At 57.6% G+C, this 226,475-nt stretch carries 226 protein-coding genes, 3 tRNA genes and 22 pseudogenes (1 of these 251 running past the window's edge); 133 read left to right on the top strand and 118 right to left on the bottom strand.

Features of this window, described 5'->3' with window-relative positions:
* The 8 genes and pseudogenes from RBB80_RS29195 to RBB80_RS29160 form a co-directional block, all read left to right on the top strand.
* Positions 1–376: pseudogene (locus tag RBB80_RS29195) on the top strand (dipeptidase) (it extends 1,025 nt beyond the left edge of the window).
* A pseudogene (mobA, locus tag RBB80_RS29190) lies at positions 376–1,106 on the top strand (molybdenum cofactor guanylyltransferase). The pseudogenes RBB80_RS29195 and mobA overlap by 1 nt, the downstream one beginning before the upstream one ends.
* A gap of 56 nt (positions 1,107–1,162) precedes the next feature.
* Positions 1,163–2,083: an ABC transporter ATP-binding protein gene (locus RBB80_RS29185; RefSeq protein ID WP_433965670.1), complete on the top strand. Its 921-nt coding sequence runs from the start codon at positions 1,163–1,165 to the stop codon at positions 2,081–2,083.
* 255 nt (positions 2,084–2,338) lie between these two features.
* Positions 2,339–2,698, top strand: coding sequence for a hypothetical protein (locus tag RBB80_RS29180; RefSeq protein WP_433965669.1), 360 nt, complete (start codon positions 2,339–2,341; stop codon positions 2,696–2,698).
* Positions 2,695–3,147 (top strand): nucleoside-diphosphate sugar epimerase/dehydratase, encoded by a 453-nt coding sequence (locus RBB80_RS29175; RefSeq protein WP_433965668.1) that lies wholly within the window; start codon positions 2,695–2,697, stop codon positions 3,145–3,147. Before RBB80_RS29180 ends, RBB80_RS29175 begins: the two co-directional genes overlap by 4 nt.
* A complete protein-coding gene (locus RBB80_RS29170; RefSeq protein ID WP_433965667.1) occupies positions 3,104–3,850 on the top strand; it encodes a sugar transferase in 747 nt (248 codons plus the stop codon). Before RBB80_RS29175 ends, RBB80_RS29170 begins: the two co-directional genes overlap by 44 nt.
* Positions 3,851–3,866: 16 nt before the next feature.
* Positions 3,867–5,546, top strand: a complete 1,680-nt coding sequence (locus RBB80_RS29165; RefSeq protein ID WP_433965666.1) for an NAD+ synthase — start codon at positions 3,867–3,869, stop codon at positions 5,544–5,546.
* 34 nt (positions 5,547–5,580) lie between these two features.
* Entirely contained in the window at positions 5,581–6,654 is a 1,074-nt protein-coding gene (locus RBB80_RS29160) for a DsbA family protein (protein ID WP_433965665.1), read from the top strand.
* 92 nt (positions 6,655–6,746) lie between these two features.
* Here RBB80_RS29160 and RBB80_RS29155 read toward each other — a convergent pair whose 3' ends face one another.
* The 4 genes and pseudogenes from RBB80_RS29155 to RBB80_RS29140 all read right to left on the bottom strand — a co-directional run bounded on the left by RBB80_RS29155 (position 6,747) and on the right by RBB80_RS29140 (position 10,356).
* The gene (locus RBB80_RS29155) at positions 6,747–6,974 is read right to left on the bottom strand and encodes a hypothetical protein (RefSeq protein ID WP_433965664.1); all 228 of its coding nucleotides are present in this window, start codon (positions 6,972–6,974) and stop codon (positions 6,747–6,749) included.
* Positions 6,975–7,011: 37 nt separating this feature from the next.
* Positions 7,012–7,575 carry a DUF420 domain-containing protein gene (locus RBB80_RS29150; RefSeq protein ID WP_433965663.1) on the bottom strand — a complete coding sequence of 188 codons (564 nt, stop codon included), beginning with the start codon at positions 7,573–7,575 and terminating at the stop codon, positions 7,012–7,014.
* A 4-nt stretch (positions 7,576–7,579) separates the two neighbouring features.
* Positions 7,580–8,536 (bottom strand): heme o synthase, encoded by a 957-nt coding sequence (gene cyoE, locus RBB80_RS29145; RefSeq protein WP_433965662.1) that lies wholly within the window; start codon positions 8,534–8,536, stop codon positions 7,580–7,582.
* A 57-nt stretch (positions 8,537–8,593) separates the two neighbouring features.
* Positions 8,594–10,356: pseudogene (locus tag RBB80_RS29140) on the bottom strand (lysine--tRNA ligase).
* A gap of 112 nt (positions 10,357–10,468) precedes the next feature.
* On the opposite strand from RBB80_RS29140, the gene RBB80_RS29135 reads away from it, so the two are divergent.
* The 4 genes from RBB80_RS29135 (at position 10,469) to RBB80_RS29120 (ending at position 12,406) form a co-directional block, all read left to right on the top strand.
* The gene (locus tag RBB80_RS29135; protein ID WP_433965661.1) at positions 10,469–10,732 is read left to right on the top strand and encodes an AtpZ/AtpI family protein; all 264 of its coding nucleotides are present in this window, start codon (positions 10,469–10,471) and stop codon (positions 10,730–10,732) included.
* A 22-nt stretch (positions 10,733–10,754) separates the two neighbouring features.
* On the top strand, positions 10,755–11,165 hold the full coding sequence (locus RBB80_RS29130) for an ATP synthase subunit I (RefSeq protein ID WP_433965660.1): 411 nt from the start codon (positions 10,755–10,757) through the stop codon (positions 11,163–11,165).
* Between the two features lie 42 nt (positions 11,166–11,207).
* A complete protein-coding gene (gene atpB / locus RBB80_RS29125) occupies positions 11,208–11,939 on the top strand; it encodes a F0F1 ATP synthase subunit A (protein WP_433965659.1) in 732 nt (243 codons plus the stop codon).
* Positions 11,940–12,097: 158 nt separating this feature from the next.
* On the top strand, positions 12,098–12,406 hold the full coding sequence (locus RBB80_RS29120) for an ATP synthase F0 subunit C (RefSeq protein ID WP_179637647.1): 309 nt from the start codon (positions 12,098–12,100) through the stop codon (positions 12,404–12,406).
* Positions 12,407–12,694: 288 nt separating this feature from the next.
* Here the strand turns inward: RBB80_RS29120 and RBB80_RS29115 are convergent, their stop codons facing one another.
* From RBB80_RS29115 to RBB80_RS29020, 20 genes and pseudogenes are all read right to left on the bottom strand, one after another.
* Entirely contained in the window at positions 12,695–14,215 is a 1,521-nt protein-coding gene (locus RBB80_RS29115) for an NADH-quinone oxidoreductase subunit N (RefSeq protein WP_433965658.1), read from the bottom strand.
* Positions 14,216–15,607 (bottom strand): complex I subunit 4 family protein, encoded by a 1,392-nt coding sequence (locus tag RBB80_RS29110; protein ID WP_433965657.1) that lies wholly within the window; start codon positions 15,605–15,607, stop codon positions 14,216–14,218.
* Positions 15,490–15,870, bottom strand: a complete 381-nt coding sequence (locus tag RBB80_RS29105; RefSeq protein ID WP_433965656.1) for a hypothetical protein — start codon at positions 15,868–15,870, stop codon at positions 15,490–15,492. The genes RBB80_RS29110 and RBB80_RS29105 overlap by 118 nt, the downstream gene beginning before the upstream one ends.
* A 49-nt stretch (positions 15,871–15,919) precedes the next feature.
* A pseudogene (nuoL, locus tag RBB80_RS29100) lies at positions 15,920–17,942 on the bottom strand (NADH-quinone oxidoreductase subunit L).
* Positions 17,943–17,962: 20 nt separating this feature from the next.
* Positions 17,963–18,274 carry an NADH-quinone oxidoreductase subunit NuoK gene (nuoK, locus tag RBB80_RS29095; protein WP_433965655.1) on the bottom strand — a complete coding sequence of 104 codons (312 nt, stop codon included), beginning with the start codon at positions 18,272–18,274 and terminating at the stop codon, positions 17,963–17,965.
* A 2-nt stretch (positions 18,275–18,276) separates the two neighbouring features.
* Positions 18,277–18,782, bottom strand: a pseudogene (locus tag RBB80_RS29090) (NADH-quinone oxidoreductase subunit J family protein).
* A 117-nt stretch (positions 18,783–18,899) separates the two neighbouring features.
* Positions 18,900–19,961 carry an NADH-quinone oxidoreductase subunit NuoH gene (nuoH, locus tag RBB80_RS29085; protein ID WP_433965654.1) on the bottom strand — a complete coding sequence of 354 codons (1,062 nt, stop codon included), beginning with the start codon at positions 19,959–19,961 and terminating at the stop codon, positions 18,900–18,902.
* A 49-nt stretch (positions 19,962–20,010) separates the two neighbouring features.
* Positions 20,011–22,416, bottom strand: coding sequence for a molybdopterin-dependent oxidoreductase (locus RBB80_RS29080; protein ID WP_433965653.1), 2,406 nt, complete (start codon positions 22,414–22,416; stop codon positions 20,011–20,013).
* Between the two features lie 3 nt (positions 22,417–22,419).
* Positions 22,420–23,736, bottom strand: coding sequence for an NADH-quinone oxidoreductase subunit NuoF (gene nuoF, locus RBB80_RS29075; protein WP_433965652.1), 1,317 nt, complete (start codon positions 23,734–23,736; stop codon positions 22,420–22,422).
* Positions 23,737–24,246 (bottom strand): NADH-quinone oxidoreductase subunit NuoE, encoded by a 510-nt coding sequence (gene nuoE / locus RBB80_RS29070; protein ID WP_433965651.1) that lies wholly within the window; start codon positions 24,244–24,246, stop codon positions 23,737–23,739.
* Positions 24,239–24,538, bottom strand: coding sequence for a transcriptional regulator (locus tag RBB80_RS29065; RefSeq protein ID WP_433965650.1), 300 nt, complete (start codon positions 24,536–24,538; stop codon positions 24,239–24,241). Before RBB80_RS29065 ends, nuoE begins: the two co-directional genes overlap by 8 nt.
* Entirely contained in the window at positions 24,538–24,942 is a 405-nt protein-coding gene (locus tag RBB80_RS29060; RefSeq protein WP_433965649.1) for a hypothetical protein, read from the bottom strand. Before RBB80_RS29060 ends, RBB80_RS29065 begins: the two co-directional genes overlap by 1 nt.
* Positions 24,942–26,095: pseudogene (gene nuoD / locus RBB80_RS29055) on the bottom strand (NADH dehydrogenase (quinone) subunit D). The gene RBB80_RS29060 and the pseudogene nuoD overlap by 1 nt, the downstream one beginning before the upstream one ends.
* Positions 26,096–26,207: 112 nt before the next feature.
* The gene (locus RBB80_RS29050) at positions 26,208–26,699 is read right to left on the bottom strand and encodes an NADH-quinone oxidoreductase subunit C (RefSeq protein WP_433965648.1); all 492 of its coding nucleotides are present in this window, start codon (positions 26,697–26,699) and stop codon (positions 26,208–26,210) included.
* A complete protein-coding gene (locus tag RBB80_RS29045) occupies positions 26,699–27,106 on the bottom strand; it encodes an NADH-quinone oxidoreductase subunit A (protein WP_433969943.1) in 408 nt (135 codons plus the stop codon). The genes RBB80_RS29050 and RBB80_RS29045 overlap by 1 nt, the downstream gene beginning before the upstream one ends.
* A gap of 63 nt (positions 27,107–27,169) precedes the next feature.
* Positions 27,170–27,430: a prepilin peptidase gene (locus tag RBB80_RS29040; protein ID WP_433969941.1), complete on the bottom strand. Its 261-nt coding sequence runs from the start codon at positions 27,428–27,430 to the stop codon at positions 27,170–27,172.
* A 71-nt stretch (positions 27,431–27,501) separates the two neighbouring features.
* Positions 27,502–27,840: a hypothetical protein gene (locus tag RBB80_RS29035; protein WP_433970108.1), complete on the bottom strand. Its 339-nt coding sequence runs from the start codon at positions 27,838–27,840 to the stop codon at positions 27,502–27,504.
* Between the two features lie 42 nt (positions 27,841–27,882).
* Positions 27,883–28,110 (bottom strand): annotated as a pseudogene (locus RBB80_RS29030) (prepilin peptidase); the annotation flags it as partial.
* Between the two features lie 117 nt (positions 28,111–28,227).
* Entirely contained in the window at positions 28,228–29,247 is a 1,020-nt protein-coding gene (locus RBB80_RS29025) for a carbohydrate porin (protein ID WP_433965647.1), read from the bottom strand.
* Between the two features lie 569 nt (positions 29,248–29,816).
* Positions 29,817–30,038 (bottom strand): DUF3185 domain-containing protein, encoded by a 222-nt coding sequence (locus RBB80_RS29020; protein ID WP_433965646.1) that lies wholly within the window; start codon positions 30,036–30,038, stop codon positions 29,817–29,819.
* Between the two features lie 387 nt (positions 30,039–30,425).
* Here RBB80_RS29020 and RBB80_RS29015 point away from each other — a divergent pair.
* The 3 genes and pseudogenes from RBB80_RS29015 to RBB80_RS29005 all read left to right on the top strand — a co-directional run bounded on the left by RBB80_RS29015 (position 30,426) and on the right by RBB80_RS29005 (position 32,490).
* Positions 30,426–31,195, top strand: a pseudogene (locus tag RBB80_RS29015) (thiazole synthase).
* A gap of 72 nt (positions 31,196–31,267) precedes the next feature.
* Positions 31,268–31,777, top strand: coding sequence for a crossover junction endodeoxyribonuclease RuvC (gene ruvC, locus RBB80_RS29010; RefSeq protein ID WP_433965645.1), 510 nt, complete (start codon positions 31,268–31,270; stop codon positions 31,775–31,777).
* Positions 31,774–32,490, top strand: coding sequence for a hypothetical protein (locus RBB80_RS29005; RefSeq protein ID WP_433965644.1), 717 nt, complete (start codon positions 31,774–31,776; stop codon positions 32,488–32,490). The genes ruvC and RBB80_RS29005 overlap by 4 nt, the downstream gene beginning before the upstream one ends.
* Before the next feature lie 39 nt (positions 32,491–32,529).
* Here RBB80_RS29005 and rsmA read toward each other — a convergent pair whose 3' ends face one another.
* The gene (gene rsmA / locus RBB80_RS29000) at positions 32,530–33,345 is read right to left on the bottom strand and encodes a 16S rRNA (adenine(1518)-N(6)/adenine(1519)-N(6))-dimethyltransferase RsmA (protein ID WP_433965643.1); all 816 of its coding nucleotides are present in this window, start codon (positions 33,343–33,345) and stop codon (positions 32,530–32,532) included.
* Positions 33,346–33,417: 72 nt separating this feature from the next.
* On the opposite strand from rsmA, the gene glgA reads away from it, so the two are divergent.
* A complete protein-coding gene (gene glgA, locus RBB80_RS28995) occupies positions 33,418–34,866 on the top strand; it encodes a glycogen synthase GlgA (protein ID WP_433965642.1) in 1,449 nt (482 codons plus the stop codon).
* Here the strand turns inward: glgA and RBB80_RS28990 are convergent.
* Positions 34,863–36,218 carry an APC family permease gene (locus RBB80_RS28990; protein WP_433965641.1) on the bottom strand — a complete coding sequence of 452 codons (1,356 nt, stop codon included), beginning with the start codon at positions 36,216–36,218 and terminating at the stop codon, positions 34,863–34,865. The two genes, glgA and RBB80_RS28990, sit on opposite strands and share 4 nt — an antisense overlap.
* A 182-nt stretch (positions 36,219–36,400) precedes the next feature.
* Between RBB80_RS28990 and ypfJ the strand changes: the two genes are divergently transcribed.
* Positions 36,401–37,318 carry a KPN_02809 family neutral zinc metallopeptidase gene (gene ypfJ, locus RBB80_RS28985; RefSeq protein WP_433965640.1) on the top strand — a complete coding sequence of 306 codons (918 nt, stop codon included), beginning with the start codon at positions 36,401–36,403 and terminating at the stop codon, positions 37,316–37,318.
* A 2-nt stretch (positions 37,319–37,320) separates the two neighbouring features.
* On the opposite strand, the gene uvrC is transcribed toward ypfJ, so the two are convergent.
* On the bottom strand, positions 37,321–39,315 hold the full coding sequence (gene uvrC / locus RBB80_RS28980; RefSeq protein ID WP_433965639.1) for an excinuclease ABC subunit UvrC: 1,995 nt from the start codon (positions 39,313–39,315) through the stop codon (positions 37,321–37,323).
* A gap of 263 nt (positions 39,316–39,578) precedes the next feature.
* On the opposite strand from uvrC, the gene RBB80_RS28975 reads away from it, so the two are divergent.
* Positions 39,579–40,340 carry an OmpA family protein gene (locus RBB80_RS28975; protein WP_433965638.1) on the top strand — a complete coding sequence of 254 codons (762 nt, stop codon included), beginning with the start codon at positions 39,579–39,581 and terminating at the stop codon, positions 40,338–40,340.
* Positions 40,341–40,450: 110 nt separating this feature from the next.
* Here the strand turns inward: RBB80_RS28975 and RBB80_RS28970 are convergent, their stop codons facing one another.
* The gene (locus RBB80_RS28970) at positions 40,451–40,669 is read right to left on the bottom strand and encodes a DUF3311 domain-containing protein (protein WP_179583564.1); all 219 of its coding nucleotides are present in this window, start codon (positions 40,667–40,669) and stop codon (positions 40,451–40,453) included.
* A 40-nt stretch (positions 40,670–40,709) separates the two neighbouring features.
* On the opposite strand from RBB80_RS28970, the gene mazG reads away from it, so the two are divergent.
* Together mazG and RBB80_RS28960 are read left to right on the top strand one after the other, a co-directional pair.
* Entirely contained in the window at positions 40,710–41,684 is a 975-nt protein-coding gene (gene mazG, locus RBB80_RS28965) for a nucleoside triphosphate pyrophosphohydrolase (protein WP_433965637.1), read from the top strand.
* A 99-nt stretch (positions 41,685–41,783) separates the two neighbouring features.
* Positions 41,784–42,389, top strand: a complete 606-nt coding sequence (locus RBB80_RS28960; RefSeq protein ID WP_433965636.1) for a GNAT family N-acetyltransferase — start codon at positions 41,784–41,786, stop codon at positions 42,387–42,389.
* A 135-nt stretch (positions 42,390–42,524) separates the two neighbouring features.
* Here the strand turns inward: RBB80_RS28960 and RBB80_RS28955 are convergent, their stop codons facing one another.
* Positions 42,525–42,677: a hypothetical protein gene (locus RBB80_RS28955; RefSeq protein WP_433965635.1), complete on the bottom strand. Its 153-nt coding sequence runs from the start codon at positions 42,675–42,677 to the stop codon at positions 42,525–42,527.
* On the opposite strand from RBB80_RS28955, the gene menC reads away from it, so the two are divergent.
* Positions 42,658–43,608, top strand: a complete 951-nt coding sequence (menC, locus tag RBB80_RS28950) for an o-succinylbenzoate synthase (protein WP_433969939.1) — start codon at positions 42,658–42,660, stop codon at positions 43,606–43,608. The genes RBB80_RS28955 and menC overlap by 20 nt on opposite strands.
* Before the next feature lie 4 nt (positions 43,609–43,612).
* Here the strand turns inward: menC and RBB80_RS28945 are convergent, their stop codons facing one another.
* Positions 43,613–44,236: a hypothetical protein gene (locus tag RBB80_RS28945; protein ID WP_433965634.1), complete on the bottom strand. Its 624-nt coding sequence runs from the start codon at positions 44,234–44,236 to the stop codon at positions 43,613–43,615.
* Positions 44,237–44,734: 498 nt separating this feature from the next.
* On the opposite strand from RBB80_RS28945, the gene RBB80_RS28940 reads away from it, so the two are divergent.
* Together RBB80_RS28940 and RBB80_RS28935 are read left to right on the top strand one after the other, a co-directional pair.
* A complete protein-coding gene (locus RBB80_RS28940) occupies positions 44,735–45,157 on the top strand; it encodes a bactofilin family protein (protein WP_433965633.1) in 423 nt (140 codons plus the stop codon).
* 119 nt (positions 45,158–45,276) lie between these two features.
* Complete coding sequence (locus tag RBB80_RS28935; protein ID WP_433965632.1) at positions 45,277–45,819, top strand: SAM-dependent methyltransferase; 543 nt, start codon at positions 45,277–45,279, stop codon at positions 45,817–45,819.
* Between the two features lie 104 nt (positions 45,820–45,923).
* Here RBB80_RS28935 and RBB80_RS28930 read toward each other — a convergent pair whose 3' ends face one another.
* The 4 genes from RBB80_RS28930 to RBB80_RS28915 form a co-directional block, all read right to left on the bottom strand.
* Positions 45,924–46,181 (bottom strand): hypothetical protein, encoded by a 258-nt coding sequence (locus tag RBB80_RS28930; RefSeq protein ID WP_433965631.1) that lies wholly within the window; start codon positions 46,179–46,181, stop codon positions 45,924–45,926.
* Between the two features lie 94 nt (positions 46,182–46,275).
* Positions 46,276–47,148, bottom strand: a complete 873-nt coding sequence (locus RBB80_RS28925) for a hypothetical protein (protein WP_433965630.1) — start codon at positions 47,146–47,148, stop codon at positions 46,276–46,278.
* Positions 47,149–47,159: 11 nt separating this feature from the next.
* Positions 47,160–48,707, bottom strand: coding sequence for an APC family permease (locus RBB80_RS28920; RefSeq protein ID WP_433965629.1), 1,548 nt, complete (start codon positions 48,705–48,707; stop codon positions 47,160–47,162).
* A gap of 143 nt (positions 48,708–48,850) precedes the next feature.
* Positions 48,851–48,982: a hypothetical protein gene (locus RBB80_RS28915; RefSeq protein WP_433965628.1), complete on the bottom strand. Its 132-nt coding sequence runs from the start codon at positions 48,980–48,982 to the stop codon at positions 48,851–48,853.
* A gap of 74 nt (positions 48,983–49,056) precedes the next feature.
* Here RBB80_RS28915 and lnt point away from each other — a divergent pair, with 74 nt between their 5' ends.
* From lnt to RBB80_RS28875, 8 genes and pseudogenes are all read left to right on the top strand, one after another.
* Complete coding sequence (gene lnt, locus RBB80_RS28910) at positions 49,057–50,718, top strand: apolipoprotein N-acyltransferase (protein WP_433965627.1); 1,662 nt, start codon at positions 49,057–49,059, stop codon at positions 50,716–50,718.
* Between the two features lie 353 nt (positions 50,719–51,071).
* Positions 51,072–52,205, top strand: a pseudogene (gene prfB / locus RBB80_RS28905) (peptide chain release factor 2).
* 525 nt (positions 52,206–52,730) lie between these two features.
* Positions 52,731–53,006 carry a hypothetical protein gene (locus tag RBB80_RS28900; protein ID WP_433965626.1) on the top strand — a complete coding sequence of 92 codons (276 nt, stop codon included), beginning with the start codon at positions 52,731–52,733 and terminating at the stop codon, positions 53,004–53,006.
* A gap of 288 nt (positions 53,007–53,294) precedes the next feature.
* Positions 53,295–53,717 (top strand): CoA-binding protein, encoded by a 423-nt coding sequence (locus RBB80_RS28895; protein ID WP_433965625.1) that lies wholly within the window; start codon positions 53,295–53,297, stop codon positions 53,715–53,717.
* 37 nt (positions 53,718–53,754) lie between these two features.
* Positions 53,755–55,269, top strand: coding sequence for a protein-disulfide reductase DsbD family protein (locus tag RBB80_RS28890; RefSeq protein WP_433965624.1), 1,515 nt, complete (start codon positions 53,755–53,757; stop codon positions 55,267–55,269).
* Positions 55,270–55,414: 145 nt separating this feature from the next.
* Positions 55,415–55,858 (top strand): thioredoxin family protein, encoded by a 444-nt coding sequence (locus RBB80_RS28885; protein WP_433965623.1) that lies wholly within the window; start codon positions 55,415–55,417, stop codon positions 55,856–55,858.
* Complete coding sequence (locus tag RBB80_RS28880; RefSeq protein ID WP_433965622.1) at positions 55,855–56,256, top strand: YybH family protein; 402 nt, start codon at positions 55,855–55,857, stop codon at positions 56,254–56,256. Before RBB80_RS28885 ends, RBB80_RS28880 begins: the two co-directional genes overlap by 4 nt.
* Before the next feature lie 78 nt (positions 56,257–56,334).
* Entirely contained in the window at positions 56,335–56,949 is a 615-nt protein-coding gene (locus RBB80_RS28875; protein ID WP_433965621.1) for a redoxin domain-containing protein, read from the top strand.
* On the opposite strand, the gene RBB80_RS28870 is transcribed toward RBB80_RS28875, so the two are convergent.
* From RBB80_RS28870 to RBB80_RS28860, 3 genes and pseudogenes are all read right to left on the bottom strand, one after another.
* Positions 56,946–57,440 carry a VOC family protein gene (locus tag RBB80_RS28870; protein WP_433965620.1) on the bottom strand — a complete coding sequence of 165 codons (495 nt, stop codon included), beginning with the start codon at positions 57,438–57,440 and terminating at the stop codon, positions 56,946–56,948. The two genes, RBB80_RS28875 and RBB80_RS28870, sit on opposite strands and share 4 nt — an antisense overlap.
* Positions 57,441–57,507: 67 nt before the next feature.
* Positions 57,508–58,871, bottom strand: a pseudogene (locus tag RBB80_RS28865) (replication-associated recombination protein A).
* 195 nt (positions 58,872–59,066) lie between these two features.
* A complete protein-coding gene (locus tag RBB80_RS28860; protein ID WP_433965619.1) occupies positions 59,067–59,861 on the bottom strand; it encodes a TrmH family RNA methyltransferase in 795 nt (264 codons plus the stop codon).
* Between the two features lie 140 nt (positions 59,862–60,001).
* Here RBB80_RS28860 and RBB80_RS28855 point away from each other — a divergent pair, with 140 nt between their 5' ends.
* Together RBB80_RS28855 and RBB80_RS28850 are read left to right on the top strand one after the other, a co-directional pair.
* Complete coding sequence (locus tag RBB80_RS28855) at positions 60,002–60,646, top strand: L-threonylcarbamoyladenylate synthase (protein ID WP_433965618.1); 645 nt, start codon at positions 60,002–60,004, stop codon at positions 60,644–60,646.
* 227 nt (positions 60,647–60,873) lie between these two features.
* Positions 60,874–61,449 carry a YdcF family protein gene (locus RBB80_RS28850; protein ID WP_433969938.1) on the top strand — a complete coding sequence of 192 codons (576 nt, stop codon included), beginning with the start codon at positions 60,874–60,876 and terminating at the stop codon, positions 61,447–61,449.
* On the opposite strand, the pseudogene RBB80_RS28845 reads toward RBB80_RS28850, so the two are convergent.
* Both RBB80_RS28845 and RBB80_RS28840 read right to left on the bottom strand, forming a co-directional pair.
* Positions 61,446–61,988: pseudogene (locus RBB80_RS28845) on the bottom strand (DUF92 domain-containing protein); the annotation flags it as partial. The gene RBB80_RS28850 and the pseudogene RBB80_RS28845 sit on opposite strands and share 4 nt — an antisense overlap.
* A 123-nt stretch (positions 61,989–62,111) precedes the next feature.
* Entirely contained in the window at positions 62,112–62,321 is a 210-nt protein-coding gene (locus tag RBB80_RS28840; protein ID WP_433965617.1) for a hypothetical protein, read from the bottom strand.
* 147 nt (positions 62,322–62,468) lie between these two features.
* On the opposite strand from RBB80_RS28840, the gene RBB80_RS28835 reads away from it, so the two are divergent.
* Entirely contained in the window at positions 62,469–63,131 is a 663-nt protein-coding gene (locus tag RBB80_RS28835) for a hypothetical protein (protein ID WP_433965616.1), read from the top strand.
* 83 nt (positions 63,132–63,214) lie between these two features.
* Positions 63,215–64,015 carry a hypothetical protein gene (locus RBB80_RS28830; RefSeq protein WP_433965615.1) on the top strand — a complete coding sequence of 267 codons (801 nt, stop codon included), beginning with the start codon at positions 63,215–63,217 and terminating at the stop codon, positions 64,013–64,015.
* A 320-nt stretch (positions 64,016–64,335) separates the two neighbouring features.
* Here the strand turns inward: RBB80_RS28830 and RBB80_RS28825 are convergent, their stop codons facing one another.
* Both RBB80_RS28825 and RBB80_RS28820 read right to left on the bottom strand, forming a co-directional pair.
* The gene (locus tag RBB80_RS28825; RefSeq protein ID WP_433965614.1) at positions 64,336–65,235 is read right to left on the bottom strand and encodes an anti-sigma factor domain-containing protein; all 900 of its coding nucleotides are present in this window, start codon (positions 65,233–65,235) and stop codon (positions 64,336–64,338) included.
* On the bottom strand, positions 65,232–65,702 hold the full coding sequence (locus RBB80_RS28820) for an RNA polymerase sigma factor (protein WP_433965613.1): 471 nt from the start codon (positions 65,700–65,702) through the stop codon (positions 65,232–65,234). Before RBB80_RS28820 ends, RBB80_RS28825 begins: the two co-directional genes overlap by 4 nt.
* Before the next feature lie 327 nt (positions 65,703–66,029).
* On the opposite strand from RBB80_RS28820, the gene RBB80_RS28815 reads away from it, so the two are divergent.
* A complete protein-coding gene (locus tag RBB80_RS28815) occupies positions 66,030–66,824 on the top strand; it encodes a TlyA family RNA methyltransferase (RefSeq protein WP_433965612.1) in 795 nt (264 codons plus the stop codon).
* Between the two features lie 206 nt (positions 66,825–67,030).
* Here RBB80_RS28815 and RBB80_RS28810 read toward each other — a convergent pair whose 3' ends face one another.
* Both RBB80_RS28810 and RBB80_RS28805 read right to left on the bottom strand, forming a co-directional pair.
* Positions 67,031–69,268 carry an AsmA family protein gene (locus tag RBB80_RS28810; RefSeq protein ID WP_433965611.1) on the bottom strand — a complete coding sequence of 746 codons (2,238 nt, stop codon included), beginning with the start codon at positions 69,266–69,268 and terminating at the stop codon, positions 67,031–67,033.
* A gap of 408 nt (positions 69,269–69,676) precedes the next feature.
* Complete coding sequence (locus RBB80_RS28805) at positions 69,677–69,850, bottom strand: hypothetical protein (RefSeq protein ID WP_433965610.1); 174 nt, start codon at positions 69,848–69,850, stop codon at positions 69,677–69,679.
* Here RBB80_RS28805 and RBB80_RS28800 point away from each other — a divergent pair.
* A pseudogene (locus tag RBB80_RS28800) lies at positions 69,845–69,949 on the top strand (NAD(+)/NADH kinase); the annotation flags it as partial. The gene RBB80_RS28805 and the pseudogene RBB80_RS28800 overlap by 6 nt on opposite strands.
* Positions 69,950–70,137: 188 nt before the next feature.
* On the top strand, positions 70,138–70,536 hold the full coding sequence (locus RBB80_RS28795) for an NAD(+)/NADH kinase (protein ID WP_433965609.1): 399 nt from the start codon (positions 70,138–70,140) through the stop codon (positions 70,534–70,536).
* Positions 70,537–70,878: 342 nt separating this feature from the next.
* Here RBB80_RS28795 and RBB80_RS28790 read toward each other — a convergent pair whose 3' ends face one another.
* The 4 genes from RBB80_RS28790 to RBB80_RS28775 are packed head-to-tail and all read right to left on the bottom strand — an operon-like array spanning position 70,879 to position 75,439.
* Positions 70,879–71,658, bottom strand: a complete 780-nt coding sequence (locus RBB80_RS28790; RefSeq protein ID WP_433965608.1) for an ABC transporter ATP-binding protein — start codon at positions 71,656–71,658, stop codon at positions 70,879–70,881.
* 6 nt (positions 71,659–71,664) lie between these two features.
* Positions 71,665–72,768 carry an ABC transporter permease gene (locus tag RBB80_RS28785; RefSeq protein WP_433965607.1) on the bottom strand — a complete coding sequence of 368 codons (1,104 nt, stop codon included), beginning with the start codon at positions 72,766–72,768 and terminating at the stop codon, positions 71,665–71,667.
* Entirely contained in the window at positions 72,768–74,165 is a 1,398-nt protein-coding gene (locus RBB80_RS28780) for an ABC transporter permease (RefSeq protein WP_433965606.1), read from the bottom strand. The genes RBB80_RS28785 and RBB80_RS28780 overlap by 1 nt, the downstream gene beginning before the upstream one ends.
* The gene (locus RBB80_RS28775; protein ID WP_433965605.1) at positions 74,165–75,439 is read right to left on the bottom strand and encodes a Fe-S-containing protein; all 1,275 of its coding nucleotides are present in this window, start codon (positions 75,437–75,439) and stop codon (positions 74,165–74,167) included. Before RBB80_RS28775 ends, RBB80_RS28780 begins: the two co-directional genes overlap by 1 nt.
* Before the next feature lie 209 nt (positions 75,440–75,648).
* Here RBB80_RS28775 and RBB80_RS28770 point away from each other — a divergent pair, with 209 nt between their 5' ends.
* Both RBB80_RS28770 and RBB80_RS28765 read left to right on the top strand, forming a co-directional pair.
* Positions 75,649–76,341 carry a GNAT family N-acetyltransferase gene (locus tag RBB80_RS28770; protein WP_433965604.1) on the top strand — a complete coding sequence of 231 codons (693 nt, stop codon included), beginning with the start codon at positions 75,649–75,651 and terminating at the stop codon, positions 76,339–76,341.
* 189 nt (positions 76,342–76,530) lie between these two features.
* Positions 76,531–76,911 carry a hypothetical protein gene (locus RBB80_RS28765; RefSeq protein ID WP_433965603.1) on the top strand — a complete coding sequence of 127 codons (381 nt, stop codon included), beginning with the start codon at positions 76,531–76,533 and terminating at the stop codon, positions 76,909–76,911.
* Positions 76,912–76,968: 57 nt separating this feature from the next.
* Here RBB80_RS28765 and RBB80_RS28760 read toward each other — a convergent pair.
* Positions 76,969–77,045 (bottom strand) — tRNA-Arg (locus RBB80_RS28760).
* Between the two features lie 323 nt (positions 77,046–77,368).
* Between RBB80_RS28760 and RBB80_RS28755 the strand changes: the two genes are divergently transcribed.
* The 4 genes from RBB80_RS28755 to RBB80_RS28740 are packed head-to-tail and all read left to right on the top strand — an operon-like array spanning position 77,369 to position 81,305.
* Positions 77,369–77,731: a twin-arginine translocation signal domain-containing protein gene (locus RBB80_RS28755; RefSeq protein WP_433965602.1), complete on the top strand. Its 363-nt coding sequence runs from the start codon at positions 77,369–77,371 to the stop codon at positions 77,729–77,731.
* Complete coding sequence (locus tag RBB80_RS28750) at positions 77,728–78,021, top strand: (2Fe-2S)-binding protein (protein ID WP_433965601.1); 294 nt, start codon at positions 77,728–77,730, stop codon at positions 78,019–78,021. Before RBB80_RS28755 ends, RBB80_RS28750 begins: the two co-directional genes overlap by 4 nt.
* 13 nt (positions 78,022–78,034) lie before the next feature.
* Positions 78,035–79,042 carry an FAD binding domain-containing protein gene (locus RBB80_RS28745; RefSeq protein ID WP_433965600.1) on the top strand — a complete coding sequence of 336 codons (1,008 nt, stop codon included), beginning with the start codon at positions 78,035–78,037 and terminating at the stop codon, positions 79,040–79,042.
* Between the two features lie 10 nt (positions 79,043–79,052).
* Complete coding sequence (locus tag RBB80_RS28740) at positions 79,053–81,305, top strand: xanthine dehydrogenase family protein molybdopterin-binding subunit (RefSeq protein WP_433965599.1); 2,253 nt, start codon at positions 79,053–79,055, stop codon at positions 81,303–81,305.
* Between the two features lie 56 nt (positions 81,306–81,361).
* Here RBB80_RS28740 and RBB80_RS28735 read toward each other — a convergent pair whose 3' ends face one another.
* The 5 genes from RBB80_RS28735 to RBB80_RS28715 all read right to left on the bottom strand — a co-directional run bounded on the left by RBB80_RS28735 (position 81,362) and on the right by RBB80_RS28715 (position 83,867).
* Positions 81,362–82,228 (bottom strand): glycoside hydrolase family 99-like domain-containing protein, encoded by an 867-nt coding sequence (locus RBB80_RS28735; RefSeq protein WP_433965598.1) that lies wholly within the window; start codon positions 82,226–82,228, stop codon positions 81,362–81,364.
* Positions 82,117–82,566 carry a glycoside hydrolase family 99-like domain-containing protein gene (locus RBB80_RS28730; protein WP_433965597.1) on the bottom strand — a complete coding sequence of 150 codons (450 nt, stop codon included), beginning with the start codon at positions 82,564–82,566 and terminating at the stop codon, positions 82,117–82,119. Before RBB80_RS28730 ends, RBB80_RS28735 begins: the two co-directional genes overlap by 112 nt.
* 266 nt (positions 82,567–82,832) lie before the next feature.
* Positions 82,833–82,909 (bottom strand) — tRNA-Arg (locus RBB80_RS28725).
* 64 nt (positions 82,910–82,973) lie between these two features.
* Positions 82,974–83,258 carry a hypothetical protein gene (locus tag RBB80_RS28720; protein ID WP_433965596.1) on the bottom strand — a complete coding sequence of 95 codons (285 nt, stop codon included), beginning with the start codon at positions 83,256–83,258 and terminating at the stop codon, positions 82,974–82,976.
* Positions 83,259–83,384: 126 nt separating this feature from the next.
* A complete protein-coding gene (locus tag RBB80_RS28715) occupies positions 83,385–83,867 on the bottom strand; it encodes a TlpA family protein disulfide reductase (RefSeq protein WP_433965595.1) in 483 nt (160 codons plus the stop codon).
* A 30-nt stretch (positions 83,868–83,897) separates the two neighbouring features.
* Here RBB80_RS28715 and RBB80_RS28710 point away from each other — a divergent pair, with 30 nt between their 5' ends.
* Genes RBB80_RS28710 through truB form a run of 6 tightly spaced genes read left to right on the top strand, consistent with a single transcriptional unit; the run spans position 83,898 to position 87,394 of the window.
* Positions 83,898–84,389 carry a glycosyltransferase family 2 protein gene (locus RBB80_RS28710; RefSeq protein WP_433965594.1) on the top strand — a complete coding sequence of 164 codons (492 nt, stop codon included), beginning with the start codon at positions 83,898–83,900 and terminating at the stop codon, positions 84,387–84,389.
* Positions 84,380–84,988: a hypothetical protein gene (locus tag RBB80_RS28705; RefSeq protein ID WP_433965593.1), complete on the top strand. Its 609-nt coding sequence runs from the start codon at positions 84,380–84,382 to the stop codon at positions 84,986–84,988. The genes RBB80_RS28710 and RBB80_RS28705 overlap by 10 nt, the downstream gene beginning before the upstream one ends.
* Positions 84,989–85,043: 55 nt before the next feature.
* A complete protein-coding gene (locus tag RBB80_RS28700; RefSeq protein WP_433965592.1) occupies positions 85,044–85,454 on the top strand; it encodes a 6-pyruvoyl trahydropterin synthase family protein in 411 nt (136 codons plus the stop codon).
* Positions 85,451–85,879, top strand: coding sequence for a 6-carboxytetrahydropterin synthase (locus RBB80_RS28695; protein ID WP_433965591.1), 429 nt, complete (start codon positions 85,451–85,453; stop codon positions 85,877–85,879). Before RBB80_RS28700 ends, RBB80_RS28695 begins: the two co-directional genes overlap by 4 nt.
* A 14-nt stretch (positions 85,880–85,893) precedes the next feature.
* Positions 85,894–86,502, top strand: coding sequence for a GTP cyclohydrolase I FolE (gene folE / locus RBB80_RS28690; protein ID WP_433965590.1), 609 nt, complete (start codon positions 85,894–85,896; stop codon positions 86,500–86,502).
* A 19-nt stretch (positions 86,503–86,521) separates the two neighbouring features.
* The gene (truB, locus tag RBB80_RS28685; protein ID WP_433965589.1) at positions 86,522–87,394 is read left to right on the top strand and encodes a tRNA pseudouridine(55) synthase TruB; all 873 of its coding nucleotides are present in this window, start codon (positions 86,522–86,524) and stop codon (positions 87,392–87,394) included.
* Here truB and RBB80_RS28680 read toward each other — a convergent pair.
* Positions 87,315–88,121 carry an arylesterase gene (locus RBB80_RS28680; protein WP_433965588.1) on the bottom strand — a complete coding sequence of 269 codons (807 nt, stop codon included), beginning with the start codon at positions 88,119–88,121 and terminating at the stop codon, positions 87,315–87,317. The two genes, truB and RBB80_RS28680, sit on opposite strands and share 80 nt — an antisense overlap.
* 76 nt (positions 88,122–88,197) lie before the next feature.
* Between RBB80_RS28680 and RBB80_RS28675 the strand changes: the two genes are divergently transcribed.
* The 5 genes and pseudogenes from RBB80_RS28675 (at position 88,198) to RBB80_RS28655 (ending at position 93,809) form a co-directional block, all read left to right on the top strand.
* Positions 88,198–88,920, top strand: a complete 723-nt coding sequence (locus RBB80_RS28675) for an ABC transporter ATP-binding protein (RefSeq protein ID WP_433969936.1) — start codon at positions 88,198–88,200, stop codon at positions 88,918–88,920.
* Positions 88,920–91,502, top strand: coding sequence for an ABC transporter permease (locus RBB80_RS28670; protein WP_433965587.1), 2,583 nt, complete (start codon positions 88,920–88,922; stop codon positions 91,500–91,502). Before RBB80_RS28675 ends, RBB80_RS28670 begins: the two co-directional genes overlap by 1 nt.
* Before the next feature lie 72 nt (positions 91,503–91,574).
* A complete protein-coding gene (locus RBB80_RS28665; RefSeq protein WP_433965586.1) occupies positions 91,575–92,114 on the top strand; it encodes a galactokinase family protein in 540 nt (179 codons plus the stop codon).
* On the top strand, positions 92,084–92,749 hold the full coding sequence (locus RBB80_RS28660; protein ID WP_433965585.1) for a galactokinase: 666 nt from the start codon (positions 92,084–92,086) through the stop codon (positions 92,747–92,749). Before RBB80_RS28665 ends, RBB80_RS28660 begins: the two co-directional genes overlap by 31 nt.
* A pseudogene (locus tag RBB80_RS28655) lies at positions 92,686–93,809 on the top strand (UDP-glucose--hexose-1-phosphate uridylyltransferase). Before RBB80_RS28660 ends, RBB80_RS28655 begins: the two are co-directional and overlap by 64 nt.
* Here the strand turns inward: RBB80_RS28655 and RBB80_RS28650 are convergent.
* The 6 genes from RBB80_RS28650 to RBB80_RS28625 form a co-directional block, all read right to left on the bottom strand.
* Positions 93,787–94,167: a hypothetical protein gene (locus RBB80_RS28650; protein WP_433965584.1), complete on the bottom strand. Its 381-nt coding sequence runs from the start codon at positions 94,165–94,167 to the stop codon at positions 93,787–93,789. The pseudogene RBB80_RS28655 and the gene RBB80_RS28650 overlap by 23 nt on opposite strands.
* A 230-nt stretch (positions 94,168–94,397) precedes the next feature.
* Positions 94,398–94,655, bottom strand: a complete 258-nt coding sequence (locus tag RBB80_RS28645; protein ID WP_433970106.1) for a hypothetical protein — start codon at positions 94,653–94,655, stop codon at positions 94,398–94,400.
* Positions 94,550–94,996, bottom strand: coding sequence for a lectin-like domain-containing protein (locus RBB80_RS28640; RefSeq protein ID WP_433965583.1), 447 nt, complete (start codon positions 94,994–94,996; stop codon positions 94,550–94,552). The genes RBB80_RS28645 and RBB80_RS28640 overlap by 106 nt, the downstream gene beginning before the upstream one ends.
* Positions 94,997–95,028: 32 nt before the next feature.
* Positions 95,029–97,632, bottom strand: coding sequence for an immunoglobulin domain-containing protein (locus RBB80_RS28635; protein ID WP_433965582.1), 2,604 nt, complete (start codon positions 97,630–97,632; stop codon positions 95,029–95,031).
* Between the two features lie 338 nt (positions 97,633–97,970).
* Positions 97,971–98,843, bottom strand: a complete 873-nt coding sequence (locus RBB80_RS28630) for a hypothetical protein (protein WP_433965581.1) — start codon at positions 98,841–98,843, stop codon at positions 97,971–97,973.
* Positions 98,783–100,735 carry a bifunctional YncE family protein/alkaline phosphatase family protein gene (locus tag RBB80_RS28625; protein WP_433965580.1) on the bottom strand — a complete coding sequence of 651 codons (1,953 nt, stop codon included), beginning with the start codon at positions 100,733–100,735 and terminating at the stop codon, positions 98,783–98,785. Before RBB80_RS28625 ends, RBB80_RS28630 begins: the two co-directional genes overlap by 61 nt.
* A gap of 911 nt (positions 100,736–101,646) precedes the next feature.
* On the opposite strand from RBB80_RS28625, the gene RBB80_RS28620 reads away from it, so the two are divergent.
* Positions 101,647–102,525 (top strand): ferritin-like domain-containing protein, encoded by an 879-nt coding sequence (locus tag RBB80_RS28620; protein WP_433965579.1) that lies wholly within the window; start codon positions 101,647–101,649, stop codon positions 102,523–102,525.
* A gap of 51 nt (positions 102,526–102,576) precedes the next feature.
* Here RBB80_RS28620 and RBB80_RS28615 read toward each other — a convergent pair whose 3' ends face one another.
* Both RBB80_RS28615 and RBB80_RS28610 read right to left on the bottom strand, forming a co-directional pair.
* Positions 102,577–102,963 carry a hypothetical protein gene (locus RBB80_RS28615; RefSeq protein WP_433965578.1) on the bottom strand — a complete coding sequence of 129 codons (387 nt, stop codon included), beginning with the start codon at positions 102,961–102,963 and terminating at the stop codon, positions 102,577–102,579.
* 246 nt (positions 102,964–103,209) lie between these two features.
* Entirely contained in the window at positions 103,210–103,482 is a 273-nt protein-coding gene (locus tag RBB80_RS28610) for a hypothetical protein (protein ID WP_433965577.1), read from the bottom strand.
* A gap of 280 nt (positions 103,483–103,762) precedes the next feature.
* Here RBB80_RS28610 and RBB80_RS28605 point away from each other — a divergent pair, with 280 nt between their 5' ends.
* On the top strand, positions 103,763–104,257 hold the full coding sequence (locus tag RBB80_RS28605) for a hypothetical protein (RefSeq protein WP_433965576.1): 495 nt from the start codon (positions 103,763–103,765) through the stop codon (positions 104,255–104,257).
* 82 nt (positions 104,258–104,339) lie between these two features.
* Here the strand turns inward: RBB80_RS28605 and RBB80_RS28600 are convergent, their stop codons facing one another.
* The 4 genes from RBB80_RS28600 to RBB80_RS28585 form a co-directional block, all read right to left on the bottom strand.
* Positions 104,340–105,107, bottom strand: coding sequence for a 2-keto-4-pentenoate hydratase (locus RBB80_RS28600; RefSeq protein WP_433965575.1), 768 nt, complete (start codon positions 105,105–105,107; stop codon positions 104,340–104,342).
* A 252-nt stretch (positions 105,108–105,359) separates the two neighbouring features.
* Positions 105,360–107,114, bottom strand: a complete 1,755-nt coding sequence (locus RBB80_RS28595; RefSeq protein WP_433965574.1) for an NEW3 domain-containing protein — start codon at positions 107,112–107,114, stop codon at positions 105,360–105,362.
* Complete coding sequence (locus tag RBB80_RS28590; protein ID WP_433965573.1) at positions 107,095–107,478, bottom strand: hypothetical protein; 384 nt, start codon at positions 107,476–107,478, stop codon at positions 107,095–107,097. The genes RBB80_RS28595 and RBB80_RS28590 overlap by 20 nt, the downstream gene beginning before the upstream one ends.
* Positions 107,475–108,128, bottom strand: a complete 654-nt coding sequence (locus RBB80_RS28585) for a PIG-L family deacetylase (protein ID WP_433965572.1) — start codon at positions 108,126–108,128, stop codon at positions 107,475–107,477. Before RBB80_RS28585 ends, RBB80_RS28590 begins: the two co-directional genes overlap by 4 nt.
* Before the next feature lie 353 nt (positions 108,129–108,481).
* Here RBB80_RS28585 and msrP point away from each other — a divergent pair, with 353 nt between their 5' ends.
* Together msrP and RBB80_RS28575 are read left to right on the top strand one after the other, a co-directional pair.
* Entirely contained in the window at positions 108,482–109,471 is a 990-nt protein-coding gene (msrP, locus tag RBB80_RS28580) for a protein-methionine-sulfoxide reductase catalytic subunit MsrP (RefSeq protein ID WP_433965571.1), read from the top strand.
* A 383-nt stretch (positions 109,472–109,854) separates the two neighbouring features.
* The gene (locus tag RBB80_RS28575; RefSeq protein WP_433965570.1) at positions 109,855–110,565 is read left to right on the top strand and encodes a sulfite oxidase heme-binding subunit YedZ; all 711 of its coding nucleotides are present in this window, start codon (positions 109,855–109,857) and stop codon (positions 110,563–110,565) included.
* Positions 110,566–111,123: 558 nt separating this feature from the next.
* Here RBB80_RS28575 and RBB80_RS28570 read toward each other — a convergent pair.
* Entirely contained in the window at positions 111,124–111,642 is a 519-nt protein-coding gene (locus tag RBB80_RS28570; RefSeq protein WP_433965569.1) for an N-acetyltransferase family protein, read from the bottom strand.
* Positions 111,643–112,218: 576 nt separating this feature from the next.
* Here RBB80_RS28570 and RBB80_RS28565 point away from each other — a divergent pair.
* A complete protein-coding gene (locus tag RBB80_RS28565; RefSeq protein WP_433965568.1) occupies positions 112,219–112,668 on the top strand; it encodes a DUF1800 family protein in 450 nt (149 codons plus the stop codon).
* Here RBB80_RS28565 and RBB80_RS28560 read toward each other — a convergent pair.
* A complete protein-coding gene (locus RBB80_RS28560) occupies positions 112,614–112,889 on the bottom strand; it encodes a hypothetical protein (protein ID WP_433970105.1) in 276 nt (91 codons plus the stop codon). The two genes, RBB80_RS28565 and RBB80_RS28560, sit on opposite strands and share 55 nt — an antisense overlap.
* Before the next feature lie 11 nt (positions 112,890–112,900).
* Here RBB80_RS28560 and RBB80_RS28555 point away from each other — a divergent pair, with 11 nt between their 5' ends.
* On the top strand, positions 112,901–114,328 hold the full coding sequence (locus tag RBB80_RS28555; RefSeq protein WP_433969935.1) for a DUF1800 domain-containing protein: 1,428 nt from the start codon (positions 112,901–112,903) through the stop codon (positions 114,326–114,328).
* A 22-nt stretch (positions 114,329–114,350) separates the two neighbouring features.
* Positions 114,351–114,941, top strand: a complete 591-nt coding sequence (locus RBB80_RS28550) for a cupin (RefSeq protein WP_433965567.1) — start codon at positions 114,351–114,353, stop codon at positions 114,939–114,941.
* A 15-nt stretch (positions 114,942–114,956) separates the two neighbouring features.
* Here the strand turns inward: RBB80_RS28550 and pdxH are convergent, their stop codons facing one another.
* A complete protein-coding gene (gene pdxH, locus RBB80_RS28545) occupies positions 114,957–115,553 on the bottom strand; it encodes a pyridoxamine 5'-phosphate oxidase (protein ID WP_433965566.1) in 597 nt (198 codons plus the stop codon).
* Between the two features lie 183 nt (positions 115,554–115,736).
* Here pdxH and RBB80_RS28540 point away from each other — a divergent pair, with 183 nt between their 5' ends.
* Positions 115,737–116,909, top strand: coding sequence for a DUF2235 domain-containing protein (locus tag RBB80_RS28540; protein WP_433965565.1), 1,173 nt, complete (start codon positions 115,737–115,739; stop codon positions 116,907–116,909).
* On the opposite strand, the gene RBB80_RS28535 is transcribed toward RBB80_RS28540, so the two are convergent.
* The 4 genes from RBB80_RS28535 to trmD all read right to left on the bottom strand — a co-directional run bounded on the left by RBB80_RS28535 (position 116,906) and on the right by trmD (position 119,861).
* The gene (locus RBB80_RS28535) at positions 116,906–117,634 is read right to left on the bottom strand and encodes a PIG-L deacetylase family protein (protein ID WP_433965564.1); all 729 of its coding nucleotides are present in this window, start codon (positions 117,632–117,634) and stop codon (positions 116,906–116,908) included. The genes RBB80_RS28540 and RBB80_RS28535 overlap by 4 nt on opposite strands.
* 72 nt (positions 117,635–117,706) lie before the next feature.
* Positions 117,707–118,336 (bottom strand): ribonuclease HII, encoded by a 630-nt coding sequence (locus RBB80_RS28530; RefSeq protein WP_433965563.1) that lies wholly within the window; start codon positions 118,334–118,336, stop codon positions 117,707–117,709.
* Positions 118,337–118,496: 160 nt separating this feature from the next.
* Positions 118,497–118,856: a 50S ribosomal protein L19 gene (rplS, locus tag RBB80_RS28525; RefSeq protein WP_218884516.1), complete on the bottom strand. Its 360-nt coding sequence runs from the start codon at positions 118,854–118,856 to the stop codon at positions 118,497–118,499.
* A 180-nt stretch (positions 118,857–119,036) separates the two neighbouring features.
* Complete coding sequence (gene trmD / locus RBB80_RS28520; RefSeq protein WP_433965562.1) at positions 119,037–119,861, bottom strand: tRNA (guanosine(37)-N1)-methyltransferase TrmD; 825 nt, start codon at positions 119,859–119,861, stop codon at positions 119,037–119,039.
* A gap of 178 nt (positions 119,862–120,039) precedes the next feature.
* Between trmD and RBB80_RS28515 the strand changes: the two genes are divergently transcribed.
* Complete coding sequence (locus RBB80_RS28515) at positions 120,040–120,930, top strand: hypothetical protein (protein ID WP_433965561.1); 891 nt, start codon at positions 120,040–120,042, stop codon at positions 120,928–120,930.
* Between the two features lie 35 nt (positions 120,931–120,965).
* On the opposite strand, the gene rimM is transcribed toward RBB80_RS28515, so the two are convergent.
* From rimM to RBB80_RS28495, 4 genes are all read right to left on the bottom strand, one after another.
* Positions 120,966–121,571: a ribosome maturation factor RimM gene (gene rimM, locus RBB80_RS28510; RefSeq protein WP_433965560.1), complete on the bottom strand. Its 606-nt coding sequence runs from the start codon at positions 121,569–121,571 to the stop codon at positions 120,966–120,968.
* A 54-nt stretch (positions 121,572–121,625) separates the two neighbouring features.
* The gene (locus RBB80_RS28505; RefSeq protein WP_433965559.1) at positions 121,626–121,925 is read right to left on the bottom strand and encodes a KH domain-containing protein; all 300 of its coding nucleotides are present in this window, start codon (positions 121,923–121,925) and stop codon (positions 121,626–121,628) included.
* A gap of 290 nt (positions 121,926–122,215) precedes the next feature.
* Positions 122,216–122,464, bottom strand: coding sequence for a 30S ribosomal protein S16 (gene rpsP / locus RBB80_RS28500; RefSeq protein ID WP_179582336.1), 249 nt, complete (start codon positions 122,462–122,464; stop codon positions 122,216–122,218).
* 145 nt (positions 122,465–122,609) lie between these two features.
* Complete coding sequence (locus tag RBB80_RS28495; protein ID WP_433965558.1) at positions 122,610–123,407, bottom strand: alpha/beta hydrolase; 798 nt, start codon at positions 123,405–123,407, stop codon at positions 122,610–122,612.
* Positions 123,408–123,551: 144 nt separating this feature from the next.
* On the opposite strand from RBB80_RS28495, the gene RBB80_RS28490 reads away from it, so the two are divergent.
* Together RBB80_RS28490 and RBB80_RS28485 are read left to right on the top strand one after the other, a co-directional pair.
* On the top strand, positions 123,552–124,262 hold the full coding sequence (locus RBB80_RS28490; protein ID WP_433965557.1) for an esterase family protein: 711 nt from the start codon (positions 123,552–123,554) through the stop codon (positions 124,260–124,262).
* Positions 124,263–124,308: 46 nt separating this feature from the next.
* Positions 124,309–124,992 carry an ATP-grasp domain-containing protein gene (locus RBB80_RS28485; protein WP_433965556.1) on the top strand — a complete coding sequence of 228 codons (684 nt, stop codon included), beginning with the start codon at positions 124,309–124,311 and terminating at the stop codon, positions 124,990–124,992.
* Here the strand turns inward: RBB80_RS28485 and RBB80_RS28480 are convergent.
* Positions 124,944–125,117, bottom strand: a complete 174-nt coding sequence (locus RBB80_RS28480) for a hypothetical protein (protein WP_433965555.1) — start codon at positions 125,115–125,117, stop codon at positions 124,944–124,946. The genes RBB80_RS28485 and RBB80_RS28480 overlap by 49 nt on opposite strands.
* Before the next feature lie 365 nt (positions 125,118–125,482).
* On the opposite strand from RBB80_RS28480, the gene RBB80_RS28475 reads away from it, so the two are divergent.
* The 3 genes from RBB80_RS28475 (at position 125,483) to RBB80_RS28465 (ending at position 128,167) form a co-directional block, all read left to right on the top strand.
* The gene (locus RBB80_RS28475; protein ID WP_433965554.1) at positions 125,483–126,583 is read left to right on the top strand and encodes a carboxylate-amine ligase; all 1,101 of its coding nucleotides are present in this window, start codon (positions 125,483–125,485) and stop codon (positions 126,581–126,583) included.
* A gap of 613 nt (positions 126,584–127,196) precedes the next feature.
* Complete coding sequence (locus RBB80_RS28470) at positions 127,197–127,538, top strand: hypothetical protein (RefSeq protein ID WP_433965553.1); 342 nt, start codon at positions 127,197–127,199, stop codon at positions 127,536–127,538.
* Complete coding sequence (locus RBB80_RS28465) at positions 127,529–128,167, top strand: hypothetical protein (RefSeq protein ID WP_433965552.1); 639 nt, start codon at positions 127,529–127,531, stop codon at positions 128,165–128,167. Before RBB80_RS28470 ends, RBB80_RS28465 begins: the two co-directional genes overlap by 10 nt.
* 136 nt (positions 128,168–128,303) lie before the next feature.
* Here RBB80_RS28465 and RBB80_RS28460 read toward each other — a convergent pair whose 3' ends face one another.
* The 3 genes from RBB80_RS28460 to serS all read right to left on the bottom strand — a co-directional run bounded on the left by RBB80_RS28460 (position 128,304) and on the right by serS (position 130,766).
* Positions 128,304–129,008 (bottom strand): LolA family protein, encoded by a 705-nt coding sequence (locus RBB80_RS28460; RefSeq protein ID WP_433965551.1) that lies wholly within the window; start codon positions 129,006–129,008, stop codon positions 128,304–128,306.
* A gap of 44 nt (positions 129,009–129,052) precedes the next feature.
* Positions 129,053–129,367, bottom strand: coding sequence for a hypothetical protein (locus RBB80_RS28455; protein ID WP_433965550.1), 315 nt, complete (start codon positions 129,365–129,367; stop codon positions 129,053–129,055).
* A gap of 70 nt (positions 129,368–129,437) precedes the next feature.
* Complete coding sequence (gene serS / locus RBB80_RS28450) at positions 129,438–130,766, bottom strand: serine--tRNA ligase (RefSeq protein ID WP_433965549.1); 1,329 nt, start codon at positions 130,764–130,766, stop codon at positions 129,438–129,440.
* A gap of 487 nt (positions 130,767–131,253) precedes the next feature.
* On the opposite strand from serS, the gene RBB80_RS28445 reads away from it, so the two are divergent.
* From RBB80_RS28445 to RBB80_RS28395, 11 genes and pseudogenes are all read left to right on the top strand, one after another.
* Positions 131,254–133,209 (top strand): 3-hydroxyacyl-CoA dehydrogenase NAD-binding domain-containing protein, encoded by a 1,956-nt coding sequence (locus RBB80_RS28445; protein ID WP_433965548.1) that lies wholly within the window; start codon positions 131,254–131,256, stop codon positions 133,207–133,209.
* Entirely contained in the window at positions 133,179–133,772 is a 594-nt protein-coding gene (locus RBB80_RS28440; RefSeq protein ID WP_433965547.1) for a hypothetical protein, read from the top strand. Before RBB80_RS28445 ends, RBB80_RS28440 begins: the two co-directional genes overlap by 31 nt.
* A 96-nt stretch (positions 133,773–133,868) precedes the next feature.
* Positions 133,869–135,041, top strand: coding sequence for a thiolase family protein (locus tag RBB80_RS28435; RefSeq protein ID WP_433965546.1), 1,173 nt, complete (start codon positions 133,869–133,871; stop codon positions 135,039–135,041).
* 8 nt (positions 135,042–135,049) lie between these two features.
* Complete coding sequence (locus RBB80_RS28430; RefSeq protein WP_433965545.1) at positions 135,050–135,346, top strand: hypothetical protein; 297 nt, start codon at positions 135,050–135,052, stop codon at positions 135,344–135,346.
* Between the two features lie 185 nt (positions 135,347–135,531).
* On the top strand, positions 135,532–137,352 hold the full coding sequence (locus tag RBB80_RS28425) for an acyl-CoA dehydrogenase family protein (RefSeq protein WP_433965544.1): 1,821 nt from the start codon (positions 135,532–135,534) through the stop codon (positions 137,350–137,352).
* 327 nt (positions 137,353–137,679) lie between these two features.
* Positions 137,680–139,188 carry a S53 family peptidase gene (locus RBB80_RS28420; RefSeq protein WP_433965543.1) on the top strand — a complete coding sequence of 503 codons (1,509 nt, stop codon included), beginning with the start codon at positions 137,680–137,682 and terminating at the stop codon, positions 139,186–139,188.
* A 114-nt stretch (positions 139,189–139,302) separates the two neighbouring features.
* On the top strand, positions 139,303–140,019 hold the full coding sequence (locus RBB80_RS28415; RefSeq protein WP_433965542.1) for a hypothetical protein: 717 nt from the start codon (positions 139,303–139,305) through the stop codon (positions 140,017–140,019).
* 46 nt (positions 140,020–140,065) lie between these two features.
* Entirely contained in the window at positions 140,066–140,602 is a 537-nt protein-coding gene (locus tag RBB80_RS28410; RefSeq protein ID WP_433965541.1) for a hypothetical protein, read from the top strand.
* A gap of 201 nt (positions 140,603–140,803) precedes the next feature.
* A complete protein-coding gene (locus tag RBB80_RS28405; protein WP_433965540.1) occupies positions 140,804–141,139 on the top strand; it encodes a hypothetical protein in 336 nt (111 codons plus the stop codon).
* Positions 141,140–141,157: 18 nt separating this feature from the next.
* A pseudogene (locus RBB80_RS28400) lies at positions 141,158–141,859 on the top strand (protease pro-enzyme activation domain-containing protein); the annotation flags it as partial.
* Positions 141,860–141,930: 71 nt separating this feature from the next.
* A complete protein-coding gene (locus RBB80_RS28395) occupies positions 141,931–142,785 on the top strand; it encodes an Ig-like domain-containing protein (RefSeq protein ID WP_433969934.1) in 855 nt (284 codons plus the stop codon).
* Positions 142,786–142,789: 4 nt separating this feature from the next.
* On the opposite strand, the pseudogene ppk1 reads toward RBB80_RS28395, so the two are convergent.
* Positions 142,790–144,883 (bottom strand): annotated as a pseudogene (ppk1, locus tag RBB80_RS28390) (polyphosphate kinase 1); the annotation flags it as partial.
* Between the two features lie 237 nt (positions 144,884–145,120).
* Here ppk1 and RBB80_RS28385 point away from each other — a divergent pair.
* The 5 genes and pseudogenes from RBB80_RS28385 to RBB80_RS28365 all read left to right on the top strand — a co-directional run.
* A pseudogene (locus RBB80_RS28385) lies at positions 145,121–145,330 on the top strand (RNA polymerase sigma factor); the annotation flags it as partial.
* 167 nt (positions 145,331–145,497) lie between these two features.
* Positions 145,498–145,695 (top strand): RNA polymerase sigma factor, encoded by a 198-nt coding sequence (locus RBB80_RS28380; RefSeq protein ID WP_433965539.1) that lies wholly within the window; start codon positions 145,498–145,500, stop codon positions 145,693–145,695.
* 10 nt (positions 145,696–145,705) lie between these two features.
* Complete coding sequence (locus RBB80_RS28375) at positions 145,706–146,044, top strand: hypothetical protein (RefSeq protein WP_433965538.1); 339 nt, start codon at positions 145,706–145,708, stop codon at positions 146,042–146,044.
* The gene (locus RBB80_RS28370; protein ID WP_433965537.1) at positions 146,041–146,247 is read left to right on the top strand and encodes a hypothetical protein; all 207 of its coding nucleotides are present in this window, start codon (positions 146,041–146,043) and stop codon (positions 146,245–146,247) included. Before RBB80_RS28375 ends, RBB80_RS28370 begins: the two co-directional genes overlap by 4 nt.
* A 664-nt stretch (positions 146,248–146,911) precedes the next feature.
* Complete coding sequence (locus tag RBB80_RS28365; protein ID WP_433965536.1) at positions 146,912–147,277, top strand: hypothetical protein; 366 nt, start codon at positions 146,912–146,914, stop codon at positions 147,275–147,277.
* A gap of 78 nt (positions 147,278–147,355) precedes the next feature.
* Here the strand turns inward: RBB80_RS28365 and RBB80_RS28360 are convergent, their stop codons facing one another.
* From RBB80_RS28360 to RBB80_RS28340, 5 genes are all read right to left on the bottom strand, one after another.
* Complete coding sequence (locus RBB80_RS28360) at positions 147,356–148,327, bottom strand: COX15/CtaA family protein (protein ID WP_433965535.1); 972 nt, start codon at positions 148,325–148,327, stop codon at positions 147,356–147,358.
* 76 nt (positions 148,328–148,403) lie between these two features.
* Entirely contained in the window at positions 148,404–149,255 is an 852-nt protein-coding gene (gene proC / locus RBB80_RS28355; protein ID WP_433965534.1) for a pyrroline-5-carboxylate reductase, read from the bottom strand.
* Positions 149,256–149,292: 37 nt separating this feature from the next.
* The gene (locus tag RBB80_RS28350) at positions 149,293–151,098 is read right to left on the bottom strand and encodes a DUF885 domain-containing protein (RefSeq protein WP_433965533.1); all 1,806 of its coding nucleotides are present in this window, start codon (positions 151,096–151,098) and stop codon (positions 149,293–149,295) included.
* A 106-nt stretch (positions 151,099–151,204) separates the two neighbouring features.
* Positions 151,205–152,230: a sigma 54-interacting transcriptional regulator gene (locus RBB80_RS28345; RefSeq protein WP_433965532.1), complete on the bottom strand. Its 1,026-nt coding sequence runs from the start codon at positions 152,228–152,230 to the stop codon at positions 151,205–151,207.
* Positions 152,231–152,345: 115 nt separating this feature from the next.
* Entirely contained in the window at positions 152,346–152,771 is a 426-nt protein-coding gene (locus RBB80_RS28340; RefSeq protein WP_433965531.1) for a BrxA/BrxB family bacilliredoxin, read from the bottom strand.
* A 125-nt stretch (positions 152,772–152,896) separates the two neighbouring features.
* Here RBB80_RS28340 and RBB80_RS28335 point away from each other — a divergent pair, with 125 nt between their 5' ends.
* Both RBB80_RS28335 and RBB80_RS28330 read left to right on the top strand, forming a co-directional pair.
* Positions 152,897–153,295: an FAD-binding protein gene (locus RBB80_RS28335; protein ID WP_433965530.1), complete on the top strand. Its 399-nt coding sequence runs from the start codon at positions 152,897–152,899 to the stop codon at positions 153,293–153,295.
* Positions 153,223–153,960 (top strand): annotated as a pseudogene (locus RBB80_RS28330) (UDP-N-acetylmuramate dehydrogenase); the annotation flags it as partial. The gene RBB80_RS28335 and the pseudogene RBB80_RS28330, both read left to right, overlap by 73 nt.
* Here RBB80_RS28330 and RBB80_RS28325 read toward each other — a convergent pair.
* Positions 153,880–154,068 carry a hypothetical protein gene (locus RBB80_RS28325; RefSeq protein WP_433965529.1) on the bottom strand — a complete coding sequence of 63 codons (189 nt, stop codon included), beginning with the start codon at positions 154,066–154,068 and terminating at the stop codon, positions 153,880–153,882. The pseudogene RBB80_RS28330 and the gene RBB80_RS28325 overlap by 81 nt on opposite strands.
* A 262-nt stretch (positions 154,069–154,330) precedes the next feature.
* Complete coding sequence (modA, locus tag RBB80_RS28320; protein WP_433965528.1) at positions 154,331–155,083, bottom strand: molybdate ABC transporter substrate-binding protein; 753 nt, start codon at positions 155,081–155,083, stop codon at positions 154,331–154,333.
* Between the two features lie 47 nt (positions 155,084–155,130).
* Here modA and thrC point away from each other — a divergent pair, with 47 nt between their 5' ends.
* The 10 genes and pseudogenes from thrC to RBB80_RS28270 all read left to right on the top strand — a co-directional run bounded on the left by thrC (position 155,131) and on the right by RBB80_RS28270 (position 161,285).
* Positions 155,131–156,243: a threonine synthase gene (gene thrC, locus RBB80_RS28315; protein WP_433965527.1), complete on the top strand. Its 1,113-nt coding sequence runs from the start codon at positions 155,131–155,133 to the stop codon at positions 156,241–156,243.
* The gene (locus RBB80_RS28310) at positions 156,135–156,518 is read left to right on the top strand and encodes a pyridoxal-phosphate dependent enzyme (RefSeq protein WP_433969933.1); all 384 of its coding nucleotides are present in this window, start codon (positions 156,135–156,137) and stop codon (positions 156,516–156,518) included. Before thrC ends, RBB80_RS28310 begins: the two co-directional genes overlap by 109 nt.
* Positions 156,515–157,432 (top strand): homoserine kinase, encoded by a 918-nt coding sequence (thrB, locus tag RBB80_RS28305; protein ID WP_433965526.1) that lies wholly within the window; start codon positions 156,515–156,517, stop codon positions 157,430–157,432. The genes RBB80_RS28310 and thrB overlap by 4 nt, the downstream gene beginning before the upstream one ends.
* A gap of 294 nt (positions 157,433–157,726) precedes the next feature.
* Positions 157,727–158,059 (top strand): thioredoxin, encoded by a 333-nt coding sequence (gene trxA / locus RBB80_RS28300; protein WP_433965525.1) that lies wholly within the window; start codon positions 157,727–157,729, stop codon positions 158,057–158,059.
* Between the two features lie 119 nt (positions 158,060–158,178).
* Positions 158,179–158,730 (top strand): annotated as a pseudogene (locus RBB80_RS28295) (CNNM domain-containing protein); the annotation flags it as partial.
* Positions 158,731–158,893: 163 nt separating this feature from the next.
* Positions 158,894–158,962: pseudogene (locus tag RBB80_RS28290) on the top strand (hypothetical protein); the annotation flags it as partial.
* A gap of 57 nt (positions 158,963–159,019) precedes the next feature.
* Positions 159,020–159,379 (top strand): CBS domain-containing protein, encoded by a 360-nt coding sequence (locus tag RBB80_RS28285; protein ID WP_433965524.1) that lies wholly within the window; start codon positions 159,020–159,022, stop codon positions 159,377–159,379.
* Entirely contained in the window at positions 159,351–159,572 is a 222-nt protein-coding gene (locus RBB80_RS28280) for a transporter associated domain-containing protein (protein WP_433969931.1), read from the top strand. The genes RBB80_RS28285 and RBB80_RS28280 overlap by 29 nt, the downstream gene beginning before the upstream one ends.
* Positions 159,569–160,525 (top strand): ABC transporter permease, encoded by a 957-nt coding sequence (locus RBB80_RS28275; RefSeq protein ID WP_433965523.1) that lies wholly within the window; start codon positions 159,569–159,571, stop codon positions 160,523–160,525. The genes RBB80_RS28280 and RBB80_RS28275 overlap by 4 nt, the downstream gene beginning before the upstream one ends.
* Positions 160,526–160,655: 130 nt before the next feature.
* Positions 160,656–161,285, top strand: coding sequence for a hypothetical protein (locus tag RBB80_RS28270; protein ID WP_433965522.1), 630 nt, complete (start codon positions 160,656–160,658; stop codon positions 161,283–161,285).
* Here the strand turns inward: RBB80_RS28270 and RBB80_RS28265 are convergent.
* Complete coding sequence (locus RBB80_RS28265; protein ID WP_433965521.1) at positions 161,243–162,436, bottom strand: amidohydrolase family protein; 1,194 nt, start codon at positions 162,434–162,436, stop codon at positions 161,243–161,245. The two genes, RBB80_RS28270 and RBB80_RS28265, sit on opposite strands and share 43 nt — an antisense overlap.
* A 129-nt stretch (positions 162,437–162,565) precedes the next feature.
* Between RBB80_RS28265 and RBB80_RS28260 the strand changes: the two genes are divergently transcribed.
* Together RBB80_RS28260 and RBB80_RS28255 are read left to right on the top strand one after the other, a co-directional pair.
* Positions 162,566–163,333: an aldo/keto reductase gene (locus RBB80_RS28260; protein ID WP_433965520.1), complete on the top strand. Its 768-nt coding sequence runs from the start codon at positions 162,566–162,568 to the stop codon at positions 163,331–163,333.
* Complete coding sequence (locus RBB80_RS28255) at positions 163,315–163,653, top strand: hypothetical protein (RefSeq protein ID WP_433965519.1); 339 nt, start codon at positions 163,315–163,317, stop codon at positions 163,651–163,653. The genes RBB80_RS28260 and RBB80_RS28255 overlap by 19 nt, the downstream gene beginning before the upstream one ends.
* Before the next feature lie 92 nt (positions 163,654–163,745).
* Here RBB80_RS28255 and RBB80_RS28250 read toward each other — a convergent pair whose 3' ends face one another.
* From RBB80_RS28250 to RBB80_RS28230, 5 genes are all read right to left on the bottom strand, one after another.
* Positions 163,746–165,098: a choice-of-anchor tandem repeat GloVer-containing protein gene (locus RBB80_RS28250; RefSeq protein ID WP_433965518.1), complete on the bottom strand. Its 1,353-nt coding sequence runs from the start codon at positions 165,096–165,098 to the stop codon at positions 163,746–163,748.
* A 111-nt stretch (positions 165,099–165,209) separates the two neighbouring features.
* Positions 165,210–165,698 (bottom strand): metallophosphoesterase family protein, encoded by a 489-nt coding sequence (locus tag RBB80_RS28245; RefSeq protein WP_433965517.1) that lies wholly within the window; start codon positions 165,696–165,698, stop codon positions 165,210–165,212.
* Between the two features lie 58 nt (positions 165,699–165,756).
* Positions 165,757–166,236, bottom strand: coding sequence for a hypothetical protein (locus RBB80_RS28240; protein WP_433965516.1), 480 nt, complete (start codon positions 166,234–166,236; stop codon positions 165,757–165,759).
* 53 nt (positions 166,237–166,289) lie between these two features.
* Complete coding sequence (locus tag RBB80_RS28235) at positions 166,290–167,123, bottom strand: ABC transporter permease (protein ID WP_433969930.1); 834 nt, start codon at positions 167,121–167,123, stop codon at positions 166,290–166,292.
* Positions 167,124–167,349: 226 nt separating this feature from the next.
* Positions 167,350–167,574, bottom strand: coding sequence for an STAS domain-containing protein (locus tag RBB80_RS28230; protein WP_433965515.1), 225 nt, complete (start codon positions 167,572–167,574; stop codon positions 167,350–167,352).
* A 236-nt stretch (positions 167,575–167,810) separates the two neighbouring features.
* Here RBB80_RS28230 and RBB80_RS28225 point away from each other — a divergent pair, with 236 nt between their 5' ends.
* The 10 genes from RBB80_RS28225 to RBB80_RS28180 all read left to right on the top strand — a co-directional run bounded on the left by RBB80_RS28225 (position 167,811) and on the right by RBB80_RS28180 (position 177,036).
* Positions 167,811–168,116, top strand: a complete 306-nt coding sequence (locus RBB80_RS28225) for a hypothetical protein (protein ID WP_433965514.1) — start codon at positions 167,811–167,813, stop codon at positions 168,114–168,116.
* Entirely contained in the window at positions 168,044–169,735 is a 1,692-nt protein-coding gene (locus RBB80_RS28220; protein ID WP_433965513.1) for a mechanosensitive ion channel domain-containing protein, read from the top strand. Before RBB80_RS28225 ends, RBB80_RS28220 begins: the two co-directional genes overlap by 73 nt.
* A 198-nt stretch (positions 169,736–169,933) precedes the next feature.
* Complete coding sequence (locus RBB80_RS28215; RefSeq protein ID WP_433965512.1) at positions 169,934–170,938, top strand: NAD-dependent epimerase/dehydratase family protein; 1,005 nt, start codon at positions 169,934–169,936, stop codon at positions 170,936–170,938.
* Between the two features lie 250 nt (positions 170,939–171,188).
* Positions 171,189–172,634, top strand: coding sequence for an amidase (locus RBB80_RS28210; RefSeq protein ID WP_433965511.1), 1,446 nt, complete (start codon positions 171,189–171,191; stop codon positions 172,632–172,634).
* Positions 172,635–172,764: 130 nt separating this feature from the next.
* Positions 172,765–173,004, top strand: a complete 240-nt coding sequence (locus RBB80_RS28205) for a TetR/AcrR family transcriptional regulator (RefSeq protein WP_433965510.1) — start codon at positions 172,765–172,767, stop codon at positions 173,002–173,004.
* Between the two features lie 29 nt (positions 173,005–173,033).
* Complete coding sequence (locus RBB80_RS28200; protein ID WP_433965509.1) at positions 173,034–173,399, top strand: TetR family transcriptional regulator C-terminal domain-containing protein; 366 nt, start codon at positions 173,034–173,036, stop codon at positions 173,397–173,399.
* 273 nt (positions 173,400–173,672) lie between these two features.
* Positions 173,673–174,239: a DinB family protein gene (locus RBB80_RS28195; RefSeq protein WP_433965508.1), complete on the top strand. Its 567-nt coding sequence runs from the start codon at positions 173,673–173,675 to the stop codon at positions 174,237–174,239.
* 342 nt (positions 174,240–174,581) lie between these two features.
* Positions 174,582–175,340: a WecB/TagA/CpsF family glycosyltransferase gene (locus RBB80_RS28190; protein WP_433965507.1), complete on the top strand. Its 759-nt coding sequence runs from the start codon at positions 174,582–174,584 to the stop codon at positions 175,338–175,340.
* Positions 175,341–175,718: 378 nt separating this feature from the next.
* On the top strand, positions 175,719–176,540 hold the full coding sequence (locus RBB80_RS28185) for a CAP domain-containing protein (protein WP_433965506.1): 822 nt from the start codon (positions 175,719–175,721) through the stop codon (positions 176,538–176,540).
* 421 nt (positions 176,541–176,961) lie between these two features.
* Positions 176,962–177,036: transfer RNA gene (locus RBB80_RS28180), tRNA-Asn, on the top strand.
* Positions 177,037–177,819: 783 nt separating this feature from the next.
* Here RBB80_RS28180 and RBB80_RS28175 read toward each other — a convergent pair.
* Together RBB80_RS28175 and RBB80_RS28170 are read right to left on the bottom strand one after the other, a co-directional pair.
* Positions 177,820–178,446, bottom strand: a complete 627-nt coding sequence (locus tag RBB80_RS28175) for a hypothetical protein (protein ID WP_433965505.1) — start codon at positions 178,444–178,446, stop codon at positions 177,820–177,822.
* Positions 178,447–178,645: 199 nt separating this feature from the next.
* Complete coding sequence (locus RBB80_RS28170) at positions 178,646–178,840, bottom strand: tyrosine-type recombinase/integrase (protein ID WP_433969929.1); 195 nt, start codon at positions 178,838–178,840, stop codon at positions 178,646–178,648.
* On the opposite strand from RBB80_RS28170, the gene RBB80_RS28165 reads away from it, so the two are divergent.
* Complete coding sequence (locus tag RBB80_RS28165; protein ID WP_433965504.1) at positions 178,751–179,089, top strand: hypothetical protein; 339 nt, start codon at positions 178,751–178,753, stop codon at positions 179,087–179,089. The two genes, RBB80_RS28170 and RBB80_RS28165, sit on opposite strands and share 90 nt — an antisense overlap.
* Positions 179,090–179,489: 400 nt before the next feature.
* Here RBB80_RS28165 and RBB80_RS28160 read toward each other — a convergent pair whose 3' ends face one another.
* Together RBB80_RS28160 and RBB80_RS28155 are read right to left on the bottom strand one after the other, a co-directional pair.
* Complete coding sequence (locus RBB80_RS28160; RefSeq protein ID WP_433965503.1) at positions 179,490–180,206, bottom strand: IS6 family transposase; 717 nt, start codon at positions 180,204–180,206, stop codon at positions 179,490–179,492.
* Positions 180,207–180,213: 7 nt separating this feature from the next.
* The gene (locus RBB80_RS28155) at positions 180,214–181,014 is read right to left on the bottom strand and encodes a SagB/ThcOx family dehydrogenase (protein ID WP_433965502.1); all 801 of its coding nucleotides are present in this window, start codon (positions 181,012–181,014) and stop codon (positions 180,214–180,216) included.
* A gap of 687 nt (positions 181,015–181,701) precedes the next feature.
* On the opposite strand from RBB80_RS28155, the gene RBB80_RS28150 reads away from it, so the two are divergent.
* The 8 genes and pseudogenes from RBB80_RS28150 to RBB80_RS28115 all read left to right on the top strand — a co-directional run bounded on the left by RBB80_RS28150 (position 181,702) and on the right by RBB80_RS28115 (position 194,331).
* Positions 181,702–181,884: a hypothetical protein gene (locus RBB80_RS28150; RefSeq protein WP_433965501.1), complete on the top strand. Its 183-nt coding sequence runs from the start codon at positions 181,702–181,704 to the stop codon at positions 181,882–181,884.
* 687 nt (positions 181,885–182,571) lie between these two features.
* Positions 182,572–182,810 (top strand): annotated as a pseudogene (locus tag RBB80_RS28145) (sugar phosphate nucleotidyltransferase).
* Positions 182,797–183,804, top strand: a complete 1,008-nt coding sequence (locus RBB80_RS28140) for a sugar phosphate nucleotidyltransferase (protein WP_433965500.1) — start codon at positions 182,797–182,799, stop codon at positions 183,802–183,804. Before RBB80_RS28145 ends, RBB80_RS28140 begins: the two are co-directional and overlap by 14 nt.
* Before the next feature lie 236 nt (positions 183,805–184,040).
* Positions 184,041–184,372 (top strand): annotated as a pseudogene (locus RBB80_RS28135) (transposase); the annotation flags it as partial.
* A 563-nt stretch (positions 184,373–184,935) separates the two neighbouring features.
* Entirely contained in the window at positions 184,936–185,895 is a 960-nt protein-coding gene (locus tag RBB80_RS28130; RefSeq protein ID WP_433964127.1) for an IS5 family transposase, read from the top strand.
* Between the two features lie 1,205 nt (positions 185,896–187,100).
* The gene (locus RBB80_RS28125; protein ID WP_433965499.1) at positions 187,101–193,466 is read left to right on the top strand and encodes a PAS domain-containing protein; all 6,366 of its coding nucleotides are present in this window, start codon (positions 187,101–187,103) and stop codon (positions 193,464–193,466) included.
* Entirely contained in the window at positions 193,366–193,839 is a 474-nt protein-coding gene (locus RBB80_RS28120; protein ID WP_433965498.1) for a sensor histidine kinase, read from the top strand. The genes RBB80_RS28125 and RBB80_RS28120 overlap by 101 nt, the downstream gene beginning before the upstream one ends.
* Positions 193,840–194,064: 225 nt before the next feature.
* Positions 194,065–194,331 (top strand): hypothetical protein, encoded by a 267-nt coding sequence (locus RBB80_RS28115; RefSeq protein WP_433965497.1) that lies wholly within the window; start codon positions 194,065–194,067, stop codon positions 194,329–194,331.
* A 20-nt stretch (positions 194,332–194,351) separates the two neighbouring features.
* On the opposite strand, the gene RBB80_RS28110 is transcribed toward RBB80_RS28115, so the two are convergent.
* From RBB80_RS28110 to RBB80_RS28090, 5 genes are all read right to left on the bottom strand, one after another.
* Positions 194,352–196,445, bottom strand: a complete 2,094-nt coding sequence (locus RBB80_RS28110) for an FUSC family protein (protein WP_433965496.1) — start codon at positions 196,443–196,445, stop codon at positions 194,352–194,354.
* A gap of 116 nt (positions 196,446–196,561) precedes the next feature.
* Entirely contained in the window at positions 196,562–197,779 is a 1,218-nt protein-coding gene (locus tag RBB80_RS28105) for an efflux RND transporter periplasmic adaptor subunit (RefSeq protein WP_433965495.1), read from the bottom strand.
* Positions 197,780–197,793: 14 nt separating this feature from the next.
* Positions 197,794–198,051 carry a YtcA family lipoprotein gene (locus RBB80_RS28100; protein WP_433965494.1) on the bottom strand — a complete coding sequence of 86 codons (258 nt, stop codon included), beginning with the start codon at positions 198,049–198,051 and terminating at the stop codon, positions 197,794–197,796.
* Positions 198,048–199,409, bottom strand: a complete 1,362-nt coding sequence (locus RBB80_RS28095) for a TolC family protein (protein ID WP_433965493.1) — start codon at positions 199,407–199,409, stop codon at positions 198,048–198,050. Before RBB80_RS28095 ends, RBB80_RS28100 begins: the two co-directional genes overlap by 4 nt.
* 281 nt (positions 199,410–199,690) lie before the next feature.
* Entirely contained in the window at positions 199,691–200,092 is a 402-nt protein-coding gene (locus RBB80_RS28090; RefSeq protein WP_433969928.1) for a MaoC family dehydratase, read from the bottom strand.
* On the opposite strand from RBB80_RS28090, the gene RBB80_RS28085 reads away from it, so the two are divergent.
* Positions 200,054–200,446, top strand: a complete 393-nt coding sequence (locus tag RBB80_RS28085; RefSeq protein ID WP_433965492.1) for a hypothetical protein — start codon at positions 200,054–200,056, stop codon at positions 200,444–200,446. The genes RBB80_RS28090 and RBB80_RS28085 overlap by 39 nt on opposite strands.
* 120 nt (positions 200,447–200,566) lie before the next feature.
* Here RBB80_RS28085 and RBB80_RS28080 read toward each other — a convergent pair whose 3' ends face one another.
* From RBB80_RS28080 to RBB80_RS28060, 5 genes are all read right to left on the bottom strand, one after another.
* The gene (locus RBB80_RS28080; protein WP_433965491.1) at positions 200,567–200,938 is read right to left on the bottom strand and encodes an alpha/beta fold hydrolase; all 372 of its coding nucleotides are present in this window, start codon (positions 200,936–200,938) and stop codon (positions 200,567–200,569) included.
* Entirely contained in the window at positions 200,899–201,426 is a 528-nt protein-coding gene (locus tag RBB80_RS28075) for an alpha/beta fold hydrolase (RefSeq protein WP_433965490.1), read from the bottom strand. Before RBB80_RS28075 ends, RBB80_RS28080 begins: the two co-directional genes overlap by 40 nt.
* Positions 201,423–201,968 carry a hypothetical protein gene (locus RBB80_RS28070; RefSeq protein ID WP_130424219.1) on the bottom strand — a complete coding sequence of 182 codons (546 nt, stop codon included), beginning with the start codon at positions 201,966–201,968 and terminating at the stop codon, positions 201,423–201,425. Before RBB80_RS28070 ends, RBB80_RS28075 begins: the two co-directional genes overlap by 4 nt.
* Positions 201,969–202,019: 51 nt before the next feature.
* A complete protein-coding gene (locus RBB80_RS28065) occupies positions 202,020–203,006 on the bottom strand; it encodes an NAD(P)H-quinone oxidoreductase (RefSeq protein WP_433965489.1) in 987 nt (328 codons plus the stop codon).
* A 380-nt stretch (positions 203,007–203,386) separates the two neighbouring features.
* Complete coding sequence (locus tag RBB80_RS28060; RefSeq protein ID WP_433965488.1) at positions 203,387–204,028, bottom strand: TetR/AcrR family transcriptional regulator; 642 nt, start codon at positions 204,026–204,028, stop codon at positions 203,387–203,389.
* 339 nt (positions 204,029–204,367) lie between these two features.
* On the opposite strand from RBB80_RS28060, the gene RBB80_RS28055 reads away from it, so the two are divergent.
* On the top strand, positions 204,368–206,866 hold the full coding sequence (locus tag RBB80_RS28055; RefSeq protein ID WP_433965487.1) for a PAS domain-containing protein: 2,499 nt from the start codon (positions 204,368–204,370) through the stop codon (positions 206,864–206,866).
* Positions 206,867–207,215: 349 nt separating this feature from the next.
* Here RBB80_RS28055 and RBB80_RS28050 read toward each other — a convergent pair whose 3' ends face one another.
* The 3 genes and pseudogenes from RBB80_RS28050 to RBB80_RS28040 form a co-directional block, all read right to left on the bottom strand.
* Positions 207,216–208,487, bottom strand: coding sequence for an NAD(P)/FAD-dependent oxidoreductase (locus RBB80_RS28050; protein WP_433965486.1), 1,272 nt, complete (start codon positions 208,485–208,487; stop codon positions 207,216–207,218).
* Between the two features lie 163 nt (positions 208,488–208,650).
* The gene (locus RBB80_RS28045) at positions 208,651–208,875 is read right to left on the bottom strand and encodes a hypothetical protein (protein WP_433965485.1); all 225 of its coding nucleotides are present in this window, start codon (positions 208,873–208,875) and stop codon (positions 208,651–208,653) included.
* A gap of 164 nt (positions 208,876–209,039) precedes the next feature.
* Positions 209,040–209,680: pseudogene (locus RBB80_RS28040) on the bottom strand (ArdC family protein); the annotation flags it as partial.
* A gap of 549 nt (positions 209,681–210,229) precedes the next feature.
* Here RBB80_RS28040 and RBB80_RS28035 point away from each other — a divergent pair.
* The 3 genes from RBB80_RS28035 (at position 210,230) to RBB80_RS28025 (ending at position 213,168) form a co-directional block, all read left to right on the top strand.
* Positions 210,230–211,015, top strand: a complete 786-nt coding sequence (locus tag RBB80_RS28035; RefSeq protein WP_433965484.1) for an RES family NAD+ phosphorylase — start codon at positions 210,230–210,232, stop codon at positions 211,013–211,015.
* A 149-nt stretch (positions 211,016–211,164) separates the two neighbouring features.
* Positions 211,165–212,385 (top strand): RES family NAD+ phosphorylase, encoded by a 1,221-nt coding sequence (locus RBB80_RS28030; RefSeq protein WP_433965483.1) that lies wholly within the window; start codon positions 211,165–211,167, stop codon positions 212,383–212,385.
* A 15-nt stretch (positions 212,386–212,400) separates the two neighbouring features.
* The gene (locus RBB80_RS28025) at positions 212,401–213,168 is read left to right on the top strand and encodes a PHP domain-containing protein (protein ID WP_433965482.1); all 768 of its coding nucleotides are present in this window, start codon (positions 212,401–212,403) and stop codon (positions 213,166–213,168) included.
* On the opposite strand, the gene RBB80_RS28020 is transcribed toward RBB80_RS28025, so the two are convergent.
* The gene (locus RBB80_RS28020; RefSeq protein WP_433969927.1) at positions 213,101–213,268 is read right to left on the bottom strand and encodes a winged helix-turn-helix transcriptional regulator; all 168 of its coding nucleotides are present in this window, start codon (positions 213,266–213,268) and stop codon (positions 213,101–213,103) included. The two genes, RBB80_RS28025 and RBB80_RS28020, sit on opposite strands and share 68 nt — an antisense overlap.
* A 1,118-nt stretch (positions 213,269–214,386) precedes the next feature.
* Between RBB80_RS28020 and RBB80_RS28015 the strand changes: the two genes are divergently transcribed.
* From RBB80_RS28015 to RBB80_RS28000, 4 genes are all read left to right on the top strand, one after another.
* Positions 214,387–215,115 (top strand): hypothetical protein, encoded by a 729-nt coding sequence (locus RBB80_RS28015; RefSeq protein WP_433965481.1) that lies wholly within the window; start codon positions 214,387–214,389, stop codon positions 215,113–215,115.
* A 376-nt stretch (positions 215,116–215,491) separates the two neighbouring features.
* Positions 215,492–216,082, top strand: coding sequence for a recombinase family protein (locus RBB80_RS28010; protein WP_433965480.1), 591 nt, complete (start codon positions 215,492–215,494; stop codon positions 216,080–216,082).
* Positions 216,083–216,808: 726 nt separating this feature from the next.
* The gene (locus tag RBB80_RS28005; protein WP_433965479.1) at positions 216,809–217,621 is read left to right on the top strand and encodes a bifunctional DNA primase/polymerase; all 813 of its coding nucleotides are present in this window, start codon (positions 216,809–216,811) and stop codon (positions 217,619–217,621) included.
* Between the two features lie 209 nt (positions 217,622–217,830).
* Complete coding sequence (locus RBB80_RS28000; protein ID WP_433965478.1) at positions 217,831–218,055, top strand: hypothetical protein; 225 nt, start codon at positions 217,831–217,833, stop codon at positions 218,053–218,055.
* Between the two features lie 244 nt (positions 218,056–218,299).
* Here RBB80_RS28000 and RBB80_RS27995 read toward each other — a convergent pair whose 3' ends face one another.
* Both RBB80_RS27995 and RBB80_RS27990 read right to left on the bottom strand, forming a co-directional pair.
* On the bottom strand, positions 218,300–218,578 hold the full coding sequence (locus tag RBB80_RS27995; RefSeq protein WP_433965477.1) for a hypothetical protein: 279 nt from the start codon (positions 218,576–218,578) through the stop codon (positions 218,300–218,302).
* 5 nt (positions 218,579–218,583) lie between these two features.
* Positions 218,584–218,928: a hypothetical protein gene (locus RBB80_RS27990; protein ID WP_433965476.1), complete on the bottom strand. Its 345-nt coding sequence runs from the start codon at positions 218,926–218,928 to the stop codon at positions 218,584–218,586.
* 356 nt (positions 218,929–219,284) lie between these two features.
* Between RBB80_RS27990 and RBB80_RS27985 the strand changes: the two genes are divergently transcribed.
* The 3 genes from RBB80_RS27985 to RBB80_RS27975 all read left to right on the top strand — a co-directional run bounded on the left by RBB80_RS27985 (position 219,285) and on the right by RBB80_RS27975 (position 221,082).
* The gene (locus tag RBB80_RS27985; protein WP_433965475.1) at positions 219,285–219,899 is read left to right on the top strand and encodes a hypothetical protein; all 615 of its coding nucleotides are present in this window, start codon (positions 219,285–219,287) and stop codon (positions 219,897–219,899) included.
* Between the two features lie 91 nt (positions 219,900–219,990).
* Positions 219,991–220,278: a GYD domain-containing protein gene (locus RBB80_RS27980; protein WP_433965474.1), complete on the top strand. Its 288-nt coding sequence runs from the start codon at positions 219,991–219,993 to the stop codon at positions 220,276–220,278.
* Between the two features lie 135 nt (positions 220,279–220,413).
* Complete coding sequence (locus RBB80_RS27975; protein WP_433965473.1) at positions 220,414–221,082, top strand: YwaF family protein; 669 nt, start codon at positions 220,414–220,416, stop codon at positions 221,080–221,082.
* Positions 221,083–221,238: 156 nt separating this feature from the next.
* Here the strand turns inward: RBB80_RS27975 and RBB80_RS27970 are convergent, their stop codons facing one another.
* From RBB80_RS27970 to RBB80_RS27960, 3 genes are all read right to left on the bottom strand, one after another.
* The gene (locus tag RBB80_RS27970) at positions 221,239–221,499 is read right to left on the bottom strand and encodes a hypothetical protein (RefSeq protein WP_433965472.1); all 261 of its coding nucleotides are present in this window, start codon (positions 221,497–221,499) and stop codon (positions 221,239–221,241) included.
* Entirely contained in the window at positions 221,466–221,876 is a 411-nt protein-coding gene (gene nuoB, locus RBB80_RS27965) for an NADH-quinone oxidoreductase subunit NuoB (protein ID WP_433965471.1), read from the bottom strand. Before nuoB ends, RBB80_RS27970 begins: the two co-directional genes overlap by 34 nt.
* A gap of 187 nt (positions 221,877–222,063) precedes the next feature.
* The gene (locus tag RBB80_RS27960) at positions 222,064–222,360 is read right to left on the bottom strand and encodes a hypothetical protein (RefSeq protein ID WP_433965470.1); all 297 of its coding nucleotides are present in this window, start codon (positions 222,358–222,360) and stop codon (positions 222,064–222,066) included.
* Between the two features lie 370 nt (positions 222,361–222,730).
* Between RBB80_RS27960 and RBB80_RS27955 the strand changes: the two genes are divergently transcribed.
* The 3 genes from RBB80_RS27955 (at position 222,731) to RBB80_RS27945 (ending at position 225,929) form a co-directional block, all read left to right on the top strand.
* A complete protein-coding gene (locus RBB80_RS27955) occupies positions 222,731–223,588 on the top strand; it encodes a tyrosine-type recombinase/integrase (protein ID WP_433965123.1) in 858 nt (285 codons plus the stop codon).
* A complete protein-coding gene (locus RBB80_RS27950) occupies positions 223,585–224,760 on the top strand; it encodes an IS91 family transposase (RefSeq protein WP_433965122.1) in 1,176 nt (391 codons plus the stop codon). Before RBB80_RS27955 ends, RBB80_RS27950 begins: the two co-directional genes overlap by 4 nt.
* 575 nt (positions 224,761–225,335) lie before the next feature.
* A complete protein-coding gene (locus RBB80_RS27945; protein ID WP_433965469.1) occupies positions 225,336–225,929 on the top strand; it encodes a hypothetical protein in 594 nt (197 codons plus the stop codon).
* The last annotated feature ends 546 nt before the right edge of the window (positions 225,930–226,475 follow it).

Below are 226,475 nucleotides of genomic sequence, written 5' to 3'. Positions count from 1 at the left end.
GTGCCGGATATGACTCCCGCGGAGAGTTTTGCGAAGTACAAGGCTTTCGTGGAGTCGGTTGCGCCGAAGGGAGTGGCGTTGGAGGTGCGGTTGATCCATGCGGGAGATCCGATTGTGGTGAGCACGGATAACTCTTACGTGAAGGCTGCGACGGAGGCGATGCGTGAGGTGTTCGGGAAAGAGACGGTATTTGTGCGGGGGCGGGTCGATTCCGATTGTGGGGGACTTTGTGCGAGAGCTGAAGGTGCCGACCGTGATGATGGGGTTTGGATTGCCGGATGACAACCTTCATGCGCCAAACGAGAAGTTTCATCTGGCGAACTTTCACCGCGGAATTGAGTCGATCGTGCGGTTTTTGAGCGGTGTGGGTGCCTGATGGCTGGCCCGGTCGCGGAAGAGGTCGGCGGATACGTGCTGGCGGGTGGGAAGAGTTCGCGCATGGGAAGAGACAAGGCTTTGCAGGAGCTGGCGGGGCGGCCGCTGGCGCACCATGCGGTGAAGAAGCTGCGGCGAGTGTGCATGGATGTGCGGATTCTGAGCAGTAACCCAGAGCTCGCAGCTTACGCGCCGATTGTGCCTGACCTGCATCCCGATTGTGGGCCAATGGGGGGATGGAGGCGGCGCTTGCTCATTCAGTCTTCGCGTGGAACCTGTTTCTGCCGGTGGATATGCCGTTTTTGCCTACGGCATTTTTGCACCACTGGGTCCGCAGAACGCTGATTGAGGAGAAGAGGGGAGCGAGGCTGGTCATGTTTACGGTCGATGGCCTTGCGCAGCCCACGCTGGCGATGATTCACCGGGATGTCGGCCCATTTGTGACGAGTGCCGTGGAGCGAGGGGAGTTGAAGTTGTATCCGGTACTGGAGCGGGCGGGCAGGGAACTGGCGGCGCAACACGGGGTTGTGCTCCGGATGACATTCCGCAATTTGCCATGGAACGATCAATCGACGTTTCGGGCTACGCCGAACTTGCATGGTCGGGGCCGAGAAGACTGGATGGTAACAACGGAGTCCCAGCAGTCAGCCAAGCATCTCTGGTTTGCGAACCTGAATACTCCGGAGGAGTTTGCTGAGGCGGAGCGGTATGTCGATGCGTTAGATACATAGCGTGGGATGGGTTAGGCTAGATTTGTGTCGTGATTTGGTTGGTGGGAGTCGCTGAGATGGCAGAGCGGGATGACAAGATTGAGGAACAACAGCCTGAGGTGACCGCGGACACTCCTCTGATTGAAAGTGTCTCGGAGGATGTGTCGGCTGAGGTGGGCGATTTTATCCAGCAGGCCGCGCAGCAGAATGAGGCTGCTGCTGAGGCTTTACCCGACCTCAAGAACAAGCCTGCGCCGTATATTTCGTTTGAGCATGTGTACAAATCGTTCGGCGAGTTTGTGGTGCTGGAGGATGTGAGCTTCTACGTGTTGCCGGGGGAGACGTTGTGCATCCTGGGACGAAGCGGCGTGGGCAAGTCGGTGTCATTGCAGATGTTGCTGGGATTTTTGAAGCCTGACAAGGGGATGATCAAGGTTGCGGGTGAAAATATCTGCGGCTTCCAGGAGAAAGAGTTACAAGAGATTCGTCGGAAGGTGACGATGGTCTTTCAGAATGGAGCGTTGTTCGATTCGATTACGGTGGGCGAGAACGTTGCGTTTCCGATGCGTGAGCGCGGAGAGATGGCGGAAGACCAGATTCTGCAGGTAGTGAAGGGGCTGCTGGAGATGGTGGGTGTGGCGGGGATGGAGGGCTTGCTGCCGTCGGACTTGTCGACAGGGATGAAGCGGTCCATTGCGATTGCGCGGGCGTTGGCGTCGCAGCCAGAGGCGGTGCTGTATGACGAGCCGACGACGATGGTGGATCCGCTGATGGCGCATCTTCTCGGAGATTTAATCGAACGGTTGAAGCAACAACTTCATCTCACCAGCATTGTTGTGACACACGACATGCGGCTGGCGAAGAAGCTGGCGGACCGAGTGGTGTTTTTGAGCGCAGGCAAAGCGATCTTCTTTGGAACAATGAAAGAGATGGAGCGCAGCCAGGATCCGATTCTCCAGGAGTTTTTGACGCTGGATGAGTTAGTCACCCCTGTCTAGGTACGCAACACAATGCATGTAAGGCCCGAGCAAAGCGCCTCCCCTGAAGGTGTTAGACGGACGCTGCAAAGTGTTGCCGAATTTGTTGCCAAGCCCCTGTCTGATACGTATGCTCCAAATAGTCTTCAATTTTTCTAAATTGACCGCATAACTGCTCGATTGGCGAATTTTTTTATCGACGGTATTCCTGAGCTTCAATTCAGGCATCCTAACGACTACAAGGCCCTGGGATTATTGAGTTGAAAGGCGTTCGCTATGGCGACACCGGATTATCTGCAGCAGGTCATCGTCTCAGAGAGAAAATACGCGGGAAACGGAAAGCGTGCGTCGAGGACGGGCGGCGGAGTCTTCCGCAGGCCGTCGATCACGAGTACGGTCTGGGCTTCGCTGGACCTGCTGACCGTGGCGATTGCAGCGATAGTAGCTCTAAGGTTCCGCGTGCCGACACCGGCCGATGTCCCTACGTTGCATGTGTTGCCGCATCTCATCAAATCTTCTCCGAATCTTCTGTTTTTTTATATTGCCTGGTACGGAATCTGCCTGATTTTTTCACGCGTTCGTATGGGCTGTATGGGACGATTCAGCACCATAGCGGATTGCATGAACAGAGGATGACCATTCAGGCGTCGCTGACCTCAGGGCTGCTTCTGTGTGGGACGCTTTACCTGTCGAGTGGAGAGGCGATCTCGCGAATTGTGGTTGGACTGATGGTGGTGTTTACGACGGTGCTGCTGTGTGTGCGGCGCGCGTTGTGGCGAAGGATGGTCTATCGGCGGTTCCGGGCGGGGATCGAGACGCGGAACGTTTTGATCGTGGGCGCAGGTCGGGTGGGCCACGCGCTGAGAAATCATATCGACACGCTGCAGCATCTGGGATTTCGATTCAAGGGCTTTGTTGCGCTGACCGAGCGCGAGGCGGAATCCGGTAACGCAGATGTGATTGGCGATGTGAGGAACTGCCTGTCGCTGGCGCGATCGCTCTTTGTTGACGAGATCTTTTTCCGTGCCGGCCGAGGAGAAGATGGTGATCAGCATGGTGGAAGAGGCTCGGATTGCCGGCATTGATGTCCGTGTGGTTCCGGATATGTACGACGGCCTGGCCTGGAATGCGCGGGTCGAATATGTCGGCCAGTTTCCGACGATTCCACTGCACCGCAGGGACTTTCCGATCGGTGGATTTTTGCTGAAGCGAGTCCTCGATGCGACGGTTTCAGTGATCGGGCTGGCAGTGACTGCGCCGGTGATGCTGGCGATTGCGTTCGCGGTTCGGTTGGACTCTCCTGGGCCGATCTTTTACAAAGCGCAGAGGATTGGACGGAAGGGACGCGCGTTCTCTTGCTATAAGTTCCGGACGATGGTGCAGAACGCGGATAAGTTGAAGGCTGATCTGGAGCATATGAACGAGCGCGATAGTGTGCTGTTCAAGATCAAGAAGGATCCTCGGATTACGAAGGTGGGCAGAGTGTTGCGGAAGTACTCGCTGGATGAGCTACCGCAGTTTTATAACGTGCTGAAAGGCGATATGAGTCTGGTGGGGCCTCGGCCTCCGATGGCGGCCGAGGTGGAGCAGTACGACCTTGCGCATCTGCGGCGGCTGGATGTGCTGCCGGGCATTACGGGGCTGTGGCAGGTGGAGGCTCGGCAGGACCCGTCGTTCGACAGCTATATCTCGCTGGATACCGCGTATGTCGAGAACTGGAGCCTGATCATGGATCTTCGGATTCTGGCGCGCACGGTGGGTGTGGTGTTGAGCGGGACAGGCTCCTAAGCGGTAGACTTGAAGGGTGAAGATAGCGCTTGCCCAGATCAACCCGACGGTGGGTGACTTCGCCGGGAATGCGAAGAAGATTCTTGAATATGCGGCTCGTGCCGAGACGTTAGCCGTGGGTCTTGTGGTGTTTCCGGAGCTTGCGGTGTGTGGGTATCCGCCGGCGGACCTTCTTGAGAAAGCTTCCTTCGTTGCGAGGGCAGAGGAGGTCGTGGCTGAAGTTGCAGGCTGGACCGCAGCTGCGGGTCGACCTGCGATTCTGTGCGGCACGGTGATGGCTACCAAGGCCAGCGTGGGCAAGCAGGTGAGGAATGTCGCGGCACTGTTGGATGGAGGCAGGGTAAGCTTCGTGCAGCAGAAGATGCTGCTGCCGTTTTACGACGTCTTCGACGAGCAGAGATACTTTGAGCCGGCCGCGGAGCAGATGCTGGTCTGTGTCGGCGGGGAGCCGTTGGCGATTACGATCTGCGAGGACGCCTGGAACGATAAGGGATTCTGGCCGCGGCAGATGTATCAGGTGGATCCGGTAGAGAAGCTGATGGGACGATGGGAGTCGCAGTCGAAGGAGCTGGCGGGACAGCAGCGGGTGATTTTAAATATCTCGGCGTCGCCCTATTGGCAGGGGAAGCCGCAGGTGCGGCAAAACATGCTGGCTGCGCTGGCGCGGCGGCATCATGCGTTTGTGGCGATGACAAACCAGGTGGGCGGGAACGACAGCCTGGTGTTCGATGGCTCGTCGCTGGTGATCCGGCCGGATGGTGAGGTGGTCGTACGAGCGGCTTCGTTCGCGGAGGATCTGGTTGTCTTCGATACCCAGGATGGAGAGGCTATCGCAGCTGAGACGCAGGTGGACGAGGTCGCTGCGATGTGGGATGCGCTGGTGCTGGGGACACGGGACTACGTGAGGAAGTGCGGGTTCAGCAAGGCTCTGGTGGGGTTGAGCGGGGGAATTGATTCGGCTCTGGTGGCGGCGATTGCGGTGGAGGCACTGGGGAAGGAGAACGTGATCGGAGTGGGAATGCCGACGGAGTACTCGTCGCTGGGCTCGATTGAGGATGCACGGAGGCTGGCGAAGAACCTGGGGGTAAGGTTTGAGCTGCTGCCGATCCACGATGTGTTTGCGCAGTTTCAGCATGTGTTACACCCGCTGTTTGCAGGGACACCGTTTGGGCTTGCGGAGGAGAACTTGCAGCCGCGGATTCGCGGGACGCTGCTGATGGCGTTGTCGAACAAGTTCGGCGCGCTGGTGCTGACGACGGGGAACAAGAGCGAGATGTCGACCGGGTACTGCACGCTGTACGGCGATATGGTGGGTGCGCTGGCCGTGATTGGCGATGTGATGAAGACGCGGGTGTATGCGTTGAGCAGGTATGTGAATCGCGTCAAAGAAGTTATTCCGTGGGAGACGATCTCGAAGGCACCTTCTGCGGAGCTGCGGCCCGAGCAGCGGGATACGGATTCGCTGCCGCCGTATGAGGTGCTGGACCCGATCCTGGAGGCTTATGTGGAGCGGTATTGCTCGGCGGAGCAGATTGCCGAGGAGCAGGGAGTGGACGTGGCGCTGGTGAGGTCGGTGTTGCAGCTGGTTGAGAAGAGCGAATATAAGCGGCAGCAGGCGGCTCCGGTGTTGAAAGTTACGAGAAAGTCGTTCGGAATGGGGCGTCGGTTTCCCATTGCGGTCAAGGTTCAGGTGTAATAGAGGAGCTGCGCGGATAGCGACGGCGCAAAGGATGGTGTCTTTGAGAATTTCGAATTGGATGTTGGCGGGATTGGTGACGGCTCTCAGCATTTCGGCAGCGGCGGGAGCACAAACGTCAGCGGGTGCGGGAGCGCAGACTGCTCCTCCGGCACAGAAGGCTGGGGCTCCGCTGCAGCTGCAGAGTCTGGGGCAGGATACGAAGGCGGATCCGTTTCCTCCGGTGAATCAGAAGTACTTTACGGCATCTACGCCCACGGTGGATACGGTCAACGCGTTTTTGAAGGCCCTGTGGGGATATGATCCGAACCGGATCTGGCGGGTCGAGGCGATCCAGTCCACCGCGGCGCCGAGTGTAAGTAAGGTGATTGTGTTTGTCACGGACAAGACAGCCAATGCGAAGGTGCAGCCTACGGCGTTTTTTGTGATGCCGGATGGAAAGCACGCGGTCGCGGGCGATGCGGTGGTGCCGTTTGGCGCGACTCCGTTTGCTGAACTGCGTAAGACGCTGCAGGCTCGCGCAGACGGTGCGACGCGCGGCGCGACCAGCAAGGATCTTCTTCTGGTGGAGTTTGCAGATCTGCAGTGCCCGCATTGCAAAGAGGCGCAGTCCACGATGGAGCAGTTAGTGAAGGACTTCCCGACCGCACGTGTGGTGTACCAGAGTTTTCCTCTGGTGGACGTGCACCCTTTTGCATTCAAGGCAGCCGCGTACGGGTATTGCGTACAGAAGCAGAAGAACGATGCGTACTTTGTCTACTCTGCCGCGGTGTTTGATACGCAAGGTGCTTTGACTCCCGAAACCGGGGATCAGACGCTGAAGAGTGCAGTGACGAAGGCTGGATTGGATCCTGCGGCGATCGACGCGTGCGCGGCGACTCAGGCGATCAAGGACCAGGTGAATGCTTCGATCAAACTGGCGCAGGAGATCGATGTCCAACAGACTCCGATGCTTGCGGTGAACGGGCATCTGCTGCCGTTGGCCGGGATTCCGTACGAGACGCTGAAGACGATCATCTCGTACCAGGCGTCGCTCGACGGCGTGAGCACGGGAGCGACCGGGGCGGCCGTGGGTAGCAGTTCGAATCCTCCGACGCTCGGGAAGTAAGTGGCTTCTGCGTCTGGATTACTTTGAATGGTTTGATGAGAAGGCCTCGATCACGACGATCGGGGCTTTCTCATTGCGCGAAGTTAGGAGTGTTAGCGGCGGCGGTCGCCGATGAGTTTGACTGCCGCCAGAAGAAGCGTGAGGAAGCCGGTGGGGAGGCAGCCCATTGCGAGCATCAGGGATAGCCATCCCAGGTTGGTGTGGGGGCCTTGATGGCGGGTGATGCCGCCGAAGCTGGTAAAGATGAGTGCGGCTGCGACGACTCCAGTGCCGAAGATGAGAAGGCCGGTATGGAGGAGCTTGCGGGTGTCTGGCTGCATAGGAGTCGTGCTTAAAGTTTCAGTGTTCAATGACAGACTACCGATATGCCGCGAGCATCGCGTAGACGATGACTCCGGACACCGAGACATAGAGCCAGATGGGGTAGGTCCAGCGTGCGAGGCGGCGATGTGCGGGGAAGCGACCGGTGAGAGACAGGAAGAAGGTGATCAGGATCATGGGCAGACAGATGATTGCGAGAAGGATGTGTGGCGTCAGCAGGATCCAGAGATAGATGAAACGCGCTGTGGGATAGGCCTTGGGAAAGAGCATGTCGCCGTGGAGGACGTGGTTGGCGATGTAGGCGACGAGGAAGACGCTCGACACGATGAAGGCGCCGAACATGCTGTTGCGGTGTGCAGTGATCTGGCGGCGGCGGATGAAACGATATCCGATGACGAGGAAGACGGCGCACAGGGCGTTGAGAACGGCGTCGAGCGCCGGAAGGAAGGCCAGATGAGTGCCTGCGACGTCGACCGGAGGATGATAGTAGACAAGCCACGCGAGAAACAGTGATGCGACCGCGCTGACGGCGATGATCGAAGCGATGACAGAGGGAGGAGTGCGGAATTCCGGGCTGACTTGTTGAATGGATGAGGGCATTAGTCTAGAAGAGCAGGCGTCCTTTGGCGTCAAGCATCATGGCGGCTAAAAGTAGCGGGAGATAGATCACCGAGGCGCGGAGCAGATCACGGGCTACAAGGCGGGAGGAGTCGGAGTCGGGATTGCGGAGAATGCGCGCGAAGCGGACGGTGTACCAGAGGTAGCCTGCGCCCAGGATCGTCGCTGCTGCCGCGTAGAAGTAGCCGGTAGTGTGGAGCGCTGCGGGCCAGAGGCTGACGGGAATCATGAGGATCGCGTAGAAGAGGGCCTGGATGACCGTGCTTTGGGCGGCGTACTGAGTGTTTGGCAGATTGGGCGTAAGGCGGATTCCGGCGCGGGCGTAGTCTTCGCGGTACATCCAGCCGATGGCCATGAAGTGGGGGAACTGCCAGACGAAGAGGATGGCGAAGAGGGCTACGCCGGGCCACTCGATGATGCCGCGTGCGGCGGTCCAGCCGATGAGGGGCGGCAGTGCGCCGGGGAATGCGCCGATGAAGGTGTTGATGGTGGTGACGCGCTTAAGCGGGGTGTAGATGGCGACGTAACCGATGGCTGTGAGGAGGGTCAGGGTTCCGGTGAGCAGGTTGGTGGTGTAGGCCAGGTAGAGGGAGCCGAGAAAAATGGCCGCGAATCCCAGAATGAGGCCGTGCGTGAGGGAGATTCGGCCGGCTGCCATGGGGCGTGAGGCCGTGCGCCGCATGAGCGAGTCGGTCTTGCGCTCCAGGGCCTGGTTGAGCGCGCTGCTGCCGCAGGTGACGACGGCGATTCCCGCGAGAGCCTGGAGGAGGCCGGCGTGGAAGGGGCTGATGCCGCTGCGGAGGCTGCCAAGGTAGAAGCCCGCTCCGGCGGTGATGATGACCATGGTGGAGACGCGGAGCTTGAAGAGGGTGGCGTAGTCGGCGAGCAGGGAATAGGGCTTCGCGGGTGCGAGGACTGCATCGGTTGTCGCGGAGGTGGCCACAAGGTAAGGATAACGCGTTTGGGGCGCGGCGACGGGGTTGGCGTCGCCGCGTGTGCGCTATTCGGCGGACTCTCCGTGTTTGGCTTCGGCTGCCTCGGCCTGTTTGACCTGGGGGCGCAAGAGAGGGAAGAGGATGACGTCGCGGATGGACTTGGAGTTGGTGAGGAGCATGGTGAGGCGGTCGATGCCGATGCCTTCGCCGGCGGTTGGGGGCAGGCCGTAGCCCAGGGCGCGCACGTAGTCCTCGTCCATCTGGTGGGCCTCGTCGTCGCCGCGAGCCTTTTCGGTCATCTGCTGCTCGAAGCGGGTGCGCTGGTCGTCAGGGTCGTTGAGCTCGGAGAAGGCGTTGCCGACCTCGAAGCCACCGATGTAGAACTCGAAGCGCTCGACCCAGTCAGGCTCGTCGGGCTTGACCTTCGAGAGGGGGCTGACGGCCAGGGGGAAGTCGTAGATGATGGTGGGCTGAATGAGCGGCTCTTCGATGCCCATCTCGCCACCCCGCAGAGCCTCGGCTCTCAGTTCGAAGAGATCGGAGATGGCTTTGCCGTACGGTGCGCCTTTATCGAGGACGAACTCGCGAACGAAGTGGCAGTCTGCACCGAGGCGATTGAGGGCCCGATCGAAGGAGGACTTCTCTGGATCGGCAAACTTCTCGCCCTCGTTGATGAGCGCCCTGAACTTCTCCTCGGAAGAAAAGTCGTTTACGGTCGGCTGAACTGGCGCGTTCGGCGGCCACCACTTGATGATGGCCTCGCGCATGGAGAGTCGGGTCCATTTGCTGAGGTCGATCTCGTGGCCGTTGAAGTGGGTGATGGTCGTGCCGTTGACTTCCTTGGCGACGTGGATGATGAGCTCTTCGCTGAGAGTCATCAGGTCGTGATAATTTGCGTAGGCCTGGTAGAACTCGAGCATGGTGAACTCGGGGTTGTGACGGGTGCTGATGCCTTCGTTGCGGAAGTTGCGATTGATCTCGTAGACGCGGTCCATACCACCTACGACCAGGCGCTTGAGATAGAGCTCGGGCGCGATGCGGAGGAAGAGATCGAGATCGAGGGCATTGTGATGCGTGGTGAAGGGCTGGGCCGCCGCGCCTCCGGCTATCTGATGCATCATCGGGGTTTCGACTTCGAGGTAGCCGCGGTGATCGAAGAACTTGCGGATTGCGCGGAGGATGGCGGCGCGCTTGACGAAGACCTCGCGGACGTTGGGAGTCTCGGGTTCGGCTGCGTCGTTTGGGGCTTCGCCTGAGGTGGCGGGCTTGGTGGCTCCGGTGTTCATGAAGAGGTCGACGTAGCGCTGACGGTAGCGAAGCTCTGTGTCTTCGAGGCCGTGGTACTTGTCGGGAAGGGCCAGCATAGCCTTGGTGAGGAAGGTCAGGCCGGGCTGGTTATCGACGCTTCCAACGTGTACGGTGAGTTCGCCGGTGCGGGTGCGGAAGAGGTGGCCCCGGACGCCGATGTGATCGCCGAGGTCGAGAAGTTTATATAGGGAGAAGGTGTTTTCGCCTACGTCATCTTTACGGACGTAGATCTGGAAGCGCTGGCCACCCTGCTGGAGCTGCGCGAAGCCAGCCTTGCCCTGGACGCGGATGGCCATGATGCGGCCGGCGATGCTGACGAGGATGGGGTCGGCGTCGAGCTGCTCGGCGGTGAGAGAGTCGTAGGCGGCGCGGATCTCGGGAATGGTGCGGCTGGCGGCGTAGTGGTTAGGGTAGGTCGCCTCGGCTTGGCTGAGGCCTTCGAGCTGACCGAGGGCAGCGATCTGCTGGAGCTTTTCGCGGCGCTGCTGATAGAGATTTTTTCGAACTCCGACTCGTACACAGGGATTCCTTTAGCTGGATGTTGCTGACACCCCAGTATAGCGAGGCGTGAGGACCTCGAAGGATACATAGAATGTGTCAGTCGACGTTGTGCGTGGTGTAATAGTCCTGCTATGGCGGATGATGGAGCAAGGAACGGCGGTAATGATGCGGGTGGCGGTGGGAAGGGTGCTCTCGGCGAGCTGGTAAAGGCTGAGTCGATGATCCAGCTGGCGATTGCGTTGCCGGCAGGGTGCGTCATCGGATGGCTGCTAGGGAGTTGGCTGGATCGGCACTTTCATCAGGGGTGGATCGCGATTGCAGGGATTTTGCTTGGCGCAGCGGCGGGTTTTGTCCAGATTTTCCGGACGGCGTCGCGGTACATCAAGCGTGGATAAGAGTGCAGGTGAGGACGACATTGTGAGAACGTTGGAAAGCTTCAGCGACGCGGACTTCAAGCGGACGATTTTGAGCGCGTTGCGACTGCTGGTGGTGATTACCGCGGTTGCGGCGCCGGTGATCTGGTGGAAGATGGGGTGGCAATCCGCGGTCTTGCTGCTGGTGGGGGCGCTGATCTCGGGGTCGGGGTTGTTCGAGTGGCTGCGGCTGATGACGGCGGTGATGGTCCGGATGGATGGCGGCGGGAAAGCCAAGCCGATGGGGCTGATTTTGTTCGGTTTCTTCCTGCGGCTCGGGCTGACCGTTGTGCTGCTTTATGTTAGCCTTAAGATTCTGAATGGTTCGGTCTACGCGCTTGCCGCTGGCCTCGCTCTGGGTGTATTTGCACTTACGGTCGAGGGTTTGAGGCTGATGAAGGCGTGGACAGTTTAGACCGGCGTTCGTGGATCAGATTGAACAGAAGTTTTTATTTATATGCCGACACAGACACTCTTCACTCAATTTTTGAATCACCACTTTGGTGCGTTCACGACCTCGTTTCTTGAGGCGCTGCACGTGCATCCGAAGTATGCGGCTTATCCGATTACGGATTCCTTCGCGATGGAACTGCTGGTGTTTTTCGTTCTGATTGCTTACTTCATCCTGGTACGGATGACGCTAAGCGTTGAGAAGCCAGCCGGTGCGCAGCATCTGGCAGAGATGACCCATGAGTTTGTCTCGGAGCAGGGCGAGCAGATCATCGGCCACGGGTCGGAGCGGTTTACGAGCTATCTGACTTCCCTGGGTTTGTTCATTCTGCTGGCCAACCTGATGGGTGTGATTCCGGGACTGAAATCGCCTACCGCGTATGCGGTGGTGCCTCTCGGCTTTGCGCTCTGTACTTTCATTTACTACCACTACCACGGCGTCCGGGAGAACGGCTGGGCTTACATCAAGCAGTTTCTGGGACCGGTGTGGTGGTTGTATCCGCTGCTGCTGCCGATTGAGATCATCTCGCACCTCGCTCGCGTTCTCTCGCTGACGGTTCGTCTCTACGCGAATATGTTTGCGGGGGATCTGGTGACAATCGCGTTCTTCTCGCTGGTTCCGGTGGGAATTCCGTTGATCTTCCTCGGGCTTCACCTCGGTGTGGCTGTAGTTCAGGCCTATGTGTTCTTCCTGCTCGCGTCGATCTACTTGTCACTGGCCGTAGCACACGATCATTGATGCTTCGCATCACCCAAGGCTAAAGCCTGGGCTACCAAGTTTCGCTGCGTTGGGGCCTCCTCTCGCAGTGTGCAACAACGCCGCATAGCGTGAGGGTGCCAGCACGGTGAGCATCAACCACCCACTGGCGGCGTATTCACGGAGGCAGGAGTAACACGATGAAGAAGCTGCAATATCTCTTTATGTCGTTGGCCGCGCTGCTTTTCGCAACGCCGGCTTTTGCGCAGGGCGCTGCCGCTGCAAGCCCCGGAGCCCAGTGGGTTCCTCTGGCTGCTGGTCTGGGCATGGCGCTGGCTGCTGGTCTTTGCGGTCTGGGTCAGGGTAAGGCGACTGCTTCGGCTACCGAGGCGCTGGCACGTAACCCGGGTGCTCGTCCTGGAATCTTTATCTTCCTGATTCTTGGTCTCGCGTTTATCGAGTCGCTCGCGTTGTTCACGTTCGTCATCATCTTCTTGAAGGTTCAGTAACGCCGCTGGCCTTTTGGAGTTTTTGAGAATAGAAGCCTCCGCATGTTGCGGAGGCTTTCTGTTTGTGTAAGATCTGTTGTCCTGCCGGACGGGCCTCCTGCGCGGAGGGCGGTCACTTCGTGACTTATGTACCTTGTTTGGGTAAAAGATCTTTGGTGGTCCTCCCGTTGGTCGGAAAGAGAACTCGTGCCGACCAACGGGAGACCTATGGTTATCATCTTGCCAAGAGCGGTATACACGCCACGAAGTGGCCGCCCCACGCGCAGTGGGCCCGTCCGGCAGGACGTATCATTTCTCGTCGAACTGAAGCTGGAGGTGGCAGCTATCAGGAGAGGCAGCACACTCCTGTCGGCCCTGCTCGATCAGAGTGGAGTGGCTGGCATACTCCGCAAAGGAGACCGCACCGCTGGGCAGAATGCCAAGAGCGCCCGTCGCCACGGCGGCAAGAGCAATCCCAATCGCTGCAGGAACACTGATGCGGCGAAGCTGATTGAGGCGAGTGCTTTCGCTGCCAGGACGCGTGTAGATCGCAGCCAGCAGGCGGAGGTAGTAGAAGCAGGCGACGCCGCTGTTGAGCAGACCGATGACAGCCAGCCATACGTTGCCGCCGTGGATGGCTGCGGAGAAGACGTAGAACTTGCCGAAGAAGCCACCGGTGAAGGGGATTCCAATGAGCGAGAGCAGGAAGAAGCTGAGCAGAGCGGCGAGGTAGGGCCGCTTCTGGCCGAGGCCGGTGAAGTCGTCGATGCTGCGAGCGCGCTCGTCGTAGCCGGCGATCTGCGTAACGACAGCGAACGCACCAACGTTCATCGCGGCATAGGTGGCGGTGTAGAGGCAGGCTGCGGCGATTCCATCGAAGGGAAAAGCGGTGAACGCGACCAGCAGGTAGCCGGCGTGAGCGATGCTGGAGTAAGCGAGCATGCGCTTGACGTCGCGTTGGAGCAGGGCGCCCAGGTTGCCGACCGTCATCGACAGGGCGGCGAGAACCCACATCAGGATGGTCCAGCGATGTTGATAGGTGGGGAAGCCAGTGAAGGTGATACGGAGCAGGACAGCAAAGGCGGCGGCTTTCGGTGCGGTCGACATGAGGCCGACAACCGGAGCTGGTGCGCCCTGGTAGACGTCGGGGGTCCAGACGTGGAATGGAGCAGCCGAGACTTTGAAGCCGAGGCCGATGATGATCAGGGCCAGTGCCGTGAAGGCGAGGGCTGGAGTCGCGGTGATCTCGAGGCCGTGGGCAATGGCGTAGATGTTGGTCGAACCGGTGGCTCCGAACGCCAGAGCTACACCATAGAGGAAGAAGGCGGTGGCGAAGGACCCGAGCAAAAAGTATTTGATAGAGGATTCGGTGCCGGTTGCCTGACCCTTGCGGAAGCCGCACATGATGTAGGTCGAGATGGAGGAGATTTCCAGGCCGACGAAGACCATGAGGAGTTCGACGGAGCAAGTCATCAGCATCATCCCGACTGCGCCGAAGAGGATGAGGGCAAAGTACTCACCCGCGTGGCTGGCGTTGCCTTCGAAGTAATCCAGCGATCCCAGGAGGGTGACTAGAACAACAGAGCCAATGACGAAGTGGAAGAGTACCGAGAAGGCATCGATTTGAATGATGCCGGAGAAGGCGTGGACGGTCCCAAACTGAATCTGGTACCAGCTGGCGGCGAGAGCTGCCACGGTGCCTGCGATCGCGAGCCAGCCAAGAGGCTTGCGGCTGGAGCTTGGCTTCAGGCATGGCTCTGCGAGCATGACGAGGACACCGACGAGGGTGAGGATGAGCTCGGGAAGGAGGGCCAGGACGTTAGCGGACATTTAGCGGGCTCCCCCATTTTCAAGTGGAACGAAAGGTATCTGCTGGCTTCCGGGGACGGCGCGGGAGAGGCCATTATAGATACAACGTCCGGCGGCATCTCGCTGCGCTATCGGGAGCATTTCGAGACCGATATAGGAGTTTCGAGCGGCATTTGAGGTTTGTGCCGGGCCTTCGGCGAGGACCTTACCAGCGGTGTCGATGGCTCGCAACCAGTAGGGCGAGGCAACTCCCATGAACAGCATGACCGCGACGAGGGGCCAGAGTGCGAGATGCTCGCGGGCGGTCACGTCAGGGACTGGGACGTCGGATGTGTTTTCGTTCAGATCGCCATAGAAGAGGCGCTGAATCATCCAGAGCATGTAAGAGGCGGTAAGGATGACGCCTGTCGTGGCGAGAAAGGTCCACGCGGTGCGGTGGATGACCGCAGCCTGCATACTGCCGGTAAGGACGAGGAACTCGCCTACGAAGCCGTTGAGCATTGGCAACCCGATCACCGACAGGGTAGTGATGACGAAGAGGGTGACCATCCAGGGGAGCTTGGCTGCGAGACCACCGTAGTCGCGCATGTCGTAGGTACCGTAGCGCTCGTAGAGGATGCCGAGAAGGATGAAGAACGCACCGGCGCCGATGCCTTCGTTGATGGTGGCGTAGATGCCTCCATCGATGCCGGCGATGGTGAAGGTGAAGATGCCGAGGATGACCACGCTGACATGTCCGAGCGCACCGTATGCTGCCAGTTGCTTAAGATCTTTTTGGACAAGAGCGAGGAGCGCACCGTAGACGATGCCGATGGCTCCGAGGGCGATCATGAGCGGTGCGATATGGCGCGACTGCTCGGGGAAGATGCTGAAGGAGAAGCGCAGGATGGAGTAGAGGCCGAGTTTGCCGACCAGAACCATCACGGCAGCGGTCGGGGCTTCGGCGATTGCGTCTGTGAGCCAGCCGTGAAGCGGAAAGACCGGAACTTTGACTGCGAAGGCTACGAGGAACGCGAGTGAGGCCAGCCAGAGCGCTGCGTTGTTGCTGGAGATATTGTGGGCGGCGGCAAGCTGGGCGAGCTCAGGGAGTTGGAAGGTGCCGGTGCGGGCGTAGACCCAGAGCATGCCAACCAGCAGGATCGCCGAGGGTATGAAGGTGTAGAGGAAATATTTGATTGCGGCGCGGCGGCGGTTGGCGCTGCGGCCGAAGGTCGCGATGAGCAGCGTCATGGGAACCAGCGAAAGCTCCCAGAAGGCGTAGTAGAGGAAGAGGTCGAGCGAGACGAAGATGCCGATCATCGCAACCTGCTGCAGGAGGAAGAGGGTGTAGAAGAGCTTCCTGCGATCGCCGATGGTGTTCCAGGAGACGAGGACGCCGAGGGGGCGAGGAAGCCGGTGAGAACGACGAGCCACATCGACAGGCCGTCAACGCCGAGGTGGTAGCGGATGGCGGGCGAGTTGATCCACTCGTGATTCTGTTCAAACTGGAAGCTGCCGGCGACAGCCGAGTAGTCGTAGCGTGCGGGCAGATGCAGGGTGCAGATAAACGTGATGAGGGTGACGGCAAGAGCACCCCATTGCATCAGCCTGCCCTTGTCGGGCAGCAAGGCCAGCAGGACCGCGCCCACAAGCGGGACAAGGATGAGTACGGTCAGGATGGTGTGGTCGATATTCATCGTTTCCTTTGGGTGTTGCAAAAGCAAGGTACTGATAAAACGAGCTTCTTTAGTGGATCCAGATGGAGCGGCCGAAGATCATGACGAGCAGAACGGCGGCGGCCCCGAGTGCGAGCCAGCCGGCGTAAGAGCGAATGTTTCCAGACTGAACGCGGCGAACCAGAGAGCTGAATCCTCGTGTGGTTGCTCCAGCAGCGGCGCCGGCGCCGTTGACGACGCCGCCGTCGACGATACCGCCGAGGAAGAGGCGGCTGAACATCAGCAGCGGGGAGACGATCAACGCACCGTAGATCTCGTCGACGTAGAACTTGTGGTCGACGAGGTTGTAGAGGGATGGCATCTTTGCGGCGAGGGCGGCAGCTGTGCCGGGCTTCTTGTAGTAGAAGAGGTAGGCAACGGCGAGGCCTGCGAGTGCGACGAGGACAGAGACTGCGGCGAGGCCCAGCTCGGGACCGTGGCTGGTGGATGCTGCTTCGACCGCCGCGCCCGTGCTGAAGACCGGATCGAGGAAGTGTTCGATCTCGTTGTGCCCCCCATAGCGGCGGGAACGCCTACCAACCCGCCGATGATCGAGAGCAGCGCGAGGATGGCGAGCGGAACGGTCATGATCGCAGGGGACTCGTGAACGCCGTGGGGGCGGTTGTCTTCTGGGTCGACGACCATAACGGCGTGGCTGTCGGAGTGAGTGTGGACGGCTGCTCCGTGGGCGTGAAGATCGGTGTGCTCTTCAAAGTGCTCCGGGCCAAAGAAGGTCTTGAACCAGAGACGGAACATATAGAAGGAGGTCATGCCGGCTGTGATGAGTCCGACCAGCCAGAGCAGCTTGCCGAGAGGATTGGTCGCGACGAAAGCCTGATAGAGGATCTCGTCCTTGGAGAAGAAGCCCGCCCACGGCGGAATCCCTGAGATGGCGAAGACGCCCATCGTCATGGTCCAGAAGGTGACGGGGATGCGCTTGCGGAGGCCACCCATCTTGCGCATATCCTGCTGGCCGGAGAGTGAGTGGATGACTGAGCCGGCGGAGAGGAAGAGCAGCGCCTTGAAGAAGGCGTGGGTGAGCAGGTGGAAGATGCCTGCGGTGTAGGCTCCGACTCCGCAGGCCAGAAACATGTAGCCGAGCTGCGAGACGGTGGAGTAGGCGAGGACGCGCTTGATGTCGTGCTGCACCATGCCGATGCAGGCGGCGAAGATGGCCGTAGCCGCGCCGATGATAGCGACGACGCCGAGAGCGTAAGGGCTGCGGTCGAAAAGAACATGGCAGCGGGCGACCATGTAGATGCCGGCTGTGACCATCGTTGCCGCATGGATCAGCGCGGAGACAGGCGTGGGGCCTTCCATCGCGTCGGGGAGCCAGACGTAGAGGGGAATCTGGGCGGATTTCCCGACTGCGCCGAGGACAAGCAGAAGAGCGATTGCGGTCAGGATGCCGCCGTTCCAGCCGGGATTGACGCTGATCGCCTGGAAGATGTGGGTGAAGTCGAGGGAGCCGAACTCGCGAACGAGAAGGAACATCGCGAGAAGGAAGCCGAAGTCTCCGATGCGGTTGACGATGAAGGCTTTTTCCCGGCGTTGGCCGCAGAATCCTTGGTGAAGTAGAAGCCGATGAGCAGGTACGAGGCGAGACCTACGCCCTCCCAGCCGACGAAAAGGAGGAGGAAGCTCTCGGCGAGGACGAGGACGAGCATGAAGAACATGAAGAGGTTCAGATAGGCGAAGAAACGCCAGTATCCCTCTTCATGTGCCATGTAGCCGACCGAATAAACGTGAATGAGGAAGCCGACGCCGGTGACGATGCCGAGCATGATGAGGGTGAGGTGATCGACGGTGAAGGCAAAGTCGATCTGAAGACCGGTGATTGCGATCCACGGCTGGCTGACGACTCGGAGGACTTCCGGCGCGCCATCGGCCTTCATGACGACCCAGAGCCAGGCGACGATCGCGGCGGGAATAGCGGTGCAGAGGAGAGCAACTGCGGAGACGAGAGCACGCGGAAACTTGCGGCCAACCGTGCCGTTGACGAGGAAACCGGCAAAGGGGACAAGCGGGATCAGCCAGAGATAGTCGGAGATCATGGAGACAGAGGGCATAGAGGTCACGATTTCATCAGGTCGATCTGGTCGACGTTCAGCGTTTTACGCGTGCGGAAGATGGTGATGATGATGGCAAGGCCTACGGCGGCCTCGGCTGCGGCAACGACCATCACGAAGAATACGAAGATCTGACCGGAGAGTTGGTGCCACATGTGCGCGAAGGCGACGAAGGTGAGGTTGACGGCGTTGAGCATAAGCTCAATCGACATGAAGATGGTGATGAGGTTGCGTTTGATGAGGAAGGCCGCGACGCCGATCGAGAAGAGTATGGCGGCGAGTATGAGATAAGCGGCGATGGGCACTTGTGGAAGCATCTCTACTGCTCCTTTCGCGCGAGCACGACGGCTCCGAGGATGGCTACCAGGATGAGGACCGAGGTGACTTCGAAGGAAGCAACAGCTTGGTGAAGAGAATGGTGCTGATCTCGGAGATATTGCTGGTGACGTGGTTGAGATAGCCGCCGATGCTGGTGTAGCCGAGAGCCTTGCGCTCCGACAGGAAGACGAAGCTGAGCAGGCAGAAGATGGCCGCAGCACCGGGAAAGCCGACGAGGTAGGCGGCACGGCTGCCGGTAGTTCGCTCTTCTTCGCCTGCGTTCAAAAGCATAATGACGAAGACAAAGAAGACCATGATGGCACCGGAGTAGACGATGACCTGGGATGCGGCGAGGAACTCGGCTCCGAGTGACCAGTAGAGGACGGCCAGCGACATCATGACGACGACCAGCGAGAGGGCGCTGTTGATGGGATGGCGCTGCAGGAGGAGGTTGAGCGCTCCCGCTACGGCCAGCCCGCCAAAGATGAGAAAGAGTGCCAGTTGCATGATGTTCCGTCAGGTCCTTTGTGAATCTCTTGAGACGCTTGAAACAGGGCAGAGGCCGATTTTGAAGAACTGGGCTATCTGCTGATTGTAAAACACCTTGTTGCTTATTCCCCGGAGCTAGCTCCGTAAGGCAATGACAAGACTGGTGACGATGATGTTGGCCATGGCGAGCGGCAGGAGAAACTTCCAGCCGAAGCTCATGAGCTGGTCATAACGGAAGCGCGGCAGCGTGCCACGCACCCAGATAAAGAGAAGCAGGAAGGCCAGAACTTTGAGTACGAACCAAAGGATGGGGAAGATGGCCGATAGGATGGGGCCGCCGAAGTCCGCTGGGAGGAGATGGCCGAGGGGGCTGGAGGCTCCGCCGAAGAAGAGCAGCGAGGCGACGCAGCTGACCGTGATCATGTTTGCGTACTCGGCCATGAAAAACATGGCGAACTTCATGGAGCTGTACTCGGTGTGGTAACCGGCGACGAGTTCGGATTCTGCTTCGGGAAGATCGAAGGGCGCGCGGTTGGTCTCGGCGTAGGCGGCCATGATGTAGATGAAGAATCCAACGAATTGGAATCCGCCAAAGAAGTTCCAGGAAAGCAGGCCGTGTGCGCCCTGACTGTTCACGATATCGCGAAGGCTGAGAGACTGTGCGCGGAGAACAACGCCGACCAATGAGAGGCCGAGGGCGAGTTCGTAGCTGATCATCTGCGAGGTGGCGCGGAGGCTGCCGAGCAGGGCGAACTTGTTGTTCGAGGACCAGCCGGAGAGAGCGATTCCGTAGACGCCAATTGAAGTGATGCCGAGAATTACCAGAAGACCGATGTTGAGGTCGGCGATGTTGAACATCTCGACGCCCTTCACCGTCTGCATACCACCGAAGGGGACGACAGCGATGGAGATCAGCGCGCAGGCCAACGCAATGATCGGCGCGACAATAAAGAGAGGACGCTCAGAGGCGATAGGCAGGAGATCTTCCTTGAGGAAGAGTTTGATTCCGTCGGCGAGCGGCTGCATCAAGCCAAAGGGGCCGACGCGCGAGGGCCCCCAGCGATTCTGGATGCGGCCCAGGACCTTGCGCTCGAGTAGCACCGTATAGGCGACCGACATCAGGGTGATGACCAGGACGACCACGACCTTGAGAATGCTGAGCAGCAGGAATGTCTGAAATGGGCTGAGGTGGCTCACGGCGGTGGGTTGGGCTCCTGTAGGTGTTTGCGTCTGCTGTTGAGTCTACTTAGTCGGCTGCAGGTTGAATCTGGGTGAGGCCGGTTGGAGGACGGAGACTCTCGTTTTGCTGCAGGTCGGAGAGCATGGCGGAGTAGCGACCCAGGGTGCCCGAGGTAAACAGTGTATCGTTCGCGGGCAGCACGAGGTCGCGGCGGCTGCCGATTTGAACGAGATCGTTGACTGCTGCGGCAGGCTGCAGGTGTTGGTTGTTGCCGCTGAGCAGTTGAAGTCGCAGCAGGTTGTAGCCGGGGACCAGGCGTTGGATCTCATCGAGAATGGCGAAGGGATCGAAGGGGCTGAGCTTCGGCTCCATGTTGTTCGCGGCAAGCCAAATGGCATGACGGTCTGCCTCGCCGGACTGTACGCCGCGGGACTGGCCCATGTCGGCGCGAGTGCCTTTGCCGAAGGGAATGAGCTCCCGCATGTTAGCGCCCATCTTGTCGGCGATACGAACGATCATCTCGAAGTCTGTGCGGACTCCGGCACGGTCGCCGGCCTTGTTGACGAGCTGGAGGTCGCCATAGCTGTTGGTGACGGAGCCGGATTTTTCGTAGAGGTTCGCGGCCGGGAGGATGACGTCGGCAAGGGCTGCCGTCTCGGTGAGGAACATGTCCTGCACCACTACGAAGGTGTCCTTGAGAGACATGGGATCGATTCCGTAACGAGAGACGGGGTTGGAGCCGACGACGTAGAGAGCGGAGAGTTCGCCCCGTTCGGCTGCTTCGAAGATCTCGAGCATGTCGAGACCTGGGGCGGCGGGAGTGTTGTACTCGGCGAAGGTAGAGTTGCCTGCGAGCGGAGTGAAGCCGGGTAGCAGGTCAGGCAGCAGGCCCATGTCGGCGGCTCCGCGAGAGTTGACGTAGTCGGAGATAAGGGCGAACTTGCGGTTGGGCAGAGTCTTGCCGAAGGCGAGGAGGCGCTGCAGATCGCCGCCGCGGAACTCCGACCCGAGAAGGACGAGCAGACTCTCCTCCGAACGGATGGCTTTACGGAAGTCATGGAAGGAGGATGCGTCTGCGCCGGAGTGGGTGAGGGCATCGACGGCACTATCATCTCCCGCGATGAAGCTGGCCAGCGCGCCGTAGCTGAAGGGCGCGATGTGCGCGAAGGCTTTGGCTTGGCGGCGGAGCTTAATCTCGGCAGAGTTTGCAATATAGAGGCGGGCGCGGTGATTGCGAACGCTTGTGCGGATGTTCCAGGCTGTTGCGGGGGCCTGAATCGTTGGGTCGCCGCCGAGAATCATGATGGCCGGCGCGGTCAGCGTATCGTTCAGACTGGCGGTGCGGCCGGTGGTACCGGCAAGAGCCCGCGCAAAGGAGACGTAGTCGGCGGTGCGATGGTGATCGATGTTGTTGGTGCCGAGGACGGTGCGGGCAAACTTCTGCAGAAGGTAGGCTTCTTCGTTGGTTGTGCGATTGGAGCCGATGACTCCGATGCTCTTACCGCCGCGGGTGTCGCGAAGTTCGCGGAGCTTCTTACCGACGTGATCGAGTGCGACCTCCCAGCTGACTTGCTTCATCTCGCCGTTGGGCTGGCGGACGAGTGGCTGGGTAAGGCGGTCTTCGTTATTGGCGAAGTCAAAGGCGTAGCGGCCCTTGTTGCAGAGAAAGTCGACGTTGATGCCGGACTTGTCGCGGTTATCGCCGCGGACGATCTCTGAGCCGTCCGTGGTGCTGCGAACACCGAGGGTGGTTTTGCAGCCATCGCCGCAGTGCGTGCAGATGGTCGAGACGTGATTCATCTCCCAGGGGCGCGTCTTGTAGCGATACGTGCCAGAGGTCAACGCGCCGACCGGGCAGGCGTCTATGCACATGCCGCACTGTTCGCAGTCTACGTGGGCGAGGTCATCGGGAGACATCTGCGCGGGGACGTTAGGGGCGATGACTGAGGAGCTGCCTCGGTTCTGAATGCCGAGAGCGAAGACGTCCATGCCTTCGCCGCACATCCGAATGCAGCGATAACAGAGGATGCAGCGAGGGCGATCAAAGTAAACGACAGGGGACCACTTCTGCTCTTCGCGATGGTTCTTGGGTTCGGCGTAGAAGCTTTCGGCGGCGCCATACTTGAACGTCATATCCTGCAACTCACACTCGCCGCCGGCGTCGCAGACGGGGCAGTCGAGAGGATGATTGCCGAGAAGAAGTTGCAGCGTCGCCTTGCGCGCCTGAGCGATCTCGGGAGATTCGCTGGTGACGACCATGCCCTCCGTAACCGGGGTGGTGCAGGCGGTTTGGAGCTTGGGCATCTTCTCAACGCGCACGACGCACATGCGGCAGGCTGCCTGCAGCGAGAGCCCCGGATAGTAGCAGAAGGCGGGAATCTCAATACCGGCGGTCTTGCAGGCTTCGAGCAGAAGCGTGCCCGCGGGTGCGGTCAGTTTTTTGCCGTCTACGGTAAAGGTTACGTCTGCCATGGTTTAGTGCGCTCCAACCAGCTGTTCAACGGTGATGATGGGGGTTCCGGCTTTGTGGCCTTCGATGTAGTCTTCAAACTCTTTGCGAAACTTCTTGACGAACGCGATGGTGGGCATAGCCGCAGCATCGCCGAGCGGACAGAAGGTGCGTCCCAGCATGTTCTCGGCAAGGTACTGAACGTTGTCGACGTCCTTTTTATTGCCGCCGCCGTTATAGACGCGAGTGAGAGTCTTCTTGATCCAGTCCGTACCTTCGCGGCAGGGAATGCACCAGCCGCACGATTCGTGCTGATAGAACGCGATGGTGCGGAGAGCAAATTCGACGATGGAAACCGTCTCGTCCAGCACAACGATGCCGCCCGAACCGAGCATGGTGCCGGCCTTGCCCATCTGGTCGAAGTCCAGGCCGACGTCGATCTCGTCCGCGGTCATGACGGGACAGCTCGATCCACCGGGGACGACTGCCTTAAGCTTTTTGCCGTCCTTGATGCCGCCTGCAACCTCGTAGATGGCTCGCTTGAGGTTGTAGCCCATGGGAAGTTCGTAAACGCCGGGCCGCTCGACATGGCCGCTGATGCCGAAGAGGCGTGTACCGCCGTTGCGTTCGCTGCCAAGCCTGGCGTAGGCCTCGCCTCCCATCAGCAGGATGTGCGGCGCGTTGGCGATCGTCTCAGCGTTGTTGATGACCGTAGGGCCACCATACAGCCCAACGACAGCAGGGAAAGGAGGCTTGATGCGAGGCACTCCGCGCTTGCCTTCGAGCGACTCCATTAGAGCGGACTCTTCGCCGACCTCGTAGGCTCCTGCTCCCGTCTGCGTGAGGATGTCGAAGTCCACGCCAGTGCCGAAGATGTTCTTGCCGAGGAAACCTTTCGCGTAGGCGTCGGCAACTGCTTTCTCGACGATCTTGAGCAGGTAGCGATACTCGCCGCGGAGATAGATAAAGCCAAGCTTGGAGCCGATCGCGAGGCCGGCGATCATCGTGCCTTCAATGACGGAGTGGGGATCGTGAAGGAAGAGGACATGGTCCTTGCAGGTGCCGGGTTCGGATTCATCGCCGTTCACCAAAACGTACTTCGGCTTCTCCGACTGCTTCGGGACGAAAGACCACTTCATTCCGGTCGGAAATCCAGCGCCTCCACGACCACGCAGCCCGCTGGCCTTCATCTCACTGATGATCCACTCAGGGCCCTTGGCGATGGCTTGCTGAACCGCCTTATAGCCGTCGAGTTCAACATATTTGTCGATGTCGGTTGCGCCCAGGCCGAAGCGACGGGAGACTACTTTTACCTCATCGGGATGCGAGACGAGTGATGGCATCTACTTCACGTCCTTTCCCTGGCCGTCGCGATACATCTGGAAGAGAACGTCGACTTTTTCTGTGGTGAGATCGTCGTGAAAGTCGTAGTTGATTTGAATCGCTGGCGCCCAGCAGCATGCGCCGATGCACTCGACCTCTTCCAGCGAGAAAATGCCATCCGGGGTAGTGCCTTTGTGGCCGATGCCCAGCTTATGCCTGCAGTGGTCGAGGATCTCGTACCCGCCGCGCAGCATGCAGGAGATATTGGTGCAGACCTGCACGTTGTACTTGCCCGCGGGCTTGGTCCGCAGCATGGAGTAGTACGAAAGCACGTTGCGTACGTCCAACTCCAGAAGGTCGATGCGCTGCGCGATCTCAGCAATGACGGCATCAGAGATATAGCCGATCTCATCCTGTGCGTAGAGCAGCATGGGCACGAGCGCCGACCGCTTGAGCGGATAGATAGTGACGAGATGGTCGAAGCGTGCGGCCGTCTCTGGCGAAAAGATCGTATTGGCTATTTCACTCACTCTGCATCATCTCCCGCGCCAGCCTCTCGGCGGCAAGGTCCATCTCTTCGGCGATACCGTTCAGTTTGACCGTTCCATCTTCCTGCATGTTGAAGCTGGAGCGGCTTCCATTACTTGATTCCATCGTCTCGTGCGTGAAGCGAAGCCAACGGCTGGCCACACGAAGTGTAATCTCTTCTGCTCCGACTTCAACTACCGCATGATGCCTGCTGTTCAATCCGTGGGCGGCCGCGTAAGAGCGAAGCAGCGAGGCCCACGAGGTCCAAAGTTCGGTGTGAAGCCTACTATCCATCAAGTTGATGCTGGCCCAATCCATTGCCCGGAAACTTTTGCGATAAATCTGCTTGCCGCCGCGGAGAGATTCATTACCTCTCCATCCAGTTTGAAATCGCCTGAGGTTGACAAGAACCAAGGTTCCGCCATGTCCAGGAGTTTGCTTATGACTCTCCAGCTTCCTTTGCCGGTATCGCCGTTTAGCCAAACGCTAAGAAATCCTTCGTTTGCTGTCATTGTGAATTCTTGATAAAGCGGCTCGTCTATGGTTGGTTTTTCTAATTGTCCTGCCGCTTCCATAAGCGATGACTTCGATCGCAATTCAGAAACCAGCGACACCCAAAGTGCGGCACGCATCCCAGCCTCCTCTTCAGAGTTGAAAGTGCTTGCGTGAATCTGCGCTTTGGTGTCAGCGACATTCATTAGCGATCGATCTCTCCGAGAACGATGTCGATACTGCCGATGACGGCGACGACATCGGCGAGGAGACGGCCTTTGCACATGGTTTCGAGTGCCTGCAGAGTTGCGAATCCCGGATTGCGCATGTGAACGCGGTAGGGTTTGGCGGTGCCGTCGGAGACGACGTAGTAATTCATCATGCCGTGCGGCGCTTCGACGGAGCTGGTCGCCTCACCGGCCGGAACGCCAAAGCCTTCGGTCACAATCTTGAAGTGATGGATGAGGGACTCCATCTGGGTCTTCATCTGCTCACGGTTTGGCAGGATGATCTTAGGTGCGTCGGCGACGATGCTTCCCTCGGGAAGGCCGTCAAGCGCCTGCAGGCAGATCTTGACCGACTCGCGGAACTCCTGCATGCGTACGATGTAGCGCGCCCACACGTCGCCGACATCCGAGACCGGCACATTGAACTGAAACTTCTCGTAGCCGGAGTACGGCATGTCGCGGCGAACGTCGAAATCGACTCCAGAGGCGCGTAGCGGGGACCGGTGACGCCCAGCGCAATCGCATCTTCGGCCGAAAGGTAGCCCACGCCTTTCAGGCGGTTCATCCAGATGGGGTTATTCTGGAGCAGGCCTTCGTACTCCTCTACATGAGCGGGGAAGTTCTTGAGGAACGTGCGGATCTTATCGTAGATATCACGCGGTGGTTCGAGGCTGAGGCCCCCGATGCGAACGTAGCTCGTCATCATACGCTGGCCCGCTACAGCTTCGAAGATTCGCAGTAGCTCTTCGCGCTCGCGGAAGCAGTAGAGGAAGACCGTGAGCGCGCCGATGTCCATGGCGTGGGTGCCGAGCCAGACCAGGTGCGACTGGATGCGGGTGAGTTCGTTGAAGAGGACGCGAAGATAGATGGCGCGCTCGGGAATCTCGAGGCCCAGCAACTTTTCTACCGCAAGACAGTAGGCGAGATTGTTGGTCATGGGGCAGAGATAGTCGATGCGGTCGGTCATGGGGACGACCTGCTGGTAGAACTTGGCCTCGCAGGTCTTCTCGATGCCGGTATGCAGGTAGCCGATGTCCGGAGCCATTCCGACGATGGTCTCACCGTCGACCTCGATCACAAGACGAAGCACACCATGGGTCGAAGGATGCTGCGGACCCATGTTGATGATCATCGTCTGATCGCCGGACGGAGGGTTCTGTCGATTTCGCGCTGAGTTGGCGATCAAATCATCTATGCCCGGATTGATAGCCGCCACTCCGGTAAGTTCTTCAACAGGGGAGTCATTAGCGGTAGCCCTCCACGGGGTAGTCCTTGCGTAATGGATGCCCTTTCCAGTCTTCTGGCATCATGATTCGGCGAAGGTTGGGATGGCCGCCGAAGTGGACGCCGAAGAGGTCGAAGACTTCGCGCTCGTAGAAGTTGGCGGAGGGCCAGACCGAAGTAATGCTGTCGAGCGCGGCGTCCTCTCCATCGAGGCGAACGGCGAGGCGCACACGCTCCTTCAACTTGTGCGAGAGGATGTGATAAGTGATCTGGAAGCGCGGCTCGGAGGGGTACCAGTCTACTGCTGTGACATCTTCCAGGAAGTTGTAGCCAGCCTGCTGAGCGGCTTTAACTGCTGCGATGATGTTCTCGCGAGCCACCGTGATGGTCAGCTCAGCTCGGTCATACTTGGCATCTGTCGCAAGGTCGGCCAGGGCCTTGACCGCGGCGTTTTCAGGATGAGCCTCGAAGACGGCCTGTTTGCCCTTGATGGCGGAGGCTGGATCGTACATTAGAGGTCCCCTTTATCGTTAGCCCAGTTCAGGATGCCCTTTTTCCAGACGTAAAAGAGGCCAACGCCGACGAAGCCGAGGTAGACCAGCATCTCGTAGAAGCCGAACATGCGTGAGCCGGTGATGGCTGGCAGACGACGGAAGATCACAGCCCAAGGAAGCATAAAGACGGCTTCAACATCGAACAGGATGAACAGCATCGCAACCATGTAGAAGCGGACAGTGAAGCGGCCGCGGGCGTCCCCGATCACCTCCATGCCGCACTCATAAGCTCCGGCCTTGGTGCGTGAATTCTTATGCTTTCCGATGACAAAAGAGGCGCCCACCATGCCCACAGCGAGTCCGAGAGCGACCAGAACCTGAAGCACGAGTGGAAGGTAGTTCCAAATGTAGGGGTAACTGTGCATGGCCATCTTCGACTCTAAGATTGCGGCTGGCAAGTGTCAAGCGATTGTCAGGTCGATGTGCGGCTATCGAAGCAACGCTATGTACATATTGATCAGGTAATTACCGAAGAGTGCGCTGACCAGTCCGCCGATCGAAAGAAAGCTGCCGAAGGCGAGTCGGGAGGTTGCTCCTGCCTTGCCACGCGCGAGAAGTGCCGCTCCATAGACCGCAGCCGCCAGGGTCCCGAGAAAGAGCGACAGGATCGCTGGCCAGAAGCCGAGAAAGGCCGCGATCATGGCGAGCAGCTTCACGTCGCCCAGTCCCATGCCCTCGCGGTGACGGATTGCCTTGTAGAGCCAGCGAATGAGCAGAAGCAGAAGCGCAGCTCCGCAGACAGCCGCGATACGCCCGAAGATCAGGCTCTCTGGACCGGTAAAAAGAGATTGCCGCGATCGACTACACCGCCGGGACTCGTTAGCTGGATGTGGTGCTTGGTCAGAACGACCTCATCTTCGTTTGGACCGAGGAAGAGGGCCTGGGTGCAGACGAGGAAGAGGGCAATGGCGATGCCGCCGAGCGTGAAGGAGTCAGGCAGGATCATGGTCTGCCAGTCCATCACCATCAGGCCGATGAGCCCAAAACCGAGAATCGCGATGCCGAAGCTGGCAATGCCGCGCTGAAAGTCTGCGGAAGAGAAATCGTGCCCGAAGTCGTGTATTCGACTGTATTCGGATAGAAATCTCGCGGTACTCAACCAAAACCACACTCCAACTGCGACCTCTACCAACGGATAGCGCCATGAAATAGCTTCTTTGCAATCACGACAGCGTCCCCGAAGAAGAGCCCAGCTTAGGAGGGGAATATTGTCGTACCAGCGGATGGGCGCTCCACACTGCGGGCACCGTGAGCGCGGATGGACCACCGACTGACGCTGTGGAAGTCGCGAGATGCAGACGTTGAGGAAGCTGCCAAAGAGAAGTCCAAACAAAAACGCTGCGAAGAGAACGATGCCGAGCTGGTCCACCCGATGAGTATACGGTTTCGTGGGCGCGTTCACTGCAAGGGCTAAGAGGCGGAAGTCCGGACCTAAGTCTCTTCCTCCGAAGACTTTGCGCCAAAAAAGTATAGGTAGGCGTGATGCCTAGAAATCGACGTGCATGCGGACTGATTCGACCAGCACGGGACCGCGATCCTGGTTGTAGCCAGGATGATCGATGAATTGCAGATCGAGCGCGTAGTAGATTCCGCGCCATGTATGCAGGTTGTAGTAGCTTTCGAGTATGTCTTCTCGGCCGTAGTTCAGTTTGCCGTCGCCCAGAAGAAAGCCGAGACCTCCGAGCTTCAGGTACGCCTGGTGATCTTTCTTAATGGCATTGGAGACGAAGACTAGACCCAGCTTGTCATTGGGGCGAGACCACTTGCGGCCAGAGTAGTCGCCACCAAACTCCACTGTCTGGTCAACCTCTGTGTAAGCAAAGGACTCGTGCTGGCCTTCGTTCCATCCAAGACGGCCAAACACCCTCACGTTCTCTGTCAACTCCTGTTCGGCATTGAAGGTGAAGCCGTACTTTACCGCGCCGTACTTCTCAGAGTTCTGGATGACCGGCCGCGTGCCTTCGCCGGCGAGGAAAGCCTTATTGGCGTCGCGATACAAGCCCATGTGAGCGTGGTTAACGAAGCTGAGTACGCGAACGGTGCCTTTGCGGTCAGGCGGGAGTAGCCTTCCCAGCAGAGGTTTGCGAAGCTCGAACTCCCAGTTTTGGCCGCTGGCACGCCGCAAAGCCCAGTCCAGATCGATTCCGTTGGCCACGGTCGGCATCAGCGCGAGGGCGTATCGGGCAGACCAAACCTTGTCGTCGTATTCGCTGACGATGCCGTAGGTGTAGCCGCGAGTGTCGGCGGCGTAGTCCCACGCGCCGTTGTTGTCGACCGTCCAGTTCATGAACTGCAAATGGCTGTCGCTGCCGATGCTGTTGATGTCGAGAAAGTCGGGCAGGCTCATCTTGCCGACGTGGAACTCCAGGCGTCGCTCCGGCACCTCGGTGGCAAGAGAGAACTGCGTCCGGGCGCTCTCTATGAGCTTGCCTGTGAAGCCAATCGTCTGGTGGACCTGCGCGCGCGCCATATAGGGCGTCGAGCCCAGATTCGGATTGCGGACCACATCCAGGTTAGTGAAACCGGCCAGTCCCAGGGCCTCGCTGTCGCCGCGACCGCCTGCGGATTCGAGGTCGAAGAGTCCATCCAGAGCAAACCGTGGGTTACGAATCGCCTGCGCGGCGAGATAGAGCGTGCCCAGCAGCGAGGTTTTGTACTCTCCGCGGGGGAGCAGACTATTAGTGTCTTGATAGGGGAGTGGAATGGCCCGTGCGCCTGAAAGATAATGTTTGCCTGACCGCCGATGAGAAACCGGGAATTCTCCCAGTGCGGAAACATCGTCGGAGCCGAAGGATCGGTCTCGGGAGACGGAGTCGGCGCGTCCGGCTGTGGCGTCTGCACTGGACCCACGCCCGTGTCACTCTGCGCTATGGCAAAGCTGCAGGCAATAAACAGAAGGGTACAAACGCCTGTAAGGCAGCCCCTTCGCAAAAGGTCTTTTGTCATTGAATTAATCTTCAGGCTTGCAGATTAACAGAAAGAGAACGCCCCCGCTCCACTTAGCTCGTGAGGGACCTTGCAGCGGCTACGGTCCGGCCTCTCTGCAATCATCCCACGAGGAACAGCGGGATCGCTTTATTTTGACTTCGCTCCGACCACAACCAAACCAATCCCAGCTAATAAACAGACTGTACTCAGAATAGGAGAGAGGGGAAATGTGTCCTGAGTCTTACGCGAGATCTGAACCGGTCCTGCGTCGACAACTTTCTTCTCGTGGGTAAAAGAGAGACCGCCGGTGGCATATCCGATGACTCCAAGGACTATCAGGAGAATGCCAACAATAGTTGCGGCCTTCATGTGGAGCGCCTTTCTTTCCGTGGGCAAGGATCACCACTCTCAATCTGATGCCACCCCGAACGTTTGGAGATGCACCTCCCGCACTTTGCCGCCATACTTGCATGCAACCGGACGTCGGGAGTAGTCTGCTTTTACACGGGAAAGGAGGATGGTCCAGCCTATGAAAATTGATGGAAGATGTAGTTCAACGCAACGTGAGGTGACTGAGGCTTAGAGCGTCCATAGCTCTAGTCCTGGCGGTCTTTGTAGAAAAGTCCACGCCGAGGCCAAGTCCGAGTATGGACGCCTCAGGTCAATCTCAACAGTTCACCGCCAGACGGCTCGCCGCTCTCCTTAGAGTGCGAGCCGTTTGCGTTTTGCCCGCATCCTAACGGTAGGATATTAACTATGAAACCTCTGGTGATTGCAGGACGAGCTTTTCAATCTCGGCTGATTGTTGGGACAGGCAAGTACAAAGATGGCGCCGAGACACAGGCCGCCATCGAAGCCTCAGGAGCTGAGATGGTGACGGTCGCGGTTCGTCGGGTCAACCTGGACCGTACGAGCGAGTCGTTGCTGGACTTCATCGATCCAAGGCGTTATTTCCTGCTGCCCAATACGGCTGGATGCTACACCGCCGAGGAGGCAATTCGAGCAGCGCGATTGGGACGCGAAGTGGGGCTGTCGGATTGGGTCAAGATCGAGGTGATCGGCGATCAGCAGACCCTCTATCCCGATGTGCAAGCGACGCTCGAAGCGACTCGCGTACTGGTCAAAGAGGGGTTCACCGTACTGCCGTATACGTCAGACGATATCGTTTTTGCCAAGCGGCTGATTGACGCTGGTGCGGCGGCTGTTATGCCGCTTGGTGCACCCATCGGCAGCGGACTTGGGCTGCAAAATACGGCCAACCTGCGCATTCTGCGGGAACTGATCACCGAAGTGCCGCTGATCGTGGATGCAGGCGTCGGCACTGCCTCCGATGCGGCGGTCGCGATGGAGTTGGGATTTGATGCTGTGCTGATGAACACCGCGATCGCTGCCGCCAAAGACCCCTCTTGATGGCCGAAGCGATGCAGCATGCTGTTCTGGCGGGTAGGCAGGCTTTCTTGTCGGGCAGGATGCAACGCAAACTATACGCCACGGCCAGTTCGCCGCTGGAGGGGATCTCCCGCTAATTCACTCAGTTACTTTGGGTGGACTCAACTTTGATAGTCCGATGCTGATGCGAGATGCAGTAAACTTCGCCCATGCGAGTCTTCGGCATCGACTGCGGAACAGAGTTCACCGGCTACGGTGTAGTGGAAGTGGATTGCGACGCCCGCACGCCTCGGCTGGTTCACCTTGCCGCTGGTACCATCCGGCTCAACAAGAAAGAGAAGACACCGCAACGGCTGGCTCAGGTTTACGCTGAGCTGACTGCCTTGATGACCCTGCACCAGCCGGAGATCGTCGCTATCGAGGAGGTCTTCTTCTCGGCGAATGCAAAATCTGCGTTGAAGCTTGGCCAGGTGCGAGGCGTCGCGATGCTGGCCGCGGCGACTTGTGGAATGCCTGTGGCCGAGTATGCGCCGCTCTCGATAAAAAGCTCGGTGGTAGGCTATGGGTTGGCTGCCAAAGAGCAGGTGCAGTTCATGGTGAGGCGTCTACTCAACAACGAAAACGCCTTCGACTCCGCAGATGCAGCCGACGCGCTGGCCATTGCGATCTGCCATATCCATACCGCGCAGACACTTGAACTCCAGGGCGCGCGCCGATGAGAGCAACAGCGAGCGTTGTGCTTGGCACGGCTCTGTTTCTGGGCTCGGCTTTTTCGACAATGGCCCAGACACCCGAAGCGCAACCTGCGGTGGCTGCAACGAAACAGGCCGAGGTTAGCTTTCAGTTCGACCACACGGGGCTTCCCGTCCCGCGGTTCACTCTGCGGATCTATGAGGATGGAGCGGGCACCTACCAGGCGGACCAGGCAGAGATTCCGGCCACGCAGACATCGATGCGGGGCCAGGCGGCGCAGCATGTCGATCGGCCGATCAACCTGACTCCGGGCGTCGTCGCAAAGATCTTCAAGGCGGCACGGGGACTGAATCATCTCAATGTCGAATGTGCTTCCAAGGCGAAGAACATAGCCGACACCGGCACGAAGACGCTCACTTATGTTGGTCCAGATGGGTCGGGATCGTGTGTCTACAACTACTCAGAGAACAAGATGGTTGGCGCGCTGACCGATACCTTCCATGGAATCGCCTTTACGCTCGATGAAGGACGTAAGCTGGAGTTTCTGCATCGTTACGATCGCCTCGGCCTCGATGCCGAAATGAATTCTTTCGCGGACGAAGTGAAGGAGGGACGTGCGCTCGAATTGGGAACGATCTCGCCGACGCTGGCTTCAATCGCAGACGACACTGCAGTGATTCAACGCGTTCGATTGCGGGCGGCAAAGATGCTGGAGCAGGTTGCATCGGATCGTCCTTGAAGCTCCTGCTGATTACGGCGCAGCAATCACGCGAAGAACTTACTCATTGTGCATCGGCGGCTCAAATAATGATCGATAGAGCTCTGCCATCGACTCCAGCGCGATTGCTTCGGCGCGTACCTGCGCCGGGATACTGCGTGGCCATGCCGCGGAGAGTTGTTGGGCGGAGTGGCCAGCGGCACGGAGGTTATTCTGAAGCGTCTTGCGCTTCTGCGCGAAGCACTGCTTAAGAAAAATGTTAAACCCGTCAGGATCGACTCCAAGCTCAGCAAACCTTGGCGCGAAGTGCAGCCGCAGCACGGTGGAGTAAACATCTGGAGGAGGCGAAAAAGCGGACGGCGGCAGCGTAAATAGGTTGTCGACCTGCGCGTTCATCTGCGCCGTCGCGGAGAGCAAGCCATAGTCGCGAACACCCGGTGCCGCCGAGACGCGATCGGCTACCTCTCGCTGCATCATCAGAACGGCGCGGGCGAGCGTGCCGGCGTTGCCAGCAGCGAAGAGTTGCAGCAGAATATCCGAGGTGATGTAGTACGGCAGATTCCCGATCACGTCTGCCGTCTCCCCCATAGGCACGAGCGCTCGCAGGTCCGTCTCTAGAACGTCGCACTCGAGAATTTGTACCTGCGGGTGATCGCGAAACCGAAAGGTCAATTCGGCTGCGAGAGCAGGGTCGAGTTCGAGCGCAATCAGCTTGTGGCAACGTCCTGCGAGTATGTCGGTAATCGCCCCATGGCCAGGGCCAATCTCGATGACGGTGCGCTTGCTAAGATCACCAAGGGCATCGACGATGGCGTGACGGGCGGAGTCGTCAACGAGAAAATTCTGCCCCAGCTTCGGCTTACGTTTCATCAGCATCCAATGTTTGCGGTTTGTTCCTGTGCTCTTCTATACACTAACGGTTTGGTTGCAAAGATAAAGGACGAAGGTATGCATATTGTTTTCGCAGCATCGGAGTGTTCCCCCTGGGCGAAGTTGGGCGGCATGGCAGATGTAGTGAGCGCGCTTCCACGCGCACTCGCCAAACTCGGACATCGCGTCAGTGTTTTTCTACCCTACTACCGGCAAGTCGCCAAATCCGTACCCAACCCTCCCGTTGTACTGCCCAGTGTGACGATTCCTTTCCCGTCCTATAATCGCTTCGTACGTATCCTCGACGGTGGAAACAAGGGCGGCGTCCAGACCTACTTTATCGATTGTGCCGAATTATTTGATCGCGAGCATTTTTATGAGACGCCCTCCGGCGATTACTCCGACAATGCCGAGCGCTTCGGCCTTCTCTGCCGCTCGGTGATCGAAGCCTCTAAGATGCTCGGCGTGCCTGACGTCTTCCACGTTCATGATTGGCAGGCGGCGATGCTCCCGGTCATGCTCGGCTCCATCTACTACTTCGATCCTGTCCTTCGCCACGTTCCATCGGTCTTGACGATCCACAATGCCGGTCATCAGGGATGGTTTCCTCCGCAGACCATCGAAGAACTGCTCCTCCCGCCGGATTTATTCACGGTTGAAAAACTCGCACACTATGACAAAGTCGATTTCCTGAAAGGCGGCATCTTGTATGCGGATGCAATCACTACGGTAAGCCGCAAGTATGCCGAAGAACTCCAGACAAGTGAGTTTGGCAACGGGCTCGAGGGCGTCTTTCGGCAACGCAGCTCAGACCTTCTCGGAATTACGAACGGCATCGATTCGGAAGAGTGGAACCCGGCGACCGACTCCCACATTGCAGCGCACTACACGCCAGAAAATCTCGCTGGCAAGAAGGAGTGCCGTCGGGATCTGCTCCACGCGTATGGGCTGGAAAATGTCGGTGATGACACTGCCGTCATCGGCGTAGTCTCCCGCTTTGCCACGCAGAAAGGCTTCGACTTCATCGTCGAGATCATGGATCGTTTGGTGCAGGAAGACATGGTGCTGTTGATCCTGGGTAGAGGCGAAGAGTACTACGAAAGTCTCCTGGTGGAGATGGCCGACCGCCATCCCGGCAAGGTGCGCGTGCAGGTTAAATTCGACAATGTAATGGCGCACAAGATCGAGGCGGGGGCCGACATGTTCTTGATGCCGTCCCGATATGAACCCGGCGGCCTGAACCAGCTTTACAGCCTCAAGTACGGTACGATTCCGGTTGTCCGCGCTACCGGTGGCCTTGACGACACCATCGATGAGCAGCCTAACGGCGGCGGTAATGGCTTCAAATTTTGGGGCTACAGTGCGTGGGCGCTCTTCGATGCGCTCAAGCGCGCTCTTGAAACTTTCCGGAATAAGCAGGAATGGGCTCAAATGATGCAGAGAGGTATGGCGGAGGACTTCTCCTGGGATAAGCCGGCCGCCGAGTACGTGCGCGTCTACGAGCGTGTCATCCAGAATCGCAGTTAGGCAGTTCGTCTTCGTTGCAGCAGGTAGTGCAGCGGCACTCCAAGCAGGATGATCCCGGTTCCTATCAGGGAGTTCCGCGGCTGATCCGCAAACGAAAACACCAGCAGTACCGCTGCCGCCAGAATGAACAGGGCCGGCAGCACCGGGTATCCCCAGATGCTGTATGGACGCGGCGTGTCTCGGTCACGACCGCGAAACACAAAGATCGTGCTGGCTGTGAGCATGTAGAACAGCCACTCGCCGAAGATGGCCAGCGAAAACAGCGCCTGAAACTTTCCGATGGCAAGTAGCAGCAGTGAACTCAGAACAGCCTGAAGGATCAATGCGGTCGACGGTGTTTGAAATCGCGAATTCACATGCGCCAGTTGTTTGAAAAATAACCCATCGCGAGCCGCTGCGAATGGTACGCGCGCACCGGAGAGCGAAGATCCTACAAAGGTCGCGCAGATACTGACCGCCATACCGATCGACACTAAGGTCGCTCCCCACGGCCCGGTGACGAGTCGCATTGCGTCGGCTGCAGGTCGATCCGCTGCGGCGATTGTTGCTGCGGGCAATACAAATTGAATGGCAGCGTTGGTCAGCATGTAGAGCGCACCGACGATGGCAACGCCTCCGACCAAAGCGAGCGGCATGCTGCGTTGCGGCTTCTGCACCTCGCCCGCCATGGTTACGACATCGCTCCACCCGTCATAGGCCCATAGTGCGGCGACCAGCGCGATCATAAAGCCCGTAAACCCTCCGCGGGCTCCCGCAAAGTCGGTGCTGAAGTTGTGCCACGAGCCATGCTGGCCTGCGGCTGCAAAACAGAAACCCGCAATCACGAGAATCAGCAAGCCCTTGAGCCACGTGAGCAGAAGCTGCACGTTGGCAGATCTTCTCGTCCCGATAATGTTGAGAATGGCGATAAGCCACGTCACCACGATGGCAAAGATCTGTCCCCAGAAAAGATGAAGGAAAGCTGGACGCGCAAAAAAGCTGAAGACTGCGAACGTCCCCAACACGCGCGCGAGCCCGGCAGCGATGGTAGCAAGCGAAGCAGGTTTGGCCACCGTGATCTGAGTCCACATGTAGAGGAAGCCCGTCAGATCCCCATAGGCCTCGCGGAGAAAAGCGTACTCGCCGCCATACCGCGGTCTTGCGGCAGCGATCTCCGCATAGGTCATGGCGCCGAAGAGTGAGAGCAGGCCACCCACAATCCAGACTACATAGACCATGCGAGACGAACCCACCGCAGCCATCATCTCCCGCGGCACCAGGAAAATACCGCTACCGATAATGATGCCCACGACGATGGAAGTCGCGTGGGACGCGTTCAGAACGCGGGGCAGTTCAGACTTGCTATTTGGCATCGGTTTCCGGAGAGTAGCACACCCCCGCCGCTGGGCGGAAAGTAATAAATGCAACCTCAACCTTCTGTCCGTCTTGCCGGGCAGCCCTCACCGACTCGCAAATTGGCGATAAAACCTGACTTGAGTGAGACGGAATAAAACATCTTACTTATAAGATGGAGACGCACCAACTGGAGTGAACTATGGACTGGACACCTGGCGGCGGGCTCAGTGGCGACATTGAAGACAGACGTGGTTCTTCCGGAGGCGGCGGTGGAGGCTTTGGCGGCGGTGGTATTGGGATCGTCGGCTTTTTGATTCTGCTAGTCGTCAGCCTGGTCACGGGCCGTAATTACATCGGCAGCTATCTCTCCGGCCACAGCGCGTCGCCGTCCTACACGCAACAGAGCGCGCCTTCCCCGGCCAACCGCCCTCCGGCTAGTGAATCGCCTCAGGAGAAGAGAGCGGCGCAGCTGGTCTCCTGGACGTTGGATGATGTGCAGAACACCTGGACGAAGCTTCTTCCCGTGCAGACAGGCAAAAACTACCAGCGCTCAACGCTCGTGCTCTTTCGCGGTCGCACTTACTCAGGCTGTGGCACCGCTCAGTCGCAGAGCGGGCCCTTTTACTGTCCCGCGGATGAAAAGGTCTACATCGATCTTAGTTTTTGGGATGAGTTGAGACGCCTCGGGGGCAGCAACGCCGACTTTGCCCAGGCTTATGTCGTCGCTCACGAGTTAGGCCACCATGTGCAGGATCTCCTTGGAATCGAAGGCAAAGTGCGACAGCTGTCAGGTCAAAATCCGTCGGAGAGGAATCGCCTCTCTGTCGATCTTGAACTTCAGGCGGACTGTTTCGCGGGCGTATGGGCGCACAGCACGGCACAGCGCAACATCGTTCACGACTCCGATATCACCGCTGGCCTGCAAGCCGCGGCGGCGGTTGGCGACGACCACATACAACGCCTGGAGCGAGGAACCGTCAGCCCGGAGAGCTTCACCCACGGCTCATCCGCGCAACGCGTCGGCTGGTTCAAACGGGGATTTCAGCAGGGAACGATCACCGCCTGCAACACCTTCAAATTCGGCGGTGCAGTTCCGCCGACCGACAGCGCCGAGTAACGTCAAGAAGCTTCGTTCAAGACCGGCAGCACCGCATTGCCAGACGCCTCCGCGGCGAAGTAGTTACGAATTCGCTCAGCAGTTGCGGTATTCACTACCGCAGTGAGCGCGTCCGGACCAGCCTGCCTGATCCCGCGCACGCTGCCGAAGTGTTCGATCAATCGTTGACGAGTTCTCGGCCCAACCCCGGGTATCGATAGAAGCTCGCTGTCGCGGTCGCGCATCTGGCGTCGCTTGCGATGGTAGGTCACGGCGAATCGATGGCTCTCGTCGCGGATCTTCTGCATCAGGTGCAGCACCGGAGACCGTCGGTCCAGCACCACCGGCTCATTCTCCTGCCCGTACACGTAGATGATCTCTTCCTTCTTGGCTATCGATGCCAGCGGCTGCAGCGTCACGCCGATCTCCTCAAGCGCGGAATAAGCCGCGTGCAGCTGTCCTAGACCTCCATCGATCAAGATCAGGGAAGGGAAGGGCTTGTTATCCTCTTGCAGTCGTTTGTAACGACGTTGAATCACCTCGCGCATGCTCGCGAAGTCATCGACTCCAGTGACTGTCTTTACTTGAAACTTCCGGTAGTCGGACTTCTTCATTGCGCCGTCCTCCCACACCACCATGGAGGCCACGGTCTCGGCGCCTTGAATATGCGAGATGTCGAAGCACTCGATCCTGCGCGGCAGCTCCTCGAGCATGAGAGCATCCTGCAACGCCTCCTGGATCGCTTTCATTCCAGGCTGCAGCACTCGGAATCGCTGGTCATAGGACTGCTTTGCATTCTGACAGACTAGATCGACGAGCGATCGTTTTTCTCCGCGCTGTGGCGCAAGAATTTCAATGCGTTTGCCCGTTCGCTGTGTGAGCGCCTCAGCCAGAAGCGCTCGGTCAGGAAACTCGATGGGCACAAGAATCGATCGTGGCACGTAACTTTGATCGAGATAGAGCTGCTTCAGCAGAGCAGAGAAAAACACGCCGGCGTTGAAACTACCTCCCAGCTCCGATACCGCAGCATGCTGCACGATGGCGATACCCTCGCCGATCTCCGGTGCCGGCGCCGAAGGGTCAGGCTCCATGCGAGGCAGAGCCTCCAATTCGTCAACCTCCGAGATCGCCGCCGTTGCAGCATCCAGCAGAGACCCTGGCAGGTCCTCCCAAAAGAAGTCACGGCGGTCCACGATCTTTCCGCTGCGCATATGAAACAGATTCACAGCCAGCATCTCGTTTTCAAAGTGGTAGCCGAAGACATCGGCATCCTCATTGTCGGCGCTCGCCATGCGCTGCTTGTCCTGCATCTGGTGAACCGTAACGATCTGATCGCGCAGTCGCGCAGCCATCTCAAACTGCTCCGATTCTGCCGCAGCCTCCATCCGCTTCGTCAGCGACTGCTCGAGCTCGTTAGGTCTTCCCTCCAGAAAGAGCTGGACGTCACGAACGGTCTCGCGGTAAGCCTCCGGTGTTGTCAGTCCCTCCAGACAAGGCCCCAGGCAGCGCCTGATGTAGTACTGGAGGCATGCCCGCGGATGATATCGCGACAGGTCAACCTTGCAGCTTGGAATCAAAAAGCTCCGATGGATCAGGTCGACCAGCCGATAGGCCAGATTGCCCGGAAAATAAGGACCGTAGTAGGCCCCGCCGTCCTTCCGGAGCCTGCGGGTCACAAAGACCTTTGGGTAGCGATCATTCATCGTCAGCTTGATGTATGGGTACGTCTTGTCGTCTCTCAGCAGAATGTTGAAGCGCGGTTTCTTCTGTTTGATGAGATTGTTTTCCAGCGCCAGCGCCTCATGCTCATTGGCAACCGTGATGTATTCCACATCGACGGCTTCGCGCATCAGGGTTCCCGTCTTGGCATTAGCCTGCGACGCCTCTAAAAAATATGAGCGCACCCGTGCACGGAGGTTCTTCGCCTTACCGACGTAGATAACCTCGCCCTCAGCATTTTTATAGAGATAGCAACCTGGCTGAGTGGGGAGAGTTCGAATTTTCTGATGAAGATCCATGCCTGTGTCAAAGCCTGCATCTCAGTGTAGACGCAGCTTCTTGCGGCTGCTGTGTGCACATGTTTGCTCGGTAGATTTGACGCGACAGCCGATCAAAAGTTCCTGCCAGACACCAGTCGCGCTGTTCGGCCAGGTATGCTCGTTGCCGTAAGTATTTGAGAATATTGTAGTTAATTGTGCCAACGTTTTGGCGCTCTGATTGCATCTTATCTACTGCTGTGGATCAACCGCTGCAGCATTTACGACCAGGAGAGTGAAAGAGAATGAGCTCCAATAAATATAGGGACATGAAGATCAAATCTGCCTGCACCGCCGCCTTTGCCAGTGCTCTCGCCCTCACGTTTACGATGGGATGCTCGACAAAGAACTACGTCCGCTCTCAGACCGCCCCCATCATCCAACAAACGAATGATCTCGACACCAAGACTGCCGCCGATCACCGCAATATTGTCGACACAGACGAGCGTGCCAAGAGCGGAATCGCGGGCGCACAATCTGCAGCGAACACAGCCGATCAGCATGCCCTTGCAGCCGGGCAATCCGCCGATGCGGCTAACCAATCTGCGAAGGAAGCATATAACCGGGTCGACAGCCTGAGTGGCGTCGTCGCCAATCTGGACAACTATAAGCAAATCTCGGATGTGAGCGTTACCTTTGCATTTGATAAGTACGTTCTAACGGCAGCTGATAAAAAGCAGCTCGACGATCTGGCGGCAAATCTCAGCAGTACCCGCGGTTACATCCTTGAGGTGACTGGTGGAACCGACTCAGTAGGTGATGCAACCTATAACTATCAACTTAGCCAGCATCGTGCTGATGCCGTGGTCAACTATCTAGCATCGAAATACAACATCCCGCCGCATAAGTTTTATTTAATTGGCATCGGCAAGGACCAGCAGGTCGCGAGTGACAGCACAGCCGCGGGTCGCGCAAAGAATCGTCGTGTCGACATCAAGCTTATGACAAACATGAACAGCGATCAGCCAGGTACTGCTGCCTCCACCAAGCCAAACGGCCAGATGTAGTCAGTTCACTCAACTCGAAGTCACGCAACGCGCCGATGTTCTTGTCGGCGCGTTCGTTTTCTAACTCCGTCTTACGCTCGAAAAGGCATCAAAATGCCGTGCTATAGAGGCTACGTTTTGAGCTTGCGATAGACGATAGCCAAAAGCACAGAGGCCAGGATGACCCACGCAAACTGATACCAGTAGAAAAATGGAAAGCCCCAGAGCGCCGGTGTTGAACGCGCATAGACTATGGGGAAACACAGTCCAAGATAAGGCAGTAGAAGCAGCAGTACCCAGCGACTCCTGCGTTGCCTTGGTTTAGAGTTAGCTTCCTGCTCTGGCACCATATTCTGCAAAGGATAATGCATTTACCTCGAGGCCGGAAGCATGTCATCGACTAAGTCATCGGGTAAAGTTGAAGATATGGAAGATATGCCCGAGTCAAGCCCGGAGAGTCTCCTGCAAGAGGTCGCTTCACCTACCGCGGACCCGATCGCTGAGGCCATAACGATCATGGCACGTCTGCGCGCCCCGGACGGCTGCCCCTGGGATCGCGAGCAGACCTTCGACTCCATCAAGCGGCATACGCTCGAGGAGACCTACGAGGTCTTCGACGCTATCGAGCGCCGCGCCTGGCCTGACCTCAGGGATGAGCTGGGCGATCTTCTCCTCCAGGTACTCTTCTACGCTCAGATGGCCTCCGAGGCCGGCTACTTCACGATCCGGGATGTAGCTGAGAACCTGAACGCCAAGTTGATTCGCCGCCATCCACACATCTTTGCCGGCGCTGAGGCGACTGACTCCAACGCCGTTCTGCGCAACTGGGAACAGATCAAACAGACTGAAAAGAAGGGATCTGCCTCAACACAAACCTCCATGCTCGACGATATTCCTAGTTCGATGCCGGCCTTGATGGAAGCAGGAAAACTCGGCTCTCGCGCAGCAAAGGTAGGCTTTGACTGGCCTAATCCAGACGGCCTCTTCGACAAGCTGCACGAGGAGATCGGCGAACTCAAGGCCGAGTTGGATCCCTCCTCAACCGCCAGATCCTCAACGGCCAGCTCCACAACCGCGATCGAAGCAGAGCTGGGAGACATTCTCTTCACAGCGGTCAACCTCGCCCGACACCTCAGGGTTGACCCCGAATCTGCCCTGCGTGCCACAAATACAAAGTTTCGCCGTCGCTTCGCCGCAATGGAGTCTGCCGCGGGCAACAGCGCAGCTCTGGCGGCTTCCACCCCGATCAGCTCGAAATACTATGGAATCAAGCGAAGAACGCCGCCACCGAACCCACAAGGTCATGAACACCAGTCCTCAGACAGCCATCCACATCCAGTCACTTACCAGCCTCGAACACTTTGAGCGCTGCGTCGTCCTCCAGCTGGAAGTCTGGGGCTACAGTGACGGCGACGTAGTCCCCGGCGGGTCTTCGTAGTCGCACAGCGCATCGGCGGACAGGTGTTGGGAGCCTTCGATGGCGATACCCTCGTCGGCTTCGCCATGTCCCTGCCTGGCTACCGCGAAGGCAAGTCTTATCTCCACTCCCACATGCTCGCCGTCCTCCCGCAGCACCGCAACGCCGGCATCGGCCGCCGTCTCAAGCTCGCCCAGCGCGACGACGCCATTGCCCGCGGCATCGATCTAATGGAATGGACCTTCGATCCTCTGGAGATCAGGAACTCGCACCTGAACATTAGCCGGCTCGGCGCTATCGTTCGGCGCTATCAGCCGGACTTTTACGGGCCTTCCTCCTCCCCGTTGCAGGGCGGCCTCCCGACCGATAGGCTATACGCGGAGTGGTGGCTGCGCTCCCGTCACGTAGCGGATCTGCTCCGAGGCGAGCCTCAGCCCCAGCAGATACTTGAACGCATCATGGTCCCCCATACCATCTACCAATGGAAGCAGGACCCTCAGCAACGAAGCCTCGCCAGAACGCTCCAGAGCGACAACCGGACGGCGCTCGAATCGGCGTTTCAGCGCGGACTGGCCGTCGTCGGGTACGAACGGGATACACAGGGCAACGGCAGTTTCCTCCTTGCCCCCTGGAATAACACCTCAGAGATCTGACATATCAACACCCGCGATCGCATACAATTTCACTGAGCCAGACCCACCAGACCCGCCACGATCCAGCAATTCGGAAAGACAGGACTGTACATGCTCAACATCGATGCGATTCACCTCCGAGAGATCAACCTGCCCTTAGCTCATCCCTTCGAGACCAGCTTCGGCGTCACCACTAGCCGCCGTATTCTCCTGATAGAACTGGAATCCGAAGGCCTCACCGCGTGGGGAGTGCGTCGCCGGCGAACACCCGTACTTCAGCGACGAGACCATCGACACGGCTTGGATCATCACCGAGTCGGAGCTCGTCCCCCGTCTCCTCGAAGCCAATCTGGACCGCGGCGGGGACTGTCCGAATATCTTCCGGCAAGTCCGCGGCCATCGCATGGCCAAGGCTGCGCTCGAAAACGCTGTATGGGACCTCGAAGCGCAGGCCAAGTGCGTCTCCCTGGCTGAACTCCTTGGCGGAACACGCGACGTCATCCCCTGCGGAGTCTCGATTGGCATTCAACCCTCGCCCGACCATCTAATGGACACGATCGCCACCGAACTCGCGGCAGGCTATCAGCGCATCAAGCTGAAGTGCAAACCAGGCTGGGACGTCAATATCTTCGAAGCGGTCCGCGACCGGTGGCCCGACATCACCCTCAGCTGCGATGCCAACTCCGCCTATCGCATGAAAGACCTTGAAAATATCGTCGACTGGGACCGCTTCAACCTGCTCATGATCGAGCAGCCGCTCTGGTACGACGACTTCTACTTCCACTCCATGCTGCAGAAGCGCCTCGAAACCTCGATCTGCCTGGACGAATCCATCCGCAACCGCCGCGACGCCCTCGCCGCCATCGACATGGAATCCTGTCGAATTATCAATATCAAAGTCGGCCGTGTCGGCGGCTTTAGCGAGGCCATCGCCGTTCATAACGCGGCAGAGGAGCGCGGTATTCCCGTCTGGTGCGGAGGTATGCTGGAGACCGGTATCGGTCGCTCTCACAACATCGCCCTCGCGTCCCTGCCGAACTTTTCTCTTCCCGGCGACGTTTCTGCCTCCAGCCGATATTGGACGCAGGACATCATCGAGCCACCGGTCACCGTCAGTGCTAAAGGTGAGATCGCAGTCCCAACCACAGTTGGCAGAGGCTTCGAAGTGCAGCGCGACCGCGTCGAGTCCCTCACCGTGCGCCGACAAACACTCCACGCTAAGGCTAGTGTGACAGCGTGATCGTCTACCGGCCCGGCAAAGGCGTATCCAGCATCATGCGAATGGCGTCCTGATAGCTCATCGGACCAAGCTTTTGAAAATCACTGGCAGTCGACTCGGTATGGACGTTAACCGTTTTCAACATCAGCGCACGCACGCTCAGCTTCATTGAAAAATAAGTGAATATCCATCTGTTCTCACCAATATTGGTTTGGCTCAATGCTAGTTTGCCCCCAGGATAGATATGGGCCAGCATGCCCCAGCCGAAGTTCACCCCGCGCGCGATCGTCCCATCCATCCGAACCAGATAATGCGACTTGGCATCGATCCAGATTCTTCCCTCGAGCCCAGTCAGTGCCTCGGCCTCGGTATTTGGTGGATTGAACTTCGGGTTCGGTTTGTAGTCGATTACGATCTCCCGCGCGCCGCCGTTTTTGCCGGTCTGCGGCTGGCCCGGGGTGTAGGTATAAATCGCCGCATCTGGCATCAAAGGCACTAACTTGTCCGCCATCTTCCGCTCCGAATCGGTATTTCGAATATGCCTGAAATAGGTTGATGGTGACGCGATCATATCGCTCAGCCGTTGCCGCTCGCTTTTATCCTGCTCCTCCGTCAGCGGCTTTCCGTCCCTCATAATCAGCCGCGCCACAGTTCCATCTTTACTTTCAACGACGTCGCGAACTACGTCGCCCTTCTCGCTGAGTGTGTGGGTGCGATATCGCAGGTACGAGTCGTTGTGGTGAAGGGCTATTAACTCATTCTTCGACGCGTCGACTACCCACGAACGTGGTGGCACCGTTAGCAAGGCCGCCTCATCTACATCTTTCGTCGTAGTGGCACTCTGTGCTCGTGCTACCATCCCGGTCGTGACCGCCAGCAACAGGAGAGATCCGATGACAATTCGCTTCCGACACCTCCTGTGCTCTAAAACTGTCCTGAATCGGGGCTTGCCGGCTGAAGTTGCCTCACGCGCGTCCACTGTGGCTCTTACCAATCCACACCTCTCATCTCTCCATTCTATGGTTCTTTTATATGACTCACGGTGGGCGGCAAAGTATTCGCGGTTTGCCTCTCGGCATGAGCTTGGGTATAGTTCGGGCAAGGTGCACATGCAGTAGACAGGACCTCAAGGGAGAACAACACGCTTATGAAACCAGCAGAGGGTTCCACCGTCATCGGTAAGTCGGTCGTCATTCGAGGAGAACTCTCCGGCGAGGAAGACCTCTACATCGACGGAGACATCGAAGGAACCATCACCCTCAAAGAAAGCTGTTTGACCATCGGGCCCAACGCACGCGTTCGGGCTGATATCAGCGTCCGCGATGTCACCGTATTCGGTCATCTTACCGGTAATGTCCAGGCCACTGGTCGCGTCGACCTGCGTCAGTCCGCAATCGTGAACGGAGACATCTTGGCCGGCCGGCTCTGCATTGAAGAGAGTGCAATACTGAAGGGAAGTGTCGAACTCAAACTCTCCTCCGAAGCGCAATCCAAGTCCTCAACGGCAGTCGCAACTCCCTCCGCGTCCGTCGAGGCAAGCGCTCCACTTTTCTCTCAACCACAGGCCTAGGACCAGAAAGGGAAGCGGGCTCAATGCGCAGCCTTTTCGGCGGTAGCGATAGCACAAGTACTCCACGAGGTGGCGACACCGGTCGTATTCCTCGTCATTCCAGTGGATGGAAAGAGTTGATGAAACACCTGCAGACGCAGGAATCACTGCGCATCCTCGACATCGGACCAACTTCATCCACCAACATCAACTACATCACCAGCCTCGGCCACAGCATCTACATGGCGAGCGTTGTAGACGAAGCCTCGAAGCCAGAGTGGCTCACTCCCGGCGAAGAGGGGCAGGAACCCAGGTTCGATGTCGAGCGTTTTCTCGAGAGCAATCTTAATTTTTCCGGTCGCGTATTCGACGTCGTCATCTTTTGGGACACGGCGGACTATCTGCCCGAACCTCTTATAGGACCTGTACTGTCCCGTATCCACAAGGTGCTTCAACCGGGAGGCCTTATGCTTGCTTACTTTCACCAGACAAGCAGTCCCGAGACCTTCTTCTGCCGATACCATCTCACCGACACCGATGTAGTTGAGATGCAGCGTGCAGGGAACTATCCACTTCTTAACATCTTCAACAACCGCAAGATTGAAAACCTGCTGAGCGAGTTTAGTAACTTCCGATTCTTCCTCGCTAAAGACAGCCTTCGCGAGGTCATTATCACCCGATAATGGAGCGGTAAGCCTGGATGTTCGGGCGGAATCGAACTCATCTAAAGAAAATAGGCGCCTCGACTAGAGGCGCCTATTTTCTTTAGCAGAAATTCCAAGAAACTCTATCCCTTCGAACTCTGTTTCCGGCGCTCGGCCCAGCGCTTCTTCATCGCATCGGCGATTCGTTTACGGCCCTCGGGGCTCAATTTGCGTTTTCGAGGGGCGGTGGCTGGCGTTGCAGCAGCGGCGTTCTTACTACCTTTGGGACGGCCAGGGCCTGTTCGCTTCGCTGTTGCCGTTGTTCCCCCCAGTAGCGCGCGCGCTTGCTGGAGCTTCACGATCTGGGCATCAATCTCGGCAATAATACGGCTAACTTCCACGTGTTACCTCCAGTGGCATCAATAGGTCGAGTTATTCGAGGATCTATCTGCGTCGACCAATTCTTATTGCCACCTAATGACGATACAGAAGTAACTAATGTGATGCAAACAATAAGTAACTCGTCCGACTATTTGATTTTAGCGGTAGTAACTTTATGGTCTTCGGTACTATGTGCTGTTTTGGCAGCGCGGATCGCATACCCTGGTCCAGCTTCATCCAACTCTTCGTGCCGCGAGCCCCCAAACCACGACGATGATGGGACTCATCAATGCACCTCTGCAGATCTTTCAGGGTTCCTTGTTTGTCTCGCGCAAACTCAGTCGCCATGCGGGTCAGGGCATAGGTGAGTATGTCGCTGTGATGGATATCCTCCATGTCCGGCGCGCGCCGAATGTTGAGCCACAGACGATGTACAAGCTGCACTTCGTGCGGTTCGATAGTAGGTGCATGGGGACCTATGTGGAAGCTCAGCGACTCGCCATCCGGTTTGACGACATAAAAAGTAAACTGACGCTTCGGCTCAGGCAGTGCCTCCCACGCCTGGCCAACATGGTAAGCCTGTTCCTCAGCAGTAAGCTTGGTCGATAGTCCTGAGACAACAGCCGCTGCATCAAGAGAATTAGCTGTCTGCACAAGCGCCGAAAATATATCTCCAGCCGGAACTACCAGCAGCGAAATATGTTTCCCGAAGCTTTCGGCGACAGACACAGCCTTCGTAAATAGCATCTGCTCGTGTTCGCTGAATAACTGCTCCGACGCGTCGACATACTCCGGTCCGCCCGCGCCCATCATTCGAGCAGCCAGTACAACTAGGTCCTGATCGTCTGTGTTGGTGTGAGTCAAAGCCCACTTCAGCGCAAACGGTGCGGCCGAGTCGCGCATGGTCACCACTACCGCGCCTGGACGAATCTCCAGCGCTTCACGTCCCACGTTATCCTGATGCTCCAGCTGAAAATGTTCTTTCATCTGCAGCGTGGTTAGGTCGTGACGACGCTTGTTATCTCTCTCCGAGAGAGAAAAATTACAAAGAATGCAGCCGCAAAAATAACTCCACTTACCGTAGCTACCGATTTCGTGAACAAGTTCACAATCGCAGTCGTAAGCAGAACCAGGAAGACAGAAAGTAGTCCCAGAGGAATCTCTGTTTTTCCGATCCGAATATTGAGCGGAACCTTCCAACCCCGTTCGCCTTTGTACTTCCACCGCAGTACCAGCATCGCCAGGGCATTGAAGGTGAAGCTCCAGATCACGCCAAACGCATAGGCTTCACCCAGCATGATGACGTTGCCCCGAGTTACAAGAATTGTGAACACCTGCAGTCCTGCAACCAGGTTCACGATACGATAACTGGTCCCATATTTCCTCTGTGGCTTACGAAACCAGTCCGACAGCACTCCATCCTCGGCCACCCGCATCAGTACGCCGGTCGAACCGACGATCGCGGTATTTACAGCTCCGCCAAGAATCAAGAATCCCACGATCACCACAAAGACACGGAAGCCGATCCGCACCGCCAGCGGCCCCACCATGAACATTGCCATTCCGGCGATCAAATTGTCGCGATAAACCGGCACCCGCACCGTGTCCGGAATCAACATCACAGCCAGCAACGTGCCGATGCCCGTGAAGATGAAGCTGTAGATCGCAATCACGATCGCTGCCCGCTTCAAATTCTTCAGCTTCGGATGTTCAATCTCGCGGTTCACCTGCGCCAGTGATTCTTCGCCGCTCATCGCAAGCACCGAGTGACCGAATGCCATCAACACACCGAAGAGCCCCAGCGACCGCATGAATCCGGTGTGCTTCAAGAATCCCAGAGCATCTTTGCTGAAATGGAGATTGTCCGGCGTAGGCCAGGGCGGAAGGTGGGCCCCAACATGGATCGCAGAGAATACTCCCCAGCTAAGTAGAATCACAACCATCACGGTCGTGATCTTCATCACCTTCAGAGCCTTATCGCTCGACTCCTCAATCCCCTTGGTGTTCTGCCACCAAAAGTAGGTGGTTATAAGGCCCGCAATCGCAGCCGAAGTCCCGTCCACCGGCAACTGTCGAGCCGAGCCGCTCGAATGCAGCACCAACCCGCTAGCCCAATGGTGTGCTGCACAAAGCCGCAACAACTCATTCAGCAGACCGACGATGTACTGCCCAGCTGAAACGCCCGAGATCGGTCCTGTCAGAACGTAATCGAACATCAACGCGGACACGCTCAGCTTTGCAAACGTTCCCCCCAACGCCTCCTTCACAATTCGGTAGACACCACCGCGCGTAAACATGCTGCAGCTCTCGACATACACCGAACGCACCGCAAAGCTGAACAGCATCACGCCCAGGATGAACCACGGCGCAGCCTTGCCAACCGCCTCTTCCGCGATGCCGCCCGCATAGAACGCCGAAGACCCAAGGTCGTTCAGCACAATTGCCGCCGCTCGCCAGAAAGAAATAAAGGTGAGCATCACCGACGACGCCACGACCAGGCGGACGCGGTTCGATTGCGGCTTATTGATCGTTTGTTTAGATCCCATTATGGTTTGCTGTTTGATAACGCGAACAGCCAGCGATACTGAATAACTTCAGCATGTTCGACGGCCACTCCCCCAACCTAAGTGGAACACTGCCAACACCCACCGGCAAGAGCAGAGTGTGATCCTGCTTCCGCCGTTGACAGCTATTCTTCATCCCCCAGCAACTCCTTCAAATCCTCTGCAAAACTCACCACGATCACCACTGCGGAACCCGCCATCCCAATAAAAAACAGCGGGACAACAACCTTTGCAACGAGATGAATGACAAAATCCATGCGCGTCCATTGTATCTCTCAACCAGCTGGAAACTAACTGGAAATTGTCAGCTCAATGTTAGACTTCAGACGCGATGCGACTTATCCCCCTGCGACTTTGGGCCATGGCCGTCCTGTCCGGCATCCTTCAAGTTCTACCCTTTCCCATCGCGGGGCCTGTGCCTCTCTGGCGAACCATCTTTTGCTGGGTCGCACTCCTTCCTCTCCTCTGGGCGATTCTCGCTAACGACAAGAGCGGCAACACACTTACCTTCCGTCAGGGAGCAGCCCTCGGTTACCTCTGCGGCTTCCTCTGGTACATGGGAAACTGCTACTGGATCTACCAGACGATGTATCTCTACGGCGGCCTCGCCAAGCCCATCGCCGCCGGCATTCTCATCCTCTTCTGTCTCTACCTCGGCCTCTACCACGCTCTCTTTGGAACTCTCCTCGCCGCATTCGGAAATCGCTTCGGCCGTCAGGCCGCGCTGGTCTTTGTCCCCTTCGCCTGGGTCGCCGTTGAACTCGCCCGCGCCCGCATCACTGGTCTCCCCTGGGATCTTCTCGGCATCGCTCAGGTCGACAACCCCATGCTGACCCGCCTCGCTCCTATCACGGGAGCCTATGGCCTCTCCTTCGTCATTGCTGCGGTCAACGCCCTCTGGCTCGTTCGCATCCGTCTCCGCGAGCGCCGCTACACCCGTTCCGCGCTCACCATCGCGGGCGTCGTCATCGTTGTCGTCTACATCCTCGGCCTCCGCCTCATCGCAAACCCGAAGCCATCGCCCACCGCCGCAACCGCGACTCTCGTCCAGGAGAATCTAGAAGTAGGAGCAGCCAACACCGGCCCGCAACCAACAACCCAACAGTTCCTCGACTCCTTCTCCTACCTCAGCCGCTACCCGTCAACAAGATTTCTGCTTGGAACCCCCGAACTTCCAGGCACCCAGGCGGTCTATCTCATTCGCCCCCAATCCACTGGAGAATCCGACGCGAGCGCTCCCATCGCAACCAGCCTCATCGTCTGGCCCGAATCTCCCGCGCCCTTTGAAGACATAGACCCACAGTTCCGCACCGCGATCTCGGCCCTGGCCCGATCCGCACAAGCCCCCGTCATCGTAGGCAACATCGGCTTCGAGCCCAGCCCCACAAATAAATCCGGCTACACCCCGTACAACCGCGCCTCTTTCATAAATCCTGACGGCACCTTCGATGGCCACTACGACAAGATGCATCTGGTCCCCTTCGGCGAGTACGTCCCCTTCAAAGACCTCTTCTTCTTCGCAAAGAATCTCCTCAACGAAGTAGGCACCTTCTCACCCGGAGCCCAGCGCACCGTCTTCTCCACCGGCGGCCACACCTACGGCGTCTTCATCTGCTACGAATCCATCTTCGGCGATGAGATCCGTCATCTCACCCAGCAGGGAGCCGACGTCCTCATCAATATCTCCAACGACGGCTGGTACGGCAACACCAGCGCCGCATGGCAGCACCTCAACATGGTCCGCATGCGAGCCATAGAAAACCACCGCTGGATCCTCCGCGCCACCAACACCGGCGTCACCGCCTCCATCAACCCCTTCGGTCACGTAACCGCTGCTCTGCCACGCCATCTACGCTCCAGCTTGCGCGTCCACTTCGGCTACGAGCACGACCTCACCTTCTACGCCGCGCACGGTGACCTCTTCGCCTACGCCTGCGCGTTCCTCACCACGCTCGCCTTCGCATGGGGCCTCTTCGGACGAACGACAAGCTAAGATTTGAAGGGACCGCGTTCAGTCGTGCCGAAAAAGAGGCTTTAGGTCGTGCCGGACGCATCGAAGCTTCTGCATCTAGGTACACCAAGGCTTTAGGGTCTCTCCACACTTGCGATAGAAAGGGGCCTTTAGGGAACCTCTGATTTAGTGCTGTTCCCGTTCCTGCAGTCATCCTGAACGCAGTGAAGGATCCCGATAGACCTCACATAGCCTATACAGCCAGCAGCTTTCTACCTGTCCTCCCCGATTTTTCAGTCCCCACGCCCTCATAACCCTACTGCTTCCAGCTCAATCACAGTCTCCTTCAGAGCCGAATCCATCCCACATGAAAAAATGCACTAAGATTGAAAGACATGCTTAGCGATCTCGAATACTCCTACTCCCCAGTCCGCGACAAAGTACGCGATCTGCGGGAGTATCTTTGACTCGGCCCGACTCCGCCGCGAACTCTCCGTTATCGAAGAAAAGATAGCCGACCCCACCGTCTGGGCTGATGCCTCCCGCTCGCAGCCCCTCATGCGGGAACGCAAACGCCTCGAAACTCTACTCGCCGACGACGCCGAACTCGCCCGCCGCTCCGACGACATCGAAGCCTACTTCGAACTCGCCCGCGAAGGCGAAAACACCGAGCCCGACCTTTCCCGCGAGATCCCCGCCCTGGTCGACTTCTCCGAAAAGCTCGAATCCAAGACCATGCTCTCCGGCGAGACCGACCCGCTCAACGCCATCGTCACCGTACACCCCGGTGCGGGTGGAACCGAGAGTCAGGACTGGGCCGAGATGCTCATGCGCATGTACATCCGCTGGGGCGAGCGCCAGAACTTCAAGGTCGAGATCAACGAAATCCAGGATGGCGACGAAGCCGGCATCAAATCCGCCACCTTCACCATCACAGGCGACTTCGCCTTCGGCCTCCTCAGCGGTGAAACCGGCGTTCATCGTCTCGTTCGCATCTCCCCTTCGACTCTGCCAAGCGCCGTCACACCAGCTTCGCCAGCGTCTTCGTCTCGCCCGAGATCGACGACACCATCGTCATCGACATCAAGACCGAAGACCTTCGCATCGACACCTATCGCTCCGGCGGCAAGGGCGGTCAGCACGTCAACACCACCGACTCCGCCGTCCGCATCACCCACATCCCCACCGGCCTCGTCACCGGCTGCCAGAACGAGCGCTCTCAACACAAGAACAAGGAGCGGGCCATGAAGATGATGCGCTCCAAGCTCTACGAGTACGAACTCGACAAAAAGAAGGCCACCGCCCGCAAGCTCGAAGACTCCAAACTCGACATCAAATTCGGCTCGCAGATTCGCAGCTACGTCCTGCAGCCCTACCGCCTGGCCAAGGACCTGCGCACCCGCGTAGAAGTCGGCGACGTCGATAAGGTCCTCGATGGCGACCTCGAGCCCTTCATCCGCGGCTACCTCCGAATGCGTCGCGAGGGCAACTTCCCAGCCGAAGTCGCTGAGGACGACGACGTAGCCTGATCCTCTGAGCTGGAGTCGCAGCACGAACGGCTCCAGCCAAGTCTCATCCTCTAAAATAAAGCCTCGTCATCCTGAGCGAAGTGACTCACGGCACTTTGTGAGTCACGCAGTCGAAGGACCCCGCATTTGTCTTTGCGGTTGCAGTTGTTCTTGGAAGTTGCCGTTTCCTGTCCCTTTGTTTGTCATCCCGCAGGGATCTGCTTTAATCTCACTCCAACCCAGCCCATCTCAGCCCCGCGAAAGTCCCAGCGAAAATAAATCCACAAAATGTGGCGTACTCCCAGCCCACGAAAAAGTGGATGCTAACGCACCACGTTTACCACGCAATCCACCACACTTTCACCACAAAAACACCACAACAAAACACCCCTTTTCCTCAAAACCCGCAGCAAAAACACCAAACCCATCACAAAACAAAAAAACTACCAAACTTACTGCCACTCACCTCGCCGACGTCCCCGCAAACCGATGTAACTCTGGTGCCTCGGTCGCATCCAACAAATGGGACGTCGGAGGCAAAACTCAGTGAGCATCTCCAAATCGGGCACAGCTAAGACGAACGACAAGAAAAAAACACCAGACGAACTAGCGCCTCTGCGCAAACAGTTGATCGCCCTTCTCCACGGCGGTCAGGCCCACGCCACCTTCGACGAAGTCGTCGAAGACTTTCCAGCCAACCTCCGCGGCACCGTCCCACCCAACCTCCCCTACTCCGCCTGGCAGATCCTCGAGCACCTCCGCATTACTCAGCGCGACATACTCAACTTCTGCGCTCCCCCACCGGCGGCTATCACGGTCTGAAATGGCCAGACGAATACTGGCCCAAGTCTCCGCAGCCACCCGCGACCAACTCCTGGGATCAATGCATCGCAGCCATTCGCTCTGACGCCCAGCACTTTCTTGCTCTGATCGAAAATCCCAGCTCCGACCTCTACAAGCCCTTCCGTTGGGGCGATGGCCAGAACCTGCTCCGCGAAGCTCTTCTCGTCGCCGACCACAACGCCTACCACTTCGGCCAACTCCTCATCATCCGCCGTCTTTTAGGCGCATGGCACAAATAGAACTCCCGTCAAAGGCTTCCGTACAAAAGTGAACGAACCAGAGATCATCCGCAGAATGCTCGGCGTCACCGCTAAAGAAAATCCGCGCACCATCGCGGTCATTGGCCTGTCAGAAGACCCTGCCAAACCCAGCCACTACGTCTCCGCCTACATGCAGCAGCACGGCTACAAGCTCTACCCAATCAACCCCTCCATTCCTGAGGTTCTCGGCGAGAAGTCCTATGCGTCACTCTCCGACCTCCCCATCAAACCCGACATCGTCGACGTCTTCCGCCTGCCAAAGTTCATCCCCGCTATCGTTGACGAGATGATTCAGCTAGGCCTTCCCAACGTGTGGGTCCAGCAGGGAATCATCAACCTTGAAGCCGCCAACCGCGCCGAAGCTGCAGGAATCCACGTCGTCATGGATCGCTGCATCATGGTCGAACACCGCCACCTGACACCCAGGTGACAAAACGCCGCGAAACAAGCCCTACAATTGGAAGTGAATGAAGAACGTACGCAAATTATCCGCACTTCTGACCTTCGTCTGCGCCCTCCTCTTCCAGACACCCGCGAACGCCCAGCTACAGGTGGTCGGCGACGGCGGCCCCGGCCCCGTCAAAGCCCAGCATCTCACCGCGGAACTCGTCTCTCTCTCCCCCAGCATCGCCCCCGGCGGCACCCTCCAGGTCGGCCTCGTCCTTACCCTCGAAGAGCACTGGCACGTCTACTGGATCAACGCCGGCGACTCCGGCGAGCCGCCCAAAATTAACTGGACCCTCCCCGAAGGCGTCACCGCCGGCCCCATGCTCTTTCCCATCCCCAGCCGCCTTCCGCTAGGCCCGCTCATGGACTTCGGCTACGAAGACGAGGTAGCCTTCCCCGTCCAGCTCACCGCCGCCAGCTCCGTCAAGCCCGGCCCCATCCACCTCGACGCAAAAATCAACTGGCTCGTCTGCCGCGAGGTCTGCATCCCCGGCAAAGCGCATCTCGGCCTCAATCTCAACGTCGTCCCCGGAGCCGCCCCGGCACAACCCGTCGGCGCCATAGGCGAAGCCCTCACCCTCATCCCCAAGCCGCTCCCCGCCGACGCAAAGCTCACCATCAGCGGCGGCAAGACCGACTTCGTCTTTAACCTCATCAGCGGTGGCCGCGAGACCAACGCCGAGTTCTACCCTGCCGATCAGGATCAGATCGCCAACGCCGCCCCCCAGCAGATCGAGCCGACCTCGGACGGTGTTCGCCTCCGAGTCCGCCGCTCCGAAGACCTCAAGACCCTCCCCGCGCAGCTCCACGGCGTCCTCAAGCTCTCCGACACTGAAGCCTACGACGTCACCGCCCCCGTCACCCGCGGCGAAGTCGCCGCCGCCCCCGGCAGCAAAATACCCGGCGCTCCGGCCGCCAGCAGCGTCACCACACTCAGCGCCATCGGCCTCGCATTCGTCGGCGGTATCATCCTCAACCTGATGCCCTGCGTCTTTCCGGTCCTCTTCCTCAAAGGCCTCGCCCTCGTGCAGTCCTCCGGCGAAGAGCGCAGCCGCCTCCGTAGCCACGGCATCGTCTACACCCTCGGCATCCTGGTCTCTTTCTGGATCATCGTCGCGGCTCTGCTCATCCTCCGCGCCACCGGCAGTCAGGCCGGATGGGGCTTCCAGCTTCAATCCCCAACCTTCATCGCGGTCCTCGCCGCTGGCCTCTTCTTCTTTGCGCTCTCCCTCGCCGGCCAGTTTGACCTCGGCCTCTCCCTCACCAGCGTAGGCGGCGGCCTCGCGCAGAAGCAGGGCTACACCGGCAGCTTCTTTACCGGCGTCCTCGCCACCATCGTAGCCACACCCTGCACCGCGCCGTTGATGGGAGCCGCCATCGGCTTCGCCCTCGCCCAACCCGCCGGAGTCACCTTCGCCGTCTTCACCGCTCTCGGTCTCGGCCTCGCCACACCCTACCTCCTCCTGAGCTTCCAACCCGCCTGGACCCGCATCCTCCCCGTCCCGGCGCGTGGATGGAGATCCTCAAACAGTTAACCGCGGTCCCTCTCTTCGGCACCGCCATCTGGCTCGCATGGGTCTACGGCAACCTCCACAGCGGCAACAGTCAGGGAGTCGATCACCTCACACGTCTGCTCTGGTGCTTCCTCGCCTTAGCCATCGCAGGCTGGGCTCTCGGTAAATGGCCCGCCAACTGGATCAGTGCCATCGCCGCCGTCCTCATCGCCGCGCTCGGCCTCGCCATCCCCTCTACCAGCCAAAAGACACCACCCTTGTCTGGGCCCCCTATTCGCAGCAATCCCTCGACCAGGCCCGCGCCGCCGGTCATCCCGTATTCATCGACTTCACCGCCGCCTGGTGTCTCAGCTGCCAGGTCAACGAGCGCGCCGTACTCAAATCCGCCGACGTCCAGCATCAGTTCAGCAAAAACAACGTAACCCTCCTCAAGGCCGACTGGACCCAATACGACCCCGAGATCACCAAACAGCTGGCCTCGGTGAATCGCAGCGGCGTCCCCACCTACGTCATCTATCCGGCGATGAAGAACTCCTCCGCCGACGTCCTCCCCGAACTCCTCACCAAAGACATCGTCCTCACCGCCCTCGAAAAGGACGTGAAGCAATGACGACCGAATCCACCCAATCCGACGAGCAAAAAATCCGCGACCTCATCAACGCGTGGGGCGAAGCCTCCGAAGCCGGAGACCTCACCGCCCAGATGCAATTGATGACCGAAGACGTCGTCTTCCTCACCTCCGGCAGCGCTCCCATGCGCCGCAAGCAGTTCGCCGAAGCCTTCGCCGCGATGGTCGCAATCATGCACCTCACCTGCCGCTCCAACGTGCAGGAGATCACCATCAGCGGCGACCTCGCCCTCTGCTGGAATCTCCTTGAGGTCTCCTTCACCCCCATCGAAGGCGGCCAAACTCGCAAGCACGCCGGAAACGTCCTCACGGCCCTCCGCCGCGGCCCCAATGGCCAATGGCGTATCTGGCGCGACGCCAATCTCCTCACCCTGGTCTAATTCCATCGTCTAAACGGGCAGTTCGCCCGCGACGTTGGCTGCGAACTTTTCGCCATTTTTAGTTGTGGAGGTGCTCCCATGACCCTCAAGACCCACCGCAATCTTCTCTTCACCGTCGTTCTCGCCTTCACTACCATTCCCGCTCTCGCTGTAGTCCCCGGCACTCCAGCCCCCGACTTCAAAGGCACCGACTCCAACGGCGCTCAGCACACGCTATCGGAGTATCGCGGCAAGTTCGTCGTGCTCGAATGGGCCAACCAGGGCTGCCCCTACGACCGCAAGCACTACCTCAGCGGCAGCATGGAGTCGCAGCAACGGGACTGGACCGGCAAGGGCGTCGTCTGGCTCTCCGTCATCTCCTCCGCCCCCGGTCAGCAAGGCTACGTCACCCCCGCGCAGGAGAACACCTACCTCAAAACCATGCACGCGGTACCCACCGCCGCCATCCTCGATCCCGATGGCACCATCGGCCGTCTCTACGAAGCGAAGACCACCCCGCACATCTTCGTCATCGACCCCACCGGCAAGCTCATCTACCAGGGAGCCATCGACGACAAACCCACCACCGAGCAGGAAGACCTCAAAGGCGCACGCAACTACCTCAACGAAACCCTAACCGCCGCCATGGCCGGCAAACCACTGCAGGTCGAGAGCACCCGCCCCTACGGCTGCTCCGTCAAATACGCCCACTAAGGAGCAACGGGATCACCCATCAAAGTCCATCTGTCCATCACAGCCTGTTCGGCAGCAGACTTCATCTCCTCGTCCGTCATAGCCCTCAGCCTCTGAGACAACGACCACTTATGTCCGTAGGGGTCCGTCATCTGCCCATACCGGTCGCCCCAGAACATATCCGCCAGAGGCATCGTCACCGTCGCGCCGCCCGCAACCGCTCTGTCCCAGAAGCTCTGTACGTCGCTCAGGTTTAGCGCCAGCGTAATCGGCGAGCCACCCAGCGCCTGCGGAGTCTCAGAGGAGCGCCCCATCGTCGAAGCAAGATCGTCGGCCAGCATAATCATGCCGCCGTTGATCAGCAGACGCGCATGCATAATCTTGTTGCTCCCCGGCATCAAATGCGGCTCGCCGTCGACCGTAGCCCCAAAGGCTTTTTTGTAAAACTCGATCGCTTCGGCGGCGTTGGAGACGACCAGGTAGGGAGTGATAGGCGGAACCGGTGCGAGCATATTTCCTCTCTTCTGCTGTCAGAATTCGAAAGCACGGAATTGGAAAGCACCGACACTCTACCACGCACTATTCCCGCTTGGCTGCCCTTCTCTGTGAAATGATCCGTGAAATCTCCTCCATCCTCTGCGCCAGGAGCTTCTCCCGTCCCTCATTCGTCGGATGATAGTAGCGCCGCCCCGCCAACCCCGCCGGCAGACACTCCATATCCGCCACGCGACCCTCCACATCATGCGCGTACTGATAGTCCTTGCCATAGTCGAGCGACTTCATCAACTTCGTCGGAGCATTCCGCAGGTGCAGCGGCACCGGCTCCGCAGCCGTCGCTTCAATATCCGCCTTCACCGCACCATAAGCCGTATAAACCGCATTCGACTTAGGAGCCAGCGCCAGATACACCACCGCCTGCGCCAACGCCAGCTCACCCTCCGGATGCCCCAGAAAGTGCATCGCATCCCGCGCGCTCAAACAAAGATTCAGCGCCTCCGGAGCCGCCAGCCCAATATCCTCCACCGCCATCCGCACAATCCGCCGCGCGCAATACATCGGATCTTCGCCAGCCTCAAGCATCCGTCCCAGCCAATACATCGCCGCATCCGGATCCGAGTTCCTCACACTTTTATGCAGCGCCGAGATGATGTCATAGTGCTGCTCGCCCTTCTTGTCATACAGCAGCACCCTACGCTGCAAAGCCTCCGCAGCCAGCGCCTTCGTGATCAGCTTCTCCCCGCGCCCCCTGGTTCAAGAGAGACAGCCAGCTTCGCCGCCACATCCAGCGCATTCAATCCATTCCGCGCATCCCCACTCGAGTAAGAAGCAATCGTAGCCAAAGCCTCCTCATCCGCCTCAACGCCACTCGCTCCCAGCCCACGCTCAACGTCCGTCAGTGCCCGTTGCAGCAGCCCCACAACCTGCTCCTCCGTCAACGCCACCAACGTATACACCCTGCACCGTGACAGCAGCGCAGCATTAATCTCAAACGAAGGATTCTCCGTCGTAGCCCCGATCAACCGAATCGTCCCCCGCTCCACATAAGGCAAAAACGCATCCTGCTGCGCCTTGTTGAACCGGTGAATCTCATCGACAAACAGAATCGTCCGCGACCCGAAACTCGCAGCCTTCTCCGCCGCCACCATCACGTTCTTGATCTCTTTGATCCCACTCAACACCGCCGAGAACTCGATAAAACTAGCCTGTGTCATCTGCGCAATAATCTTCGCCAGCGTAGTCTTCCCAGTCCCCGGAGGCCCCCAGAAGATCATCGACGTAGGATCATCCCCCTCAATTGCCAGCCGCAGAGGCTTCCCCGGACCCAACAGATGCTCCTGCCCCACATACTCTGCCAGCGTCCGCGGCCGCATCCTCTCCGCCAGCGGCGCCTGCCTCGCACGCCCAGCCGGAGCAGTCATCGGACTAGCATCAAACAGACTCATTCCTCTCCCTCACCCCTGCCGCTAAGATCTTTCCCCGACCTCAACAAATCGCCCATTCGACCCTCAACGAATCGTTGTTTCTCGGCCTTGGCAAAAATCGCCGTCATCTCGACCGGAGGCGGCGTACTTTGCCGCCGCAGTGGAGAGACCCCCGCATTCGTCTTTGTTGTCGCTTGCTCCGTGATACCGGACTCATCAGCCACTCCTCTGCCGCGAAGCCTCATACAACAACAACGACCCAGCCACAGCCGCATTTAAACTCTCCACCGGTCCAGGGCAGGGAATCGTCACCCGCGCATCGCACATCTCCATCCACTCCGCCGCCAGCCCGCTTCCTTCATTCCCAACCATCACCGCACAAGCTGCCACAAAATCCATCTCCTGCGCCGCAACCACACCCAAATCATCCGCCCCCACAGCAGCAATCAACCGAACCCCACGCCCCTTCAACCCCGCAACCTCGGCAGGCGTCACCGCAACCACCGGCACACGAAACACGCTCCCCACACTAGCCCGCAGAGCCTTCTGGTTCCAAGCACTCACAGTCCCCGCCGTAGTCAGCACACCACTAGCCCCAAACGCCTCAGCCGACCGCACCAGCGTCCCCAGATTCCCCGGATCCTGCACTCCTGCAGCAATCAAAATCAAAGCCGCCCCCGCGCCCTCAAACAAATCCGCTAAAGTCCGCACCGGAGGCACCATCAAAGCCGCCACCCCCTGCGGCGACTGCGTCTCCACCACACTCCCAAGCACTTCATCCGTCAGCCGCAGAACCTCCACCCCACGCGGCACAATCCCCGGCACCGTCCGCCGCTCACTCACAAACACGCTCTTCAGCACCATCCCGCTCCGCAGAGCCTCTTCCAGCAGATGGTCCCCTTCAATCGCGACCATTCCCCCACTCAACCGCGCATGGCCCTGAAACGCCGCTCGCAGCTGCTTCACCCGCGCATTCGCCCTGCTCGAAACCACCAACTCCGAAGTCTGCATCTCCCAAATCTTACGCCGTCCCGGCTCTCACCCCTCCGCTGTCCTTGAGTCCACAGAGGCGGTATGCTAAGGTGCGAGACTGCGGCATCGCCAGCAGCACCCGGCCCAAACGGACGGGTTAACCGGTACAGGAGCAAGATTTGACGGCCGAAACACTCCGTATTCATCCCGACGAGCCCGAACCAGCGCTCATCGACTACGTCGTCTCCAGCCTCAACAACGGCAACGTCGTCGCTCTCCCCACCGACACCTTCTATGGCCTCGCCGTCGATCCCGTCAACCTCAAAGCCGTCGACCGCATCTACGACCTCAAAGCCCGCGCCCGCCATAAGCCTCTCTCGCTCCTCATCGCCGAGGTCGCCCAGGCCTACGAGCTGGCCCGTCAGCTCGACTCCGCCTTCGACCGCCTGGCCGAAAAGTTCTGGCCCGGCCCGCTCACCATCGTCGTCAAGGCCGGCTCCAAACTCCCTCTCCGCGTCACCGCAAACACCGGCAACCTCGCCCTTAGGGTCCCCGAAGCCGCCATCCCCCGCGCCGTAGTCAGCCGCCTCGGCCTGCCCATCACCGCCACGTCCGCCAACCTCGCCGGCTTTCCCGAGTGCGCTTACGCCAGCGGCGTTCTCGAGCAACTCGGCGACAAGATTCCCCTCATCGTCGACGGCGGCCCCACCGCCCGCACCACCGCCACGACCATCGTCGATCTCTCCGGCGGCGGCAACTCCTGGATGATCCTCCGCGAAGGAGCCATCCCCACCCACGAGATCGCCCTCGCCCTCCAGCATTAGCGATTCATCTTCTTCCGTCCCCCAGCAACTTTTGCATCGAGCCTTAGGGTCCGACCCTGTAGACTAGCTCGATGCAAAAGTTGAACTCTCTGGCATAGCCTTGGGCCTTCGTACGCTCTCTGGACAAACATGATCGCGCCTCAATCCAATCTGCGCAGCAGAAGCACAACCCGCGGGCTCCTCCTGCGCCGCCTCTTCGCGCTTTTGCTCATCATCGCTACGGCTTGGTGCATCTGGGTCTACGTTCAGATCGACACCGTCGCCCGCCAGGACAACGCGCAGCCCGCCGATGCCATCGCGGTCTTCGGAGCGGCAGAGTACCTCGGCCATCCATCCCCCGTCCTTCACGCCCGCCTCGACCACGCCGTCGAACTCTACCGAAAACAGATCGCCCCCTCGTCATCACCCTCGGCGGCGGCACCGACAAAGACTCCGGCAACACCGAAGGCGGAGTAGGCCGCGACTATCTCCTCGCCAACGGCATCCCCTTCGCCAACATCATCGCCGAGACCCGCTCCATCGACACCGAGCAGCAGGTCCACCGTCTCGCCGCCATCGCCCGCGAAAACAATCTCCACCACATCGTCGTCGTCTCCGACGGCACCCATCTCTTCCGCATCCGCAAGCTCTGCGAGGACGCCGGCCTCGACGTCTACACCTCACCTCGCCCGCTGCTCGGACACATCAGCAACTACGACCTCTTCATGCGTTACGTCCACGAGATCATCAGCTACACCGCGCTCCGCCTCAACGTCAACGTAGGCTTCCTGCACAGCTGGCTCGAAGGCAAACCCGACGTCTAATGCAGCAAAAGCCGATAGACAGCCGCGGCTAAGATCGCAGCAAACACAGTCGAACTGAAGTTCACCAGATCATTCCCCAGCCAACCTCGACGCTCCACCGTAGCGCCCAGCAGGCTGTCGAAAAATAAACCGCACACCCCGGCAATCCCCGCAATCGCTCCATCCCTAACGCTCAGTCGAAGCGCCCAGGCTCCCACCGCAGCCACTAGCACCCCGGCAACAACTCCCACACCAGAACCTAGCAAAGTCACTGCTCCATCCGTTCCGATGTCGACCCGTCGCAACCCCACAAGCATTACCGGAGCCCCACCAAACGCCTGTCCAATCTCCGAAGAAACCGTATCCGCCGTGGCCTCCACCAGCGCCGCGAGACACATGATCATCATCAGGGGATGCACCCCGGTCAAGTAGTGGGATTTCTCGAATCCCATCAGAAAGACGAAAGTAAGCCACGAGACGCTCAACGCCGCTGCCGCAAGATTTGCAATCACCTGCGCCGCACTTCGCCCCCGGCGACCTTCAGCGAGCCCTGCCCGCGCTTTTTTCGTCTGCCTGCTCGCGTCGAAAAAAGGTTAGTACGAAGAGAAGAACCAAAGGCGTAAGCCCGGATCTCAGTATCGTGTCGCGTGAAGAAACAGTTCCACTCAGAAGAATCATGCAGATCATTCCGCCAGCCAATGCACCCCCAGCGTGGCAGCTCGCAACGCCGAGACGAGACACGCAAACGCAATACTGATCCCGACGATCTTCACAATAAGAATCAATGCAGCAGTTCTATCCGTATCCCATAGGAAGTAAATCTGAGGATGAACGGAGGTGGTCTCCAAAGCTAAGACGGTACCCACCACTCCAACCAGCCACTTCGACTGCAACCGGTCTCGCGCCTCCGGAATAGCCTTCTTCCAGCCCGTATTCCACTCGCCCCCTGTATTTCCCCGCCCATCCCAACCTCATGCCATTCCGTGATTTACAATCGAACCTTGAGCATAGCCAACACCAGCACCAACGCGGGAGCAGTTTTGCACTTAGCAAGTATCGAAGCAAAAGGAACCATCCAGTCGCGGTCGCACCGGCGCCACGTTCGGTCTGCAGCTCAGACCCTCCGGTCTACACTCAGTCTCGCAGCGATCGTCGCCGTCCTGGCTTCGGTTAGTGGTTGCGGCAACAACTACCGCCCTGTCGTCAGCGCCATCAATCCTGTCGGCCCCGCGGCCCAGCCGCAAAAGTTCGCCGTAGCCATCTCCAGCACCGGCACCGCGGCCAATCCTCAACCGGGTCTGCTGACCTTCGTTGACTTCTCCGGAGACACCATCCTCATCACGGCCAATGTAGGCGTGGACCCCTACTACCTCATCCTGAACGGTGGAACCACCACTAACTCGAACGCGAGCACCGGATATACGCTCAACAGCGATCACACCTTCACCAGCTTCGACATCGATACCCAACTGCTCACCAGCCAGATCCTCCAGACCACACTCCTCCCCGGCGCCAACCCGGTCGCAATCCTTCCAGAAGGCGTCAACACCTACGCCACCGACCCCACCATCAATCCCGGACAGGGTGTCATCTCACAGTTCACCGGCTCCCCCTTGCGCTCCGCCAGCAGCTTGCCATCGACCCAGCCTTCACTCCGGTCTATACTGTCGGCGTCGCCAACGGCCCGCGCGTCTATGCACTAAGCAAGAGTCTTACCCCAGGCGCACCCGGTCAGGCCAGCACCATCGAAGTATCAACCAACACCATCGACCCTACGCCGATTCCATTGGGGGTCAACCCCGTCTACGGTGTCATGACCGCCGACGCCAAGCGCGCCTTCGTTCTCAACCAGGGCGATGGCACCGTCTCAGTCATCAACGCCCAGACCAATCGGCTCGACACTGTCCCGGTAAGCCTCACCAATCCGACGAATCCCACCAATCCCATCCAGCTCTGCATCGCCCCGGCATGCGCCAGTCCCGCGACGGTCAACCCGCTCTGGGCAGACTTCGCCCCGGTTCGTAATGAGGTAGTCGTAGCCAACGCCGGCGACGGCGTAAACCCCGGCTCGCTCAGCATCATCAGCATCCCTCTCTGTTCGGCGACTGCTCAGACCGGCAATCCAAACTGCGACCTCAATAATCCCGTCGACGCCATCGGCTTCGGCACCGTCGTTGCGACCGTTCCAGTCGGCGTCAACCCGGTCATGGTCGGTGTCCTGCAGGACACCACCAACAGCCGCGCCTACGTCATCAACAAGGGAAACACGAGCCTGCCTTGCGCAGCCCCGACGGCCGCAGTCACAGCCGCCACCACCACTTGCTCGGTCTCGGTGATTAACCTCAACACCAACACCGTCATCGCGACCATCCCACTTCCGCTAAGCCTCAGCCCGAACGCATCTACCCCGGCCAACAACGGTCATCCGAACTACATCGCTGTCACCAGCGGCACTCCCACCGGCAAGGTCTACGTCGTATCGCCGGACTCCAACTTCATGACCGTCATCCGCACCGATACAGACGCCATAGACACCACCGTCCCGTTGCAGGGCGGAGGAGTCTCAGTTCGGGTCACCCAACCCTAGAACTCCTCGATGGAGCAAAACGCGGGCGCCCCATGTCTCGATTCTGAGACATGGGTTTCACACAGTCGTCGAATTCAAACTCAACGACAAACCCGTCTAAGAGGGTGGAATTTGTAACAACGTATAACCCTTATAAGGCGTCATCTCGACCGAAGTTGCGCAGCCTCATCGCGCGACGCAGTGGAGAGACCCCGTATTTTGTCTTCGCTTATGCAGCTGCCACATCAAAGCCCTGAAATACAGACGCGAATTCATCGGACAAAAAGAAGCCATCCCGCAGAGGACGGCTTCTTTCGTTTCCATTGAAATTGACGATGAGCTTACTCGCCGACAGCGGCGCCGACCAGGATAATCGGCAGAGTCGGTGTCGTCGCTCCGCCTTCATCCTCCACGGTCACGCCGAACGCCTTCGCCTCGACGCCCTTGGGCAGCGGCGGCATGATCACACTCGCGTTTCCGCGCGCATCCGGACGGAACGTACCCGCCGGAATCGGATTCTGCCCTTCACCGGCCGGGATCAGCCAGAGCTCATACGTCTTCGACGGCTGCAGCGGCTGAAGATTCGTCGCCAGGAAGATCAGCGTTCCCTTGCTCGCAACATACGTCGCTCTGCCTTGCGGAACGGCCGGTGGCGCACCCTTCACGTTCAGGGTCACCCTTAGCGCGGAGCTGTCGGTCATCGCATCCAGAACCTGGCGCGCTGCCGCAGCATCCGCGGTCAGGTGATCAATTCTGCTGGTCTGCTCCGTCACAGCGCTGCGAAGCGTCTCGCGCTCCTTGTAGAGATCGCCCGCTGCCACCGCCAAACCCGCAGCAACTGCCCAGCCGACCCACGGCAGCACCTTACCGGCAAACCGGCGCTTCAGCGGTTCTTCCGCAGTGGAGTAAATGCTTCCCGCCCCACGTCCGAACCCTTCGTTCGCAGCAACGCTCGCACTCGAACCGGTCGAAGCCCCTGCTTCCACCGAACGATCGATCGGAATTGCCTTCTTCTCGCGTCCGACCTGCTTCATCAGCCGCTCGCGAGCCTCTGCAGACGGCGATTGCATCTCGACCGTATGGGCATACACCGCGAGATCGCCTTGAATCTCGGCCAACTCCCGTCGGCCCTCCGCCGACCGCTCCACATAAGCGGCAATCTCCGCCATCTCTTCTGGTGGAAGCAGCTGCATGGCAAACAACGCCAGATCTTCTGATGTGATACGCCGTGGCTCGCTCATGCCGGGAACGCCTTTCTCAGCGAGGTCAGCGCGCTGCGGATTCTTGTCTTGACCGTACCTAGCGGATCGCCCGTCATCTCCGCGATCTCGGAGTGCGTCAACCCATCAAAAAATGCCATCTCCAGCGTCTTCCGCTGCTCCACCGGCAGCAGATTGATCACCGCTCTTGCCTTTTCCATCAAACTATTTCGTTCCGCTTCGTTCGCAAGATGGTAGCTAGAGGCCAACGACATATCGTCGACCGATTCCATCGGACGCTTTCTACGCAGTGCATCGATCGACCGATTTCTCGATACCACAGCGAGCCAGCCGCCAAGACTACCGCGAGTTGCAACAAACCCATCAGGATTACGCCAGATCTGCATGAATATTTCCTGGAGCACGTCCTCCGCCGCGGCCGGGTCTCTGAGAACCCGAAGGGCCACCGAGTACACAACCTTCGAATAGCGGTCGAACAGCGCCGCCATGGCGTACTCGTCCCCCTCTGCACAAGGCCAAGCAGAACAGCGTCGTCCTGCCCCGAGGGCGGCGGTGAATTCACGAGTCCCGTTTCTCTGTACATAAAACGCACCCAATACAATTGCAGATTGCAAAAAGCGCCAAGTATTTAGGTTCCCTCAGGCAACCCAATGTGACCTCAAAGAAGTTACTCTATCTACTGCACACCAGAGCTACTTTACCCGAAAAAGCAACCTGCGGCAGACTTCCTGTTCCACGCGTATCGAATTTGCAATTTCATTCTCATAAAGAAAATCGGCCGCCCTGTTCGCCCCGCTTCAGACAGACTCAACCCGATGAGCAATCCCATTCAGCTCCAGCGCAGCAAGTCACCAAAGTCCCGCATCGACAAGCTCCTCGTCGATCAGGGGCACGCCGCCTCCCGCGAACGCGCACAAGCTCTCATACTCGCAGGACGTGTCCTTGTCGACGAGCAGCGCATTGACAAACCCGGTACCCCTGTCTCCTCCGACGCCGTCATCCGCCTCCTCGGCTCCGATCTCAAATACGTCAGCCGCGGCGGCCTCAAGCTCGAGCGCGCCCTCGCCCACTGGTCCATCGACCTCACCAACCTCGCCTGCGTCGACGTCGGCGCCTCCACCGGCGGCTTCACCGACTGCATGCTGCAAAGCGGCGCACGATCTGTCTTGGCTGTAGACACCGGCTACGGCCAGATCGCTCACAAGTTGCGCGACGATCCCCGCGTCACCCTCCGCGAGCGCACCAACGCCCGCCTCCTCACTCCGGGCGAACTCCTCGCGCCCGACACCCTCATCCCAACCTTCATAGCCATGGACGTCTCCTTCATCTCCGCGACCCTCGTTCTCCCCGCCGTCCTCGCAGCTCTCAGCACACCCGATCATCCCTGGCAAGGCACCACCATCATCCTCGTCAAGCCGCAGTTCGAAGCCGGCCGCGCCAACATCGGCAAGGGCGGCATCGTCCGCGATCCCGACGCCCGCCAGGCCGCCATCGAGCGCGTCCGCGAGTGTGTCATCGAGCAGCACGGCACCGCCATCGACCTCATCGACTCACCTATCCTCGGCATGGAAGGAAACCACGAATACCTACTCCACGCGCGTTTCCTCTAGCGCAGATTCAAAGCTGCTCATGGAGACGGGCAGAGACGCGCAAAAAATCCATCGCGCCCTGAGCATTAGTCGAAAGGAGAAGACCCCGCGGTTGCCTTTGCTCTTCGCCGTTGCCCTTGCTTGTTCTTTTGTTTGTCATTCCGCAGCGAAGCGAAGGAATCTGCGGTCGGCTTCACTGTTCAACGTCGCCTGTTGTAGCCAATGACTCAGTGCTTCCCAAGCAAACCACCCAGCGCATTGCTCAAAGGATCGGCAGCCTTCTTTCCGTTAGGCTGCTGCCCCTTCCCGTTCAGCAGACCTTGCGCCGCACCCACTCCCACGCCCGTAGCGAGACTCGCAACATTCGGGCTGAACGTGGGATTGCTCGTCGTCCCGCCAATCGCCACAGGAATTCCCGACTTCAGCACACCTCCCGCAATCCCTCCCAGCGCAGCCCCGCCAGAGTTGCCGCCCGGAATAAACCCAGACAGCGTTCCAGCCAGCCCAGCCGCGCCTGCCCCAGAGCTAGCCTGCTGCGTCCCGCCTCCGCCAACCGACAAGCCCGTCAACTTCAGCACGACGTTGTAGTTCAAAGCGCCCCCGGCACTCACAGTTCCTGCCCCGGTCGCCGTCCCCACACCCGCCACATCCAGAGCAATATTATCCGTCCGAATATTCCCGCCCTCCTCCCGCACATTCATACTCAAAGAACGAATCGTAGTCCCCGATCCAGTTGCAGAAGTAATCCGCCCTCCCGTAAACGACGAAAGCGCCTGCAGCTTCGATCCCAGATCAAACCCCGCAAGCTGCGTATTATTAATCTTCACTGGCCCACTGATCACAGGAGTAGCCGTCGTCCCGGTCACCGCCAGGTCCGTCGTCAGCGTCCCTCCTTGCAGCCGTGAGCCCTGCGGCAGATGCACTCCAAGCGCCGGCAAAAACGCCTCAAGCTCGTTGATCGAAAGCGCATTACCAACCACCTTCAGATTAAGCGCCGTTGAAGGCCCGCTCGTCTGATACGTTCCCGACAGGTTGATCACAGCGCTGCCAATGGTCACTACCGCCTGCTGCACCACACCACTCATCGACTGCTCATTCTGCGTCAGCGTGAACTGCAACTGCACCGGCTTCGCCGAAGGCACACCATCCTTCGCCAGCTTGATGCCCGCAACCGTCGCCGCTCCCTGCGCATTCAACGTCTGCCCATTCGACTGAATCTTCGCCTGCACATCCGCCACGCCGCTAATCCCCGCATCCGGCGGCACCACTCCCGCCGAGCCAATCTCAACATGCTTCAAATTCACCACCGCATTCAGCGGCGTGCTCGCATTATTCTCCTGGTTGAACGGACCCGCCGTTCCATTCGCACTCACGCTTCCGCCATTAGGCAACTGCCCGCTCAGGCTGAACGGCGAAGCACTCTTCGGAGACATGTTCGTCACCTGAGCATTCACCTGGCTATACACCGCTGTACCCTGTTTGCCCGCCGTCGCCAGCGTAATCGTTCCATTCTTTATCTGCGCATCGTCCACGGACAGGCTATTCAACATCGATGCCCCCTCCGCATTCGGATCTTTAGGCTTCGGCTGCTTCGGCCCATTGCTCTGCACCAGCGTCAGCTTCGGAGTATCCACCAGCAGCTTCGTCACATGCATCTGCGTCCCGCTCCACGCCGCATCCAGCACCAGGTTGTCGATCGTCCCCTTCACGCCATCAGACGCATCCACAAAACCCGCCGCCAGAGGATCAAGATGCTTCACCTCAAGATGCCCCGAGAACGGCGTCGCCGAAGCATCCTGCTGATTGAACGGCCCCGCCGAACCCTTCAGCTCCACCGTCCCTCCCGCCGGCAAACCAGCCGAAGCCTCAAACGGAAACGACTTCGTAAACGCAAAATCCTTCACCTTCAAATTCACATTCTCGTACACGCGATTGGTCGCGCTCGCCGCTCCCGTCGTTCCGGGACCCGCACCCACCGTGATCCGCCCGTTCTGAATGTTTACTTCGCCCACCGTCAGGTTCGGAAACGCCTGCTTGGTCTCCTCACTCTGCGCCGGCTGGCTTCCGGTCCCAATCGTGGAGTAATTCCAAGTCCCATTCGCCGCTCGCAGCAGCTGAATCTTCGGCGACTGCATCGAAAACCCGCGAATAATCACCTGTTTACTCAGGATCAAAGGAAACAGCTCCACCCCGATCTTTACCGTATCGGCCTGAATAAAAGGCTGCGTGCTGAATCGCGGATCGTCGGCAACCACCGTATTCTCCGCCACCAGGCTCCCCGTCAGCACCGATAGATTCACCTTCCCAATCGCAACCTTCCGCCCCAGCGACTTGGTCAGCGTCGATTCAATCTTTGCCTTGAAACTATCCGTGTTGAGGAACAGCGGCACACAAACAGCCGCAAGGACGATCAGCGCCAGAACAGCACCCACCGCAATCAGGATCAACCGTGCCGGTCTTCCCATGCCATCACCTCGTCCGTACCGTATCTAATTTCAGATGCCGCCGCCAAAATCGATGTTGCACGCCCACTCGGACGGGGTCCCGGCCAGCAGCAATTCGCCGACGGAAGGGGGCGAATTCATTCCCCTTCAAGACTGCACTTCGGGCAGTGGCCTCAATTGCCGTCAGGGGTAGAGGTTACGTCTGATAGCGTATCGACGCAACCTGAATGTCTTTGCGCCTCCGTGTGGCAGCACGCCACGCCTGCGTCCTACGGCACCCATCGCGAGAGCATCACGCGGTCTCATGGTGGCGCTACCCTTTCCGAGAGTCATTACAAGCCAATTCGACCGATCTGACTGCGGTCAAGCCGCTCCAAATTCCTACCCAACCGTCAGGGAAGCATTGCTGACATACAGTTACACTAGAGATCAATGCTCCAGGCCGCCATTATCTCCAAGCCCCAGAAGCCGGAACTCGCCGGCATCCTTCGCGACCTCATCGCGTGGCTCGAAGCTCGAAACTACCACTACCTTCTCGATCCCGACAGCGCCGCCTACGTCTCGGGCGTAAACCCTATCGCTCGCGTAGACCTCCCCTTGCACAAGCCAAACCTTGTCATCGTCCTCGGCGGCGACGGCACTCTCCTCGCCGCAGCCCGGGCCTTCGCACGCACCACCACCCCCATCCTCAGCGTCAACCTGGGCTCCCTCGGCTTCCTCACCGAGATCCCACTCTCCGAGCTCTACCCCACGCTCGAGGCCTGGTGCGACAACTGCGCCGAGATCGAAGTTCGCAGCATGATGCGAGCCGAGATCATCCGTGACGGCCAGATCGTCAAGCAGTGGGATGCCCTCAACGACGTCGTAGTCGCAAAGGAACCATCGCCCGCATGGGCGACTTCTCGGTTGAGATCGACCAACAGGCCGTTGCCACCTTCCGCGCCGACGGCATCATTGTCTCCACTCCCACCGGCTCGACTGCCTACAACCTCGCCGCCGACGGGCCTATTGTCATGCCCAGCGTCAACGCCATGCTGGTCACCCCCATCTGCCCCCACCTGCTCACCATTCGCCCCATCGTCGTCCCCGGCGACTCCACCGTCAGCGTCGAGGTCGTCGGCGTCCCCAACGAGATCTACCTCACCGTCGACGGCCAGGAAGCAGTCCAGCTCAAGCTTGGCGACCTGGTCCACTGCCAGCGCTCGGAAGCCAGCGTCCGCCTCCTTCGCCATAGCCCCAACGGCCTCTTTAGCGTCCTCCGCTCGAAACTCAAATGGGGCGAGCGCTAAGCAAATCCCCAGCGAGCATAATCTCCCTCTCCGACCAACGGGAGGCGCAAGCAGATCGCACATCTCTGACAAGGTATACAAGTCACGAAGTGACCGCCTCCGCGTAGGAGGACCGTCCGGCAGGACAAACTTTTATTTTTGTGGTGAAGCGCGTTTTTGCTGGGGGTTCTAGCGAAATCGGCTGTTTTGGTGTGGTGTTTTGCTGGTGTGGATGTGGTGAAATGCGTGGTAAACGTGGTGCGCCGGCACTCACTTTTGAGGGCGCAAAAAATGCGCCAAACGGAGCGATAATTTTTCGACAATCCTGGTGCAGCCGGGCAAAGTCGATCCGTCGCCGCGTCTTTAGAGACGGTCCGTCGCGCGGCGCAGGGTGACCATCGGCCCACTGACGGGATGGCAGAAGACCTGTCCATGGCTCAGCGCGATCCTTCTCTGCGCGAGGCCAGCCATCTCGGGATCATGCGTCACCATCACGATCGTGTGGCCGTTCCTATGCAGGTCCTGCAGCAGCTCCGCCACGATCTTCTGATTGGCGGCATCGAGATTTCCGGTCGGCTCGTCCGCCAGCAGGATGGGTGGATTGTTGATCAGCGCACGCGCGATGCAGACCCGCTGCTGCTCGCCCCCTGACAACTCACTAGGCAGATGCGAGACCCGGTCGCCGAGCCCAACCCGTGCCAGCGCGGCCCGTGCCTCTGTCTCATCGGTCATCGAGTGAAAGTATTGCGCCAGCATTACGTTCTCAAGAGCGGACAGGTAAGGAATGAGATGGAACTGTTGAAAGATGAAACCGATCTTGTCCGCGCGAAATCGATCGAGCTCGGTCGCGGTCATGGATGCTGTATCGACGTTATCGATCTTCAGCTCACCCGCGGTCGGCCGGTCGAGGCAGCCAATGAGATTGACCAGCGTACTCTTGCCCGAACCGGAGGGTCCGGTGATGGCGACCCACTCTCCGGCGACGATCGAGAAGGTGGCATCTCCAAGTGCACGCACGACGCCGCCGTGCCCAGCGTACTCGCGGGTCACGTGCTTCAGTGCGATGACAGCGCAGTCGTCCCGCGTGCTTCCGGTTGGATCAGCCAGCGGCCCCGTGACTAACTTCGCTTCGCTCACAGTCATATTTTCTCACTCACCTTTCAACAGCGCGGCGGGCTGTAGACCACGCAGCACCCGGGCAGGGAATAGCGCTGCCATTGCAGCAATTGCCAGATTCAGCAGCAGCACCAGGGGCAGGACCGATGGATGCGGCAGTGTGGCCGTGTGAAAGTTCCCCTCGCTGATGGCCCACGCCGCCGCAGATCCGACGACAAAGCCCACCGCTACGCCCGCCAGCGCCAGCACCAGAGCCTCCAGCAGGAACATTCCCATCAACTGCGCCTGCGATCCGCCAAGCGCCTTCATCAAGGCGAAGTCCCGCCGCCGCTCCAGCACGCTCGCTGAGAGTGTTGCCAATACGCTTACCGCCACCGTCAGCGCAATCAGCAACACTGCTCCATACATCAGCGCATGGGTGCGGTCGACGATCTTCGACTCTCCCTCGACCAGTTGCCGCACGGGCTGCACCTGCATCTCGGGGAAGTCCTGCTGCAGACGCGCTATGGTTGCCTCGACCTTCGCCGCGCCTCCCGGAACCTGAAGTTCAATCACGCTCGGGCCGACTGCGGTCCATGCGGTGAAGGCGGCGAGTGGCATATAGATGCGACTGTCTTCGTCGCCGCCGGTCTTGATCCGTCCTGCGCCATTCAGCGTGATGGAGTGTCCTGCGAAGGTGAGCGCAACCGCGTGTTCATTCCCGACGAACTGCGCCGCCCTCTGACCAAGCAACGCAGCGTCCGAGGCTGTAGCATCGGGCCATGTCTCCACCTGCCACCACGAATCCAACCGTCTGACCGCCGCAAAATCTGTTCCTGCGACGACTACCGGTGTTCCGGTATCGGTCGTCGCCACGGCATAGGCAAACTCTGCGGCCAGCGCATCGGGCCCCGCCGCCTCCTGCACACGGGCAAGGACATTGGTGCGAAGAGGCGTCGAAGCGGGAGCAGAGAGGACAACATTCGCGCCGAAGCTGCGAAACTCTTTATGAAGCTTGGCGTCGAGATCTGCGTAGAGCGTTAGCAGCGCCGTCGCTACGCCAGCCGACACAGTCATCGCCACCAGCGCCGAGATGCTTCGCGCCCTGCGATGCACCAGGGACCGCCGCAACATTCCAAAGAGGCTCAGCTTCACCATCAGGCATCCGCCCTCAGGATCGCCGAAGGCTCCATGCGCAGGGCCGTCCGAATCGATGGCGTACTTCCTGCAATCGCGACTACCAGCGCCAGCGCGACCACAACCGGCAGCAACACCGGAATCAACACAGCCTCCGCGGCCCCGCCGTCACCGGCAAAGATTCTCGCGCCCAGCCAAGCCGCAAGTCCCGAGCCAAGCAGATATCCCATGCTCCCTGCGATCAGCGCGAGCAAACCCGCCTCTGCGTAGAACAACAGGGCAATCGCACCTTTGCTCGCACCCAGCGACCGCATCAAACCAATCTCCCCACGCCGCTCAAGAATCGCCGTTGCCATCGCAGCGCTCACTGCAAATCCTGCAGCCAGCAATGCTGCTGCACTGATCAGCCACATCAGCCCCGAGATTCGCTTCAACACATTGCCTTCGCTCTGTTCCACGCGCCGAACCTGCTCTGCCTGTGCTCCAGGAATCGCCTCGCGAATCTGGTAAGAAATCGAGTTCGCATAGGGCCTGCAGTACCAGATCTCCCGCTGCTTCGGGGGCAGGGAATCGGGATCGACCCGCGCAAAGGCGTCCTCCGGTTTGGTTCGGGCGCTTACTTCGACGCGCGAGATGTCGCGCTGCACTTCACCGATTCTTTTACCATTTTGATCAACCGGCGCAACCTGATCGTCAGCGTCAAGAGGGTAGAGGATTTGCTGATCGGTGACATCACCAGTAGTGACGATACCGACGACGTCACCTTCGAACTCATTACCCATACTTATCCAGTCGCCGATATGCAGGCCAAGTCGCTTTGCTAGCGCCGAGCCGAGTACGATCTCCTGTGCGCCCTCGCCGTGCGTAGCGGTGATGCTCCGCTCAACCGGCCAGCGCCCCTGTAGCTGCCACCAAGGATGCATTTGTGGCGCGCCCGTCACAAGTGCTCCGAATGGATGCTGGAACCAATATCCAACTGCAGTTATGGGAAACGCCCCGAAGCCTGCCATCCTTGGATCGTTCCAGTGCCAAATTACACGTGGGTCATATGGGCCACCGGTCGCCGTATTTCTGACGAGCATCATTCCAGCCATATGAAACTCCGGGCTTACACCAGTGATGTTGTTTGCCCAAAAGATTGTCTTGAGCTTTTCTAGATCACTCTCCTTCAGATAAACCCCGCCTGAAGCCGGCTTCAGATCCACACCGCCCACCTTCACATCGAGCAGATCAGCCTTCGGATAGACAACGATGTTGGCTCCATAGACTGCAAGCTCTTTATGGATTCGGTCGCCAATGGTAGTCGCGAGCGCGAGCATCGCCGTCACGGCCGTGGTCCCAAGCAGGATCGCCACACCCGCCAGCATCTTGCGCCGGCGCTGTCTGCGAAAGCTCTCCATGAGCAGGCGAAAGAACATCAGCGTTCAAAGACCGGGGCAAGCGCCCGAAGATCCGCAGCCTCAATGATCAGTTGACCGCCACCGACGGTCGACTTCAGCGGGATGGGATTGCAACCGCCCTTCTGCCCCATCGACGACGCGTTCAAAGGCGAAGCGCACATCTTGCAGGTGATCCCCTGCTCGCCGATGTAGAAGCCAACCGGCCCGCAGATCTGACAGGCGTCTGCCACCGAGACGATGTTTCCGTCGGGCTTTTTGAACAGAAGGAAGCGGATCTCTACGTTGCCGCCCTTGCCGTCGTCAAGATGAACGCCGTAGCGATGCAGCTTGTCGTCGTTGACGTCAGCTGTAGGCAGCGTCACCTGCGAACCCACAAGCGTCACCGCAGCGGTTGGAGAGAGAGCGGTGGAACTCTTCGCGTAGATAAATTCCGCGGTGGAGAGAAAGATGAAGACGAAGCTCGTCGCAACCACGGCGGTCATCCACATCTTCTCGCGTCGCTGGGTCCACTCGGCTCGGCGCTTGTCGGCAGGGGTCGCATTCGCGCTCAGCACAGCGGGAGTGCGGCGCTTGTACTCCAGGAGCATCATCAGTCCGGCTAACGCCAGCATGGTGACGAAGAAGAAGAGATCGTTGCGGACGATGGGGCCGATCAGACGCATCTCCGTAGGGCTCGATGGGAGCACGCCATTCTCGCTTAGCTCATGCAGGCCGCTGACGATCAGCTGGAAGGCCACGAAGTAAAGGATGACGGTGGTGACGCGGAAGAATCGCTGCAGGTTGATCTTTACGCTGCCCCGAATGAACAGAATGCCGAACACAACGGCAACTGCGATTCCTAACAGCGTTCCGGTAAAGCTAAGCAACTCCGTCGAGTTCAGGGTGACTGCCGACAGAATCAGGACGGTCTCGACGCCTTCGCGAAGGACCAGCAGAAAGACAAAGAAGAACAGCCCCGCCTTCGATACGCCCCCCGCCCCGGTGTACTGGGAGATCTTCTCCTCGATCGATCCCTTCATCGTCCGAGCCGTTTTGTGCATGAACCAGATCATGCTGATGACGAAGACGGCGGCGCCCAGCATCACCCAGCCCTCGAAGATATCCGTATTGAACTGGCTCCGGGCGATCACGACTGCCCCCGCGACGCTGGCAGCAATTGCTGAGCCCAGAGCCCAGAAGACGGTCCGCTTCAGCTCCGGCCTTCCGATCTTGGAGAGGTAGGCGAAGACGATGCCGACGATCAGCGATGCTTCGACCCCCTCGCGGAGCGTGATGATAAATGCCTGCAACATAACGTCTTTCTCTTCCCTGGCGACGCTCCGGCAGGCCGGCAACCGCCTGCCCCGAGCCCATCTCCACGAGGCTGGATCGACTCCTCGTACCAGTATCCAGTGTATTGCGGACTAAATTGGTCGTCAATCAAAGCTGCCCGATTATCAGCCGGATTTTCCACCCACCAGGTTCTCGAGCCAAACGGTCGAACACCGTATTCTCTATAAGAATGACCGATCTGCCCGAGAGCCTCTTCGCAAATCCGGTGTGGAATGCCCTCCACACGAAGCACCGCCACTTCGCGCTTTCCGTTGGGGAGGCCTGCCGCTATCCTGGCGATGTAGCACCCTTCGCAGCCGTCGCTTCGCCAAACGAAGCCGCATTGACGCAGCTTCACGCTCTTCTGGTTCCGGGTGAATCCGTCTGGATTGTGGGCGAAAGCTATCCCCGTCTGCCGCAGCTCGTCTTCGAACAAAGGCTCGAGTGTCTCCAGATGGTCCTTCCTGAAGAGATAACTCCGTCTGCGCGAACCGTTGAAATCGTCCCGCTTACAAACGAAGATGCGCCAGAGATGGTCGCCCTCACCGACGTCGCATTTCCCGGCTTCTTTCGCAGCAGAACCTGCGAGATGGGCTCTTACTTCGGGGTACGGTCGGAAGGCCAACTCATCGCAATGGGCGGCGAACGTCTTACTCTCGATGGCTACCCGGAGGTCAGCGGAATCTGCACTCGCCCAGGCCACCGCGGTAAAGGCTATGCCGAAAATCTAATCTGGCATCTTGTACGAAACCATCGTCGCGAGGGCCTGGTGTCGTGGCTTCACGTCAGCGCGACGAACGAACGAGCCATTCAGATCTATCTTCGAATGGGATTCGTCGAGGTTCGCAGAGTGATACTTCACCGTATCTCGCGCAAAGACTAGATGGTCTGGTTTTGTTTTGACGGTAACTTCCGCACATTCGAAGGTTCAGGCGAGGCCCGTTTGCAGACGAGATACGTCTAAAAACAAAGCTTCGGAGTGCGCCCAAGTTCAAACTCCCTGCGCGGCTGAACTATAAATGTCACGAAAGTCTCATCGACGAGTGACATGACGAAATGAGACCATCAATCTATGTTGGAAGACTACAAGCGCCGCTCTGCAGCGATTATTCTGGGTTGCGTCTGGATGGTGATGCTTGCCGTTCTGTCCTTCTTGCCCAACCACGACAAGCTCCTGTTACACACAACGGGGCACTACCATCGTTGGGGGCATGTGCTGGCTTTCCTTACGGTGACTCTTCTTCTGGTCGGCAGCGTAACCTCTTTGCGGTCACGATTTACTCTGGCCGCCATTGTCGTGTCCTTCGGATATCTTTTGGAGTTTCTGGAACACTTTATCTACAACAATCCACTCGAGCGGTCAGACATCATGATAGACGCGCTCGGCGTCATCTTCGGAATGATCCTCGTGCTCGCCCATGAAGAGGTCAAACGTATTCGGGGCACCGAATAGCAGACTCTTTCATAAGAGTTGGTAGTTCTTCTCAGGCTAAATATGAGTTGGATGGAATGGTGCGCCCGGAAGGATTCGAACCTCCGACCCTTTGGTTCGTAGCCAAATGCTCTATCCAACTGAGCTACGGGCGCACATTGCGTGGGTTGCAACCTTTTAAAGATATAGGATTTCGCTCTCTGCGGCAAGCCGAGCACTCATCGAAAGCGAGTGCCGACAAGTCGCCCCAGGGAAGACAAAGCCCAGCGAAAGATCGGCCGACGATGGGAAAAATGCTGTAGACGTATGGTCTGGGGAGATTTGATTTGCAGACCATTTGCCGCAGAGATGCCGACCGCTTGTCCCATTGATTCACGAAATGCATCAGCAAAATTCTTCGGAGGTCGCCGGAGGCAGGTAGTCGCCGTATATGAAATAATTTCGTACGTTCAAAGAGCGCTGCGTTCGGAGGTGGAACTTGGCCGTTGATGAAAGAGACACAAAAGAACCAACGTCTTCCTTAGGGAAGCTGAGCCGCAGATCGTTTCTGTCCCATATGGGAGCCGCGGGCGTTGCTACCGCAGCGACGGCGGTCACTCCGCTAGTCGTCTCCTCGGCGATAGCTGAGACGCAGGAGAGGACAGTTCCTGACGCCGAGGCCATTCCGGGAACGATGCCAGTGACACTCAAGGTGAACGGCAAGTCGTATTCGGTTCAGATCGATCCGCGTGCAACTCTGCTGGACACCTTGCGCGAGACATTGCATCTCACCGGGACCAAAAAGGGTGCGACCACGGGCAGTGCGGTGCTTGTACGGTGCACATCAATGGTCGGCGCGTGAACAGTTGTCTTACCTTTGCGGGCATGCAGCAAAACGTCGAGATCACCACCATCGAAGGTCTCGGCCAACCCGGCCACCTGCACCCAATGCAGGAGGCTTTCGTGGAGCACGACGGTTTTCAGTGCGGATATTGCACCTCCGGACAGATCATGTCCGCGGTCGCCATGGTGAAGGAGCCGTGGGGAACAGGGGATAGCGATGTGAAGGAGGCGATGAGCGGCAATATCTGCCGCTGCGGAGCGTATCCAAATATCGTTGCGGCAGTCCAGGCAGTTCGGCGAATGGCATAGGAGGAGATCGACGATGGAACTCTTCGAACTGGTGACGGCCAACACGGTTCCAGATGCGGTGAAGGCTCAGGCGAAATCGTCCACGGCCCAGAATGGCGCGGAGATACGCTTCATTGCAGGCGGGACCAATCTGATTGACTACATGAAGCTGAACGTCGAACGGCCGAACCGATTGGTGGACATCAATCGTCTGCCGCTGGACCAGATCGAGAAGACTGCCGACGGTGGACTGAAGATCGGAGCTCTCGCACGCAACGCCGACGTGGCTCAGGATGCAACCGTGAAGGAGCAGTATGCAGTGCTGTCGCAGGCGCTGCTGGCCGGTGCATCACCGCAGCTGCGCAACATGGCGACGACCGGAGGCAACCTGCTCCAGAAGACACGCTGCGTTTACTACAGGGACACGGCGACTGCCTGTAACAAGCGTGAACCGGGCTCCGGCTGTTCCGCTATCGGCGGCTACAACCGCATGTTGGCGATCCTGGGGACAAGCGAGCACTGCATTGCGACGAACCCTTCCGACCAAAACGTCGCGCTGATGGCGCTCGATGCCTCAGTCCATATTGAGGGCGTAAAGGGCCAGAGGACCGTGCCGATAGCGGAGTTCTACCTTGTTCCCGGATCTACCCCGCAGCGCGAGACTGTGTTGGAGCCGGGCGATCTGGTGACATCTATCACATTGCCTAAGCTGCCCGTCGGCGCAAAGAGTGTGTACTTGAAGCTGCGTGATCGCGCCTCCTATGAGTTCGCGCTGGCCTCAGCGGCGATTGTGATGAAGCAGGACGCAAGCGGAAAGATTGAATTCATTCGCGTTGCGATGGGTGGGGTTGGAACGAAGCCATGGAGGTCTGCAGAAGCTGAGAAGGCGCTTCTTGGAAGGACCGCAAGCTCGTCCACCTTCCTAGCCGCAGCAGAGGCTGCACTGCACGGCGCGAAGCCTCAGAGCCAGAACGCATTCAAAGTTGAGCTGGCAAAACGCTGCCTGACGCACGCGATGGGACAGGCGAGTCGAAGCGCCTAAGGAGATGACGATGGATCAGGTAACTGAGTCGAAGGTGATTGGCGTCGCAACGCCACGGATCGATGGCCCGCTCAAGGTAAGTGGCTCCGCGATGTATGCGTCAGATCATCATTTTCCGGGCCTGCTCTACGCATGGCCGGTCTGCGCAACGATTGCGAAAGGAACGATTACGCACCTGGACACGGCCGGAGCGGAGAAGATGCCCGGCGTCGTTGCGGTCTACCATCGAGAGAATATAGGGAAGCTCTACCGTGTGCCGCCATCAACGGGCTTCACGCTCATCGTGGATGAGAAGCGTCCTCCGTTCGAGGACGACACGATTCGTTACTACGGCCAATACGTCGCCGTCGTCGTGGCGCAGACCGTGGAACAGGCGCGGGCCGCGGCCGAAAGTGTAAAGGTGACCTACAACAAAGAGAAGCAGGACACTGGCGAAAAGCTGCTTGGAACGCCGCTCACGACCGACAAGCCTGACGAAAAGAGCAAGCGTGGAGACACAGCGGCAGCGTTGAAAGCGGCGAAGGCGAAGGTCGATGTGGTCTACAAGATTCCGGTCGAAACCCACAACCCGATCGAGTTGCATGCCTCGGTTGCGGTCTTCGACGGTAAAAAATATACGTTGTACGAGACGTCGCAGGCGGTGGTAAACCATCGCGATGTGATGGCGCAGATGTTGGGCGTTCCCACGGAGCAGGTGCAGGTAATTACGCGATTCCTTGGTTCGGGCTTTGGGGGTAAGTTGTGGCCCTGGCCCCACGGATTACTTGCGGCGGCCTGTGCACGCAACCTCGGGCGCCCCGTCAAGCTGGTGGTAAGCCGGCAGATGATGTTTCAAAGCGTTGGACACAGGCCCGCAATCGATCAACGAATCCAGCTTGCGGCAGACTCTGATGGCAAGCTGACCGCGGTGCAACAGGATTACGTCAACCACACTTCGATGCTCGATGACTACGATGAAGGCTGTGGCGAGATCACGCCGTTCCTCTACAGCACTCCGAACCTGCTTGTGACTGGAGGACTGGTGCGCCGTAACGTCGGCAACCCAACGGCGATGCGCGGGCCGGGCGCAGTGCCTGGTCTGTTCGCGTTGGAATCCGGCATGGATGAGCTGGCTATCGCGTTGAAGATGGATCCAGTGCAACTGCGCTTGAAGAACGAGCCGGCGCTGGACGAGAGCCTGAATATTCCATTTTCTTCTCGTCACATGAAGGAGTGTCTGACGGTTGGGGCGGAGAAGTTCGGCTGGGCGCGGCGCACACCAGAGATAGGCTCGATGAAGCGCGATGGTCTGACGCTTGGCTGGGGTATGGCCGCATGTTCGTGGCTGGCGGCGCGAATCGAGACGGAGGCGACGGTCGAACTTCTACAGGACGGCTCAGCGCGTGTCGCTTGCGGTACACAGGACATCGGCGGAGGAACTTATACCGTCATGGCTCAGGTGGTGAGCCACGAAACAGGAATTCCGGTCAACCGAATCGATGTCGTACTCGGCGACTCCTCGCTTCCACCGGGGCCGATCTCGGGAGGCTCGTGGGTTACGGCCTCCATGACGCCGGCAGTGCTGGGAGCAGCCCAGAGCGCAGGCAAAGCTCTCTTGTTCGCAGCGATCAAGTCTGATGGATCGCCCTTCAAAGGCAAGAAGCAGGAGGAGCTCGAGCTCGTCGACGGAACGGTCCGTCTGAAGGGACAAGGGCAAGGTGCGGTGCCGATAGCGGAGATTCTAAGAATCGCCAAAGTCAACTCAGTCTCCGGCACCAACAAGTCGGATGGTACCTTCGGAGCTGGCAAGCCCAAGGTTTCGTTTCACTCCTACGGTGCACAGTTTGCAGAAGTGACCTGGCAGCCAGAGATAGCACGCCTTCGTGTCAGCCGCGTCGTTACGGTCATCGACGCTGGACGCATGCTGAATCCGCGCCCGGCTCGCAACCAGATTGAAGGTGCGGTGGTGATGGGCGTTGGTATGGCGCTGTTCGAAGAGACGATGTACGACTCGCGCTCGGGTGCTCCGATCAACAACAACCTCGCCGACTATGTGGTAGCGGTCAACGCGGATACGCCGGAGATCGACGTCACATTTCTCGACTATCCGGATTATCAGCTAAACGCTCTTGGAGCTCGAGGTGTGGGCGAGATCGGTCTTGCTGGGATTGCCGCGGCGATTACCAATGCCGTCTATCACGCGACCGGTATTCGCGTGCGCGATCTGCCGGTGCGTATTGAGGATTTACTGGTTCCGGCAAGCAGAACCACACATCTCGCCTGATCCATCGTCCTCGCCGCGACGTAGATGGACGCTTCATTCGCGTCGCGCGATCGAGATCAAGCCTTCTTCCCAAAGACTGCATGGATCTGTTCAAGGTACGCATATCCGTGTTCCGTGTCAGGCTCCAGATAGCTCCCCTCAGTCCATTCGTTCCATGAGTTCACGGTCAGCAGCTTTGTTTTAAGGTCAGGAGAGTCGTCGAGAAACTGCTTCGCCGAGCGAAGGGCATCGCCAAATCGTTGAGGTGTGTTCCCTTGCACTACGGGCATGAAGGGATACGATGATTGGGTATAGATGTCAGATTGACATGCTCGTGGCGAGGAGTCCCATCCCATGGAAACGTTCGGGTAATAGGGTCTTCCCAGCTTGGCGGAGGCAGTAGCTCGATAGACTTCATAAGCAGAAGCCAAGTCCTGATACTCCGAGGCGGGAAACTTTGCCAGTTGTGCGTGATGGATCCATACATAGGAGGTTGTGCTGTCGACGTTCAAACGCGCGAGCAGATCCTTCAGGTCTGTCACCTCCGTCTGACCAGGTAAGAGTTGGACTCCCCAGGTGACCGCATTGAGATGCAGGTCACGGAACCCTGCGGCTTTCACCTTATCGCGGAATTGTTGTAGGGCTGCCGCGGCTTTCTCAACGCTGCCCATTCCGAGCACAAATCGGTACAACTCGTAGATGGAAAAGTATGGGCCCCCATCCACCTTGAGATAGCTGGCCTGGCTGAAGTAGTTCTTGACGATGTGGGTTGTGAGCTTGTCAAACGTGGAGGCCGTCACCTCGCCTGGATACTGAAGGTGTGGGGGAGCCGTCAACTTCGCGGGATGTAGATCAAACCAGTCATGGTTCGCCCACATGAGGGCAAACTCGACGTCTGGGCGGTTGGACGCGCGCAGATAGCCCTCTTCGAGAGCGCCCTGCAAAAGGGGCCGTCGTTGTACCAATACCAATCGAAGATGAAGGCGGAGATCGACGCACGAGCAGCTGCACCGATCTTTTGTTCAAAGACCTTTGGATCAGATTCATCTCCGTAACCCCATAGAGGGACCTTGGGTTGTTTGTGGCCGGCAAAGCGCGGCTTGGCGTCCTTTACAAGCTGCCACTCGGTCCATCCCTTGCCGTGGGCGACATCATTGCGGGGATCCTTGTGATAATTGCCGAAGTAGTAAGCGGCGACTACGTACCTCTCGCTCTCTTTGTGACTCCGCGATTGCGCTATTCCGTTTTTCGCAACCGAAAGAGCTACTGCGTTTGACGCCATATTCCTCATAAATTCCCTGCGGCTTTGGGTAGACACTCAGACACGCTCCATTCGAGGTTGCAGACCATGCAAGACCCCACGCAGAAAGCAGGAGTCGACGATCTAGATTCTCATAACTGAGAGCAAGTCAACCCGGCTGCAGAGAGCTCAAGGCCCTTTGGCGACGCGATACGACCTCATAGCGCGCTGCGACGATCATCGTCTCAATGCCATCAGGCACGGATGTGAATGCAGCGGCAGATGGATGCCTAAATAATTGACAGGAATGGTGCGCCCGGAGAGATTCGAACTCCCGACCCTTTGGTTCGAAGCCAAATGCTCTATCCAGCTGAGCTACGGGCGCGCAAAAACAGGGAAGTGAACTACAACAGCATCCTAAAAATACCCGAGAAACCATCCTCAGGCAACTAGGTTGCAGTCGCAGGCTCAGGTGGCGCGGGCGGGGTGAACATAGGCATGGTCTCGACGATATCCAATCCAGCGCGGCGCAGCAGTTGATGGATCACAGGCTCGGTCAAACGGGTCGCGTCGTATTCGATTCGCACCGTCTTCTTTGCCTCGTCCAGCGCCATGTGGCGAACACCGTACACCTCCCGCATCTTCGCCATCGCCACGACGGAGGCTTCGGTCGGCGGAACTCCATAGCGGTAAAGAACATCAAGCTGTGTCATGGCTTCGATGATACCAGTCACACCGTCACCCGTTCCGCCCTCTGTGCCAAACTCCCTTTGCGACCCGTAAGGACAAGAATTCAGGCGTTATCGCTAGTTTTGTGAAAACGGGAGGTTTTCGGCGGCAACGCTCGACCATTCCCCCTCTCACATCTTCGAGAGATAGCTGGTGATCTCAGGACTGGTCCATACCTGCGCTCCGATGAACTTCCGTCGCAATACGCCCTGTTTATCGATGATGTAGGTCTCAGGAATCTGCACCGTCCCGTACAGCGCATTCACCTTCTGATCCGCATCTCGCACCGTCAACAGATCGACGTGATGGTCCACCAGAAACCGCTTATACACATCTGGATCCTGGTCCATACTCACCGCGACGATCGCCAGTTCCGGCATCTGCCTCTGCAGTGCCAGAAGGCTTGGCAACTCCTCGATGCACGGTGCGCACCAGGTCGCCCAGAGATTCAGCACCACGATCCGCCCGCGTAGCTTGCTCAAATCGACCGTCCGGGTGCCATCCCCCATCGCGAACTGCGGCGCCGGCTTATCGATATTTCCGGGATGGCTGCCGCGGTCGCACCCCGCCACCAGCAGCGATCCCAACACCGCACTCATTATCAATCTACGCACAAGTCACTCCACTTCCTATAATACGAAGTCGTGAGCGACACCGACCCCGCGCAGGAACTGAATTCTACCGAAGCACCCGACCTCGAACTCTCGGTCATCATTCCGGCCCGCAACGAGCAGCGCTCGCTGGCCTCCTGTCTGGCTTCTATTCTGAGCCAGTCCGAGCCCGGTTTCCTCCTCGGCCAGCAGTGGGAGTTGATCGTCGTTAACGATGACTCGACCGACAGCACGCGCACCATCGCCGCCGAAGCCGCCGCTACCCACGAAGGCGTCCTTGTCCTCGACGCCCCACCATTAGACCTTAGCGCCAACGGAGGATTCACCGGCAAGACCAACGCCTGCTGGACCGGCGCGCAGGCCGCACGCGGCAGAAACCTGCTCTTCACCGACGCAGACACCATCCACGAGACCAACGACATCTCCCGCTCCCTTCGCGAAGCCGACCGCCACAACGCAGCTCTGCTCTCCTATTCCCCCGCCAAATCGTCACCGGCTTCTGGCAGCACGCCGTCATGCCGCTGATCTTCTCTGAACTAGCCTCCGTCTACCCTTCCAAGCAGGTCAACGATCCAACCAGCCGCCTCGCCGCTGCCAACGGCCAGTTCCTTCTCGTCGAACGCGACGCCTACTTCTCTGTCGGAGGACATCGCGCTGTCGGCAAGAGCGTTCTCGAAGACGTCGCCCTCGCCGAAAACATCAAAGGCGGCTCCCGCATCATCCGCTTCCGCTACGCTCCCGAGGCCCTCGCCACCCGCATGTATTGGAACATGTCGGAGATGGTCGAAGGCTGGACGAAAAATCTCGCCCTCCTCTTTCCAAAGCCCGTGGCCCTCGCCCTCTGGCGCGTCCTCGACGTCCTTCTCTTCTTCGGACTGCCCGTTGCGGCGTTTGGCCTCTTTTGGCTGCAGCCGTGGCAGAGAAACGTTATCCTTCTTATCTGGGTCAGGACGCTATGGCGCTTCTACTCCCGGGTTGCACGTTCCAACTTCCCAGCACCAGATATAGCAATCTCCATTCTTGGCGTTCCGTTTTTCATCTATCTGCTTATACTCAGCGCGAGTCGTTATCGCTTCAAGAAAACCGTTATCTGGAAGGGACGTAACTACAACACGGCCCCCTAGTTACTTAGGTTTGCATCCACCTATCCCCGAAATACGTCTAAACACAGGAATAACGATGATCTTTCTTACCCGCAAAGCCGAATTCTCCTCCGCCCACTTCTACTGGAACGAAGCCTGGTCACCTGAGGAGAATCAACGCGTCTTCGGCAAGTGTGCCAATCGCAACGGCCACGGGCACAATTACACCCTGGAGGTCACGGTCGCAGGCTCCGTAGATGCGACCTCCGGCTTCGTCGTCGATCTCAAAGAGCTGAAAGACATCCTCGAGCGCGAGGTCGTCAGCATCTACGATCACCGGCATCTGAACCTCGAAGTCCCCGAGTTCAAAACTAAGATTCCGACGACCGAGAACATTGCCATCGCGATCTGGCAACGTCTCGACAACAAGATACCGCACGCAAAGTTGCACCGCGTCCGCGTCTACGAGATGCCGGATCTCTTCGCGGACTACTATGGAGAATCATGAAGGCGCATCTCAATCGCCGCTACCACTTCAGCGCGTCGCATCGCCTCCACACCGAGTCGTTCGATGCTGCGAAGAATCGTGCCGTCTTCGGGAAGTGCAATAATCCCCATGGCCACGGCCACAACTACACCGTGCAGGTAACCTTGAGCGGTCCGGTTGATCCGTCCACAGGAATGGTCTGCAATCTCGCGGAGCTTGATGCCTTTGCGCAAACCAATCTTCTCGCCCGATTCGATTCCATGAACCTGAATACGATGAATTGCTTTGCGAATATCGTCTCCACGACAGAGAATCTAAGTATCGAGATCTATCGCATCTTTCAACGCTTTCCCGCGGCCCACCTGGAGCGGGTTCACGTTGAGGAGACGAGTAACAACTCGTTCGACTACGCCGGCGACGCGACACCAACGCCAGGCATGATGTAAGAAAGGCCCGTCCTATGGCACGCACCTCGGCCACGATTGAACCAGCGTTACTCGACACCCTTTCAACCCAGGATCTCTATCGAGAGCTGCTTCTCCGCATCGGAGAGGATCCCACGCGTGATGGCCTGCTGCGCACTCCCGAGCGCATGGAAAAATCCATGACGTTCCTTACGCGCGGCTACACGATGAACGTTACCGACGTTCTCCACGAGGCTCTCTTCGACGTCGACTACGACGAGATGGTCATCGTAAAAGATATCGAGTTCTTCTCGCAGTGCGAGCATCATCTCCTCCCATTCTTCGGCAAGGCTCACATAGCCTACGTTCCAAACGGGAAGGTCATCGGGCTAAGCAAGATCCCGCGCCTGGTCGATGTCTTCGCCCGAAGACTGCAGGTGCAGGAGCGGTTGACCCGCCAGATAGGTGAAGCCATCACAGATGCGATTCACCCGCAAGGCGTAGCCGTAATTCTCGAGGCGCAACACCTCTGCATGATGATGCGCGGTGTTGAAAAGCAGCACTCCTCAACTGTCACCTCTGCAATGCTCGGCGTCTTCAAAACGCAGCTCCAGACGCGTAATGAATTCCTTTCTCTTGTCCGTCGTCAGGGAAACTCGTTCTAGCGGCTAAACTGGAGACTGCATGAATGGTCTCCTTGTACTCGATAAACCCTCCGGAATTACCTCGCATGACGTCGTCGCCATCGTCCGCCGGGCCACTGGCGAAAAGTCCATCGGCCACCTGGGCACACTGGATCCCATGGCCACTGGCGTCCTGCCGCTGCTTCTCGGCAAATACACACGCCTCGCTCAATTCTTCGGGCAGGCAGACAAGCACTACACTGGCCACATCCGCTTCGGCTTCGCAACCGACAGCTTCGACGCTGACGGGACACCAGTGGGCGAGGCCCTTCCCCTGCGCCAGACGCTCGAAGAGCTGCAAACACTGAGTCAAAAATTTCGCGGAGAGTTAGACCAGGTTCCTCCAATCTTCTCTGCAAAGAAGATCAACGGAGTCGCCGCCCACAAGCTGGCGCGAGCAGGCGCGGAGGTCGCGGTCAAACCGGCCCGCATCACGATTCACAACTTTGAACTCACCTCTCTCGAAGGCGACACGGCATCTTTCGTCATGTCGGTCTCCGCCGGCGGTTATGTGCGTTCCGTAGCGCACGAGCTCGGCCAATTGGCGAGCTGTGGAGCGCATCTCTCCACTCTGCGAAGGACGCGTGCCGGAGCATTCTCTCTGGAACACGCGATAACAATCGACCAACTCAAGACAGCCTCCATGGCCGAACTCGAGGCGCTGCTGCCTCACCCGCGCACGTTGCTCCCCGAGATGCCTTCTGTCACCGTGGACGATCAAATGGCCGGTCGTCTGCGAAACGGAATGCAGGTCAATCTTCCCGACTTCTCGCAGGCTCCCCTGATCAAGGTATTCACCACCCCGACCGACTTACTCGCAATCGCCCGCCGCATCGCCGGCACGCTGATGCAGCCCATCGTCGTTCTCGGGTAGCTCTATTTTTTAGCAGAGGCGTTACGAGTGGGAGCACATTCTTCGCCACGATCTGATTACCTGCACTCGTCGCATGTGTCCGATCAGCCTGCATCATTCCGTCCACACCGAAGACGCCTTTCAGAAGAAATGGAAGTATAGGCACATGGTACTTCGCGGCAAGCGTCGCGTAGGTGTCATCGAACTGCTTGATGTAGTCAGGGCCGTAGTCGGGCGGCAGAGTAATTCCAGCGAGAACTACCTTCGTTCCACTGGCCTTCAGGGTGCCAACAATCCTATCCAGGTTTGTTCGTGAATCTTCAATGCGAAGGCCACGCAACCCATCATTCCCACCGAACTCCACCACCACTACCGCAGGCTTTAGGGCAAGCACCCTGTCGAGGCGATCGACGCCGTCCTTGGTGGTATTGCCGCTAATCCCCTCGTTAACGACGCGGTAGTTATACCCTTCGGCATTCAGATCCGTCTGAAGATAGTCAGGATAGCTCTGCCCGAGGTCAGTTCCGTAGCCGGCAGTAAGGCTGTCGCCGAAGCAAACGATGACCGGCCGCTTGTCGTTCGCGGCCGCCGGGGAGGGCTCGGAAGCCGCATCCGGAGCGGCGCTTTCGGCAACCGGTTGACTCGAATCCAACACCTCAGACGGTTTCGTCGTTTTATCGGCGCGGCAGCCGCTCAGCGAAAGCGCCACAACCAGGAGAGGCAAGACCGCTAGAATAGCTACAGACACTGTTCTCCGCATCTCTACAAAGTAACAAACCCTTGCCGAAGAAGGAGAGTCCCCGAAGTTGACCTCACCAACTGCAATGATCGTCGTCGAAGGTCTTCGCAAGTCGATCCGCAACGGTCCCCGCACCGTCGACATTCTTAGAGGGCTCGATTTCACCATTCCACGTGGGCAGTTTGCAGCCATCATGGGCTCGAGCGGCAGTGGAAAGTCCACACTCCTCGGCCTCCTGGCTGGACTCGATACTCCCAGCGCCGGGAACGTCCATCTGAACGGCGCCGCCATCAGCTATCTTCCGGAGGACAAGCTGGCGCAGGTTCGCGGAAAGACCATTGGATTCGTCTTTCAGTCGTACCAGCTGATTCCAACGCTGACTGCACTCGAAAACGTCCTGCTCCCCTACGAGCTAAACGCCGACACGAAAGAAAGTGGCCTGGGCCGCGCACGCGATCTGCTCACCAGCGTCGGTCTCGGAGACCGCATGGACCACTACCCCGTTCAACTCTCGGGCGGCGAGCAGCAGAGAGTAGCCCTCGCCCGAGCCTTCATCCTCCGGCCTCCCATTGTTCTTGCCGACGAGCCCACCGGGAATCTCGACACAACCAACGGTGCTCATGTGCTGGAGCTTCTGCTCAATCTGAATCGCACGGAAGGCACAACCCTCGTCCTGGTGACGCATGACCCCATGCTCGCCGCCTACGCGAACCGCCGCATCACTCTGCGCGATGGATTGATCATCGCCGACGAGATCAATCCCACCCCTGCCGAGACTTCGCGCGAAGCCGCCCTGACCGAGGGCTGATGGCGACCCTCTCCTATCGGTCCGCCGCGAAGATCGCCGCCCGCGAGATGCACTCCTCTCGCGGCAAGTTCTTCTTCGTCATTCTTTCAGTCGCCATCGGCGTCGCCGCGCTCACTGGAGTGCGTGGCTTCTCTTCTTCCTTCCGAAGCACTCTACTCAATCGAGCCCGCAGCATCATGGCGGCCGACCTCTCGGCGAGAATGTTTCAGCAGCCGACGCCTGATCAGCAAAAGGCGCTCGATCAGATCGCGGCCACCGGAGTCGAGATCACCCCCGTCACCGAACTGCTCTCGATGGCGTCCTCCGCGAAGACGCTCGATCCGCTGCTGGTCTCGCTCAAGTCGGTAGATCCAGCAAAGTACCCGTTCTACGGACAGGTTGAACTCAGCCCGTCGGCCCAGCTGAAGACCGTACTCGACGCGAGCACCGTCGCGGTTGCTGACGACCTCCTCGTGCGGTTGAACGTCAAGGTAGGAGATCAACTCAAGATCGGCACTCAGCTCTTTCGAATCGGGTCAGTTGTCGTAAACGAGCCGGATCGTCTTTCAGGCAGTTTCGCGGCGGGTCCACGCGTGCTCATCTCGCGAGAGGGCCTGGACAACAGCGGTCTCCTCGCACCCGGAAGCCACGCCGGGCAGCGCTATCTCTTCAAGGTTCCTCCGCCCAGTAACGGCGCGCCTATCTCCGACAAAGCAGTGGCAGATCTGAAAGCCCGTTTGGAAAAGCTCCTTCCAGAGGCACAAATCATCGACTACCGAGAGACCAACCCGGCGCTCACGCAAGGACTCGACCGCGCAACAAGCCTCCTGTCACTGATGAGTCTCGTAGCTCTGGTCCTCGGCGCCATTGGTGTCGCCATGGCGATGCGGGCGCACCTTCAGCAGCGACTGGACACCATCGCGATCATGAAGTCCCTCGGGGCACGCTCCGGCCAGATCATCAAAATCTACTTGCTTCAGACGCTGCTACTAGGCCTCGCCGGAGGTCTTCTAGGCGTAGCCCTCGGCGTCGCAGTGCAGCTCAGCTTTCCCCACCTCTTGGCTCGTCTCATCCACGTCGACACTGAGCTTCATCTTCAACTTCGCACCGTCATCACTGGTCTCGCAGCCGGCCTGCTCACGACCCTCCTCTTCACCCTGCCCCCGTTGCTCGATATTCGCGGAGTTCGTCCCATACTCATTCTTCGCCGAGCCGTGGAAGATAACGACGACCCGTTCGTGACTGCAGCATGGCGCAAGATCACCAGGAATCTCGCCCAGGTTGCCGCGGCAGTGCTCATCCTCGCAGGACTTGCCGCTATCGCCACGACACTAAGCGATTCGCTTGTCGTGGGCGAGGTCTTCTCGTTCGGCCTGGTAGCCGTCCTCGCGGTTCTACTACTCGCCTCGGTAGCCGTGCTGGCCGGACTCCGCTTCTTCCTCTCAAAGACCCGGCTCCATCTGCCGTCCTCGCTTCGTCACGGACTCGCAAACCTGTATCGCCCCGGCAATCCCTCTGCGGCTTTGCTGGCCGCACTCGGGCTCGGTGTGATGCAGATCATGACGGTCTATCTCGTCCAGCAGGCCGTAGTCTCGGAACTCCATGTATCCGCTGCGCCCAATCTACCCAACGTCTTCCTGATTGACATCACTAACGAAGAGATCAACGGAATTCGTACCTTACTAAAGTCGCAGCCCAGTGTCACAGCACCGCCGGAGCTTCTCCCCGTCGTATCGTCCCGCATCGTCGATATCGACGGCGTCCCCGCTAACGAGGCGAAGCTGAAGAACTTCCCCAAGCGAATGTTGCGGTCGATCAACCTTACCTGGTCTGCCGCCTCGCCTCCCGGAACCAAGACGGTGGAAGGGAACTGGTGGCCCACAGACGAAAAGCGTCCCCTAGTCGCCGTCGAAAAACGTCAGGCGGACAGATTAGGCGTTCATGTCGGATCGCATATCACCTTCGCCGCACAAGACACTCAGTTCGTCGCCACGGTCGTCGCCCTCACGAAATCCGACGGCCAGCATGCCTACTCGCGAGCGGAGTTCATTCTGCCGCAACCAGCCCTCGCTGGCCTGCCGGTCGTTTGGTACGGCGGCGTTCATGCCGACCCAAATCACGTCGGCGAACTGCAGCGCGCCCTCTATAACTCCTACCCCACCGTCACCGTCATCAACGTTGCGCAGGCGCTCGAAACCGTACGAGCCGTAGTCCTCCAGATCACCTACGTGATCCAGTTTCTCGCAGCATTCTCCATCTTCGCCGGCATCATCATTCTCGCCAGCTCGATCGCCGGAACCCGCTATCGCCGCATCCGCGAGGTCGTCGTCCTCAAAACTCTGGGCGCCACTCGAGCGCGCATCGCCACCGTATTCTCCATCGAATTCGCCGTCCTGGGGCTCGTTGCCGGTTTCGTCGGCATCCTCTTCGCAAACATCATCGCGCGAGTGCTGCTCACAAAACTCACAGTTACCTACCACTTCCAAGGATGGTGGACGCTGGGCGCGCTCCTCGGAACAGCCGCGCTGACCGTCGCAACCGGATGGGTGGCGAGTCATCGCATCCTGGGTCGAAAGCCGTTGGAAGTCCTTCGTGAAGAGTAGCCACGTTATTACGTGCACGTACACGGTTATGAGATGATCTTGTCAGTAACTTCAAGAATGCGGGTTCTGTGAATGAAGGTGGACAACGAACAAGTGCTGCAGTCCCATCGGCAGCGGTTTGGTCAGCAGGGACAAATATTTGCTGCGCCTGCCAGGGTGAATCTGATCGGCGAGCACACCGACTACACAGGTGGTCTGGTCATGCCCATGGCGATAGGCTTTCGAACCGTCGCCGTCGTCAGTAGCAGACAAGACCAACGCGCCGTCTTTTACTCAGCAAACTACAACGAAGAGGCTTCCTTCGAAGTTGCCTCTCTGGAACGCACTCCGGTCGGACGTTGGTCTGACTATCCGGCTGGCGTTTTATGGGCTCTCCAACAGCAAAACATCGCGGTGGACGGTTTCAGCATGACTCTCGCAGGAGATGTTCCCTTGGGTGCCGGCCTGAGCTCCTCTGCCTCCGTCGAAGTGGCGACAGCGTTAGGGCTCTTGGCCCAAGCCGGAGCAACCCTCCCCTCGAAAAACTCGCAACCCTCTGTCGTCGAGCAGAAAACGAATACGTCGGCGCAAAGAGCGGCATCATGGATCAGTTCGTCGTCGCAGGTGCCGTAGCGCATCGCGCAATGTTGCTTGACTGCCGATCTCTCAACTTCGAGCTTCTGCCCTTGCCAGAGCAGGTGCGTGTGGTCATCTGCAACTCGATGGTGAAACATGCCGTGGCGACCGGCGAATATGGAGACCGCCGCGACGAGGTCGAGTCTGGTCAAGCAGTCCTGCAGCGCGAGCGGCCACGCGTTCAGCTCCTTCGAGATGCGACATTGGAAGATCTCGAAGCCTGCAAAAGTAAAATGTCAGCCGCCAGCTTTGCACGATGCAGACACATCATCACAGAAAATCAACGCGTTTTAGATGCTCGGGAGGCGCTGTTGCACAAAGATATGACACAGTTTGGACGAATCATGGTGGAGGCGCACAAAAGTATGCGGGATGACTTTGCTGCAAGTTGTGAAGAGGTCGATACGCTGGTTGAGATTGCCATGCGGCAGTCAGAGTGTTTCGGTGCTCGCATCACCGGGGGCGGATTCGGAGGATGCACCGTGAATGTCGTTCGCGCCGAGCTTGCGGAACAATTCGTCCAAACTCTGAAAGAACAGTACGCAGCAAAGACCGGAATCGACGCACAGTGCTTTGTCAGTGCTCCCTCCGATGGAGCGCTCGCCATGGCGGCAAACGGTGGTGTCCAGTGATTCCTTTAGCGCAGCAGAACCCTCACCGTCGATTCAATCCGCTCAAACGCGAGTGGGTTCTGGTATCTCCCCATCGCACGCAGCGCCCGTGGCAAGGGCAGACAGAGACCAAGACCACAGAGGTGGCACTGGCCTATGACCCGACCTGTTATCTCTGTCCGGGAAACGTACGCGCAGGCGGAGTGCGAACCGACAAATACACCACCACCTACGTCTTTGAAAACGACTTCGCCGCACTGAGGCCGGATGCACCGCAGTTCTCCAGCGACGAAGGAGGCAAAGGCCTCCTGCTTGCCGAGGGCGAGAGTGGAGTCTGCCGCGTCATCTGCTTCTCTCCACGTCACGACCTCACCTTATCGAAGATGTCGGTACCCGAGATTCGCGCAGTCGTCGAGGTGTGGAGCGAACAATACGCAGAGCTGGGCGCACGCGACGACGTCAACTATGTGCAGATCTTCGAGAATCGCGGAGCCATGATGGGGGCCAGCAATCCCCATCCCCATGGGCAGCTTTGGGCCAGCCGTTCCATCCCTGACGAAGTAGTCTCAGAGCTCGCCGGCCAAAGCGAATACCTCGCAAAGAACCAGGCAGTTCTATTGTGCGAGTATCAGAAACTGGAAGAGTCGCTCGGCGAGCGTGTCATCGCGCAGAACGAGAGCTTCCTTGCAGTCGTACCGTTCTGGGCCGTGTGGCCCTTCGAAGTGATGATTCTGCCACGCCGACACGTCACCAGTCTGCAGGCATTCACAGAGACGGAACGATCAGACTTCGCCGCCATTCTGCATTCGGTCACCGCAACCTACGACCAGTTGTTCGACACTCCGTTCCCATACTCCATGGGCCTGCATCCTGCTCCTTGCGACGGCGAGGAGCACCCTGAGTGGCAGTTTCACGCCCACTTCTACCCCCGCTGCTGCGTTCGGCCACCATCCGAAAGTTCATGGTCGGCTACGAACTGCTCGGTTCTCCACAAAGGGACATCACACCCGAATCCGCTGTTGCAACCCTTCGTGAAGCAAGTCTGCGAACTCTTCCACTCAGTGGAGCCAATGAAAGGTAACCCCTGCGCCCAGTAGAATATTGTTCTGGCGATTGTCTTCGGAGTTATCGAAACTGGTCATATAGTAGTCAGCCTGTATAAGGCGAACAGAGATTCCGAGGGTCAAGGGTAAGTCGATTCCGCCGCCAAGACGACCGGCAAAAGCAGAGGTGCCATCCGCCACACCGGCCATTCCACCGCCTGCGTGTGCCCCTCCGACGAGCACCTGGGCGAATGGCTCAAGAGCGCGATCACCATGATTCCAGAATCGCGGAAGGCGATAGCGAGCGCCGCCGAGATAGGAAGTCAGAGTAAGCGACTTGCTGGAAGAGAGCGCATTGCTGGTGTGATCAACGCTGAACTCTGCAACTGCGGCCAATCGAGTGCCAAGGTTCCAGGAGGCGGAGATGCCACCGCCATTCAGCGGAAAGCAGCCGCATCCTCCATTCGGGGGGCGTTCGTATGCACCCAGTGGTACGTCACGGCAGCATCTCCACTGTGCGATGGTCCCCCGGAAATCGCCTGGGCCAAAGCCGTACCTGCTGTTCCAATCATCCAAACACAGACTAATAAAAGCGATCGCATCTCTGGTGTCTCCTCGTCCGCACGTTAGTTGGACGGTGCGGTAACAGTGGCTGAGAGGTTGCTAATAACCGTTTGCTCATCGAGAGCACCGGTGGAGGCGCTGAAGTAAAGGTAGGCCACAGGAGGGACGGAGACGCTGCCCGAGAAGGCCTGAGTGCCATCCATCGTCACGGTCATCATTCCCTGCACGATAGAAACGACGTAATCATGCGATACCGTGGCTCCTGCAACGGCAAGCGGGGGAATGTTGGTGTTGACGTTGAAGTATGGTTTTTCCCACAAAGCGGTCTCCCCCTGCCAACGCCAAGATAAGGAACGGGCGGATCGCCTGGATCGTGGTAATCGTCGAAGGCAAGCACGATTCCAGGAATTCCCTCCGCCCCCAATCCGCCTCCGGTAGCTCCAATGCTGGTGGTCGTTGCTCCGAGAGACGGATCGCCCAACACCATGGCGAAGCCGTCCGCCGGAGGATTGCTTGAGTTGCTGGTGGTGATAGTGAAACTGAGTTGAATGTCTCCGGTGGAGATCAGGTTGGGCCAGACGATCTCGCCCCGCTGACCAAGCACGGCTGCGGACAATTGAATAGCACAGGCAGAATTAGGCGGAAGGGCATTGCCTATCAACTTCCAACCGCCGCAAAGATTGCCGACGCCCGTTAGAGTTCCAACGAACAGTGATGCTGAATTGCTTGTGACCGCAGGGAACTTCCGTTGCTGACAACCACATAAAAGACGGAACCGGAGTCAGAAGTAGCCGTCGAAGCCTGCGTGTACGAAGCGCTCGTCGCTCCTGGAATCGCAGAGAAGGTGGCGCCTCCCGGTGCTGCTTCAAACCACTGATAGGTCAAAGGAAGCGCCGAAGTAGCTGTCACCGAGAAGGTAGCCGAATCTCCCGCGTTGACGAAGACATCCACCGGCTGCTTCGTGATCAGGATTCCAGTACCAATCGCCAGGGTGGCAGTCTGAGACAACGCCTGCCCATAGTTGTTACTGACGATGACATAGTAGCCGTCTTGATCATTATTGATAGTGGTCGCGGTCGCCGGAACAGTATAAGTGGACGACGTTGCACCTGGTACAGCAGTACCCGTCACGCTGCCCGCAGGTATCTGGTACCACTGATAGGTCAGGGTAGGCGATCCGACCGCAACCACAGTGAATGTTGGCGTGCTGCCAATCGCCACGGTCTGGCTGACAGGTTGAGTGATGATCGTGGGTGGATCATTGCCGGGAGTGACTGTCAGGGTAGCCGACGTGCTCGTAAGCAGGCTTCCGCAGCTATCCGTGACCGTGGCGTAGTATTTAGCGCCGCTGGAACTCGTGTTCACTGCTACGGGTGTCGTATAAGTGCTTAGCGTAGCTCCCGGGATTGCAACTCCCGTCGAGGCGCCTGGAGCAATCACATACCACTGGTAGCTGAAAGGAGCGTCTCCCGCAGCCGCAACCGAGAAGGTAGCGGTCTGGCCCGGCAGAATAGAAAGACTCACCGGGTTGGAGGTGATAGTTGTCCCCACCACGACCTTCGCGGCATTCGAGGTGACGCTGCCCGCAGCATTTGTAACGGTGACTGTATAGCTGCCGACATCCATCGCAACTGCGCTCGGAATGAAGTAGCTCGAACTGGTCGCCCCGGCAATCGGCGATCCGTTGAAGAACCATTGATACGTGCTCGCATACAACGCGACGACAGAAAGAGTTGTCGAGGCGTTGTTGCAAACGTTCACGCTCGGCGGTTGCCCAGTGATCACCGGCAAGCTGAGGGTTACCTTGGTGGTAGCCGAAACAGAAGGCTCATCGACGCTGGTAGCTGTGATCGTATAGGTGCCAACGGTGTTGGGAGAGTTCCAGACATTGCCCACAAAGCTCCCCGCACTGGCGGTCCATACCAAGGTATTGGTAGCGCCTCCCGAAGCGGTGGCAGAAAAGGTCTGAGTCCCCGGCGCTATCGTCGAATTCGCAGGAGTGATCGGTGAGATCGTCACATTGGTAGGCGTCACCGTGCACGTTGTCGAAGCCACTGCTCCACCCGTGCCGGTGACCGACAGAGTGTACGTCTTGGGCGAGGTCAGCAGCGGAGTCGAGTATGAGTTGCCGCTGATTGCGGTCAACGTGATATCGCTACTCCCAACTCCGGCCGATCCGATGACCGCCGTGCCGCCCGAAAAGGTGGGAATCAGTGTTGCAGAGGTGTTGTACGCAGGAGTAGCCGAGTTGCATGCAAGACTGCTGGCCACCGGGATCGTATTGATGACCGTCAGAGTAGCCGGATTGCTCGTGGCTGCTCCCCCAGCATTGGTCACCGTCACCGTGAACTGCGAGTTATTGTCGCCGATCACCGTGGCAGGCGTGGTGTAGCTGCTCGAAATGGCGCCGGGGATCAAAGTCCCGTTTTTCGACCACTGGTAAGTAAGTGGAGCGGTCCCCGTGGCAGTAACGCTGAAAGTCGCAGTCTGGCCCACCTGCACGGTCTGGTTTGCTGGTTGGCTAATGACAAGCGGAGCGTTCGGCGGCACCGCTGTAGAGCTGGTCACCGTCAGAGTAGCCGGATTGCTCGTGGCTCCTCCTGCAGCGTTGGTTACAGTCACCGTGAACTGCGAGTTATTGTCGCCGATCACCGTGGCAGGCGTAGTGTAGCTGCTCGAAGTCGCGCCGGGAATCAAAGCCCCGTTTTTCGACCACTGGTAAGTGAGCGGAGCGGTCCCAGTGGCAGTAACGCTGAACGTCGCAGTCTGGCCCACCTGCACGGTCTGGTTTGCTGGCTGACTAATGACAAGCGGAGCGTTCGGCGGCACTGTTGTAGAGCTCGCAGCCACCGTCAGGGTAGCCGGCGAGCTGGTCACCGTTCCCCCGGCATTGGTTACGGTCACCGTAAAGACAGAACCGCTCTCGGTGCTTGCCGTCGCCGGCGTGGTGTAGGTGCTGGAAGTGGCTCCGGCGATCGCCGTGCCGTTGTCGAACCATTGATAAGTAAGTGTCCCGGTCCCCGTCGCGGTGACGCTGAACGTAGCGGTCTGTCCGACATTGACGGTCTGATTTACGGGCTGCTTCGTAATGGTTGGAGGCTGACTGGAGTAGCCATTCCACCCTCCACCGCACGCCGTCATCACAAGCAGCGCGAGCATGGCAGTCAGAAGCCGGAAACCTCCTGAGCGGACCTTCATCGACCCACCGGATCGTCGATCGTCAGGCCAGATAGCGAGGCACAACTTCGAGAGCAACGAGGCGATAAACAAATTGAGGGATGCGGCTACTTTGAACATCGGGACTCCTGGAAAGGATTACAAATTTAGTCAGCTCGGGCCCATCACCCTCGCAAACAGCTCTTTACGTGCAGGAGAAAAACAAGTGTTCCAGGCCCAACGGTCAGCAAAAGGTGAATCTCTAGAAAAGATATCCGCAAACACGCTCAAGTTCTCTACACCTTCCGTGCTACCTGAACATCCCTCCACCATTAAGGCCCATAGAGTGCTCATGGGACTGGCGGGAGCAAGGGGCACTTGAAACGCGTCATCGGGTAGAGGTTGATGCGACGAAGCGAAGCCCCATGTCAACACAGGGATCAACCAGACCATCGCGGGCCCGGAGGTTCTCCGTCTGACTAATCGTCGTCGTTCTTCAGCTTCTTGGGGCGAGCAAGCAGCAGAGCTGGTACTGGGCTGTCGCCCATGGCGTCTTTCCACAAGATCACGTTCAGCTTTTGTGTATCCGCGTGATCGGCATGTCGAAAATCCATCGCCTGAGACGCCTTCGCCCCTGGTGCAGACTTCGTATTTGCTGTGTAGATCAGCTCGCTATCGCGATTTTTGTAATCCGCCGAAAATGCCGGCTGACTCCCATCTCCGGTAAACAAAGAACCCATCATTGAGCTGAAGGCATCATTGTTGTTCATCGGCGGTAGCCCAAGCAGGGTCTCCATGGTCCGCAGGACACTGACAGTCGAGTAAAAGCGACTATCAACGAACGCTTCTCCGCTCGCCGTCTTTGGCGAGTATTTGCTGACAACCAAAGCCAGACTGCGGTGTGCATCCACATGATCCGCACCGGCCTGCGCATCGTCTTCCAGAATGAAAAATGCCGTGTCATCCCAAAAGGCTGAATGGGATACCGCATCCACCGCACGGCCGACGGCCAGATCGTTGTCGGCGATGGAAGACTTAGGAGTTGGTCCACCGGGCGTTGTTCCTGCTGTGTGGTCGTTTCCAAGCCGCAGGAGGATAAAGTTCGGCATATCGTCGTTGCCTGCCTCGCGGTCGGCGACCCATCTTCCAAAGTGCTTCAGAAAGACCTCCACCCGGATCTGATCTGGAACCCTCAGATTGAAGTCTGGCTGCTCTGTCGCAAAGTGCCCAACAAGCTCCGGCTTGGTTGCGATGTTGGTCGCCAGAAGTGGGATCGGCCACGGCCACTTATTCACGCCGCCGCCCCACTCGGCCGGCAGAGTCTCCCCGGCAGGATCGAGGGTTTTTGACACTTCGCTCCCTCCAGCAGCGGGCCTTCCTGACTTGCAGTCTTTTTTGCATCGCAAAATGTGGACGAGATGTACTCTCCGAAGTGGTAGTAAGTTTTGCCTTGTCGCGCGAGGTTTCCCCAAAGGTATCCACTGTTGGGTTCATTGACATCAGGAATCTTTTGCAGAAGAGGATAGCCCTCAGCGACCACCCCTTCGAAGTCGTAGGTTCGCTCATTCCCCCGGTAGTTCTGCTGCCATGTCTTCTCCAGATAGTCTGTGCCGATGCCGGCGGTTGACCACACATGCCCGTCGCCCGAAACCTCACCGGAATCGTAGAAGTTATCCAGCACTCCAAACTGCAAAGCGAGTTTGTGCTGATTCGGTGTGATCTCCGCACCATACATTGTCAGCTTGGAATCACCGTTGCCGACGGCCTTCCCATTTTGTCGAAGATCTCCGAAGACCTGATCATAGGTACGGTTCTCTTTGATGATGTAGATCACATGCTTGATGCGGTCCTGCTGATTACCTGCAAACCGAATCTTTTCTTCGGCCGCCTTCATCCGATTCGACTCGACCACCTCGGCCGTCCACTTCGGAAGGTCTCGCTCCATGGTCTGCGTGTCCAACACGGCAAGAGATCCATAAAGCAGCGTTGCGATGTAAGTCGAAGAGCCCGGCCTGGTGCTTCTAGTGCACTCGGACTCTCGCTGCTGAAAATTGTTTGGTCCCGTTCCCTTTCCTTTGGCAGTCGCGATATAGAGCTTTCCACCGGTCAGTCCAATGGACATCGGCATCCACTCCGTTGGCACAAAGCCCAGAGGTTCGACCATCCCCACCTTCGCCACCTTCGCCGACAGCTTCCTCGTGTCAAGCACTGCGATTGCGTCGGTGATCGCGTTCGCCACGTAGAGTCTTGAACCATCAGGAGACAAAGCCAGTGCCTCAGGCTCTGCTCCGAAGTAGGTCTGGTGCGGCAGTCGGGTGTCGAAGTAACCTCTTACCGCGAACTGCCCGCGATCCACATTAACAGCCGCAACCGCATCGCGGTTCGCTAGCGCAACGTACATCGTCCGGCCGTCGCCCGACATCTGGAGCGCACAGGGATGAGTTCCGGCCGCCGTCGAACTTTCAGGCTTTAGCAGGGCAAGCTTACGGCCGACGACACCGGTTTTCAAATCAAGTTCTACAACCTCGCTTGCGTTCCACAGCGCCACGAACGCGCGGGTTTCGTCCTTTGAGACGCTCAGCGCGACAGGATATGTCGACGGCACCGCATCGTTTTCCGACAAATCGAACCGCGTAAGAATCGCACCCGAGGCCGGATCTATCAGCAGTACGTCGTCGGAGAGATTGTCTGCCACCAAAAGTTTTTCTGAGCTTGACGAACCCACCACAGCGATCGCAGCCGGAAAAGGCACGCCTTTATCTCCAGCCGTGCTGCCAATCAGCATCGTCTTGCGGCCCGCAGCCAGTTGCTGCAGCGGAATCTTTATCATCCGCTCCTGTGAAATCTTGCCAGCGTTGAAACCATAGACCACGACGCCGCTGCCGGTATCACCCTTCTCCGTGCCAAGAGGATCGGTCTCCGATCCCATGCTTGCGTAGACATGCCTCCCATCTCGGCTGAAGGCCAACCCCGAATAAAGCGTCTGTCTGGCTTTGACTGAAGTCCTGTCGTCAGGGAAGTCTTCCACAACGCCGGTCTGCGTATCCAGCGCCGCCAGCGACTGTTTGTAACCAGACTCGAAGGTTCCGTATCCCGCATTGACCGTGACAACAAAGCGTTGATCCGGCGATATGGCCATCGACATGGGCAGTCCATTGAGCCTTTGCGGGCTGCCCGGGACCGGCTGCAGAATCTCCTTGCTTGTGGGGAGATCGATAGCCGTCAAGCCAGATTGTGCTGACATTGAACCGGTCTTCAAGAGGAGTGCCGTCGCCAATAGGTACGCAGCATACTGTCGAACTGTCATTCTTCCAGCCTAGCAAACTCTCTGTTGACCGAGTGTTACAGACATCTCCTGTGACTGAGAGAATCGGCCCGTACAAGGTCGCTGCACGCTTAGCGAAGATCGCGACCGCCGCATCAGCAGTTCAATTCGACCATCTCCCCTTCGCATCTACCGAGTGCACCGCCAAGTAAAAAATAACGATCTATTGTTCATGGCCCGACATGAGCGAGACAGTTGTAACCGCTATTTAACATATGGCCGCTAAGGGCTACGACCCTGGCTGCAGAGCTGTGCCTCCAGTGCCGTGAACGGGCGAGCCGCGAAGCTTGCAACCGGATGGAGCAAGAGGATCAAGAAGCCAAACTGATCACGACAGCAGACTATCTCTCTCTGCGTGCTCTCTGCGCTTACCAAATTTTTACTCAGGCCGACACTCTTTTGACTTCGCACTGACAACAGCGACGAGTAGAACGGCTACTGTCTCGTCACCGCAGTCAGCAGCATTTTTGCGGGTTCAACGAAGTTCCGACAAAAGGAGAAGTGAAAATGTCACAATCTGAAACTCTGCTCAAGAAATCCGCCAATCGGCGCGAGTTCTTGAGAACGGGAATTACGGCAGCAGGCGTAGCGACCATGGGCACAGGCTTGTTAGTGGGTGGAGTATCCGCCTTTGGTCAAGAGCATGAAGGAGACGGCGATCTCACAAAAGGCGACATCGCGATTCTCAGATTCCTGAATGCTCTTGAACAGATCGAAGCCGACCTGTGGATTCAATACTCCGAACTTGGAGGAGTCCAGGACAAGGAAGTCTCCGGAGTCAACGGGGAAACCCGCTCTACACCGCTGCGCTCTCTATCCTCGACGGCGATATGGCCCAGTACATCCACGACAATACCGACGATGAGATCAGCCACGCCGCCTTCCTCAAAGCATATCTGGAATCGAAGGGTGCGGAGGCAGTCGACCTCAGCCGCTTTGCCACCATCCCAGGCAGCACTGCGACCGGTTCCACCGGCAAGACAAGGCTCACCAACCTGACCCAGCTTACCGTGGACACCAGCTTCTGGTCCAAGTACCGCAGCGTCACCAATCCTGACTTCGATCCCAACGCACCATTCGTTCAGGCAGTCCCCAGCCTCAACGTAGGAAAACATACAGCGATTCCAAGAACCGACGCTGACACCGCAGGCAGCTTCATCAGCAGCGACAACACTACAAGCATTACACACCACCTCCAGGCAATCGCCTTCACGGCGGGATTCCACTTCGCATTTATAGAAGCAGGTGGAAGCAGCCTCTACCCGACACTGGCCCAGCAGGTAAACAATCTGGAAGTCCTGCGGGTGCTGCTTAGCATCGGCCCCAGCGAGACCATGCACTTTCAAACCTGGCAGGACAAGGCCGGCAATGCACTCCCATTGACCGACGTTGACAATGGACCAGGTGGAACCGGGGCGTCCGTTACCTTTACCACACTTGCTAACGCCCAGGGAGAGACCAATCCCGAGTCCCTCAAAGGCGACACCTTGCAGGCCAACCTCATCATGCCGGAACCAACCCACTTCCTCAGCAAGAAGTTCCCACCCGTTGCAATCGTTCGTCCAACCTCTACAAAAAATAGTGGAGCAGTGGCCTCTCTCCAGGGCTTTGTGGATGACGGGCTCTTCATCGGCCAGAAAAATCCAGAGTTCCTGCGAGTGATGTTCAGTCTGGCCGAGGAGGCGGACGAAGCACGGCGCAGATCCTAAGCGGATTACCTCTCTCACCCCGGATAGCTGTCCGGGGGCGAGAGAAGGAGCTCATCTCGAAACCCTTCGACCAAGCCACCGCGCACCCAGCAGGAAGACGACCCCGAAGACCAGCACTCCAGGCACAATCGGCCGCCTCCCCTCGATTACATCAAGCACTGCGTCCAGCACTTGAATCGCGGCCGTCAGCAACATCATCCCTTGAAGCATTCGTCCTGCCCGCAAAAACAGCAAAACAAGCAGCATCGCCGCCAAGGCCAGATTGCGCGACACCAGATACCCCGCGTACACCCGAACCCCTGGACTGATCGCGTCACCTGGCCCCAAAAGTAATCCAGGCTTTACCAGCGCGATCACTCCGCCGAGAGCCATCAAAATTGCACCTGCCGTTACGCTCACGTATAGCCATGCCGGCCACCGCTCTCGCTCTTCCATCATCGCCCCTCCCCTCAAATGAAGCGTCGCGTCATGCCGACGCACTGGCTCCCTTTCCACGAACGATGGCCCGTAACCCCTAAATAGCAATTACTCAACTTCTCGCATATTTGTTCCACAAAATGTATCTTTATGCGTCGGCAATGCATAATCATTAGTGTTGACGCGGCTTTTGTCATCCTCCATGCTGATCATGGAGAAACATTCTGTATGAGCACGCAGCCAATCGAGATCACCGCCCCAGCGATCCTAGCCACAATCCGCACCACCCCCGCGACTTTTTTGATGTGTGCCCCCAAGCTCTACGATGTCGACTATGTCATCAACCCGTGGATGGCGGGCAACGTCCACGCCTCCTCCCGCACTCGCGCAGCCGAGCAGTGGCAGTGTCTCTACGAAGCCGTCAGCACCATCGCCGACGTTCAACTCGTCGAACCCGAGCCCGGCTCTCCTGACATGGTCTTCACCGCCAACGCCGGCCTCGAGCGCAACGGCACCGTCGCCATCAGCAGCTTCTTCCATCCTGAACGCCAGGGCGAAGAGCCACACTTCCGCCGCTGGTTCCAGCTCGCCGGCTATAAGGTCATCGACACTCCGCGCGCTACCCCTTCGAAGGCGAGGGCGACGCTCTCTTCTCCGCCGACGGCACGCGTCTCTGGGTCGGCTACGGCCCCCGCACCGTCGCCTCCAGCCACCACACTCTACGCAAGATCTGGAGCATCGAGGTCACCTCACTCCACCTCATCGATCCGCGCTTCTACCACCTCGACACCTGCTTCGCTCCCTCGAAGGCGGTTACGTCATGTACTATCCCGAGGCCTTCGACCAAGCCTCCCTTGCGAAGATCGAAGCCTTCTATCCCTCCGAAAAGCGAGTCATCGTCCGCGAAGCCGACGCAGTCTGTTTCGCCTGCAACGCCATCAACGTCGACCGCACCATCATCCTGAACAACATCAGCACCGACCTCCGCCGCCAACTCGAGTCACGCGGCTTCGACATCATCGAGGTCGAGCTCACTGAATTCCTCAAGGCCGGCGGAGCCGCCAAATGTCTGGTGATGAAGCTGAGCCGCCCCCACTCTAAGCGACACTTTCAATCCGGTGTGCGTCGAACGTGGGCACTCGTACCCGAGCCGATGATCCCGACCAACGGGAGGACCGTAGAGGATCATCTTGCCAAGACCGGTACACACGCCACGAAGTGGCCGCACCACGCGCAGTGGGCCCGTCCGGCAGGCATATCTTCTAAAGACGAGCAAAGAAGAGCAAGCAAGAGGAAGGAAGAAGCAGGGAACTAAAGCCCCTCAGCCATCCCACTGGCATGAGCCAAAGAAATTCTAGGCTGCAATCAAAAGCCCAACACAATCCTGCGTTTCCGATTTACTGAAACCGCAGATGAACCTCGCCCGCAGCAGAAAACTTTACATTCGCAGTAGACCCCGGAACAGCTGCGGTCACACCGGTCCAGCTTCCCGTCGTCACCCACTGTCCAGCCTTCAATCCACCAGTCCTCGCAGCGCCCTCATTCGCCAGCCACGGCAGCAAACGCATCAGATCCCCCGACGTATTCGATCCCGTCCGCTCCACCCTCACCGCACCATCGACCGCAATCATCACATGCTCGGCCTTGAAATCGATATTCTTCCAATTCGCTACTGCTGGCCCATACACAAACCCGCCGTGCATCTGCAGATCCCCAATCATCGACATCCGCGCCGCCTTCAACGGATCGCGAAGGCCACTCTCAATCACCTCGATGGCCGGATGGCAGCTTGCAATCGCAGCCACCACCTCATCCCGCGAGTACGGTGTCGCCCTCGGCGGCAGATCCGCTCCCATCAAAAACGCAATCTCCGCCTCCAGTCCGCGATACCTCCGCACCCCGACAACGACCGCACCATCTCGCGCAACCCACGCCAGCGGCATCGGCGCAAACAACGGTTCGGCCTCCGCACTGGGAGCTCCGATCTTCCACCCGCCAATCTCCCCATACGCCTCTGCGATATGATCCTGCAGCGCGTAAGCCTCGTCCGTATTCTTCGGCTGCAAAGCCTCCGGAAGATCCTCGATCGGCACTCCCGTTCGCCGCGCATCGAGCAGCAGATCCGCTGCCTCAATCAGTTGTCTTTCTCTCTCCCCAGTCATCATGTCGTCCAGTGTCTCTCAACCAGCCCGCTTCTGTCTCGCCGCCAGCCTCGCGGAGAAAGCGATCAAAATACGACCCGCAGCCTCATCGCAACGATGATCGTTCTAAACAAGTGCGTCCATCGGCAACGATGTCATTCCGACCGAAGCCTGGCGGAGTAGAGGCCTGCTTCTTTTCCGAACTGCCACAAAAATATAACTTCACGACGGTTTTTTCGCAGAGTCCTATCGCTGTCGTGGGGTCTTTCGATTCGCTCAATTCGCGGGCATATTCTTCCCCAAACTCAACAGATTCGCAAACAACCGGTAGGCTCCCGGCACTCCCTCCGGCAGCTCGCGATACAACGCAAGCGCCACATACACATAGGCTCCCTTGCCCGTCTTCGCCACCAGCAGACCACCCTTTTGAGGATCCTGTCCCGGATCATGCGTCTCCAGCGGAGCGACATACTGCGAATCCCACGTCTCCATAAAGCCGTGCCCGCGCTCCTCCACCCATCCATCGAAGTCGCGCTCCGTAATCCTGTTCGGCCAACTCAACACCGGGCTCTCCGGCACCAGCAGCCGCACTGGCGCCCTCTCGTCCACCACCTTTTCGGCGTCTCCCAGTGAATACGAGTACGGACCGTAGTCGAAGTTCCCCAGGTTGTACTGCACAATCACCACGCCGCCATTCTTCGCATACTGCAACAGCTGCCCATTCGCCGCCAGTCCAGGATGCGCCGCATAAGCTCTCACACCCAGCACCACCACGTCATATCCACTTAACTTTCCGCCCGCAACATCGCCCATCGTCAAAGTCGTCGCATGCACTCCAAGATTCTCAATCGACGCTTGCACCTCATCCCCGGTCCCCGGCAGATACCCCACCTTCAACCCCCGCCCGTCGGCTCCAGCAGCCACCTTCACATCCGCCGCTCGCGCCCGGTACGTCGCCGGACGATAAAGATTTGCCGGAGGCAAACCCGCATACCCAACCGTCTTATACCCCTCGCGATATTCTTTTCCCTCATAGCTCGCAACCGCAGTCATCGTATAAGCGGTCTCCGCCATCTTCCCCGGCGTCACTACAAACGGCACATCCACCGAATCACCATCCCTCCCCAGCGAAAACTCCGCCTTCTCCGGCGACGCCGTCCAACCCTTCGGCAGCTCCAGCTTCACCGTCCCCGTTGCCGTACCCTTCACATTGCTCTTCACCTTCGCGGTCACCATCAACGTCTTCTCCGTCAGTGGCACCACACCCGCCGACGGCGACACCGCCACCGAAATCGCCGGAGCCACCACCAGCGGCTCATACACCGTTCCCAGCCCCGTCACGCGATGCAGCGTCTGCACCTCCTGCCCCAGCTTCACCTCCACGCCGTCATAGTCCACCGTCACCCAAGCCGTAAGCGCAGGCAAGGGAAGCGAAGCATTCCGCATCGCCGGATCAGCCACATCGTAGTAAGCCTGCTCAATCCCCGGCCGAGTAAACGGAGGCCGCGTCACCTTCGCATCCTCCGGTAGCTTCACCTGAAACAGATCCTCGTAAGCCTCACCGCTAACGATCGTCTTCTCACCAGCCTTCGCACCCGAGCCTTCATACGTAGCCCCCGCACTCGACTCCAGCCCCGCCCCCTTCAGCGTCACCGGCAGCTTGCTTCCATTCACCACCAGCATCTTCACCGCAAAGCTCTGCCCCGGCACCGCCGTCACAAACGTCTCCGCGCCATCGCTGAACCGCGCAAACGGTCCCGTCTCCGCCTTCCCCGCAACCTGCGCCCTCAAACTCAGCCCAAGCGCGTGCACAATCGCGTCATTGAACTGCATTCGCTTCACGCGCAGCTCATGCAGCAGATCGTACTTCTCCCGATCCGTCAGCCCGCTAGCCTCCACCTTCGCAATCAACTCATCGGTCGCCTTCAATCCATCGCGCAAAAATGGAGCCGTCTTCTCCGGCGCAGCAATCTTGTAAACCCCCACAGCCTGCCCCACCAGCCCATCGATCTTAGCCAGATCCTGCTTCAAAAAGTACTCTCCCCGGAGCCAGTGAGCTCATCCCCGCGAGCGAAACATCCACGCCATCGAAGAATCCCTTCTCCTCCTCCCGAGGCTGCGCGCTATCAAGCAGCCGAGCCCCATACCGGTGATACCCCACATCAAACCTCCCCGCCGCCGGTATCCCCATCCCGCCATTCTGCGACTTCTGCAGCCCCAGCCCCATCCGCGCAAACTGCAAGTAAGTCATCCCCAGCACCGGGCTATAGTCTCCCTCCGCCACCGTCACATTCGCCTTCGGAGACTCCGTCGTCCACTCCTTCGTCACGTAGTTATAAAACCGTGCCGGAGCATACTTGCCCGTCGCATAGTCATACATCCCCTTCGACGTCACCGAAAAAACGGCACCCTCCCATAAACCTTCAGCGGACTCCACGGCATCAACCCAGCCGCAATCTGATCCGGAAACACCTTTGGATCACCCGCCGCATCGAACACCTCCTGCGCCATCTCGCCCGACACCTGGTGCTGTCCATGCCCATCCGTGATCCCACCCACAAACACCGCCGTCACCACCAGCGGCCGATACAGCCTCACCGCCCTCACCGCGTCATACAACACGCGATCGTGCCCCCAGTTCTCCAGCGCCTCTTCCTTTGTCTTCGAGAACCCGAAGTCCACCTCGGTCCCCCACATCTGGTCGATCCCCATGTACCGGCCCGCAGCCAGCAACTCCTGGGTCCGCACCAACCCCAGCGCGTCATCAAAGTCGGCCGACATCAAATTCTGCCCACCCTCGCCCCGCGTCAGCGTCAGCATCGCCACATGCGCGCCCTGCCCCCGCGCCTCATACGTCAGCATCCCGCCGTCTTCATCATCAGGATGCGCCACAATCATCATCAGGCTCGCCCGTGTCCGCAGCTTTACCAAACTCTGCCACAGCGCCGCAGACCCCTCATTGGCCGCAATCTTCTGCACCCCAACCGCTGGCCGTACCTGCTCCCCGGCAAGGCTCGCCGTCTCCCGCAGCTCCTGGCAGCTCAAAACCCACCCGCCACCACGAGCGACATCACCGAAACCGCAGCCAGACCCGCCACAACCCGTTCAGAAGTCATTACTTTCTAATCTCTCACACCCAACCGCCCCAAATCACGTGACAAATCCCACCATCCACCACTCAACCCCAGCCGTACATACCATGAAGTACACGAAAAACCGTCATCTCGACCGAAGCGGTTCACGGTCTCATCGTGAACCGCGCAGTGGAGAGAACCCCGTATTTCGTCCTCGCTCTGGTTCGCTCAACTTACTAGGCAGCTGGAGAATTAACCCTGTAACCCCCACCGGGCTTTCGAGTCATAATTAGCATCAGTATTCGTTCAGAGGGAACCAACGCAATGCTTCTCCGCAAATCTCCCAGCCTCGAAACCATCATCCGCTCCTCCGAGATCACTCCCCAGCACGTCTTCGAGCAGCACCAGCAGACCCGCCGCCGCTTCCTCACCTCCGCCGCCACCCTCGGCGCCGCCGCCCTCGCCGCCCGCACCGTTCCCTCCCTCATCGACCCATCCACCACCGTCGAAGCCGCCGAGCAGCTAAAAACCATCCCCAGCAAATACACCCTCGACGACCCGCAAACTCCCCTCGCCAAGGCCTCCAGCTACAACAATTTTTACGAGTACGGCACCGACAAGTCCGACCCCTCCCACGAAGCCTACCGCCTCCAAATCCGCCCCTGGCCCATACAGATCACCGGCATGGTCAAAAAGCCCCAGACCATCAACATCGACGACCTCATCCACTACCGCCCCCTCGAGTCGCGCGTCTACCGCTTCCGCTGCGTCGAAGCCTGGTCCATGATCATCCCCTGGGACGGCTACTCCCTCTCCGAGTTCATCACCTTCTGCCAGCCCCTCCCCAGCGCAAAATACGTTCAGTTCTTCTCCTACAACAACCGCAAAGTCATGCCCGACGAGCCCTTCGGCTACGACTGGCCCTATCGCGAAGGTCTCCGCATGGACGAGGCCATGAACCCCCTCACCCTCCTCACCTTCGGCTGCTACGGACAAGTTCTCCCCAACCAGAACGGAGCCCCCGTCCGCGTCATCGTCCCCTGGAAGTACGGCTTCAAATCCGCCAAGGCCATCGTCCGCTTCCACTTCACCGACAAGGAGCCTGCGACCACTTGGAACGAAGTCGACGGCAAGGAATACGGCTTCTACTCCAACGTCAATCCCAACTACGACAACGCCCGCTGGTCTCAAGCGCACGAGCGCCGTCTCGACACCAGTCTCCTCCCGCGCAACATCCCCACTCAAATGTTCAACGGCTACGCCGACCAGGTAGCCAGCCTCTACTCTGGCATGGACCTCAAAAAATACTACTAAGACTCAAGAAAAAGCCAAGAGCCAAAGAACCTGTCTGGAAGCCAAGAGCCTAAGAACCTGTCTGGAAGCCAAGAGCCTAAGAACCTGTCTGGAAACTTTATAGATGCGTCATCTCGACCGGATCCGTGCGGGCCTTATCGCACGGCGCAGTGGAGAGACCCCCGCATTTCGCTTTTGCAGTTGCTCGTTTCCCGTCAATTTGCGAGATAAAGAACTGGAATGGCAACCCGTCTTCCATCATCGCAAGTTTCTTCGTTGCCGTACGGATCTTCGCATCTTCCGCTCATCATCTCCCCAGTCCTCATGTACCCGGTCATCATCCCCGCTCAACATCAACGCCGTCCGGCAACTTCAGCACCCGAGCTAAACTAAACCCAAGACAAATGTCCAAGCGCGCCATCGTCCTTCTCAAAGTCCTGATCCACCTCCTCTGCCTCGCCCCTCTCGCCTGGCTCCTGCACTTCTACACCTCAGGCGGCCTCGCCCTCAACGCCGACCCCGTCAACTTCATCACCCACTTCACCGGCGACTGGACCCTCTACCTCCTCTTCACCTCGCTCGCCATCACGCCCATCCGCCGCCTCGCCACCAGCCTCGGCTTTCTCATCCGCTTCCGCCGACTCATCGGCCTCTACGCCTTCTTCTACGCCACGCTCCACCTCTCCACCTACATCTTCCTCTTCTCCGGCTACGACCTTCAGACCGCCCTCACCGGTCTCCGCTCCGGCCATCCCGGCGAGCTCGTCACCCAATGGAAGCTCATCTGGCCCCGCATGGTCGATGACATCCTCAAGCGCCGCTTCATCCAGGTAGGCCTCTTCGCCTGGCTCATTCTCCTCGCTCTCGCCTGCACCTCGCCCGCCTTCATCATGCGAGCCATGGGAGGCAAAAACTGGCAGCGCCTCCATCGCCTTGTCTACCTCGCCGCCATCGCCGGAATCGTCCACTTCTGGTGGCTCGTCAAAAAAGGCAACAACGCCCCCTGGAAGGTTACCGCTGTCCTAACCCTCCTCCTCCTCGCCCGCGTAGCCTACACCGCCCTGAAGCGCCTCAAAAAGCCCACCCCCATCCCCGCCCGCCCCAGCTCCGTCTAGCTGATATCGTTCCATACCGTCATTCTGAGCAAAGCGAAGAGAGTTCTAAAGACGCAACAGGCGATGAGTGATAAAGATGCATATAAGCGATGAGTGATAAAAGATGCGTCATCTCGACCGGAGTCGCGCGGCTTCATCGCGCGACGCAGTGGAGAGACCCCCGCATTTCGCTTTTGCACTTGCCTGTTTTTGTTTGTCATTCCGCACCCTGAGCAAAGAGTCCCTGTATATGCTTTTGTCGTTGGCGTTGCAGTTGACGCCCACCGATACCGTCCGAGTCTTCCAGGCCACGGCAAGATCATTTTCGTTGTATTGGTAAGTCGTCGTTGTTTGTTCTCGCCGTCATCCTTAACGGAGTGAAGGATCCCGACACCCTCCACTCCCCGATACCGTCCGAACGTTCCATCCCAAGCACCCAGCCGTCGCCGTTGCCTGTCTATTTGGTTGCCATTCCGCATCCTGAGCGCAGTCGAACGGGGAAGAATCTGCTGCAGTCGTTTCAGTTGCGGTCGCTGTCTCACCACAAAACCACCACGAACTCACCACGAAAAAACCACGTCAACCACCCGCGACAATCGCCTCAAGATCCGCCCACCCATAAGCCACCACAGGCAGCATTGCCCCACCCACCTCCATCTCCTTCGAAGCCCCCCGCACCCCACCCGACCGCGTATAAAAGCCCCCGGAAGAGTTGTCCTCGAGCACCCAGGCCATTATGCTCCCCAACCCTCTCGCCTTCAACGACCCAGCCAGCCTCTTCAAAAGAGCCGTCCCGATCCCACGCCCCTGGAACTCCCGCAGCAGATAGATCGCATACAACTCCGCATCGAACCTCTCCACAGGCTCCCGTACCGCTCCTCCGCTGACGAACCCAACCACCTCACCCTCCAACACCGCAACGTACACGTCCACATCGAGTGTCAGCCACTCCCGCCACGAGGCCTCGCGCTCCGCCTCCTTCAAACTCGCAAGGTAGGCCTCCGGCACAACTCCCGCGTACGTCGTCCGCCAGCTCTCAACATGCACATGCGCAATCGCGCCCGCATCCCGCTCATTCGCAACTCGAATCAGACTCATGCGCTCACCATACCGTCCAATGGCGGCACGATCAAGTATGTCGAACCGCCCCCTGACAGTCTCCGCGCGGGACAACCGCAGCGTCTTATCGTTCCATCTGGACCCTCCCAGCCCACCATAAATAAATCACCTACACTTCATCTCGAGCGAAGCAGCGAACAGTTTCACCGTTCGTTGCGCAGTGGAGAGATCCCTGTATTTCACTCCACCGCCCCCACACGACCGGCGATCCGCGACACCGCCCTCGGCTGTCAAGCCCCCAACTCAACAAAACCCGCGCCAATCCTGCAGATTCGTGTGGCGTACCAGTTACCCTCCAATAGCTATACTTGATATAGAACACAAGAGCAGACAGCCGCGAGAACGAATAACCAAGCTAACTTATTGATAACAAGCATTTTGTGCGTAGCTCTTTTGATTGCAATATTTTACCGGCAGTTGCGGCCCGCAAGCCATTGAATCGAAAGGTTTTACGCCCAGGATAACCCCGGGGGAGGGGGTACCGTCGCCTCTCTCAAAAGCCCAGGAAAACGCAACTTTGAACCCCGAATCAGGTCTAACCGGCCAGAGGCGTCTATGCGAAGGTTCTTACCGATTCTCCTGGCTCTATCGGTCGCCGCGCCGGCGCACCCCCAAACCCAATCTTCGCCCAAACCTTCGCCCAAGCCCGCCAATTCCAAGGCAACGACTCCGCCAAAGGACGCCCCTCTAGTCCCCCTCACCCAGCAGGAACGAGCCCAGCAGCTCCTCAACCGCTTCACCTTCGGCCCTCGCCCCGGCGACCTCGAAAAAGTAATCGCCCTCACCCCCGAAAAGTGGTTCGAACAGCAACTCAACCCCGCCGCCATCCCCGATGCCGCCCTCGACCACCGCCTCGCCGACTACACCACCCTCAACCTCCAGCCCGACCAGGCCCTTCAGCTCTTCCCGGACCACTTCACCATCGCCATCACCGCCGAAGGCAAGCGCCCCTACCCCACCGACCCCTCCTCCTCGCCATGTACGAGGTTCAGGTCTACAAACTGAACAAAGACATCGACAGCAAAAAGACCAACGCCAACGGCCAACTCATCACGCCCCCACCCACCGACGCCGAAGCCGCCGCACAAAAGAAAAACGACCAGGACACCGCCGCCCGCATCGCAGGAGAGCTCTTCGCCCTCCCCAAAAATCAGCGAATGGCGGAGCTCATCAAGCTCTCCGTCCCCGAGCGCATCGCCTTCACCACCTACGTCGCCGGCGATCAAAAAATCTCTTCCTGGCCGACTTCAACCCCCGCGAGCGCGAGATCTTCAACGGCATGGCAGCCAACATCGGCGCGCCTCACTACATCGTCGACGAACTATCCCAGGCCAAGATCCTTCGCGCCATCCTCAGCGAGCGCCAACTCCAGGAGGTCATGGCCGATTTCTGGTTCAACCACTTCAACATCTACATCGGCAAAGACTCCGACACCTGGTACACCACCAGCTACGAACGCGACGCCATCCGCAAACACGTTCTCGGTAAGTTCCGCGATCTCCTTCTCGCCACCGCCTCCAGCCCGGCGATGATGATCTACCTCGACAACTGGCTCTCCATCGGCCCCGACTCCCAGGCCAACGGCGTCAACCCCGCCAACCCAAACTCCAAGAAGGGCAACCACGGCCTCAACGAGAACTACGGCAGGGAAGTCATGGAACTCCACACCGCAGGCGTCAACGGAGGCTACACCCAGGCCGACGTCACCGCACTCGCCAGCATCTTCACCGGCTGGACCGTCGATCGACCCAACCAGGGTGGTCCCTTCCAATACGATCCCAAGCGTCACGAGCCCGGCCCCAAGCAATGGTTCAGCGAGACCATTCGCGGCGTAGACCCCACACTCGCGCCCAACGACGCCGGCAAAAGCGAGGGACTCTACGCCCTCAACAAGCTCGCCGCAAACCCAAAGACCGCGCACTTCATCAGTTACAAATTAGCCCAGCGCTTTGTCGCCGACGACCCACCTCCAGCTCTCGTCGACCGCATGGCCGCCACCTACCTCTCCACCGACGGCGACATCAAAGCCATCCTCCGCACCCTCGTCCAATCTCCCGAGTTCAACTCGAAGAAGTACTTCCGCAACAAGGTCAAGACCCCGATGGAGTTCGTCGCCTCCGCCTTCCGCACCACCGCCACGGACCCCGTGAACCCCGGCGCTCTGGTCAATACCCTTAAGACGATGGGCATGGCCCTCTACTACGCACTCCCGCCCACCGGCTACTACATCACCGCCGACCAGTGGATGAACTCCACCGCTCTCGTAGATCGCCTCAACTTCGCCTACTCCCTCACCGGCGGCAAGTTTGCCAATCAAAAGTTCGACTCAGCCCACGTTCTCGCGCTCGGCCTCATGTCTCAACCCGCCGGCTCACCATCTCCCCAGATGTCCGAGACAGAAAAATCCAGCCGCGCAAAGTTCTCCGAAGCCCTTCTCACCGCCGAGATTCACAACGGCACCACGACTCAACCCTCACCCGATGCAGCCGGCCAGGACATCGCTCTTCACGTTCTCGAAGACACGCTCATCGGCGACGACGTCTCCACCCAGACCAATCAACTCATCCATAAACAAATCACCGAAATTCCCACTTCTAACTCCACCGACACCCTCAACCTGCTGACCGCTTTCGTCATGGGCAGCCCCGAGTTCCAACTCCGCTAACCTCCAGGCCATCTCATTCAACATGACACCAATCGACCGCAGACAATTCGCGACCGGCTTCGTAGCTGCCAGCTTGGCAACCACCAAAACCTTAGCGTCCGCAATCGAAAGCCCGCAGACTGCGACGCCCGAACAGCTTCACCTCAAGCCCAACGGCTGGATGCCGAACAGCCCATTGCCCGTCTTGTTCTACCGAAAGGCGCTTCCACTAACAGGAGACCTCGCCTCTGACATGGAGCGCATCTTCTCCGCCAACGGCTGGCCGCCCCAATGGCGCAACGGCGTCTACTCCTTTCACCATTACCACTCCACCGCGCATGAGGTCCTCGGCTTCGCAGCCGGCCACGCCGACCTCGTCCTCGGCGGTGAAGGCAACGATCCACTCACCGTACACGCTGGAGACATCCTCGTCCTGCCCACCGGCACCGGCCACTGCCGCATCTCGGCCTCCGACGACTTCCTCGTGATCGGCGCCTACCCGGAGAACGAGCACTGGGACATCTGCCGCACCGCCGCCAGCCCGGAGACACTCGCAAGTATGCGCAAGGTCCGCTTTCCCCACTCTGACCCGCTCACCGGCCCCTCCGGTGCCCTCGCCAGACTCTGGATCTGATCCGTCATCATCAACCTAAGGAAACAATCGCTCCTTTTGCCACACCTCTCCTCGCAGCGTAAACAGAAATCGGTCGTGCAGCCGGCCTTCTTCATCCTTCCAAAACTCAATCCGCTCGGGCCGCAGCACATAACCTCGCCAGTAACTCGGTCGCGGGATCTCCCTTGGAAACTCCCGCTCCAACTCCTGCACACGCTGCACCAGCACCTCTCGAGAGGCCAACACGCGACTCTGTTCGGAAGCCGCCGCACCAAGCTGGCTTAGCCTCGATCGGCTATGAAAGTACTCATCCGCATCCCCACCCGGCAGCTCCCTCACTGACCCCGAGATGCGCACCTGCCGCCGCAGCGACTTCCAGTGAAAGCACATCGCCGCCCGCGGATTCTCGCTCAACTCTGCGCCCTTCTGGCTCTCCGCATTTGTATAGAAGCAGAACCCCTGAGCATCCACTCTCTTAACCAACACCATCCGGACGCTCGGCACACCCTCCCGTGTAGCCGTGGCCAGCGCCACCGCATTCGGATCGTTCAACTCATCACCCTCTGCGTCCTTCATCCACAAGCCGAATAACGCAATTGGGTCGACCGCTCTTTCGACATCGATTTCACTCATCAAAACCTCGCTTCGCCTCAAGTTTACAGATGAAATGAATCGTCGATTAGGCTTCGTCGCGCGCGCCGTTTCAATTGACGATTGGTTGAACTTTTCTCTCTCGACTTTGCTCCGGCGAAACATCTTTCATTCCCCGCTCCCGGCAAATATGATTCGTCCACCGATCCTCCAAGGAGATCTTTCATGGCGAAGAACATCGTCATCTGCTGCGATGGCACCGGCAACGCCTACGGCGATAACAACTCCAATGTAGTCAAGCTCTACCAAACGCTCCTCATCGACGGGAAGCGACAAGTCGGTTACTACCATCCCGGCGTTGGCACCGAAGGCTCTCCCAACTCAACCAACAAGCTCACCGCCGCACTCTCCGTCGTCGCGGGCCTTGCCTTCGGAGCAGGTCTTTTAGCCAATGTCGCCGACGCCTATCGCTACCTGATGGACGTCTACGAACAGGGCGACAACGTCTACCTCTTCGGCTTTAGCCGAGGAGCTTACACGGCACGCGCCATCGCGGGCGTCCTTCAGATGTTCGGCCTTCTCTGCCCCGGCAACGATGGACTCATCCCGTACGTTGTGAAGATGTACGCCAGACGAAGCCGCAAGGCCGGCGGCATGACCCACACCTTCCACGTCGCCGAAGGCTTCAAAGCGACCTTCTGCCGGCCATGCCCTCTGCACCTGGTTGGCGTGTGGGACACGGTCAGCTCAGTCGGTTGGATCTGGGATCCCCTGAAGCTGCCTTACACGGGGCGCAACCCCGATATGGCCAACGGTCGCCACGCCATCTCCATCGACGAGCGCCGGTGCTACTTCCGCAATAATGTCTGGGGTGACCCATTCGACGGCCAAAGCATCAAGCAAGTCTGGTTCGCCGGTGTCCACTCCGATATCGGCGGCTCTTATCCCAGCGCCGAGGCCGGCCTTTCGCAAGTCACGTTGCAGTGGATGCTCTGCGAAGCCATCTCGCTCGGTCTGCTGGTCAATCCGAATCAGACAAATCAGATTCTGGCAGAAGTAACTCCCTCCACCGAGGTGGTCCCGAATCCCGCCCAGCGCCAACACAACTCCCTTACTCGGCTTTGGTGGATTCTCGAAATATTTCCGCACTCCTACTACGACGCAGCAACCAAAAAGAAAAGATGGCGCATCCCTCTCGGCGCTCGCCGAGTTATTCCACCTGGCTCCGCAGTTCACGAAACCGTGTGGCAAAAACTCTCGCTCGATTCGTCCTATCGCCCGCCCAATCTACCCAGCGACTGGAGCACGAATCCCGCCTGGAGAAATAATGCAGAGCCTGACAGCCCGCTCAACTTCTCGAGCACTGGGTCGCGTGCGGAGATCGCAGAAGCGAACTAGCTCAATCCCTCGAACAGATCCGTCCGCAACTCGCAAGCCTCCGGCTCAGTCGTAGCCACGAGGGAATAGAACTCCTCAGCTCCATAACGCTCGAAGATCTCTTTCGTCTTTTCCATCAACGGCGCCTGCGACACATGCTTCCGAAACGCCTCGCTCTTCCGTTCTCGTGCAGAGCGGATATCCAGCGTGACCGTCCAGGGCATCATCATTGCAGGCTGTCGATCGGGCATCAGGAAGTTTGCTGTGACGTAGTACAGCCGTTGTGCTTTGTGCGGATGCCCCGCTCCCGGATACCGTTTTGACTGCCCCGACCAATGAAACGCGGCGGTTGTCAGCATCGATGTCATCATATGATCGGCATGGGTATTCTGTCCGCCGTCACCGCCGAAGGTAATCACGACATCCGGTTTGAATCGCCGTATACGTTCCACCAGCCGCTCGGCGGTCTGCGAGAATTCAACAAACTCTAACCGCGCGTCCTGGCAATCCATCAGTTCGGAATGCGTAACGCCCAGCACTTCACACGAGGCGCGAAACTCTTCTCTCCGCATATTCCCGAGCGCCTCTCCGTCCTCAGCGTCGCCTCGATTCGTTGCTGCCTGACCGTCCGTCAAGCAAACCACGTAGGTCTCCACTCCTCGATCCGCTGCCAGCGCCAACGCTCCGCCAAACGCGTAGCACTCATCGTCAGGATGCGCCACCACACACATCAACTTCAAGCCCACTCAGCTTCCTCCAGGCCTGCATCCAGATCGGCATCTTCAAACAGAAGTTCAGCCGACATCGCTTGTTCCAACTCAGCATCCGGATCGCCCCCGCACCGGCGCGAAGCTCCTCCTGTGTAGCGCACAAGGTCCAATCTCGGCCAACGCCCGCCGATGCTCCGGTGTCCCATAACCCTTATGTGAAGCCAGTCCGTATCCAGGATGCACAGCGTCCAGTTCACGCATCAACGCATCGCGATGCACCTTCGCGACCACCGAAGCGGCGGCAATCGAAAGGCTCAGCGCATCTCCATAGATCAGCTTCGTCTGTCGGCAAGGATGATCGAGACGCATTGCATCGATCAGCAAATGATCCGGCGCGAGCGTCAATCCTTGTACAGCAGCCAGCATTGCCATCCGAGTAGCTTGGTAGATGTTCACTCGATCAATCGTCTCGGCATCCACCTCCGCGACACAAAAAGCAAGTGCCATCCCGCGTATCTGCTGGTCGAGCGACTCGCGCTCCTCCCGCGTCATCTGCTTGGAATCTTTCAAGCCTGCATTAGCCAACTCGTCGAGACACTCCGGCAAAATCACTGCTGCCGCCACCACCGGCCCAAACAGCGCCCCACGCCCCACCTCATCCACCCCGGCGATGCGTTGAAAACCGTAGTACCGCAGAGCCTGCTCGGGCGCATCGCTACAAACAAGCATCTTCAGCATGCGCTGCTTCGCGGTAGCAGCAGTCACCGTTCGGGGAGCACGAGTAGAGGGAGTCGAAGCCATGCCTTCAAGGTCGAGTGTAAACCCACCGCGCAGAACGAAGCCACGACCGAAGTCGTGGCTCAGTGGAAAGCTCAGTGGAAATCAGGTGACTAAATGCTTACTTGGCGGCGCGCTCAACCTCACGCAGACGAGCAGCCTTACCGCGCAGACCGCGCAGATAGAACAGCTTCGAACGGCGAACTTCGTAGGAGCGAACCTTCTCGACCTTGTCGACGACTTTGGAGTTGTACGGGAAGATGCGCTCGACGCCCTGACCGAAGCTCATCTTGCGAACCGTGAAGGATCCCTGCGCGCCCTTGCGGCAGGCAATCACCATGCCCTCAAACGCCTGCAGACGCTCTTTCTCGCCTTCACGAATCTTGACTTGAACTCGAACTGTATCGCCAGGGGCGAATGCGGGTAAATCGGTCCGCTCGAACTTTGCGGCCAGCTTCTGCATAATCGGATGAATGGACATGACACAACTTTCCTATGTTGGACTCGACCTCCAGTGTACACGAAATCTGCGCAAAATGCCTCTAGAATCATCTTCCTCCGACCGAGGGAGGACTGGTCCTCTTCACTTCCCACCTCAAGGTATACAAGTCACGAAGTGACCGCGCCACGCGCAGTGGGCCCGGCCGGCAGGCCAAATCCCTCAAAAAGATCCTGAATCACCGCCCCGAAGCTCCGCCAGAATCTCGCGGTCCTCATCGGTGATCTCAATCCTTTCCAGCAAGTCAGGACGGTTCTCCAACGTCTTCTTCAGCGCCATTCTCCTTCGCCATCGCCGGATCACCTCGTGGTTGCCTCCCGACAGCGCCTCCGGAATCATCGTCCCCATAAACTCCGCTGGCCGCGTGTAGTGCGGGTAGTCCAGCAACCCTCCCGCTCCATAGGTCGACCGCGGCGGCCCATCCGCAGCGTCGGGAAGGTCCACGACATCTTCAGCCCCAAAGCTTTCAAATCGCGACGAGTCAGGATTCCCCAGGGCCCCCGGCAGCAGCCGAACCGCAGCATCGACGATTACCGCAGCCGCCAGCTCTCCACCCGACAAAACATAATCGCCAATTGAAATCTCCCGGTCGCAGAGCAGTTCGTTGACGCGCTCATCCACCCCCTCATATCTGCCACACAAAATGACGACCCGTTCCGTCGTCGAAAGCTCCTGCGCCAGCGCCTGAGTGAACGGTTGCCCCTGCGCAGACAGCAGAATCACAGTCTCTCTGCTTTTGTCCCGTTCAGCCTTCGGTGAGACATTCAGCGATTGCACCGCATCGTAGATCGGCTGGGCCTTCAGCACCATCCCCTCGCCCCCGCCAAACGGCCGGTCGTCCACCGTTCGATGGCGATCGTGCGTGAAACTCCGCAGGTCATGCGTCGCAATCTCCACCAGGCCCGTAGTGCGGGCGCGCTTCAGAATCCCGTAATCGAAGGGCCCTGTAAAGAAATCGGGAAAGATCGTAATGATGTCAAAGCGCATAGACGATAAGAGCGGTACAGCCGCTCGTTTTTTGACTCCCAGGTTGCACCATATCACTTGGAAGTTGTGGAATCACGCGGCTGATCTCAAACGAAGATCTCATCGAGATGATCAGAAGACCTGGGCGCTACTCCCGCCGTCTTTTCAGGTCATCGCGGCGAGCCGAAAGAGCATCCACATGCGTCAACGAAAACTCGCCGCTCTCCTGATACTACTGCCGTCATCCCTCAGCGTCACGGTTACGGCACAGCAGCAGATGCCTTCGAATCCCGTTGCGCCCTCGCAACTCGCCCTGGCCCTGCCGGTGACGGCGAGCCGATCGACCGAAGAATTGCATAAGCCAGCCGTCGAATCATCGAGCGCCGAAGGAGTCATCCGTATCACCCCTGCGCCCCAGGTCGAAAAAGAGTTCCCCTCCCAAAGACCGTTTCGCACGGCAGCCTTTGGCATTAAAGCCAATACGTTAGGAGGCGGCGCAGAACTGGCCACGCCGCTCTTCCGCCGTTTCAATCTCCGCTCCGGCGTCAACTTCCTGGCCTTCGCCTACCCCTTCGGCATCGACGGCGTGAACTACAACGCGAATCTCCACTTCAAATCCTCGCAGAGCACTCTCGATTGGTTCCCCGGTGGTCACGCCTTCCACATCAGCCCCGGAATCCTCTACTCCAGGAACACAGCCTCCGCGACTGCGACAGTCCCTGCCGGCCAGAACTTCTCCCTCGGTGACCAGAGCTTCATCAACAGCGTCGGCGACCCAGTCCACGGCAACATGTCGCTCGCGTACCCACGCACTCTGTCCCCTATGCTTCTATTGGGCTTTGGCAACATTCTTCCCCGCAACAGCCGCCGCCTCTCTGTTCCCATGGAGTTCGGGGTGGCCTACACCGGCGCGGCCACCATCAACGTCAATCTCACCGGAACCGCCTGCACCAGCGACGGCTGCACCAGCTTCGCCACCAACTCCGAGGCTCAGGCCAGCCTGACTCAGGAGATTCACAAAATCAACGAAGACCTGAAGAAGGTCCCCGTCTACCCGATCCTCTCACTGGGAGTCGCCTATCACTTCTAGCTCTTGGCTTTGAATTTTGCGTTGATCCTTCAAGCTTAGCTCTCGTCGCCCGAGCTTCGATTGACTTCGACTAAACCTTCAGGCAGCTTCATCTCAATGCGCTTCGCCTCTGTATCCACTGCCACTAAAAACGCCTTCGCAAACGGGATAAGGATCTCATCCCCGGCCAGCGACCTCACCTCCAGCAACGGCGCAGCGTCGGTAAGTCGGCGCGCCCCATCTGCGGTCGTAGCGAACTGAACATCTTCGACCGTACCCACCGCCGTTGCTCCGTCATACACCGTACAGCCGATCAACTCGCTGATGTAAACCGAATCGTCATCCAATGGAAGCCGCTCTTCTCGAGGGACGAGCACGTCTAAGCCGGCGACCGCCTCAGCATCCGAAATCGTCTCAATGCCCGCCAACTGGAGTACGACGCGTCCCTGGTTCTTCCCAACGGGAAGCCAGAACGCCACAACCTCCATCGCACGTGCCTCCGACTCCTCCCCTTCGAAGCCCGAAGGAGCGAGAAACACTCTCGTCTGCTCCTCGAACCGCTCAGGGAAGTCGGTAAACAATTCTGCCAGCAACTCACCCTTGCGACCCTGGGGCCGAAGTAGATGTGCCAGCACAATCCAGGCTGGAGCGGTCTGCGTCATAGGGCAAAATCTGACGAGAAGCAAAAGCCCAGAGTCTGCCAACTGCTCTGAGCTTTATGGTGCAGGGGGATGGTCCTCTTCCACGATGTCAAGGGAGAAGCGGTGCTTCAGCTTCATGCTGGCTGCGCTAAGAATCGTACGCATGGAACGCGCTGTCCGACCTTGCTTCCCGATCACTTTGCCAACATCGCTGGCAGCGACCCGCAAGCGAATCGCGGTGCATTCGCCATCTTCTACGGCCTCGACCGAGACACTGTCCTGGTCGTCTACCAAGGCACGAGCTATCTCTGCTACAAGGTCTGTCATGTTCTTTACAGGGTTGTCCCCTGCAGGAAACTGGGTTGCCTGAGTCATCACACACCTTCTGGGTCTGGGAGTCACGGAGTAACGCTCAAGCTCTTTCCCTTTGTCTCGTCTACTGCGAGATCTTCCAGGAAGTGCTGCAACGAGCGATACACCGGTCGCAGGAAGTCCAGGGCTATAAACCCCGGGCCCTCTGCTTTTGCAAGGCCACTGCAGTTCGACTGTGCAATACCAAGGAGTCTACGTGAAACGGTATCAGGACGTGCTTCAAGGAACCTATTCTGTCAGCTATCTTTGGGAACCATTAACTTATGCCCAAAGATAGCATTGCCCAGTAACTCCTAGGCTACCGCGACTGCCTCTGCCGGCTTCTGCGCCATCAGCTTCCCCACGCGCTCAGACAACTGTGCTCCGTTACCGGTCCAGTAGTCGATGCGGTCGCGCTTCAGATCAACCGTCGCGGGGTTGGTGCGCGGATTATACGTCCCCACCACTTCGACCGAACGACCGTTACGGGCGCGGTCCTTCTCGATAACAACGATGCGGTAATGTGGCTGCTTACGCGCTCCAACGCGCGCCAAACGAATCATCAACACGGGCAATGCCTTTCAGAACGTTATTGGTTTGGGTGATAGCCACGCTGTCGATCGCTCGGACAGGGACTTTAGATACATTACCCAACACCTAAGTATGGCTGAAAACGCGCCTTTCCGCAACGAAGAATCGCAAACTCTCTCACCCTGACGGAAAAAGAAACCGCAACACATCCCCAAAGCGCTTCGACCAGGCGTTTTCATCGTGAACTGCCCCGTCAACCTTCTCATAAATAAGGTCGTTCCCAGTCTTCCAGCCCCGTTTCAGCAGAACACGGTCCACCATGTCCGCGTCTCGAACATGACGAACTCCCTCTGCCGTCCCGATATCCAGCCAGATGCGGAGCTCAGGCTTCGGGTCCGTCTGTTCGATCACCTGCAAAATGCTGCGCTGATCCCACCACAGCGAAGGCGACATAACCGCCAGCTTGCCAAACACCTGCGGGTACGAAAATCCCAGATACAGAGAGACCAGTCCGCCCAGCGACGATCCGCCAAGTCCGGTATTCGTTGCATCGGTCAAAGTTCGGTATGAGTTGTCAATCAGCGGTTTCAACTCCTCAACCAGCAACCGCCCGTAGCTCCGACCCTCTCCCCCACCCATCTTGAAGTCGTGCGTCGGAGTGTACTCTGCCATCCGCCGAAGCCCTGTATTCGCCACGCCGACCAGGATCACGGGCTCAATCTCGCCATTGAGGGTCAGCTCGTCAGCCGTCGTATGCGCATTCCACGTTCGCCCTGCGATGTACGACGTCCGCTCGTCAAACAGATTCTGACCATCGTGCAGATAAAAAACAGGGAAACGCCGATCCTCATCCTCCAGATACTGTGGCGGCACATAAACCGAAACGGTTCGGTCATCGGGCAAAATCCTCGAATGAAACTTACGTACGCTATATCTCGGATTGGAATCCAGTTTGTCTGCGGTATGCTCTGTCATCGCCTCTTCGGGCAAACCGACGGACGCAAGCTCGCGCTCAAGTGGCTTAAGCGCAGGAATTGAATGAGATGGCGATGTTTGTTTCAATGCGAAAGAAGCTGCTCCAATAAACTACGATTGCATCAGACTAGCAGAGGGAGTTCGATGAAACGCGAATACCACAAATGGTTCTCTCCCTCCCTCGGGCGCGATATGGAGCTGCTCGTCTTCGGACACGCCGGATATCCCGCCGTCGTCTTCCCCACCTCCCAGGGCCGCTTCTACGAGTTTGAAGATCGCCAGATGGTCAGCGCCGTGCAAGATAAGCTCGAGCACGGCCACCTACAGCTCTGTTGCGTCGACTCGGTTGATGGCGAAAGCTGGTACAACCGCGACGTCCCACCCCGCTGGCGAATCGCGCGTCAGGTGCAGTACGGCAACTACATCATGAATGAGGTTGTTCCCCTCATCCGCCAGATGAACCAGTACTCCGGCCTCGGCACCATCGGCACCAGCTTTGGTGGCTACCACGCCATGAACATCGCCCTCCGCCACCCCGACGTCTTCACCGGCATGCTCTCGATGAGCGGAGCCTTCGATCCGTCTCACTTTCTCCGCGGCTACTACGACGACGACTGCTACTTCAACATCCCGATGCACTTCCTCCCCAACATCAACGACTCCTGGTACCTCGATCGCTACCGGCGAAACTCCTACGTCCTGGCCACCGGCGTCCACGACCAGTGTTGGAACGAAAACGAACGCATGGCGCAGATCTTCCGCGCAAAAAATATCCCCTGCCGCCTCGATGTTTGGGGCGACAACACAGGCCACGACTGGCCCTGGTGGCAGAGAATGCTGCAGACCTATCTCTAGTCCCAACGGGCAAACCTCTCCTACAACCCCGTCTATGGAGGATTCAGTGAAGAAGATCGGTGTTCTGTTCGGAATGGAAAATACCTTTCCCGGCGCGTTGGTCGATCACATCAACGCCATGGAGATCGAAGGCATTCAGGCCGAGTTCGTCTGTGTCGGTGGCGTTTCCATGGCCGCACCATCAGGCTACGCCGTCATCGTAGACCGCATCTCGCATGACATGCCCTTCTACCGTTCGTTCCTCAAAAACGCAGCTCTCAGCGGCACACAGATCATCAACAATCCCTTCTGGTGGTCCGCCGACGACAAGTTCTTCAACTACGCCCTCGCCTCAAAACTAGGCGTAGCTGTCCCGAAGACCGTCCTTCTCCCGCACAAAAAATTTCCCCCTCAGATCAACGAGCGCTCCCTCAGAAACCTCCAATTTCCCCTCGATTGGGACGGCATCTTCGACTATGTAGGCTTCCCAGCCTTCCTCAAACCACACGACGGCGGCGGTTGGCGCGACGTCTTCCACGTCCACAATCGCGACGAGTTTTTTCACGCCTACGACCAGACCCGCGACCTCTGCATGACCCTCCAGGCGGCGGTCAACTTCAAGGAGTACTTCCGTTGCTACGTCGTCGGCCAGACCGACGTCCGAATCATGCCCTACGATCCGCGTCGCCCGCACGAACATCGCTACGTCCTCGACCCCCCGAGTACGACAAGAAGCTCCTCAAGCGCGTAGAGAAAGATGCCCTCACCCTCTGTAAAGCCCTGGGCTACGACCTCAATACCGTCGAGTTCGCCGTAGAAGACGGCATCCCCTACGCCATCGACTTTATGAACCCAGCTCCAGATGCTGACCTTCACGCCGTCGGTAAAGAGAGCTTCGACTGGATCGTCGATAAGGTTGCGAAATTAGCTGTAAGGAAGGCGCAATCCTCCGGCAAAGTGAAAACGGAGATGAACTGGTCCGCCTTCCTGGCCCCTCGGGCAAAAAAGAGATATCCAAATCAAGCGCAAAAGCTGAACCAAATAAAGCGGTGAAGAAGAAAACAAAAAAAGAAGAATAGCCTCAGCAAGAAAGAAGAATAACCACTGCTTTGGCAGTTGCCTGTTCTTTTGTTGTCATTCCGCAGCGCAGCGAAGGAATCTGCGGTTGTACTTGCCTTTGCTTTCCACCATCCTTGCCTCAAGTGTTACGCTTCTGACTCACAACTGAAAGCGGAGAGCATATGCGGCCATCGTTCACGCTAGGCATTGAAGAGGAGTACCAGACAGTAGACCCCGAAACCCGCGATCTGCGCTCGCACATCGCGACCGAGATGCTTGCCAAGGGCAAGCTCCGCCTCGAAGAGCGCGTCAAGGCCGAGATGCACCAATCCGTCATCGAGGTCGGTACCCGAGTCTGCAGCAACATTCAGGTCGCGCAAGAGGACCTCTTCGACCTTCGCCGCAACATGATCGCCCTCGCCGAAGAACATGACCTCCTTCTCATCGCCGGCGCCACCCACCCTTTCGCCGACTGGCGCGTCCAGGAGATCTATCCCGACCCCCGCTACGCCCAGGTCGTCGAAGACCTCCAGCTCGTCGCCCGCGCCAACCTCATCTTCGGCCTCCACGTTCACGTTGGCATCGAAGACCGCGAAGCCGCTATCCGCATCATGAACTCGCTTCGCTACTTCCTCCCTCACATCCTCGCGCTCTCCACTAACTCCCCTTCTGGCTCGGCATGGAGACCGGTTACAAAAGCTACCGCGCCAAGGTCTTCGAAAACTTCCCCCGCACCAACCTGCCCGACAGCTTCGCCAGCTACTCCGAGTTCGAGAGCTACGTCAACCTTCTCATCAAGACCAAGTCCATCGACAACGCAAAAAATCTGGTGGGACGTCCGCCCTCATCCCTTCTTCGACACCGTCGAGGTCCGCATCTGCGACATCCCCCTCCGAGCGCACGAGTCCATCGCCATCGCTGCGCTCATCCAGGCCACAGCCTGCAAGCTCTGGCACCTCCACTCCCGCAACGTCGACTATCGCCAATACTCCCGCGCCCTGCTCATGGAAAATAAATTCCGCGCTGTCCGCTACGGCCTCGACGGCAAGATGATCGACTTCGGCAAAGAGGCCGAGGTCCCTGTCCGCGCGCTCATTCTCGAATACCTTGCCTTCGTCGATGACGTTCTCGACGAGCTAGGCAGCCGCACCGAGATCAGCTACATCCACACCATGCTACGCGAAGGCTCAGGTGCCGATCGCCAGCTCAAGGTCTTTCGCGAAACCGGCAGCCTCAGATCCGTAGTCGACTACATGGCCGCCGAAACCCGCGCTGGCCTCTAACTGTTCTTACCGTCGATATTGCTGTTTGCCACTGCCCTAGCTTTAGCCATAGCCCTAGCCATAGCCCTAGCTTTAGCCATAGCCCTAGCTTTAGCCATAGCCCTAGCTTTTGCGGTTCGCTGTTGCTGTCATCCTGAACGAAGTGAAGGATCCCGACACACTCAACCCACCCATACCGTTCGAACCTTCCAGCCCAAACACTCCAACGTTGCCTCTTCTTTATCCCAACCAAGGCTGCCCATCTCAAAAACCTGTCAAGCCCCAAAATCGCAAATCCCCGCGCCAGACAAGCAGATTCGCATGGCACAAAACCCCACCAGACCCGATATAATTAAAACAGGACCAAAAAGTGCCCCGACCTCGTGTCGGGGTTTTCGTTTTCAAGGGCTATTGAAATGAAGACTTTACAGGCAGTCATAAAAAAGTCTCTGTCTTTTCAGGACTTTGCGTCTAAACCAAAATGACTAGTCCAAACCTAAGTCTCGAGGATCTAATACTTTAGCGCAAAGTAAGGGAGGGAGGGGTAGCGGAGTGGTCACACCTTACCTTTTTCTCCAGTCACGCGGCAGTAACAAGCTATCTTAGAAACAAGTTTATCCGGAAGGCAGCACTCATGGTTGATCAGGCAACACCGACAGCACCAGACCTACGCACCACCGCATTCCCACCCGAGTTCACTGCCGGTGCACGCAACGCGGTAACTACCTGCCTGCGCATCCAGCCAAGCGAAAAGGTCACACTCATCACCGACGAGCGCTGCCTCACCATCGCAGCCTCTCTCGTCGCAGAACTCGAGCGCATCGGCTGCACCTGGAGCGCTTTCGTCCTCGAGGCTCTCGCCCCACGCCCCTTACCGACCTCCCCGCCGCAATCCTCGAAGATATGGAGTCCTCGCAGGTCAGCATCTTCGCGGTCGAGGTCCAGCCCAACGAGCTCCACAGCCGTATGCAGATGACCGACGTTGTCAACCGCCGGCGCATGCGTCACGCCCACATGGTCAACATCACTCCTGAGATCATGACCCAGGGCATGCGCGCCGACTTCCTCGCCATCGACCGCCTCTCCCAGGCCGTCCTCGACAAGGTCCGCGCTGCCACCTACGTGCGTGCCACCACCCCCGCCGGCACCGACATCCACGCCCAGCTCAACCCAGACTACCGCTGGTTCAAAACCTCCGGCATCATCAGCACCGAAAAGTGGGGCAACCTCCCCGGCGGCGAATGCTTCACCGCGCCTGGCGAGGTCAACGGCGTCTTCGTCGTCGACGGCGTCGTAGGCGACTTCCTCTGCGCCCGCTACGGCATCCTCCGCGCCCACCCCTCACCATCAACATCGAAGGCAATCGCATCACCCGCGCCTTCAGCGAGAACAAAGCCCTCGAGCGCGATTTCTGGGCCTATACCCACACCGATGAAAACTCTGATCGTGTCGGCGAGTTCGCCATCGGCACCAACATCGGCGTCGACCGCGTCATCGGCAACATCCTTCAGGACGAAAAATTTCCCGGCATCCACATCGCATTCGGAGACCCCTACGGCGCCCACACCGGAGCCCCTTGGAAGTCCTCAACCCACATCGACGTAGTAGGCCTCGAGTTCAGCATCTGGCTTGGCGACGCCCAGGGGAAGAGCAGATCATGCGAGACGGACAGTTTCTGCTCGACGCCTGAGCCATCGCACCAGGGAGTCTGCTTCTTTGTTACAAGCCCTTGGCTATGACCCTAGTGCGAGTCCGTCGTTGTCTTGCTGTCCGCTTTTATTTGATAAGGCTTGGTATCCACGCCTTGGTTATATTTGATGTTGGAGTAAACGGCAGTCCGATAGTCATCTGAGGGCATGTAGAAGCTTTGTTTCAGAGTAATGCCGCGGGCGGGATCAACCCAGATCGTCATATGCGTGCAATTGTTGCGGACAGACGGATCCTTCGGCACCAAATCGAGCTTAGCGGTCTGTACTCCGTTCAGCATCTCATCCCCTAGATCTGAGATCGACCAGGCTTTGGCCATCTCTCTGCCGCTGCCACCGAATCCAAGCGTAAGAAAGCTCTCCATCTGAGCCTGGTTCCCCTTAGGAGTAATGATGGTCTCATGATCGGTGCCAGGGTCAAACAGAGTCAGAATCCCATTGCGGTACTCCAGAAGTTTGGTCGAGGGAGAGGTAACCTTGGCTCCCATGACGGTCTTCATGCCTTCCTTCTTGAAGTAGATGGCGCCCCTCTGCGTCGTTGTCTGCTGCACAACCTTCTCGTAGAGATCCCACTGAAAATCGGCCTCAGCCGACTGGAACTTCAAGCTCGCCGCGTCCATCTGACGAAGAACTTCATCCAGGTGGCCAGGCTTCGGCTGCGCAACCGCAGAAACTGTGGCGAGACTCGAAACAACAGATGAAAAGAAAAGTGATGCAACAACACGGCGGAATGTGGTCATAACTCAGGTACTCCTGAAAGTTGAATGCTTTATGCGTCAGGTAGTTAACGAAGCACCCAGGCGTTGTAGGCGATGATTTTACCCTGTGCATCGTGGACGGGCTCATACCGCTCAAGCGATACCTCGCCTGATATCGGTTCGATCACGCGCAAAATCGCGGTGCGGCGCTCGAGGTCGTTGCTGGCGCCGCTCATATCATCGGCGCGAACCTGGTAGATGAAGCGGCTGCTTCCGCCGGAGGTCCCAGCTTCTCGGACCAGCACCTCGCTCGCATGAAGAGCGACCGTCTCAACGGGTTTGTCCTTGAAGTCAATCAAGTGGGGCGAGACAAACATGAAGACGAGAATGGCCGTCACCATGACGTCATAGTGGAAGCTGCCTCGTTCGTAGGCCCAGAAGATGTAGCTGCGAATGAGTTTTAAACATGGGTTAGCTCCTGCCTTGTTGCTTGCCGATGACTGTGTCGCCGTTCATATAGGGAACTAAAATGGGTGGAACCCTTATCGTGCCGTCAGCCTGCTGATAGTTCTCCAGAATCGCAAGGTAGGTACGGCCTACGGCGAGTCCGCTGCCATTGAGAGTGTGAAGAAACTCACTCTTTTTTGCTTGAGCTGGGCGGTATCGGATATTTGCCCTACGAGCTTGAAAGGACTCAAAGTTGGAGCAGGACGATATCTCGCGATAGAGCTGCTGACCAGGCAACCACACCTCGAGGTCGTAAGTTTTGGCAGCAGAAAAGCCCATGTCGCCCGAGCAGAGCAGCATTCGTCGATAAGGAAGGCCAAGACGCTCAAGCACAGTCTCGGCGTGACGTGTGAGCCGTTCGTGCTCGGCGTTCGAGTCTTCGGGGCGTACGAACTTGACCAACTCGACTTTCTGGAATTGATGCTGGCGGATCATACCGCGAACATCCTTGCCGTAGGAACCAGCCTCGGACCGGAAACAAGGAGTGTAGGCGCAGAAGGATAATGGAAGCTGCGATTCTTCGAGCGTCTCATCGCGAAATAGGTTAGTGACTGGAACTTCAGCCGTGGGAATGAGCCAGTGATCGTTCTCCTGGTAAACACTGGGCTGATAACTACCCTTGTCGTCACAATGGAAAAGATCTTCCGCAAACTTGGGCAGTTGGCCGGTGCCGAAGAGGGACTTGGAGTTAACCATGTACGGTGGCAGAACCTCGGTATAGCCGTGCTCCCCGGTGTGAAGGTCGATCATGAAGTTGGCGAGGGCGCGTTCAAGCCGCGCTCCTTGGCCGAAATGGACAACAAAGCGCGAGCCTGAGATTTTGGCCGCGCGACCAAAATCGAGGATGCCCAGCGCTTCGCCCAGATCCCAGTGAGGTTTTGCGGGGAAATCGAAGACCGTTTGCTCGCCCCAGAGCTTCTCCTGTCGGTTATTGTCTGCCGATTTACCGATGGGTACGCTGTCTTGGGGTAGGTTGGGAAGGGCTTGCAGGATCTCTTTCAAACGCTCGTCGGCAACTGCTGCGGAGGACTCAAGCGACTCCGCTTCAGACTTCAGGGCGCGTGTCTGCCCGGACTGTGAGGTTGCATCTGCGCCTTCACGTTTGAGCTTTGCGATCTCTTCAGTCAACCTGTTTCGCTGAGCCTTGAGCGTCTCCACTCGAGTGATAGCCTCGCGTCTCTCGCGATCGACTTCGACGAAGTTACCGAGTGCGACTTCGGGGTCCATTCCCCGATCACGCAACTTCTCTTTCACAAAGGCCAAATTAGCCCGAACAAATGCAAGATCAATCATCACGTTATATTTTAGCGTCTTCCCGCTAAAGCACGGGCTAGCGACATCTTTGCAATACTTCCGTTCACCCTCGGTTGACTGCGAATGTCGATCCTTTGTTCTCTTGTCGTGGGTTCTCCACTTTCCTGCTATAGTCCCGCGCTCTCTGCCTTATTTGGGGGTGCCAATGCCTAATACGCAATGCCGTAGTTTGGTCATAAATCAATTTCCCGCGATCTCCTCGGATCGCACGGGTTCAGTCTTTTGCTGAAACGTGGATCCGACTTACCTCCTGCCTGCTTTGATGATGGGCTTTGAGACAAACTTCCTACCTGTGACTAACAGCGAAATTCCCTTCGACCATGCTGCGCAGAGGCGTAGAGGCTGCGGGATCGAGTTTTAGAATGAGCGAATTAATGAATCGACTGGCTATTCACTTGACGGAATGAATGGTCATTCAGTATGCTTCGCATCGTTCGGGTATTCCTGCCCGCCGGAGCCTTTGACTATGCCTTCCAGCACTATCGAAGCACCTACGCCGCAGAGTTCGGCAAAGCCTATTCCGTCTCGCGATCAGAGACAGATCAGTAAGGTCGCCGTTCTTGGAGCGGGAACGATGGGTTCGCGAATCGCAGCCCACCTTGCTAATGCTGGATTGCCGGTGGTTCTGCTGGATATCGTTCCTCCTGGTACGGAGGTTAGCGCTCCGAATCAGGAGCGGAACAAGTTTGTCCTGGCGGCGATGGATGGGTTGAAAAAGTCGAAGCCTGGCGCCTTCTACTCGATCGACAGCGCCCGGCTGATAACGATCGGGAACTTCGAGGACGATCTTGCTTTAATCGCGGACTGCGATTGGATCATCGAGGTGGTGGCGGAGAATCTTGAGATCAAACGGGCGCTGCTGGAGAAGGTGCAGCAACATCGCCGTAGAGACGCAATACTCACGAGCAATACGAGCGGCCTTCCGATTCACAAGATAGTTGAAGGGATGCCGATGGAGCTGCGCCGCCATTGGTTCGGAACGCACTTCTTCAATCCGCCGCGGTATATGCGGCTGCTCGAGATTATTCCGACTCCTGATACGGACCAGGCGGACATTGCGGCGGTGGAGCACTTTTGCGACCTGCGGCTGGGCAAGGCGATCGTTCACTCGCACGATACGCCGAACTTCATCGCTAACAGAATCGGCACATTTTCGATGGGAAATGCGATTCGCCTGATGCAGGAGCAGGGGCTGTCGATTGAAGAGATTGATACGTTGACCGGCTCTGCGCTGGGTTGGCCGAAGACCGGGACTTTTCGGTTGGGCGATATGGTCGGCGTGGATGTGCTGGCGCATGTAGCGATGAATTTCACGGCCCAAGCCGCAAAGGTTAAGGATGAACGTGCCGAGGTTACACTGGCACCCTTTATCGGCAAGATGCTCGAAAAGAAGTGGCTCGGGGATAAAACGAAGCAGGGCTTTTATAAGAAAGAAGGCAAAGATACTGAGGGGCGCGACCTGCGGCATGTTCTGGATTGGCAGACGCTGGACTACAAGCCGAGCATGCGCCCGAAGTTTCCCGCGATCGAGATGGCTAAAAACGTGGAGTCGACCCATGCTCGTATCGCGCAGTTGCTGCATGCGGACGCGACGAAGGACAAGGCGGCTGCGTTTTACTGGCCGCTGCTGACGGAGTTGTTTACGTACAGTGCGAACAGAGTGCCGGAGATTGCGGACAATCTCGCTGAGATCGACCAGGCGATGAAGACTGGGTTCAATTGGGAGCTTGGTCCCTTCGAGATGTTCGATGCTGCAGGTGTTCGAACGACGACCGAGAAAATGCGAGCTGCGGGTGCGCCAGTTTCGGCGAATGTGGAAAAGCTGCTTGCTTATGCGGAGAAGCACGGGGAAGCGAATCCCACGTGGTACAAGGATGACGTTTCGGTACCGTCGGGTCGGCTATTCTTCGATGTTGTGAGCGGTGAGTACGCTCCGGTTGTGACCGCGGAGGGAGTGACCTCTCTCGCTGTAATCAAGAAGCGGAACGGTGTGGTGAAGAAGAATCCCGGTGCGTCTGTTGTCGATTTGGGCAATGGAGTAGCAGCGATTGAGTTGCACTCCAAGATGAACGCGCTGGGTGACGACATCGTCAATCTGATCACCCAGAGTCTGAAGCCTGCGAGCGATATTGTTAGAAACTTCGAGGCTTTTGTTGTCACGGGCGACTCCGCGAACTTTTCGGTTGGCGCGAATCTGATGCAGCTTCTGCTTGGGATTCAGGAGGAGGAGTGGGATGAGGTAGAGATGGCGGTGCGCGCGTTCCAGAATATGACGCAGGCCATCAAATTCTGCCCGCGTCCTGTGGTGGTTGCGCCCTATGGAATGTGTCTGGGGGTGGCGTGGAGATTGCGCTTCATGCTGCCGCGCGCCAGCCTCACTCTGAGCTTTATATGGGTCTGGTGGAGGCTGGCGTCGGGCTGATTCCGGGTGGCGGCGGTTGTAAAGAGATGACCATCCGGTCGGTGGAGGCGGGGTGGAGCATTCGTCCGGATGCCCGCGGTGAAGGCGTGGAGATTTTTGAAGCGCTGAAGAAAAATTTCGAAACAATTGCGATGGCGAAGGTTTCGACCAGTGCGGCCGAGGCTCGCTCGCTCGGTTTCCTGAAGCAATCGGATTCCATAACGACGAATCGCGAACGGTTGCTCACGGATGCAAAGACGAAGGCCCGGGCGCTCGCCGATGCGGGCTATAGTGCCCCCGCCCCGCGTACCGACATTGCGGCTCCTGGAGAGAATGCTCTGGCCACGCTGAAGCTTGCCGTGTGGACGATGCGGGAGGGGCAGTATATCTCCGATCATGACGCAAAGGTTGCGAACTGGGTGGCGTATGCGCTGTGTGGAGGCAAGGTCACACCGGGCACACCGGTGACGGAGCAGTACCTGCTGGACCTCGAACGCGAGGCTTTTCTGTCGCTGTGTGGAGAGAAGAAGACGCAGGAACGAATCGCGTTTACGTTGAAGACAGGTAAGCCTCTGCGAAATTAGGAGATGGTTACCAACAGCTAGATTCAAGTCAAAAGATGCTTTTCATTTACGGTCTTCGGAGTAGGTTCGGAGACAGAGATTGGGAGTTAGTTGGCTATGAAAGAAGTAATTATTGCCTCCGCTGTTCGCACCGCCGTTGGGAAGGCTCCACGCGGTACTCTTCGTACCACTCGCCCGGATGACCTGGCTGCCTTCGCGATTAGTGGCGCGTTGGAGCGGGTTCCGCAACTCGACAAGTCGGAGATTGAGGATGTCATCCTGGGCTGCGCGATGCCTGAAGCAGAGCAGGGGATGAATGTGGCGAAGGTGGCCAGCTTTCGAGCTGGGTTGCCGGTTACGACCTCGGGAATGACAATCAATCGCTATTGTGCCTCAGGGCTGCAGTCGATTGCGTTGGCTGCGGATCGGATCCGTGGCGGGTCAGCAGATTGCATCGTCGCAGGGGGCACAGAGAGCATGTCATATGTTCCGTTCGGAGGCAACAAAATCTCGGTTAACCCGTGGCTGGTGGAGAACTTTCCGGGGTCGTATATGTCGATGGGGTTGACTGCGGAGCGGGTTGCGACTCACTACGGCATTACACGGGAGCAGATGGATCAGTTTTCGTATGAGAGCCATCAGAAGGCTCTGGCTGCGATTGCGGCTGGGAAGTTCGCGGATGAGATTGTTTCGGTGACGGTTACAAATACTGTGCCGAATGGGAAGAAGGCAAAGACGACCGAGTCGACGTTCAAGCAGGATGAGGGGCCACGTGCCGATACTTCTCTTGAAGCGCTAGCGAAGTTGAAGCCTGTGTTCCATGCGAAGGGAACTGTGACGGCGGGGAACTCGAGCCAGACCTCGGATGGAGCTGCGGCGGCGGTTGTGATGTCAGCGGAGCGCGCCGCACAGCTTGGAATCAAGCCGATGGGTAAGTTCATCGCGTTCGCCTATGCCGGCTGCGATCCGGAAGAGATGGGGATTGGGCCGATTCATGCGATTCCAAAGGTCTTGAAGATGGCGGGGCTTTCAATTGAAAGTATTGATCTCTTCGAGTTGAACGAGGCTTTTGCTGCGCAGTCGCTGGCTGTATTGAAGGTGCTGGGTATAGATCCGGCGAAGGTGAATGTGAATGGGGGCGCGATTGCGCTTGGACACCCGCTTGGTTGTACCGGTGCGAAGTTGACCGCCACGCTTCTGCGTGAGATGCCTCGACGCAATGCAAAGTATGGGATTGTGACGATGTGTGTTGGCGGGGGATGGGTGCGGCTGGGATCTATGAGGCTATGAATTAAACGATGCGTCGCTACTCCATGCCGGAAAGAACCGTCCTGACGAAATTGCGTCCGGCGGGCCGGAGTGACTGGCATCAGATTCGAGTAGTGAGTGGATATGTCGCGGTGATTGCAGTTATTTTTGCGGTTACATTTTTTATCAAACACTTGCATCGTGAAGATATTGCACAGAACTGGAAGTGTGCAACGGCGACTATTGAAGACGTTCAGCCAAAAGTGATCGAGTACGTGAACGGCCCGAGAAGTGGAGTCGTTCTCTACGAGGTCTCGATCCTTGCGAGGTACATCTCTGAGGGGTAGCGCATGAGAGATGGATCACGGTGGAACAACCGCCGGTCACGCTCGCCGAAGCAGAGTTGGAGACGGTTCGATGGAAGGGCCAACAATGTGTTGTTCGATGGAATTCTTTTGAGCCCGACCAGATGATTGCTGAAGTGAGCTAGGTTGCATTTTAGAGTTCAGAATTCTGCAGAAGGAGTAACACCATGGCAACGATGACGACCCCTGACCCGATCACCGCTACCCGCATCGCTGGCGGCAGCTTCCTTATCAGCGATCCCACGCCTGCGGATTGTTTCTTTCCTGAGGATTTTACCGACGAGCATAAGCAGATTGCCGAGACCACGGCGAACTTCGCGATCAACGAGATTATGCCTGCGTCTGACTCGATTGAGGCAAAGGACTTCTCAGTTACGAAGCGTCTGCTGAAGGAGGCCGCGGAGCTTGGACTCACTGCGGTTGATATTCCCGAGGAGTACGGCGGCCTGGAGATGGATAAGGCTACCTCCGCGATCGTCGCAGAGAACATCTCGAAGCAGGCAAGCTTTTCGGTGGCCTTCTCCGCACATACCGGCATCGGTACGCTGCCTCTGGTCTGGTATGGCAACGCGGAGCAAAAGAAAAAGTATCTGCCCAGGATTGCATCGGGTGAGATTGTTTCGGCGTATGCGCTGTCTGAGTCGACGAGCGGTTCGGATGCGGTCAATGCAAAGACGAAGGCGGTGCTCTCCGCGGATGGGAAGACGTACACGCTGAACGGCGAAAAGATGTGGATTTCGAATGCGGGATTTGCGGATCTGTTTACCGTCTTCGCGAAGTGCGCGATCCCCGATGGTCCGGATGCGGGGAAGGAGAAACTCACGGCGTTTTTGATCGACCGAGGAACGCCTGGTTTCACGCAGGGCAAAGAGGAGCACAAGCTTGGGATTCGCGGCAGTTCGACGTGTCCGCTGATCCTTAACGATTGTGTGATTTCGGCGGAGAATCTGCTGGGGGAGGTGGGCAAGGGCCACCACATTGCATTCAATATTCTTAATGTCGGGCGCTACAAGTTGGGGAATGCCGCGATTGGCGGCGCTCGGATGGCGTTGAATAATGGGATTAGGTATGCGATTGATCGTAAGGCGTTCGGAAGGTCGATCTCCGAGTTTGGGTTGATTCAGGAGAAGATTGCGAACTGCGCCACTGGCATCTTTGTTGGCGGTGCGGTGTGCTATCGCACCGTGGGGCTGATCGATAGGGCTCTGGCGGGTGTGCATAAGAACGATACGAAGGAGATTCAAAAGCGTATCGAGGATTATGCGGTCGAGTGTTCGATTGTGAAGGTGTGGGCGAGCGAGATGCTTGACATGGTCGTCGACGAGACGCTGCAGATCTTCGCGGGCTACGGTTATGTTGAGGAGTTTCCGGCCGAGCGGGCTTACCGCGATGCTCGAATCAATCGGATCTTCGAGGGAACCAATGAGATCAATCGCCTGATCATTACAGGCTGGCTGATGAAGTCTGCCATGAGTGGCAAGCTGGCTTTGATGCCTGCGATCACGAAGTTGATGGACGAGGTGATGTCAGGGCCTGGCGAGAAAATGGAGCGCGAAGGGCCGCTGGCTGACGAGCGCAACCTGCTGGCGAATGCGAAGAAGCTGACGTTGTTTGTCGCTGGAGCTGCGACGCAGAAGTATATGACGCAGATCGCGGATGAGCAGGAGGTGATGGGGGCGATCTCGGACATGATCATCGAGGTCTTCGCGATGGAGAGCGCGATTCTGCGCGCGGAGAAGATTGCGGCCGGGCAGCCGGCGGAGGCTTCAGCTATGCCTGTTGCGATGGCGCAGATCTATGCTGATAAGGCGATGGCTACGGTTGAACTGGCAGCGCGGAAGGTAATAGCGGCAGTGGCTGAGGGAGATATGCTGCGGACGCAACTTACGATCCTTCGCCGTCTGTCAAAACATGACTCCGCGGATACGATCAAGCTCCGCCGGCAGGTGGCCCGGCACATGCTCAAGGCCGGAAAATACAGTATTTAGAGGAACGTGATTATGAAAAAGGGACTAGTTGAGCGATCCTCAACGTGTCCTTTTTCTCGTAGTGATGTGGGGTAAACCGATCCGGATGAGGAGCGATTGGACGTCTGAGATCGGGTGTGCTCCTCTAGGTTTCAGCTTTTCTTCCTGAAATGGCACAATCAGAGAGACGAAATAATCTCTTTACCTCTGTAAACGCAACATTTCGTTTTATCGTCTGTCTAAGCATGTACCTCACCTCGGTCCCTCTTCGGTTCGTCGGGCCAGTCGATCGCAGTGTGTGGACCAGTAGGCCACCCCGTAACCCGGTAGTAAGGTAGAAGATATCCAATGCGCAGCCGCTTTCTCTCTCAATTGATTGGCCCCATTACCCTCCTTGCCTCCGCGTTTTGCCCTCTTAGCCAGGCTGCAGTCCAGAACCGAATTGCCAGTGCTGTCGACGGCGGTTCTCGGACCTCTCTGCCCGGCACGATAATGAGCCGGGCACGGCGTTCTACGGATCTTGGTGCTGCGCCGGCCGACAAGAAGCTCGAGTCGATGTCACTGCGCTTCAGCATGACTTCGGCCCAGCAGGCCAGTCTAAGCCAGCTTCTCGCTGATCAGTTGAACCCCGGTTCCGGGAGTTATCACCAGTGGCTGACACCGGAGCAGTTTGGTACTCGGTTCGGCCTGAGCAGCGCAGATATTGCCAAGGTTTCGACATGGCTCACCAGTCAGGGATTCACCATCACCCGGACGGCTCGGAGCTCTACGTTCATCTCTTTTTCAGGCACGGTTGCGCAGGTGCAGCAGGCTTTTGGGACCTCGATTCACAATCTTTCGCTCAACGGCGAACCGCATATTTCGAATGTCACCGATCCGGTGCTTCCGTCAGACATCGCGGGTGTCGTGACCTCGATCGTCGGACTAAATGACTTCAAGGCAAAGCCTCACTTGCGTGCGCGAAAAGCTTCCCCGATAGATCCATCGCAGCCCCTCTACACGCAAACTCTGAGCGGTGTTACGAGTCATTACATCTCGCCCGCTGATTTCTATACCATCTACGACGAGAATCCTCTGCTTACCGCTTCCACGCCGATTAATGGCACGGGCGTAACAATTGCTGTGATGGGAAATACGGATCTTACCTCAGGCAACGTGCTTCCGGACGCGAATGTTGCGCAATTTCGGTCGGCGGCTGGCCTTCCCGCGATCAATCTCAAGCTGCAATCCGCTATTCCTGCAGGCGGCTCTGACGCCGGAGTCTCGGCGAGCGATGTCGATGAAGCCCATCTTGATGTTGAGTGGTCGAGTGCGGCAGCTCCGGGAGCCACGATTCTTTATGTTTACAGCAGCAATAACATCTTTGCGGACTCTCTGACTTACTCCATCGACAACAAGGTGGCTCCGATTATCACCATCAGCTATGGCTTGTGCGAGAGCGGTTGGGGTACCGCAATGTTGTCGAGTTACAACAGTCTGCTGGCGCAAGCGAACGCCCAGGGGCAGACCGTAATCAGTTCGTCTGGCGACGCCGGTGCTACCGACTGCGATGCGACCGGTCTTGCGACAGAGGGGCTTAACGTTGACTTTCCTTCCAGCTCTCCGTATGTCACCTCTGCAGGCGGGACGATGTTCAGCGGGGATGTGAATGATTCAGCCCAATACTGGAATAGCAATAATGGCAGCAACGGCGGCTCAGCGATCTCATACATTCCAGAACAGCCCTGGAACGAAACCTCGGGTTCGGGGGACTCAGCGCGGGGGTGCAGGGGGCGGCGGTGTCAGCGCTTTCTTTTCAAAACCACGGTGGCAGACAGGTTTAGGTGTTCCAAACGACTCTTCCCGAGATCTTCCTGATATTTCTCTGAATGCGGCAGCCCTGCATGATGGTTACCTGGTCTGCAGCTCGGGGGACGGACAAGGGGAGACCCCTGTGTCAACGGCTTCCTTTCTTCCAACGGACAGCCGAATGTGTTTGGCGGGACCTCGTTTGTTGCGCCTTCCTTCGCCGGCATCCTTGCTCTTGTCGAACAACAGCTCGGTTCCGTGGCGGCCGGCGGACTTGGAAATATTGGACCAACTCTCTATGGCTTCCTGAATGGCCCAACCTACGGTACCGTCTTCCATGACACCATTGCCGGAAGCAACGCGGTCACTTGCACCCAAGGGACGCCGGACTGCCCAAACGGAGGATCGATTGGATACTTCGCGACAACCGGCTATGACCTGGCTATGGGCCTCGGCAGCTTTGATGTCAATAAACTCGTTACTGGCTGGAGCGGGGTTACGACAGTCGGCACGGGTACGGGAAGCGGTGGTGGGACTAGCATCAGCACGACGGCGCTTACCACCAGCGTTTCTCTGTGCGCGGTTTCGGCCGGCACTCTTGCCCTCAACGTGACGGTTGCAGGGACTGCTTCGGGTCCAACGCCCACGGGCACAATCCAATTTTTTGTCGATAATGTAGCTGTCGTGGGTGGCACTACTACTCTGTCCGGTGGAACCGCGAGCTATAGCCTTGTCACCTCCTCGCTTTCTTCCGGGGGCACAACATCAGTGCGGTCTACTCTGGCGATGGCAACTATGCGGGGTCAAAGGGACGCTTCTGGGACCAAACATCAACGCCAACTTCTACCCGAATGGCCCGCTCGCGTCGGTCGACATAGTCTCGTCCACCTCTTCCGGTAAGCCTGATTTTTCTTTCGCACCTGCGACTTGTGGCGCGACGACAACTGTGCAGCCAGGAGCTACAGCCTCGGGGGTTACCTTTACGATCACGCCCGTCAACGGATTTACGGGTCCGGTCAATCTGACGTTCAGCAACAATGATGGAATGGCGGCAACACCTAGTTTCTCTGTGTCGCCGGTCGCAATCACTACTTCTACGGGCGTGACCACTTCGTTTGTCGTGGTAGCTTCTCAACCGACGACGGCCGCGAATTCAATCCGACCCGCGCTGAAGCCTTCCGGCCGAGATCCCGCGACTAAGATGCCATGGTATGCGGCTAGTTCTGGAGCTACGGTTGCTGGATTGTGTTTGCTTATGCTGCCGCGTCGCCGCCGTTGGGTCGCTCTGCTTGCTGCTGTGATTAGCATCTCTGCTCTAACAGCGGTGGGCTGCGGGTCAAACACCTCCAACACCGGTGGAAGCGGCGGGACTCCTCCTCCTACTGGGACGACAAATGCCTCTAAGGGTATCTATACGTTTACGGTGACTGCAATAAGCGGCACCTTGGTGCATAGCGCGCAGATTTCCTACAACGTGCCGTAGAAATAGTAGGTTTAGTCTTTTGCCGGCCGCGCCTTGAGGGCGCGGCCTTCCCTTAATAGAACCGTCTCTGCATATTCCTGTCTTACTGACTATCTTTCGTTGACGCTCTATATAGACCACGAAAGCATCAGCCCTGTAGTCCTTGTCACAATTTATCTGCTAAGAATTTTTCTGTCTTTCTCAGCAGCAGGAAACGAAAGAATGTTTCGTATCATCCGAAAGCTGCTGCTTACTGTTCCGGCGATTGTGCTGTTGTTCGCTGCTTTTGTATCGACGTTCGCGCAGTCATCGTTTCCTACTCTGCGTTCGAGGATCTTGCAGCCCGTCGACGAAAGTCGTCGTACGACGCTCGCGAGGAACACTAACCCAATGGCTCGCTCCGAGTTCGACCAGGGTGCGATGGCCGATGCCGTCCTCCTTCGCCGCATGGTTTTGATTCTTCAGCGCGGTCCCGAGCAGGAGGTTGAGCTGCAGCGCTTGATCGATCAACCGCAGGACAAGAGCTCCTCGACTTACCATCAGTGGATCACTCCGTAGAGCTTCGGTGCAGCGTTTGGCCCGTCCGACCGGGATCTCTCCTCGATTACTACCTGGCTCTCAGGACACGGCTTCGGCGACGTTCGGGTCAACTCCGGACGTACGCTGATTGAATTCAGCGGAACGGCAGGGATGGTGCGCACAGCGTTTCACACAAACACGCACCGATACGTTGTTCGGGGCGAACAGCACGTTGCGAATGCTTCCGATCCGCAGATTCCAGTTGCACTAGCACCCGTGGTGTCGGGCATCGCGTCGCTCAACGACTTCAGACGCAGGCCTGCAGGCCGCAGGGTCGGGAGCTTCCGACATGACACCTCTACGAACCTCATGACTGGCCTGCCGGAGCAAGCTACGAGCAGGAGTCAGCCAGCCTTCACCGTTAAAAGTGGTGGCATTGCCGTCTATGGCGTGACTCCGTATGATTTCGCCACAATCTATAACGTGCTGCCACGGTGGAACGCTAGCACTCCGATTGACGGTACTGGCCAGACGATCGCCATCGTCGGACAGAGACCAACATCAATCCCGCGGACTTCGTCAACTTCCGTAAGCTCTTCAGCCTTCCACTCGGCAATACTGCGACGTCGACTGGAGCCGAGTACCTCAACATTATCTACAATGGCCCTAACCCCGGTGTCACTGCGGACGAAGGTGAGGCGGACATCGACACCCAGAGGTCGGCTGCATTCGCAAAAGGGGCGACCATCGATTATGTAGTCTCGGAAGGAACCGAGGTCTCCCAGGGGCACCGATCTGTCGGCTATCTATATCGTCGACAATAATCTTGCCTGCAGGCTCTGCTCTACAATCCAGCCAATGGTACCGTCACGCCGGTACGGCCTGGCTCCGCGTACCCCTATGGAGGATTTTTTCTTATCCGTGCAGACGTCGCGGGTGTTTCTGGACAGGGAGTGGCCACCGGCAACATCATGCTTGCCGACTCAGGTCTCGCTCTCGATGGCGGCACATTTCGACTCAACGCCGCATCGAATACCGAAGATCAGACACGGTCGCTAAGTCCAGGTGTGCATGTATTGACTGCGGCTTACTCTGGGGACGTGAGCTTTAATCCGAGCCAATCGAGGCCGTTCGCGTTTACGATCACCAAAGCCCAGACCAACAGCCTGCTTCAAGCAAACACAGGTTACGTGTCCGCGGGCGCAACGGTTACACTCACTGTTCAGATCAACGCACAAAGCTTTGCCATGAGTGGACCTGGAGGCTTCGGCGCCGTGGCTCCCGGTGGTAGGGTGACCTTCACCGCTGGTGGGGTTACGCTCGGCAACGCGGTTGTCACGCAAAATGCCTATCCTGCTTTCACCACAGACTCTGGGCTGGTGAACTTTAGTTTTCCTGCCAGTCAGCTCTCGGTTGGCAACAACACCATTACGGCCAGCTATTCGGGCGATATGAACTATCAACCGTCCACCTCCACTCCTGTCGGCGTCTACGTCACCGGCTCCTCCCTTGGCCTTAGCGCCACTGCACTCAGCTTCTTACCAATACGCTCCAATCCGGAACGCACGTCCTTCAGGTCAACTACTCCGGCGACAAAAATCATCCCGCCAGTACTTCGGCGGCCGCCACGCTCACTGTTATCGATCCAATCGGCACTTTTACTTTGTCTCCTTCGACATCAGTGACGCATTAATGAGTTGTGATCTTTTCATGTTTCGCAGCTTCGGGAACCTTCTCGTCTGCGCCCTCGGCTACCCGCATCAGATAGTTTTGTGCACTGAACGGAGTTCCCGTCTTCAGAGCCCGCTCATACTCACCATCCGACCGCAGGAGCCTTGCCTTGGTGTTATCCGCCAGATAGGCGGCAAGAATCTGCTCGCGCAGCCGCTCGTGTAGGTCCGGCTGGGTTATCGGAAATACTACCTCGCATCGTTCGATCAGATTTCGGGGCATCCAGTCCGCGCTTCCGCAGTAGACCTCTTCCTTGCCCCCGTTTGCGAAGCAGAAAATTCGACTGTGTTCGAGAAAGCGTCCCACTATGCTTCGCACTCGAATTCTCTCGCTCACACCCTTGAGGCCGGGTCTTAGGGAACACATTCCGCGAATGATCAGGTCGATCTCGACGCCAGCGTTTGAAGCTGCGTACAGGGCCTCTACTGTTCGCCGATCCAGCAGGCCGTTCATCTTAGCGATGATCGACGCAGGACGACCAGCCTTGGCATGAGCCGCCTCTCGTTCAACGAGCGCGACAAGGCCGTCGGCAAGCGTCAACGGTGCGACCAGAAGAGGCTTATAGGACTCTGATTCGGTTTCAGCGGTGAGGTAGTTGAAAACCTTCTGTACCTCGCCCGTTAACTCCGGCTTCGAAGTCAGAAGGCTGATATCGGTGTAAAAACGCGCTGTGACAGGATTATAGTTCCCGGTCCCCAGGTGCACGTACCGCCGTACCACGCCATCGGGATCGCGCCGCACCAGCAGAGACAACTTGCAGTGGGTCTTCAAACCGAAGATGCCGTGAAACACACCGACACCTGCGTCCTCCAGTTCTCGTGCCCAGCGGATGTTCGAGTCTTCGTCAAAGCGCGCCATCAGCTCCACGACGACGGTCACCTCTTTACTCTGTCCGGCGTCGGTAAGAGCAGTAAAGATAGGCGAGTCTTTGCTTGTGCGATAGAGTGTCTGCTTCATTGAGATCACACAGGGATCCTGCGCCCCGGCCTCGATGAACTCCTCTACGGTTTTGTAAGAATCGAAAGGATGATGCAACATCACATCCCGTTTCCGCAGTTCGTCGAAGATATCGGTGGACTTTGCGCTCAGTTTGAACTCTTTCGCAGCGAATGCTGGATACTTCAGTTGGGGCCGCTTCACTTCGGAGTAAAGATTCATCAGGCGCGAAAGATTCACGGGCCCGTCGGTCCTGAAGACCTGCTCCGGCTCGAGTTCGAAGTTGATCCGCAAACGCTCGACCATCTCTTCGACCGCGGAGCTTTCAATCTCCATCCGAACGGCGTCGCCCTTGCGCCGATTATGTAACTCCGCACGAACACTCTCCAGAACAGAGCGTGACTCCTCCTCTTGCATATAGAGATTACTATTACGCGTGACGCGAAATGCTGACCGAGACAGTACCTCGTACCCACGAAACATCCGCTCTACTTGAGACTCGACGAGCTCATGCAAAAGAATGAAGTCACAGCTTCCGTCCGCGCTCTTAAGTGGGACCAGCCGCGGGAGGGCGCGAGGAACGGTCACCACTCCCAGGGCCGTCGAAGCCTTCAAGCCACGTCGCTTATGTCTCAGCAGAAGACCGATGCAGAGCGCCTTGTTTAGCACTCGCGGAAAGGGGTGAGAAGGATCGATGGTCACAGGGGTCAGTAGAGGATCGACCTCATCGTCGTAGAATTCCAACGCCTGTTTCCGTGCCGCATCGCTCAGCTGACTCCACCGCAGTACACGAATCTTTGCCACCTGCATCGCTGGTAACAGTTGTTCATTCCAGCACCGATATTGAGCCACTACGAATTGATGAATTCGCTCCATCAAGCCATCAAGCCGTTCCTGCGGGGTGAGCCCGCCCTCGTCTGGTGGCTGCGCGAGATTGTAACCATCCTCGATCCGCTGAAGGAAACCAGCGACCCTGATCTCCACGAACTCATCTAGGTTGCTGGCAGTGATTGCCAGGAATTTCACTCGTTCCAGCAGCGGGTTGGTCTCGTCCTGCGCCTCTTCGAGTACACGCTGGTTGAAACGCATCCAGGACTCGTCGCGGCTGAAAAAAGATTCTCGACCACCTTCCCGACGGCTTTTCTGGCACTGGCAGAGCTTCCGGCAGTTCGCTTCGTAGAAGTCATAGAGGTCTAAAAGATTACCCCAATGGTATGAATCCAAAGTATAAAGAACCGAGAAATATCGACGGTTGCCCCCCGATGGTCACCGCATCCGCTGCAAATTAAAGTAAAAAAACAAATCCGTGACTGTCATAAAATATTCAATCGCTTGATCCGTCTACACCTATAGATGAGTCAGACTCCGGGCAATTGGACCATTATCGAGCAGGACCAACTCATCTCTCAGGCGCTTGAGAGAGACAGGCCCAGGCTGCGGAGCTTCATCCGTAAACATGTCGCCGACACTGGCGAAGCGGAGGACATCCTTCAAGACGTCTTCTATGAACTTCTTGAGGCCTATCGCCTAATGAAGCCCGTAGAGCATGTGACTGCGTGGCTCTTTCGTGTGGCCCGCAATCGGATGATCGATCTCTTCCGTAGAAAAAGCCTGCCTCGCTCAACAGCCCGGCGTCCGTCGAAGAGGATGGAGACACGCTCGAAGACCTGCTCCCTTCGGTCGACGCGGGACCCGAAGCGGCCTATGCCAGGAATTTACTCCTCGATGCATTGGAAGAAGCTCTTGAAGAGCTGCCCCGGGCGCAGCGGGAAGTTTTCATCGCTCATGAGTTGCAGGGCCGAAGCTTCAAGGAGATATCTGTCGAAACTGGCCTCAGCGTCAACACTCTGCTTTCGAGGAAACACTATGCCGTCACGCATCTGCGCCAAAGACTGCAGTTGATATACGAAGATTTCGCCAAGAAATAAGGAGTTATATATGGGTCATCATCCAGCAGTCAAAGTGGTAAAAATCGCATTATTTGCCGTAGTTGCCAGCGCAGCGCTCGGCTTCCTGGTCAAGAGCTTGTGGAATGTCCTTATGCCGCCGATCTTTGGATGGCACATGATTACCTTTTGGCAGGGCCTCGGCCTGTTTTTGCTTAGCAAAATTCTATTTGGAGGCTTTCACCGGCATGGCGGGGGAGGCCGCGCTCGTTGGAGACAGCGCATGAAAGATCGCTGGGATCACATGACACCCGAGGATCGCGAAAAGTTTCGTAAAGGTATGCGTTGCGGCCGTGCGCCCTTCGCTTCACACGCGGAGACACAGATATGAACGAGATCGACACAAGTCGCACCGACACTGGAGAGGATGCGGAGCCTGGCGGGCATAACAACGCGTCTTCCTCCATGTACAGTCGAAAGTCCGCAGCCCACTTCAAGGACCGTCTTGGCGAACTTGAGATGGAGAACGCTCGACTCCATCGCTTGGTCGCAGAGCTTTTGATCAAAAACCAGCAACTCCGCAGACCGGACTAGATGGTACGAATTCGCGAGACCGCGTTCCTCGCCGAAGTGTGGAGGCGTGATGAATGATGCCGTCGATCTCGGCTGTCCTGAAAAGGACAGCACAATTTTTTCGCGTCCTCATACCCCTCAACCGCACCATGCGCGCGGTCTCTTCCGGTGTCAGTAAAATCGGCTTGATCCCTTGGCTTCGTGTGCTGCAACCATCTCTAGACTTCCGCTGATAGCCAGGTGGCTTGGAAAAATACGCGGTTGCACACAATCACATCCATCGTCATCTGCTTCGCCATAACGCTCCCTCATCTATCCCAAAAATCAGCCAATGCTCGCGTTGATTCTTCCAAGAAAAATTAACGACGTCAGTGCTACCGCGTTTCAGACATTCACTTTCGGCTTCGAATGTCTGTATAGTTTTAAGAAAGATCGCATTTACGCAGCCGTTCAAGACGGGTCTATCGGATGTTTGAACAGATCACCTCTCGAACGTTGCAAATATGCAACAGCGATTTTTCAGCCACCGTGACTCGATCAGCGTGCCTTATCGACACCCTCTGGCTTTATCCGATTCGCCTCACCGGGTGGGTCCGAGAGCGAGATGCCGTGTCGCTTATGAATCGCTTTTCCTGAATCAATACTCTATCCCGTAAAGGGTTTATTCGAACCTAAAAGGAGAAATATGCAAGTTAGAAAACTAGGATTCATCATTCTGGCGTCCGCGCTCGCGGTGTCCACTTCAGCCAGCTTCGCCCTCGCTCAGGATAGCGCCGGACACGACCTGAAGGCTGCCGGAACTGACACCAAAGACGCCACCAAAGATACGGGCCACGCCATCGCTACCGGATCCAAAAAGACCGCCACCGGCACCAAGAAGGTCTTTCACAAGACCGTCAGCGGGACCAAGACAGCGGCCGATAAGACCGCCGACGGAACCAAGGCCGTGGGTAAGGATGTTGGTCACGGCACCAAGGTTGCGGCGAAGGACACAGCCCACGGAACCGAGAAAGTGGGCGATAAGATCGCAGGCAAACCTACTCCGCAGTAGGCTTCGTCTGAGGATAGCTATCTCTTCGAGCCTCTGCCTCGTCGGCGGGGGCTCGAGAGGTAAGGCTCAACTTGCTGTCTAAATTCTGCTCGAAGTCTGTTTCGGCCACGCTACCATCGTCGCCAGCACTACCAGAGCCACCCAATAGAGATCCGCTCCCAGCAGATGCAGGATCTGCATCCACACCGGCGCCAGCAGCAGAACATCCGCTAGCCCAAGCGCGAACTGGAAGCCGAGAAGACATAGGACAACCCCGGCGATACGACCCGCACCCGCGCGCCTGGCCTGTCCCACCAACCACAGCACGAATGCCGCTGCAATCACAGCGCTGACCGGGTGTACGCCACGCAATCGCAAGAGCCAAGGCGAGCCCGCTGCAAAGTCCTGGGCGAACGCCGCCCGCAGTGAGGAAGCAGGGAACAACGTATCTCCTAACGCTGCGAGCGACCCACTGACCCCGACGACCAGTGTCGCGCCAAGCCCCAGCAATGACCACATTTTTCTCGCTCCGCTCACCTTGAACTCGGCCCATCTCTGTCCCGTCCCCAACAGCCGCGCGGTAAGCGTCAATGCGGCGAGCAGCAGGAGAGTGTTACTGAGATGAATGGAGAGCACCACCACTCGTCCCATGGACTGGTTGCCGGTCACATAGCCAAGCTTGACCAGCAACGCACCCAGGAACGCCTCGTTCAGCAGCAATACCATGGACACGACAGCCAGCGTTCGTGCTGCCTGTCCCTTCACGGTTCCACGGAACGTCCAGATCAGTAGCCCGATGACAAGAAAAGTAGAACCGCCTGTCATGCATCGATGCGTGAACTCAATGACGGTGTCGATGCGCGGCGACAAAGGAATCACCTGTCCATTGCAGAGCGGCCAGTGGTTTCCGCACCCGGCACCCGAACCCGTAGCCCGCACCAGCGCACCCCAAAGGATCACCAGCACGTTATAGCCGACCACAGCCCACGCAAAACGCACCAGCGCTCGAGACACTTCAAGCCTCGTCGTTGTCGAACCGTCCGGCACCTTTACTGCCCCAGCCGTAGCCATATCGTTATTCTACGCAGCATTTGATGCCGCCGTTTCGAAGCGTGGCGCTGCGCTTGTTTGCAAGAAGGAGTTGGGACTACCCGTTCGCTAACTCCTTCGCCCGCTGGGTCGCTCGCTTCACCGCCTTGATCAGGGTCACGCGGAGACCACCCTCTTCGAGCTCCAGAATGCCATCCACGGTACACCCAGCAGGCGTCGTCACGGCGTCCTTGAGTAGTGCAGGATGGTATCCGGTCTCGAGCACCATCCTCGCCGATCCCAGAGTCGTCTGCGCGGCCAGCAGAGTAGCTACATCGCGCGGCAGTCCTACGTTCACGCCGGCTTCGGCAAGGGCCTCGATGATGATGTAGAGGAACGCCGGCCCCGAACCTGAAAGCCCGGTCACCGCATCCATGTGCTTTTCATCGACGACAACAGTCCGGCCAACCGTCTGGAAGATCTTCTGCGCCATTGCCATCTGTTCTGCCGAGACGAACCGCCCGCAGCAGAGCGCCGTAATACCCGCAGCCAGCATCGCCGGAGTGTTTGGCATTGCGCGGATTACAGCAAGTTCGCATCCCGCGCCATCCTCGATACTGCGGGTCTTTACCGAAGCCGCAAACGACAGCACCGTCTTTTTCGGAGTCAGCGCAGGCCTGATCTCCTCGATCAACGCGGGCACCTGTGTGGGCTTTACTCCAAGCAGAATCACATCTGCCTGTTGCGCTGCGGCAAGGTTGTCGGTCGTCACCTCGACGCCGAACTGCGCCGACAACGCCTGCGCTCGCTCCGCGTGTTGCACCGTGGCAAAGATCTGCTCCGTTGCCAGCAGATTGTTCTTCAAGAAGGCCTGCAGCAGAATGCCGCCCATCTTACCTGCGCCCAATACCGCTACCCGCAGCCCCGGCATCACCGGAGCCGGAACCACTACTTCATAGCTCTCGCTCATCTCCAAAGGCTATCAGAGAGCACTTTTTCTATGCATCCTACTTTTTCTGCGCGGCAATCCACGCATCGACGCGCTGCTCCAGCACATCCATCGGAAGCGCACCCGAGTCGAGCACCTGATCATGAAACGCCTTGATATCGAACTTCGGACCCAGCGCCGTCTTAGCGCGCTCCCGCAGTTCGAGGATCTTCAGCTGTCCCATCTTGTAGCCCAACGCCTGCGCCGGCCACGCGATGTATCGATCGGTTTCAGCCTGGATGTTGGTCTCGTCGATCGCCGAGTGATCGTGGAAGTAATCGACCATCTGCTGCCGCGTCCAGTGTTGAGAGTGCACTCCGGTATCCACGACCAACCGGATCGCGCGCCAGATATCCGCCTCCAGCCGGCCATAGTCGCTGTAGGGATCCTTGTAGAACCCGACATCCTTGCCAAGCCGTTCGCTGTACAGACCCCAGCCTTCGGTATACGCCGTGTAGTAGGTGTACTTTCGAAACTCTGGAATTCCGGTGAGCTCCTGCGCAATCGAGATCTGCAGATGGTGCCCTGGAACCCCCTCGTGATACGAGACCGCTTCAACCGGGGCCAGCGAGCGCTCGGCGAAGTTGTACTCATTCACATAAACCCGGCCCGGTCGGCTTCCATCAGGCGTGCCGTTGTCGTAGTACGCAGCCGATTGATCTTTTTCCATGTACGCTGGTACAGGAACAATCTCCAGCGGAGCCTTCGGCAGCCGTCCGAACAGCTCCGGCAGCTTCGGTTTCATCCCGGCGATGTATCCCTTGTAGTCATCGATCAGGGCGTCGGCCGAGACAGGGTGTTCTTTCGGATTGGACTTCAGCGCGGCACTAAAGCTCTTGATATCGGTGAAGCCAAGGCCCTTCACAATCGCCAGCATCTCTGCCTCGTCGCGCTTCACCTCGTCCAGCCCAATCTGATGGATCTCAGAGGCGGACTTGCTCAACGTGGTGCTCTGTCGAATGCGAAACGCATAGTAAGCATCTCCGTCCGGCAACGCTGAAGCCCCAATCTCCTTGCGCGATTTGGGAATGTACTCAGCCTTCAGGAATCCGGCAAAGCGTTTGTACGAGGGAAGTACGTCGGTAGAGATCGCATCGATCGTCTCGGCCGAAATCCGCTTCTGCTCAGCCGCGCCCACTGACTTCGGGAATTTCCTAAGCGGCTGGGCAAACGGACTCTCCTCCGGCTTTTGATTTGCCAGCGCCTGGGTCTGCACCAGCACCTTCTCCATCAGGTACTGCACCTGCACCCGGCCTTCGTCCGCGCCCAACTGCATGTTCGTCATAATCTGCGAAAAAGCATTCGGAACTTTTTTGAGCCGCGTAATATAGTCGTCGTAGTCTTTGACCGAGTCGAACTGCAACCGGTTCGGAAGCTGCGGAAGCTCGGTGTGGAAACCATAAAACTGATTGACTGGCATCTGCCACTCTTTGAACTTTGCAGCCTCCTGCTCTTCGATCAACTGACGCAACATCAGATCCGCCGACAGTTTTTCCTGGTCTGTAAGCCCGGTCGTATCGATCTCCGAGAGCTTCTGAATGTAGGCGCGTCCGCGTGCCAGCGCAGTGTTCAACGCCTGGGTCGAGTAGTCCGTCAACTGATCGTTGTAGCGTTTGTCTCCGATTGAGGAAGCAAACTCGGGCGAGCGCTTCAGCCGGTCCTCCCAGATCTGCGTGAAGAGTATGGATAAGGCTTTGCTCTGCGCCGCAACCGAGTTGGCGGCTGGCGCCGCAGCTGTCAACTGCCCCTGCACCGTCTTCGGCGCTACGCTCAAGCAGCAAACAAGTATCCACCCACCCGCACGACCCAGCCACAATCTCGTCATATCTGTCCTCAACCCTGACCTTCAGTCTATCGTGGCAAGCAGAGCATCTGCACTCCGTCTGCCACTTCTACTGAAGCGCTTTTCACAGCAATACCCAAGGTGAGGCTTATTGCAAAACCGCCGAAGCGGAGGCATCCAGCATCCTGTAGAGCGTTGAGCGGCTGATCCCCAGCATCTCCGCCGCTCGCACTTTGTTGCCTCCGCAGTCCTTCAGCACGCGCAGCACATGCTGCTCGATCACATCCTGCAGCCGCGCATTTTCTGCCGTCCCCTCTGTCACGGACTTCGGCGTACTCTCTTCAGCCAGCGCAGGCAGATGATGCGATTCGAGCACGTCGCCCTCAACTCGCGAAAGGCTGCTCCGCACAATACCTTTCAGCTCGCGTACGTTCCCCGGCCAGTCGTACCGCTGCATGCGCTCCATCGCTTGGTCAGACACGGCGGGCACCTTTCTCTTGTAAAGCGGTGCAAGCTGAGACATAAAATATTTCGTCAGATCCGGAATATCGTCTCTACGCGCCCGCAGCGGTGGCAGGGTAATCTCCACCATGGCAAACCGTTGGTAGAGCTCCTGCTGAAACCGTCCAGCGGAACCTAATATCTTCAGGTTTTCGCTCGTTGCCGCAATCATCCGGAGACCGGACCGTAGGTCGTGCCTGCGGGTCTCCGGTTGATTCTGCGTCGAGTCCTGCCGTCGCAGAAGGCGTAGCAGACGAAGCTGTGTCTGCATCGGCATCTCGTGGATTCCATCGAGAAAGAGCGTTCCTCGCCGCGCCATCCTGGTCAGACAGCTGATTGCATCCGAGGCGTCCCCACCCCAATCGTCCTCTTGTAGGCGTCGTCCCGCAACCGCTTCTTCAAGAGCGGCTCCATGGCAGACCACAAACGGACCGTCGGCAGCGTGGCTCATTCCATGCAGCGCACGAGCGACCTGTTCCTTCCCGGTCCCCGTCTCGCCATGGACCAGCACCGTTCGAAAGTGCGGGCCGATCCGCCGCACCTGCAACCGCAGCCGCCGCATCTCCGCGCTCGAGCCCACGATCTCGAGATCATTCCCCTCGGGCCAGGGCTCTTCGACTAGCCCAAGAGAAGGATCAAGGAAGATGGAAGAATCAGAACGTGTGATCGACATGGCTGTTTCTTACATCGGCAAAATCCGCCTTACGTTCAGCCCGAAGACGCGAAAAACCGGAGAGCGCCCAGTGCAGCAGCAAGTCTCCGGCCCTAGATTTGAACAGGTTGATGGATTAAGCAGTCGTTGGCGCGCAGTAGGTATCGAACGCACGCTGCAGCTCCTGGGCAATCGCCGGAGCGGTCGAGGTCTCGATCGCCGAACGCTGCATCAGGTATACGAGCTGGCCGTCGCGCAGAATCGCAATCGCTGGTGAGGTCGGCGGATGTCCACCGAAGTAACTGCGTGCCTTCTCAGTCGCTTCGCGGTCCTGCCCTGCAAATACCGTCACGGAGTGATCCGGCTTCGCGCTATGCTGCATCGCCAGACGAACTCCTGGACGCATCTTGCCGGCTGCACAACCGCAGATGGAATTGACCACCACCATCGTCGTTCCCGGCTTTGCGACTGCCGCATCCACCTCGGCCGCACTGCGGACCTCCGTCAACCCAGCGCGCGTCAACTCCTCGCGCATCGGAATCACCATAATCTCTGGATACATAACACTCTCCCTTTAACCCATTTTGCTCGCGGGTAAAAGCCGCGCTTCTCTCGATTGTACGGTCTCTCCCCTGGCCGCGCCAGCTTGCCGTTGCCCGAACCAGCCGGTGTTGTACTCTCTAACCCGTGCCCTCTTCAAAACTCGACGTCCAGGAGAATGTCCCGCTCGCCCCCTACACCACCCTCCGCATTGGCGGTCCGGCGCGTTTTTTCTGCGAAGTAACCACCGAAACCGAGCTTCTCGAAGCCGTCCTCTTCGCTCGCGAACGTAATCTTCCCCTTTTCGTTCTGGGCGGAGGCAGCAACCTGCTCGTGGGCGAAAGCGGTTTCGGCGGCCTCGTCCTGCACATGGCCATCGCCACTCCAATGCTAGCCAGTGCCGTCGGAGACTCCTCGAAGTCACAGCCGCCGCCGGCGCCGACTGGAACGCCTTCGTCCTCGAACTCTGCGAGCAGGGAATCAGCGGCGTCGAGTGCCTCGCCGGCATCCCCGGCACCGTCGGCGGTACCCCCGTCCAGAACGTAGGAGCCTACGGTCAGGAGGTCGCCAGCACAATCACCCAGGTCCGCGTCCTCGATCTCGAAGCTCTCGAGTTCACCGCCCTCGGCCACGAGCAATGCCGATTCGCCTACCGCAGCAGTATCTTCAACACCACGCATCGCAACCGGTACATCGTCACCCAGGTAACCTTTCGCTTCAACAGCGCCGCAACCCCAAACCTCACCTACGCTGATCTACAAAGACACTTCGCCAACACCGCCAGCCCACCGACACCCATCGACATCTACCACGCCGTCCGCGAGATTCGCCACGGCAAAGGCATGTTGATCGTCGAAGGCGAAGCCGACTGCCGCAGCGCAGGCTCGTTCTTCAAAAATCCCATCGTTCCAGAGTCTCTTCTGCACGACATCGCGAAGACGCTGGATCTCTCCGCCGATGAGATCCCCCATTGGTCCGCCGGCAAGGACCGCATCAAACTCCCCGCCGCGTGGCTCCTCGAACGCGCGGGCTTCCCGAAAGGTTTTCATCTCGGCGAGGCCGGCATCTCTTCCCGCCACACCCTTGCCCTGATCAACCGCGGCCACGCCACCTTCGCCGATATCGCAGCGCTACGCGATACTATCCAGCGTGAAGTCGCTCGCCGCTTCAATATTCAGCTTGAACAAGAGCCAGTCCAGTTGGGGCTCTAAGACGATCCCACCCGCAGCTGGCCCATGTCCTGAAGCGATCCACCATGCCAGCGGCAGCGCTACCACCAGCAGAATCGCCGTCGTTCCCACCGCCAGCCGCAACGTCAACCATAACGCCTCAAAATCCATACAGCGCCAGTCTATGACAAGCTGTCCTGCCCGACGGGCCTCCTGCGCGGAGGGCGGTCACTTCGTGACTTGTATACCTTGTTGTTGCGGTGAGTGAAGGGCATTAATCCTCCCGTTGGTCGGAGGGAAAGACTGTGCCGACCAGCGGGAGGCCCTATACAGCCAATCCTACTTAGACCGGTACACGCGTCACGAAGTGACCGCTCTCCGCGCAGGAGGCCCGTCCGGCAGGACAGCTTTCCTACTGCACCGGGCCCAGACCCATCTGCGGAAGTTCTCCTTGGATCGCCGGAGAGAGCAGCCAGTTCAAAAAGATGTGCGCCTCTGCCTTGTGTTCGGACTTTGCCAGGATCACCGCGCACTGGCGTACCGCCGGGTACTGCGAGGTGGGCACCAGAACGTAGGTCCCGATCTCCCTGAAGTGTTCAGTACTAGCCGCGGTCAACGAGATCAGCCCCAGCTGCGCATTGCCGGACTCCACAAACTGCGCCGTCTGCGAGATATTCTCTCCTACTACAAAGCGCGGAGCCACCTTCTCGTAAAGCTTCATATTTCGCAGCGCCACGGCCGCCGCCAGACCGTAAGGCGCATGCAACTCATTCGCTACGGCAATGGTCTTCACCCGCGGATCGGTCAGCCGGTCCAGACTAAGCGGCAACAGGCCGGAGTCCTTCCGGGTCCATAACACCAGCGTGCCCTTCGCGTAAGCCGTCGGTTCGCCTCCATCCGCCAGCCCGGCAATCACGACCTTCTCTGGAAACACATAATCGGCCGCGAGGAAGATATCAAACGGAGCGCCATTCAGGATCTGTGTCACCAACGTCGCCGACGACCCAAAGCTAACCACCAGCTTCACGCCCTTTGCCTTTTCGTACTCCTGCGCCAGCACCGGCATCACCGGCTGCAGATCCGCCGCCGCCGCCACCCGAAGCTCCTTCTGCCCCCAGGCACTTTGACCGTCCAGCAGCCCGCCCAGACACACAACAAGGCACATCAGGGCCGCAGACGCACTTCGACCTTTGCGATAGGCTAGTAGCAACCATGAAAGTAGCAACACATCACCTTAGATGCACCGAATGCGCGACCGTCATCGGCAAGGATGAGGTCAGCAGCAATTTTCGCTGCCCGCTCTGCGACGGTCTCTATGAAGTGATCTACCCATGGACGAACGCCTCCGCCGGCCCCGACAGCCGACTTCCCAATCCCAGCGCCCTCCGCTGGCTCTGGCAGGAGCGCCGGTCGTCCACCATGCCCGTCGACCAATCCGGCGTCTGGCGCTTCCGCGATCTGCTTCCCATCGTCGACGACCTCGAAAAAGTCATCACCCTCCGCGAAGGTAATACTCCTCTCTACGATCTCCCCCGCTGCGCCAAAGCTGCTGGCATCGATTGGCTCCTCGCCAAACACCAGGGCATGAATCCCACTGGCTCCTTCAAGGACACCGGCATGACCGCCGCTCTCTCCGTCGCCGCCCAGAGCGGCTTCGAGTGGGTAGCCTGCGCCTCAACCGGCAATACCTCCGCAGCCATGGCTGCCTACGCCGCCCGTGCGGGCCTTCGCAGCATCGTCTTTATCCCCGAAGGCAAGATCGCCTGGGGAAAGCTCTCGCAGTCGATGGACTACGGCGCCCTTACGATCCAGCTCAAGACGGACTTCGACGGCTGCGTCAAGATCCTTGGCGAACTCGTGAAACAGTTCCCCATCTACCTTCTCAACTCCGTCAACCCCTACCGCCTCGAAGGCCAGAAGACGCCAGCCTTCGAGCTGGTCGAGCAACTGGAGTGGCAGGTCCCCGAGCATGTGATCGTCCCAGGCGGCAACCTCGCCAACTCCTCAGCCCTGGCCAAAGGCTTCGCCGAGATGCGCGAGCTTGGCCTCATCCCGCGCACTCCGAAGATCAGCATCATCCAGGCCGAGGGCGCCAACCCCTCTACCGCAGCCTGCAGGAGAACGGCGGCAAACGCCTCACTCCCGTCATCGCCAACACCCGCGCCACCGCCATTCGCATCGGCAACCCGGCCTCCTGGCGCAAGGCAGTCAACGCCCTGCAGACCACCGGCGGCTGGTGCGAGCAGGTCACTGAACAGGAGATCGCCCTCGCCAAGGCCGAGATCGGCGCTGAAGGAGTCGGCTGCGAACCCGCCTCAGCCGTAACCCTCGCCGGCCTCAAAAAACTTGTCTCCCAGGGCAAGATATCCACAGAGGAACGCGTCGTCCTCATCCTCACTGGCCACACTCTCAAAGACTCGGCCTATACCATCGACTATCACCGCAACGAATTGTTCTCAGATGCTGAAAACGCTGAACTTAGCCATGCAGAACAACTTCACCATGCGGCTCTGCGCAAGCCTCCTATCGTCCTCGAAGCCGACCCTGGCCTGGTCCTCCGTACCCTGGAATCCCACATGAAGCAACCTCAGCCAGCATGAGTCAAATCACCGCGAAAAGCCCAGCCAAACCCTACCTCCTCCGGCTGCCCGCTACCTCGGCTAATCTGGGTCCCGGGTTTGACGCCCTCGGCCTGGCCATGGCCCTTTACCTCACCATTGACGCCACGGTTGCCAACGCCTTCCGAATCGACGCCACCGGCCGCGACGCCGGCCAATGCGCCAAGCTCGAAGGCAATCTCATCCTCACAACCTACATCGACGTTCTGGCGGGTGCCGGAGTGCTGGCTCCTCGCCTACACCTCAAACTCCACAACGAGATCCCCCTCGGAATGGGTTGCGGTTCGAGCGCCTCCGCGCTACTGGCCGGTGCCCTACTGGCAAATCACTTTGGAAACCTGGGTTGGTCGGAACAGCAAATCCTTGAAGAAGCCTGCCTCCGCGAAGGCCATCCCGATAATGTAGCCGCGTGTTATCTGGGCGGGATGACCGCTTCTGCGATCAGTAAAAACTCAGTAATAACAGCGAGTTGTGGAGAAAATATAACGTGGGGGTTGAATCTGGCGCTGCCCTCCGCCAGCCTCGCCACAGAGAAAGCCCGAGCCCTGCTCCCTGCCACCTACTCGAGAGAAGACGTAGTCGCCAACATTCAATCGACCGCCCTGCTTGTGGCCGCCTTCGCTCAGGGACGCGGCGATCTCCTCCGTACCGCGATGAAGGATCGCATCCATCAACCCTACCGGATGAAGGCGTGTCCTCTGCTCCCGTTGTTGCTGCCGCTCGCCGACCATCCGGCGATCCTCGGCGTTGCTCTTAGCGGCGCAGGCCCGTCTGTGCTGATCATCACACCGGACGCCCGGCCCTCGATCCTGCCGGCAATCATCCGCGAAGCCGCAAACGATCCGTCTCTCGAGGTAATTCAAACCACGATCTCTACGGGAGCACTTGAAGCCTGACACCCATCCCCCTCTCTCAAAAGGGATTAGAACACGCAAGTAACATATCAGTAATGTTCATTTTGTTACCTAAGAGTTCTTTACGAATCGTAAAAAGCCTCGTACTTTAGCCGAGTGGGCAGTTCTGGGGAGGGCTGCTACGCCGCCCGTTGACCTCTTAACAGAGGTCCGGGCGTTTACTCTTTAAGTGCTATTTCGCCCCTGAAACTCCCGGTTCAAAATTGCATCTACTATAGAGAAGACTGCGCTGCACCGGATGGGTGTAAAAGTGCAGAGCATTCTGGAGGAAGATAAATGGCTGGACAGTTGATCACAGAAGTAAATGATGCAAACTTTGAAAAAGATGTTCTTCAGTCGACTGAGCCTGTGCTCGTCGATTTTTGGGCCGCATGGTGTGGACCGTGTCGCGCTCTTGCCCCGGTCGTCGACGAGGTTGCCACCCACTATCAGGGCAAGCTCAAGGTCATGAAGATGGACGTCGACTCCAACACTGCTACCCCGATGCGCTATGGCATCCGCGGGATCCCGGCCCTGCTCATCTTCAAGGATGGCAAGGTCGCAGAGCAGATCGTTGGCTTCGTCCCCAAGGACACCATCGACAAGTCCGTGAACAAGGTTCTGGCGTAAGTTTCAAGCGACGCCAAAGGACGGCCCGTCGAGTTCAACTCGCGGGCCGTTTCGTTTGCTTGCCTGCAGCAAACCATCCCGGATCGCCTGCCGAATCCGCCTGATAAACTCAAGCCTTAATGCTCGAATGGACGCTCTTCCGCATAATCATGGTGGCCTTTTTCATTCTGGCCAGCAGCTTCTTCGTGGCTGCGGAGTTCGCATTGGTCAGCGTCCGTGAGACTCGCGTCCAGCAGCTCATTGCTTTAGGCCGTCCCGGCGCCCGTACCGTCCTCAAACTAAAACACACCATCGATGAGTTCCTGCCCGCGGTCCAGCTTGGCGTGACCGTGGCAGGCCTTGCCCTGGGCTGGATCGGTGAACCCGCCGTCGCCGAGGTCATCCTCAATCTCCTCGGCGGTCCGCTTCATCGCGTGCCACCACATGCTGTCCTCTACGCCCACACCGCTGCGGTCATCTTCGCTTTTTCCCTGATCACCTACTTCGAGGTCCTCCTCGGCGAGCTCGTCCCCAAATCCCTCGCGCTGCAACGCACTGAGCGCATTGCCCTGGCCGTAGCCGGTCCCATGGACGTCTTCATTCGCCTCACCCGCCCCATCGTGAAGCTGATGAACTCCTCCGCGGCGCTCGTCCTTCGGCTCTTTCGCGCTCCCCTGCGTGGCGAAGGCGCAGTTCACTCGCCCGAGGAGCTAAAGCTCATCGCCACTGCCACCCGCCGCATGGGTCTCCTCCCGGTGTTTCAAGAGGAGATCATCCATCGCGCCATCGAGCTCAACCACGTCACCGTCCGAGAGATCATGACCCCTCGCGGCAGCATCTTCTCTCTCCGCGGACCTGCCGCTCCAGCAGGCCTCCGCCCGCATCGTCGAGGAGCAGCACTCCCGCGTCCCCGTCTACGACCCCGCCAGCGGCGCCGAGCACATCATCGGCATCGTCTACTCCAAGGACATCTCCCGCCTCATGCACTTCCGCACCGTGGCGCTCTCGCTCGGTGGCAAGGGCGAGTCAGCTCTCACCCTTCGCCAGGTCATGCGCGAGCTCACCGTCGTCCCCGAGACCAAGCTCGCCATCGAGCTCCTTCAGGAGTTCCAGGAGCGCCGCCGCCACATCGCCATCGTCGTCGACGAGTTCGGCTCAACCGTCGGCCTCGTCACCGCCGAAGACGTCCTCGAGCAGATCGTCGGAGAACTGGAAGACGAGTTCGACGTCAGCAAATCCCCCTGCTCAGCACCACCGGAGCCATGGTGCTCGATGGCAGCACCACACTCCGCGATCTCGGCAACCAGCTCCACTGGACCTTCCCCGCGAACCCGGTGTTGAAACCCTCGCCGGCTATCTCCTCGCCAATCTCGGCCACATCCCCAGCGTCGGCGAAAGTGTTGAGCATGGCGGCCGCCGCTACGAAGTCGCCGAGATGTCTGGCCGCCGTATTAGTCGCGTCATCGTCGAGGACGTAGCTCCCCCGCCCAACCAGATCCAGGACGAAGCCGATAGTAGGGAAGCCATCCAGTGACTCTGAATCCCGCGGCCATCTGGCGACCACTCCGCCGTATCCTCCTCACTCTTCCGGTCCTATGGGTCGTGGTCTCGGTGGTCTTCCTCCTCATTCACCTCGTCCCTGGCGACCCCATCGTCCAGATGCTCGGCGAAGGCGCCACCGCCTCCGACATCGACGCCCTCCGCCACTCCTACGGCCTCGACGCCCCACTCAGCCAGCAGTATGCCCACTACTGGCACGGCATCGTCCACGCCGACCTTGGCCAATCTCTTCGCCTCCACGACTCCGTTGTCCACCTTGTCCTGCAGCGCTACCCCTACACCCTGGCTCTCACCGCCGCCGCGCTTCTGATCGGCATAGCACTCTCCATCCCCGCCGGCATCGCCTCCGCACTCCATCGCAGCCGCTGGCAGGACCGCACCCTCGGCGTCGTCTCGCTCATCGGCCTCTCCTTCCCGAACTTCGCCCTCGGCCCCATCCTCATCCTCGTCTTCTCCATCCAGTTCGGCTGGCTACCCGTCTCCGGGGCTGGCACAGGCGACCTCACCAGCTTCATCCTTCACCTCATCCTCCCCGCCATCACGCTTGGTCTGTCACTCGCCGCCATCCTCACCCGCATGGTCCGCACCGCCATGCTCGAAGAGCTGAGCCAGGACTACATCCGCACCGCCCGCGCCAAAGGCCTCACCCAGAACGCCGTCATCTACCGCCATGCCCTGCGCAACGCCCTCATCCCTGTTCTCACCGTCATCGGCCTCCAATTTGGCAGCCTCCTTGCAGGCGCGATCGTAACCGAAACAATCTTCAGCTGGCCCGGGATCGGCCGCCTTACTCTCTCCGCCATCTCCAATCGCGACTATGCCTTGGTCCAGGGCTGCATCCTGGCGGTCGGGCTAACTTATGTTGTAGTGAATCTCCTCACCGACATCGCCTACACTATAGCCAATCCGCGCATGCGCGCCCAGTAGTCGCGCCCAGAGAAGGAAGCATGAAACCCACTCCCCTCGTTCGCTGCACCACTGCCCTTCTGATGACCGTACTCACCTCCATCCCCGCCTCGGCGCAGGCCAAATCCGCCGGATCCGAACCGGTTCCCCCATGTTTCGACCCAAACCCCCGGCCGTCGAACCCACCATGCCGCCCGCCCATCCCTTTCACGACGCACGCTACGGAGTCACCTTCACCGTCCCCGCGGCCTGGGAGCTCAACCGCAAAGACTCCGAGGTCAGCACCTTCAACCTCGACGCCCGATCCGTCGCCCACACCACCCAGTTGCGCGCCGTCGCCAGCATCGGCTTCAACCCGCATCCCAACTCCACCTTCAGCGGAGCCTTCTTCTACTTCAGCGTCACTCCGCACCTCAGCTCCGCCGAGTGCAGCGCCCAGGCCACCGCGCGCGATCCTCGCACCGCCTCCAGCGCCGAGATCGGCGGCATCCCGTTCACTCGAGGCTACGACGAGCACGGCGGCATCTGTACCGAATCACGCGACGAGATCTACACCACCGCCCACAACAACTCCTGCTATCGCTTCGACGCCGTCATCAACACCTTCTGCGGCGGCGACGTCAGTGGCGTACAGGACATCTCCCCCGCGAACTCGACGCCGTCCGCCATCGCATGCAGAAGATCCTCGACTCCGTCCACTTCGACACCAACTAAGGACAGCTCACAGAAGCTAGCGGATCAAGGCTTGCTTGCGATTACCTTCCCGTCGCGGATCGTGTAGCGAACCTGCGTGAACGCCAGCGAGTCAGTAGCGGGATCGTTGGACAGCACAGTCAAATCGCCAGCCATGCCTACCGCAATCCTCCCCTTCTCATCAGCGACATGAAATTTCTGTGCGGGAGCCGTCGTCAGCATAGCCAGAACATCGCGAAACGTCAGGCCAGCCAGCGCAAGTTGCCGATACTCTTCCGTCATGCTGTAGTCGGTCAGAAAACCGGTATCGGTGCCGAACATTAGCTGCCCGCCAATCTGATGAAACTTGAAGACGGCCGACCGTATCCCAGCGATGCTCGAATCGTCAGAAAAGAGTTTGAGAGTTGGAATCATAGCCATGTGACGAGCAACCATCTGACGAAGCAGAGTGTCGTCGATTCCTTCAAGCTCCTCCGGCGCATGAGCTAAAACATCAACTCCGCTTTCCATAGCTACGCGAGTTCCCGCCAGATTCGAAGGGTGAGCGAAGACCAGCTGGCCGTGCTCGTGACCAGCCGCTGCTGCTGCCGTCGCAATCGCAACCGGCATGGGCACAATATGTCCCGGAGCAACGATAGAACCCGTAAACAGCTTGACGATGTCTGATCCCAACGCGACATTTTCTTCGACCACGGCCCTTGCCGCAGCGGGATCTTCCGGTTGCGGCAGATGCGCAAGAATCTCCGGCGGCAGATCTTTGATGTAAAACGGAATCGCGTGCGGCGGATACAGCCCCGCTCCCGCAGTGTAGATATGCGGTCCGGCAACTTCACCCGACTCGATGCGATGTCTTAGCGCGACCGTGTTCTCCGGGTCGGAGGCGGTGTCGACCACCGTCGTAAAGCCCGACAGCGTTAGCATCTGCTGCAGGTTTTGTGCCAGACGTTCTGCAGGTTGATGCGCCGCATCGATCCACTTAGCCTCTGTAAAGTGCACATGTGTATTCCAGAAACCGGCCATCACGATACATCCGGTGCAGGGCAGCGGAGCGACACCATGCGGAACAGCAACATGCTCCCCAACTGCAGTAATCTTTCCGCCGCGAATCAGGATCGTTGCGTGGTTGACGGCCTGCGCCTCGGGCGACGGATAGACCTTTGCATCCACGATTGCAAGATCCTGCGCCGCCGCGTTGGAGAGTCGAGCAAGACACAACAGCAGAAGCAAGACAATTCGCATTCGGCATTCTACGAAATCCGCCGAGACAAAGTTCAAAATTGTAATGCTGCGTTAAACACAAATCGCGGACCAAAATCCTCGTTAGGATTACACTCTTTCTAGAAGCGTCTGACCCCTCCGAGGACTCGAATGAAGCCAAAGAATCTGCCCGCAATGCCGTCCACCTCCGACCGCCGTACCTTCCTCAAGACGGGAGGCGTCGCCGCCGCAGCTCTCCTGACCAAGGGCGCAATCGCCGCTGAAACCCAGCAGCGCACTCTGCCGCCGCTTCCCGACAACACAAAGACGGTTGCCGCCATGCCCACGCGCAATCTCGGCAAGACAGGTTACAAGGTAGGCATCTTCTCACTCGGCGGCCAGGCTGCCCTCGAAAAGCCCGCGAACTTCGACGTCGCCGTTCCCATCATCGAGCGCGCTCTCGACCTCGGCGTCAACTACATCGATACTTCGTCCATCTATGGCGGCCCGGAGCGCTGGAGCGAGCAGTACGTCGGCCGCGTCATGAAGACCCGCCGCAACGAAGCCTTCCTCGCCACCAAAACGAAGGAGCGCACTCGCGACGGCTCTCTCCGCATGATCGAGAAGTCCCTCCAGCTCCTCAACACCGACCACGTCGATCTCTGGCAGCTCCACGACGTCGGCCTCCCCGAAGACGTCAACGCCATCTTCGCCAAGGGCGGAGCCATGGAAGCCCTCATCGAGATGCAGGACCAGAAGGTCGTCCGCTACCTCGGCGTCACCGGCCACTACCGCCCCGAAGCCCTCATCGACGCCGTCAACCGCCACAACTTCGACACCATCCTCATGGCGATGAACGCCGCCGACACCCACATCCACAGCTTCACCGACAAGCTCCTCCCCTCGTCGTCGAAAAGCAGATGGGCATCATCGGCATGAAGGTTCCCTCGCGCGGCCGTCTCCTAGCCTCATGGACGCCGCCCTCGCTCGACGCCCAGCGCCACTCATGGGAGGGCTCCGCCATCGCCCACCGCCCCGGCGTCATGACCATGAAGGACGCGATGAACTTCACGCTCTCGCACCCGGTCAGCACGGTCATCATCGGCTGCGACAACATCCCCCAGTTGGAAGAGAACGTGCAGATCGCAAGAGACTTCACGCCTCTCTCCAACTCCCAGATGGCCGCACTCAACGAACTAGCCGCCCCCGTAGCCGAGCAGTCCCTCTTCTTCCGCTTCACCGATCGCAGCAAAGGCTGACGATCAGCTAAAACGCCAGGGACCGCAATCTCTGGTTCAAGTAATCACTTGTCCGGTTCCGCGCCCGACCGGACAAGTATTTCTTGCTCTCATCACGGATTGGTCAGCGTAAACGTGTAAAGAGTGCCGCAACCTTCTACACAACTTTCCAATGTGTCAGATCGAGTGCCGCCCAGCTCCGTGGCGCCCCAGAAGTTCCCAGTCGCATCCATGACAAGTCCGCTGGATGGTGTCGATCCATCGCCACCGGAACCCTTGAAAGTGTGGAGGACTGTCTCGGTCCCATTGAGATTGAGCTTGAACACCACACCGCAGCCACCGCCAGCGGCGCAATAGACATTCCCTTGGTATGCACCACTGGAGGTTGCACCATAGATGCTGTCTCCAATCAGGAGCGGAATGCCCACCGGGGCCGCTCCGTCTGCTCCGCCTGTAAAGGTGTACACCACCGTAAACTTGCCGCTCGTATCGTACTTGTATACGACGCCGCAGCCTGGGCTGGTCGTACATCCCGCCAGGTTCCCTCCAGCCGACGTGTAGCCATACAAGTTGCCCTGTGGATCACGAACAAGGTTCGTCGGATGGGATCCATCACTTGCGCCGGTGAAATCGTGAAGTACTGTCTCCTTGCCGGCCGGAGTCAATTTGTAGAGCACGCCATCGCCGCCATCGCCGAACTTATCCCTCCCGTGAGTACCGCCGAAGGGAGTCGTCCCATACAGATTTCCCTGTGCATCTCGAACAACAGCGGATTGTGGATTGGAGCCTTCGTTGCCACCGGAAGGGAAGGCGAAAAGGACAGTTTCGGAGCCAGCAGGATTAATTCTGAACACCTCGCCACAGCCGGCGCCGGAGTTGCAGTGACCGATCGTAACGCCGTAGAGGTTTCCGGCCGCATCCTGGATAAGACCGCCGCTCGGCCAGAACTCCGGCTCACTGAACGAATGCAGCACATTGATGCTGCCTGCCGGATCAATCCTGTAGACCGTTCCAAAACCCGCACTGCTACTGCCGTTCGTCTCACCGTAAAGATTGCCTTGCGCGTCACGAATCAGCCCGGAGGAAGGAAAGAAGATGCTGGGGTTTTGACCCGTAAAATCATGCACCGCGGTAAACCTGCCATGGCCCCACTTGTAGAGAACGCCGCAACCAGGTCCAGGAACGCACTCTCCGTACGCTTCGCCACCCAGAGTCGTGGCTCCATACACGAACCCTTCGCTGTCCAGGAGAAGCTCTCCGACCGGCACCCCTCCATTGGAGGTGCCGTTGAATTTAAGAGGTACTTTGAAGTTGACCACCGGCGGCGTCTGAGAGTAGAGCGCGGTCGTCAAGTAGAGTGCAGCCGTCGCGAAGATGAAAATTCCAGTCACACCAGCCAGTGAAGATAGGAATTTGCGTAAGTGTTCGGTTCGCGGGATTGAAGATGATCTCCGGTTAGTCCACATGTCATTCTCTCCAGTATGTGAAACTCACCCAGCTTGCTCCGCCTTCAGACTTGTGTCAATGCGCGTCGTGTAAATTTCGAATGCCATTCGTGAGGCGCGCGACCGCCTTCGTCACACAAACAACTCCTTCACACTAGCCTCCACCCCATCCTCCACCGTCACAAAACCCACCGTCACCGGCAGCGAAAATCTTCTCGGCCCCGCGCTCCCCGGATTGAAATAGACCACCCCATCCTTCACCTCAACCTTAGCCTTATGCGAGTGCCCACTCACCACCATTGCCACGCCCGCCGCCCTGGCGTTGATATCCAGATCATGCACCGAGTGCACCAGATAAAACAGCTGCCCACCCAACTCCACCACATCCGTAGCAGGCAAATCCGCACAAGCCTCGGCCACATCCACATTCCCGCGTATCGCCGTCACCGGAGCGATCTCACGCAACGCATCGAGGATCGCAACACCCCCACATCCCCGGCATGCAGAATATGCTCGACCCCACGCAGCGCAGCCAAAGCCTCCGGCCGCATCAACCCATGCGTATCCGAGATCACCCCAATCAACATCGCCGCCGTTCCTCAGGCATAACAAATACGTCATCTCGACCGAAGGCGGCGCACTTTGCCGCCGCAGTGGAGAGACCCCCGTATTTCGTCGTTCAAGCCAGCTTCAAACTCTGCAGCGAAGCGTACTCTTTGCTCGCCTTCGGATCGTGGCTCCGGTCAGGATCGATCCGCAACTCCAGCGTCGTAATCCCGCTCAGGTTCTCCGCGTAGTCCTCAATCTCTTCGGTCGAACCGTTGGGACTAAACGTCCACTGTTGTCGCACAATCTCCTTCAACTCCGTCCCCGCACCCGCAAACAACGCAAACTCCTGGGACCGCTCTGAAGTTTTATCAACAAAGTGCAGCTGCAGCCGCTTGATCGTCAGCGGCTCATCAAAGTGCAACCGGATCAACTGCGGCCCCGTCGTTGCGGCCCGCCATCCCTCTGTCACCTTTTTGCTCAGAGCATTCTCAATCGGAAACCCCTCATCTTCGGAGCTGATCTCGACCCGCGCAATCCGCTCCAGATCACGCCACAGATCGCTGATGGGAGTTGCTGTCGTAGTCGAAGGGGAAACGATACTCTTGCGCATTTGTGTTGCCTCACAGTTCCAAGGCCAGCATATCCGATAACCCACGGCCCCGTTTACTGGCCTATGCTAAGCCTCGTCCGCGGGTCGAGATAATCCCGCAGCGCATCGCCAATAAAATTGAATGAGAGCACGCAGAGCATCACCGCCATCGCCGGAAAGAACACTAGATGTGGTGAGTCAAACAGATGCGACCGCGCATCGTTCAGCATCGACCCCCAGCTGGCCGCCGGCGGCGGAACACCCAGCCCCAGAAAGCTCAGCGTAGCCTCCGCCAACACGGCCCCCGCCATCCCAATCGCAGCCTGCACGATCAGCGGCTGCAGAATATTCGGCAGAATATGCCGGGTCATGATGCGAATATCCGTCGCCCCCAGCGCACGTGCTGCCTCGACAAACTCCCGCTCCTTCACCGCCATCACCTGCGCCCGCACCAGACGCGCATACCCCACCCAACCCGAGATCGCCAGCGCCAGAATCACATTCCCCAGCCCCGGCCCCATGAACGCAACAAACGCAATCGCCAGCAGAATCCCCGGCAGCGCCAGAAATGCATTCGTCACATAGATATTCACCACCGTGTCCGTCCACCCGCCATAAAACCCAGCCAGTCCGCCCGCCACCAGCCCCACTGCCAGCGAGAGCCCCACTACGCTCACCGCCACCACCAGGGAGATCCTCGCGCCAAACAGCGTCCTCGAGAGAATGTCCCGTCCCAACTCATCTGTTCCGAACCAGTGCGCCGCCGAAGGCCCCATCAGCCGCCCCGTCAGATCCAACTGCGCAGGATCCCACGGCGCCAGCCACGGAGCAAACACCGCGCACACCGCAAACACCAGCAGCAGCGTCACCCCAACCGCCGCCAGCGGCTGTCTTCGCACCGCCCCCATCACCGATCGCCCGGGCGCAGCCCCGGCATTTGCAACAGAGATCTCCACGCCCTAAATCCTACATGCACAACGACCTGAGAAACGTCGAGACTCGACCGACCGCGCGACACGCGCAACCTAGGACGCGAACAGATTCGTAAGACTCGTAAGTTTCACCAGCTCCTGGATGCGGGCGACAGATTCTGCAGCTTCAACGTGCAGTACCCCTCGTTGATCGCCGAAACCTTCAAACCCACAGCGTTCCCAACCCGAGGCTATCCAGAAACGTCACATCTGCCAGGTCGATCACGATCTTTCCACCCTGAGGAATCAACGGCTTGACGATGTCTTTTACTTCGCCAGCGGTCTGGTTGATCAGGCGGCCATAGCACCGAACCGTCGTTACCTTGACGCCGTCTTCCGTCGAATTTTCTACCGCACAATGAAAAGGAACCTCTGATGTATTGGTCACACTGATCTCCCGGAGAAACACTACCGAAGAAATCTACCCCTCCGGCCTTCCTGTATTTGTGAAATTCCGGTTACGACCCGCGTTGCCAAGCCAGCAAACCGCTTTATCTCTGTGCGAAGGCGTCCGGGCGTAACTACGGCATCTGCAACAGATGTCTCCCCACCCCACAATCCTGCATGCGCAATGACCCTAACGGGGGCTTTGAAGCTAACTGAAGGAGCATGTAGGGTTAAACGATGAAGGAACTCCGTCGTCTCGCCATCGCAGTCCCCGCCGCCCTCCTCGTCCTCTGCCTCGCAGCGGCCTGGTGGACGCGCGGCGCCATGGCCCACATGCCCTTTCTCAAAGCCAACGGCAGCCCTGCCGGCGCCAACAACCTCATCGACCAGCGCCCCTGGCAGACCATTGAGTCCCTCGCCCCCTCGCCGTCTCCGCGGAAGAGCAATCCTTCGCTCATGAGGCCCAGCGTTTGGCCGACCACGAGGTCGATCAGGCCTTCGCCCTCGCCCTTCGCCAGGCCGCCTTCCAGACCCGTACCCTGACCGGGGACGCCCTCGCCCTCCAGGAAAAAGTCACCCAGATCCAGTCCCTGGTCAAAGAAGATCAGGGCAAGGTGGACGCCCTCACCGCCTCCCTCAAACAGACCAACGGCACCATCGCCGACTCCGACGACCTCGACGTCGCCAAGGCCCAGCTCCAGCTGGACACGGACGAACTCTCCGACCTCACCGAACAGCTCGCCCGCCTCAGTGGCGACCAGCGCGGCCAGATCCAGCAGGAACTCACCGCCCGCGAAGCCGCCATGAAGAAGTACGACGCCGCCCAGGCAGACAGCGGCGGTCAGATCTCCGTCCTCTCCGCCCGCCGTTACGGCACTCTCTCCGGCCGCGTCTCCGCATGGTTCGATCAGCGCAGCCGCATAGACCTCATCCGCCAGGCCAAAGCCGAGACCGATCTCGATATCGCCGCCCTCACTGCAAAACACGCAGACTTTGAAAAGAAAGCCTCAACAGCCGCAGCAAGCATCAACGCATCCAGCACCAACGCATCCAGCACCAACGCATCCAGCACCAACGCATCCAGCACCAACGCATCCAGCACCAACGCATCCAGCACCAACGCATCCAGCGCCCAATCCAACACCGCCCCTCCGCAGGACGCCGTAAAGAGCCGCGTAGCCCGCATGGCCCAGGCCCACGCCTTCTCGCAGATGCACAGCATCGTCGAAGACCAGCTCCAGACCCAGCAGCAGCTCTCCGCCGTCTACGCCAAATGGCTCACCCAGGTCCAACTTCAGCACACCATCGTCACTCACCTCGCTCTGCAGTCGCTCTCCCTCATCGCCTTCTTGATTCTTTGCGGCGTCCTCCTCGCCACTTTTATCGGTCAACTCATCGACCGCTCCCGCATGGAGCAGCGCCGTCTCCGCACCCTCCGCACCATCATCGGCCTCGGCATCCAGCTAGTTACATTCCTGCTCGTCTTGCTCGTCATCTTCGGCGCACCCAGTCAGGTCCCCACCATCCTCGGCCTCGGGGCCGCAGGCCTCACCGTCGTCTTTCAGGACTTCATCCTCGCCTTCTTCGGCTGGTTCATCCTCATGGGCAAAAACGGCATCCGCGTCGGCGACTGGGTCGAGATCAACGGCGTAGGCGGCGAGGTCGTCGAGATCGGCCTCTTCCGCACCGCTCTCCTCGAGACCGGCAACTGGACCGACAAAGGCCATCCCACCGGACGTCGCGTCACCTTCATCAACAACTTCGCCATCTCCGGCCAGTACTTCAACTTCTCCACTACCGGCCAGTGGATGTGGGACGAGATCACCGTCAACATTCCACCCGGCGTCGACTCTTACAAAACCATCGAAGCCATCCACGGCACAGTCCTGAAGCAAACCGAACACGACGCCAAGCTCGCCGAGCAGGAGTGGCAGAGCGCTACACGACAGAACGGCCTCAGCCAGTTCAAAGCAACCCCCTCGGTCGACATGCGCCCCGCAGCCTCCGGCGTCGACATCGTCGTCCGCTACGTCATCCGCGCCGGCGACCGCTTCGATGTACGCAACCGCCTCTATCAGTCCGTCATCGATCTCCTGCACAAACCAGCGAACACAGCGCCCGTTCGATCCATCATCGATCAACGAGAGCTGGCGAAGGTCTGATCTCAAATTCAATTCACGCTACCAAAGTTCTAAAAGTCAATCCCTCCCGTTAGGATTTATTTCTCATATCACCCTCTTTCCCTCCAAGCTATACTTGGCACTTGGAAGCAAAGCGAAAAATGCACTGCCAGAGCGTTCGCCGGATAACCTGAACCACTTCAACAGCTTCTAACTCAAGACCCAAGGAGTCTCCCCTCTATGAAGCTCAAAGGACAGAAAGCAGTCGTCTGCGGTGCCGGTGGTTTCATCGGCGGCCACCTCGTTCAAAGCCTCCTCGACAACGGCGTCGATGTCATCCGCGCCGTCGACATCAAGCCGCTCGACGAGTGGTATCAAGTATCCAACGACGTCGATAGCCTCTCCCTCGACCTCAAGGACAAGGACAGCTGCCTCACCGCCGCCACAGGCGCCGAAGTCATCTTCCAGCTAGCCGCCGACATGGGTGGCATGGGCTTCATCGAAAACAACAAAGCCCTCTGCATGCTCTCGGTTCTCACCAACACGCACATGCTCATGGCCGCCCGCGAAAAGGGTGTCGAGCGCTTCTTCTACTCCTCCTCCGCCTGCGTCTACAACGGCGAAAAGCAGACCAACCCCGACGTCGTCGCCCTCAAAGAAGAGGACGCATACCCCGCACTCCCCGAAGACGGCTACGGCTGGGAGAAGCTCTTCTCCGAGCGCATGTGCCGCCACTTCGAAGAGGACTACGGCCTTCAAACACGCGTCGCCCGCTACCACAACGTCTACGGCCCGCTAGGCACCTGGACCGGAGGCCGCGAAAAGGCTCCCGCCGCAGTCTGTCGCAAGGTCATCGAGGCCAAGCACTCCGGCAAGCACGAGATCGAGATCTGGGGCGACGGCAAGCAGACTCGCTCCTTCATGTACATCGACGACTGCACCAAGGGCACGCAGATGATCGCCGAGAGCGAGATTCACGAGCCTCTCAACCTCGGCTCCGACGAACTCGTCACCATCAACCAGCTCGTCGACATCGCAGAAGACATCGCCGGCATCAAGCTCAAGCGCAACTACAACCTCAGCGCTCCCAAGGGCGTCAACGGCCGCAACAGCGACAACACCCTCATCCAGCAAAAACTCAACTGGGCACCGTCCATCAAGCTCCGCGACGGCCTGGCCAAAACCTACGCCTGGATCGAAGACGAGATCCTCTCCAGCAAACCCCTCGCTGCCGCCACACGGTAGTAAGTAGGCCTGGCAAACAAACGGGATCCTCGAGCATGTAGCTATCCTCGAGGGTCCCGTTTTTGTTTCTTCACAGACTTTGGAGCCAGGAAATAAGCCGTTCTATGTGAATTTCTCTGAATCAAGTTAGGTCACGGAGGAATCAATACGGGTGTACGTATTCATCGTTGAGGCCATCATACCGTTCGCGGTCTCCAGGCGCTCGATAAAGCACAACCGACATATAACCAGCTTCAGAAAGAGGCAAATCATGACCGCCAAAAATCCAGATGTTGCTACTACGAAGGACGCCGACGCAATCTATTACAAGGATGCGACCGACCTTGCTGCCCTTATCCGCACAAAGCAGCTCTCCTCGAGGGAAGTCGTCCAGGCGCACCTCGACCGGGTCGCTGCAGTGAACCCGAAGGTGAACGCGATTGTTACCCTACTAGCCGATGAGGCGCTGAAGGGCGCAGACGCTGCCGACAAAGCTGTGAAAGACGGTGCAGAACTCGGGCCGCTCCATGGTGTCCCGTTCACAATCAAGGACGCGATCGATACGGCAGGCGTGCTCACCCAGCGTGGTTCCCGGATCTTCGCAGGAAACATCCCATCAAAGGACGCGACCGTCGTGACGCGCTTCAAAGCTGCCGGTGCCATCCCGCTTGCCAAAACCAATCTTCCGGAGTTCTCTGCATGGCAGGAAACAGATAACGTTCTCACCGGCCTGACCAGAAACCCTTGGAACCTTGACCGCACTCCGGGCGGTTCCAGTGGCGGTGAGTCAGCTGCAATTGCTGCAGGCATCTCGCCCATCGGCATTGGCAGCGATGTTGCAATTTCTGTACGAGGACCAGCCGCATTGACAGGTATTGTCGGCCTCAAGGCCACGCATGGTCGTATCCCCTACACTGGCCACTGGCCGGAAGTGCTCAATCGCTATCGGCATATCGGACCGATGGCACGAAGCATTCGGGACATCGCCACAGCGTTTTCCATTATGCAGGGTGCTGACGGCATCGATGGTCTGGTTGTTAACGCTAAAAACGCCGCCGCCGCAATTGAGCCAGTTGCTGGCAAGCCAATTCGCGTTGGTTGGCTGGTGGAGCCAGGTCTTGGACCGGTAGACCGCGAAGTAGCCTCTGCTGTCGCTTCCGCCGCCGATCTCCTGAAAAGTTTTGGCTGTGCAGTCGAAGCAGTCCGTATTCCCTCGTTTGAGCACAACAACTATTTCGATACCGCGCTCGTGCTCTACGGCGCCGAGTTGGGACGATACATTCCTCCCTTTGTTGGCGATCGTTTGGCAGATCTGCACTTCATCGGAAAGATCTACGCTACCCTCCCGCCTCCGCCGATCGCGGACTACCTCGCAGCCGAACGACAAGTCGACGATTTGAAATCTGCCTTCGCGACATACTTTCAGCAGTATGATGTCTTGCTCCTTCCTGTAATTCCATTCACGGCACCCCCGCCGGGCCTCGAAGAATACATAGTGAACGGCGAAAAAGTTCCATCGACCCACATGATGCGGGCAACGGTACCCTTCAACCTTACCGGTCTGCCTGGTCTGTCCGTGCCGTTCAGTTTCAGTTCAGAAGGACTTCCGATCAACGTCCAGCTTGTTTCAAGATGGTTCGATGAAGCAACGATTCTTCGTCTTGGCCAACTGATCGAGTCGGCAACAGACGCGCATAAACGTCATCCCATCCTATGACGCCTCCGTCTAAAGATCTCCAAAACAATACCCTGCATCGAGACTGTCGATGCAGGGTTCTCTTTCATAACGTCGATACAGAGCGATATCATGGAGATGAGATACCAATACGTTCGGACAGAGTGAATTCATGCCACGGCCTTCACATAAGGAAAAGATTTTGACCAGCGGTTTGCGTGTCGTACACGAGCGCGGTTACGCAGCGTCGAGTGTCCGCGACATCATCGAGGCAGCCGGCGTTCCGCAGGGATCGTTTACGAATCATTTCGTGTCGAAAGAGGCTTTCGGGCTTGAACTCGTCAACATCTACTACAAAGACATTCAGCGTTTTATGGATGAAACGCTTCTCAACGATGCTCTACCCCGCTGAAACGTCTGCGTCTCTGGGCAGAGGGTGGCGTGGACTCTCTCAATCAGAACGATCATTGGAACGGCTGTCTCCTGGGAAATTTTGGAGCGGAAGCAAACTCTGAAGTGGAATCGATTCAGCAGCGGGTGGCAGAGGCTTTTCGTGAGGAACGGAAAAACATTGCTTACTGTCTGCGTGCCGCGGTCAAGGCCGGGGAACTGCCAACAAAAACGAAATGCGATGATCTGGCAGGATTCATTCATGCTGCGTTTGAAGGAGCTATTCTCGTGGCGAAATCGGAACGGAGTTCATTTCCAACGGAAAGCTTCAAAAAATTCTGTTTTCAATGCTTCTCGCGAAAAAATCCTAGACACGGATTGCTGCATAAGTCGGCTTTGCAGGTTGTAACAAGGTGACGCCGCAAGAATTGCCGGGTGCCCCATATCTCGACTCTGAGATGTGGGCATTCGCGCCGTGCGCGAACATTTTACTCTTCACGTCAAACTGCCTGACGAGTCGGCAGGCACTGTATCAAAGCGCGCACCCGTCTTCCCAAGATAGATACGAACGCAACTCTTATGGCGAACCCGCCAGGCGAACGTACGATTTTCGATCACACACTCGGCAACCCCTTGTATTCTTGGCTAAGATGATTGGACTACAACGACAGAACTTCTGGAGGTTCCTAAATGAAGAAGACTCTCGTAGCGCTCTTTCTCGCCCTGATCGTCAGCCCACTTCAGGCGCATGCACAGGATGACGCCAAGAAACTCACGCCGAAACCGCCGGTAAACCCCTCACAGGTATTGTTGGAAAACTGGAACGATATCGGGCGAAAGTTATCCGCGATGGCAGAAGATTTTCCTGAAGACAAATATGATTTCAAGCCCGTTCCTGTCGAGCGAAGCTTTGCGGAGCAACTGCTGCACGCGGCAAACGCGAACTACTTTTTCATTAACCCACTCCTCGGCAAGAAGCTACCGGAGGGTGATCCGAAACGGGATCAGTACAAAAGCAAGGCTGAAGTGGTTGCCTTTGTGAAGAAATCCTTCGCAGACGGTGCTGCGCTCATAAAGCAAAAGGGCGATTCGGGCATGAGCGATCTGATGTTGGACCCCTTCTCCAAGGATCAACAGGTTCGTATGTCGGATCAGGCGTGGGGTTTCATCGAACACTCGGGCGAACACTACGGCCAGCTCGTCGTCTACTACCGCGTGGCCGGCCTGGTCCCTCCAGAATCACGCCCCAAAAAGTAACCAACTGGGTGCCAATCTGGTGAGTGATAAGCCCTGTACTTCTCAGTCAGAGATCGTGCAAAAAGGTTTGCTTCTCGCATACCAGCGTCGGCCGGGTTCACCACATCTCGATTCTGAAATGTGAGCCTTCGCGCCGGGTGCCCCATATCTCGACTCTGAGATGTGGGCATTCGCGCCGTGCGCGAACCGCTTTCTCTCCACTTGGAATCAGCTCGTCATCTTCCGGGCCATTCTCGCATGTGTTAATCCGTACCGGTGCGGTGACACGAATCAGGAACCGGATGAACCATCCACAAAGAGCCAGCCCGTCTTCGAATAAGATAGAAACGAACACACCTCTTCATGCCGACACCTCCCATCACCCACCGAATCCTCGGCATCGACTTCTTCGCCGGCTCAGCAAAAGAAGCCATCGACATCATGCGCACCAAAGGCGGTCTCCTCGTAGTTCCAGCAGCCCCAGCCCTCAAAGATCTCGACCGCAGCCCCGACTATCGCGACGCCCTCCTCAACGCGGACCTCGCCATTACCGACTCCGCCTTCATGGTCCTCATCTGGAACCGCCTGCAGCCCATCCCCATCAAGCGCCTCTCCGGACTCGAGTACCTCCGCGAACTCCTCCTCGCATCCGACATTCGCGAACCCGGCAACGTCCTCTGGATCATGGCGAGCCCGGTCAGCGCGAGGCGCAATCTCGACTGGCTCGCAGGGCAGGGAATCGTCATCCCTCAAGACTATGTCTACATGGCGCCCCTGTACGGCAACGCTCCTATCGACGATCCTGCTCTGCTCGAACGCCTCAACCGCCTTCGCCCCCAACATGTCGTCGTTACCATCGGCGGCGGAACCCAGGAGCGCCTGGGCCTCTACCTCAAGCGCAATCTCGCCTATCGACCCGCCGTCCACTGCATCGGCGCAGCCATCGCCTTCCTCAGCGGCGATCAGGTCCTCATCCCCGTCTGGGCCGACAGGTACTACCTGGGCTGGCTCTTCCGCTCCTTCGCCGAACCGAAGCGCTACATCCCCCGCTACTGGGACGCCCGCAAACTCCTCGCCATCATGCTCCGTAACCGCAGCCGCCTCCCCGACCTGAGATCTTAGCCAAACCGCCCGCTAACTTCTGACTAATCAGATACCTGTCCCAAAAACGGACACCTCTGGTTGGCGAGTCGAAAATAAACTTGAAAAACATGGCGTGTTTTTCGACGCTCAAAAAACAACGTCCAAAACACCACGTCCACCACGCAATTCACCACAACTTCACCACGATTTCGCCACCACAAAACAGTCAAGAATCTACAAAACCCCCTGTAAAAGTGAGGTTTCTCCCCTGTCAAATTTTTTAGTACTAAAGTTTGCAACTCCAGGCATCGTTCTCTCACCTTCCCGGCGTCCCAACCGATAGGCAGGGCAGGGGATCTCATGCTGACCAGAAAGTTGTATTACCTAGCCCGGCACCCCAAACCTAGAATGGCCCTTATGCTGGCCTCCCTCGAAGCGCGCGCCAAGTCTCTGATTTCATTCAAGAAATCGTACGTTTGGGCCCTTGCGCTGGCCGCGCTGCTCCTCTCAGCGTCGCGCATTCTCCCTGCCCAAAGCTTCGAATCCTCCACAAATCTCACGGTAGCCGAGCAATACCTCTTGGCCGCAGCGAACGAAGATCGCGTCAATCAAGGACTTCAGCCACTTCGCTTCGATCCAGTCCTCGCCGAAGCCTCCTATGTTCACGCCCGCGAGATGGCCGCCCATGCCGGAATCTCCCACCAATTCGACGGTGAGCCCGCACTCGCTGCTCGCGGAGCCAATGCTGGCGCACACTTTAGCCTCATCACAGAAAACGTAGCCGAAGCGCCCACCTCGGTCATCATTCACAATCTCTGGATGCACTCTCCCGGCCACCGCGCCAACCTGCTCGATCCCAACGTGGATTCAATCGGAATCGCCATCGTCATCCGCGATCATCAACTCTACGCGGTAGAAGACTTCGCCAGCACCGTTCAAACCCTGTCGCTCAACCAGCAGGAGCGCACCGTTGCCAGCGTAATCGCACAGTCGGGAATGCACGTTGCAGAAACCACCGAAGAAGCTCGTCAGACCTGCACGATGTCCACTGGCTACGCAGGCTCTCGTCAACCTTGGTACATCATGCGTTACACCGCTGGAAGTCTCAATCAAATTCCTAGTCAGCTCAAAAGCAAACTGGCATCCGGCAAATATCACCAGGCCGTAGTCGGCGCCTGCTCCGTAACCCGCAACAGCCCCTTTACCGCCTATAACATCGCAGTCCTGCTCTACCCCTAGGAATGCCGGACAGCAGCCACTATGCCGGTTGTCGCGACTTCTTCAGCGCTCGCAGGCTTGTTAGGCCGCCGTTCAGCAGGTCCGAACGACTGCAAGTTTGAGGGCTTTGGACAGGGGTACTAATTCAGCATCGGCGTCATAAGCGCAATGATCGTTCCAAGAATCTTCGCCCCGATGAATCATAGTCCGGAACAGATTGGAGCATCTCGCGCGGCCTCGGCGATATTGGTCATAGATGTTTACAACTCTTGGCGATACCTCACCTCGTAGTCGGGAGATACGTGGGCGTAGGAGTCGTTTCAAAAACGCTTGTTGCAGAATGCCACTATAGCACCGCTGACACCAAGGTAGCCTTTGACCCCTCTATCCCGATTTGTTATAACTGAGGGAGCGCGTGAGTTCTCCCGCGGTCCAAAGACGTTCCTGAGTAGCTCAATGGCAGAGCATTCGGCTGTTAACCGAAGGGTTGTAGGTTCGAGTCCTACCTCAGGAGCCATCATCATAATAAAATAAACAAGTTAGATAACTGGATAACGACAATACCATCAGAAATGCCATCAAATCTGCTCTGTGGCTCAGTCACAGCCCAGAGCATTGTGCATGGATTCCTTTAGCGGTGGTTCCGGCCGGGCTATTCAGTCTGTGAACAGCTTTCATCCACCGTGTTCGTCGATGGTGACGGTACTCGTAAGTCGGCCAGTGTCATGAAATCCCATGACCGTGCCCGCAGAAAACCATGTGCCTTCGGCGTTTATCAGGACCTACGTACGCCCAGTTCCCACCGTCGAAAACGTGCTGAACGGGTTTGCCAAAGCCTATCATCGGCTTTTCTCGTTTGCAGACACCGTGTAGGGTGCTGATTTTGTTTCTACGCAAACTGAGCAGTCGCGAGCAGCTCTTTCTCCTCGCGGAATGGCGGTCGATCTGGGATACAGCTTGTATCTCGATTCTCCCCAGTCTCGAATTTGGCGAGGAGATCAATACCGGCCATAGTAGTCATCGCTGCTGGCCACAAGATGGAATTGTCCATGCACCGGATAATGTCGCGTCGAAGCAGGTAGAGGATTCCATAAATCACCCGGCGGTGACCGGCTGACAGTGGGGTCTTCAAAAAACAGTGTTTCGTCAGGCTGGTTCACGGCTCAAACTCACCCCATTGATAAAATCCATTATCGCGTTTAAAGAATGACTTAGACCTGCCACAAGATTTCTCAGTGCGTTTCCACGATCTGACAGAAACAGGTTTTGTACACGATTATCTTCTCGAAGACCTGGGACGTTAAACCTGCCAGACTGTCAACGCCAATTTCCTGATCCTGCGCCCGGTCCATGAAATCCACGACAACGAGAAGCCAGTAGGTTTCACAGGGCCGGTAAATTTTTCCTTGAGTTCCTTTTCTTCGACAATTGTTCGCAGCTTATCGAGCGACATGAAGACGCCGTCATAGACCTGCGAAACCCTCCAGCACGCATCGGGATATTCGATCGCGTTGAGGTAGGCGAACGAGAGCTCGGGAATATGCTGGAAATCGTCGCGCCAAAGCTGTCCGGTATCGCTTTTCTGCAGCGTGGCCGCCAAGTCCGCTATTTTCTGGGCCACGCTCGTTTGATCACGGATAGGAACGGAGCGGTCAAACGCAAATGTGAGCTCAAATTTCTTGCCCGCCTGTGCCTGGTAGAGATGATGGGCCTTGGCTATGACCGCCTCTCGCGCTTTCCTCTGTATCTGCTCGCTGTCAGGCAAGGAGCCTTCTTCGAGGAAGAAATTCCTGATCTCGATGCCGATGGTTCTTGCTCCGCGCACAATGACATCCGGTTTATCGCCGTATTCCACCGCTCCCTCCGGCAGTGGATAGTCACGCCGGAACATCTCGAAATAGTACTGTTCGTTTTCTGAATTTTTCATCGCGGTTGCTCGCCCTGCATGGGGATAATGCCCTGAATGTTGTTGAGGGGGTTGTCAGGTGACTTTGCCAGATTGCCGCCCTTCGGGCAAGCGGTAGGTTACATCCCGCCTAATGGAGAATACGGGGTGATTCACCCCTGCCCCCGCCGTGCTCCATTGACTACACGATAAACCGGATTATCACGCGGCCCCCATTAACCTAGTGGGCCGCATTGTTTGAGGGTGAGATTCGAAATCGATCATTGACCGCTTCTCTGAGGTTCTGCCTGCATCCGATGTACCGTTCGGTCGTTTGCACCGACCCGTGACCGAGGAGAAACTGAATCTGTTCGAGTTCGCCTCCGGCCTCATGGCAGAGGCGGGCGCAAGTGCGACGAAGATCGTGGGGTGCCAGATGGTCAATGCCGATTCGTTGGCGTATCGCTTCACGGCATACCAGACTACGTCGGTTGTCACTCCTTCATCCTGCCGAGTCCCATTCTTCGAAATTCGCCTGAACACCTTGCCTTCAGTCACTCCTGTGTCGTGGATACAAACATCTATGAGACCTTTACACCACGCCGGCGCGGGGACCGTTCGCAGTCGTCCGCCCTTCCCAACCATATCGACGATCACCCAGTGGCTCTCCCTCAATTGCAGCTGATCCAATCGCAAGTTCACGGTTTCCGAGCGTCGCAGAGCACATCCGAGCACTGCAGCATCTCTTCTGCCGCGCGGGGGCCTTGGGAAACGGCATTCAATAGCTCTTGCGCCTGATCGCCAGTTAGCCAATTGCCAATCCTCCGGCCAAGACGCTTGACGCCCTTAACTCGTCGGATTCCAATCGCCAGCTCCGGGCTCAACCAACCGCTCTCCGCAGCCTTATTCTGCCAGCCGCCGGATCGCGGAAAGATGAAGATTGATCGTAGCAGCTGACAGAGAAAGCCCCTCAAGGAACGAGCGGTACCGCACCACGACGGACCGGTTAAAGCCTAGTCGAGGCTCAGAGGGCTCTGGTGCAAATATTTTCGGTGGGCAGAAAGAGGTCTTGGAGAAGGATTGATCTATGCAGCGAGGACAGCGTTCCAGATAGCGGGCGCAGCTTGGTCTTTGAGGCGTAAGGATCCGAGGGCGAATTGGCCTTTGTGAATACGACGTAGTAGTTCGATTCCGGCAATGGTGATGGCAGCATAATTGAAACGCTTGAATCCGAGCATAGGTCCGTTTCTGGACTTGATCCCGCGATGATCCTGCTCAATTAGATTGTTCAGGTATTTCGATGATCGAAGCTTGGTGTGCTTCCATACCTCGTTTTCGCTCGGCATCTCACGCACTGCGCGATGCGATGCGGCATAGCCATCCAGGGTGATGCGGAGGGGAGCACGCCCTTGGGTGCAAAGCGCTTTGCGGAAGAATGCCTTGGCCGCTGCAACGTCTCTCTTTGGACACAGCCGGAAGTCGACTGTATTGCCCTCCTTGTCCACGGCACGGTAGAGATAGACCCATTGGCCGCGCACCTTCAGGTACGTCTCATCGACGCGCCAGGAGCGGCCAACTTTGCGTGCATAGCGAGCCCAGCTCTTTTCGAACTCCGGAACATATCGCTGCACCCAACGCATGATCGTCGTATGCGCAAGCTCCAGTCCGCGTTCTGCCATCATCTCGACCAGATCCCGCAAACTGAGCTTGTAGCGAAGGTACCAACGTACGCACAACAGGATCACCTCACGATCAAAGTGTCGACCCGCAAACAATGCCTTCGTTCCATTCCGTCTACTCATCCCCTACTCAGCTCCCCCAAATAACACTGTACCCGATGGGGAAACTCGTTATTTGCACCAGAGCCGCTTCGCGCACTGGAATGGACTTACCGTGCAGGCTGACAATCAGCATGGGCCATTCATCCATATTCAGGCGACACAACTCGGCCACTTCATCGTCCGGGAAATGTCCGGCCGCGAGGCTGTCGCAGCCGATAGCGCGGGCGGAGAGTGCAAGCGCTTGCCAAGCGTGCCCTATGTCGTGCAAGCAGTACCGATATGCCCGTTCATCGTACTTCCACGCCTCGCGCCACACAATACTGGTCAAAGCGAACACAATTGGCGCAGAGCCGCTGGCCAGCGTCATTTCAAAATCACCGCGCCCGCGCTGCTCCGCCATGTGCCTGGATGGATCGTAATGATACAACCCATCTGGCCACCCCTTCACACCACGTGTGAGGAAGTGGAATTCCGTCGGGTGCAGATTCCCGGAGGATGGATTCACTCTTAGCGCGTACCTACATCCGGTAGACGGGACACGCTTGGAAGCGCTAATCGCGGCGGAATAGAAGAGTAGTTGCGAGAGGAGAGTCGATCCGTCACCCACAGGCGTGGTTCCCAAGGTACCCAGAAGCACGTCAAGTGCTGGCATTTCAGGGGCGGGCGGATCTGCTGGCAGATCGAGCACCGGCACGCCCTCGTAATGACGAAACGGATCAGGCATGTTAGCCCAATCGAGAACCTGCCGCGCTCTCTTCAGCGATTCAACGCTATGCTTCGTTGCTTCGTGATATTCGCGCCAGGTCATTTGCCGGTAGATGCGCTCCACTGATGCTGGCAGTTAGCTGCTTTGCGGAAGAAGGGCTCAAGACTACGCAACTGTTCGACACTGTAGGTACATATTGTGCCGTCGGTATACGAAACCACTAGTGTCTTCGGGTTGAATCTATCCACTTCGGCGATTCGACGAGGGGTGGGCATTCCGGCGACTCCGTTGTCCGTAAGATGCGCGGCCTGAGCTTAGGAAGCTCACCCACAGCGATTCGGGGTGAATGGACCGATACGCCGAGCACTCGGAAGCCGCTATGCAGCCCCAATCAAAACGCAGGAACCGTCTACCCTCTTGGCGCATGATCGCTGGTGCTTTTCAAGGTCAGTCTCTGCCTTGAGTGTCCGCTCTTCTTTCTGCCGAGCGCGGTTGCGTATACCAGCTTCATTGAGTCCAAGCAGGATATTGGGCGGGTCTGATCTTACTGCCGCCGCAGCTGCCTGTTCCAACTGGATACAAATCCTGCACGGCATCGCCTTGACCTCGTTTGAAGCGTACACCTTTTACTCCCTGAGTGGGTTTGCCCGGTTAACGCCCGCGTCGTGCTGTGCCTTGAGTCACATGTTCGTCCGCACAGACGGCCGTATAGGCGTAGGCTGGAAACAGTCGAACTCCTCGCCTCCAGCCTCAAAACCTTGCTCCAGACGAGCGTCGTGAAGTACGCAACAGCTCGAAAGGAGCAATTCCATGAGCTTTCCCCGAACTAGTGACGTCTCCAGGCATCTCGCGCGAAAGCAGAGGCCCCAGCCAAAGTTGGTGGCGAAGCCACCGATAATCACGGACTCGACAGACGAGTACCTGGAAGCGGTGGCGGAACGCGCTCCGGCAGCCGTGCGCAAGGACCCAAATAGTCTCAAGCCGGGCGGCTGACCATGAATATTTCCGTCTACACAACCTTGCTTCAGGATCAGTTCGTCTCAAAGTCTCGAATCAGCTGGCGTTGCATGTGGTCGTAAGCTGTCACATTACATCAGCCAATTACACGGTTGTTACGCAGAACCGCGATGAAATGATGGTTCCTGAAAATTCTCCGAGCGTCAGCATGTGGCCCTACCTGTTGAATTCCGCGCAGCCGCGAAGACTGAATCACATCAGCGTCTACACGGGTAGAGGCAAGTCGAGAGATCAGTCGCGGCTTCTCTAAATGAATGCGGATGCGCTGAGTGTGTGGCGCGAGATGGGCATGCGTGTCACGATCATCGGTGAATCGCATCGGCCGCCGCGCAGTGCGATGCTTTCCTTCGGCATGCCGTTTTCGGAGTGACGAGCGCGGCGCCTCCCGGCGGTCCGGATGCGCATCGCTGCCTTCCCTGACTTCCGTGCAGTCGAAACACTTTATTCGCCGCATCAGATCGGAGGCAGCATGCGTTCGGCCCAGATCCACGTCGCGATCGCCCAAGGCAATAACCGTTTCGGGATCTGTCCACTGACTTCAAAGGGTGCCCACATCAAACCCGGAGTTCGTACGGAGGATTCCGTCAACCATATGCTTGGAATACTGCGTCATTGCACCCGCGCCTGCAGTCAGAGCCGCTTAAATCCAATGGTGAGGTCAATATGCGACGCAAGATAGTCGCGTTTGTTCTGGCAGGTGGCAGAGGCAATCGTTTATTGCCCCTCACCCGAGAGCGCTCCAAGCCAGCCGTGCCTTTCGGGGGAAGTACCGCATGGTCGATTTCGTCCTCAGCAATCTCATCAACTCTGGCATCTTTTCCATTTATGTCATGGTTCAGTACAGGAGCCAATCACTTTTGAAGCACCTGCGAGACGGCTGGCAATTCAGTGGCCTCCTTTAAAGATCATTTCGTCATTCCAGCCCCGGCTCAGGTCCGCGCAGGTGAGGAGGCGTGGTATCGAGGAACTGCTGACGCGGTATTCCAAAATCTCGACCTGATCGACAACCCCGATGAGTGCACGGTGGCGATTTTTGGGGCCGACCATATCTACCGCATGAATATCGAACATATGGTCGAGTTCCACGAGCGGATGAATGCTGACGTAACCGTAGCCGCAATTCCGGTCTCATCTCATCTCTCGACCGAGTTCGGCGTCATAGAGGCTGGTCAAGACGGTGCCATACAAGGGTTCCACGAGAAGGACATAGCTGCACCTACGATTCCAGGCAGGTCAGACCAAATCTACGCGTCTATGGGGAATTATCTGTTCTCTGGACGGGTTCTATTGAAGGAGTTGAAGGCCGACGCTCTTCGGAAGGAGAGCAAGCATGATTTCGGGTACGACATCTTGCCGTCCATGCTGGGAAGAGCAGCGATGTACGCCTATGACTACCAAACCAACATAATTCCCGGAGAATCAGGCGAAGCGCCGATGTATTGGCGAGATCTCGGAACTCTAGAAGCTTATTACGACGCCCAGATGGATCTCTGCGGGTTGATCCCTTCGTTGAACCTGTACAACAGCCGCTGGCCGATTCATACGGCCAGCTATCCCGATCCTAGCGCCAAATTCAGCTTCGACGAGCATGGCGATGCGGGGTTTGCGAGCGGCTCAATCATCTCTGGAGGCTGCATCTTCTCAGGAGGCGCGGTCCGCGGCTCCGTCGTCGGGCGAGGCGTCAAGATCCATGGGGGCAGCCTAATCGAAGATTCGGTTGTCCTCGACAATTGCGTCATTGGGTCAGGCTGCAAAATTCGTAAAGCCATTCTCGACGAAGGCGTCACGATACCTGACGGCGAGCACATAGGCTATACCCCGGAACATGATCGAAATCGGTTTCACGTCACTGATAGTGGAATCGTTGTGGTCAGCACGCAAGCCGTCTCGCCGTGAGCGTGTGGTGACGCTGAGCGAGTGGCACAATCAACTTCACTAACTGATGAATGAAAGCTACTGGATGACGGGCAATCCGGAATGTACCTCCGATCGCCAGTGTTTGCGATTCTTACTGACGCCCCAGCACAAGGGCGACTACGCCGTTAGAAAAGGGTTTCGTGGTTGTGCCACCGGCGCCTTTTAAACAGAGATAGGTGAGAAGATTGCCTTGCTAAGCGGAGGCATCTCTTCTTATGGGTTACATCCAGGGCGAGGGACGAAATCAAGCAACACTGTTTCCTATTGTATTGGATGACTTTGTGCCAACAGATCATGTGTGCCGCGTGATTGACGCGTTCGTCGAAATGCTTGTGATGTCGGAGCTTTGGCTTCGAGCGCGCTCAGGCAGCTGAGACAGGACGACCTGGCTCCGATCCGCGCGATTTGTTGAAGTTGTATCTATACGGCTATCTGAACCAGATCCGCTCGTCGCGGCGCTTGGAAGCTGAGTGCCGCCGAAATGTCGAGTTGATGTGGCTTCTAGGACGCCTGTACCCAGACCACAAGAGCATCGCCGAGTTTCGTCGGATGCACCGAGATGCAGTTACGGTAGCAGGCGCCGAACTTGTTCGCTTTGCAGGCGGCTGCGGACTTATCCGTGGCGAGTGGATCGCCATCGATGGCTCAAAGTTTCGCGCTGTGGCGAGCATTGACAGCGTTCGCGAAAGACCAGTGTAAGCGCCGGAGTAAAAATAGGCCACAGAACGCCGCGGGAGCGGCGCTTTGCGGCGGAGTAAAAGTAGGCCACCGCGGGATCTTGGTTTCGTGAGCGGTGTTGCCTTGGCAACGTGGTTCATGGAACACCGAAGGGATGTTTTCCAGTTTAAAGGGCATTGAACTTGGACACATAAATCCTTCCGCACCGTCTCTCGCGACAGCCCAAACTCCCGGGCCACCGCACGCTGACTCCGACCCTCAACACGAACCGCTCGACGTACACGCCCGTAAATCTCCACTCGGAACCCTTTAGGTTCTTAGATTTTGTTGTGTCAAGTAAACTCGTCTCTATTTATCTGATTTAGGGAGAGTCTGCACAAGTTCTGCATCGCTTGCCTGATTGATTAATCTGATAGCTGCGAGGAGATTGCGATGAAGCAGCAGAGTCTGTCGAGTCAGGGTGTGTTTGAGAAGTACGGGCGGAAGAGTCGGCGGGAGTTGTTTCTGGACGAGATGGAGCAGGTGGTTCCATGGTCTGCGCTGGAAGCCCTGGTACGACCGCACTATGCGAAGGCGGGCAAGGGACGGCAGCCGGTAGGGTTGGCGATCATGCTGCGGACTTACTTTGTGCAGCAGTGGTTCAATCTGTCGGACCCTGGGGTGGAAGAGGCGTTGTACGAGTCTGCGGCGCTGCGGCGGTTCGTTGGCGTGGACCTTGGGATTGCGCCTGCGCCGGATGAGACGACCATCCTGCGGTTCCGTCATCTGCTGGAGAGGCACGAGCTGGGCGGGTTGATGCTGGATGCGGTGAACGTGCATCTGGATGCCAGGGGCATCCGGATCGCGACGGGCACGATTGTCGATGCGACCATCCTGCATGCGCCTTCGTCGACCCAGAACGCGAGTGGCGAGCGCGACCCGGCGATGCACCAGACCAGGAAGGGCAACCAGTGGTACTTCGGCCTGAAGGCGCATATCGGCGTGGACGCGAGGGAGGGCATCGTCCACTCTGTGGCGACGAGCGCAGCCAGCGTGGCGGACTGCCACATGTTACCGGAACTGCTGCACGGCCAAGAGCGTAAGGTGTGGGGCGACGGCGGCTATCAGGGCCAGACCGACGCCATCCAAGAGGCCGCTCCGAAGGCACAGGACATGACCTGCAAGCGGACGAAGTTCAAAAACTATGTCGACGAGTTACAGAAAAAGAAGAACCGGAGTAAGTCGAGGGTGCGGGCCAAGGTAGAACATCCGTTCCGGATCCTGAAGCGCATCTTCGGCTTCGACAAAGTGAGATACAGAGGCATCGCGAAGAACCATCACCGCCTGTGCGCGAACTTCGCGCTGGTGAACCTGTACCTGCACCGCAAACGTCTGGCAGTCCTTGGGCAGTAGTGCGCCTGGAAGCCCCGGAAAACGGGCGGATGCGCGTTCCAATTAGCCCTCCAACAGCATCAAACCAACCAAAACCCGCGCATCTTCCATGCCCACTCCCTGACCCCAGAAAGTCAGACGCCTACGCAGAGGTTCCTTAGTTTCAACGACGTGAAACATATAATCGTGGGGTGAACTTGTGCGCATTGCTCATCCTGGCTTGTTCACCCGCTCAGACAGGGTCATCGTGGAGATTGCTGCTCGATTGCTCGTTCGAGTGAGACATCCAGACGCAAAGACTAGCGACTACAACGCGCTGCTGACCGTCTTGGGCAAGCTGGGAATGACTCCTGCATCCAGATTGAAATTGAACCTGCCACCAATCGAACTGCCTACAGCCGAAGTTAAGTCAGAAGAGGACAGGCAGTGGGCAGCACTGGATGAGTTGGACTGATTGAGACCTAATGTAACCAGAAAAAGAAGGCAGAGGCCAGAGGTATGAACTCTGCCTGAATGTACTTGTCGTCCTACAATTCTGACGCTGGGACCACCACAGTCCCCACTGTCACTAATTCATTTGATGCCAAGAAATTTATCCGCGTTTTCCGAGTGAAAAATGGGGCAGCGGCAAGCCGCCACGCCAAATCGGATAACCGTGATCTCACCCTATGGCGATTAACGGGTTGGAGGTAGCCAGCTTAACCAGAGTTTCAAACCATAAAATAGGGGCAGACCTGGGAGAGGTTCCACCCCAAAACGCCTGTTTCTGTCGTATCCGGCGCGAGCCGTTATCGCTGCCTTCTAGCAATTGTATGCAGGATCTAGTCAGCCTTCAAACGGCGGCCCTGCCAGAAAGATCATCTATGAAAATACAAACACTTGGGCTTCAACAGCCTGAACAACGGGACATCGGCACCCAGCTAAGCCACCTATGCCGATAGCACAGATTGCGCGGTGGGGTGACTTGTTCGGTGGAGCAGGAGTAACAAAATCGTTTGGGTCTGAATAGGCGCTCGCAGAGCCCATTCGATTGACCTTGCGCTCTCATCGCTGAACGCTTCTCCATACAGCGCGGCCGGGTGGCTATCTTCATTTCATCAATCAGCATGCGCAGGAATAATATCGATCTCCGCAGTAAACTATCGTTTTGCAATGTTCGAGGCCTATCCCGGCTGTAATCGCCGATTGTCGACCGACAAACGCTCGGAAGTTGGAGAACAATCATCGTGGACCTCTCACAATACGTGTTTGAGGCTCTCCGCACGGATGAGGAGATCGTCCTGTACCGGGGCGCGCAGTCGAACCACTCCGGTTTGCCATCAATTCTGCTGCTGGCTCCGGCTTCGATGCAGCCAGCGCCGGAGACCCTAAGAAAAATAGGGCACGAATATTCGTTGAGGGATGAGCTGGACTCAGCTTGGGCGGTTCGGTCCCTGGCCCTCTCCGAGCACCGTGGGCAGATGACGCTCGTGCTCGAAGATCCTGGCGGTGAGACTCTCGATCGCTTCCTTCCAGGGCCGATGGAAATGGCGCGGTTCCTGCGCCTCGCCGTCGGTACCGCAGCCGCACTCAGCGGATTGCACGAGAAGGAGCTGATCCACAAGGACGTGAAGCCTGCAAATGTTCTCGTCAATCCCGCGACGGGTCAGGCTCGGCTCATGGGCTTCGGGATTGCTTCGCGCCTTCCGCGCGAGCGCCAGGCGCCCGAACCTCCCGAGTTCATAGCCGGAACACTCGCCTACATGGCCCCCGAACAGACCGGGCGAATGAATCGCTCGATCGATTCGCGGAGCGACCTTTATGCGCTCGGGGTGACGCTTTACGAGATGGTCACCGGGACTCTTCCGTTCACGGCGTCCGATCCGATGGAACTGGTGCACTCCCATATCGCGCGACAGCCGGTGCCGCCAGGAGAGCGGTTGAACGGTTTACCGGGCCCGGTTTCGGCAATCGTGATGAAATTGCTCGCCAAGACGGCTGAGGAACGATATCAGACAGCAGCGGGCGCTGCGAGCGATCTTCGGCGCTGTCTTGATGAATGGGAAACGCGGGGCTGGATTGATGAGTTTCCGCTTGGCGAACACGACACGCCAGACCGGCTGCTGATTCCCGAAAAATTGTACGGGCGAGCATCTGAAATTGAGACCCTCCTCGCTGCTTTCGACCGTATCGTCGCTGGCGGCCGACCGGAGTTGGTGCTCGTTTCTGGATACTCCGGCATCGGCAAGTCATCCGTTGTCAATGAACTCCACAAGCCGCTTGTTCCGCCGCGGGGTTTGTTTGCGTCAGGCAAGTTCGACCAGTACAAGCGCGACATCCCTTATGCCACTTTGGCGCAGGCTTTTCAGAGCCTCATCCGCCTACTGCTAAGCAAGAGCGAAAAGGAGCTGAGTAAGTGGAGAGATGCCCTTCGTGAAGCGTTAGATCCAAACGGACAGCTCATTGTGGATCTGGTTCCCGAATTGAAGCTCATCATAGGAGAACAGCCACCGGTTCCTGAGCTTTCGCGACAGGATGCGCAGGGCCGCTTCCAACTGGTGTTCCGTCGATTTATCAGCGTATTCACACGGGAACATCCGCTGGCCGTGTTCTTCGACGATTTGCAATGGCTCGACGCGGCAACGCTCGATTTGATGGAGGATTTGTTGACCCGGCCGGACGTGCAACATTTGATGTTGATCGGCGCCTACCGGGACAACGAGGTTAATCCTACCCATCCGCTCATGCGCAAGCTCGAAACGATTCGCCAAGCTGGTGCGATAGTGCAGAATATCGTACTTGCCCCTCTAGCTCCTGAAGACCTGCGACAATTAGTTGCCGATTCTCTCCACTGCGAACCGGAGGACGCCAAAACGCTGGCACAACTGATCCACGATAAGACTGCTGGCAATCCATTTTTCGCCATTCAGTTCTTTTCTGCGCTTGCCGAAGAAAACCTGCTCACCTTCGATCACGGCGAACGCCGATGGTCCTGGGACTTGAATCGCATTCACGCCAAGGGTTATGCAGACAATGTGGTCGACCTTATGGTTCGGAAGTTGAACCGGCTGCCTGTCGAAACCGTGAATGCATTAAAGAAGCTCGCCTGCCTCGGCAACAACGCCGAATTCGCCTTACTGGCATTGGTGTACGAGGTTTCGGCGGAGGAACTGCATAGCGATCTACAGGAAGCGCTGCGAACCGGACTCGTTCTCCATTCGGAAGGCGCTTATAGGTTCCTCCATGACCGCGTTCAGGAAGCGGCCTATTCCTTGATCCCGGAACATCTGCGCCCCGAGACGCATCTCCGAATCGGCAGGCTGCTGGCAGCGCACACTCCTCGCGAGAAGCGGGAGGAGGCAATCTTCGAGATTGTCAATCAACTGAACCGCGGCGCGGCCTTGATCACCTCACAAGACGAGCGCGAGCAATTGGCGGAGTTCAACCTGATTGCGGGCAGGCGCGCCAAGGTCTCTACGGCCTACGCCTCAGCCCTCAACTATCTCATCGCCGGTAAGGCACTGTTGGCAGACGACTGTTGGGAGCGGCGGCCGGAGCTCATTCTTGCGCTGGAACTGCACCGGGCCGAATGCGAGTTGCTGACTGGCGATCTAGTTGCGTCGGAAGAGCGCCTCACGATGCTTGCACGTCGCGCCGGGAATCCTATCGATATTGCCGCCGTAGCGTGCTTGCGCCTGACGCTGTACACGACACTGGATCTGAGCGACCGTGGTGTCGAAGTGTGCCTCGAATACCAAGGGTTCCGAGGCGTGCACTGGTCGCCGCATCCCACGAAAGATGAGGTCAGGCAGGAATACGATCGGATTTGGCAGCAGCTCGGAAGCCGTTCGATCGAAGAGCTTGTTGAGTTGCCGTTGATGAACGACCCGGAATGTCTCGCAACCCTCAACGTTCTCACCGAGGTCGTCACGCCGGCATTGTTTACTGACGAAAACCTACTCGCACTCGTGATTTGCAGGATGGTCAATCTCAGCCTGGAGCATGGCAACAGCGACGGATCATGCTTTGCTTATGTCTGGCTCGGTATGCTTTTCGGACCGCTCTTCGGCGACTACCGGGCCGGATTCCGCTTCGGCCGGCTCGGCTACGAATTGGTGGAGAAGCGCGGACTACATCGCTACCAGGCACGTGCCTACATGTCCTTCGGGAATCTGGTCATGCCTTGGACGAAGCACATCCAAACCGGACGGGATTTGGTGCGTCGCGCCTTCGACGCCGCAAACAAGATCGGCGACCTAACCTTTGCGGCATATAGCTGCAACAACCTGAACACGAATCTTCTCGGAGCCGGGGATCCGCTAGGTTATACGCAGCGCGAAGCCGAGAATGGGCTCGAATTCGCGCGGAAGGCCCGATTTGGTCTCGTCATTGCGATCATTACTGCGCAGCTCCAACTGATCCGGACGCTTCGTGGTCTGACGCCGGCATTCGGATGTTTTGACGACGAGCAGTTCGATGAAGGTCGCTTCGAACACGACTTGGCGGCCCAGGCGGATCTGGCACTGGCGGAGTGCTGGTACTGGATTCGGAAGCTGCAGGCTCGCGTGCTGGCGGGCGATTATCGTTCCGCAATCGACGCATCCTCAAAGGCTCAACCGTTGCTTTGGACATCACCTTCCTTTTTTGAGACAGCGGAATATGAATTCTACAGCGGCCTCTGCCGGGCAGCATTGTGTGATTGCACATTGCCGGCCGAGCGCAGCGATCATTTCGAGGCTCTGGCCGCCCATTATCGCCAGCTCGAGGTCTGGGCAGCGAACTGTCCGGAAAATTTCGAGAACCGCACCGCACTGGTGGGCGCAGAGATCGCTCGCCTGGAAGGGCGAGAACTGGATGCCGAACATCTCTACGAAAAGGCCATCCGGTCAGCGCATGCAAACGGCTTTGTCCACAATGCGGCACTCGCAAATGAACTCGCTGCACGATTCTACGCGGCGCGTGGTTTCGAAAAAATCGCGAACGCGTATTTGCAGGACGCTCGGCACGGCTATCTCCGTTGGGGAGCGAATGGCAAGGTGAAGCAACTAGACCGTTTGTATCCACACCTCGGGCAAGAAACGCCCGCTCCCGGGCCGACGAGCACAACTGGGGCGCCGGTCGAACTCCTGTCGTATCCAAACCTCAAGAACGAGCCCTCTCCCGGCCCCACGAGCACCATTGTGGCACCGGTCGACCTTCTGGATCTGGCGACGGTGATTAAAATTTCGCAAGCGCTCTCGGGCGAAATGGTTCTGGAAAAATTGATCGACAGGCTCATGCGCGTGGCTATCGAGCACGCCGGCGCCGAGCGGGGTCTCTTGATAGTTCCGCGAGGTGATGAGCTCCAGACGGAAGCGGAAGCAACTACCGGTGGAGAGGATGTAACCGTGCATCTGCGAGATGGCACCCCTACTCCCGCCGCGTTGCCGGAATCTCTCGTTCGGTATGTAATACGCACTCAAGAGACCGTGATGCTTGAGGATGCCTCATCCCAGAATCCATTTTCTGCCGATCCCTACATCGTTCAGCGTCGCGCCCGTTCAATTCTTTCTTTGCCATTGATTAATCAGGGGAAAGTCACCGGTATTCTCTATCTTGAAAACAATCTGACGCCGCGCGTTTTCACCCCTGAGCGCGTAACGGTGTTGAAAGTGCTTGCTTCGCAAGCAGGAATCTCGCTCGAGAACTCGCGGCTTTATCGCGATCTCGCAGATCGCGAAGGAAAGATTAGGCGTCTGGTCGACGCCAACATTCTGGGGATCTTCATCTGGAACCTCGAAGGTACGATCGTCGGGGCCAACGAAGCGTTTCTGCGCATGGTGCAATATGGCCGTGAAGATCTCCTTTCGGGTCGAGTGCGCTGGACCGATCTGACGCCGGCCGAATGGCGCGAGCGCGACGAACGCGCTGTGACCGAACTGAGCGGAACCGGGACTGTTCAGCCATATGAGAAGGAGTTTTTCCGTAGAGATGGGAACCGCTTGCCCGTGCTGCTCGGAGCTGCCCTGTATGAAGGTAGAAGCGAGGGCGTCGCGTTCGTCCTCGATTTGAGTGAGCAAAAACGAGCCGAGGAGGCCCTCCGAAGCAGTGAAGCATACCTGTTGGAAGCGCAAAGGCTGACCCGCACGGGCAGTTGGGCATGGAGCCCGCTCTCCGGCGACATTAGATATTGGTCCGAGGAGTGCTACCGCGTGCTAGGATTCGACCCGGCTGGATCGCCACCGCGATTCGAAACCCTTTTCCAGCGCATTCATCCAGATGATCAGGTCGCGAGCAGAGAACGGTTCGAGGAGGCCATCCGCGACAAGGCGGACTTCCAGATGGATTACCGAATCGTTCACCCTGACGGCGAGACCAGGAATATCCACGTGGTAGGCCACCCGACGCTCGGCCCGTCCGGGGATCTCAGGGAATTCGTAGGTACGGTAATTGATGTGACTGACAGCTTCCGTGCGGGAGAGAGAATCCTGCGCAACGAGAGGGAGTTTCGGACCATCATTGAGATAATGCCCGCTTACGTGGGGACCTCTTTGCCTGATGGAACAGTTGATTTTCTGAGCCAAAGCTGGTTGGACTATTCCGGCCAGACCAGAGAAGAGGTGATGGGGTGGGGCTGGGCAGGTACGATTCACCCCGAAGACGTCGATCGAGTGTTGGCAAACTGGCAGGCAGGATTGGCCTCAGGAGAACCAGTTGAGCAGGAGCTACGTTGCCGGCGTGCGGATGGGACCTATCACTGGTTCCTGAATCGCAGTCTCCCTCTCCGTGATGACGAAGGGAAGATCGTTAAATGGTACGGGATTCTCTTCGACGTCAATACATTGAAGGACACTGAACACGCTCTTCAGATGCGAGAGCATGAACTCCTCGGCATCATCGAAACAATTCCCTCAATGCTTTGGTCAGCGTCGCCGACTGGGGAAACAACTCATCTCTTTCAAAGAATCCTTGAATATTGTGGGGCTTCCTTAGAAGAACTCGTTAATCGCGGGTGGGAGAGATCCATTCATCCAGATGATCTGGAGGAGACCGAGAGGGCATTCTCCCGGGCAATCGAAACTGGAGAGTCATACAACGTAATACACCGCGTGCGACGCGCAGATGGACAGTATAGATGGCATCAATCGAGAGGCGACCCCTTGCGTGATCACCACGGCAAGATCATTCAGTGGTATGGCCTCGCGATCGACATCGATGAGCGGAAACGGGCAGAAGACCACCTTCGCGATACACGAATCAAGCTCGCGAAAGCTTCGCGGTTGGCGACCGTCGCTGAACTTGCGGGCTCGATCGCTCACGAACTGAACCAGCCACTCACGTCGATACTTGCAAACGCACAGGCGGCGAAGAGGTGGTTGAATACCGCTCAGTCGAATATGAAAGAGGTGAATTCGTCGATTGAACGGACTATACGAGATGCCCGTGCGGCTGACGAGAGAATGCAACATATTCGAGCACTCTTCAAGCAGAAGTCCTTCGTCAAGAAAGATGTCAAGATTCCGGACATACTCAATGAAGTTATCCGAATTGTGCAGGAGGACCCGAAAAACGCGCCGTACCCATCGAGTGCCACTTCGACGAGTCTCTCCTGCGGTCCCTATCGATCAGATTGAGATCCAGCAAGTCTTCATTAATCTGATCGTGAATGCTATCGAAGCCTTGGAGGGACAACAAATGCCCGCTCTCGTAACAGTCCGAGCGGCTGTTACAGATTCAGACAGGATGCTAGTCCAGGTGATCGATAACGGGCCGGGAGTCCATGATCCGGAACAAATCTTTGACGCCTTTATGACGACAAAAGAGAAAGGCATGGGTATAGGATTGGCCGTGTCACGCTCCATCGTTGAAGCCCATGGGGGCGGCTTTGGGCGGAGAATAACAAAGCTGGCGGTGCAATCTTCAACGTGGCTTTACCACTATCTCATGCGAGTCCCAAGACGGCTTAAATCCAGGAATACGCATGAACTAGACCCGCCAGGGTTTTGAAGGATAACGTTACTAGCTCACCCCACTTCGTCAATTCCATAAACATGAATCTCAACTAAGCGGTGTGCCAACGTTTCCTCGTCTAATCTAAAGATATGGCACGTTTCCAAACCCAGTCTCCGGAAAACTCAGCGGACGTCGTGCTGCCACTGCTTGGTAAGAACTCTGGAATTCTGAAGGGGCGCTAGCCAAGGCGGCTGTGGATACTGGAGCATTTAGATCCATGTGAGTGTCGCTAGCGAGGTGACGCAAGCGCGCGTGACGGAAGCATTGAAGGTCGGCGCCGAAACTTATGAAGGCGAGCTGGAGATGGGTTCTCAGGTTTCGATGCTCCTTGCAGGGCTCGAACTAACCCGCTACGTCTTGCGCGATGCTGCTTCGATCTACAAAGTAGATGCCGACGCCATTGCCCTGAAAGTGAAGCAGGAGTTCGCCGCAAAAGAGAAGGCAAGGAAGCCCTCAAACCGACTACGTCCGAAGCGGCAAATATAAAGAAAAGAGAATAGCCCATTTCAAATTCGGTTGGGAGGCGAGCGCAATGAACCGCCCGGCTCTTTATGCCGTCCGGCATTTCGTACAGGACTGACGCTCGCAAATTGCGATTGGTGCGCAACAATGTCCGTTTCCAGCGACGTCAGCAGGGATGTTATTCGTGAAGAAAGAAGAAGAAAGCTGCGAGAGTGTGGAGCGATACTTGTGTCAGAGTTTGAATCGTATAGGATACTTGAGGCAACGAACAACTGTGTGTCGTACGTTGCAAGTGAGGAAGGCACTTTGTCGGAAATTCGATCGGCTAGTCTCTCGAGCCGTTCCGCAAGTTGGCCGTCAGCGATCTCCTGGGTTCGAAGGAGTGGCTCCGGAATCTCGAAGCCGGGCAAGCGAAGGAGATACCTCAGCAAGGCGATTCGTGTTACGAACATAATCCTAAGCTGAAGTTGCCATCGAAGGAGATGCGACCGAGCCTCAAGATTATGTTCACGGCTGCCGCCGAATTCAAGCATCAGTCCGTCAGCCTGTTGCCGAAGTTCTTCGAAATTTGTGCTGATCGTTTCGCGAAGCCTGTAAGCCTCTTCGACTGTTACGCCGGGTGCTTTGGCGACAGGCGTCATTAGTTTCGCGAGTAACCGCAGCGTAGAGACGAACGAGCGCTGCATCGCGACCAGGGCCGATGCTCCCCAGAGTTGATCGAAGATCATCCACATAGCAACGAGGCCCAAAAGGATACCGGCTACGCGATCCCTCGCGACGGCAAGGGATGTTTGAAATTTGTACTCCTGAAGATTAATCAAATAAAAGGCAACTGCAATCTGCACACCAAAGTAAGAGAGCCGTGGACCTGAGGTTATGATCCATGCTGAGAAGACGGATACCGCCACGAACAACATAAGAAATCCGGCGATAGAATCGAGGGCGGGCAACACAAACACCTGTGCACCGAAGCCGATAACAATCCCGCCTATGATCGCTCCGCCAAAGCGTAGTATCTGTTTCTGCCGTGAGGCACCGATCGTCGTCAAAGCGGTTAAAAGGCACGTTGTGACTGCTGTGCTGATGCCTTGCCACGCAACCAGGTTGTAGATCAGATAGCAAAAACTTGCGGCCAGACCGCCTCGAATGCCGAACCGCACGTAAGCAGGGTTTGAGAATGCATCTGGAACAAAGAATGGGCTCGGCGTCTGATCACGGGTCATTCGAGGTTGGTTATCTGGTAGAGAGTCGGAACCGCTCGTCACCTCGGCGATGAGGGACACCGTCTCCTCCATTTCCTCGAGCAGCGGGACTGTTGTAGCCGGGGATTCCTCCAGGGTCTCGAACTGGTGCGGAGTTCGCCGACTTAAGATGTCATCGCATAACGCTTCGATTCGATCTGCAAGACGCCCGAGTCTCTGCAGATCGGTCTTCGAGAATTCTGTAGATAGACCAGATAGATTAGCTCCAAGATCAACAAGCCTCCCCACCAATGCCACAATGGCCCCCATCTGCTGAGTTGATTCGGGGGAATAGCTGGAGTGCAGGAGATCACGCCGCATTCGCGAGGTTCCGAGTATTGCGAGCCGAATCAACTGGTGTTCGGCTGAAGGGGACGCAACTCCTCTTGATGGGGAGCGGAGCCAAGATGCTGTGCTTTGCAGACGTTCGACAATGGCGCTGGCGAGACTATTCACGGGCCGTAATCGGGCATAAACAAATTCCATCAGTGTGGTGATGATGGTAGCGAAGGCAACTGCTCCAACCGTCCATAAGGTCTGGACGGCCTTTTGCTCTGCGGAAATCTGACTGTCCCAGATGGGAATGGTGACGATAACCAAGTAGCCGAAATTAAACGCTGCCGTGTAGTTGGATACCGCTTTGAGCGCAAAGAAGATCAGAAACAGGGTTGCCAAGACCCAAAGAAGACGAAGCATGGGTTCTCCGGAGAAGAACACTGCTCCTACGAGTGCATAAACAGCCGCAAATGAAAATGAGACAATCAAGTTCTTTGTGGCCTGGAGTGTCGCACCCGGGTGTTCACGCGAGAGAATCAGGGCGTAGACTGCACCATATATACCGTACGGGATCTGAAAGGTCATATTAATGACCATGACGATGCTCGCGGCAGAAACCATTCGAGCAACTAACGCTCCTCGACCCGGATAGGGGGACAACTCTTCGCGCAACAAATCGCGCAACCAGGCCAGTGAATTGGGGCGAGGCGATATCGGGGAGGCTGCCGTGGCCATTACTAGCGCCTGTCCAGCGTAACAACCGCCGTTTCACCCATGCGAAAGATGTCCACCGGTGGGTTCTCGATTCGCACCCGAACCGGATAACGGGCAGCGAGATGGACCCAATTCAGAGTTCGTTGCACATCCGGTAAGCCTTGACCGAAACGACCGACGACGTCAGGGTCGGGAGTTACGCCGTAGCCAATGCTATCGACCACGCCGTTGAACCTCTCATTAGGCCGGGACATCAGATATACGGATGCATGCATACCGGGCCGGATATGACGTAATTGACCCTCGCGGAAGTTTGCAAGCGTCCACCAGGTCCGAGCGTCTATGAGTGTGAAGACCTGTTGGCCAACATGCGCATATTGCCCTTCGGCAAGCGTAAGATTGGTGACGATCGCATCGAATGGAGCGTAGATTCGGCAGTTGTTAAGGTTGTAGCTTGCATTCTTCACTTCCGCGGTGCGCTCACCGCGCTGGTTCACCAGGGGTTCGAGAGTAAGGACCGCGTGCTGCGTCTGTTGGTGATGTGCGCGACTCTCCTCCAGTGAGGCTTCGGCGCGCTGATACTGCGCATGAGCCGATTTTAAAGCGGCTTTTGCAACAAGTAATTGGGTCTCTGCCTGCTTCAGCGACTGGGCGTCCGCCTCCTCTGAACTCCGTGCACGGTCAACCTGATCCACCGTAACAAATTGCTTTTCGAGCAAAGGCTCCAGACGGTGCCGATTGTTGCTCGCGTATTGCCGCTCAGCCTTTGCCTTATCTACACCGCGCTCGGCATTGGAGATGTCGGCTTCCGCCTGCTCAATTCCTGCTGCCCAATGGCTCACATCGGCTTGAGCTGTGCCGATACCGGCGTTAGCGACAGACACTTCGCTCACTTGAGCTGCAATTCTGCGCTGTTCATCCGAGATCTGACCTTCCAGCGACGATTGGACAGATTCCGCCTTTTCCAGCGCGTACCGGTATGGACGTGGATCGATCATGAACAGGAGGTCGCCTTTCCTGACGAACTGGTTATCGTGGACTTTCAGTTCAACGATAGGGCCCTCGACCTGAGGTGCAATGCCAATCAAGTTCGCAAAAACTTCTGCATCGTCGGTACGCGGATGACGCTCTGCTCGCCAGAATACGATGACGCCTAGCAATAGGGCAGCCACAATGATCCCAGCGCTCGCCCAATGTTCTGGCGAACGATGCGTAGGACCGGCATTATCGAATATTGTCATCCCAACTCCTTAGATCAGAAGAAAGCGAGCCAAATGGTGAAGGCATAGACGGCCCCAAGACAGGGATACGTAAGAAAGGGGAAAGGGAGGTTGATCACGCGCCGCGTCAGAATCCAGTGCGTAACAGTCGAGAAGATCGCCCCCAATGCGATACACAAAAGCCACGCCGGAAATAGCGATCCCATCACGTCGACCGCCGGCGCCTGTGAGCAACCGATGACCGTCATCAGAACAAGGGATATCGCTGCGGAAATTCCAGTCTTGCGCATCATGGTTGGCGACTCCCACTGACTGACTGAATGGAGTCGGCGGTTTGGAAGGAAAGGTCTGCAAGTGCGGTCAGCACCTGCGTGCGTGCAAGGATGTCCTTCGACCTTGCACGCGCCAATGTTTTTTGTGCCTCGGTTACATCGAGCAGACTGCGGACTCCATAGTGATAGGACTGGAACGCGGCATCATAAGACTGCGTGGCTGCGTCTAAGAGAGCCTTTGCTGCCTCCCGCTGGCGGAAGGCAGTTTTCAGATCGGAGTAAGCGGCCCAGACGCTATTTTCAATCTGATCTCGCGTGGCCATGCTCTGTGCTCGTAATGCTTGTGCGTCGTGCTCGGCTTGCGCCAGGGCATGTTTTCTGGCGCCTCCATCGAATACCGTCCAGTCCAAACTGAAGTTGATTTGCCCATCGAGACTTGCGGTGTGCCCCCAGGGCTGTGTCTGTTGCATTCCATAGAGCGACTGAAAGTCGGGATAAGCATGCATGCGAAGAGTAGGAAAGTATGCAGATTTTGCTTCTTTCACGCGTGCGTCCGCAGAGCGAATTTCGGCCACTTCCTTCAAGAGATCAGGACGCTGTTGTATCGCACGATCGATAGCATGGTCGAGAGACGGCTCGATCTCTGCGGGATTTGAGATCTGATCCATCGACTGCACCGATACCGGCTGTAACGGAGATGTTCCCAGCGCGGTTGCAAGATTTCCGCGATCCACATCTTCGGTACCAATGGCCGCCTGCACGTTGTAAACTGCTTCGGCAACGGCACTTCTGGCCTCCAGGACATCGGGCAGCGTAGCGAGCCCATTCTTCAAGGAGGATTCGGCTGCTTGTTGTACAGCATTCGCATTTGCCAGGTTTGCACGAGCTGCCTCCTCCTGTCCGATAGCATTAAGCAACAGGTAGTAGGCCGTTTGGGTCTGATAAATCACCCGCCGATGCACATCGTTGAAGTCAAAGTCAGAGGCAAGTAGCCGTGCCTTAGCCTGATCGATGCGACCAGACCGACCCCCAAAATCGAAGATTGTGTAATTCACGTCGAACGCCAGATCGGAGGATTGCACGACTTGCCGGAAAAAACTCGTATTGAGGAATGCTTGCTGACGGCTTGTTTGGGAGAGCGCCACGGCAACCAACGTTGGGTAGAGCTCGCTGCGGGCGACGCCGAAGGCATCCACCAGCGAACGGGCTCTTTCCCATGCGGCGCGCGTCTCCGGATTGTGCGATTCGGCCAAATCGATCAATTCGGCAAGTGAATAAGTGGACGAGGCGTTTACTGTAACCCTCTCCGACGCAATCTGCTTTGCTTCGTCGCGTATGGAGTTCTCCTGCCACGGGTGCCAGGGAAGGTTCGGTGACATCGGGGCTGTTTGGGACCACGTCAGACTGCGACAGGAGATGACCAGTGTCCCAACTACGAGACACAGCCGCCTAAGGTGCGGCCTCCAGAAGCTCAACTGTGACCGGAAAGAGATATGAGTGTTCTCCTTATCTGAGCTTGAGATCCACCGCCCTTGGTCCGTTTTCTTGGACAAAGTCGACGCCTCTCAAAGAGGCCTTCAGATTCATCGAAAACGTTAGGTTGTTCCTATCGGCACCTGAGCAAGTGCAAGCGCGCCGTCATACAAGGGCTCGAAGTTAATTAGGCGTGTCGGCGTAGAAGATACTTGTGTTCCCCAGTGAGCACGAGTTCACCGCGCTGGTTATGGATTGTGGCCCTGGTCGTTACCTGACCGCTATCTCCCTGCGGGGCGAGAGCAATGATTTCGAGAGCAGAATAGAGCGTATCTCCGGCATGTACTTCCTTCAGAAACTTGCACGACGCCTCAGTAAACGAGATGAACACGTCTCCGATGTACTGAGGAAAGAGGGTTGCACCGGGAGCTGTAAACGCGAGTACCTGCAGGCCATGTACTACCGGGGCTGTGTGTCCATGACGCTGCGCATACTCTACGTCGTAGTGAATAGGATGATTGTCAGTTGAAACAGCTTGGAAAGCAGTGGCATGCGCATCGGTGAGTGTGCGGCTTGGTGCGCGGAAGATTTCGCCGACGCGCAGGTCGTCAAACGTCGCGCAGGTACGACGGTGAAGTTGGTGGGGTCAAAGGTCTGCGCGGTTTCCGGTATGTCTATTGTCGAATTCATGTTGCTATCCTTTTCATTGTTGTTCTTCAATGGCTGGTCTTTCATTGAAAGTGGCGTTGATGCCGGGCTATTCTTCGGCAGACTTATGGCTGCTACAACTGCTGCAGCGCCAAGAATCACGTTACGTCGGGATAAACAGCTCGATTCTTCATCTGAGTCCGGGGATATCCGTGATTTCACATCATTCGTCTGCGTTGGTATGTTCATAGCGATTTCCTCCGTTGCGCCCGGCCGTGAAGCTGAGCGTTCGTAGATTGCTTTCCTAGACTTTCTCGAAGTGACCAATACTGCGCGTACCTTCCCGCCAGAGAGTAGCAATCACATCGTGCCGAAACAATCACATGTTCCTGTATGCAGCGGTTTCTTATTGCAGTCACCCTTTCCAGCCTGCGAGGAAGTCGATCAGGAGACGATTGATTTCTTCAGGCTTCTCCTCATGAGGGAGATGCCCGCATTCAGGAATGGCGTGAGTGACAAGATCGCTTGCCATCTCCGCCCATACACGAGGCATGTCAAACATCTCGCCGACTAACTTAAAGTCGCGCCCCCAAAGCGACATTACCGGGCAGGCGATCTTAACTGAAGCATCGGCGTTGTCCTGGGCAACATCGGAGGCGTTGGCGCGATAATCCTCCATGGCGCCGCGTATCGCGCCAGGTGCCCGATACGCTTTGACATACGTCTCAAACGCCTCGCCCCGAATTGTCAGTGGGTCAAAGCACCAGTCGGAGAAGAAATGACGCAACCAGATGTCCTCACGGCCAGTGATGAGTGCCTCGGGAAGGTCTGGAACCAGGTGAAAGAGAAAAACCAATAACCCTTCGCTTTTGCCGCATCAAGTTCTCGACCAACGATTCGGGTCGGTACATTGTCCATCACGACCAGACGGTCGAGAACTTCCGGATGATCCTTGGCGAAGCGCGTTGCGACACGAGAGCCACGATCATGCGACACCAGCGAAATCTTCGGCAGATTCAATGCGAGCATCAACTCGCGCAAGTCCATTGCCATCGTGCGCTTGTCGTAGCCTGATGAAGGTTTGTCAGTCTCTCCGTATCCGCGAAGATCGGGCGCGATCACATGGTACTTCTTCGCAAGTTCGGGAATCTGATAACGCCATGCGTAACTCGTTTCGGGAAAGCCGTGCAATAAGACAACCGGAGGGCCATCACCCGCCTCAAGGTAATGTTGGCGTATCCCATTCGCGTGTACTGCCCGACTAGAGATTTTCAATGAGATCCCTCCGCGCTTTGCTTAAGCGCATAGCGTTCGATGCTCGCTGCGAAGTTGGGCGTTTCTTCCCGGTTGTGTGCATCGGATGCAATCTGGCGGGCCGCTGCAGCCTGTTCAAGTGTGATTCCATGCTCCTGGATGAAGACCATGAATTCGTCCGTGGCCGAGGCATGGATGTAATTGGTGTACTCGGTCGTCTGATCGTCGATTCTCCGCGCACTGAGCGTCCACTCCACCTTCACCTTAGTGCGTCCCTTCTTATTGATCGCATCCGATATCGACACCATGCGGCAGAGCGCAGGCTCTTTCACTTCGGCAACATAGTGCTGCACAATCAACGCATCGCCAATAGTCTCCACATTGATGGACATGATCCTGCCGTCGTCCGTGGTGGAAGTGCCGGCGGCGATATGCGCATGGGAGCAGCGCTGGTACTCAGCGTCGGGAAGAGTCAAGAGCCAGTCGGCAATGTTCACCTTCTCAAGCGGGACGTGCATGATGGCGGTAACAGTTGAATTGGAGAGGCTGCGGTCACTGGTCATAGTGTTCTTCTTTCCGGATATTGAGTCTCACGTGGGAGTAGGAAGGAGATATCAGTCGATAGCGAGAACAATCTTGCCCAGGTTGCCCGACGCTTCCATGTAGCGATGAGCCTCTGCGGCCTGCGCCAGCGGGAAGACGCGGTCAATCAGCGGTGCAAGTTGTCCTGTCGCAAAGGCTGAAAGCCAACGCTCGCGAAATCGATTCGTCATAGCGAGCTTTTCATCAAAACTGCGTGATTTCATGACTGTGCCGATAACCCGCAGATGGTTGTGTAGCAGCAGATCCAGCGATAGTTGGCCTTCACCACCTTGCAGCGTTCCTACCTGGATGAGCCTGCCACCCGGCGCCAGAGCGCGCAGATTCCGGTCCAGATAGGGGCCGCCGATGAAGTCCACAGCCACATCAACACCTCGATGGTCTGTAGCATCAAGCGCAGCATCGAGGAAGTTGTGTTTGCGGTAGTCCACCCCGACCGTACCGCCCAGTTCGGTGACGCGTTCGATGCGTTTTTGGCCGGAAGCTGTGAAAACGGTCTTTGCGCCAAGCGCGTACGCAAGTATGACTGCTGCGGAACCAACACCGCCTGCTGCTGCATGGATAAGCGGCCATCCGCCCGAAGTCAGTTTTCCGAGATGGATTAGTGCTTCGTGTGCCGTGACAAAGACTTCGGGGATTGCGGCGGCGGCGGCAAAATCGAGCCGGTCAGGAACCGCCATGGCCATGCGTGAGTCAACGCGGGCATACTCCGCGTGCGCTCCGCCGCCGACGATGGCCATCACGCGGTCACCGTTCCGGAAGCCCGTCGTCGCAGTGCCCACATCAACGACCTCGCCGGCGATTTCCAGACCGGGAATGACAGAGTCGCCGAAGTCCGGTCGTTCTCCGTAGAATCCCTGGCGCTGGAGAATGTCGGCGCGATTCAGCCCGGCTGCGCGGACGCGGATCAGAAGATCGTGTGGTCGCACTTGAGGAATTGGTTCTTCCATCAGCTTGACCACGTCTGCATTGCCTGCGTTTTCAAAACGAATGGCCCGCATGCCAGTTCAACATACCTCCCCGCACTCGAGGACATCCTCGACTTTATGAATGAGACAATATGTCACTTGGCCCCATCAATCTATTACATATTTATGGCATCTTGATGTGGAGTGGATGGCGGAGATTTGCGTTAAGAGCGCCTCCAAGATAACCGCGCTTTGCACTGAGATACGTCCAGACCCCACTGGAAAAAGACCCTGAACCGCAAGCTGTCTTCAGCCAGAAACTGTAGGTATATCAAGACCCAGATGAGCCAAGCCACGCAACGCTCATCATCACGCTCGCGAACTGCACAAGGCAAATTCTCCACGAATACGGCAAGGTTCCCCCACTGCGAGCACCTCAACGCTAGCAGTGTTGTATCGAGAAACGGCCGACCTTACCGCCGTCTCTCTGTTGAAGACCGCTCGTCATCGGAGAAAACGCTTCCCAGGTACAGCGTCAGGGCTTTCTTAAACTCTGCGATGATCAGAGGCTTCTCCCTCAAAGAAGCTTCCGCATAGAGAGTTGTCATCCCTTTGACCATCTGGAGACTGATGTTTGCGGCCAACATAGCCCTTTCGCTGGCGAGTGATGGGTCCTTCGCTCTAAAGGCGTTCGCGATAGCAATGCGCAAAGCCCTGCGTGCAGCTGGATCACGAGAAAACCGGATCGGCGCCGCCAATAACTGCAGATAAGCGGGACGTTCCCTTAGGAATTCAACGACGCGTTCTAAGAAGGTCTCCGCAAAGGCGGTGTGGGACAGTGTCTCTGCATGCTCTATCAAAGGCTTCCAATAAGCCTCGACTTTCTGCGTGTATTGGTTGAATAGAGCGAAGGCCAGAGATTGCTTGTCTGGGAAATAGTGATAAAGCGTGCCAATCCCGGAACCGCTACGCTCGGCGATAGCAGTCATCGTTGTGGCCTCATAGCCTATCTCTACGAAGAGCACCTCTGCAACATCCAGAAAATTCGCAAGCCGCCGCGCTGAACGCTCCTGCTGCGGCTCCACTCGGACAGAATTTGGGACAGTCGAGAGCATTCTCGCATTTTATGCGAATAACACCCGTAATCTCCGTCGTCAGCTCAACATCATGCTTGACATAAACATGTAATAGATCAAGGGTGCTCAGCGGCATATTGTCTTATTCATAAAGTCGAGGATGTTCTCTGTTTTTAGGAGTTGCATTGATTTTATTGGATTTCGAACGCAAGAAAACCACAACGCATCTTACGAGCAACCCAAATGCCTCCACCGCGCTAGTAGTTCTTCCCTGAAGCGAATCCGCCAACGCCACGCAAAAAGTGGATTGGAGGTAGGGCGGACGTTATGAACACGAGTCCCCGGAAACTGAGACATTTCGGAGCACCACTACTGATCATGCTCTTGGCAGCAACGTTCGGCTGGTTGCCTCATTCGATCGGAGTCGTTGCTGTTCTCTTCATCGTGGTTCTTGTCAAGCGTTTTGGCAAATTCGAGGCGCAGCTAGCAGCGACTACTTTTACAGTTGTGTCGGCTCTCTTCGCACTCGCACCTCACTCTCAGCTCAAGGCTGGTGGAGGGCTCCTGGAAACTTCCCTTTGCATTGCTTGCGTGTGGATCAGCATTGCTATCGCAAGTAACCGCAATAGTGACGAAGAGGCCATTCGTCGGAGCGAGAAAGAGCTGCGTGCGGTAATGGACACCATTCCGGCAATGGTGTGCATCGCGCTTCCCGACGGCTCGGTCGTATCTATAAATAGGCGTTGGATCGAGTATGTGGGTCTCTCCCCGACCGGGATGAACTGGAAGGCGGCCATTCACCCCGACGATCTTGAACGGCATTTTGAAGCTTTTCGCAAGTGCTCAGCAGCAGGCGTGTCCTTTGAGGATGAGGTACGGCTCCGTCGCGCCGACGGGGAGTTCCGCTGGTTTGTTGTTGCTGCCGAGCCGTTCCGGGATGAGCAGGGACGGATTCTGAAGTGGTATGGCATTGGCACCGACATCGAAGATCGCAAACGGACCGAGGAGGCGTTGCGGGTTGCGGAGCATGAGGCGCGAGAATTGCTGGAACGTGTGCCTGCAATGATTTCTCTTCGAACTGTGGTGGGTATTACTTACACAAATCAACGGATTCACAACTACGTCGGTGTCGAACAGCAAGCTTTACACGGTGGGGGATGGCAGAAATACATTCATCCTGAAGATCGAGAACGTGCATTGGCAAATCAGGCACGGTCAACAGGAAAAATTGAACCCATGGATCACCTGTTCCGGCTCCGTGGTGCAGATGGGGCGTATCGCTGGTTCCGAACGATCGCAGAACCATATCTAAGCGTGGATGGAAAGTCCTATTGCTGGTATGGCGTCGCAACCGACATCGATGAGCTCTACCGCTCAAGAGAGTTACTCAGGGAGAAAGAGCTGCAACTGTATCTTCTTACCGAGAACCTTCCCGCGGTTCTGTTCAAGGCGGCACCGGATGGGTCGATTGTTTACATCAATCAAAAAGGGATCGAATACAGCGGAAGAACAGCTGAGGATCTACAGCAGAAAGGTTGGACCGATCTGCTCCATCCGGATGATTTTGAGGAAACGTCAGTCCATTGGAATCGCTTGCTCACAAAAGGCCTTGAATATGACACCGTCCATCGCTTTATGTGCGCTGACGGGCAATATCGATGGTTTCACACAAGCGTTGCCGCTTACCGCGATGACACCGGAAAGACCATCGCGTTTCACGGAATCATGCTCGATACGACTGACCACAAGGCTGCAGAACTTGCCCTCCAAGAATCTGAGCAGCAGATGCAACGGATGATGGACACGGTTCCTTCGATCTTATGGTCGGTGGCACCTGATGGCAGAGCCGTGTTCATCAACAAGAAGGCACGAGACTATATCGGATTAACAGTGGATCAGATCCAGGATTGGGGATGGATTCAAGTCATTCACCCGGAGGAGCGGGAATACGTTGTCCAGGAATTTAAGAAAGCTCTTGCAATCGGGAGCTCCTTCGGAATCGAACATCGGACCCGGCGAGCAGACGGGATTTATCGATGGCATATATGTCGCGGAGAACCCCTGCGAGACGAAGACGGGCGGATCGTACAGTGGTTTGGGCTCGACATCGATATCGACGAGCGAAAACGAACGGAGGATCATTTACGGGAAACTCGTGACAAACTGGCGCGAGCATCGCGCGTCGCCACTGTAGCAGAGTTGTCCGCATCTATCGCGCACGAACTGAACCAGCCTCTAACTGCTGTAATGGCAAACGCGCAGGCATCCCGGCGGTGGCTATCAAACAGTCCACCGAATTTCAGTGAAGCGATGACTTCCATAGAACGAGTGCTGCGCGACGGGCGCGTTGCCGACCAGAGGATGCAGCACATTCGGGCATTGTTCAAACAGCAACCGCTCAGGAAGAAGCACGCCTGGCCTTCGCAGATCATCCGCGAAGCCATACGATTTGTTCAAGAGGACGCGAACAGAGCTGAGATTCCAATCGATGTACAAATTGCGGCTAACCTTCCGCCAATCGTAGTTGAACAAATTCAAATTCAGGAAGTATTGATCAACTTGATCTCGAACGGAATCGAGGCGATGGAAAGCAAGGCCCGACCGCCCCGTCTCATGATTAGGGCCACTCTCGTCAATGAAAGCGAGCTTCTAGTTGAAGTTATAGACAATGGATCAGGCCTGAAGGATACTCAGAGTATTTTTGACGCCTTCGTCACTACCAAAGAAAAGGGCATGGGGATAGGTCTCGCCGTTTCACGATCTATTATTGAAGCGCACGATGGACAATTATGGGCTGAGAATAATCCAGACTATGGAGCCAAGTTCAGCGTTAAACTTCCCTGTGGCGCGCGGCGAGTGCCCCGCCTTGAAAGCTGACCAGTAGTCGAGCGCCGAAATCCCCTTGGCTCGGCGACACCAGTTCATCGATGCAGCTTCATAGCCGATCTTTGCGAAGAGCTCTGCTAGCAACGCCGGCTCGCCAGCGCGACAGTGCCCATTTTATGATTCGCATGGTGACCTCAACATACTCACGCGCGAGGGTCACAAAGAGACAGCTGCGTCAACTGCTACCTTCTACAGTATCCGGATGTGGCGCTAGTCCGCAGCAGCTCTCACGGCGCCTATGAAACAGGCTGCACAGCCTTCAGCAAATAATTGCTCAGGGCTGGTGCCATTCCCTCTTCCCCATTTCTACGGGACAATCAAGTTTTAGATCAATTGTCCATCAACTGCCTGACCGCTGTCGGATGATCAGCCGATCACCGCGCTTACCGCTCAGATAGGTCCACACCCATTGCAGAAAGACGCTGAACCTCAAGCTGGTCTCGGCCAGGAATTGAATGTGGATGAGAGCCCACACCAGCCAGGCCGCAAACCCGCTGAACTGGACTCCAGCACTCTGCAGCACTGCGAAACTCTTGCCAACAACGGCAAGATTACCCTTATCGAAATAACGAAATGGTGGCAATGGAGGATGGCCAATCATCTTGCGGAAGATGGACTTGGCTGCATACTTGCCTTGCTGCATCGCAACTTGCGCGACCCCTGGGAGCGGCCGACCATCCTGATCGAGCGATGCCGTGTCTCCAACAACAAAAACGTCCGGATGACCGGGAACCGTAAGGTCTGGTTGAATTCGAACGCGGCCCGCACGGTCCACCTCACATCCGAGCCATTTCCCCGCCGGCGAAGGAGCGACGCCGGCCGTCCATACTACCGTCTTTGCCTGAATGCGTTCATCTCCAATCACAACGCCATCTCCGTCGATTGCCTGAACCGGCTTCCCAAGACGGACATCGATCCCAAGCGACGCCATATGCTGCCTCGCGGCTTCAGATAGCTTCTCCGAAAAGGTGCCAAGAGGGCGGGACGCCATATCCGCGAGAACGATGTGGGCTGACTTCGGATCGATGCGACGGAAGTCTTTTCGGAATGTGGTTTGGGTCATGACTGCAATGGCGCTCGCCATCTCGACACCGGTCGGTCCTGCTCCGACCATCACAAAGGTCATCAGAGCCTCACGCCGATCCGGATCGTCTTCGCTCTCAGCTTTCTCAAAGACTTCCAGTAAATGGTTCCGGAGAGATTCAGCGTCCGACAGGCTCTTGAGTCCCGGCGCGAACGCAGCGAACTCGTCGTGGCCGAAGTAACTGTGAGTCGCCCCAGTCGCGAGAACCAGATAGTCATAGCTGATCCTGATTCCGAGCTTGTCATCAATATCCACAATGACCTGCTTTGACGCTGCATCAACACCGGTCACGCTGCCCAGCATCACAGATGTGTTTGCCTGCTCAGCCAGCAGACTTCGGATGGGCGATGCAATCTGACCGGGGGCCAGCACTGAGGTTGCCACCTGATATAGAAGGGGCTGGAACACATGATGATTGGACCGATCGATGAGCAGCACGTCGACCGGAGAACGTTTTAATCCCCTGGCTGCGGCGAGTCCACCAAATCCGCCGCCAACAATCACCACAAGAGGAGCTTTCGTTGTCATCTCTTTGCTCTCAGATCTTTAATTTTTGAGACAGTACTGCCCCGCGCCAGTGAGACAAACCTCAATCTTCTATCGAAGATTTGTTTCCTGGCTCGTAACGCTTCTTCCGCATTACGAGCCAGGAAGCATGGGTTGCCGATTAGGGGGAACCCGGGGTTTTCGGTTAATGCCCGGCGGGCAGCTCTACATACGCGATGCCAGTGAGGTTTCCTTGCGCATACGCCAACATCTTCCGGTTTGATCCGTCGATTTTGGCGCTGTAGAGCGAGCCAGCATAATCCGTCATAAACATGCGACCACCTTTCAGGTCTAAAGCCAGCCCAATGCCTTCTTCTAAATGGGTGAAGAGGATCTCAGGCTCCTTGCGATTTCCTGATTGACGATCCATGGGCGCACGATTCACTGTGTTGCCGCGCGGCGGGTCGCCGCGGTCGGTCCAATAGAGAGTCCGATTGGCGAGGTCGAGGTCCAGATCGATTGGCTCAGGCAGGTTTTCATATAGAAGTTCAATGTCAGTGCGATTCGCGGGTGACTGACCTTGCGGGATCTCGACCGTTCGGCCTTGTGCAGCATCTCGTGGGCTGCTTCGTGTACCAACGTGGAGAACTCCTCGGCCTTGGACTGGCCGGGAAGGATGGCAATACGTCCCCCGTAGCTCATCCCCAAGGCGGGGGCAATCTTCTCGTTGTAAACAAGCTGAATGCCTTGGCTCTTGAGAAAGACGGCGAGACGGTCGATGCTCTCACCGGGGTCGCCTGAGATTTCGCGCATCTCGGGAAGGTCTACGCCGTTGGTCTGGGAGATATCGAAGACGTAGGCATTGCGAAAGCCCAAAAGGGCGCGGGTGTTCTGCGTGGTGATGTCCTTCTCGGCTTCGCTGTCTTTCTTGCGCTTCACGCCAACAATTGGGGCAAGAATGCGGATTCCTTTGGCTCCTGCATTGACGGAGCGGCCGAGGTTCTTCCACGTCCAAAACCCGGCAACGCGGGTTGCAGTGGGCATCTGCGCGCAATCTCCAGCACGTTCCCAAAACTGTAGTTGTGAAAACGGCTCATGGCGGTGAGGTAGTTGGTGAGGGCGTCGGAGTGTCCCGCCTCCAACTGCTCAATCAAGAGCTTGATGTTGGCGGCGATGAGTTCCTGTTTGGTATTAGGCTTCTTGCTGTCGATGGTGGTGGGGGCTGTGGTGGTCATGGTGGCTTCTCCTTGGTTTTGGCTGCTGCACTTTCCGCGTTGAAACGCGGCATGTACATGCCGAACGCCTCCTGGCGAAGGCGGGGGTAGCAAGGCGCAAGGGGAGGGGTCTCCCCACCCTTGGAGAAGGAGCCGAAGGCGGAACAGAAAGGGCGGAGCGCAGCGGAGGTCTGCACAAGCGAAGCGCGGAAGATTGGGGAAACCCCTTGCGCCGCGCGATCGGGGCAGAGCCCCTTAGCGAGGTTTGTCTTCCGTATGCGCGTGCGTCAGCACGCAAGATCTATTGGGGAGGGCGTTACGGGAAGGAACGTCCCGCTGAGGCGGGTGGCTCAGGAGGCGGTGCGGCCAGAGCCAGGGAGGAAACCTCCACCTTCAACCTTGGAAAGATCTGCCCCTTGACTTGCCAATCGCTGTTCCACATGCCGGTTGGCTATCATTGATACGGGAAGCCGGTCAAAAACCTTTCAGAGACTGGCTAGATGGAATCAAACAACAGGTTCAAGCCTGTCGAATTCCCAAAATCGAGGCAGACAGACGGAGCCGTTCAGAATGTTTCGATCCAGCGAAGACTACGAGTATTTTGCCGACTACATCCGGCGCGAATCACGATACGTACTGGACGCACGACAGCAAGCGTTCCTCGACCCTGTTGTGGAAACCAGCACGAAGAGAACGACCACGATAGAAAGTGGTCAGGTTCTATGGCGTGCCGCGCAAGGTTGTGTTGCCGAAGAGGGCGTGCACCCGCACGATGTCTTCTTCCTTGAGTCTATCGAACCCCACACGATAGAGCGCATGAAACCGCTCAGAGACAGAGCCTACGAAGGGCGCGTAAACCCAAAAGGCGTTCCGTGTCTTTATATGGCGACGGATGCCGTGACCGCGATGATGGAGACTCGCCCGTGGGCCGGTTCTGTTCTCACCGTTTCTCAGTTGGTCCTGCTGAAGCAAGTCACGGTAGTTGATTGCACTTTACCCGCCACTTTTGACCTCGATAGTCACACCCAAGAGCAACTAGAGAGCAATAGCTGGTACGTTCTCAATGAGGCATTTTCGATGCCGGTATTTCAAGCCGAAGATGTCGCGGACTATGCGCCGACTCAGTACATCGCGGAAGCATTTCGGGCGGCGGGATATGGCGGAATCATGTATACCAGCCAAGTTGGCGATGGGAAAAACGTAGCTCTGTTCGATGTCCATGCGGCCGAAGTCGCAAGCAGGCAGCTTCGACGCGCCAAGAAGCTATCCTTTACCTTCGCCAAAGTCGGTGCTGTTTTCTATGAGGGACAATATAGAGAGCAACTGCTGGCTCAAGATTCCGCTCAGGGGCAATGAGTAGTCTACCGGGCCGAAACGCCACGAGTTCTCCCTGCGACGCCTTCGCTCGTTAAGCTGATTTACATGATGGACTCGATCGTGGCCTCTTGATTTTCGGACTACTTCCAATAGCGAACGACATTTTTACTCTCCGAAGAGGACAGAAGATGGCTGCAGTCTGCTGGCGCTGTATTGAAGACGAATACCTCAAGACCATCGTCCGCGAATCTGGAGAAGTCGCGGAATGCGATCTCTGTAGGCGGGACGATGAGAAAGCATTCGGCCCCGATGAATTCTCTGGAGTCCTGGACCCTCTCATGCGCGAACACTTCGCACAAGGGCCGGAAGTAAAGAAATTCGGCGAAGACGACAGTGAATGGTATGAGCAGGAAGGCGATCCTCTGTCGCACCACCTTCAAGAGGTAATCGGCCAATACCTTGGCTTTGAAGATGAGATCGTCGAAGCTCTGGAGTCAAACGAGGATGTTCGCCCTCAAGATGGAGAAGAAGCATTCTTTGACAGCAGTCAGGACTATGTTCCACTTCCAGCCAAACCCCACACGTACGTCGAAGAATGGGGCTCTGTGCTCGACGAATTGAAGCACCGAAGGCGATTCTTCAGCTCGGCGGCAAAGACTCTTTTCACGGAGTTGTTCGGCGGCGTCGAGACCAGACGAGCCTGGGCCGAGAGCGGTAATAAGGAAGATGTAGTTTGGGAGTTCGCTCAAGGGTCAGAACTTTATCGATCTCGAATCTGCCAGTCCATCGTGACTATTAAGGAGGCGTTTTCGGACCCCTACAAGAACGTTGGCCCTCCTCCGCCGGAGCGAACACGACCAGGCCGGATGAATGCAGAAGGAGTCGCGGTGTTCTACGGTTCTTTGGACTCTGAAACCTGCCTGGCAGAGACGCGGCCTGCCCTCGGCAACGACACGGCAGTGATAACACTGCACACCACAAAACCTCTGCGCCTGCTCGATTTCAGAAGGCTTGAGAAATCCTATAGTCAACTGAGCTACTTTCAACCAGACTTCACCGAGCAGTGCGAAAAGGGAGCCTTCCTCCGGCGCCTGCAAAAGCTAATCTCCCAGCCCATCATCCCCGGTCGAGAGACGGACTACATCATCACACAAACACTTGCGGAATACTTAGCGCATGTCCACGAGAGGCCTTTCGACGGTATCATTTTCCAGTCGGTGCAACGATCCGAGGGAACGAACATCGTGCTTTTCCCGGACGTGGAAGGCAAGTTTCCACTCTCCTATGTCGAGAAAAGCGTCGCCCTGTACACGACCAAGTCCATTCAATACACCCACGACTATCAGTTTGTGCACCTAACAGAGGATGGCGTTTGGATTGATTCCGACTACGATGAGGAAGAGTGGTGATTTTTCCCCACTGGGTTGAATGACCAGACAGGCCGTCACGGTTCGAATCCCTCATCGAAAGGCTGTCATGCGAATCTTTGCAGACGAATCGGGATCGTTTTCTTGGAGCACGCCGGCAGTTTCTCTCATGGTGGCTGTCGTGATTCCCGATGGATCGATGGACGCTCTGTCTACGGTGCGCCGCGCTTTCACATGGAAGGAAAGAAGTGTGGTGTCCGGGCTCACATTGGCGCGGAGGTCGGCGTAAGCGATTTGGGCGAACGGTTACGGCCTGCGTCGTACCTGCCACACCAGCATCCTATCGAGCCTGTGCGCCTGCCTTTGCTGGCAGAATCACGCATCGGCTATCAGAACCTTTGCCGCCTCATCACTCGCTACAAACTTCGTGAACGCAAGAAGGCTGAAGGTGCGGCACTCACCACCGATTTCGAGGAATTCCACGATGGGCTGATCTGTCTGACGGGTGGGAGTGAGGGGCCATTAGCTTCTGCGCTCGCGCATGGTGGATATGACGCCGCGCAAAAGAGCGTTGAGCGGTTGGTACAAATCTTCGGCCCGCGAAACGTCTACGTCGAGTTGCAGCGCCACCTCGACCGTGCGGAGGAGCATCGCAATCGTGCGGCCATCCGCATTGCCCGCTCGTTGAACCTGCCGATCCTCGCCACCGGCGGCGTAAGTCACGCAACGGAGTATGAGCGCGAAATCCTCGATGTCTTCACCTGCATCCGCCACAAGACCACGCTCGACAAAGCGGGTCGGCTGCTGACGACGAATACGGAATGAGACCCGCTGATTCAAGCTTTCTGAGGTTTTCTGTCAAAACTTTTCGAGTTGCAGGCACAACGCGTCCAAGGCGGCCCAGTCGGACCGGCCCGTCCCTCATCACGCAGAGAATCTGTATTCTCCACTTTCCTTGCAGGATTTCAATAGCGGATGCTGCGGCACAGGAATACTCAGCTTGTTTGTCTCGCATATGGGCCCCAAGAGCAGAATTTGTATCAGACGATGCAAGTCAAAAAAATAACAAAGGCAGCACGGACCAGCTTTGTTTGGACACTATCACGAGTTGGTTATTAAGGACATAACCCGCTCAGTATGAGTAATTATTACCAATCACATCGATGCACACCCGTATCGGGAGGAGGGAGCCACCCTTCGCAAGCGTTGACAACACATTCATCGCTCGTTCAAACGGGCCACAGTCTTCATTTGCCGCATAGCAAATTAGTGATCCTTGGAGAGTTTCTCATACAACTTTCAACATCAATTGCTAGAGCTTTTCAAGGGAGAATCTGTGAAAGTTTTTCCACGGCTTCGCCCCGGAAGATTTACATAAGAGCAGATTCCGCCGGCATGACAAACTGCGCGACTTGTGGACCCACATTACGAGGAAGTTGACGTACTCTCTGTTGTTTTGAGCGGTTTTGGCTTCTGCGTTCTGTCCGAGGCGGCCGATGAGGATGACTTTGTTGAACATGGTGATTAGCTCCGTTTCTTTTGGTTTGACCGCTGTCTGCGGTACATGCTCTGCCCAGAGGGTGTGCCGTCGCGACCTACTCCCTCGGCGACTGGATGGAATTTGCGGAAGGGGACCCAAGCTCGCCTTGGGGCGGGAGTCCGTACCTCGTGAGGCGCGCAGCGGATTCTGGGAAGGAGAGCGGGCGTCCGAAGGGCGGGGGTGTCTTGAGCGCGGCACGCTGAACGCAGATAGAAAGGCAAACCGGAAGGGAGCTAGGACCTATCTGCTTCAACTGAGATCAAACTTTCCGCGAAGATGGTTCCGACCGAAGATGAACAACACACATGGGATTGGTGACGACAAGATATCTGGCTTTGTTATCGATTCCCGGTGTAGTCTTTCTGCTCACCATATGTTGGCCGACTGACTTCCTCTCATAAGCCGAGGCCCTGTGGCCTAGGTTGTTCCAAGTGCCTAGCTGTTCAACGTCACTGCTGAGCCAGTCTATCGGCCCGATCTGCCCTGGAAGAAGAAGGAGAACGATGAATTCAATTCCGCTCAGTGGCGTCGTCTTTGCTTGTGTCGTCGTGGCTGCATTGGTTGGTATGGCTATCCGACGAATCCTCCCGGAAGATCACCTTTGCACGGATGTCAAGGAGACCGTAAGGCTCTCGACGGCTCTAATTTCCACCATGGCTGCTTTGGTCCTCGGAATGCTTGTATCGTCCGCAAAGTCGACCTACGATGCAAGCCAGAACGAGGTCGTAGAAATGTCCTCGGAGATCGTCTCCATCGATCGATCCCTGGAACGTTACGGCCCGGAAACTGAGAACATTCGCCCTGAATTCCGCCGCGTTGTAGCGGAGGGCATCCAACGTATCTGGCCAGCGCAAAGCTCCTTGTCTTCAGAGCGTAGACCAGCTGACAAAGCCGAAACACTGGTGGATCAGCTGGAGCATCTTCAGCCGAAGGATTCCAGCCAGGTTGCCGCAAAGTCCCAGATCACTCTGCAGATCATTGCTTTGCGACACACTCAATGGCTCATGTTTCTTAAGTCCCAACACAGCTCGGTACCCACTCCTCTCCTCGTGGTCCTCATCTCCTGGCTGGCGATCATCTTCGTCGGCTTCGGTCTCTTCGCTCCGTCAAATGCCACGATCTTCGCTACAAACACACATCGAGTTTCCGTTACACGGGCGGACTTGCCCAACCGCTGTAATGGCGGGCGATTTCGTGACACCAAGTGCCTTCTAATTCAATCTTACCCCTAGGGGCGAAACGTGTTTTATGGACAAAGAACAGCTAATCATTTTTCAATTCGCCCCCTGGGGGCTAATCGAAAAATGGTAAGCCATCGGCACCATAGCACTCCAGAAGGCCGCAATCGAGCGTTCGACACTGTTGCTCCGTTGCCCATGCCAACGACGCACTGGCCTCTCTGACTCATGAGCAGGAACAATACGAGTTTCGCCATGCGATTTGCGATCCATCGGATACTGCCCGGTGTCCGGCTAGGGTAAACCCAACCACCACATCCCGACCCTGACAAAACATGCCTGAAAAGGTGTGCGAATGGAGTTGCTTTTCTTTTTCTGACACCACCACCGGCAGTTCTAGATCTCAACCTGACATTCAAAGGAAGCGAAGATGAACGGACAAAAAATCGGCTACAAACGCGTCTCCACTATCGATCAAAACACCGCGCGGCAACTCGACGGTGTCCCGCTCGACAAATTGTTCGAAGACAAGACCAGCGGAAAGGACACCAACAGGCCAGAGCTTCAAGCAGCACTCAGCTACTGCCGCGAAGGCGACACGCTTGTCGTTCACTCGATGGATCGATTGGCACGCAGCCTCGTTGATCTTAGAGGGCTGGTAACGGAACTAACCGGGCGTGGTATCGCTGTCGAATTCACGAAGGAAAACCTGCGGTTCAACGGAGACGATTCCCCTATTTCAGTTCTTCTTTTGTCATTGCTTGGTGCGGTAGCGGAATTCGAAAGAGCCCTCATTCTTGGCCGGCAGCGTGAAGGCATTGTGCTGGCAAAAGTTGCGGGAAAGTATAAAGGAAGGTCTCGCTCTCTAACCACAGAGAAGGTTGCCGAGTTGCTCGCTCGCGCGGCGGCCGGCGAGCGAAAGACCCAAATTGCAAAGGCCTTCGGCATCAGTCGCGAAACGGTTTACTCCTACCTTCGTATGGGTTTGCCAAAAGGCAATTCAGATTGTTTAACAGCTTGAAAGCGAGGAACTGGCAGTCAGTACTGTGCATGGGAACACCGGGCTGTCCTCCGTGCGCTCGGTCATCTTTCTTGGATTAAGTCCAAAACCAAATCCCCATAACAGCCGGTTGCGCGAGTTGCCATCAGACGACAACGCACCGAGACTCTCTGTGCCAGCACTGGCCGCTGAATTTACTTCACACAATCAGAACCACCCATGGAAGGAGGTAGTATCGCGCCCCTAATCAAACTCCAGGCTATGCGCCTGGCTCTCTATCTCGACTCGATCCAACAAGCGCCGAACGTATCCGGTAATAGCTATCGCGAATATGTCGTCAATCTCAGTCGACAGTTTGAGCAACTTGCAGCCGAGCAGAGAAAGGATGCAAAGCGGCTCGGCCGAATGCGTATTCGCGAGTGTGGCGATCTTGATGCCGCGGCAAGTCATCTTGTGCCAGTGCCGACCAAGACTATACGGCTGGAACTCGCATTACAAAAACACAGGGAGAAGGCAAGCCGGTGGCCGCCGGAGACGCCGGCGTGTCCTCGGTGCAAAGTCAGGGGATTTGACATTCCCAAACGGTCCTGGCCGTCGCAGGAAATGGCCGAAGCAGTGCGGCTCTCTCTCCGAGATCCCCTGATGGTGACATACCCCTGCCCGGTTCAATCAGGCTTCTGGCACCTGGGGCATAGGAAAACACCGAAGAACTCAACCTAAATATCAATCCCTTACAGAAGGAGCCCTATGAACTCTGATCTGTCGTTGGCTGCTATGCGCGGGTGGAAGATATTTCCGCTCGTGCATAGCAGCCGCTTTGCGGTGTCGCAGCCACTCCTGCACGACGCCACCTCCGATGAGGCGCAAATCGAACATTGGGAGAACCAATATCCCGAGTACAACTGGGCGGTGGCGACCGGAGATGAGTCGGGAGTATTCGCCATCAAGTTCTCTCTCGATACCGGTTTAGCAACTATGCGGGAGTTTGGCGAACGTGATCCTCGCATCTCGCGCACGTTGCAGGTCCGCGGCCCAAATGAGATTCTCACATTTCTGGAATGGCCAGCAGCCGGATTGCCGATATGCAACTGCGGCGTGATTGCGCCTGGCGCTTGCCTTTTGGGGGAGGAGAGTTATGTCCCCATTCCCGGTCCAGGTATGCACGTCCATCCTCACTGCGAGTACGTTGACAGGGAAGCCCCAGCCCTGCCTGCGTCCGAGTGGCTGATGGAACGCATTCACCAGGGCGGTAGCAGGTACGGAGGGGGCCAACTCCTTGCGTTTAGCCGACTGCCGAATGTTGCCCAGTGTGTACTGCTCCGCTTTGAGCGGAAGGGCAACCGTTGGTTTTGTGATTTTTATGAGTCATCTGGAGTTGCAAGGATTCGTGAAACACTCATCTACCGTTCCAGCGAGACGGTCGTTTCGCTAGCTATGCGCGGCGGAGCAATCATAAATTACGAAAACCGCGTCCGTCTCTACCGGGAAATGAAAATCGGTCACGGCAGCATCCTGCTGAATCTCACCTCCGAACAGTACAACAAGCTGATCGCCGCGTAGGGACAGCCCGCCCTAAGTTCCCAAATTTTCTCCGCCAAACTCGCGTGTGAATGCGGAAGCCCTGCACTGGGGGTTTCCTGTATTTGCGCGCCCGAGCGTCAACCAGCTGATCAGAAATCGCTGGCCTTGGCGGCATCATGCAATGCACTTGTGCCACCCGTGCCTGACGCGGCACGGCACACAAGCCCAACCTAACAAAGGAGTCATCGATGCAAGACAACGTAGTGTGGACCTCTACCCTCGACGGCAGGTACGAGGTGACCGTGACACGCACCGACGATTACCACGGAGAACTCACCATCTCGGAAGGCAATCAGGTTCGCCATCGCGAATCCGTCGGGCTATCGTACGGCGCTATCTTCGGACCGGACGTAACGGATGTGGCTGATTGGCAGCGGATCGCGGTCGAGTTCGGGAACGGACAGAAGTCCTAGCCCAATCTGACGACGCATAAATCGACTTACCACATCACCCTGATAGTGGAGGATTCCAGTGGCCGTGCTCAATGGCCTGAGAATCCTTCACTTTCACATGCACGTTTTTTGGGTTTATCGGTAGGTATGTCGGCGAGATCCGAGAGTTTCGGAGGGAGTTGATTACCATAACAATTGGCGGGTCTGGTCCTGATCGATGCCTCTCGCGGCAGCCTTATCGGCACCAGCAGGCGCCTGGCGGACGCTAGCGGAGAGAGCTCATTAGATTCTGGATTGTCCTCAGGCTGACCTTCATGACGTCTTTCCATATTTGTTTGTCCTTCCCAGCGAAGGAAGCTCTGAGATCGTTTGGGCTTGTTGAATATTGATACCGAAGTTCTTGGACATTCCGCTCCTTGCTCGATTGGCGATGCAAGACATAGAGGATGTTCTGTTCGATCTCGACCGCTTCTGAGATCTGCAGCGGGCTTGCAGATGGATACACCAGCACCTCGATCTCTGTATCATTTGCCAATGGATTCAACGCGGTTATCCAGAGGCGCGCGCCCGAAAAGCATTGGAATTTGCCATCCGATCCAACAGTAGATCGAGTAGCCGGACCAATGTGCATACATCTTCCGAACGTACTCGCTTCCTGCGCTTCAGGTAGCGCCGATAAAGCTCGATGACGTCCTCATCGAGTTGCTCCGCGGTGAGATGCTTCTGCGCAAGCCAGCGGTTGAAATGCCCGACCAACCGAAGCTGAATCCGGCTGTGGACCCGAGAATAGCCGTGGGTTGCCAGCCGGGCTGCGAGCAGATCGATGTGTCCCGCCAAAGGTCCCTGTCGTAGACGATCTATCGTGCACGAACGCTTAAAGAATGTCTGTACCATGTTATTTCCTCCAGATTCAGGATCGCTGAGGAGACTCTGGTAGGTATTCCAGTGGGGGCAGCATTACGGATGGCTAGACGCTAGGGCGTTTACCGGGACTGATCGTGGTCTGCTTCGGTCGATTTTGTGGCCGTGGTCTCCCGTTCCCAAATGCGAGGCACCTGGGGCACCCATTTCAGTGGAAGAACACACTCCCATGGTACCTAGGCCCCACCGCCAAAGTTAGAATCCTCCGCTTCAAAAATCTTCCGCCATTCTGGCTTTACCTTGGCCTTCAAAACCACGTTTGAGGTATTCACCAGGGTTGGCCCCGACGACTCGCTTGAACGCCTTACTGAACGCAGCGTCGGACTCGTATGCACACGCATCAGAGCCTGTGGAACGGTGGAGCAAACCTGTTTTGGGATGAACGGGGCTACGCACAAATCAGCGAGACAGCCAAGTCCTACATCGGTGGCCTGCTCCAGCATGCGGCGGCGCTCCTAGCTCTTTGTGCTCCGACCACCAACTCGTACCGGCGACTGGTGCCCGGATTTGAGGCTCCGGTGAACCTCGTGTATTCGCAGCGTAATCGGTCGGCAGGCGTTCGCATTCCCATGTATTCCAAGAGTTCGAAGGCAAAACGAGTCGAATTCCGCTGTCCGGATCCGGCCTGTAACCCTTACCTGTGCTTTGCGGCTCAGTTGATGGCCGGCCTCGACGGAATCCGGAACAGGATCGATCCCGGTGAACCGATCGATAAGGACCTCTATGAGCTTGAGCCCGAGGATGCCGCAAGAGTCAGGAGCACGCCGGGTTCGCTCGGTGAGGTACTCGACGCGCTGGAAAGGGATCGCGACTGGTTGCTGCAGGGTGATGTGTTCACACCGGACGTGATCAAAACGTGGATCACCTACAAACGAGAGCGTGAGCTTGCACCTGTGAACTTGCGCCCCGTACCCTACGAATTTTTCCTGTACTTCGACCTGTAACTCTGAGGAAGAGGCCGTGACTACGCGCTGCGGGTCGCAGGAGGCTGATAATGGGTCAGGTAAGTCGTTCGCGCGCCGCCGGAGGTATGAAATGGCTACTTATGTGATTCTCAGCCGGTTTTCGCCAGAGGCATTCGCAGAGCCCAAGGACTTCATAAAACTGGCAGACGCAGTGTCCTCAAGAATCAAGAAGGAATGTAAAGGCGTTACCTGGAAGCAAAGCTTCTCTACATTGGGGCGTTTCGACGTAGTAGACATAGTCGAGGCTGACGATCCCAAGGATATTGAAAGAGCTGTGATGATCATCCGCAGCCATGGACATTCAATTACGGAAACGCTGGTCGCCACTCCGTGGAAAGAATTTCTTGCAGCTCTGTAGTTGCTGCATACGCTGAGGGGCGAGACGGCCACATTGATCACGGCAGCCCGGGTCAATCCCCATGCAGTTGCCGGGCCTGAGGTATGGTCATGTTTGTCGTCCGTTGGCTCCCGGCGCTTTAAACGTGATCCAGCCATGCAAACAAAGTTTGGGATCTTCGGTCCGGTCCACATTGCAATTCTGAGCACCATCCCCGTTCTTGCAGCAATTCTTGCAGCGATTGAGCGGTGGATTTCTACCGGGCGCAGAGGGCTGCGAATTGGGCTGGCAATTACTCTTCTGTTGAACTCGATTGTCCGGTATGGATATTTAGCTGCGCGTGGCTGGCTCACATTCCGCTACCACCTCCCTCTGGAGCTTTGCGACGCGACTCTGTGCCTCATGATCGTCGCCCTGCTTACTCTCAATGCGACGATCTTCGAGCTGGCCTATTATGGCGCACTGGCCGGAACGTCGATGGCTCTGCTCACCCCGGATCTCTGGGAACCTTTTCCTTCCTTCTCTACGGTCCAGTTTTTTGTCTCCCACGGCCTCGTCCTGGTTGGCGCCTTGTATCTCGTATGGTCCGGACAGGCGAGACCACGGCCGGGATCGATCTGGAAAGCGATGCTAGGTCTTAACATCTTTGCCGCAATCGCGGGTACTTTCGACCTTTTCTTCAAAACGAACTACATGTACCTCCGGGCCAAACCGAGGAATCCATCACTTTTCGATTTTCTGGGGGAGGAATCGCTCTCGGGCTCTTCGTGCTTTTGTATCTGCCGTTCTGGCGGCCAGCTTCAAACTCGACAGAGCGGGGGATGAGAGAAAGTAGCTGAAATGCGTCTCCGCAAACGTTCTTCGACACCCAGAACGTCGGAACTCCGTCGCAGACAGGCTGGGGTGCAGCCGCGGTGCCCATTTCATTCCGTAATTCCTGATCGACGACAAGGCTGCGCATCATACACACCGATGGTACGGCTAAACGCTATCGGGAGTCCGGAGCACAGTAAGCGATTGCCGCTGTGCCCATTTCGCATCACGCATCGAAGGCATATCAGGCCGCTGTACCTCTTGCGGCCCGATGACCCAACTTAGGGGCCGCTTTTCCTTTCCTATCGCGTCTCGCAATAACAGAACGCCTTCGAGAAACGCGTCCGGTCGAGGCGGACATCCGGGGACATACACGTCTACGGGTAGAAATTTGTCTACGCCCTGCACCACGCTGTAGATGTCGTACATGCGCCCGAATTAGCGCAGGACCCCATTGAAATGACCCAACGTGGCTCCATCATCTGCTCATAGAGGCGCTTGATGACTGGCGCCATCTTGATAAAGACCGTACCCGCGATGACCATGAGATCCGCCTGGCGCGGCGTGCCACGGATCACTTCAGCGCCGAACCGGGCGATGTCGTATTTGCTTGTAATGCTTGTAGCCATCTCCACAAAACAGCAGGAGAGGCCGAAGTTAAACGGCCAGACAGAGTTCTTGCGGCTCCACGCCACAAGGTCATCCAGCCGGGACATAACGAGAGTACGGCGGATCGCCTCCTCAAGATTCCCATCGGCCTTCTCAGCCTGCTGCGAAACATCAGGCCGACTGATCGACCAGCGCATGGCACACCACCCGTTGCTAACTCACCGTCCGTCTGCTTCCTTGTCTCCAATCAAGAGCGCCGACGCGCCACAAATAGGCAAGCGTCGCGAGAATCGGAACGAGCGGGACAAGGCCTGGAGGGCGGAGTTACGTCCGCCCTCTCAAGCAAACAGGGCCATGCCCATTACACTGCGACGCTGTCGCGATCTAGTGGATGGTGGAATTGACAACTTCACCGCTCTGCACCTTGGGCGCTCCATCCAATACTCCTGCCAAGGTCTTTACCACGTCTGGGTAGATATTGTTATTGTAAGCCTCTGCATTGGCCTTGTTGTCCCACAGACTGATTGCAGTGACATCCGTTCCGTCGGAACCGGAGAATGCAATTTCGTTCTTAAAACCGTTCTGTTTCCGCAGTAACGGAAGGACATCATTCTCAAATGTCCGGGTGTAGTCAGAAAGCATATTGGGTTTCAAATGAATCGAAACATTGCGTGCATACATAGCAACCTCCTTAAGGTTGGGAGGGCTAAGAAGGAATGCTTCAGATAGGCTGACTTAGCTCAGGGAACCTGAGACGAGGAGAAGGAAAAGCCACCTCAAGTCTGACCCTAGTCTTATGCGGCGGGACTGTCAAACAGCGGAAAACGCCGGTTGTGGACAGATCCGCTGCCGCTGCCACTTTCGGTCCTTAAGAGCGCTTCGGACATGAAGAAATAGAAGTATCCGTAAACCATCCGCGTTTCCGGATTGCCTGTTAGGACTAAGCCGCTGGCGCGGCGGATGGATCGTGGTGGTGTGACGAGAGGAGAACGGCGGGGCTAGCGTTGTTGGTTATAGGAAGGAGGATCCTATGACCCCACTCCGTCGACGCATGCTGGACGATCTCCTGCGGCGCAACTATTCCCCTGATACGATCCGCGGCTACATCCGTGCTGTGCAGCAGTTTGCCGAGTACTTTCACCGTTCGCCCGAACAGATGGGTGGCGAAGAACTGCGCCGCTATCAGCTTTACCTGCTTCACGAGAGGAAGTTTGCGCTCGGCACGGTGGAGAACAACATCTCGGCTCTGCGGTTTCTTTACAAGAAGACGCTGAAGCGGCGCGATTTGGCTTTCGACGATCTGCCTTTTCCCAAGCAGCCGCGCACCTTGCCAACCGTGCTCAGCCAGGACGAGGTGACGCGACTGATCGAGGCGGCGGCGAACCGCATGCATCGCATGCTCCTGATGCTGCTCTACGCCACCGGCATGCGCCGCACCGAAGCGTCTCTGCTGAAGGTGAGCGACATCGACAGCCAGCGCATGGTCATCCACATCCACCGGGGCAAGGGCATGCGCGACCGCGATGTGCCGCTGACGCCGAAGATGCTCGAAGCGCTGCGCGACTACTGGCGCTGGAAGAAGCCCCGCGTCTATCTGTTCCCCAGCAAGAGGAGCGCAGCCGGCAGCGATCAGCCTATCTCCGATAAGACGGTGTGGAACGTCTGCCGGGCGGCGGCCACCCGCGCGGGCATTCAGAAGAAGCTTGGCCCCCATACGCTCCGGCATTGCTTCGCCACGCATCTGCTGGAAGGCGGAGCCGACCTGCGTACCATCCAGTTGCTGATGGGGCATGAGCGACTGGAAGACACGACCATCTATCTGCACCTGTCCCAGCGGCATCTGCATGCCGCCATCAACCCGCTTGACCAACTCACGATCCGCAACATGCAGGAGAAGCGACTGGGATGACGCGGCCACCTTTCGAGGTGGCCGATGTGATCCGTACAGCAGGCAGCAGGTTTCGAGAACGTGCGTCGTTGACATGGCCGCAGGCGAAGGTGCTCGACGCCATCGCCCGTTGCCGCACGGCCGCGCTCGGGGGACATCGCGATCAGTGCTCCAACTGCGGCCATCAGGCCATCTCTTACAACTCATGCCGCAACCGGCACTGCCCCAAGTGCCAGACCAACGCTCGCGAACAGTGGCTCGCCAAGCGCCAGCAGGAGCTGCTGCCCGTGGGCTACTATCACCTGGTCTTCAGTGTGCCGCACGCGCTCGTGCCGCTGATGTGGCAGAACCAGCGGCGGCTCTTCGCTCTGCTGTTCGAAGCCAGCGCAGCCACGCTGCTCGAAGTCGCAGCCGATCCGAAGCATCTCGGCGCTCAAGCCGGTTTACTCGCCGTGCTGCATACCTGGGGACAGACCCTGCAGCCTCACCCGCATGTCCACTGTGTCGTGCCCGGCGGCGGTCTGTCGCCGGATCACAGCCACTGGATCTCTTCGCGCCCTCACTTCTTTCTGCCCGTCAAGGTCCTCAGCCACGTCTTCCGCGGCAAGTTCCTTGCTGGACTACGACGCGCTTTTCATCGCGATCAGTTGCGATTCTACGGCGAGTGCTTGCCGCTGACAGAAGAGAAGAACTTCGCCGCTTTTCTGCGTACTCTGTTCCAGCAGGACTGGGTCGTCTATGCCAAGCCGCCCTTCGGCGGGCCGGAGCACGTCCTTCACTACCTGGCCCGCTATACCCACCGCGTCGCCATCTCCAACCACCGCCTGCTCTCGGTCTCAGATGCCGCGATCAGCTTCCGCTGGAAGGACTACGCGCATGGCAGCAAGCATCGCACCTTGACGCTCTCGCCGGAGGAGTTCCTGCGCCGCTTCCTCCAGCATGTGCTGCCCAGAGGCTTCCCCCGCATCCGCTACTTCGGCTGGCTGACCAACCGCTCCCGTGGAAGTCTGCTTCCGCTCTGCCGCTACCTGCTCCACCAGCCGCCGCCGGCAACAGATGCGCCCTCCTCCACCCAGCCAGCCACATGGCCGTGCCCTCGCTGCCAAGGCCCCATGTATCTTATCGAGCGACTTACTGCCGCTCAGATCTTCTTCGCCGAAACTCGACCTGTAGGTGCCTATGACACGTCCTGACCTCATGTTTAACCGGACCCTTGCACCTGCCTCTGGCGATGCTCCCTGGACGTGTGTTCCACGCCTCGGACAAGGCCGTCTTGCCAGGTCGGATGCCCACTCTCCATGCCCCCGGCTCGCTATCTGCATCGCTTCTCATCAGCCACTCCAATCAGCAGCGCGATTGAAAACCCATAGCCCCAAACATCCTGCCCCGACCCCACCACCGGCTTCCTCCTCACGGCTCTATCCGAACCGCTCCCCGAAGAGGCCGTCTCGCCTTGGATCATGTGCAGGTGGAGTGGTTCCGATAGAGTCCTACCGTCACTCGGGAATAGAGAATGTGTCGGGAATGGCCATAGCGGCAACGGTTGACCTTTGGCGCCGAGGGGTGAAACCATCATCCGTATCAAGTGGATCGGGATTCTTCTCGCTAACTTGATGCCCTCCTGCGGACGGTCCGTTTGAGACGCACTAAAACAGCTACGCCAATGCTCCGCCTGTCAGGTTTCGTTCTCTTGGCAACGCTCGCCTCATCGTCCCAGGTAACTTCGTCCACCGCTGAAATCCCCGATCTGAACCTGATCCTGCAACGCATGGAGGACATCCTGCACCGGGATCCCGCACAATCTCTACCATATGAGGTGACGCGAGAATACAAAGTGTTCCGCGGCTATGATAAGCAATCCACCTCTGAGGTCATCGCGCAGATCGATTTCGTTCCTCCCGACGTGAAGACATACAAGATTATTCAGGCGAGAGGCAACTCGGCGGGCGAAAGAATGGTTCGTGAAATTCTGGACAGGGAAACCGACTCGACGACGAAAAAACGCAGTAGCGAGATCAGTCGGGCGAACTATGACTTCGTCCTTCTTCGGCAACAGAACTTCGGCATTGTTCCTGAGTACGTTTTGGGTATCTTCCCCAAGCGGAAGGAGAAAAACCTTTTACGCGGCCAGATCTGGGTAGATGCAAGCACTTTCCGCATCCGCCGAATTGAAGGAGTGCCCGTCAAGAGTCCCTCCTTTTGGCTCAAGGAGATTCATATAACCCTGCAATTTGCGCAACTTGGCGATATGTGGGTGCCCGTTACCTTCGACGGCATCGCGACAGTCCGATTCTTGGGTAAGTACACACTTGCTGGCCACAATATCCGATCCTCCGAGTCCCTATCTACTGCGCCTAAATAGCCCCATGTGCGATAACCTCCGGATAGCCGGCAAGCTGGAAGTAACGGGGGATTTTCCTGATCCGCCGGGCCTCGGTCCCTGTCGAATCGGTTTGTTGTCCACCCTGCAATTCCGTTTTCTTTGCGGTCTGACCTGCTCTCCCGCTGGCCCGCTCACGTGCGGTCTACGCCGCGGCGTCCATCTCTGCCTTCGCCTCCTCCAAGGTGTGTTGGAGCCGCAGATTTTCCTCGACGTACACCCCGAGATTCCTCGCCATTTCGCCGTCCACTTCCTCTGGTGTGCCGCTGAAGCTGAGTGGCGCGCAAATGCGGCGTTTTCATCCTCCCTCTTTCTTGTTGGAATCACGTTAACGCGGATTCTATTCTGGTCGATACGAGCGACTGTCAACATCACCGTCCGCTCCCCAAGAAGCGCCATCAGCTCTATGAACATACGTCCCCTTGCAAGAAACTAGTTCACTCACGTTCGGTGGATGGCGCCGCAGGGTCCATGCGGCGTGGATTCACTTTATTGTTTTTGGCTTGCCAGCTTGATAGCGGTGAGGCC

Origin of the sequence: Tunturiibacter gelidiferens (genome assembly GCF_051013345.1) — a bacterium.
Taxonomy (GTDB): domain Bacteria; phylum Acidobacteriota; class Terriglobia; order Terriglobales; family Acidobacteriaceae; genus Edaphobacter; species Edaphobacter gelidiferens_A.
The sequence above is the reverse complement of the archived record's forward strand: the minus strand, read 5'-3'. Positions and strand labels throughout refer to the sequence as shown.

Coding starts and splice junctions, on each gene's coding strand:
- RBB80_RS28970 (WP_179583564.1), bottom strand. CDS start 40,669: ATGGTGCCAGAGCAGGAAGCTAACTCTAAACCAAGGCAACGCAGGAGT.
- RBB80_RS28955 (WP_433965635.1), bottom strand. CDS start 42,677: ATGATCCAAGCCGTGTCGATGGTCTCGTCGCTGAAGTACGGGTGTTCG.
- RBB80_RS28975 (WP_433965638.1), top strand. CDS start 39,579: ATGAGCTCCAATAAATATAGGGACATGAAGATCAAATCTGCCTGCACC.
- RBB80_RS28240 (WP_433965516.1), bottom strand. CDS start 166,236: ATGCGCAAGAGTATCGTTTCCCCTTCGACTACGACAGCAACTCCCATC.
- glgA (WP_433965642.1), top strand. CDS start 33,418: ATGCATATTGTTTTCGCAGCATCGGAGTGTTCCCCCTGGGCGAAGTTG.
- RBB80_RS28345 (WP_433965532.1), bottom strand. CDS start 152,230: ATGTCGATCACACGTTCTGATTCTTCCATCTTCCTTGATCCTTCTCTT.
- RBB80_RS28775 (WP_433965605.1), bottom strand. CDS start 75,439: ATGTTGCAGGCATTTATCATCACGCTCCGCGAGGGGGTCGAAGCATCG.
- RBB80_RS28530 (WP_433965563.1), bottom strand. CDS start 118,336: ATGCTGAAGATGCTTGTTTGTAGCGATGCGCCCGAGCAGGCTCTGCGG.
- RBB80_RS29160 (WP_433965665.1), top strand. CDS start 5,581: ATGGTGTCTTTGAGAATTTCGAATTGGATGTTGGCGGGATTGGTGACG.
- RBB80_RS28365 (WP_433965536.1), top strand. CDS start 146,912: ATGCAAGTTAGAAAACTAGGATTCATCATTCTGGCGTCCGCGCTCGCG.
- RBB80_RS28660 (WP_433965585.1), top strand. CDS start 92,084: ATGGATCAGTTCGTCGTCGCAGGTGCCGTAGCGCATCGCGCAATGTTG.
- RBB80_RS28225 (WP_433965514.1), top strand. CDS start 167,811: ATGAAGGAACTCCGTCGTCTCGCCATCGCAGTCCCCGCCGCCCTCCTC.
- RBB80_RS29080 (WP_433965653.1), bottom strand. CDS start 22,416: ATGGCAGACGTAACCTTTACCGTAGACGGCAAAAAACTGACCGCACCC.
- RBB80_RS28550 (WP_433965567.1), top strand. CDS start 114,351: ATGACACCAATCGACCGCAGACAATTCGCGACCGGCTTCGTAGCTGCC.
- proC (WP_433965534.1), bottom strand. CDS start 149,255: ATGAGCGAGAGCTATGAAGTAGTGGTTCCGGCTCCGGTGATGCCGGGG.
- RBB80_RS28870 (WP_433965620.1), bottom strand. CDS start 57,440: ATGCTCGCACCGGTTCCGCCTATCACTCCCTACCTGGTCGTCTCCAAC.
- atpB (WP_433965659.1), top strand. CDS start 11,208: ATGCCGACACAGACACTCTTCACTCAATTTTTGAATCACCACTTTGGT.
- RBB80_RS28465 (WP_433965552.1), top strand. CDS start 127,529: ATGCAGATGACCGACGTTGTCAACCGCCGGCGCATGCGTCACGCCCAC.
- RBB80_RS28780 (WP_433965606.1), bottom strand. CDS start 74,165: ATGTTCTTTCGCCTGCTCATGGAGAGCTTTCGCAGACAGCGCCGGCGC.
- RBB80_RS28670 (WP_433965587.1), top strand. CDS start 88,920: ATGGCGACCCTCTCCTATCGGTCCGCCGCGAAGATCGCCGCCCGCGAG.
- RBB80_RS28570 (WP_433965569.1), bottom strand. CDS start 111,642: ATGAGTCTGATTCGAGTTGCGAATGAGCGGGATGCGGGCGCGATTGCG.
- RBB80_RS27980 (WP_433965474.1), top strand. CDS start 219,991: ATGGCTACTTATGTGATTCTCAGCCGGTTTTCGCCAGAGGCATTCGCA.
- RBB80_RS29180 (WP_433965669.1), top strand. CDS start 2,339: ATGGCGACACCGGATTATCTGCAGCAGGTCATCGTCTCAGAGAGAAAA.
- RBB80_RS28770 (WP_433965604.1), top strand. CDS start 75,649: ATGACCGATCTGCCCGAGAGCCTCTTCGCAAATCCGGTGTGGAATGCC.
- RBB80_RS28050 (WP_433965486.1), bottom strand. CDS start 208,487: ATGACAACGAAAGCTCCTCTTGTGGTGATTGTTGGCGGCGGATTTGGT.
- RBB80_RS28435 (WP_433965546.1), top strand. CDS start 133,869: ATGAAAGAAGTAATTATTGCCTCCGCTGTTCGCACCGCCGTTGGGAAG.
- RBB80_RS27985 (WP_433965475.1), top strand. CDS start 219,285: ATGCACACGCATCAGAGCCTGTGGAACGGTGGAGCAAACCTGTTTTGG.
- RBB80_RS28190 (WP_433965507.1), top strand. CDS start 174,582: ATGCCGACACCTCCCATCACCCACCGAATCCTCGGCATCGACTTCTTC.
- RBB80_RS28105 (WP_433965495.1), bottom strand. CDS start 197,779: ATGACAATATTCGATAATGCCGGTCCTACGCATCGTTCGCCAGAACAT.
- mazG (WP_433965637.1), top strand. CDS start 40,710: ATGTCATCGACTAAGTCATCGGGTAAAGTTGAAGATATGGAAGATATG.
- RBB80_RS28005 (WP_433965479.1), top strand. CDS start 216,809: ATGAACTCTGATCTGTCGTTGGCTGCTATGCGCGGGTGGAAGATATTT.
- RBB80_RS28610 (WP_433965577.1), bottom strand. CDS start 103,482: ATGGAAGAAGCTGCTGATGGCGACGGTGCCGTTGCGCTCGAGGCCGGC.
- RBB80_RS28020 (WP_433969927.1), bottom strand. CDS start 213,268: ATGAGGGACGGGCCGGTCCGACTGGGCCGCCTTGGACGCGTTGTGCCT.
- RBB80_RS28120 (WP_433965498.1), top strand. CDS start 193,366: ATGAAGTTATCCGAATTGTGCAGGAGGACCCGAAAAACGCGCCGTACC.
- RBB80_RS28375 (WP_433965538.1), top strand. CDS start 145,706: ATGGGTCATCATCCAGCAGTCAAAGTGGTAAAAATCGCATTATTTGCC.
- nuoF (WP_433965652.1), bottom strand. CDS start 23,736: ATGCCATCACTCGTCTCGCATCCCGATGAGGTAAAAGTAGTCTCCCGT.
- RBB80_RS29155 (WP_433965664.1), bottom strand. CDS start 6,974: ATGCAGCCAGACACCCGCAAGCTCCTCCATACCGGCCTTCTCATCTTC.
- lnt (WP_433965627.1), top strand. CDS start 49,057: ATGCGACTTATCCCCCTGCGACTTTGGGCCATGGCCGTCCTGTCCGGC.
- RBB80_RS28815 (WP_433965612.1), top strand. CDS start 66,030: ATGAGCAATCCCATTCAGCTCCAGCGCAGCAAGTCACCAAAGTCCCGC.
- RBB80_RS28055 (WP_433965487.1), top strand. CDS start 204,368: ATGCTCTTGGCAGCAACGTTCGGCTGGTTGCCTCATTCGATCGGAGTC.
- RBB80_RS28810 (WP_433965611.1), bottom strand. CDS start 69,268: ATGGGAAGACCGGCACGGTTGATCCTGATTGCGGTGGGTGCTGTTCTG.
- RBB80_RS28875 (WP_433965621.1), top strand. CDS start 56,335: ATGACCCTCAAGACCCACCGCAATCTTCTCTTCACCGTCGTTCTCGCC.
- RBB80_RS28455 (WP_433965550.1), bottom strand. CDS start 129,367: ATGGTGACGGCCATTCTCGTCTTCATGTTTGTCTCGCCCCACTTGATT.
- RBB80_RS29120 (WP_179637647.1), top strand. CDS start 12,098: ATGAAGAAGCTGCAATATCTCTTTATGTCGTTGGCCGCGCTGCTTTTC.
- RBB80_RS28470 (WP_433965553.1), top strand. CDS start 127,197: ATGGTTGATCAGGCAACACCGACAGCACCAGACCTACGCACCACCGCA.
- RBB80_RS28880 (WP_433965622.1), top strand. CDS start 55,855: ATGACGACCGAATCCACCCAATCCGACGAGCAAAAAATCCGCGACCTC.
- RBB80_RS28600 (WP_433965575.1), bottom strand. CDS start 105,107: ATGATGACTGGGGAGAGAGAAAGACAACTGATTGAGGCAGCGGATCTG.
- RBB80_RS28605 (WP_433965576.1), top strand. CDS start 103,763: ATGTACTATCCCGAGGCCTTCGACCAAGCCTCCCTTGCGAAGATCGAA.
- RBB80_RS28890 (WP_433965624.1), top strand. CDS start 53,755: ATGAAGAACGTACGCAAATTATCCGCACTTCTGACCTTCGTCTGCGCC.
- RBB80_RS28370 (WP_433965537.1), top strand. CDS start 146,041: ATGAACGAGATCGACACAAGTCGCACCGACACTGGAGAGGATGCGGAG.
- RBB80_RS28505 (WP_433965559.1), bottom strand. CDS start 121,925: ATGACTCAGGCAACCCAGTTTCCTGCAGGGGACAACCCTGTAAAGAAC.
- RBB80_RS29060 (WP_433965649.1), bottom strand. CDS start 24,942: ATGAATGTCGCTGACACCAAAGCGCAGATTCACGCAAGCACTTTCAAC.
- RBB80_RS28100 (WP_433965494.1), bottom strand. CDS start 198,051: ATGATGCGCAAGACTGGAATTTCCGCAGCGATATCCCTTGTTCTGATG.
- RBB80_RS27960 (WP_433965470.1), bottom strand. CDS start 222,360: ATGTATGCACGCAATGTTTCGATTCATTTGAAACCCAATATGCTTTCT.
- RBB80_RS28475 (WP_433965554.1), top strand. CDS start 125,483: ATGCGGCCATCGTTCACGCTAGGCATTGAAGAGGAGTACCAGACAGTA.
- RBB80_RS29020 (WP_433965646.1), bottom strand. CDS start 30,038: ATGAAGGCCGCAACTATTGTTGGCATTCTCCTGATAGTCCTTGGAGTC.
- RBB80_RS28695 (WP_433965591.1), top strand. CDS start 85,451: ATGAAGGCGCATCTCAATCGCCGCTACCACTTCAGCGCGTCGCATCGC.
- RBB80_RS28130 (WP_433964127.1), top strand. CDS start 184,936: ATGAAGCAGCAGAGTCTGTCGAGTCAGGGTGTGTTTGAGAAGTACGGG.
- folE (WP_433965590.1), top strand. CDS start 85,894: ATGGCACGCACCTCGGCCACGATTGAACCAGCGTTACTCGACACCCTT.
- RBB80_RS29170 (WP_433965667.1), top strand. CDS start 3,104: ATGGTGATCAGCATGGTGGAAGAGGCTCGGATTGCCGGCATTGATGTC.
- RBB80_RS28235 (WP_433969930.1), bottom strand. CDS start 167,123: ATGGGGGCGGTGCGAAGACAGCCGCTGGCGGCGGTTGGGGTGACGCTG.
- RBB80_RS28495 (WP_433965558.1), bottom strand. CDS start 123,407: ATGACAGAGCATACCGCAGACAAACTGGATTCCAATCCGAGATATAGC.
- RBB80_RS28010 (WP_433965480.1), top strand. CDS start 215,492: ATGAACGGACAAAAAATCGGCTACAAACGCGTCTCCACTATCGATCAA.
- msrP (WP_433965571.1), top strand. CDS start 108,482: ATGCTTCTCCGCAAATCTCCCAGCCTCGAAACCATCATCCGCTCCTCC.
- RBB80_RS28210 (WP_433965511.1), top strand. CDS start 171,189: ATGACCGCCAAAAATCCAGATGTTGCTACTACGAAGGACGCCGACGCA.
- RBB80_RS29105 (WP_433965656.1), bottom strand. CDS start 15,870: ATGAATATCGACCACACCATCCTGACCGTACTCATCCTTGTCCCGCTT.
- ruvC (WP_433965645.1), top strand. CDS start 31,268: ATGCGAGTCTTCGGCATCGACTGCGGAACAGAGTTCACCGGCTACGGT.
- RBB80_RS28405 (WP_433965540.1), top strand. CDS start 140,804: ATGTTTCGTATCATCCGAAAGCTGCTGCTTACTGTTCCGGCGATTGTG.
- RBB80_RS28885 (WP_433965623.1), top strand. CDS start 55,415: ATGGCCCGCCAACTGGATCAGTGCCATCGCCGCCGTCCTCATCGCCGC.
- RBB80_RS28060 (WP_433965488.1), bottom strand. CDS start 204,028: ATGCTCTCGACTGTCCCAAATTCTGTCCGAGTGGAGCCGCAGCAGGAG.
- RBB80_RS29045 (WP_433969943.1), bottom strand. CDS start 27,106: ATGCACAGTTACCCCTACATTTGGAACTACCTTCCACTCGTGCTTCAG.
- RBB80_RS28515 (WP_433965561.1), top strand. CDS start 120,040: ATGCGTCAACGAAAACTCGCCGCTCTCCTGATACTACTGCCGTCATCC.
- RBB80_RS29065 (WP_433965650.1), bottom strand. CDS start 24,538: ATGGATAGTAGGCTTCACACCGAACTTTGGACCTCGTGGGCCTCGCTG.
- RBB80_RS28245 (WP_433965517.1), bottom strand. CDS start 165,698: ATGACGTATTTGTTATGCCTGAGGAACGGCGGCGATGTTGATTGGGGT.
- RBB80_RS28490 (WP_433965557.1), top strand. CDS start 123,552: ATGAAACGCGAATACCACAAATGGTTCTCTCCCTCCCTCGGGCGCGAT.
- RBB80_RS28790 (WP_433965608.1), bottom strand. CDS start 71,658: ATGACTGTGAGCGAAGCGAAGTTAGTCACGGGGCCGCTGGCTGATCCA.
- RBB80_RS28260 (WP_433965520.1), top strand. CDS start 162,566: ATGAAGCCAAAGAATCTGCCCGCAATGCCGTCCACCTCCGACCGCCGT.
- RBB80_RS28745 (WP_433965600.1), top strand. CDS start 78,035: ATGGAACTCTTCGAACTGGTGACGGCCAACACGGTTCCAGATGCGGTG.
- uvrC (WP_433965639.1), bottom strand. CDS start 39,315: ATGGATCTTCATCAGAAAATTCGAACTCTCCCCACTCAGCCAGGTTGC.
- RBB80_RS28565 (WP_433965568.1), top strand. CDS start 112,219: ATGCGAAGGTTCTTACCGATTCTCCTGGCTCTATCGGTCGCCGCGCCG.
- RBB80_RS27970 (WP_433965472.1), bottom strand. CDS start 221,499: ATGTACGACATCTACAGCGTGGTGCAGGGCGTAGACAAATTTCTACCC.
- RBB80_RS29050 (WP_433965648.1), bottom strand. CDS start 26,699: ATGTACGATCCAGCCTCCGCCATCAAGGGCAAACAGGCCGTCTTCGAG.
- RBB80_RS28175 (WP_433965505.1), bottom strand. CDS start 178,446: ATGAAAAATTCAGAAAACGAACAGTACTATTTCGAGATGTTCCGGCGT.
- rpsP (WP_179582336.1), bottom strand. CDS start 122,464: ATGATTCGTTTGGCGCGCGTTGGAGCGCGTAAGCAGCCACATTACCGC.
- nuoK (WP_433965655.1), bottom strand. CDS start 18,274: ATGCTTCCACAAGTGCCCATCGCCGCTTATCTCATACTCGCCGCCATA.
- RBB80_RS28045 (WP_433965485.1), bottom strand. CDS start 208,875: ATGGATCGTCAATCAGGAAATCGCAAGGAGCCTGAGATCCTCTTCACC.
- RBB80_RS28675 (WP_433969936.1), top strand. CDS start 88,198: ATGATCGTCGTCGAAGGTCTTCGCAAGTCGATCCGCAACGGTCCCCGC.
- thrB (WP_433965526.1), top strand. CDS start 156,515: ATGAGTCAAATCACCGCGAAAAGCCCAGCCAAACCCTACCTCCTCCGG.
- RBB80_RS28940 (WP_433965633.1), top strand. CDS start 44,735: ATGAAACCAGCAGAGGGTTCCACCGTCATCGGTAAGTCGGTCGTCATT.
- RBB80_RS29135 (WP_433965661.1), top strand. CDS start 10,469: ATGGCGGATGATGGAGCAAGGAACGGCGGTAATGATGCGGGTGGCGGT.
- RBB80_RS28740 (WP_433965599.1), top strand. CDS start 79,053: ATGGATCAGGTAACTGAGTCGAAGGTGATTGGCGTCGCAACGCCACGG.
- RBB80_RS28990 (WP_433965641.1), bottom strand. CDS start 36,218: ATGCCAAATAGCAAGTCTGAACTGCCCCGCGTTCTGAACGCGTCCCAC.
- trmD (WP_433965562.1), bottom strand. CDS start 119,861: ATGCGCTTTGACATCATTACGATCTTTCCCGATTTCTTTACAGGGCCC.
- RBB80_RS28665 (WP_433965586.1), top strand. CDS start 91,575: ATGAAGGTGGACAACGAACAAGTGCTGCAGTCCCATCGGCAGCGGTTT.
- RBB80_RS28615 (WP_433965578.1), bottom strand. CDS start 102,963: ATGATGGAAGAGCGAGAGCGGTGGCCGGCATGGCTATACGTGAGCGTA.
- rplS (WP_218884516.1), bottom strand. CDS start 118,856: ATGTCCATTCATCCGATTATGCAGAAGCTGGCCGCAAAGTTCGAGCGG.
- RBB80_RS28795 (WP_433965609.1), top strand. CDS start 70,138: ATGGGCGACTTCTCGGTTGAGATCGACCAACAGGCCGTTGCCACCTTC.
- RBB80_RS28000 (WP_433965478.1), top strand. CDS start 217,831: ATGCAAGACAACGTAGTGTGGACCTCTACCCTCGACGGCAGGTACGAG.
- RBB80_RS28015 (WP_433965481.1), top strand. CDS start 214,387: ATGAATTCAATTCCGCTCAGTGGCGTCGTCTTTGCTTGTGTCGTCGTG.
- RBB80_RS27950 (WP_433965122.1), top strand. CDS start 223,585: ATGACGCGGCCACCTTTCGAGGTGGCCGATGTGATCCGTACAGCAGGC.
- RBB80_RS28205 (WP_433965510.1), top strand. CDS start 172,765: ATGCCACGGCCTTCACATAAGGAAAAGATTTTGACCAGCGGTTTGCGT.
- RBB80_RS28460 (WP_433965551.1), bottom strand. CDS start 129,008: ATGACCACATTCCGCCGTGTTGTTGCATCACTTTTCTTTTCATCTGTT.
- thrC (WP_433965527.1), top strand. CDS start 155,131: ATGAAAGTAGCAACACATCACCTTAGATGCACCGAATGCGCGACCGTC.
- RBB80_RS29150 (WP_433965663.1), bottom strand. CDS start 7,575: ATGCCCTCATCCATTCAACAAGTCAGCCCGGAATTCCGCACTCCTCCC.
- RBB80_RS27945 (WP_433965469.1), top strand. CDS start 225,336: ATGGAGGACATCCTGCACCGGGATCCCGCACAATCTCTACCATATGAG.
- RBB80_RS28250 (WP_433965518.1), bottom strand. CDS start 165,098: ATGTGGACTAACCGGAGATCATCTTCAATCCCGCGAACCGAACACTTA.
- RBB80_RS28350 (WP_433965533.1), bottom strand. CDS start 151,098: ATGACGAGATTGTGGCTGGGTCGTGCGGGTGGGTGGATACTTGTTTGC.
- RBB80_RS28445 (WP_433965548.1), top strand. CDS start 131,254: ATGCCTTCCAGCACTATCGAAGCACCTACGCCGCAGAGTTCGGCAAAG.
- RBB80_RS27955 (WP_433965123.1), top strand. CDS start 222,731: ATGCTGGACGATCTCCTGCGGCGCAACTATTCCCCTGATACGATCCGC.
- RBB80_RS29185 (WP_433965670.1), top strand. CDS start 1,163: ATGGCAGAGCGGGATGACAAGATTGAGGAACAACAGCCTGAGGTGACC.
- RBB80_RS29005 (WP_433965644.1), top strand. CDS start 31,774: ATGAGAGCAACAGCGAGCGTTGTGCTTGGCACGGCTCTGTTTCTGGGC.
- ypfJ (WP_433965640.1), top strand. CDS start 36,401: ATGGACTGGACACCTGGCGGCGGGCTCAGTGGCGACATTGAAGACAGA.
- modA (WP_433965528.1), bottom strand. CDS start 155,083: ATGTGCCTTGTTGTGTGTCTGGGCGGGCTGCTGGACGGTCAAAGTGCC.
- RBB80_RS29175 (WP_433965668.1), top strand. CDS start 2,695: ATGACCATTCAGGCGTCGCTGACCTCAGGGCTGCTTCTGTGTGGGACG.
- RBB80_RS28095 (WP_433965493.1), bottom strand. CDS start 199,409: ATGTCACCGAACCTTCCCTGGCACCCGTGGCAGGAGAACTCCATACGC.
- RBB80_RS28860 (WP_433965619.1), bottom strand. CDS start 59,861: ATGCAGACTTCGGAGTTGGTGGTTTCGAGCAGGGCGAATGCGCGGGTG.
- RBB80_RS28935 (WP_433965632.1), top strand. CDS start 45,277: ATGAAACACCTGCAGACGCAGGAATCACTGCGCATCCTCGACATCGGA.
- rimM (WP_433965560.1), bottom strand. CDS start 121,571: ATGACGCAGACCGCTCCAGCCTGGATTGTGCTGGCACATCTACTTCGG.
- RBB80_RS28035 (WP_433965484.1), top strand. CDS start 210,230: ATGTTTCGATCCAGCGAAGACTACGAGTATTTTGCCGACTACATCCGG.
- RBB80_RS28065 (WP_433965489.1), bottom strand. CDS start 203,006: ATGCGGGCCATTCGTTTTGAAAACGCAGGCAATGCAGACGTGGTCAAG.
- RBB80_RS28215 (WP_433965512.1), top strand. CDS start 169,934: ATGAAGCTCAAAGGACAGAAAGCAGTCGTCTGCGGTGCCGGTGGTTTC.
- RBB80_RS28185 (WP_433965506.1), top strand. CDS start 175,719: ATGCTGGCCTCCCTCGAAGCGCGCGCCAAGTCTCTGATTTCATTCAAG.
- RBB80_RS28925 (WP_433965630.1), bottom strand. CDS start 47,148: ATGAAAGAACATTTTCAGCTGGAGCATCAGGATAACGTGGGACGTGAA.
- RBB80_RS28620 (WP_433965579.1), top strand. CDS start 101,647: ATGGCCCAGTACATCCACGACAATACCGACGATGAGATCAGCCACGCC.
- RBB80_RS28705 (WP_433965593.1), top strand. CDS start 84,380: ATGCCGCTGATCTTCTCTGAACTAGCCTCCGTCTACCCTTCCAAGCAG.
- RBB80_RS28820 (WP_433965613.1), bottom strand. CDS start 65,702: ATGGCGGCGCTGTTCGACCGCTATTCGAAGGTTGTGTACTCGGTGGCC.
- RBB80_RS28195 (WP_433965508.1), top strand. CDS start 173,673: ATGAAGAAGACTCTCGTAGCGCTCTTTCTCGCCCTGATCGTCAGCCCA.
- RBB80_RS28360 (WP_433965535.1), bottom strand. CDS start 148,327: ATGGCTACGGCTGGGGCAGTAAAGGTGCCGGACGGTTCGACAACGACG.
- RBB80_RS28430 (WP_433965545.1), top strand. CDS start 135,050: ATGCGTCGCTACTCCATGCCGGAAAGAACCGTCCTGACGAAATTGCGT.
- RBB80_RS28540 (WP_433965565.1), top strand. CDS start 115,737: ATGGCGAAGAACATCGTCATCTGCTGCGATGGCACCGGCAACGCCTAC.
- RBB80_RS28270 (WP_433965522.1), top strand. CDS start 160,656: ATGTTTCGACCCAAACCCCCGGCCGTCGAACCCACCATGCCGCCCGCC.
- RBB80_RS28825 (WP_433965614.1), bottom strand. CDS start 65,235: ATGAGCGAGCCACGGCGTATCACATCAGAAGATCTGGCGTTGTTTGCC.
- RBB80_RS28425 (WP_433965544.1), top strand. CDS start 135,532: ATGGCAACGATGACGACCCCTGACCCGATCACCGCTACCCGCATCGCT.
- RBB80_RS28765 (WP_433965603.1), top strand. CDS start 76,531: ATGTTGGAAGACTACAAGCGCCGCTCTGCAGCGATTATTCTGGGTTGC.
- RBB80_RS28440 (WP_433965547.1), top strand. CDS start 133,179: ATGGGTCTGGTGGAGGCTGGCGTCGGGCTGATTCCGGGTGGCGGCGGT.
- RBB80_RS28730 (WP_433965597.1), bottom strand. CDS start 82,566: ATGGCGTCAAACGCAGTAGCTCTTTCGGTTGCGAAAAACGGAATAGCG.
- serS (WP_433965549.1), bottom strand. CDS start 130,766: ATGATTGATCTTGCATTTGTTCGGGCTAATTTGGCCTTTGTGAAAGAG.
- RBB80_RS28255 (WP_433965519.1), top strand. CDS start 163,315: ATGGGCATCATCGGCATGAAGGTTCCCTCGCGCGGCCGTCTCCTAGCC.
- RBB80_RS28340 (WP_433965531.1), bottom strand. CDS start 152,771: ATGTATCCAGAGATTATGGTGATTCCGATGCGCGAGGAGTTGACGCGC.
- RBB80_RS28920 (WP_433965629.1), bottom strand. CDS start 48,707: ATGGGATCTAAACAAACGATCAATAAGCCGCAATCGAACCGCGTCCGC.
- RBB80_RS28070 (WP_130424219.1), bottom strand. CDS start 201,968: ATGACCAGTGACCGCAGCCTCTCCAATTCAACTGTTACCGCCATCATG.
- RBB80_RS28085 (WP_433965492.1), top strand. CDS start 200,054: ATGCGCATCGGTGAGTGTGCGGCTTGGTGCGCGGAAGATTTCGCCGAC.
- nuoB (WP_433965471.1), bottom strand. CDS start 221,876: ATGCGCTGGTCGATCAGTCGGCCTGATGTTTCGCAGCAGGCTGAGAAG.
- RBB80_RS28265 (WP_433965521.1), bottom strand. CDS start 162,436: ATGCGAATTGTCTTGCTTCTGCTGTTGTGTCTTGCTCGACTCTCCAAC.
- RBB80_RS28150 (WP_433965501.1), top strand. CDS start 181,702: ATGAGCTTTCCCCGAACTAGTGACGTCTCCAGGCATCTCGCGCGAAAG.
- rsmA (WP_433965643.1), bottom strand. CDS start 33,345: ATGCTGATGAAACGTAAGCCGAAGCTGGGGCAGAATTTTCTCGTTGAC.
- RBB80_RS27975 (WP_433965473.1), top strand. CDS start 220,414: ATGCAAACAAAGTTTGGGATCTTCGGTCCGGTCCACATTGCAATTCTG.
- trxA (WP_433965525.1), top strand. CDS start 157,727: ATGGCTGGACAGTTGATCACAGAAGTAAATGATGCAAACTTTGAAAAA.
- RBB80_RS28160 (WP_433965503.1), bottom strand. CDS start 180,206: ATGAGTAGACGGAATGGAACGAAGGCATTGTTTGCGGGTCGACACTTT.
- RBB80_RS28625 (WP_433965580.1), bottom strand. CDS start 100,735: ATGTCAGCACAATCTGGCTTGACGGCTATCGATCTCCCCACAAGCAAG.
- RBB80_RS28575 (WP_433965570.1), top strand. CDS start 109,855: ATGTCCAAGCGCGCCATCGTCCTTCTCAAAGTCCTGATCCACCTCCTC.
- RBB80_RS28700 (WP_433965592.1), top strand. CDS start 85,044: ATGATCTTTCTTACCCGCAAAGCCGAATTCTCCTCCGCCCACTTCTAC.
- RBB80_RS28110 (WP_433965496.1), bottom strand. CDS start 196,445: ATGGTTTCTGCCGCGAGCATCGTCATGGTCATTAATATGACCTTTCAG.
- RBB80_RS28635 (WP_433965582.1), bottom strand. CDS start 97,632: ATGTTCAAAGTAGCCGCATCCCTCAATTTGTTTATCGCCTCGTTGCTC.
- RBB80_RS28915 (WP_433965628.1), bottom strand. CDS start 48,982: ATGGATTTTGTCATTCATCTCGTTGCAAAGGTTGTTGTCCCGCTGTTT.
- RBB80_RS28785 (WP_433965607.1), bottom strand. CDS start 72,768: ATGGTGAAGCTGAGCCTCTTTGGAATGTTGCGGCGGTCCCTGGTGCAT.
- RBB80_RS29115 (WP_433965658.1), bottom strand. CDS start 14,215: ATGTCCGCTAACGTCCTGGCCCTCCTTCCCGAGCTCATCCTCACCCTC.
- pdxH (WP_433965566.1), bottom strand. CDS start 115,553: ATGAGTGAAATCGATGTCGAAAGAGCGGTCGACCCAATTGCGTTATTC.
- truB (WP_433965589.1), top strand. CDS start 86,522: ATGAATGGTCTCCTTGTACTCGATAAACCCTCCGGAATTACCTCGCAT.
- RBB80_RS28030 (WP_433965483.1), top strand. CDS start 211,165: ATGGCTGCAGTCTGCTGGCGCTGTATTGAAGACGAATACCTCAAGACC.
- RBB80_RS27990 (WP_433965476.1), bottom strand. CDS start 218,928: ATGGTACAGACATTCTTTAAGCGTTCGTGCACGATAGATCGTCTACGA.
- RBB80_RS28285 (WP_433965524.1), top strand. CDS start 159,020: ATGCACTTCCGCACCGTGGCGCTCTCGCTCGGTGGCAAGGGCGAGTCA.
- RBB80_RS28420 (WP_433965543.1), top strand. CDS start 137,680: ATGCGCAGCCGCTTTCTCTCTCAATTGATTGGCCCCATTACCCTCCTT.